At 66.5% G+C, this 228,933-nt stretch carries 214 protein-coding genes, 2 tRNA genes and 2 pseudogenes (1 of these 218 only partly in view); 112 read left to right on the plus strand and 106 right to left on the minus strand.

Annotated features, from left to right (window positions below; translation table 11 throughout):
• Together MUN73_RS10005 and MUN73_RS10010 are read left to right on the plus strand one after the other, a co-directional pair.
• Nucleotides 1–918, plus strand: the 3' portion of a protein-coding gene (locus MUN73_RS10005; RefSeq protein ID WP_250140321.1) for an FAD-dependent oxidoreductase. 429 nt of this gene lie to the left of the window's left edge; the window shows 918 of its 1,347 coding nt (coding positions 430–1,347); the start codon falls outside the window, past its left edge; it ends in the stop codon at nt 916–918.
• Nucleotides 857–1,141: a hypothetical protein gene (locus MUN73_RS10010; protein WP_250140322.1), complete on the plus strand. Its 285-nt coding sequence runs from the start codon at nt 857–859 to the stop codon at nt 1,139–1,141. Before MUN73_RS10005 ends, MUN73_RS10010 begins: the two co-directional genes overlap by 62 nt.
• Before the next feature lie 14 nt (nt 1,142–1,155).
• Here the strand turns inward: MUN73_RS10010 and MUN73_RS10015 are convergent, their stop codons facing one another.
• Both MUN73_RS10015 and MUN73_RS10020 read right to left on the minus strand, forming a co-directional pair.
• Nucleotides 1,156–2,433, minus strand: a complete 1,278-nt coding sequence (locus MUN73_RS10015; RefSeq protein WP_250140323.1) for an MFS transporter — start codon at nt 2,431–2,433, stop codon at nt 1,156–1,158.
• A 225-nt stretch (nt 2,434–2,658) separates the two neighbouring features.
• Entirely contained in the window at nt 2,659–3,264 is a 606-nt protein-coding gene (locus MUN73_RS10020) for a DUF6149 family protein (protein ID WP_250140324.1), read from the minus strand.
• 266 nt (nt 3,265–3,530) lie between these two features.
• Between MUN73_RS10020 and MUN73_RS10025 the strand changes: the two genes are divergently transcribed.
• Together MUN73_RS10025 and MUN73_RS10030 are read left to right on the plus strand one after the other, a co-directional pair.
• Nucleotides 3,531–4,769: an NAD(P)/FAD-dependent oxidoreductase gene (locus MUN73_RS10025; protein ID WP_250140325.1), complete on the plus strand. Its 1,239-nt coding sequence runs from the start codon at nt 3,531–3,533 to the stop codon at nt 4,767–4,769.
• 302 nt (nt 4,770–5,071) lie between these two features.
• Nucleotides 5,072–7,486 (plus strand): methyl-accepting chemotaxis protein, encoded by a 2,415-nt coding sequence (locus MUN73_RS10030; RefSeq protein WP_250140326.1) that lies wholly within the window; start codon nt 5,072–5,074, stop codon nt 7,484–7,486.
• A 226-nt stretch (nt 7,487–7,712) separates the two neighbouring features.
• Here the strand turns inward: MUN73_RS10030 and MUN73_RS10035 are convergent, their stop codons facing one another.
• Nucleotides 7,713–9,596 (minus strand): multicopper oxidase family protein, encoded by a 1,884-nt coding sequence (locus tag MUN73_RS10035; protein ID WP_250140327.1) that lies wholly within the window; start codon nt 9,594–9,596, stop codon nt 7,713–7,715.
• A 366-nt stretch (nt 9,597–9,962) separates the two neighbouring features.
• Here MUN73_RS10035 and MUN73_RS10040 point away from each other — a divergent pair, with 366 nt between their 5' ends.
• The 8 genes from MUN73_RS10040 to fmdA (MUN73_RS10075) all read left to right on the plus strand — a co-directional run bounded on the left by MUN73_RS10040 (nt 9,963) and on the right by fmdA (MUN73_RS10075) (nt 21,231).
• Nucleotides 9,963–10,190 (plus strand): hypothetical protein, encoded by a 228-nt coding sequence (locus tag MUN73_RS10040; RefSeq protein WP_250140328.1) that lies wholly within the window; start codon nt 9,963–9,965, stop codon nt 10,188–10,190.
• 70 nt (nt 10,191–10,260) lie between these two features.
• A complete protein-coding gene (locus tag MUN73_RS10045) occupies nt 10,261–10,671 on the plus strand; it encodes a DUF7124 domain-containing protein (protein WP_250140329.1) in 411 nt (136 codons plus the stop codon).
• Between the two features lie 91 nt (nt 10,672–10,762).
• Entirely contained in the window at nt 10,763–11,296 is a 534-nt protein-coding gene (locus tag MUN73_RS10050; protein ID WP_250140330.1) for a DUF5815 family protein, read from the plus strand.
• Between the two features lie 494 nt (nt 11,297–11,790).
• On the plus strand, nt 11,791–15,072 hold the full coding sequence (gene carB, locus MUN73_RS10055; RefSeq protein ID WP_250140331.1) for a carbamoyl-phosphate synthase large subunit: 3,282 nt from the start codon (nt 11,791–11,793) through the stop codon (nt 15,070–15,072).
• A gap of 217 nt (nt 15,073–15,289) precedes the next feature.
• Complete coding sequence (folP, locus tag MUN73_RS10060) at nt 15,290–17,785, plus strand: dihydropteroate synthase (protein WP_250140332.1); 2,496 nt, start codon at nt 15,290–15,292, stop codon at nt 17,783–17,785.
• A 66-nt stretch (nt 17,786–17,851) separates the two neighbouring features.
• Nucleotides 17,852–18,622 carry an MSCRAMM family adhesin SdrC gene (locus MUN73_RS10065; protein WP_250140333.1) on the plus strand — a complete coding sequence of 257 codons (771 nt, stop codon included), beginning with the start codon at nt 17,852–17,854 and terminating at the stop codon, nt 18,620–18,622.
• A gap of 245 nt (nt 18,623–18,867) precedes the next feature.
• Nucleotides 18,868–19,701 carry a creatininase family protein gene (locus tag MUN73_RS10070; RefSeq protein WP_250140334.1) on the plus strand — a complete coding sequence of 278 codons (834 nt, stop codon included), beginning with the start codon at nt 18,868–18,870 and terminating at the stop codon, nt 19,699–19,701.
• Nucleotides 19,702–19,959: 258 nt separating this feature from the next.
• Complete coding sequence (fmdA, locus tag MUN73_RS10075; RefSeq protein WP_250140335.1) at nt 19,960–21,231, plus strand: formamidase; 1,272 nt, start codon at nt 19,960–19,962, stop codon at nt 21,229–21,231.
• Nucleotides 21,232–21,262: 31 nt separating this feature from the next.
• Here fmdA (MUN73_RS10075) and MUN73_RS10080 read toward each other — a convergent pair whose 3' ends face one another.
• A complete protein-coding gene (locus MUN73_RS10080; protein ID WP_250140336.1) occupies nt 21,263–21,598 on the minus strand; it encodes a hypothetical protein in 336 nt (111 codons plus the stop codon).
• A gap of 208 nt (nt 21,599–21,806) precedes the next feature.
• Between MUN73_RS10080 and thsA the strand changes: the two genes are divergently transcribed.
• Entirely contained in the window at nt 21,807–23,510 is a 1,704-nt protein-coding gene (thsA, locus tag MUN73_RS10085) for a thermosome subunit alpha (RefSeq protein ID WP_250140337.1), read from the plus strand.
• A gap of 70 nt (nt 23,511–23,580) precedes the next feature.
• Here thsA and fmdA (MUN73_RS10090) read toward each other — a convergent pair whose 3' ends face one another.
• Nucleotides 23,581–24,843 carry a formamidase gene (gene fmdA, locus MUN73_RS10090; RefSeq protein ID WP_250140338.1) on the minus strand — a complete coding sequence of 421 codons (1,263 nt, stop codon included), beginning with the start codon at nt 24,841–24,843 and terminating at the stop codon, nt 23,581–23,583.
• A 201-nt stretch (nt 24,844–25,044) separates the two neighbouring features.
• Between fmdA (MUN73_RS10090) and MUN73_RS10095 the strand changes: the two genes are divergently transcribed.
• Entirely contained in the window at nt 25,045–25,683 is a 639-nt protein-coding gene (locus tag MUN73_RS10095; protein ID WP_250140339.1) for a hypothetical protein, read from the plus strand.
• Between the two features lie 141 nt (nt 25,684–25,824).
• On the opposite strand, the gene MUN73_RS10100 is transcribed toward MUN73_RS10095, so the two are convergent.
• Nucleotides 25,825–26,094 (minus strand): sortase family protein, encoded by a 270-nt coding sequence (locus MUN73_RS10100; protein ID WP_250140340.1) that lies wholly within the window; start codon nt 26,092–26,094, stop codon nt 25,825–25,827.
• A 262-nt stretch (nt 26,095–26,356) separates the two neighbouring features.
• On the opposite strand from MUN73_RS10100, the gene MUN73_RS10105 reads away from it, so the two are divergent.
• Nucleotides 26,357–26,899, plus strand: coding sequence for an AmiS/UreI family transporter (locus tag MUN73_RS10105; protein WP_250140341.1), 543 nt, complete (start codon nt 26,357–26,359; stop codon nt 26,897–26,899).
• Between the two features lie 36 nt (nt 26,900–26,935).
• On the opposite strand, the gene crcB is transcribed toward MUN73_RS10105, so the two are convergent.
• From crcB to MUN73_RS10120, 3 genes are all read right to left on the minus strand, one after another.
• A complete protein-coding gene (gene crcB, locus MUN73_RS10110; RefSeq protein WP_250140342.1) occupies nt 26,936–27,283 on the minus strand; it encodes a fluoride efflux transporter CrcB in 348 nt (115 codons plus the stop codon).
• On the minus strand, nt 27,276–27,665 hold the full coding sequence (locus tag MUN73_RS10115) for a fluoride efflux transporter FluC (RefSeq protein WP_250140343.1): 390 nt from the start codon (nt 27,663–27,665) through the stop codon (nt 27,276–27,278). Before MUN73_RS10115 ends, crcB begins: the two co-directional genes overlap by 8 nt.
• A 242-nt stretch (nt 27,666–27,907) precedes the next feature.
• Entirely contained in the window at nt 27,908–28,486 is a 579-nt protein-coding gene (locus MUN73_RS10120; RefSeq protein WP_250140344.1) for a carboxymuconolactone decarboxylase family protein, read from the minus strand.
• 294 nt (nt 28,487–28,780) lie between these two features.
• Between MUN73_RS10120 and MUN73_RS10125 the strand changes: the two genes are divergently transcribed.
• The 4 genes from MUN73_RS10125 (at nt 28,781) to trpB (ending at nt 32,908) form a co-directional block, all read left to right on the plus strand.
• Nucleotides 28,781–30,466 carry an NADH-quinone oxidoreductase subunit D gene (locus MUN73_RS10125; RefSeq protein WP_250140345.1) on the plus strand — a complete coding sequence of 562 codons (1,686 nt, stop codon included), beginning with the start codon at nt 28,781–28,783 and terminating at the stop codon, nt 30,464–30,466.
• Between the two features lie 104 nt (nt 30,467–30,570).
• Complete coding sequence (locus tag MUN73_RS10130; RefSeq protein WP_250140346.1) at nt 30,571–30,711, plus strand: hypothetical protein; 141 nt, start codon at nt 30,571–30,573, stop codon at nt 30,709–30,711.
• A 4-nt stretch (nt 30,712–30,715) separates the two neighbouring features.
• Nucleotides 30,716–31,699, plus strand: coding sequence for a YeiH family protein (locus MUN73_RS10135; protein WP_250140347.1), 984 nt, complete (start codon nt 30,716–30,718; stop codon nt 31,697–31,699).
• Nucleotides 31,700–31,756: 57 nt separating this feature from the next.
• On the plus strand, nt 31,757–32,908 hold the full coding sequence (trpB, locus tag MUN73_RS10140) for a tryptophan synthase subunit beta (RefSeq protein WP_250140348.1): 1,152 nt from the start codon (nt 31,757–31,759) through the stop codon (nt 32,906–32,908).
• Here trpB and MUN73_RS10145 read toward each other — a convergent pair.
• Nucleotides 32,905–33,315 (minus strand): HIT family protein, encoded by a 411-nt coding sequence (locus MUN73_RS10145; protein WP_250140349.1) that lies wholly within the window; start codon nt 33,313–33,315, stop codon nt 32,905–32,907. The genes trpB and MUN73_RS10145 overlap by 4 nt on opposite strands.
• Nucleotides 33,316–33,477: 162 nt before the next feature.
• Between MUN73_RS10145 and fabG the strand changes: the two genes are divergently transcribed.
• Nucleotides 33,478–34,251 carry a 3-oxoacyl-ACP reductase FabG gene (fabG, locus tag MUN73_RS10150; RefSeq protein WP_250140350.1) on the plus strand — a complete coding sequence of 258 codons (774 nt, stop codon included), beginning with the start codon at nt 33,478–33,480 and terminating at the stop codon, nt 34,249–34,251.
• A 57-nt stretch (nt 34,252–34,308) separates the two neighbouring features.
• On the opposite strand, the gene MUN73_RS10155 is transcribed toward fabG, so the two are convergent.
• Complete coding sequence (locus tag MUN73_RS10155; RefSeq protein WP_250140351.1) at nt 34,309–35,370, minus strand: glycosyltransferase family 4 protein; 1,062 nt, start codon at nt 35,368–35,370, stop codon at nt 34,309–34,311.
• Between the two features lie 163 nt (nt 35,371–35,533).
• Nucleotides 35,534–36,091 carry a hypothetical protein gene (locus tag MUN73_RS10160; RefSeq protein ID WP_250140352.1) on the minus strand — a complete coding sequence of 186 codons (558 nt, stop codon included), beginning with the start codon at nt 36,089–36,091 and terminating at the stop codon, nt 35,534–35,536.
• Nucleotides 36,092–36,384: 293 nt separating this feature from the next.
• Between MUN73_RS10160 and MUN73_RS10165 the strand changes: the two genes are divergently transcribed.
• The 3 genes from MUN73_RS10165 (at nt 36,385) to MUN73_RS10175 (ending at nt 40,078) form a co-directional block, all read left to right on the plus strand.
• Nucleotides 36,385–38,217: a S9 family peptidase gene (locus MUN73_RS10165; RefSeq protein WP_250140353.1), complete on the plus strand. Its 1,833-nt coding sequence runs from the start codon at nt 36,385–36,387 to the stop codon at nt 38,215–38,217.
• 83 nt (nt 38,218–38,300) lie between these two features.
• Nucleotides 38,301–39,245, plus strand: a complete 945-nt coding sequence (locus MUN73_RS10170; protein ID WP_250140354.1) for an ABC transporter ATP-binding protein — start codon at nt 38,301–38,303, stop codon at nt 39,243–39,245.
• On the plus strand, nt 39,242–40,078 hold the full coding sequence (locus tag MUN73_RS10175) for an ABC transporter permease subunit (RefSeq protein ID WP_250140355.1): 837 nt from the start codon (nt 39,242–39,244) through the stop codon (nt 40,076–40,078). Before MUN73_RS10170 ends, MUN73_RS10175 begins: the two co-directional genes overlap by 4 nt.
• Before the next feature lie 51 nt (nt 40,079–40,129).
• Here the strand turns inward: MUN73_RS10175 and MUN73_RS10180 are convergent, their stop codons facing one another.
• Nucleotides 40,130–41,191 (minus strand): NAD(P)-dependent glycerol-1-phosphate dehydrogenase, encoded by a 1,062-nt coding sequence (locus MUN73_RS10180; RefSeq protein ID WP_250140356.1) that lies wholly within the window; start codon nt 41,189–41,191, stop codon nt 40,130–40,132.
• A 140-nt stretch (nt 41,192–41,331) separates the two neighbouring features.
• Between MUN73_RS10180 and MUN73_RS10185 the strand changes: the two genes are divergently transcribed.
• Nucleotides 41,332–42,426 (plus strand): M48 family metalloprotease, encoded by a 1,095-nt coding sequence (locus MUN73_RS10185; protein ID WP_250140357.1) that lies wholly within the window; start codon nt 41,332–41,334, stop codon nt 42,424–42,426.
• On the opposite strand, the gene MUN73_RS10190 is transcribed toward MUN73_RS10185, so the two are convergent.
• Nucleotides 42,412–43,401 (minus strand): NAD-dependent epimerase/dehydratase family protein, encoded by a 990-nt coding sequence (locus tag MUN73_RS10190; protein WP_250140358.1) that lies wholly within the window; start codon nt 43,399–43,401, stop codon nt 42,412–42,414. The genes MUN73_RS10185 and MUN73_RS10190 overlap by 15 nt on opposite strands.
• A gap of 135 nt (nt 43,402–43,536) precedes the next feature.
• Between MUN73_RS10190 and MUN73_RS10195 the strand changes: the two genes are divergently transcribed.
• Nucleotides 43,537–44,544, plus strand: coding sequence for an RAD55 family ATPase (locus tag MUN73_RS10195; protein WP_250140359.1), 1,008 nt, complete (start codon nt 43,537–43,539; stop codon nt 44,542–44,544).
• 74 nt (nt 44,545–44,618) lie between these two features.
• Here MUN73_RS10195 and MUN73_RS10200 read toward each other — a convergent pair whose 3' ends face one another.
• Nucleotides 44,619–46,004 (minus strand): hypothetical protein, encoded by a 1,386-nt coding sequence (locus tag MUN73_RS10200; protein WP_250140360.1) that lies wholly within the window; start codon nt 46,002–46,004, stop codon nt 44,619–44,621.
• Here MUN73_RS10200 and MUN73_RS10205 point away from each other — a divergent pair.
• The 6 genes from MUN73_RS10205 (at nt 45,981) to MUN73_RS10230 (ending at nt 51,093) form a co-directional block, all read left to right on the plus strand.
• Nucleotides 45,981–46,574, plus strand: coding sequence for a hypothetical protein (locus MUN73_RS10205; RefSeq protein ID WP_250140361.1), 594 nt, complete (start codon nt 45,981–45,983; stop codon nt 46,572–46,574). The two genes, MUN73_RS10200 and MUN73_RS10205, sit on opposite strands and share 24 nt — an antisense overlap.
• A 79-nt stretch (nt 46,575–46,653) precedes the next feature.
• Nucleotides 46,654–47,067 (plus strand): GIY-YIG nuclease family protein, encoded by a 414-nt coding sequence (locus MUN73_RS10210; protein WP_250140362.1) that lies wholly within the window; start codon nt 46,654–46,656, stop codon nt 47,065–47,067.
• 76 nt (nt 47,068–47,143) lie between these two features.
• Entirely contained in the window at nt 47,144–47,758 is a 615-nt protein-coding gene (locus tag MUN73_RS10215) for a peroxidase-related enzyme (protein WP_250140363.1), read from the plus strand.
• A 527-nt stretch (nt 47,759–48,285) separates the two neighbouring features.
• Nucleotides 48,286–49,320: a metal ABC transporter substrate-binding protein gene (locus MUN73_RS10220; RefSeq protein WP_250140364.1), complete on the plus strand. Its 1,035-nt coding sequence runs from the start codon at nt 48,286–48,288 to the stop codon at nt 49,318–49,320.
• Nucleotides 49,321–49,327: 7 nt separating this feature from the next.
• The gene (locus MUN73_RS10225) at nt 49,328–50,110 is read left to right on the plus strand and encodes a metal ABC transporter ATP-binding protein (RefSeq protein ID WP_250140365.1); all 783 of its coding nucleotides are present in this window, start codon (nt 49,328–49,330) and stop codon (nt 50,108–50,110) included.
• Nucleotides 50,107–51,093 (plus strand): metal ABC transporter permease, encoded by a 987-nt coding sequence (locus MUN73_RS10230; protein ID WP_250140366.1) that lies wholly within the window; start codon nt 50,107–50,109, stop codon nt 51,091–51,093. The genes MUN73_RS10225 and MUN73_RS10230 overlap by 4 nt, the downstream gene beginning before the upstream one ends.
• A 317-nt stretch (nt 51,094–51,410) precedes the next feature.
• Here the strand turns inward: MUN73_RS10230 and gltB are convergent, their stop codons facing one another.
• From gltB to MUN73_RS10255, 5 genes are all read right to left on the minus strand, one after another.
• Nucleotides 51,411–55,955 carry a glutamate synthase large subunit gene (gene gltB / locus MUN73_RS10235; protein WP_250140367.1) on the minus strand — a complete coding sequence of 1,515 codons (4,545 nt, stop codon included), beginning with the start codon at nt 55,953–55,955 and terminating at the stop codon, nt 51,411–51,413.
• Between the two features lie 372 nt (nt 55,956–56,327).
• Nucleotides 56,328–56,795 (minus strand): FxLYD domain-containing protein, encoded by a 468-nt coding sequence (locus tag MUN73_RS10240; protein ID WP_250140368.1) that lies wholly within the window; start codon nt 56,793–56,795, stop codon nt 56,328–56,330.
• A gap of 254 nt (nt 56,796–57,049) precedes the next feature.
• Nucleotides 57,050–58,534, minus strand: a complete 1,485-nt coding sequence (gene proS / locus MUN73_RS10245; RefSeq protein ID WP_250140369.1) for a proline--tRNA ligase — start codon at nt 58,532–58,534, stop codon at nt 57,050–57,052.
• Between the two features lie 215 nt (nt 58,535–58,749).
• A complete protein-coding gene (locus tag MUN73_RS10250; protein ID WP_250140370.1) occupies nt 58,750–59,631 on the minus strand; it encodes a hypothetical protein in 882 nt (293 codons plus the stop codon).
• 384 nt (nt 59,632–60,015) lie between these two features.
• Nucleotides 60,016–60,900: a hypothetical protein gene (locus MUN73_RS10255; protein ID WP_250140371.1), complete on the minus strand. Its 885-nt coding sequence runs from the start codon at nt 60,898–60,900 to the stop codon at nt 60,016–60,018.
• Between the two features lie 603 nt (nt 60,901–61,503).
• Here MUN73_RS10255 and MUN73_RS10260 point away from each other — a divergent pair.
• A complete protein-coding gene (locus MUN73_RS10260; RefSeq protein ID WP_250140372.1) occupies nt 61,504–62,475 on the plus strand; it encodes a quinone oxidoreductase family protein in 972 nt (323 codons plus the stop codon).
• Nucleotides 62,476–62,556: 81 nt separating this feature from the next.
• On the opposite strand, the gene MUN73_RS10265 is transcribed toward MUN73_RS10260, so the two are convergent.
• From MUN73_RS10265 to MUN73_RS10275, 3 genes are all read right to left on the minus strand, one after another.
• Nucleotides 62,557–63,249 (minus strand): bactofilin family protein, encoded by a 693-nt coding sequence (locus MUN73_RS10265; RefSeq protein WP_250140373.1) that lies wholly within the window; start codon nt 63,247–63,249, stop codon nt 62,557–62,559.
• 101 nt (nt 63,250–63,350) lie between these two features.
• Nucleotides 63,351–63,878, minus strand: coding sequence for an 8-oxo-dGTP diphosphatase (locus tag MUN73_RS10270; RefSeq protein WP_250140374.1), 528 nt, complete (start codon nt 63,876–63,878; stop codon nt 63,351–63,353).
• Nucleotides 63,879–63,947: 69 nt separating this feature from the next.
• Nucleotides 63,948–64,451 (minus strand): hypothetical protein, encoded by a 504-nt coding sequence (locus tag MUN73_RS10275; RefSeq protein ID WP_250140375.1) that lies wholly within the window; start codon nt 64,449–64,451, stop codon nt 63,948–63,950.
• Between the two features lie 210 nt (nt 64,452–64,661).
• Here MUN73_RS10275 and MUN73_RS10280 point away from each other — a divergent pair, with 210 nt between their 5' ends.
• Nucleotides 64,662–65,072 carry a CBS domain-containing protein gene (locus MUN73_RS10280; protein ID WP_250140376.1) on the plus strand — a complete coding sequence of 137 codons (411 nt, stop codon included), beginning with the start codon at nt 64,662–64,664 and terminating at the stop codon, nt 65,070–65,072.
• 157 nt (nt 65,073–65,229) lie between these two features.
• Here MUN73_RS10280 and MUN73_RS10285 read toward each other — a convergent pair whose 3' ends face one another.
• Entirely contained in the window at nt 65,230–65,571 is a 342-nt protein-coding gene (locus MUN73_RS10285) for a hypothetical protein (RefSeq protein WP_250140377.1), read from the minus strand.
• 172 nt (nt 65,572–65,743) lie between these two features.
• Between MUN73_RS10285 and MUN73_RS10290 the strand changes: the two genes are divergently transcribed.
• Nucleotides 65,744–67,126, plus strand: coding sequence for a S8 family peptidase (locus MUN73_RS10290; RefSeq protein WP_250140378.1), 1,383 nt, complete (start codon nt 65,744–65,746; stop codon nt 67,124–67,126).
• A gap of 486 nt (nt 67,127–67,612) precedes the next feature.
• Here the strand turns inward: MUN73_RS10290 and MUN73_RS10295 are convergent.
• From MUN73_RS10295 to MUN73_RS10335, 9 genes are all read right to left on the minus strand, one after another.
• Nucleotides 67,613–67,684: transfer RNA gene (locus tag MUN73_RS10295), tRNA-Ala, on the minus strand.
• A 77-nt stretch (nt 67,685–67,761) separates the two neighbouring features.
• Nucleotides 67,762–68,448, minus strand: a complete 687-nt coding sequence (locus MUN73_RS10300) for a rhomboid family intramembrane serine protease (RefSeq protein WP_250140379.1) — start codon at nt 68,446–68,448, stop codon at nt 67,762–67,764.
• A 236-nt stretch (nt 68,449–68,684) separates the two neighbouring features.
• Nucleotides 68,685–68,993, minus strand: a complete 309-nt coding sequence (rpsJ, locus tag MUN73_RS10305; RefSeq protein WP_004215311.1) for a 30S ribosomal protein S10 — start codon at nt 68,991–68,993, stop codon at nt 68,685–68,687.
• On the minus strand, nt 68,994–70,256 hold the full coding sequence (gene tuf, locus MUN73_RS10310) for a translation elongation factor EF-1 subunit alpha (protein ID WP_250140380.1): 1,263 nt from the start codon (nt 70,254–70,256) through the stop codon (nt 68,994–68,996).
• Between the two features lie 481 nt (nt 70,257–70,737).
• A complete protein-coding gene (locus tag MUN73_RS10315; RefSeq protein WP_250140381.1) occupies nt 70,738–71,685 on the minus strand; it encodes a homoserine dehydrogenase in 948 nt (315 codons plus the stop codon).
• A complete protein-coding gene (locus tag MUN73_RS10320) occupies nt 71,685–72,254 on the minus strand; it encodes an amino acid-binding protein (RefSeq protein ID WP_250140382.1) in 570 nt (189 codons plus the stop codon). The genes MUN73_RS10315 and MUN73_RS10320 overlap by 1 nt, the downstream gene beginning before the upstream one ends.
• Nucleotides 72,255–72,430: 176 nt before the next feature.
• Nucleotides 72,431–72,796: a NifU family protein gene (locus MUN73_RS10325; RefSeq protein ID WP_250140383.1), complete on the minus strand. Its 366-nt coding sequence runs from the start codon at nt 72,794–72,796 to the stop codon at nt 72,431–72,433.
• Nucleotides 72,797–72,896: 100 nt separating this feature from the next.
• Nucleotides 72,897–74,291, minus strand: coding sequence for an LVIVD repeat-containing protein (locus tag MUN73_RS10330; RefSeq protein ID WP_250140384.1), 1,395 nt, complete (start codon nt 74,289–74,291; stop codon nt 72,897–72,899).
• A 136-nt stretch (nt 74,292–74,427) separates the two neighbouring features.
• The gene (locus MUN73_RS10335; protein ID WP_250140385.1) at nt 74,428–75,405 is read right to left on the minus strand and encodes an ROK family protein; all 978 of its coding nucleotides are present in this window, start codon (nt 75,403–75,405) and stop codon (nt 74,428–74,430) included.
• A gap of 144 nt (nt 75,406–75,549) precedes the next feature.
• Between MUN73_RS10335 and MUN73_RS10340 the strand changes: the two genes are divergently transcribed.
• A complete protein-coding gene (locus MUN73_RS10340; protein ID WP_250140386.1) occupies nt 75,550–75,975 on the plus strand; it encodes a hypothetical protein in 426 nt (141 codons plus the stop codon).
• A 94-nt stretch (nt 75,976–76,069) separates the two neighbouring features.
• On the opposite strand, the gene MUN73_RS10345 is transcribed toward MUN73_RS10340, so the two are convergent.
• Together MUN73_RS10345 and MUN73_RS10350 are read right to left on the minus strand one after the other, a co-directional pair.
• A complete protein-coding gene (locus MUN73_RS10345) occupies nt 76,070–76,534 on the minus strand; it encodes a universal stress protein (protein WP_250140387.1) in 465 nt (154 codons plus the stop codon).
• Nucleotides 76,535–76,630: 96 nt separating this feature from the next.
• Nucleotides 76,631–77,086, minus strand: a complete 456-nt coding sequence (locus tag MUN73_RS10350; protein WP_250140388.1) for a universal stress protein — start codon at nt 77,084–77,086, stop codon at nt 76,631–76,633.
• Nucleotides 77,087–77,215: 129 nt separating this feature from the next.
• On the opposite strand from MUN73_RS10350, the gene MUN73_RS10355 reads away from it, so the two are divergent.
• Nucleotides 77,216–77,956 (plus strand): SDR family NAD(P)-dependent oxidoreductase, encoded by a 741-nt coding sequence (locus tag MUN73_RS10355; protein ID WP_250140389.1) that lies wholly within the window; start codon nt 77,216–77,218, stop codon nt 77,954–77,956.
• Nucleotides 77,957–78,197: 241 nt separating this feature from the next.
• Here MUN73_RS10355 and MUN73_RS10360 read toward each other — a convergent pair whose 3' ends face one another.
• On the minus strand, nt 78,198–79,436 hold the full coding sequence (locus MUN73_RS10360) for an FAD-dependent oxidoreductase (RefSeq protein ID WP_250140390.1): 1,239 nt from the start codon (nt 79,434–79,436) through the stop codon (nt 78,198–78,200).
• 154 nt (nt 79,437–79,590) lie between these two features.
• Here MUN73_RS10360 and MUN73_RS10365 point away from each other — a divergent pair, with 154 nt between their 5' ends.
• The 3 genes from MUN73_RS10365 (at nt 79,591) to MUN73_RS10375 (ending at nt 81,489) form a co-directional block, all read left to right on the plus strand.
• Nucleotides 79,591–80,388 carry a YqcI/YcgG family protein gene (locus MUN73_RS10365; protein WP_250140391.1) on the plus strand — a complete coding sequence of 266 codons (798 nt, stop codon included), beginning with the start codon at nt 79,591–79,593 and terminating at the stop codon, nt 80,386–80,388.
• Nucleotides 80,385–80,987 (plus strand): cysteine hydrolase family protein, encoded by a 603-nt coding sequence (locus MUN73_RS10370; RefSeq protein ID WP_250140392.1) that lies wholly within the window; start codon nt 80,385–80,387, stop codon nt 80,985–80,987. Before MUN73_RS10365 ends, MUN73_RS10370 begins: the two co-directional genes overlap by 4 nt.
• An 82-nt stretch (nt 80,988–81,069) precedes the next feature.
• On the plus strand, nt 81,070–81,489 hold the full coding sequence (locus tag MUN73_RS10375) for a hypothetical protein (protein WP_250140393.1): 420 nt from the start codon (nt 81,070–81,072) through the stop codon (nt 81,487–81,489).
• Nucleotides 81,490–81,546: 57 nt separating this feature from the next.
• Here the strand turns inward: MUN73_RS10375 and MUN73_RS10380 are convergent, their stop codons facing one another.
• The 4 genes from MUN73_RS10380 to MUN73_RS10395 all read right to left on the minus strand — a co-directional run bounded on the left by MUN73_RS10380 (nt 81,547) and on the right by MUN73_RS10395 (nt 84,112).
• Nucleotides 81,547–81,987: a universal stress protein gene (locus MUN73_RS10380; protein WP_250140394.1), complete on the minus strand. Its 441-nt coding sequence runs from the start codon at nt 81,985–81,987 to the stop codon at nt 81,547–81,549.
• Between the two features lie 99 nt (nt 81,988–82,086).
• Complete coding sequence (locus MUN73_RS10385) at nt 82,087–83,331, minus strand: digeranylgeranylglycerophospholipid reductase (RefSeq protein ID WP_250140395.1); 1,245 nt, start codon at nt 83,329–83,331, stop codon at nt 82,087–82,089.
• Between the two features lie 97 nt (nt 83,332–83,428).
• A complete protein-coding gene (locus MUN73_RS10390; protein WP_250140396.1) occupies nt 83,429–83,845 on the minus strand; it encodes a universal stress protein in 417 nt (138 codons plus the stop codon).
• A gap of 117 nt (nt 83,846–83,962) precedes the next feature.
• On the minus strand, nt 83,963–84,112 hold the full coding sequence (locus MUN73_RS10395; protein WP_250140397.1) for a DUF7557 family protein: 150 nt from the start codon (nt 84,110–84,112) through the stop codon (nt 83,963–83,965).
• Between the two features lie 139 nt (nt 84,113–84,251).
• Between MUN73_RS10395 and MUN73_RS10400 the strand changes: the two genes are divergently transcribed.
• The 3 genes from MUN73_RS10400 (at nt 84,252) to MUN73_RS10410 (ending at nt 86,651) form a co-directional block, all read left to right on the plus strand.
• Nucleotides 84,252–84,491: a hypothetical protein gene (locus MUN73_RS10400; RefSeq protein WP_250140398.1), complete on the plus strand. Its 240-nt coding sequence runs from the start codon at nt 84,252–84,254 to the stop codon at nt 84,489–84,491.
• 284 nt (nt 84,492–84,775) lie between these two features.
• Entirely contained in the window at nt 84,776–86,362 is a 1,587-nt protein-coding gene (locus tag MUN73_RS10405; RefSeq protein ID WP_250140399.1) for an acyl-CoA carboxylase subunit beta, read from the plus strand.
• A 97-nt stretch (nt 86,363–86,459) separates the two neighbouring features.
• The gene (locus MUN73_RS10410; protein WP_250140400.1) at nt 86,460–86,651 is read left to right on the plus strand and encodes a DUF8144 family membrane protein; all 192 of its coding nucleotides are present in this window, start codon (nt 86,460–86,462) and stop codon (nt 86,649–86,651) included.
• Nucleotides 86,652–86,794: 143 nt separating this feature from the next.
• Here MUN73_RS10410 and MUN73_RS10415 read toward each other — a convergent pair whose 3' ends face one another.
• From MUN73_RS10415 to MUN73_RS10425, 3 genes are read right to left on the minus strand one after another with little or no spacing between them, the layout of a single operon-like run.
• Nucleotides 86,795–87,577: an ABC transporter ATP-binding protein gene (locus MUN73_RS10415; protein WP_250140401.1), complete on the minus strand. Its 783-nt coding sequence runs from the start codon at nt 87,575–87,577 to the stop codon at nt 86,795–86,797.
• 3 nt (nt 87,578–87,580) lie between these two features.
• Nucleotides 87,581–88,645 carry an ABC transporter permease gene (locus MUN73_RS10420; RefSeq protein ID WP_250140402.1) on the minus strand — a complete coding sequence of 355 codons (1,065 nt, stop codon included), beginning with the start codon at nt 88,643–88,645 and terminating at the stop codon, nt 87,581–87,583.
• A gap of 4 nt (nt 88,646–88,649) precedes the next feature.
• Nucleotides 88,650–89,699, minus strand: coding sequence for a DUF1818 family protein (locus tag MUN73_RS10425; RefSeq protein WP_250140403.1), 1,050 nt, complete (start codon nt 89,697–89,699; stop codon nt 88,650–88,652).
• Between the two features lie 229 nt (nt 89,700–89,928).
• Here MUN73_RS10425 and MUN73_RS10430 point away from each other — a divergent pair, with 229 nt between their 5' ends.
• The gene (locus tag MUN73_RS10430; RefSeq protein WP_250140404.1) at nt 89,929–91,044 is read left to right on the plus strand and encodes an aminotransferase class V-fold PLP-dependent enzyme; all 1,116 of its coding nucleotides are present in this window, start codon (nt 89,929–89,931) and stop codon (nt 91,042–91,044) included.
• Between the two features lie 99 nt (nt 91,045–91,143).
• Nucleotides 91,144–91,977: a universal stress protein gene (locus tag MUN73_RS10435; RefSeq protein WP_250140405.1), complete on the plus strand. Its 834-nt coding sequence runs from the start codon at nt 91,144–91,146 to the stop codon at nt 91,975–91,977.
• Nucleotides 91,978–92,009: 32 nt separating this feature from the next.
• Here MUN73_RS10435 and MUN73_RS10440 read toward each other — a convergent pair whose 3' ends face one another.
• From MUN73_RS10440 to MUN73_RS10450, 3 genes are all read right to left on the minus strand, one after another.
• Nucleotides 92,010–94,463 (minus strand): hybrid sensor histidine kinase/response regulator, encoded by a 2,454-nt coding sequence (locus MUN73_RS10440; RefSeq protein WP_250140406.1) that lies wholly within the window; start codon nt 94,461–94,463, stop codon nt 92,010–92,012.
• 236 nt (nt 94,464–94,699) lie between these two features.
• On the minus strand, nt 94,700–94,864 hold the full coding sequence (locus MUN73_RS10445; RefSeq protein ID WP_250140407.1) for a hypothetical protein: 165 nt from the start codon (nt 94,862–94,864) through the stop codon (nt 94,700–94,702).
• Nucleotides 94,865–94,925: 61 nt separating this feature from the next.
• Nucleotides 94,926–95,429, minus strand: a complete 504-nt coding sequence (locus MUN73_RS10450) for a hypothetical protein (RefSeq protein ID WP_250140408.1) — start codon at nt 95,427–95,429, stop codon at nt 94,926–94,928.
• Between the two features lie 243 nt (nt 95,430–95,672).
• On the opposite strand from MUN73_RS10450, the gene uvrA reads away from it, so the two are divergent.
• Nucleotides 95,673–98,693, plus strand: coding sequence for an excinuclease ABC subunit UvrA (gene uvrA / locus MUN73_RS10455; protein WP_250140409.1), 3,021 nt, complete (start codon nt 95,673–95,675; stop codon nt 98,691–98,693).
• A gap of 217 nt (nt 98,694–98,910) precedes the next feature.
• Nucleotides 98,911–99,036: a hypothetical protein gene (locus tag MUN73_RS22585; RefSeq protein ID WP_265339168.1), complete on the plus strand. Its 126-nt coding sequence runs from the start codon at nt 98,911–98,913 to the stop codon at nt 99,034–99,036.
• A 300-nt stretch (nt 99,037–99,336) separates the two neighbouring features.
• Here MUN73_RS22585 and MUN73_RS10460 read toward each other — a convergent pair whose 3' ends face one another.
• The 5 genes from MUN73_RS10460 to MUN73_RS10480 form a co-directional block, all read right to left on the minus strand.
• A complete protein-coding gene (locus tag MUN73_RS10460; protein WP_250140410.1) occupies nt 99,337–100,050 on the minus strand; it encodes an ABC transporter ATP-binding protein in 714 nt (237 codons plus the stop codon).
• Nucleotides 100,047–100,823: an ABC transporter ATP-binding protein gene (locus MUN73_RS10465; RefSeq protein ID WP_382182391.1), complete on the minus strand. Its 777-nt coding sequence runs from the start codon at nt 100,821–100,823 to the stop codon at nt 100,047–100,049. Before MUN73_RS10465 ends, MUN73_RS10460 begins: the two co-directional genes overlap by 4 nt.
• 64 nt (nt 100,824–100,887) lie before the next feature.
• Nucleotides 100,888–102,069 carry a branched-chain amino acid ABC transporter permease gene (locus MUN73_RS10470; protein WP_250140412.1) on the minus strand — a complete coding sequence of 394 codons (1,182 nt, stop codon included), beginning with the start codon at nt 102,067–102,069 and terminating at the stop codon, nt 100,888–100,890.
• A 1-nt stretch (nt 102,070) separates the two neighbouring features.
• Entirely contained in the window at nt 102,071–102,997 is a 927-nt protein-coding gene (locus MUN73_RS10475) for a branched-chain amino acid ABC transporter permease (protein ID WP_250140413.1), read from the minus strand.
• A 13-nt stretch (nt 102,998–103,010) separates the two neighbouring features.
• The gene (locus MUN73_RS10480) at nt 103,011–104,255 is read right to left on the minus strand and encodes an ABC transporter substrate-binding protein (protein WP_250140414.1); all 1,245 of its coding nucleotides are present in this window, start codon (nt 104,253–104,255) and stop codon (nt 103,011–103,013) included.
• Between the two features lie 240 nt (nt 104,256–104,495).
• Between MUN73_RS10480 and MUN73_RS10485 the strand changes: the two genes are divergently transcribed.
• Nucleotides 104,496–105,329: a proline dehydrogenase family protein gene (locus MUN73_RS10485; protein WP_250140415.1), complete on the plus strand. Its 834-nt coding sequence runs from the start codon at nt 104,496–104,498 to the stop codon at nt 105,327–105,329.
• Between the two features lie 12 nt (nt 105,330–105,341).
• Here the strand turns inward: MUN73_RS10485 and MUN73_RS10490 are convergent, their stop codons facing one another.
• The gene (locus MUN73_RS10490; RefSeq protein ID WP_250140416.1) at nt 105,342–106,073 is read right to left on the minus strand and encodes a helix-turn-helix domain-containing protein; all 732 of its coding nucleotides are present in this window, start codon (nt 106,071–106,073) and stop codon (nt 105,342–105,344) included.
• Nucleotides 106,074–106,171: 98 nt separating this feature from the next.
• Here MUN73_RS10490 and MUN73_RS10495 point away from each other — a divergent pair, with 98 nt between their 5' ends.
• The gene (locus tag MUN73_RS10495) at nt 106,172–107,701 is read left to right on the plus strand and encodes an aldehyde dehydrogenase family protein (RefSeq protein WP_250140417.1); all 1,530 of its coding nucleotides are present in this window, start codon (nt 106,172–106,174) and stop codon (nt 107,699–107,701) included.
• Between the two features lie 188 nt (nt 107,702–107,889).
• Here MUN73_RS10495 and MUN73_RS10500 read toward each other — a convergent pair whose 3' ends face one another.
• The gene (locus tag MUN73_RS10500; RefSeq protein WP_250140418.1) at nt 107,890–109,359 is read right to left on the minus strand and encodes a sensor histidine kinase; all 1,470 of its coding nucleotides are present in this window, start codon (nt 109,357–109,359) and stop codon (nt 107,890–107,892) included.
• A 216-nt stretch (nt 109,360–109,575) separates the two neighbouring features.
• Here MUN73_RS10500 and MUN73_RS10505 point away from each other — a divergent pair, with 216 nt between their 5' ends.
• On the plus strand, nt 109,576–110,625 hold the full coding sequence (locus MUN73_RS10505; protein WP_250140419.1) for a WD40/YVTN/BNR-like repeat-containing protein: 1,050 nt from the start codon (nt 109,576–109,578) through the stop codon (nt 110,623–110,625).
• A gap of 1 nt (nt 110,626) precedes the next feature.
• On the opposite strand, the gene MUN73_RS10510 is transcribed toward MUN73_RS10505, so the two are convergent.
• From MUN73_RS10510 to MUN73_RS10520, 3 genes are all read right to left on the minus strand, one after another.
• Entirely contained in the window at nt 110,627–111,415 is a 789-nt protein-coding gene (locus MUN73_RS10510; protein ID WP_250140420.1) for a hypothetical protein, read from the minus strand.
• 1 nt (nt 111,416) lies between these two features.
• Nucleotides 111,417–112,667 carry an outer membrane protein assembly factor BamB family protein gene (locus MUN73_RS10515; RefSeq protein ID WP_250140421.1) on the minus strand — a complete coding sequence of 417 codons (1,251 nt, stop codon included), beginning with the start codon at nt 112,665–112,667 and terminating at the stop codon, nt 111,417–111,419.
• Between the two features lie 72 nt (nt 112,668–112,739).
• Nucleotides 112,740–112,988, minus strand: coding sequence for a hypothetical protein (locus MUN73_RS10520; RefSeq protein WP_250140422.1), 249 nt, complete (start codon nt 112,986–112,988; stop codon nt 112,740–112,742).
• Nucleotides 112,989–113,198: 210 nt separating this feature from the next.
• Between MUN73_RS10520 and MUN73_RS10525 the strand changes: the two genes are divergently transcribed.
• The 3 genes from MUN73_RS10525 to MUN73_RS10535 are packed head-to-tail and all read left to right on the plus strand — an operon-like array spanning nt 113,199 to nt 115,388.
• A complete protein-coding gene (locus tag MUN73_RS10525; protein WP_250140423.1) occupies nt 113,199–113,519 on the plus strand; it encodes a 30S ribosomal protein S24e in 321 nt (106 codons plus the stop codon).
• Nucleotides 113,520–113,654 carry a 30S ribosomal protein S27ae gene (locus MUN73_RS10530; protein ID WP_250140424.1) on the plus strand — a complete coding sequence of 45 codons (135 nt, stop codon included), beginning with the start codon at nt 113,520–113,522 and terminating at the stop codon, nt 113,652–113,654. It begins immediately after the preceding gene.
• 21 nt (nt 113,655–113,675) lie between these two features.
• Nucleotides 113,676–115,388, plus strand: coding sequence for a bifunctional N(6)-L-threonylcarbamoyladenine synthase/serine/threonine protein kinase (locus MUN73_RS10535; RefSeq protein WP_250140425.1), 1,713 nt, complete (start codon nt 113,676–113,678; stop codon nt 115,386–115,388).
• 66 nt (nt 115,389–115,454) lie between these two features.
• Here the strand turns inward: MUN73_RS10535 and MUN73_RS10540 are convergent, their stop codons facing one another.
• Both MUN73_RS10540 and MUN73_RS10545 read right to left on the minus strand, forming a co-directional pair.
• Nucleotides 115,455–116,480, minus strand: coding sequence for a DUF2332 domain-containing protein (locus MUN73_RS10540; protein WP_250140426.1), 1,026 nt, complete (start codon nt 116,478–116,480; stop codon nt 115,455–115,457).
• 325 nt (nt 116,481–116,805) lie between these two features.
• Complete coding sequence (locus MUN73_RS10545) at nt 116,806–116,982, minus strand: hypothetical protein (protein WP_250140427.1); 177 nt, start codon at nt 116,980–116,982, stop codon at nt 116,806–116,808.
• 151 nt (nt 116,983–117,133) lie between these two features.
• Between MUN73_RS10545 and pcp the strand changes: the two are divergent.
• A pseudogene (gene pcp, locus MUN73_RS10550) lies at nt 117,134–117,792 on the plus strand (pyroglutamyl-peptidase I).
• 79 nt (nt 117,793–117,871) lie between these two features.
• On the plus strand, nt 117,872–118,159 hold the full coding sequence (locus tag MUN73_RS10555) for a DUF5808 domain-containing protein (RefSeq protein WP_250140428.1): 288 nt from the start codon (nt 117,872–117,874) through the stop codon (nt 118,157–118,159).
• Nucleotides 118,160–118,313: 154 nt separating this feature from the next.
• On the opposite strand, the gene surE is transcribed toward MUN73_RS10555, so the two are convergent.
• From surE to MUN73_RS10570, 3 genes are all read right to left on the minus strand, one after another.
• On the minus strand, nt 118,314–119,147 hold the full coding sequence (surE, locus tag MUN73_RS10560) for a 5'/3'-nucleotidase SurE (protein WP_250140429.1): 834 nt from the start codon (nt 119,145–119,147) through the stop codon (nt 118,314–118,316).
• A gap of 73 nt (nt 119,148–119,220) precedes the next feature.
• Nucleotides 119,221–120,300: a Gfo/Idh/MocA family protein gene (locus MUN73_RS10565; protein ID WP_250140430.1), complete on the minus strand. Its 1,080-nt coding sequence runs from the start codon at nt 120,298–120,300 to the stop codon at nt 119,221–119,223.
• Between the two features lie 87 nt (nt 120,301–120,387).
• Nucleotides 120,388–122,049, minus strand: a complete 1,662-nt coding sequence (locus tag MUN73_RS10570) for an NADH-quinone oxidoreductase subunit D (protein ID WP_250140431.1) — start codon at nt 122,047–122,049, stop codon at nt 120,388–120,390.
• Between the two features lie 83 nt (nt 122,050–122,132).
• On the opposite strand from MUN73_RS10570, the gene MUN73_RS10575 reads away from it, so the two are divergent.
• Nucleotides 122,133–122,783, plus strand: a complete 651-nt coding sequence (locus MUN73_RS10575; protein WP_250140432.1) for a helix-turn-helix domain-containing protein — start codon at nt 122,133–122,135, stop codon at nt 122,781–122,783.
• Nucleotides 122,784–122,864: 81 nt separating this feature from the next.
• Here the strand turns inward: MUN73_RS10575 and MUN73_RS10580 are convergent, their stop codons facing one another.
• Complete coding sequence (locus MUN73_RS10580) at nt 122,865–123,122, minus strand: DUF7861 family protein (RefSeq protein WP_250140433.1); 258 nt, start codon at nt 123,120–123,122, stop codon at nt 122,865–122,867.
• Between the two features lie 112 nt (nt 123,123–123,234).
• Between MUN73_RS10580 and MUN73_RS10585 the strand changes: the two genes are divergently transcribed.
• From MUN73_RS10585 to arsM, 3 genes are all read left to right on the plus strand, one after another.
• Complete coding sequence (locus MUN73_RS10585; RefSeq protein WP_250140434.1) at nt 123,235–123,927, plus strand: non-canonical purine NTP pyrophosphatase; 693 nt, start codon at nt 123,235–123,237, stop codon at nt 123,925–123,927.
• A 180-nt stretch (nt 123,928–124,107) separates the two neighbouring features.
• Nucleotides 124,108–124,497, plus strand: a complete 390-nt coding sequence (locus MUN73_RS10590; protein WP_250140435.1) for an ArsR/SmtB family transcription factor — start codon at nt 124,108–124,110, stop codon at nt 124,495–124,497.
• 45 nt (nt 124,498–124,542) lie between these two features.
• Nucleotides 124,543–125,358 (plus strand): arsenite methyltransferase, encoded by an 816-nt coding sequence (gene arsM / locus MUN73_RS10595; protein WP_250140436.1) that lies wholly within the window; start codon nt 124,543–124,545, stop codon nt 125,356–125,358.
• A gap of 9 nt (nt 125,359–125,367) precedes the next feature.
• On the opposite strand, the gene MUN73_RS10600 is transcribed toward arsM, so the two are convergent.
• The 3 genes from MUN73_RS10600 to MUN73_RS10610 all read right to left on the minus strand — a co-directional run bounded on the left by MUN73_RS10600 (nt 125,368) and on the right by MUN73_RS10610 (nt 128,162).
• The gene (locus tag MUN73_RS10600; protein WP_250140437.1) at nt 125,368–125,841 is read right to left on the minus strand and encodes a DUF7384 family protein; all 474 of its coding nucleotides are present in this window, start codon (nt 125,839–125,841) and stop codon (nt 125,368–125,370) included.
• Nucleotides 125,842–126,008: 167 nt separating this feature from the next.
• The gene (locus tag MUN73_RS10605) at nt 126,009–127,106 is read right to left on the minus strand and encodes a putative sulfate/molybdate transporter (protein WP_250140438.1); all 1,098 of its coding nucleotides are present in this window, start codon (nt 127,104–127,106) and stop codon (nt 126,009–126,011) included.
• Between the two features lie 186 nt (nt 127,107–127,292).
• Complete coding sequence (locus MUN73_RS10610) at nt 127,293–128,162, minus strand: dihydrodipicolinate synthase family protein (RefSeq protein WP_250140439.1); 870 nt, start codon at nt 128,160–128,162, stop codon at nt 127,293–127,295.
• Between the two features lie 147 nt (nt 128,163–128,309).
• Between MUN73_RS10610 and MUN73_RS10615 the strand changes: the two genes are divergently transcribed.
• Together MUN73_RS10615 and MUN73_RS10620 are read left to right on the plus strand one after the other, a co-directional pair.
• The gene (locus MUN73_RS10615; RefSeq protein WP_250140440.1) at nt 128,310–128,822 is read left to right on the plus strand and encodes a GNAT family N-acetyltransferase; all 513 of its coding nucleotides are present in this window, start codon (nt 128,310–128,312) and stop codon (nt 128,820–128,822) included.
• A gap of 103 nt (nt 128,823–128,925) precedes the next feature.
• Nucleotides 128,926–129,960, plus strand: coding sequence for an AIR synthase family protein (locus tag MUN73_RS10620; protein WP_250140441.1), 1,035 nt, complete (start codon nt 128,926–128,928; stop codon nt 129,958–129,960).
• Between the two features lie 26 nt (nt 129,961–129,986).
• Here the strand turns inward: MUN73_RS10620 and MUN73_RS10625 are convergent, their stop codons facing one another.
• Complete coding sequence (locus MUN73_RS10625; protein ID WP_250140442.1) at nt 129,987–130,877, minus strand: MBL fold metallo-hydrolase; 891 nt, start codon at nt 130,875–130,877, stop codon at nt 129,987–129,989.
• A gap of 133 nt (nt 130,878–131,010) precedes the next feature.
• Between MUN73_RS10625 and thiD the strand changes: the two are divergent.
• The 6 genes and pseudogenes from thiD to MUN73_RS10655 all read left to right on the plus strand — a co-directional run.
• Nucleotides 131,011–131,802: pseudogene (gene thiD / locus MUN73_RS10630) on the plus strand (bifunctional hydroxymethylpyrimidine kinase/phosphomethylpyrimidine kinase); the annotation flags it as partial.
• A 17-nt stretch (nt 131,803–131,819) separates the two neighbouring features.
• Nucleotides 131,820–132,791 carry an LLM class flavin-dependent oxidoreductase gene (locus MUN73_RS10635; RefSeq protein WP_250140443.1) on the plus strand — a complete coding sequence of 324 codons (972 nt, stop codon included), beginning with the start codon at nt 131,820–131,822 and terminating at the stop codon, nt 132,789–132,791.
• 49 nt (nt 132,792–132,840) lie between these two features.
• Complete coding sequence (locus tag MUN73_RS10640; protein WP_250140444.1) at nt 132,841–133,170, plus strand: tRNA-binding protein; 330 nt, start codon at nt 132,841–132,843, stop codon at nt 133,168–133,170.
• A gap of 88 nt (nt 133,171–133,258) precedes the next feature.
• Nucleotides 133,259–134,419, plus strand: coding sequence for a LolA family protein (locus MUN73_RS10645; protein ID WP_250140445.1), 1,161 nt, complete (start codon nt 133,259–133,261; stop codon nt 134,417–134,419).
• 131 nt (nt 134,420–134,550) lie between these two features.
• A complete protein-coding gene (locus MUN73_RS10650) occupies nt 134,551–135,975 on the plus strand; it encodes an APC family permease (protein ID WP_250140446.1) in 1,425 nt (474 codons plus the stop codon).
• The gene (locus MUN73_RS10655; protein ID WP_250140447.1) at nt 135,972–136,730 is read left to right on the plus strand and encodes a universal stress protein; all 759 of its coding nucleotides are present in this window, start codon (nt 135,972–135,974) and stop codon (nt 136,728–136,730) included. The genes MUN73_RS10650 and MUN73_RS10655 overlap by 4 nt, the downstream gene beginning before the upstream one ends.
• 18 nt (nt 136,731–136,748) lie before the next feature.
• Here the strand turns inward: MUN73_RS10655 and MUN73_RS10660 are convergent, their stop codons facing one another.
• On the minus strand, nt 136,749–137,498 hold the full coding sequence (locus MUN73_RS10660) for a universal stress protein (RefSeq protein WP_250140448.1): 750 nt from the start codon (nt 137,496–137,498) through the stop codon (nt 136,749–136,751).
• A 163-nt stretch (nt 137,499–137,661) separates the two neighbouring features.
• Here MUN73_RS10660 and mutS point away from each other — a divergent pair, with 163 nt between their 5' ends.
• From mutS to mutL, 6 genes are all read left to right on the plus strand, one after another.
• On the plus strand, nt 137,662–140,436 hold the full coding sequence (gene mutS, locus MUN73_RS10665) for a DNA mismatch repair protein MutS (protein ID WP_250140449.1): 2,775 nt from the start codon (nt 137,662–137,664) through the stop codon (nt 140,434–140,436).
• A 127-nt stretch (nt 140,437–140,563) separates the two neighbouring features.
• A complete protein-coding gene (locus tag MUN73_RS10670; protein WP_250140450.1) occupies nt 140,564–142,516 on the plus strand; it encodes a PAS domain-containing protein in 1,953 nt (650 codons plus the stop codon).
• A gap of 116 nt (nt 142,517–142,632) precedes the next feature.
• The gene (locus tag MUN73_RS10675; RefSeq protein WP_250140451.1) at nt 142,633–143,298 is read left to right on the plus strand and encodes an SOUL family heme-binding protein; all 666 of its coding nucleotides are present in this window, start codon (nt 142,633–142,635) and stop codon (nt 143,296–143,298) included.
• Between the two features lie 147 nt (nt 143,299–143,445).
• Nucleotides 143,446–144,243, plus strand: coding sequence for an SDR family NAD(P)-dependent oxidoreductase (locus MUN73_RS10680; protein ID WP_250140452.1), 798 nt, complete (start codon nt 143,446–143,448; stop codon nt 144,241–144,243).
• A gap of 181 nt (nt 144,244–144,424) precedes the next feature.
• On the plus strand, nt 144,425–145,261 hold the full coding sequence (locus MUN73_RS10685) for a DUF6997 domain-containing protein (RefSeq protein WP_250140453.1): 837 nt from the start codon (nt 144,425–144,427) through the stop codon (nt 145,259–145,261).
• Between the two features lie 130 nt (nt 145,262–145,391).
• Nucleotides 145,392–147,641 carry a DNA mismatch repair endonuclease MutL gene (mutL, locus tag MUN73_RS10690; RefSeq protein WP_250140454.1) on the plus strand — a complete coding sequence of 750 codons (2,250 nt, stop codon included), beginning with the start codon at nt 145,392–145,394 and terminating at the stop codon, nt 147,639–147,641.
• A 57-nt stretch (nt 147,642–147,698) separates the two neighbouring features.
• On the opposite strand, the gene MUN73_RS10695 is transcribed toward mutL, so the two are convergent.
• Complete coding sequence (locus MUN73_RS10695) at nt 147,699–147,902, minus strand: hypothetical protein (RefSeq protein WP_250140455.1); 204 nt, start codon at nt 147,900–147,902, stop codon at nt 147,699–147,701.
• Nucleotides 147,903–148,052: 150 nt separating this feature from the next.
• Nucleotides 148,053–149,342 carry an MFS transporter gene (locus tag MUN73_RS10700; RefSeq protein ID WP_250140456.1) on the minus strand — a complete coding sequence of 430 codons (1,290 nt, stop codon included), beginning with the start codon at nt 149,340–149,342 and terminating at the stop codon, nt 148,053–148,055.
• Between the two features lie 154 nt (nt 149,343–149,496).
• Here MUN73_RS10700 and rtcA point away from each other — a divergent pair, with 154 nt between their 5' ends.
• From rtcA to MUN73_RS10735, 7 genes are all read left to right on the plus strand, one after another.
• Nucleotides 149,497–150,591 (plus strand): RNA 3'-terminal phosphate cyclase, encoded by a 1,095-nt coding sequence (gene rtcA, locus MUN73_RS10705; RefSeq protein ID WP_250140457.1) that lies wholly within the window; start codon nt 149,497–149,499, stop codon nt 150,589–150,591.
• Nucleotides 150,592–150,740: 149 nt separating this feature from the next.
• Nucleotides 150,741–151,694: a bifunctional 2-dehydro-3-deoxygluconokinase/2-dehydro-3-deoxygalactonokinase gene (gene kdgK1, locus MUN73_RS10710; RefSeq protein ID WP_250140458.1), complete on the plus strand. Its 954-nt coding sequence runs from the start codon at nt 150,741–150,743 to the stop codon at nt 151,692–151,694.
• Between the two features lie 270 nt (nt 151,695–151,964).
• Nucleotides 151,965–154,052: a carboxypeptidase regulatory-like domain-containing protein gene (locus MUN73_RS10715; RefSeq protein WP_250140459.1), complete on the plus strand. Its 2,088-nt coding sequence runs from the start codon at nt 151,965–151,967 to the stop codon at nt 154,050–154,052.
• A 165-nt stretch (nt 154,053–154,217) separates the two neighbouring features.
• The gene (locus MUN73_RS10720) at nt 154,218–155,468 is read left to right on the plus strand and encodes a PGF-CTERM sorting domain-containing protein (protein ID WP_250140460.1); all 1,251 of its coding nucleotides are present in this window, start codon (nt 154,218–154,220) and stop codon (nt 155,466–155,468) included.
• A gap of 222 nt (nt 155,469–155,690) precedes the next feature.
• A complete protein-coding gene (locus MUN73_RS10725) occupies nt 155,691–158,159 on the plus strand; it encodes a carboxypeptidase regulatory-like domain-containing protein (RefSeq protein ID WP_250140461.1) in 2,469 nt (822 codons plus the stop codon).
• Nucleotides 158,160–158,344: 185 nt separating this feature from the next.
• Nucleotides 158,345–159,523 carry a hypothetical protein gene (locus MUN73_RS10730; protein WP_250140462.1) on the plus strand — a complete coding sequence of 393 codons (1,179 nt, stop codon included), beginning with the start codon at nt 158,345–158,347 and terminating at the stop codon, nt 159,521–159,523.
• A gap of 494 nt (nt 159,524–160,017) precedes the next feature.
• On the plus strand, nt 160,018–160,557 hold the full coding sequence (locus MUN73_RS10735) for a GNAT family N-acetyltransferase (protein ID WP_250140463.1): 540 nt from the start codon (nt 160,018–160,020) through the stop codon (nt 160,555–160,557).
• Nucleotides 160,558–160,650: 93 nt separating this feature from the next.
• On the opposite strand, the gene MUN73_RS10740 is transcribed toward MUN73_RS10735, so the two are convergent.
• Together MUN73_RS10740 and MUN73_RS10745 are read right to left on the minus strand one after the other, a co-directional pair.
• Complete coding sequence (locus MUN73_RS10740; RefSeq protein WP_250140464.1) at nt 160,651–161,949, minus strand: RNB domain-containing ribonuclease; 1,299 nt, start codon at nt 161,947–161,949, stop codon at nt 160,651–160,653.
• 75 nt (nt 161,950–162,024) lie between these two features.
• Complete coding sequence (locus MUN73_RS10745) at nt 162,025–162,318, minus strand: DUF7562 family protein (RefSeq protein WP_250140465.1); 294 nt, start codon at nt 162,316–162,318, stop codon at nt 162,025–162,027.
• Between the two features lie 123 nt (nt 162,319–162,441).
• On the opposite strand from MUN73_RS10745, the gene MUN73_RS10750 reads away from it, so the two are divergent.
• From MUN73_RS10750 to MUN73_RS10760, 3 genes are all read left to right on the plus strand, one after another.
• Nucleotides 162,442–162,921 carry an RNA-binding protein gene (locus MUN73_RS10750; protein ID WP_250140466.1) on the plus strand — a complete coding sequence of 160 codons (480 nt, stop codon included), beginning with the start codon at nt 162,442–162,444 and terminating at the stop codon, nt 162,919–162,921.
• A 118-nt stretch (nt 162,922–163,039) separates the two neighbouring features.
• Entirely contained in the window at nt 163,040–163,732 is a 693-nt protein-coding gene (locus MUN73_RS10755; RefSeq protein ID WP_250140467.1) for a hypothetical protein, read from the plus strand.
• Nucleotides 163,733–163,762: 30 nt separating this feature from the next.
• On the plus strand, nt 163,763–164,527 hold the full coding sequence (locus MUN73_RS10760) for an inositol monophosphatase family protein (RefSeq protein WP_250140468.1): 765 nt from the start codon (nt 163,763–163,765) through the stop codon (nt 164,525–164,527).
• A gap of 44 nt (nt 164,528–164,571) precedes the next feature.
• Here the strand turns inward: MUN73_RS10760 and MUN73_RS10765 are convergent, their stop codons facing one another.
• The 3 genes from MUN73_RS10765 to MUN73_RS10775 form a co-directional block, all read right to left on the minus strand.
• The gene (locus tag MUN73_RS10765) at nt 164,572–165,375 is read right to left on the minus strand and encodes a hypothetical protein (protein ID WP_250140469.1); all 804 of its coding nucleotides are present in this window, start codon (nt 165,373–165,375) and stop codon (nt 164,572–164,574) included.
• 355 nt (nt 165,376–165,730) lie between these two features.
• Entirely contained in the window at nt 165,731–166,489 is a 759-nt protein-coding gene (locus tag MUN73_RS10770; protein WP_250140470.1) for a DUF1028 domain-containing protein, read from the minus strand.
• A 115-nt stretch (nt 166,490–166,604) separates the two neighbouring features.
• Nucleotides 166,605–168,401, minus strand: a complete 1,797-nt coding sequence (locus MUN73_RS10775; RefSeq protein ID WP_250140471.1) for a S8 family peptidase — start codon at nt 168,399–168,401, stop codon at nt 166,605–166,607.
• A 553-nt stretch (nt 168,402–168,954) separates the two neighbouring features.
• Between MUN73_RS10775 and MUN73_RS10780 the strand changes: the two genes are divergently transcribed.
• From MUN73_RS10780 to citZ, 3 genes are all read left to right on the plus strand, one after another.
• Nucleotides 168,955–169,317, plus strand: a complete 363-nt coding sequence (locus tag MUN73_RS10780; protein WP_250140472.1) for a cell division protein SepF — start codon at nt 168,955–168,957, stop codon at nt 169,315–169,317.
• Between the two features lie 154 nt (nt 169,318–169,471).
• Nucleotides 169,472–170,116: a helix-turn-helix domain-containing protein gene (locus MUN73_RS10785; RefSeq protein ID WP_250140473.1), complete on the plus strand. Its 645-nt coding sequence runs from the start codon at nt 169,472–169,474 to the stop codon at nt 170,114–170,116.
• A gap of 159 nt (nt 170,117–170,275) precedes the next feature.
• Nucleotides 170,276–171,424, plus strand: coding sequence for a citrate synthase (gene citZ, locus MUN73_RS10790; RefSeq protein ID WP_250140474.1), 1,149 nt, complete (start codon nt 170,276–170,278; stop codon nt 171,422–171,424).
• A gap of 135 nt (nt 171,425–171,559) precedes the next feature.
• Here citZ and MUN73_RS10795 read toward each other — a convergent pair whose 3' ends face one another.
• Nucleotides 171,560–171,958 carry a DUF8060 family membrane protein gene (locus MUN73_RS10795; RefSeq protein WP_250140475.1) on the minus strand — a complete coding sequence of 133 codons (399 nt, stop codon included), beginning with the start codon at nt 171,956–171,958 and terminating at the stop codon, nt 171,560–171,562.
• Nucleotides 171,951–173,018 (minus strand): DUF7490 domain-containing protein, encoded by a 1,068-nt coding sequence (locus MUN73_RS10800; protein ID WP_250140476.1) that lies wholly within the window; start codon nt 173,016–173,018, stop codon nt 171,951–171,953. The genes MUN73_RS10795 and MUN73_RS10800 overlap by 8 nt, the downstream gene beginning before the upstream one ends.
• Nucleotides 173,019–173,142: 124 nt before the next feature.
• Between MUN73_RS10800 and MUN73_RS10805 the strand changes: the two genes are divergently transcribed.
• From MUN73_RS10805 to MUN73_RS10830, 6 genes are all read left to right on the plus strand, one after another.
• Nucleotides 173,143–173,574, plus strand: a complete 432-nt coding sequence (locus MUN73_RS10805) for a gamma-glutamylcyclotransferase family protein (RefSeq protein WP_250140477.1) — start codon at nt 173,143–173,145, stop codon at nt 173,572–173,574.
• Between the two features lie 251 nt (nt 173,575–173,825).
• On the plus strand, nt 173,826–175,037 hold the full coding sequence (ilvA, locus tag MUN73_RS10810; RefSeq protein ID WP_250140478.1) for a threonine ammonia-lyase: 1,212 nt from the start codon (nt 173,826–173,828) through the stop codon (nt 175,035–175,037).
• A 54-nt stretch (nt 175,038–175,091) separates the two neighbouring features.
• Nucleotides 175,092–175,472, plus strand: coding sequence for a Rid family detoxifying hydrolase (locus tag MUN73_RS10815; protein WP_250140479.1), 381 nt, complete (start codon nt 175,092–175,094; stop codon nt 175,470–175,472).
• 6 nt (nt 175,473–175,478) lie between these two features.
• A complete protein-coding gene (locus MUN73_RS10820; protein WP_250140480.1) occupies nt 175,479–175,727 on the plus strand; it encodes a DUF7981 family protein in 249 nt (82 codons plus the stop codon).
• A gap of 47 nt (nt 175,728–175,774) precedes the next feature.
• Nucleotides 175,775–175,856, plus strand: a tRNA-Ser gene (locus tag MUN73_RS10825).
• A gap of 455 nt (nt 175,857–176,311) precedes the next feature.
• A complete protein-coding gene (locus MUN73_RS10830; RefSeq protein ID WP_250140481.1) occupies nt 176,312–177,010 on the plus strand; it encodes an SOS response-associated peptidase in 699 nt (232 codons plus the stop codon).
• Nucleotides 177,011–177,077: 67 nt separating this feature from the next.
• Here MUN73_RS10830 and MUN73_RS10835 read toward each other — a convergent pair whose 3' ends face one another.
• Complete coding sequence (locus tag MUN73_RS10835) at nt 177,078–178,703, minus strand: ABC transporter permease (RefSeq protein ID WP_250140482.1); 1,626 nt, start codon at nt 178,701–178,703, stop codon at nt 177,078–177,080.
• Nucleotides 178,704–178,871: 168 nt separating this feature from the next.
• Here MUN73_RS10835 and MUN73_RS10840 point away from each other — a divergent pair, with 168 nt between their 5' ends.
• From MUN73_RS10840 to MUN73_RS10850, 3 genes are all read left to right on the plus strand, one after another.
• A complete protein-coding gene (locus MUN73_RS10840; RefSeq protein WP_250140483.1) occupies nt 178,872–179,402 on the plus strand; it encodes a gluconate 2-dehydrogenase subunit 3 family protein in 531 nt (176 codons plus the stop codon).
• On the plus strand, nt 179,399–181,048 hold the full coding sequence (locus MUN73_RS10845; RefSeq protein ID WP_250140484.1) for a GMC family oxidoreductase: 1,650 nt from the start codon (nt 179,399–179,401) through the stop codon (nt 181,046–181,048). The genes MUN73_RS10840 and MUN73_RS10845 overlap by 4 nt, the downstream gene beginning before the upstream one ends.
• Nucleotides 181,049–181,233: 185 nt before the next feature.
• Complete coding sequence (locus tag MUN73_RS10850) at nt 181,234–181,881, plus strand: dolichyl-phosphate hexose transferase (RefSeq protein WP_250140823.1); 648 nt, start codon at nt 181,234–181,236, stop codon at nt 181,879–181,881.
• Nucleotides 181,882–181,885: 4 nt separating this feature from the next.
• Here MUN73_RS10850 and MUN73_RS10855 read toward each other — a convergent pair whose 3' ends face one another.
• From MUN73_RS10855 to MUN73_RS10875, 5 genes are all read right to left on the minus strand, one after another.
• A complete protein-coding gene (locus MUN73_RS10855; protein ID WP_250140485.1) occupies nt 181,886–182,929 on the minus strand; it encodes a pentapeptide repeat-containing protein in 1,044 nt (347 codons plus the stop codon).
• 105 nt (nt 182,930–183,034) lie between these two features.
• Entirely contained in the window at nt 183,035–185,314 is a 2,280-nt protein-coding gene (locus MUN73_RS10860; protein WP_382182389.1) for an ArnT family glycosyltransferase, read from the minus strand.
• A 50-nt stretch (nt 185,315–185,364) separates the two neighbouring features.
• Nucleotides 185,365–186,486 carry an extracellular solute-binding protein gene (locus MUN73_RS10865; RefSeq protein WP_250140486.1) on the minus strand — a complete coding sequence of 374 codons (1,122 nt, stop codon included), beginning with the start codon at nt 186,484–186,486 and terminating at the stop codon, nt 185,365–185,367.
• Between the two features lie 20 nt (nt 186,487–186,506).
• Nucleotides 186,507–187,679, minus strand: coding sequence for an alpha-1 4-glucan-protein synthase (locus MUN73_RS10870; protein WP_250140487.1), 1,173 nt, complete (start codon nt 187,677–187,679; stop codon nt 186,507–186,509).
• Between the two features lie 7 nt (nt 187,680–187,686).
• Nucleotides 187,687–188,922 (minus strand): lysylphosphatidylglycerol synthase transmembrane domain-containing protein, encoded by a 1,236-nt coding sequence (locus MUN73_RS10875; protein WP_250140488.1) that lies wholly within the window; start codon nt 188,920–188,922, stop codon nt 187,687–187,689.
• A gap of 446 nt (nt 188,923–189,368) precedes the next feature.
• Between MUN73_RS10875 and thsB the strand changes: the two genes are divergently transcribed.
• Entirely contained in the window at nt 189,369–191,021 is a 1,653-nt protein-coding gene (gene thsB / locus MUN73_RS10880; RefSeq protein WP_250140825.1) for a thermosome subunit beta, read from the plus strand.
• 172 nt (nt 191,022–191,193) lie between these two features.
• A complete protein-coding gene (locus MUN73_RS10885; protein ID WP_250140489.1) occupies nt 191,194–191,334 on the plus strand; it encodes a hypothetical protein in 141 nt (46 codons plus the stop codon).
• Between the two features lie 248 nt (nt 191,335–191,582).
• Here MUN73_RS10885 and lrp read toward each other — a convergent pair whose 3' ends face one another.
• Entirely contained in the window at nt 191,583–192,044 is a 462-nt protein-coding gene (gene lrp, locus MUN73_RS10890; RefSeq protein WP_250140490.1) for an HTH-type transcriptional regulator Lrp, read from the minus strand.
• A 126-nt stretch (nt 192,045–192,170) separates the two neighbouring features.
• On the opposite strand from lrp, the gene glnA reads away from it, so the two are divergent.
• Nucleotides 192,171–193,526, plus strand: a complete 1,356-nt coding sequence (gene glnA / locus MUN73_RS10895) for a type I glutamate--ammonia ligase (protein ID WP_250140491.1) — start codon at nt 192,171–192,173, stop codon at nt 193,524–193,526.
• A 164-nt stretch (nt 193,527–193,690) separates the two neighbouring features.
• On the opposite strand, the gene MUN73_RS10900 is transcribed toward glnA, so the two are convergent.
• The 3 genes from MUN73_RS10900 to MUN73_RS10910 form a co-directional block, all read right to left on the minus strand.
• Nucleotides 193,691–195,049 (minus strand): YihY/virulence factor BrkB family protein, encoded by a 1,359-nt coding sequence (locus MUN73_RS10900; RefSeq protein WP_250140492.1) that lies wholly within the window; start codon nt 195,047–195,049, stop codon nt 193,691–193,693.
• A gap of 179 nt (nt 195,050–195,228) precedes the next feature.
• Entirely contained in the window at nt 195,229–195,510 is a 282-nt protein-coding gene (locus MUN73_RS10905; RefSeq protein WP_250140493.1) for a YgaP family membrane protein, read from the minus strand.
• Nucleotides 195,511–195,797: 287 nt separating this feature from the next.
• Nucleotides 195,798–196,919, minus strand: coding sequence for a tRNA (guanine(26)-N(2))-dimethyltransferase (locus MUN73_RS10910; RefSeq protein WP_250140494.1), 1,122 nt, complete (start codon nt 196,917–196,919; stop codon nt 195,798–195,800).
• A gap of 118 nt (nt 196,920–197,037) precedes the next feature.
• On the opposite strand from MUN73_RS10910, the gene MUN73_RS10915 reads away from it, so the two are divergent.
• Nucleotides 197,038–197,394, plus strand: coding sequence for a hypothetical protein (locus MUN73_RS10915; RefSeq protein ID WP_250140495.1), 357 nt, complete (start codon nt 197,038–197,040; stop codon nt 197,392–197,394).
• Nucleotides 197,395–197,466: 72 nt separating this feature from the next.
• Here MUN73_RS10915 and MUN73_RS10920 read toward each other — a convergent pair whose 3' ends face one another.
• The 7 genes from MUN73_RS10920 to MUN73_RS10950 all read right to left on the minus strand — a co-directional run bounded on the left by MUN73_RS10920 (nt 197,467) and on the right by MUN73_RS10950 (nt 204,426).
• Nucleotides 197,467–198,666 carry a Cdc6/Cdc18 family protein gene (locus MUN73_RS10920; RefSeq protein ID WP_250140496.1) on the minus strand — a complete coding sequence of 400 codons (1,200 nt, stop codon included), beginning with the start codon at nt 198,664–198,666 and terminating at the stop codon, nt 197,467–197,469.
• 1,302 nt (nt 198,667–199,968) lie between these two features.
• Nucleotides 199,969–200,112, minus strand: a complete 144-nt coding sequence (locus MUN73_RS10925) for a hypothetical protein (protein ID WP_250140497.1) — start codon at nt 200,110–200,112, stop codon at nt 199,969–199,971.
• Between the two features lie 62 nt (nt 200,113–200,174).
• Nucleotides 200,175–200,837, minus strand: coding sequence for an imidazole glycerol phosphate synthase subunit HisH (gene hisH / locus MUN73_RS10930; RefSeq protein ID WP_250140498.1), 663 nt, complete (start codon nt 200,835–200,837; stop codon nt 200,175–200,177).
• A gap of 115 nt (nt 200,838–200,952) precedes the next feature.
• A complete protein-coding gene (locus tag MUN73_RS10935) occupies nt 200,953–201,717 on the minus strand; it encodes an ABC transporter ATP-binding protein (protein ID WP_250140499.1) in 765 nt (254 codons plus the stop codon).
• The gene (locus MUN73_RS10940) at nt 201,708–202,550 is read right to left on the minus strand and encodes an ABC transporter permease (protein WP_250140500.1); all 843 of its coding nucleotides are present in this window, start codon (nt 202,548–202,550) and stop codon (nt 201,708–201,710) included. Before MUN73_RS10940 ends, MUN73_RS10935 begins: the two co-directional genes overlap by 10 nt.
• Nucleotides 202,551–202,590: 40 nt before the next feature.
• Nucleotides 202,591–203,604, minus strand: coding sequence for an ABC transporter substrate-binding protein (locus MUN73_RS10945; RefSeq protein WP_250140501.1), 1,014 nt, complete (start codon nt 203,602–203,604; stop codon nt 202,591–202,593).
• 219 nt (nt 203,605–203,823) lie between these two features.
• A complete protein-coding gene (locus tag MUN73_RS10950) occupies nt 203,824–204,426 on the minus strand; it encodes a uracil-DNA glycosylase (RefSeq protein ID WP_250140502.1) in 603 nt (200 codons plus the stop codon).
• Between the two features lie 470 nt (nt 204,427–204,896).
• Between MUN73_RS10950 and MUN73_RS10955 the strand changes: the two genes are divergently transcribed.
• Both MUN73_RS10955 and MUN73_RS10960 read left to right on the plus strand, forming a co-directional pair.
• Nucleotides 204,897–205,556, plus strand: a complete 660-nt coding sequence (locus MUN73_RS10955) for a helix-turn-helix domain-containing protein (RefSeq protein ID WP_250140503.1) — start codon at nt 204,897–204,899, stop codon at nt 205,554–205,556.
• Nucleotides 205,557–205,727: 171 nt separating this feature from the next.
• A complete protein-coding gene (locus MUN73_RS10960) occupies nt 205,728–206,087 on the plus strand; it encodes a DUF7344 domain-containing protein (protein ID WP_250140504.1) in 360 nt (119 codons plus the stop codon).
• Between the two features lie 105 nt (nt 206,088–206,192).
• Here the strand turns inward: MUN73_RS10960 and MUN73_RS10965 are convergent, their stop codons facing one another.
• The 4 genes from MUN73_RS10965 to MUN73_RS10980 form a co-directional block, all read right to left on the minus strand.
• Nucleotides 206,193–206,399, minus strand: a complete 207-nt coding sequence (locus MUN73_RS10965; protein ID WP_250140505.1) for a hypothetical protein — start codon at nt 206,397–206,399, stop codon at nt 206,193–206,195.
• Between the two features lie 190 nt (nt 206,400–206,589).
• Nucleotides 206,590–206,832 (minus strand): amphi-Trp domain-containing protein, encoded by a 243-nt coding sequence (locus tag MUN73_RS10970; RefSeq protein ID WP_250140506.1) that lies wholly within the window; start codon nt 206,830–206,832, stop codon nt 206,590–206,592.
• Nucleotides 206,833–207,129: 297 nt separating this feature from the next.
• Complete coding sequence (locus tag MUN73_RS10975; RefSeq protein WP_250140507.1) at nt 207,130–207,705, minus strand: endonuclease dU; 576 nt, start codon at nt 207,703–207,705, stop codon at nt 207,130–207,132.
• Between the two features lie 6 nt (nt 207,706–207,711).
• A complete protein-coding gene (locus MUN73_RS10980; protein ID WP_250140508.1) occupies nt 207,712–207,885 on the minus strand; it encodes a DUF5786 family protein in 174 nt (57 codons plus the stop codon).
• Nucleotides 207,886–208,093: 208 nt separating this feature from the next.
• Between MUN73_RS10980 and MUN73_RS10985 the strand changes: the two genes are divergently transcribed.
• Nucleotides 208,094–208,705, plus strand: a complete 612-nt coding sequence (locus MUN73_RS10985) for an MBL fold metallo-hydrolase (protein WP_250140509.1) — start codon at nt 208,094–208,096, stop codon at nt 208,703–208,705.
• A 148-nt stretch (nt 208,706–208,853) separates the two neighbouring features.
• On the opposite strand, the gene MUN73_RS10990 is transcribed toward MUN73_RS10985, so the two are convergent.
• The 3 genes from MUN73_RS10990 to MUN73_RS11000 form a co-directional block, all read right to left on the minus strand.
• Complete coding sequence (locus MUN73_RS10990; RefSeq protein ID WP_250140510.1) at nt 208,854–209,003, minus strand: 50S ribosomal protein L40e; 150 nt, start codon at nt 209,001–209,003, stop codon at nt 208,854–208,856.
• Nucleotides 209,004–209,084: 81 nt separating this feature from the next.
• On the minus strand, nt 209,085–209,585 hold the full coding sequence (locus MUN73_RS10995) for a DUF367 family protein (RefSeq protein WP_250140511.1): 501 nt from the start codon (nt 209,583–209,585) through the stop codon (nt 209,085–209,087).
• A 196-nt stretch (nt 209,586–209,781) separates the two neighbouring features.
• Nucleotides 209,782–211,596 carry a Rieske (2Fe-2S) protein gene (locus MUN73_RS11000; protein WP_250140512.1) on the minus strand — a complete coding sequence of 605 codons (1,815 nt, stop codon included), beginning with the start codon at nt 211,594–211,596 and terminating at the stop codon, nt 209,782–209,784.
• Nucleotides 211,597–211,807: 211 nt separating this feature from the next.
• On the opposite strand from MUN73_RS11000, the gene MUN73_RS11005 reads away from it, so the two are divergent.
• Entirely contained in the window at nt 211,808–212,698 is an 891-nt protein-coding gene (locus tag MUN73_RS11005) for a redoxin domain-containing protein (RefSeq protein WP_250140513.1), read from the plus strand.
• Nucleotides 212,699–212,742: 44 nt separating this feature from the next.
• Nucleotides 212,743–213,096 (plus strand): nuclear transport factor 2 family protein, encoded by a 354-nt coding sequence (locus MUN73_RS11010; RefSeq protein ID WP_250140514.1) that lies wholly within the window; start codon nt 212,743–212,745, stop codon nt 213,094–213,096.
• 7 nt (nt 213,097–213,103) lie between these two features.
• Here MUN73_RS11010 and MUN73_RS11015 read toward each other — a convergent pair whose 3' ends face one another.
• The 3 genes from MUN73_RS11015 to MUN73_RS11025 form a co-directional block, all read right to left on the minus strand.
• On the minus strand, nt 213,104–214,243 hold the full coding sequence (locus MUN73_RS11015) for an AI-2E family transporter (protein ID WP_250140515.1): 1,140 nt from the start codon (nt 214,241–214,243) through the stop codon (nt 213,104–213,106).
• A 323-nt stretch (nt 214,244–214,566) separates the two neighbouring features.
• Nucleotides 214,567–214,740 (minus strand): hypothetical protein, encoded by a 174-nt coding sequence (locus MUN73_RS11020; protein ID WP_250140516.1) that lies wholly within the window; start codon nt 214,738–214,740, stop codon nt 214,567–214,569.
• A gap of 121 nt (nt 214,741–214,861) precedes the next feature.
• A complete protein-coding gene (locus tag MUN73_RS11025; RefSeq protein WP_250140517.1) occupies nt 214,862–216,004 on the minus strand; it encodes an MBL fold metallo-hydrolase in 1,143 nt (380 codons plus the stop codon).
• Between the two features lie 322 nt (nt 216,005–216,326).
• Between MUN73_RS11025 and MUN73_RS11030 the strand changes: the two genes are divergently transcribed.
• From MUN73_RS11030 to MUN73_RS11040, 3 genes are all read left to right on the plus strand, one after another.
• Entirely contained in the window at nt 216,327–217,619 is a 1,293-nt protein-coding gene (locus MUN73_RS11030) for an RNA-guided endonuclease InsQ/TnpB family protein (protein WP_250140518.1), read from the plus strand.
• A gap of 152 nt (nt 217,620–217,771) precedes the next feature.
• The gene (locus MUN73_RS11035; RefSeq protein ID WP_250140519.1) at nt 217,772–219,295 is read left to right on the plus strand and encodes a stage II sporulation protein M; all 1,524 of its coding nucleotides are present in this window, start codon (nt 217,772–217,774) and stop codon (nt 219,293–219,295) included.
• Between the two features lie 51 nt (nt 219,296–219,346).
• A complete protein-coding gene (locus tag MUN73_RS11040; protein ID WP_250140520.1) occupies nt 219,347–219,577 on the plus strand; it encodes a YgaP family membrane protein in 231 nt (76 codons plus the stop codon).
• Between the two features lie 15 nt (nt 219,578–219,592).
• Here the strand turns inward: MUN73_RS11040 and MUN73_RS11045 are convergent, their stop codons facing one another.
• Nucleotides 219,593–220,969 carry an MFS transporter gene (locus tag MUN73_RS11045; protein WP_250140521.1) on the minus strand — a complete coding sequence of 459 codons (1,377 nt, stop codon included), beginning with the start codon at nt 220,967–220,969 and terminating at the stop codon, nt 219,593–219,595.
• Nucleotides 220,970–221,098: 129 nt separating this feature from the next.
• On the opposite strand from MUN73_RS11045, the gene MUN73_RS11050 reads away from it, so the two are divergent.
• The 6 genes from MUN73_RS11050 (at nt 221,099) to argS (ending at nt 226,919) form a co-directional block, all read left to right on the plus strand.
• On the plus strand, nt 221,099–222,058 hold the full coding sequence (locus MUN73_RS11050; protein ID WP_250140522.1) for a succinylglutamate desuccinylase/aspartoacylase family protein: 960 nt from the start codon (nt 221,099–221,101) through the stop codon (nt 222,056–222,058).
• Between the two features lies 1 nt (nt 222,059).
• Nucleotides 222,060–223,211, plus strand: coding sequence for a pyridoxal-phosphate dependent enzyme (locus tag MUN73_RS11055; protein ID WP_250140523.1), 1,152 nt, complete (start codon nt 222,060–222,062; stop codon nt 223,209–223,211).
• 26 nt (nt 223,212–223,237) lie between these two features.
• Nucleotides 223,238–223,774 (plus strand): NUDIX domain-containing protein, encoded by a 537-nt coding sequence (locus MUN73_RS11060; protein WP_250140524.1) that lies wholly within the window; start codon nt 223,238–223,240, stop codon nt 223,772–223,774.
• A gap of 68 nt (nt 223,775–223,842) precedes the next feature.
• Nucleotides 223,843–224,517, plus strand: a complete 675-nt coding sequence (gene udk / locus MUN73_RS11065; protein ID WP_250140525.1) for a uridine kinase — start codon at nt 223,843–223,845, stop codon at nt 224,515–224,517.
• 201 nt (nt 224,518–224,718) lie between these two features.
• On the plus strand, nt 224,719–225,033 hold the full coding sequence (locus tag MUN73_RS11070; protein WP_250140526.1) for a YbjQ family protein: 315 nt from the start codon (nt 224,719–224,721) through the stop codon (nt 225,031–225,033).
• Nucleotides 225,034–225,122: 89 nt separating this feature from the next.
• Complete coding sequence (argS, locus tag MUN73_RS11075; RefSeq protein ID WP_250140527.1) at nt 225,123–226,919, plus strand: arginine--tRNA ligase; 1,797 nt, start codon at nt 225,123–225,125, stop codon at nt 226,917–226,919.
• Between the two features lie 150 nt (nt 226,920–227,069).
• On the opposite strand, the gene MUN73_RS11080 is transcribed toward argS, so the two are convergent.
• Entirely contained in the window at nt 227,070–227,636 is a 567-nt protein-coding gene (locus MUN73_RS11080) for a DUF8159 domain-containing protein (protein WP_250140528.1), read from the minus strand.
• Between the two features lie 335 nt (nt 227,637–227,971).
• Nucleotides 227,972–228,868, minus strand: coding sequence for a cell division ATPase MinD (minD, locus tag MUN73_RS11085; protein WP_250140529.1), 897 nt, complete (start codon nt 228,866–228,868; stop codon nt 227,972–227,974).
• Nucleotides 228,869–228,933 lie beyond the last annotated feature (65 nt).

A 228,933-nucleotide genomic window follows, 5' to 3' on the forward strand; every position in this document is an offset into this window, starting at 1 on the left:
GGCGTCCCGGCCCGGGAGTTTCTCCACACGCACGCGTCGAGTCGCGTCTACGATCGGTTCGTCGAACCCGTCCTCGCGGCGCGGTTCGGGTCCCACGCGCCCGACGTCAGCGCCGCGTGGGTTCTCGATCACCTCCGGGCCGACCGGGAGACGACCCGCTTCGGCCGGCCGATTCGTGGCTACCTCGCGGGCAGTGCCGCCCGACTCGTCGACGCGCTCGTCGAGACGATCGGTCCCGAGAGAATCCACACGAACGCACGCGTTACCGAGGTCGCCGTCGGTGACGCGGTCGAGTCGATCACCGTCGATCGGGCCGGCGAGTCGGGGACGGAGACGTGGGCCGTCGACGCGGTCGTGATCGCCACGGGGCCGGCCCCACTGGCTGAACTCACGGGACACGGCTGTTCGCTCCCGATGCAAACGCGGACCTGCGTCCGCGTCGCGACGACGACCGCGCTGACCGACCTGTACCGGGTGACGATGGACGCGGACGCGCCGTTCGACGAACTCGTCGCGCACACAGCGCTGGTCCCCGCCGACCGGTACGACGGCCACCACCAGTACTATCTCCTCGACGGCGGCACTGCGGCCGCCCGCGACCGGTCGACGGGAGCGATCGAGCGCCGGTGGATCGAGGCGCTGGCGGAGCGGTTCGCGGCGTTCGACCCGAACGACCTCCGGACGGTCGAGACGGCCCGGTTCCGCCAGCCGGTCTACGAGGCGAGCTATCGAACGTCGCTCGTCCCCATCGATCTCGCCGACGACGTGGCTGATGGCGTCTACTACGCCGGAATCGCGAGCGCGCCCCACTATCCGGAGCGACGGCTGGGCGGGGCGATCGACGCCGGAGTGGCGTGTGCCGATCGACTCGACGGGCGCGATCGCGATCGGCGAGCCAGACGGCAGATGCGTCTCTGACGGCGGAGTCACCCACCGCGAGAACGGCCGCTGGCAGGTACAGCGTCGGATATCCGTACTCGTCGTCCGTGAGGCGTTCACCGGCCGCAAACACGTCACCGGAGGTGCCGGCTTCGGCGTCGTCGGCGACGCCCTCCTCGTCCTCGTTCGTGGACCCCGGTTCGTCCGTCGCCGCCTCCGATTCGTCGGACGCGCCACTGGTTTCACTCGCGGATTCGGCTGAGCCACCCCTGCCGTTCAGTCGTCGACGTCGGGCCGTTTCTCCGGCGCGCGTCCGGTCACGAGATACCGATCGAGTCCGACGACCAACCCGAGCGAGAGGAGGCCGCCGGCGACCGCGAACCCGGCGATCAACAGGAAAAACGCCGACAGCGGGAAGCCGCCGAGGACGAAGCCGCCGATCGCGATGCTCGCCGAGCCGAGACCGAACTCGCCGAGATACGTGTAGCCGTAGGAGAGGCCGCGACTGTCCGGTGGCGTGTAGACCGCGACGGCGTTCTGGTAGAACGGCTGGATCGCGAAGAGGAAGAACCCGAAGACGCCACAGAGGACGACGATCGCCCCCAGTCCGAGTCCCGTAACCGGGACGAACGCGACGGCGAGGACCGCGAGAACGCCGAAGATCGCCGCCATTCCGCGGGCGGGTGCGACGCGGTTCGTCAACTTGCCGCCGGCGTACTGGCCGGCCATCCCGACGACCAGCAGGCCGACGTAAATGTAGTCGGCGGGTTCGATCCCCTCGAGACTCGCCGGCAGGTCGAGCGCGTCCATCGCCGGGAGGCCGTGGAGGATCTCGGGCAGATAGGTGAGCATCCCCCGGTAGTACAGCCCTTCGAAGGCGACGACGACGAAGACGATCGCGAAGGCGCTCGCGAACAGCGCGCGGGAGTCGCCGACCAGGTCGGACAGGGAGAGCGCCTCGTCGGGGCCGGCGTCGGCGTCGTCGTCGACCGCTGCGGCGGGATCGAACTCCGCGGTGAGTCCGTAGAGGACGGCGACGAGGCCGGGGAGCGCGAGCAGGGCGGCGACGAGTTGCCACTCGAGGACGATGAGCAGGGTCGCGGCGGCGAACGGGCCGAGCGCGATGCCGGCGTTGCCGGCGATGCCGTGCCAGGCGAAGACGGTCCCGCGGTCCTCGACGCCGGTGCTGATCAGCGCGAGGCCCGCCGGATGGTAGATGCTGGCGGCGATCCCCCACAGGAGGAGTCCGGCGGCGATCGCGTAGATCGACGTCCCGATCGAGAGCACCAGAAAGGCGAGGCTCATTCCGGCGAGACAGGCGAGGATGAGCCGTTTCGTCCCGAACCGATCGGCGAGGATGCCCCCGGGAAGCGCCCCGAGGCCGAACGGCGCGTAACCCAGCGCGACGACGAGGCCGAACAGCGCGACGCCGACGTCGAACTCGGCGAGCCAGACGACGAGGAAGATCGGAATCGACGTCTCGAACCAGTGAACCAGCGCGTGACCGGCCATCGTAAAGCCGGCGATCGATCGATCGTTCGGGTTCAGTGCCATGCTCGGTGGATGGTGAGACCGCGAGGGGCCGCATACTTAGCCCTCTCGAAACGACCGCGTTCCGGAGCGGGGTGACGCGTTCGCAGTGACGGTTCGAACCGATCGAGTGCTGGCGAGCGAATCGATCCGCAACCCGGAGCCGCGCGGACGGACTGCTGTGTGTCAGTTCCAGCGCAACCGCGACCCATCTGCGGTTGCACCGGGACGTCGGTACAGCAATCCGTATCAGTCGTCTTCGGTCGCGTCGTTGGGTTCACCGTCCACGCCGACGGCCCGCGTGACGTCGACGTCGTCGGGTTCCTCCTGCCCGCCGACGACGAGATCGCCGTCCGCGGTCTCGACGTAAACGTCGTCCGCGAACCCGCCCTCGGCGTACGGATGTTCGGGTTCCTCGAGTTTCTCCGGGGTCGAGGGGGCGTCGGGGAGTCCCTCCGGCGGCGCGAACTGGCCGAGCGGGTCGTCGATCGTGATCCCCCACGTCTCGAAGAAGTCCCGGTAGCGATCGTAGTGATCGTCGAGTTCGTCGGCGGGGAACTCCATCATCTCGGTCCAGCCGTGGTTGTAGAAGTCGAAGTTGGCCTGGACGTGGGTGATCTCCCGGGCCTCGGCTTCGGAGTAGCCGTCCTGGAGCGCCCGGAGGTAGGTGTCCATCGTCGCGTCGAAGAAGGCGTCGAGGCGATCGGTGCGCTCGTCGGCGTGATCGGGGTCGGCCTTCTTCGTGAACACCGACGTGTGAAGGCGGACCAGCCCCGACCTGGTGACCGATCGAACGCCCGGGATCTCGAGGGCCTTCCGCGAGGCGAAGTGACGCGCGTTCTGGCGAATCTTCATGGACGCGTCTAGGGAGTCGTCCCTCAAGAACGGTTCGGAGGGGGCGAACGACGCTGCATCCAGGCCGATCGGGGACTCACGGAGCCACGGGATCGATCGCGGCCGATCGAACGAGCGGTCGGAACACCCGTCATATATCGGGATCGAAGTTTCGATCGTGAGCGTGAATGCGCTCGCCGGCGGACGATCGTTGTCGCAGTTCAGGGAGACTGGCAAAATGAACGAGATAGCAACCCACTTTAACCCGCATTACGAACGGACACGGTATGACCCAGTACGTGATCATCGGTGACGGGATCTCGGGCAGTTCGGCCGCCGAGACCCTCCGGGAAGAAGACCCGGAGTCGTCGATTACCGTCATCACCGATGAGGGGGAAGCTCTGTACAACCGGATTCTCATCAAGGAGCACGCGAAAGGAAAGCTCCCGGAGGCCCCCATCTCGATCCACGACGAGGAGTGGTACGAGGAACGCGACATCGACCTCTCGCTCAACACCCACGTGACGAGCGTCGACACGGAGTCGAAGACCGTGCAGACGCACGAGGGTGCGGAGATCCCCTACGACAAACTGCTGATCGCGACCGGCGGGACGCCGACCCAGCTCCCGGTCGACAACAGCGACGCCGAGGGGATCCACCACTTCTGGACGTTCCAGGACGCGCGGAAGATCCGCGAGAGTGCCGAGGCGGCCGACGAGGCGGTCATCGTCGGCGCCGGCCTGCTCGGGATCGACTTCGCCGCCGTCTGTGGCTCCCAGGACGTCGAGGGCAAGTATCTCATGCGCGGCGATCGCTGGTGGCGGTACGCGCTCTCGGGAGAGGGCGCCGAGATCATGCACGAGGGCATGCGCGAGAAGGGCGTCGAACCCGTCTTCGACAGCGGCGTCGACCACTTCGAGACCGACGACGACGGCCACGTCACCGCCGCCGTCGACCCGAACGGCGATCGCTACGAGTGTGACTTCGCCGGCGTCGCGATCGGGCTGACGTTCAACACGGAGTACCTCCGCGGAGCCGGTATCGAACAGGACAACGGGATTCTCGTCGACGAGTACATGCAGACCAGCGTCGACGACGTCTACGCCGCCGGTGACATCACCCGCTTCTACGACGTCCTGCTCGGCGAACAGGCCCAGAACGGGTCGTGGGGCTCCGCGAAAGAACAGGGCCGGGTCGCCGCCGTCAACATGGCCGCGGACGACGAGGCCGAGGAGTTCGAGTGGGTTTCCTCGTACTCGATCACGCACTTCGACTTCCCGTTCCTCTCCTTTGGCCACCCGACGCTGGGCGACGAGTACGCCGAGCGCAAGTACAGCGACACCGAGTGGCGTCGCATCGCGTTCAAGGACGGCAAGGTCGTCGGTGGCGTTCTCATCGGCGACCTCGCTCCCCAGAGCAAACTCAAGCAACTGATGCGCGAACAGCGTGTCGTCGCCGACCAGAAGGAGGTCCTGCTCTCCGAAACCGTCGACCTGGACGAACTCGCCCCGCCTCAGGAACAGTAACGCTCGCCGCCCGTTCTCGACGAAACCGTTCGTCTCGGTTGCGAATTTCGGATCCGACGAGACGCTCGACACGACTAGGGATGACCTCAGCCCGCCGGACCCCGTTTTCGGAGCGCAAGTACGTATCAGCGGAGCGTTCACTCGTCGAACGTGGGGACGAACGGTACCTGAGAGCCGTCCGAAGTCGATTTACGGCGCCCTCAGAGTGTGCTCTATCGATCCCCGGAATTTCTACGAGAGTATCGTGACGCTTCACTGAAACACAATTCTCTTAATTGCTTACTGTATTGTTGGGTCTGGATATGGACGCGAGCATTTTAGAGTCTCCATCACGGGCGATCCGAAGTCGCTTCTCACGGAAGCTGGCTATACTGTTCCTGTTCGTGCTGGTGCTCATCGCGAGTATCGGGGGAGTCATCTACATCCAGACCGGAGCGGCGCTCCAGGAGAGCACCGAGGAGAACATGAAGCAGTCGACGACCCTGCAGGCCAACACTCTCGGAGAGTGGATCGATCAGACGCGAGATAAGACGAGATACCTCTCAGAATCCGGTCCTGTCGGCGGTGGCGACAATTCGGAAATCGAGACGTATCTCCGGGACGAACAGCAGGAATCGTCGGCCCCCGTCGCCGCGATTCACTACTACGATACGGCCGAAAGCGAGGTACTCGCCAGTACGAGCGACGAGGCCACCGGCGCCGAGTACCGGAACGCGGACGTCGAGTGGGCGGTCGACGGTCTCTCGTTCGAGAGCGAGCGAGACACGATCGTCACGCACCCCTACGAAGACCCGACGACGGAAACGCAGTCGATCGCGTTCGTCAGCCAGGTACCGGACGACCCCGATCGGGCGATCGTCCTGGTCGTCGACCTGGAATCCCAGACCCAGCAACTCGAACGGCCGTCCACGGCAGACGGATCGTTCACCCACATCGTCGATTCCCGGGGGACGGTCGTGATGAGCCATCACACCCACGACATCAATACCCAGAATATGGGTTCCGACGACGAATTCGGCGTGGACTCGATGGCCGTCGAGCGCGGACTCGAGGGGGAGACGGGCTACATGGAAATGGAGGTCGGCCACGGACACACGGGGGAGATGACGATGGGGTACGCATCGGTTCCCGGGATGGACTGGGTGATCATGACCCACGTCCCTGCCGAATCGTCATACGCCCTGCAGAACGAAATCGAACGGTCCGTGATCGCGCTGGTCGTCCTTTCGGTGCTCGGGCTCGGTGCTGTCGGCGTCGTCATCGGACGAAATACGACCCGGCCGCTCGAACGGCTGGCCGAACGGGCGTCGGAGCTCGAATCGGGGAACCTCGATGCGGAACTGGAGACGAACCGAACGGACGAAATCGGCCAACTGTACGACGCGTTCGACAGCATGCGAACCGCCCTTCGCGAACGCATTCAGGAGGCCGAAGATGCCCGCGCCCGGACCGATCGTCTCAACGACCATCTGGAGGAGAAAGCCGACGAGTACGCCGAGGTAATGCAAACCTGCGGGGACGGAGATCTCACGCAGCGAATGGCTCCCGAGAGCGAGAGCGAGGCGATGAGCGATATCGCGGCCGAATTCAATCAGATGATCTCCGAGATCGAAGGGACAGTCGATCGCGTCTCACGGTTCGCAAACGAGGTCGCCGCCTCGAGCGAGGAGGTCACCGCGAGCACGGAAGAAGTTCACTCGGCGAGCGAACAGGTGACGGAATCGATCCAGGAGATTTCCGACGGCGCGGAGCGGCAGAGCGAAAACCTCCAGACCGTCAACAGGGAGATGAACGATCTGTCGACGACGACCGAACAGATCGCCGCCTCGTCGAACAACTTGGCCGACCTCGCGGGGAAGACCGCGGAAACCGGCAGAGAGGGGCGGGAAGTCGCGAGCGAAGTCATCGAGGAGATGAACGAGGTCGAGGCCGACGCCGACCGAACGATCGACGCGATCGAATCGCTCGAGGAAGAGATCGCTCAGATCGACGAACTGGTCGAGTACATCACGAAAGTGACGAAACAGACGAACATGCTGGCCCTGAACGCGAACATCGAGGCTACGCGATCGGTCGAGTCGGGGGAGGGATTCTCGGCCGTCGCAGAGGAAGTCAAGGACCTCGCCGAGGATACGAAGGAGGCGACGAACGACATCGAAGCGCGAATCGAGGAACTCAAATCGGAGACCGACCGCACCGCCAGCGAAGTTCGACAGACGCGCGAACGAATCGCCCACCACAGACATGCCGTCGAGGATACTGTGGCGGTCCTCGAAGATATCGCGGCGTACGCGAACGAGACGAGCGACGGCGTGCAGGAAATCTCTGCGGCCACCCAACAGCAGGCGGCGTCGACCCAGGAAGTGGTCTCGATGGTCGACCAGGCGGCGACGATCGCCAGGGAAACCACCGACGAGGCCGAAACCGTCGCGGCCGCCGGCGAAGAACAGACCACCGCGCTCACCGAGGTGACTCGGTCTATCGATACCCTCTCCGAACAGGCGTCGGAGCTGTCCGCGAAACTCGACGAGTTCGAGACCGAAGCCGAGTTCGAGACCGAAGCCGAGCCCGAGACCGCGATCGGCGGCGACGAAGCGTCGGTCAGCGACGACGGTGACGACGTGTTTTCGTTCGTCGATCGGGTCGATTCGGCGAACGGGTCCGACGAACGTGACGCGTCGCCACCGGACGCGGAATCGAACGGCAGGGATCAGTAGCTCCGCGAAGCCGTTCTCGACTCCAGCACACCGCGACGGAACTGACCGACCGCCTCCACCGTAATCAGCCGGCATCGAGTTTCACTCTCGACTGCGGGCGATCGATGTCGGCGTTCGAGTCGATTGACTTCGACGCCGTCGTCGACGGCACTTCAGAAAAGGAAACCGAATTCGCACCGACAGCGACGTCGACCCGGTCAGCAGGGGGTGCCCGGAGTCACAGTCCTCATTCGTGGCCTCGGCCACGTCCGTGACCTCGACCCGGGTGATCGCCGCCGTTTCGGGACCGATCGTCGCCGGCAGTTCCGCTGACGACTTCGAAAGGACGCATCATGTCGTGCTCCTCGTGCTCGAGGACGTGACAGTGGAACGGGAACCGGCCGGTGTAGCCCTCGAACGTGACGGCGATCCTGACTGTCTCGTCCGAATTGACTTTGACGACGTCGATGCCCCCGCGCTCGTTCGGGTGCGGCGGTCGCGACCCCCCGTCGGTGTCGTGCCACTCGCGATCGATGACCTCGAACTCGACGAGGTGCAGGTGGATCGGGTGGGTGTGGTCGTCCTCGTTTTTGAGCTCCCAGATCTCGGTCGAGCCGAGCTGTGGCTTGATCTCCACGGGATCGCCCCAGCGATTGCCGTTGAGCGTGTGGAGCATGGGCTCGTCCATGTCCATCCCGCCGTCCATGTTCATGCCGCCCATGTCGCCGTCGTCCATGCCGGGCATCACCATCTCCATGGTGATCTCGCGAGTCTCCCGGGCCGTATCCGGATTCGGACCGGAACGGTTCGGGAGCGAGAGTTCGGTCGGGTCAGCGCTGGTGTCCGGTTCGCTCACCTCGTCGGCGACGCGGAACTGCATGATCTCGTGGATCATGGGGTGATCCGTGTCGCCGTGGTGACCGCCATCGTCGTGACCACCATCGTCGTGGCCGCCGTCGTCGTGATCCGTGGGACCCTCGTACGGGAACGCGGCGTCGTTGGTCACGGTGAACGTCTCGCCGGCGTACTCGGAGAAGTCGACGATGACTTCGGCGCGCTCGAACGGAGCGAGCACCAGCGACTCCATGTCGCCGTGGTGGCCGATCTCGACGATTTCCTCGAGGAAGCCGTGGCCAGCCGAGATCTGGTGGAGCGCCGGCACGTCTTCGTGGTGATCGTCTTCTTCGCCACCGTGGCCGTCGTGGCCGCCCTCGCTCAGCGAGAGGTCGTACGTCCGTGCGTTGGAGACGTTGACGATGTGGAAGCGATACGTGCGCGGTTTGACCGTCATGTACGGCCATGCGGCGCCGTTGACCGTCGCGACGTCCCCGGCGACGTTCGCCATGAACATGTCCGGGTAGAAGAGTTCGCCGTCCTCGGTGAACGATCGGTCCGCCAGCACGAGCGGGACGTCGTACTCGCCGTCCGGCAAGTTCAACTTCTCTTCCTGCTTGCTCTTGATCCGGTAGGGACCGACCAGCCCGGCGTAGTTGTTGAGCCGGGAGATACCACGGGCATGGTCGTGGTACATCGAGGTCAGCCTGTCCTGACGGTTCGGTAGTTCCTGGACTGGACCGGCGTATCGCGGCCCAGTGACTTCGTCGGGGGAACTCCACATTTCGGCCTGGCCGTCGTTCGCCGAGTCGACCTTGAGTCCGTGGAAGTGCGTAACTCTCCTGACCTCCGGCACGGAGCCGTCGTAGCCGACGTAGTTCTCCGACGTGGTTCCGTCGATCCGCTCGTCGACGTTGAACAGGTGTTCGCTGGGCAGCCCGCTGTTGTCGAACTCGATCGCGAGGCGCTGTCCCTTCCGTGCCGAAAGGATCGGTCCGGGGAACTGCCCGTCGTAGCCCCAGATCGTCGTGTCGGGAAGGTCCGGATGGAAGCTGTGGGTCGTTTCTTCGACCGGGATCTCGTGGTAGTCCGCGCCGCGTCGCTTTCCGTCGGCCGTTCGCTCCTCCGGAATCGAGAGTTCGTGTGCGTACTTCTCGAGTTCCGGCGAGGAGTGTTCCTCGTACGAGGGCCCCATATCGTCGTGACCCTCGTCCGCGGTTGCACTCGACGAGGCGACACCGGCGAGCCCGATCGCGGCACCGGCTCGCAGTAAGCGGCGTCTCGATACGTCGAACATCAGCGGCACCCTCCGCAGTCTTCCGTCCGTGTTAGCAACGCGTCTCTACCGTCGCCAGTTCCCGTCGGATGCCGTGGGGGTGACATGGCTGTAACGTTCAGTGTTAATTATAATTAAGGCTTGTGGGCGAAATTTTGACCGCTTATTCCGTATTATATCGCCGCCCCTCGTCCTAAGACGCCATTGTACGCATTTCAACTACGTTCGAGACTTATTACATATTGGATATCCAACGTGTGTCGTTCAGCGAGGCAAAGAGACACATCGATTGGAATCGACCAGTCGATCGGAACAGTCACCGGGTTTCGGCGGACCGTCGTGCGGCGGAACGCTTATGCCAAAGTGTGTTATTTGGTACCTATAGACATGGCCTCCAGTGAGCTCTCCGGACGCGGTCGGACGCTGCAACTCCGACCGGTAGCGACAGTCGACGCGAACGCGACCGTTCGACACGTGGATCAGTTCGACGAGGAAACGCTGTCCGCCCTCTGGAGCGCGATCGAGACCGATCGGTCGCTGCCCGCTGCCGGGACCGGTCTGGAGCCGGGCGACGTCGTCGTCTTTACCGACTACTACCGCGTCGATCGCGTCTAGCGGGCCCGGCGACCCGTTCGAGGTGGGCGGTATCGAAGCCGTTTTCCCGGGTGCCCGCCTTCGATGACGTATGAACGGCGACAGCGACATGACGCTGGCGTTCGAGCTCGAGGCGCTGAAAGAGCTCGCATCGCCGGAGACCGTCTTCGAAGACGCCAGAAGCTGGACCGAGTACATCGGCGTCGTCTCGGAGAAGCCGACCTACGTCGTCACGAACTTCACGCGCAAGAACCGCATCCGCCAGGACTTTTTCTCCGGCCCCCGCGGGAAACAGGAGAGTCTCGAGGGCGTCAAAGGACAGTTCGACACTGATCGACACGTCTTCGTCGGCGTGGACGAGGAGGACGAACGGCTAGCCGAGACGGTCGACTGGGAGTACCTCGCGATCGAGGACGCCGCCGAGGCGGCCGACTGGGTGCTGGCCGCGAACGTCGAGACCGAGGAGGCGGACACCGAACCGGTCCGGGACGACTGGCCCTGAGCGACGGCGCCGTCTTCTCGACTCGTCTAGCGGTCACGCCGCCATCGCCCGAGTCGTCGCCCTTATGGCCGCGCCGGCCGAACCGTGACCGATGGCAGAACCCCGCGTCCCGGGTCCCCGCGACGAGCATCTCGAACTTCCCTGTGGGGAGACCCTCGACCCGCACACGATCGACCTCGGTATGCGCGAGTACACCTGCGGCTGTGGCGACACCCACGCCGTCGTCACCGACGTCCATCCCCCCTCTCGCTTTTTCCCCGAGTCGCTCGTCGCCGTGCTCCGCGAGACCATCGACACCGACGACGAGTTCGACCAGTTCGGGACTCCGCACCTGATGGGCGTCGTCATGGAGGAGTTCCCCGAGAAGGTCGCCGTCCACGACGCCGCGGAGGACGGGGCCGTCGGCTACACGATGCTGTGGGTCACGGACTTCGACTCGCGACGGCTCCACGAGATCGTCGTCGAACTCGTCGTCGAACTCATGGAGCACGCGATCAGCCACGCCGAAGACGACGACGCCGTCACCGAGTTCGAGTCACAGATGCTCGAGTTCGACGTGAGCGAGTTCGTCGATCAGTACCGTCGCCAGCGCGAATTCGAGAGCGAACACGATCGGGCGCTCTAGAGCACGAGAGGGCCGCTCAGCCGGCGACTGGATCCCCATCGTCGGGAATCGTCACGTCGAACCGGACGCGCCCGCGTCGCTCTCGCCGACCTCAATCGACCAGCCGTGGGTCTCGACGACGTCAGAGACGATCGTTCTTGCCTCGTCACCGTTCCGCGAGGTCCTCGTGAATCGCCGTCCGGGGCCGGTCGGCGCAGAGGACGGATCGTGACGAAGACGTACGGCGAGCGCCAGCGCAAGCTATCTCGTCAGTTTCGAACGGAGACGGCGAACGACGCACCGCGTTTGGCCCGCTGTGATACGACAGCCGTGATCCCGGGCCAGGGTGTCCGATCGCGTCGACCGGCGTCGCCGGGGGCTGACGAGAACCCGGCGTGCTGGAACCGCCGGAGAGCACGTCACGACCCAGGTTCGAATTTCGAAATGGTGTTTCGAGATTCGTACTGTATCGTGGGGCTTATTACGATGTGCGAACTTCGGACTGACAGGAACCAATGAGTACGGACCACCAGCGCGGCGAGGACGCCGCCGAAGGGACGAACGGCGGGGACGGCGCAGGGGACGGACGCACGATCCTGCTGATCGGGAGTGGACCGATCCAGATCGGGCAGGCCGCGGAGTTCGACTACTCCGGCGCGCAGGCCTGTCGCGCGCTCCAGGAGGAGGGCGCTCGCGTCGTGCTCGTCAACTCGAACCCCGCGACGATCATGACCGACCCGGAGATGGCCGACCGGGTCTACATCGAACCGATCACCACGGAGGCGATCGCCGAGATCATCCGCAAGGAAGAACCCGACGGCGTTATCGCCGGCCTGGGCGGCCAGACCGGCCTGAACGTCACGGCCGAACTCGCCGAGGAGGGCGTTCTCGAGGAGCACGACGTCGAGATCATGGGGACGCCCCTCGATACGATCTACGCGACGGAGGACCGCGACCTCTTCCGCCAGCGGATGGAGAAGATCGGTCAGCCCGTGCCGCGATCGACCACCATCTCGCTCGACGAGGGCGAGGAAGTCTCGGAACTGACCGAGGACGACCTGAAAGACCGCGTCGAGGCCGCCGTCGAGGACGTGGGCGGGCTGCCGGTCATCGCCCGTACCACGTACACGCTCGGCGGGTCGGGGTCGGGCGTCGTCCACGAGATGGACGAACTCCTCCAGCGCGTCCGCAAGGGACTGCGCCTCTCCCGGAACAGCGAGGTCCTCATCACGGAATCGATCGCCGGGTGGGTCGAGTACGAGTACGAGGTCATGCGCGACGCCGACGACTCCTGTATCATTATCTGCAACATGGAGAACATCGACCCGATGGGCATCCACACCGGGGAGTCGACGGTCGTCACGCCCTCGCAGGTCGTCCCCGACGAGGGCCACCAGGAGATGCGCACCGCGGCGCTCGACGTCATCCGCGAACTCGGGATTCAGGGCGGCTGTAACATCCAGTTTGCCTGGCGCGACGACGGCACCCCCGGCGGCGAGTACCGCGTCGTCGAGGTCAACCCGCGCGTCTCCCGCTCCTCGGCGCTCGCCTCGAAGGCAACCGGCTACCCGATCGCCCGCGTCACCGCGAAGGTCGCGCTCGGCAAGCGCCTCCACGAGATCGAGAACGAAATCACGGGCGAGACCACGGCGGCGTTCGAGCCCGCGATCGACTACGTCGTGACGAAGGTGCCCCGGTGGCCCAAGGACAAGTTCGACGACGTCGACTTCGAACTGACCACGGCGATGAAGTCGACCGGCGAGGCGATGGCGATCGGCCGGACCTTCGAGGAGAGCCTGCTCAAGGCGCTTCGCTCCTCGGAGTACGACCCCGACGTCGACTGGGACGCGGTCAGCGACGCGGAACTCGAGTCCGAGCACCTCGCGACGCCGACGCCCGATCGCCCGTACGCGATGTTCGAGGCGTTCGAACGCGGCTACACCGTCGAGGAGGTCTGTGAACTGACGGACATCTACGAGTGGTACGTCGAGCGGTTCAAGCGGATCGCCGACGCCAGCGTCGCCGCCCAGGACGGCGACTTCACGGAGGCCGCGATCGCCGGCCACACGAACGCGACGATCGCCGCCACCGCCGGCGCGGACGTCGGCACCGTCGAGGAGTCGGTTCCCGGCCGCACGTACAAGCAGGTCGACACCTGCGCCGGCGAGTTCGAGGCACAGACCCCGTACTACTACTCCGCGCGCAAGAACGAGTTCGAGTCGGGGCCGCTGAAGGGCGACGCCGCGGCCGGCGAACTCGAGGTCGATCGGGACGTCGAGAGCGTGATCGTCGTCGGCGGCGGCCCGATCCGCATCGGCCAGGGCGTCGAGTTCGACTACTGTTCGGTCCACGCGGTCCAGGCCCTGCGCGAGCAGGGGATCGAGGCCCACGTCGTCAACAACAACCCCGAAACGGTCTCGACGGACTACGACACCTCCGACGGGCTGTTCTTCGAGCCCATCACCGCCGAGGAAGTGGCGGACGTCGCCGAGGCCACCGGCGCGGACGGCGTGATGGTCCAGTTCGGCGGCCAGACCTCCGTCAACATCGGCGAACCGCTAGAGGACGAACTCGAGCGCCGCGGACTCGACTGCGAGGTCATGGGCACCTCCGTCGAGGCGATGGACCTCGCCGAGGACCGCGATCGGTTCAACGCGCTCATGGACGAGCTAGGCATCGCCCAGCCCGAGGGTGGGACTGCCTTCTCCAAGGAGGAAGCCCTGGAACTCGCCCACGAGATCGGCTACCCCGTCCTCGTGCGCCCCTCCTACGTGCTCGGCGGCCGCGCGATGGACGTCGTCTACGACGACGCCGAACTCGAGACCTACATCGAGGAAGCGGTCCGCGTGAGCCCGGACAAGCCGATCCTCGTCGACGACTTCCTCGAGGACGCGGTCGAACTCGACGTCGACGCCGTGGCTGACGGCGAGGACGTCCTGATCGGCGGCATCATGGAACACGTCGAGAGCGCCGGCGTCCACTCCGGCGACTCGGCCTGCATGATCCCGCCGCGTTCGCTTGGCCGCGACGTCAACCGCCGCGTCCGCGAGGTGGCCGAGGAGATCGCCCGGGCGCTCGACACGGTCGGCCTGCTGAACGTCCAGTTGGCCGTGACTGGTATAGACGACCCGGACGAGGAACCCACCGTCTACGTTCTCGAGGCGAACCCGCGCTCCTCGCGCACCGTCCCGTTCATCTCGAAGGCTACGGGCGTCCCGATCGCCAAGATCGCCGCGAAGGTGATGGCGGGCGAGTCGCTTTCCGACCTCGGCGTCGAGGAGCAGGTTCCGACCCAGACCTCGATCAAGGAGGTCGTCCTCCCGTTCGATCGCCTCCCCGGCTCCGACCCGCGTCTCGGTCCCGAGATGAAGTCCACGGGCGAGGTCATGGGCACCGCCGATACGTTCGGCAAGGCCTACGACAAGGCACAGGACGCCGTCGGGAAGCCGATCCCGGAGGACGGAACGATCGTCGTCGACCTCTCGGCCGACGAGTTCCCCGACCCCGGCAGCGAGGCCGGCGAGGAACTCGTCTCCGGCTTCACCGAGTACTACGACCTCTGTGAAGCGGTCGACCTGATCCAGGCCGTCCGCGAGGGCGAGGTGGACCTGATCATTTCCCGAGACCGCGACCTGCTCGAGGTCGCCGTCGAGGAGGAAGTCACCTACTTCTCGACGGAGACGTCCGCGAAGGCGGCCCTCGAGGCCAGGGCGGCCAAGGACGAGCCGATCGACGTCCAGGCGATCACCGACCGTCCGCAGCGCCAGGAGTACTGGGGCCAGCCGAAAGACGACTGATCGTCGTCACGGCCCGACGGCATCGCGTTCGCGTCGCATACAACAGCGAATCGGCCATCTGCGGCGAGCCAGATGCCGCGACCGACGGGGGCGCGGACGGCGAACACGTCGGCGGATTCGATCGAACGATCGCGTCGGAAACCGACGTCGGTGGATCGATTTCGGGCGTCGAACCCGAGTCCGACACCCTAAAGCGGGCAGACTCTGTGGTTCGAGTATGGAGTACTACGAGGCGGCGGACTTTCTGTTCGGTCTGCGGCGCTTCCGTCCGAAGCCGGGGACGGAGTCGACCGCGCAGTTGCTCGCCCACCTCGATGACCCCCACGAGTCGATCGACTGCGTCCAGGTCGCCGGCTCGAACGGGAAAGGGAGCACGGCGCGGATGGTCGAGCGAACGCTGCGCGAGGCGGGACTCTCGGTCGGGCTCTACACGTCGCCACACCTCGAGGACCTGCGCGAACGGATCCGGGTCGACGGCCGCAAGATCCCCCGATCGGCCGTCTCCGAGTACGTCGCGGACGTCCGGGAGTACGTCACCGATCGCGGTGCCGACGGCGAATCGCCGACATTCTTCGAGACGATGACCGCGATGGCGCTGTGGCAGTTCGGCCAGCAGGACGTCGACGTCGCCGTCCTCGAGGTCGGCATCGGCGGGAAGTACGACGCGACCAGCGTCGTCGATCCGGTCGCCAGCGCGGTCACGAGCGTCACCCTGGAGCACACGGGGATCATCGGCGATACGGAGGAGGCAATCGCCCGCGACAAGGCCCACGTCGCCCCGGACGGCGCGCCGCTGGTGACGGGCGTGACGGGCGACCCGCTCGACGCGATCCGCGAGGTCGCCGGCGAGGTCGTCACGGTCGACACCGACTCGGCCGCAGACGTTCGCGTCGCCTACGGCGGACTGGCGAACCACACCGAGGCCGCCGTCTCGATCGACGCCGAGGGGTGGGACCTCGAGACCCGGATCCCGCTCCCGGGGAGCCACCAGGCCGAGAACGCCGGGATCGCCGCCGTCCTCGCCCGGCAGGTCGCCGACGTTACGAACGAGGACGTAGAACGGGGCCTACGAAGCGCCCACTGGCCGGGCCGGTTCGAGGTGATCGATACCGAGCCGCTGGTGATCCTCGACGGGGCTCACAACCCCGGGGCCTGCGAGCAACTGGCCGAGACGCTCGGGAGCTACGACTACGACGACCTCTCGATCGTCTTCGGCGCGATGCACGACAAGGACCACGGCGAGATGGCCGCCGCGTTGCCGACGCCCGATCGGGTCGTCACGACGGAACCCCCGCTCGATCGAGCCGAAGACCGGGACGTGCTCGCCGCGGTGTTCGAGCGGGCCGGCGTCGAGACCGTGGAGACGGAGCCGGCCGTCCAGGACGCCCTCGCCGCGGCGCTCGCGGAGAGCGACCCGGACGACTGCGTGCTGGTCTCCGGTTCGCTGTTCGCCGTCGCCGAGGCCAGGACGCGGTGGACTGGAACCGAGATCCCGAAGCGGATCCGGGACGTAGACGACGCGACGGACGCGCTCGAGGGAGCGAACGTCGACGCGGCCGGCGTCGCCCGGACCCGCGGGGAGGCCGTCCACCGCGTCGTCAAGACGAGTTTGCAGTCACGGCAGGCGAGGCGCCTCAAGGAGGACCTGCTGCGCCTCGGTGGCGAGTGTGCGATCGCCGGCCTGGATCGGGACGACGAACACGTCGACGCCGTCCTGATGGGCACGCTCGACCAGTTCGATCGGCTCACCGGATCGCTCGCGGACGAACCGCACGGACTCGCCGAGATCGGCCGCGAGTTGCGCGAGACGCTGGCACTCGACGCCGATGAGGCCGCCACGGAAACGGACGGCGATCGTCCCACCGGCGGGACCAGTGGGGACGACGCCGGGTCCCGATACCCGTGGCACGATCGGACGGCCGTGATGGGCATCCTGAACGTCACGCCGGACAGCTTCCACGACGGCGGGGAGTACGACGCGATCGAGGACGCGGTCGCCCGCGCCGAGACGATGGTCGACGCCGGCGCGACCGTGATCGACGTCGGCGGGGAGTCGACCCGCCCCGGCGCGGATCCCGTCCCGGTCGCCGACGAAATCGATCGGGTCGTCCCGGTGATCGAGCGGATTTCCGATCTCGACGCGACGATTTCGATCGACACGCGCAAGGCCGCCGTCGCCGGGGCGGCGCTCGAGGCCGGCGCGGACGTCGTCAACGACGTCTCGGGGCTCGAGGATCCCGAGATGCGGTTCGTCGTCGCCGACCACGACGCGGGGCTCGTGCTGATGCACAGCATCGACGCGCCGGTCGTTCCGGATCGCGACGTCGCCTACGACGACGTCGCCGAGGACGTGATCGACCAGCTTTCCGAACGGATCCTCCTCGCGGAGAAGGCGGGGATCGATCGCGAGGACATCGTCGTCGATCCCGGCATCGGCTTCGGCAAGTCGGCCCGCGAGAGCTTCGAACTGCTGGGCCGGATCGACGAGTTCGCGGCGCTCGGCTGTCCCGTCCTCGTCGGCCACTCCCACAAGTCGATGTTCGGGCACGTCGGTCGCGACGCCGGCGAGCGATCCGAGGCGACGGTCGCGGCGAGCGCGATCGCGGCCGATCGGGGTGCCGACGTGATCCGGGTCCACGACGTCCCGGAGAACGTCGCGGCGGTGCGAACGGCGCTCGCCGCCCGCGATCCGGAGCGGTTCGAGTGGACGTAGGTCCGCTGTCTTCTGCACCTGCCGGTCCAAGCTTCAACCGTCCGGGACGAGTACGGGTCCGTCACGATGACCGCAGATCACGACCGGCAGTCCGACGTCGGGATGGAACAACTCGCGGACCGCGAGGAACTGGACTCGCCGCTGAACTCGGCGATCGCCGCCGCCACCGGCGGGAGTCGAACCGAGGCGCTCGCGCTGGCCGGCGGGGGTCTGGTACTGCTCTCGGGGATCAGGTCGCTGGCACGCGGGCAGCGACGGGGACTCCTGAAGGGGGTCGTCGGTGCCGGATTGATCGGGATCGGCCTCCGGCAGCGCCGATCGGACGATCGATCGACGTTCGAGCCGAGTACCGACGAGATCGACGGCGGGACCGAGGGGAAGGAGATCTCGGATGCGGCCCACGCAGCCGCCGAGCGCCCCGACTCCGGGCGAGAGTCCCAGATCGACGCGAGCGGGGAGATAGACGACTCGGCGCAGCTCGGCGACGAGGGCGACACAGGCTCGAGAATCGAGTTCACGGACGACGGGGACGAATCGGAGTCGCACCCGAAACCCGGACTCGACGGGGACGACGAGGACCCCCGGCGCGACACCGACGACGACAGCGTGACGATCGACGTCTCCGACTCGGCCATGGCCGAGGAGATGTCCGAGGCGACGGGGCCGGATCCCGAACAGGCCCAGCCGACGCAGACGGACGCGATCGAACCCGAGGAGACACCCGAGGAAGACGCGTCCGAGATGAAAGTCGACCCCGACGACGGCGACGACGAATCCGGGACTTCCACCGGTGACGAGAACGGGGCGGACGGCGATACCGACGAAACGGAGAAGTAACACGCGACGACGAGCAGGACGCCGTTGCGGGCGCATCGAGTCAGGGTCCGACGACCGCTGTAAGTGGTTGACCCGGAGATCGGTTTGGTCAACCTGCGAGCGGCCGGACGCGTCCGCCGGAGCGAGACAGTGCCAGCGGAGCGGCCGTTCGAACGCGAGCGATCGCCACACGCCGTTCGTGGGAGTCGCTGTGCTGACCGCAGCTCCCTCCTAGATTTATATGGTGTATGGTGGCAGTCCACAATATGCCACGCTCGAACCGACTCGACGAAATGCGTCATCCAGAAGTCAAAGCGTATCTCGAGGATACGGAGGTACCAACGGCGTTGATTCCGGTCGGGACGACGGAACAGCACGGCGAACATCTCGCGATGGGGACCGACGCGTTCATCCCGACCGAAATCTGTGAGCGAATCGCCGAGGACGTCGACGCACTCGTCGGCCCACCGATATCGTACGGGGCGTCGGATATGCACGCCGGCTACGATGGCATCACCTATCTCACCTACCGGACGCTGGCGACGGTGGTGCGCGATATCGCCTATTCGCTCGCCGAAAGCGGGTTCACCGACATCGTCTTCGTTTCGGGTCACCTCACGAACGACTGGGCGGCGAAAGTCGGTGCCAACCAGGCGACCCACGACCTGCCCGAAGAGAACTACGTGTACGCGTTCCCCTACTGGGACGCGCTGAGCGCGGACGACATGGAGGACTACCTCTCCTTCGACGCCGGGTGGCACGCGAATATCGGCGAGACGGCCGCAGTGATGGCTATCGACGAGGACCTCGTCGACCTCGAGAGTACCTCCACCGACGACCCCGACCTGCCCGAGGACATCGAGAACCCTGCGGCGCTGCTGGATCACCTCCTCATCGGCAAAGGTGCGTACTACCGAGTCAGCGAAACCGGAACGTGGGGCGATCCGAGCGACGCGACTGCCGACCTCGGCGAGGAGTACTTCGAGACGATCACGCACGCCGTTGCGGAACTCATCAATACGTTCCAGGAGGTTCGAGACGACATCTACAAGCGAGAGCGCCCGGATCGTGTACAGGAGCAGTGGGATAGTAGCGACTGAAAGTCAATGCACACCTGATCGCAGGACGGCTGTGCGATCAGTGTGTAAATCGTTTCAGTTTCTACTATAGCCCGCTGGTGATCGCCTCGAACCAGGAACGTCGATAGCCCTCTCGAATCGTCCTATCAGCATCGGGACGTGTATTTGGTCCTGAACCGATCGTACTTTCCTTTTACGATAGCCCAGATATGTATATTGAAAAGCATTATTGCCGCATTCATGGCCGTATCGAATGGGCTTGCCGGCCCGGAGTAACGTATGCCCGAAGTACAATTCGAGGTGGACGTCGACGAGCCACCCGACGAACAGCCAGGGGACAACCCATTCAACCGCTGGCATCCGGAGATCGAGACCGTCATCACGGTCGAACCAGGCGAGACGGTTCGACTCGAGTGTCTCGACTGGACTGGGGGACAGATACAGGACAACGATAACGCGAACGAGGTCCGGGACGTGGACCTCAACCAGGTCCACTACCTGAGCGGCCCTGTGGAGGTACAGGGAGCCGAACCGGGAGACCTGTTGAAGACGACGCTTCTCGATATCGGACCGCTGAACGATCGATGGGAGTTCGGCTTCACCGGGATCTTTTCCCAGCAGAACGGCGGCGGATTCCTCACCGACCACTTCCCCGACGCTGCGAAGGCGATCTGGAATCTCGACGGAACCTACGTTTCCTCGAGACACATTCCGGACGTCTACTACGAGGGGATGATCCACCCCGGCTTGATCGGCACCGCTCCCTCCCACGAACTGCTCGAGGAATGGAACGAGCGCGAGCAGGAACTGATCGAGAAACACGCCGAGGATCCCGAATCGATCCAGAATCACCCGACCGGCGAGTCGGAACCGCCCGTCGCGTCGCCGCCGACCACCGACGGAGCCCTTCCCGGCGAGGCGACCGGCGACACCGCCGACAGCATCGCCGAAGAAGGGGCCAGAACGGTTCCCCCGCGGGAACACGGCGGCAACTGCGACATCAAGGACCTCTCGCTGGGTTCGACGATCTACTTCCCGGTCTTCGTCGACGGCGCGAAGTTCGGGATCGGTGACCTCCACGCCTCCCAGGGTGACGGGGAGATCACCTTCTGTGGCGCCATCGAGATGGCTGGCTACGTAGACGTGAAGTTCGAACTCGTCAAGGACGGGATGAACAAGTACGGCATCGACCACCCCATATTCGAACCGGGGCATCGCGGCCCGAACTTCACCGATTACGTCGTCTTCGAGGGCTACTCCGTCACGGAGGACGGCGAACAGCGGTATATGGATCCTCACGTCGCGTATCGGCGTGCCGCACTCGAAGCGATCGAGTATTTGACCAAGTTCGGCTACACGCGAGAGCAGGCGTACATGATCCTCGGAACCGTCCCGATCCAGGGCAGACAGAGCGGGATCGTCGACATCCCCAACGCCTGTTCGACGCTCGCCGTCCCGAAGGACGTCTTCGAGTTCGACGTCAGTCCAGACGCGCTCGACGAGCACGACGGCCGCAAACAGGTCCCGATCACCGACGATCCGCTGGGCTGAGCCGCTCGATCGGTAGGTATCGGCATCGCCCTCAGTTCGAGTCCCGCTCGGCGGGGTCGAGCAGGTCCTCGCCCTCGAGGGCCTCCCGAACGGGGGCGGTCAACGGAAGCAGTTGGTCCTCGTCGAGGGATTCGAGTTCCTGGCGCTCTCCCGTCGCCAGCGCGTGGTAGCGGCTCGCACCGAGAAGTGCGATCCGCATGACGTCGTTCGTCGTGAACACTCGCTCTCCGACGCTGTCGTTGAGTGCGTCCTGGATCGCTCGAAGCCGATCGCGGGTCTGGATCGACATCGTCAACGAGACCTGGAACTGGTGTGGTACGTCCTCGTGGAAGCGAGACGCCGCGGACGCGATGTCGTCGTCGTTCATAGACGTGTGCCACCAGAGAGACCCACGTAAGTGTTCGGGAGGTGCCACCGACGGAAACGGAACGGGCGTGCCTCCGCGGGTACGGGCCTGTCGGATATCGGAGTTCGGTCCGGGTGCCAATCGGGGTCCTGGGGGCGCTTCGGGAGTCGCGTCGACGGACCACAGTAGCTTTTTGGTCGCACCTGGTGAGAGACACAGTCGAACCGCCATGACAAACGGTGGCAACCATCGACAGGTGCTCTCGCGGGGAAACGGGATCCACACGCTCGGCGGGCGTGAGGCACAACTGGACAACGTCGCGGCTGCCCAGGCGCTTTCGGAGGCGATCAAGACGACGCTCGGTCCGAAGGGGCTGGACAAACTCCTCGTGAGTTCGGACGGGACGGTCGTCGTGACCAACGACGGGGCGAGCATCGTCGATCGAATGGAAATCGATCATCCCGCCGCGAAGTCGATCGTCGAAGTCGCGGCCCAACAGGATTCAGCGGTCGGTGACGGAACGACGTCGGCGATCGTTCTCGCGGGCGAACTGCTCGAGGAGGCCGAGGGACTTCTCGAGGACGGACTCCACGAGACGACCATTGCACGGGGCTATACCCTCGCTGCCGAACGCGCACAAGACACCCTGTCCGACCGAACGATACCGGTGGAATCCGACGATTACGCCACGCTTCGAGCCGTCGCCCAGACCGCGATCACGGGCAAGTGGGATCGAGCGGCGAGCGACTTCCTGGCGAAACAGACGGTCGACGCCGTCCGCACGATCGAACGGGACGGGACAGTCGATCTGAAACGGCTCACGCGCAAGGCGGTTCCGGGGAGTTCGTACTACGACTCGGAACTCGTCGACGGACTCGTCATCGACATGGAATCGTCGTCCACGACGCCGGTGTCGCCCGAACCCGGCCTCCCCCGCGTGTTCGATGGGGCCACCGTCGCGCTCGTCGACGACCAACTCACGATCGAAACGGCGACTGGACAGGGGACGGTTAGCCTCGAATCCCCGGCGGACCTGCAGGACCTCAGAGGGTACGAGCGAGCGGTCTACGAGCGGTACGTCGACCGGATCACCGACGCGGGTGCGGACGTGGTCTTCTGCCAGAAGGCGATCGACGACATGGTCCGGTACCTGCTCACGAAGCATGGCGTTCTTGCCGTCGAGCGGACTCGTCAGGACGAACTCGAAAAGCTCGGTCGTGCCACGGGAGCACGTCCAGTGGGGACGGTCGACGACCTGACGGCTGCTGATATCGGTCGGGCGCGACGAGTCGAGCGCCGCGGCGTCGGCCCGACCGACGTCGCGATCGTCGACGGCGGAACGGACGCCGATCAGGTGACGTTGCTTCTCCGGGGCGGGACACGACAGGTCGCCGACGAGACGAAACGGGTCGTCGACGGGTGCATTCACGTCCTGACACGGACGATCGAGGACGGTGCCGTCGTTCCCGGCGGCGGTGCGACGGAAATCTCCGTCGCGAGTGATCTCCGGGGGTACGCGACGACCGTCTCTGGACGGGAGCAACTCGCCGTCGAAGCGTTCGCCGACGCCATCGAAGCGATCCCCCGGATCCTCGCCGCTTCAGCGGGGTTGGATCCGATCGACGCCCTCGTCGAGTTGCGAGCCAGACACCACGACGGCGATCACACAGCGGGATTGCGTCTCGATGCGGAGTCGGGTCGTATCGGCGACGTAGTCGAAGGCGGGATCCTCGAGCCGCGTGCGGTCACCGAGCGGGCGATCGCCAGCGCGGCCGAAGCCGCGAACCTGCTCGTCCGCGTCGACGAAGTCGTCGCGGTGAGCCGCGACGCGGACGAGGACGCCCACGATCACGAGCACGATCACGGTCCGGACGGCGTCGTCGAGGGCAGCGGCGGCTACCCCTGGGCGATCGGCCACTCGATGGGGCACTGACCCGACGGACGCGGGTCCCGACCGGTTCGGATCGGCCCGAAAAAGACCGCGAACTGGGACCGATGCCGGATCAGGAGGGTTTGGCGACGTCGCCTTTCCCGCCGACGGACGCGTACTCGTCGGTGAGCGTATCCGGATCGATGTCGATGTCGAAGGCCTCGTTGGGAACCGACACCGTCACGCAGGTGTTCGGCAGGTCGACGATTCCCGCGATACGGCTCTCGACGGGGATCGTGCTGAGGAGGATGTACGCCTGCTCTTCGGTGTAGCCGAAGTTCGTCAGGTAGTCGATCGCATCCAGACAGGCCCGGCGCATTCCGACGTTCGCGTTCTTGTAGTGCTGGGTGCCGTCTTCGTCGACGGAGTAGCCCTCGAAGACGACGTAGTTCGAGAAGTCGGGATCCTGGTAGCCGGGTTTGAACATCGCGTAATCGGTTCCCAACTGTTCCATCCCGTTTTTGATGACGTCGACTTTCAAGTCGATCCAGCCGGCGATCTCGATGGCGCCACAGAAGGTGATCTCCCCGTCGCCCTGGGAGAAGTGCAGATCACCGGTGATGAAGTTCGCACCCTCGACGAACACGGGGAGATACACCCGGGAGCCGCGACCGAGGTTCTTGATGTCGCAGTTCCCGGCGTTCTCCCGGGGCGGGATCGTCCGGGCCGCTTCTTCGGCTGCCTCCTCGACGTCTTCCTCGTCCATGTCCCCGAGGAATACCTCGTTCGGTTCCGGTGGCAGAGCGAGCGGTGGGTCGTCCTCTCGCGTTTCGTGATTGACTGCGGTTTCGGCCTCAGCCCCCCGCTCGATGAGTGCCTTCTCGCGCTCGTTCCACTCCTCGAGCAGTTCGTGTGAGGGTGCAGTCCCGACGATGCCGGGGTGAGTACAACCCGGGAATCGCACGTCCTCGATATGACGCGAGTGAGTCATCACGCCGTCGGTCTCCCATATAGCCTTCCTGGCTTCCGGGAAGTGATCGGTGAGGAACCCGCCGCCGTTATCCAGTTCGAAGATGCCGGTGAACCCCCACTCGTTCTCCGGGAACGGGCCGAGATCCAGAATGTCGATTACGAGAACGTCACCGGGTTCGGCCCCCGCGACCTCGAAGGGGCCGCTCAAGTGGTGGTTGGGATCCAACCGCATGTCCCGGATGTCGTTCGCGCTGTCGTCGTTTTTCACCTGATTCCCCGTCCAGTCGAGGCATTCGATCCGAACTTTCTCACCGGGTTCGATCGTCGCCGCCGGTGGGACGTCCGGATGCCAGCGGTTCACTATCGGATCCGGTTGTTCCTCGATGGAGGCGTCCACGTCCACCTCGAATATCGTCTCTGGCATGATACACGTTAGCTTCCCACATATCGGCACATATAGCTATCTCACAGCACGGATTACACTAATAATTACGTAGACGGTCGGGAGAATGACAAGGGAAATTCGCGAGTCGGCAGTGGAATAGTTCGGAGCGGAACCGGACCCCTTACCGAGAGTCCCCGACAACGTTTTCTATTCGAGCGTTGCCGGTTGCGGTACCGATCGATGGCGACGCTCGGCACACTTCCGGCGATCGACGACTGTATCGAGGCGTATCTCACGGCCCATGCCGCGTTCGGTAGTGATCCGTTCTCGGCGGCCGACGTTGGCGACCACGTAGACGGCGACGAGCCGTCGGCGTCCGAGATCGAGTACCGACTCACCCTCCTCGTCGCGTACGGCCTCCTCGATCGCATCGACGACGATCGGTACCGGATTCGCTGTGCACCGGACGAGAGCATCGCGCAGTGGCGGGAGCGAAGCGCCGAGCGTGCCCAGACGTTGCATCGACTGGTCACGGAACCGGCAGCGGATGGTCGAACAGCGGCCGACGACGTGGACGTAGAACTGGTGACACGAGACGATGCACCTTTCGCCAGCGTCTTCGTCTTCGAACACGACGACGCCGAGTCCGTCGCGACGACGGCGGCGTCCGCGCTCGCTCGGGACGAGTCCGTCGCGGGGATCGTCCTGCGGGCGTCGGGGGCACGCGCCGATCATGCCCAGCAAATCGCGGATCAACTGTGTACGCCCGACATCGCCGACCGAACCCCACTCGAGCGGCCGTTCGAAAAGGGACTCTCCGACGTCGTCGGCGAGTCCAAAGACGACCTCGAGTTTCGATTGTTTCTGGAGATCCCCTGATCCTCCGGCCCGCGCCCGGCGCTCCCTCGAGGGGATGTCTGCCGCGACGATCGGTCGTTCGATCGGGACTTGCTGATCGAATCGTCGATTCTCGCGCGACGACGCCCGGCCAACGCAGGCCGCCCGCCGATTCGAGACGAGTCAGTCAGCGGATCGGTCGGAACCGATCCACCAGAGTTCCTCGTGGACGGCCCAGCCGCCGGTCTGAAGGTTCTGCGAGAGCGTGAGACGGTCGTCGTTCGGACCGACGACCGTAATCGAGTACCTGTCGGTTTCGACGACCTCGTATCGCGCGTCCCGATCGTTGAACGATATTTCGTCGCCTGGACTGAGAGAATCGATCCGATCGGTGATCGACTGTAGCGAGAGGCGTTCGCGATCCGTGGCGGGGTCAGTCTCGTCCTCGGACATCCGTAGTCGTCCGCACCACGTCTCGAAGCATAACCGTTATACCCGATGGTGGACCGGGACTCGGACGCCGGTGTCCGGTCCGTCGGATCGGCGACCGGAGTCCGGAGCGTGGTTGCGATCCGGGACGCGGGAAATCGTTCGTTTACGAGGCCGAGACTGTGTCCACTCGGAGATATTTCACGCGCGTATCGGCTAGAATTATTAATCCGTCTGCTGAAGCACCACTTGTGTGGTAATAACACGCAATACGGGGTGGACAGCAATGTCACTGTACATGATACTGGGTATGGGACTGATTTTCGTCGGTGCCGTACTGGTGGTGAACGGGATTTGGTTGCTCGGCAAAGGGGCCGACAGCGACGTCGCGATACTGAACTTTTTCGTCGGGATACTCACGTTCATCATCGCGATGTGGTGGGCATTCGGCGAGTTGTGGGCGTTCGGGGAGTACCAGTCCGGAGACGCGTTCGTCGCAGCCGGGACGCTGCTGTTTTCGTTCACGTACCTGTGGATCGGCGCGAACGCGATCCGGGGTATCGGTGACCAGCGATCGTTCGGCTGGTATTGCATACTCGTCACCGTCATCGCCGTTCCGACGGGATACCTGGTATTTACCGGGGGAGACGTCGGACTCGCCGGACTCTGGTGGATCTGGGCGGTCCTCTGGGCGACGTTCTGGGTGCTACTGGGGTTAGAACTCGACGAGTACACCGAACCGATCGCCTGGTTCACGACGGCCGTCGGTCTCGTCACGGGTGCGGCCGGCTACCTGATGGCGGCCGGCTTCTGGCCGTGGGCAGCCTGATGCGGTCCAGGTCGGATTTCGAGCGGCGGCGGTCGGTCAGGCGACCAGGACCCAGGCGATCCCGATCGCCGTGACCGAGACCAGGACGTTGCCGAGCGCGTAGATAGTGGCAGTCCGCACGTGCCCCTCCTCGACGAGTCGAACCGTGTCGACGGAGAACGTCGAAAACGTGGTGAACGCGCCGCAGGCTCCAACCCCGACGAACAACTGGATCGACTCGGCGACGTCCGCGAACAGCACGAGTCCCAGCAGGAAGCTTCCGAGGACGTTCACCAGGAACGTCGACAGCGGGAATCGCTCTCCCTCGACGAGAGTGGTCACTGTGTACCGACCCAGCGCACCGATCGCACCACCGAAGCCGACGAGAAGTACCGGGTCACTCACGAGATCCACCTCGGATTCGAAGCGCGACCCATCGACCGAGTACGACGCCCGCAAAGCCACACGAGTAACTGGCAGCGACGTTGATCAGGCCGACCAGCGGTTCGACAGTCACCGTCTGGTACGCGAACGTGCTGTAGGTCGTGTACGAGGAGAGAAAGCCCGTCGACACGAGCAGACGACTCCTGTCCGTGAGATAGTCGGTGTACATCGCCTCGTACACGACGAACCCGAGCACGAAACTCCCGGTCACGTTCGCGACGAACGTTCCGGACAAGCCCGGGGAGACGAGGCCGACCCCAAATCGGGCGTTCGCCCCCAGAAAGCCCCCGATTGCGACGAGGATCACTACCTGGATGCCGGCAAACCACTCGTAGTCGGTCATCCGTTGAGATGTCAGTATTCAGTGTGAAATGTCTGTTGAACAGGCGTTCGACCGCTGAAACGCTGAAAGCAGATCCATCGGGACGACAATCGCTCGCGACCACCGACGACGGGCGTCGTCCGGCCGTCGGTCAGCTGGATCGACACTCCAACGGGTACGGGGACGGGCCAGGCGACCGGTTCTCGACCCAGGCCCCTCGGGTACTCGATCGCGCCGTCGAGTTCGGAAGCGCCGACCCGTTGCTACGTCTCTCGCTCGAGCGGATACTCGAGTCCGGTCGGGTACGGACTCGTTTCGGTGGTATCTAGCCGCAACGCGATACAGAACCTGTCGAGTCCGACCTCGAGGCCGGCGAACAGCAGGAGTTCGACGATCGCCTCGTCGCTGTATTCCTCGCGCAGTTCGGCGACGAATTCGTCGGGCATCTCCTGTGGATTCCGAGACATGTAGTCCGCCACGCGAACGGCGAGTTCCTCGCGCCGCGTGAGTTCGCTCGTATCGATTTGATCGGCGAACACCGCGTCTTCTTTCGGTTCGATCGCGTCCTTCACGTCCCAGGTACGAACGGTGCCGCAGTATGCACAGCCGTGGACCGCAGCGACCCGCAGTCGCATCAACTCCAGCGTCTCGGCGTCGATCGAATCGCTCCGCGGAAAGAGGCGGAACGTTCTGACGAGCCGCTTCAACAGTCGCGGTCGATGTGCGACGGCACCGAAGTACGCGGAATCCTTGTACCAGCCTCGTTCGCTCTCTCGGAGGATCTCGTTGACCGTCTCGTCGTCCGCGTCACCGGGTTCGATCGGTTCGATTCGGGAAGACATATGTCATGCTATGGTACTCGCTCACATAAAGTCCGATCTCGACACATACGTGACGGGGGGACCAGCGACGTCGGGGCGGTCACTGCAGTATCGCGGGTCGAGTACGACCGGCGAACGAATCACGAGTTCCGCCGCAATTGCGAGTCGGTGCCTCGACGGTGTCCACGAGTGACTGCTCGAAACCGATCGAATCCCGTGACTGTCAGTCCGATCCCCCAAAACCCTCATTCCCGTGTCGAGTGTACGTGAGAGAAACACACGCTAGCGTCCGCAACGGCGTCCCTGGAGTCCCCCATGAGTGAACCAGAACAGCGCGAGCGCGAGCGCATCGACCCCGAGTACGACCACCTGCGAGACGAGCAGGTCGACGAGGCCGAACTCGAGGCGCTGCTCGACAAGTACGCGATCGGCCGGGACGACCACGAGAACGCGCCGGCGTTCGTGATCCGCCCGGACGACGTTCAGGCGGTCCTGGCGCTGTTGCGAGACAAGGCCGGATTCGATCACCTCTCGTGTCTCACCCCACAGGAGTACGAGGACCGCTACGAGTCGATCTATCACCTGACGAAGTACGACCAGCGGACCCACGAGGTGACGCTGATCGCGCAGGTGCCGAAAGACGATCCGGTCTGTCAGACCGCCGAAACCGTCTTCAGGACGGCCGACTGGCACGAGCGCGAGGCGTTCGACCTCGTCGGGATCGAGTACGAGGGCCATCCCGACCTCCGCCGGATTCTCCTGCCCGAATCGTGGCAGGGCCACCCGCTCGCGCTCGAGTACGACCAGGAGAAACCGCAGGTCGTCCGGTTCGGGGAGCACGCGAACCCGCTGGAACCGGACCGGAGGCTGTCCGAGTCGGACACGATGCTCCTCAACATCGGGCCACACCACCCCGCGACCCACGGGGTGCTCCACCTCAAGACGATCCTCGACGGCGAGACCGTCGCCGACGTCGATCCCGACGTGGGCTATCTCCACCGCTGTGAGGAGCAGATGTGCCAGAACGGCCAGTACCGCCACCAGATCATCCCCTACTCGAACCGGTGGGACTACACCGCGAACCTCCCCAACGAGTGGGCGGTCGCCCGCGCGATCGAGGACCTCGCGGACATCGAGGTGCCCGAGTACGCCCAGGTCCTGCGCACGATGGCGACCGAGTTCGGCCGGATGCTCGGGCACTTCCTCGCGCTCGGTACCTTCGCGCTCGACGTCTACGGCGACTTCACTGCCATCTTCCAGTACGCCTTCCGCGATCGGGAGGTCGTCCAGGACATCCTGGAGGACCTGACCGGCCAGCGGATGATGTTCTACTACTTCCGACTGGGTGGGGTCGCGTGGGACCTGCCCCGACCGCGCGACGAGTTCGTCGAGAAGTGCCGGGATTTCCTCGACGAACTACCCGCAAAAGTAGACGAGTACAACGCCTTGCTCACCGGGAACGAGATCTTCCAGATCCGGTGCGTCGACACCGGCATCTTAGAACCCGAGGTGGCCAAAGACTACGGCTGTACGGGTCCCGTCGCCCGCGGATCGGGAATCGACTACGACCTGCGCCGCGACGACCCCTACGGCTACTATCCAAACCTCGACTGGGACGTCGTCACCCTCGACGGCTGTGACAACTACTCGCGGGTGCTCGTCCGGATGCGGGAAGTCGAGGAGTCCGCGAAGATCATCGAGCAGTGTCTCGACCTGCTGGAGGACTGGCCCGAGGACGAGCGAACCGTCCAGAGCAACGTCCCCCGAACCCTGAAGCCGGACGCCGGTACCGAGACCTATCGCGCGGTCGAATCCGCGAAGGGTGAACTCGGGATCTACGTCCGATCGGACGGCTCGAACTCGCCCGCGCGGTTCAAGATCCGGAGCCCGTGTTTCCACAACCTCTCCGCCCTCCCCGAGATGGCCGAAGGGGAGTACGTCGCCGACCTGATCGCCTCGCTCGGCAGTCTCGACATCGTGCTCGGCAGCGTCGATCGATAACGTGACGGCGCGCCCCGTTTTTCGGTCGTCCTAACGGTAAATATGGCCGCCATCTGTGACGGAATCGCCAAGGATTAAGGTCGGCAGACCGGACCATCGATCAGATGTCGATCGAGCCGCTGGCCGAAGGCGCGGCCGCCGTCCGGTCCGCCTGGACGGCCCTCGAACGGGACTGGCGAAGCGTCGTCGTCGGCGCAGTGATCGTCGCGGTCGTCCAGGTGCTGAACCTCGGGATCCCGTGGTAAACGGATGAGTGCGCGCCGATTGCTTCCGGGACTGTTCGCCCTCTGTATCGGTGCGATCGCGGCCCGAGCGATCGCGCTGGCCGGCGGTCCCAATCACCTCCTCGTCGCGATCGCGCTGGGCTTCGTCCTCGAGAACGCCGTCGGCGTTCCGGAGCGACTCGAACCGGGGATCGAGACCCACAAGCTCTGGCTCGGGGCCGGGATCGTCCTGATGGGCGCGTCGCTGTCGCTCGGGACGGTGCTCGACGTCGGCGGACTCGTCCTCCTCGTCGTGATCGGCGTCGCCGGCGTCACGCTCGTCGTCGTCGAGACCCTCGCGCGAAACGTCTTCGGGGTCGCCGATCGGCTCGGGTCGCTGCTCGCGGCCGGGGCCAGCATCTGCGGCGTCTCGGCCGTCGTCGCGGTGGCCGGCTCGATCGACGCCCGGGAGGACCAGATCGCCTACGCGGCCGCGACCGTCCTGCTGTTCGACGCGGTGACGCTCGTCGTCTACCCGATCGTCGGCGACCTGCTCGACCTCTCCGGGATCGTCTTCGGGGTCTGGGCCGGCGTCAGCATGTTCTCGACGGGCCCGGTCGTCGCGGTCGGGGTCGCCCACTCCGAGGTCGCCGGCCAGTGGGCGACGATGACGAAACTCGCGCGAAACGCCCTGATCGGGGTCGTCGTGCTCGGCTACGCGAGCTACTACGCCCGATCCGGGACCGGCGATCGCCCCTCCCTCCGGACGCTCTGGAGCGAGTTCCCGAAGTTCGTGGTCGGCTTTCTCGCGCTCGCGGCCCTCGCGAGCGCTGGCGCGTTCTCGGCCGCCCAGCAGGCGTCGATCGAGAACGCCTACAACTGGCTGTTCCTGCTCGCGTTCGTCGGCCTCGGGACGGAGATCCGACTCGCCGAACTCCGCACCACCGGCACGACGCCCGTCGTCGTCGTCCTGGTCTCGTTGCTCGTCGTCAGCACGCTCTCGCTTGCGGTGCTGACGGTCCTGTTTTGAACCCCGATCGCAGTCCAGATGGGAGCACCTAATACCGTCGAGCAAGAGTCGGCGGGTATGTCCAACGGAGAGTTCGAGGGGTACGGCGGGAGACACGTTCCGGAACCGCTCGAGGAACCGCTCGAGCAACTCGCTGCCGCCTACGACGAGGTCGCGACGACCGACGCGTTCCAGTCCGACTTTCGCGACCTGCTCGAATCGTTCGCCGGTCGACCGACGCCGCTGTACCACGCGAGCAACCTGAGCGATCGGTACGGGGCCGACATCTACCTCAAGCGCGAGGACCTGCTCCACGGCGGCGCGCACAAGATCAACAACTGTCTCGGCCAGGCCCTCCTCGCCAAGCGGGCGGGACGCGATCGGCTGATCGCCGAGACGGGGGCCGGTCAGCACGGCGTCGCGACCGCGATGGTCGGCGCCCTGCTGGGCCTCGAGACGGAGATCTACATGGGCAAGAAGGACGTCGAGCGCCAGGAGATGAACGTCTTCCGAATGCGCCTGATGGGCGCCGAGGTCAACGAGGTCACCCGCGGGGACGAGGGGCTGGCCGACGCCGTCGACGCGGCGCTGGAGGACTTCGCCGAGAACGTCGACGACACCCACTACCTCGTCGGGAGCGTCGTCGGTCCCGACCCCTTCCCGCGCATGGTCCGGGACTTCCAGAGCGTCATCGGCGAGGAAGCCCGCGAGCAGTTCCGGGAGCGCACGGGTGGGCTCCCCGACGCGGCCGTCGCCTGCGTCGGCGGCGGGTCGAACGCGATCGGCCTCTTTCACGCCTTCCGGGACGACGACGTCGCGTTCTACGGCGCGGAGGGCGGCGGCGAGGGTGCGGAGTCGAGCAGGCACGCCGCCCCGCTCGCGAAGGGGTCCGACGACGTGCTCCACGGGATGAAGACGCGCGTGATCAACGAAGACGTCGACGTCCACTCCGTCTCGGCCGGCCTCGACTACCCCGGCGTCGGCCCCGAACACGCCATGTTCCGCGCCGTCGGCCGCTGCGAGTACACGGGCGTCACCGACGACGAGGCGCTGGCGGCGTTCCGTGAACTCAGCGAGACCGAGGGGATCATTCCCGCACTGGAATCGAGTCACGCGATCGCGCGGGCGATCGAACTCGCCGAGGCCGGCGAGCACGAGACGATCCTCGTGAACCTCTCCGGGCGCGGCGACAAGGACATGGAGACCGCGGCCGCGAAGTTCGATCTCTAAACCGCGTCCCGCAGTCGCGACGCGAGTCGATCGCCATCCGCGTCGTCGAGCCGATCCCTGACCAGGGAGATGGTGACGCCGTCGTCCACGAACCGGGGGACGAGGTGGACGTGGGCGTGCTCGACCGTTCCGACGATCGAGCCCGTGGTGTAGAACACGCTGATCCCGATCGGATCGAGCATGTCGTCGATCGCCGTCCAGAGCCGCCGGACGGTCCGGAAGACGGCCCCGACGGTCCGCTCGTCCATCTCGAACAGTTCCGACCCGTGTGTTTTCGGCACGACCAGCGTGTGGCCCGTCGTAACCGGTCGCTGGTCGAGAAACGCGAGCACGCGATCGTCGTCGAAAACACGCACGGCAGCGTCCTCCCCCGCGACGATCCGGCAGAAATCACAGTCGTCTTGCATGTTCGTCTCCCTGTTACGAGCCGATCGTAATAGCTGTCCCGCACGATCTAACCGGGCACCGATCACCGATTGCGAGCCGTCCGCACCCGAGCGCCCCGAAACCGCCGAGTGCCAGCGGGTGATACGATTAAGTCCCGACCGGTGGAGTCTCGACCCGGAACGATGACTGTCGAAGATCGAATCGCGATCGTCACTGGCGGCGCCAGCGGAATCGGGGCGGGAATCGCGGACGTGCTGTCGACGGCCGGCGCGACGGTCGTCCTGGCCGACGTCGACGAGGCAGAGGCCGAACGCGTCGCGGACGACCTGCCGGGCGAAGCGATAGGCGTCGAGGCCGACGTAACCGAACCCGCCGAGACGGCGGCGCTCGCGGAGACCGTCGTCGACGAGTACGGTCGGATCGACGTGCTCTGTGCCAACGCCGGGATCTTTCCGTCCGCCACCCTCGAGGAACTCTCGGTCGAGGACTGGGACCGGGTCTTCGACGTGAACGCGAAGGGTGTGTTCCTGTCCGTGCGCGCGTGTCTGCCGCACATGCGCGAGCAAGACTACGGTCGGATCGTGATCACGTCCTCCATCACCGGGCCGCTGGTCGGCTATCCCGGCTGGACCCACTACGCCGCGACCAAGGCCGGCGTCCTCGGGTTCATGCGAACCGCCGCACTCGAGGTCGCCGCCTCGGACATCACGATCAACGCCGTCCTCCCCGGGAACATCGCGACGGGCGGACTGGACGACCTCGGCGAGGAGTACCTCGAGAAGATGCGCAACTCGATCCCGAAGGGGAAACTCGGGACGCCCGAGGACGTCGGCCACGCGGTCGCGTACCTGGCGTCCGAGGACGCCAGCTACGTCACCGGCACCTCGATCGTCGTCGACGGCGGCCAGACCCTCCCGGAGTCACAGCTCGCGATCGAGGAGATCGAGGGCGCGTAGATCGGGCCACTGCCGGGTTCGCTCCCTGTCGGATCGCCACGGCGATCGCCGCCCCCGTCAAAAGACGCCCCGATCGTCCTGCAGCGCCCGATACCGCTCCAGGTACCGATCGGCGACGGCGTCGCCGTCGTACTCGGCGAACGTCTCGTCGACGTCGCGGTGTTCGAGCTCGCCCGCCGAAAGAATCGCGTCGGCGAGTTCGTCCTCGCTCGTGGTGCGAAAGCCGCGATCCCAGCCCTCGACGAGTTCGTGGGCGCTGGAGTCGGCGTGGTACTCGACGATCCCGACGCAACCGGCCGCCAGCGCCCACAACATCTCCGTCGGGAAGACGCAGTGTTCGGCCGTCTGCGCAAAGACGTGGGCCCCGCGGTAGGCCGCGATCCGCTCGTCGAGCGAGAGCGCGCCGGCGAACGTGATCCGATCGTCGATCCGGAGGTCGCTCGCGAGTCGTTCGTACCGCTCACGTTCCGGTCCGTCGCCGACGACGGTCGCCTCCCAGTCCCGGTCGCGAAGCTCCGCGAGCGCCAGCAGGAGGCTCTCGAGGTTGGCACCGTCGTCGAGTCGGCGGGCGTAGATCACGTCCACGCGCTCGTCCGGCTCGACCGCTCGAATGCGTTCCAGATCGATCGGGTTCGGGATCCGCTCGACGAGGTCGCCGTCGGCCCCGCGCTCCCGGACCCACGTTCCGACGAGTTCGGACGGAGTGACGATCCAGTCCGGGCGGCCGGCCGCCAGCCGCGTCGCTCGATCGTCCGCGACGCCGCCGTCGCCGTACCACTCGACGAGTAGCGGAACGCGGGCCATCGTCGCTCCCAGGCTGGCCGCGAGGACCTGTCCCGACGGCTGTGCGCTCGCGTGGACGACGTCCGGCCGCGCGGCCGCGAGGACGAACGGCAGCCGCAACAGGAACGAGGCCCTCGCCTCCGGCCCGACCGACACGCCGTGATAGGTGACGTCGTCGCGCTCGAGGCGACCCTGCTCGCCGTCCCAGAACTGGGTACAGAACACGTGCACGTCGTGGTCGTTCGCCGCGAGCAGGTCGACGATCGACTGGAACCGCTGGTTCGTCTCGGTATCGCGGTGGTGAACCGTCTCGTACGAGACGAACGCGATGCGCATATGCCGTCGGCACGTAGTGCGGGGATAAAAAGTCACTTCTTTCGTTCAGTTCGGCGATTTCCGATCGCGGGACGCGTCGGTTCCCCTGCGATATCGCGATCGAGAAGTGTGGAGAGCGGCCCGCACCCTCGAAACGGGCCCGTACCGCGTGTTCGCGATCGAGTCAGTTCTCTTCGAATCCGGTAACGAGATCCTCGAGGTACGACCCGATCCATTCGAGCACGCCATCGTCCTGGCCGTCGTCACCGGCTTCGTCGGCCGGATCGGGGTCGTCTTCGTCGGTCTCGGCCTCGTCAGCGGGGCGGTCGTCGGCGTCGTCCACGTCGGCCGACTCGGTGTCGTCCGACTCGCCGTCATCGCTGTCGTCCGTATCGCTATCGTCAACCGCATCACCGTCCTCCCCGTCGTCCTCGTCGGTATCGGCTTCATCGCCGTCGTCCGAGCCGTCCGCGTCAGTACCGTCGCTCGCCGGTCCGTCTCCCGACGGGCCCTCGGTCGAGGCGTTGTCGTCGCGTTGCGCGTCCTCCTGATCGGCCGCCGGTTCGGAGTCGATATCGGTCGGTCCTGGTCCCCCGTCGGTGGGGGAGGAATCGCCGGCCACGAACGCCGGTGCGACGACCGCGACGACCGCCGCGAACGCGGCGAGCACGATCAGCATCGTCAGGAGAACCGTGCGAAGCGAAACGTCGTCCGTGTCGTATTCGGTCCCACCGTCTGTCATCGATACCGTCTAGGCCGTCCGATCCGCTTTGTTACGCACGACGATCGGTACCGCGCCGATCGGCAGCGGGACGGGGGCGGCCACCGGCGGGTGCGTTCGAAAACCGATCGACTGCGCGGGGAACGGATACCCAACAGCCGCTGTACGAACGGGTTACGCGTTTTCACGGGCCCTGCCCGTCATCGAATTCGGATACTGGTCACGGTCGCGAGCGCGAGCCACACGTGACGATCGGAGTCGAGGGGACGGCCACAACACAAACCACTACAGGATCGGCTCCGTACGATCCCCCCATGCCGACCTACGACATCGAACGCTATCTCAACGTCCGGAGCGCGTACGGCGCGTCGTTCGGGCCCGACGGCGATCGGCTCTCGTTCCTGATGGACACGACGGGGACGCCGCAGGTCTGGACGCTCACCGGCCCCCGCGAGTGGCCCGAACAGCGCACCTTCTACGACGAGCGGGTGACCTTCGCCTCGTGGTCGCCCGAGCGCCCCGAACTGATCTTCGGGATGGACGAGGGCGGCAACGAACGCGCCCAGCTGTTCCGGCTCGACGCCGAGACGGGCGCGATCGAGAACCTGACCGCGATGCCCGACGCCAAACACCGCTGGGGCGGCTGGAGTCACGACGGCGATCGGTTCGCGTTCGCCTCGAACCGACGCGACGAGTCCGTCTTCGACGTCTACGTCCAGGGCCGGGACGAGACGGGCGACGAGGCGACCCTCGTCCACGAGGGCGACGGCTGGCTCTCGCTGGCGGGGTGGAGCCCGGACGACTCCCGATTGCTGGTCTCGCAGGCCTACTCCAACTTCGACCAGGACCTGTACGTGCTCGATCTCGAGACGGAGGAACTCGAGCACCTCACCCCCCACGAGGGCGACGTCCGCTACGGGAGCGCGAGCTGGGCTCCCGACGGCGAGGGGATCTACCTCGTCACCGACGAGGGCGATGCGGACACGCTCTACCTGGCCTACCTGGATCTGGAGACCGGCGATCTGGAGAGCATCGTGGAGGGCGAGGGATGGAACGTCGACGGCATCGCGCTGGACGACGAGACCGGCCGGTTCGTCTACTCGCGGAACGTCGAGGGCTACACCGACCTCACCGTCGGCGAGTTCGACGCCGACGATCCGACGGCGTTCGAGACCGTCTCCGAACCCGATCTGCCGGGCGGCGTCGCCGGCGGCGTGAGTTTCGGTCCCGACGCGGAACGGTTCGCGCTCTCGACCTCCGGTGACAGGGTCAACACGAACGTCTTCGTCGTGGAATTCGCGACCGGCGAGACGGAACGGTGGACGGACGCCCCGACCGCGGGCATTCCGCGGGAGACGTTCGACGACTCCGATCTCGTCCACGTCGAGAGTTTCGACCAGTTGGAGGTGCCCGGCTTCCTGACCCTGCCGAACGAGGCGGACGACACCGGGGCCAGCGACGGCGACGGCGTCCCGGTCATCGTCGACATCCACGGCGGCCCCGAGAGCCAGCGCCGGCCGTCGTTCTCGAGCGTCAAACAGTACTTCCTCGATCGGGGGTACGCCTACTTCGAGCCGAACGTGCGCGGCTCGGCGGGGTACGGCGCAGACTACGCGGCACTCGACGACGTCGAGAAGCGGATGGACTCGGTCGCCGACATCAGGGCCTGCGTCGAGTGGCTCCAGGACCACCCGGCCGTCGACCCCGATCGGATCGCCGCCAAGGGCGGCTCCTACGGCGGCTTCATGGTGCTGGCCGCGCTGACCGAGTACCCCGACCTCTGGGCGGCCGGGATCGACGTCGTCGGCATCGCCAACTTCGTCACGTTTCTCGAGAACACCGGCGACTGGCGCCGCGAGTTGCGAGAAGCGGAGTACGGGAGCCTCGCGGAGGACCGCGAGTTCCTCGAAGAGATCTCGCCGATCAACAACGTCGAGGAGATCGAGGCACCGCTGTTCGTCCTCCACGGCGAGAACGATCCCCGCGTCCCGGTCGGCGAGGCCGAACAGATCGTCGAGAAAGTCGCCGACCACGGCGTCCCGGTCCGGAAGCTGATCTTCGAGGACGAGGGCCACGGCTTCTCGAAGCTCGAGAACCGCATCGAGGCCTACTCGGCCATCGCGGAGTTCCTCGACGAACACGTCTAGCGACCCCGAAAAAGTCTCCGTGCGGATATTCACACTCGGAAACTGCTGAGAAAACTTACAAGTTACGGGGCGGGAGGGGGCGTATGGCTGCGATCGAAACGACCGGCCTGACGAAACGGTTCGGCGAGGACGTCCTTGCCGTCTCCGACCTCGACCTCACCGTCGAGGAGGGAGAGATATTCGGCTTCCTGGGCCCGAACGGGGCCGGAAAGTCGACGACGATCAACCTGCTCCTCGATTTCGTCCGGCCGACGTCGGGAACGGCGACGGTGCTCGGACACGACGCCCAGGAGGAGACCGAACGGATTCGCGAGCGGATCGGCGTCCTCCCCGAAGGTGCGACCGTCTACGACCGACTCTCCGCGCGGGAACACCTCGAGTGGGTCGTCGACACCAAGGGGGCCGACGACGACCCCGACGACCTGCTCGATCGCGTCGGCTTGCTCGAGGACGCCGATCGGACGGCCGGCGGCTACTCGAAGGGAATGCGCCAGCGAATGGGACTGGGGATGGCTCTCGTCGGCGACCCCGACCTGTTGATCCTGGACGAACCGTCGTCCGGACTGGACCCGACCGGGATCCAAGACATGCGCGAACTCCTCCGCGAGGAGGCCTCGAGCGGGACCACCGTGTTCTTCTCGAGTCACATCCTCTCCGAGGTCGAGGCGGTCTGTGACCGCGTCGGCATCATGAACGGGGGCGAACTCGTCGCGCTGGACTCGATCGAGAACCTCCGGGACGACGCCGCCGGCGCGGCCACGATCGACGTCGAACTCGCGTCGATGCCGACCGGCCTCGACGTCGCGTCGATCGAGGGGGTTCGGGAGGCGACCGTCGAAGACGGCGTCGTCTCCGCGGTCTGTGTCGACGCGAGCGTGAAGGTCGACGTGGTGCGCCACCTCGACGAACGCGCGACCGTCACCGACATCCTCTCGGCGGACACCTCCCTCGAGCACCTGTTCAACCAGTACACCGGCGAGTCGTCCGGGACCGGCGACGAACCCGCCGCACAGGAGGTGATCGCATGAGCGCCGTCTCGATCGCGAAGCGGGACTTCCTCGACGTGCGGCGTGCGAAACTCGTCTGGGCGCCCGCCGTGCTCTACGTCGTCTTCATGCTCCTGTTCTTCTGGGGCCAGAGCAACAGGGCCGAGCCGGACTTTTACATGGTGCTGTTCAACCTGGCCGGCCTCGGCGGCGCGCTCGTGATCCCGCTGGTCGCGCTGGTCGCGGCCTACCTCTCGATCGCGGGCGAACGCGAGTCGGGAAGCATCAAGTACCAGCTGAGCCTCCCCGTCTCCCGTACCGACGTGGTGCTTGGGAAACTGCTCGCTCGAGCAGGGGTCGTGAGCGTCGCACTCCTGCTCTCGTTCGGCGTCGGTATCGTCGCCGCCTGGCTCCTGGTCCCGGAGATGACGATCGAGTACGGCCACTACGCGGCCTTCGTCGGGCTGACGCTCCTGTACGCGCTGGCGTACGTCGCCGTCGCCGTCGGCATCTCGGCGGCGACCGCGAGCCGATCGCGGGCAATGGGCAGCGCCATCGGCTTCTTCTTCGTGTTCAATCTCGCCTGGAACTTCCTGCCGGTCGGCCCGACCGCCATGATCCGGTTCGTCTTCGATCGGTTCGGGATCGAGTACACCGACGACCTCCTGCAATTGATCTTCAGCCTCAGTCCGACCGGTGCCTACCTCAACGGGATGGAACTGGTCTTCCCGAACGACATCGGGCCGATCCAGGCGACTGCCAGTAGCGACCCGTTCTACCTCCAGGGCTGGTTCATGCTCGTCATCCTGGCGGGCTGGATCGTCCTGCCGCTCGCCCTCGGCCGCTGGCAGTTCGGGCGGGCGGATCTCGGGTAGCCCCGCCGCCGATCGCGGTCGTCTCCCGGCGCTCGCCTCCGACCTCCGTCTTCAGCCGATGACGCCCGTCTTCGTCGCGACTTCGCGTGCGGCCCGCTCGTTCATCCCGTCGCCGAGGATCGTGTACCGATCGCGGATCTCGTGGCAGGTCGTCAGCGCCTCGATCACCGTCTCGTCGTCGATCCCGAGTTCGGCGGCCGTCGTCGGCGCGTCGATACTCGAGAGGGCGTCCCGGATGTTCCGCCAGAAGCCGCGATCGCCGCCGTGCAGGTAGGCTGTCATGATCGAGCCGACGCCGACCTGGTGGCCGTGTAGCGCCGCTCCGGGGGCGAGCCGATCGAGCTGGTGAGAGAACAGGTGTTCGGCGCCGCTGGCCGGCCGCGAGGAGCCGGCGATGCTCATCGCGACGCCCGAGGAGACGAGCGCCTTGGTGACGATCCAGGACGACTCCTCGAGTCCGGGACGGACGAGGTCGGCGTTGTCCACGAGGATCTCTGCGGTCATCTCGGAGAGCGCCGCGGCGTACTCGGAGTATTCGACGTCCTTGAGCCGCTTTGCGAGCCGCCAGTCCATCACCGCGGTGTAGTTGGAGATGATGTCCGCACAGCCCGCGGTCGTCAGTTCCCACGGCGCTTCGGCCAGGATTTCGGTATCCGCGACGACCGCCAGCGGCGGTTCGGCGGCGACGCTGTGGCGCGTATCGCCGTCGGGGACCGAGCCGCGATTGCTGACGATCCCGTCGTGGCTGGCCGCCGTCGGAACGGAGAGAAAGCCCATCGAGAGGTGATCGCTCGCCATCTTCGCGATGTCGATCGCCTTCCCGCCGCCGATGCCGACGAGGTAGGCGGCGTCCTCGGCTTCGGCGGCCTCGATCACGCGCTCGACGGCGTCGAACGTCGCTTTCTCAATCGTCACGATCGCTGGCTCGATCCCGGCCGCCACGAAGTCGTCGGCGATCGGGTCGGCCGCGACCTCCCGGGGCGTCGGACTGGTCACGAACAGGGGCCGGCCCTGCAGGTGGAGGTCGTCGACGACGTCGACGGCGTCGTCGATGACGCCGTGGCCGACGACGACGTTTCGCGGCAGGCGAATCCACGTCGACTTCTCGAACATACGTCGTTCCACGCAGTGGAGCACATAAAACCGTTCTCGTCGATCCGAGCGTCCGAGATGGAGTCCGGGACCAGTTCGCGATCGACGTTCGGTACAGTGAAGGCGGGACGGTCGCTACTTTCGAGCAGGATTCGAACGATATGTTCGCTGTAGTCACGCGCTGGCTCGGACTGCTCGTCGTCGGCTACGCGGCGGGCCGACTGTACGGCGTCTACTCGGTTCGGCGCGACGACGGGAGCGACGACCGATCGTACGGGACGTACCGGCTCCTCGCCGTCGTCGGCATCACGACCCTGCTCGTCCTCGCGTTCTCCGGGCTGGTCGACGCGACCGAGACGGCGCTCGCGGCCGTCCACCCTGTACTGACCGGCGGCCTCGCCGAACCGCTCGCCTGGGTGCCGACTGCGGCCGGGACGATCGTCGCGGTTCTCGTCGCGTATCTCGGCGTCTTTCCGTACGCCCGAGCGCGGCGCGACGTCGATATCGGTGCCGCGACGGCGACCGCCCGTCTCGCCAGGTACCTCGCGGCGATCGCGATCTTCTGCCTGGCCGCCCTCGCGCCCGTCACCGCGCTCCTCGGCGCGTCGGAGCCGAGTCCGTGGCTGACTCCCGTCCTGTTCGCCGGCCTCGTCGTCGGCGTCTACGCCTGGACGCAGTACAGCGTGGTACTCTCGCAGGAGATTTCCGAACCGACCGGCGAACAGCGGCGGCGACTCGAGACCACGGCCGATCGGGCCGACCTGACGGCGACGATCGCCGGCGTGTTTCCGGGCGAAGAAACCGAAACGGCGCGACTCTACCTGCAGGGCCCGTTCTGGAATCGGCGGCTGTACGCCGCCGACTACGCGATCGACGCCCTCGACGACGACGAACTGACGGCGCTGTGTGCGCGGGCGGCCGCCGCCGACGACCGCCGACTCGTCGAGCGTCGATCGATCGTCGTGGCCGTCCTCCTCGGGCTGTTCCTGACCCTCGTCGTCTGGACGTCGGTGCTCGTCGCACTCGCCGGCCTCCTCGTGGCCTGGCCGCTTCTCTCCCGGCACCTCCAGCGGTGCGAGTTCGCCGCCGATCGCGAGGCGGCCCGTGCGGTCGGAGCCGACACCCTCGCGAGCGCGTACGAGACGACGACGGACCCGACCGACGGCCGCGGACGACTCCACGAACAGCTCGCGTCGACGCCGGCGACGGCGCGACGACTCGATCGACTCCGGAACTCCCGATCAGAACGTGTCTAGAATACCCAGCACGCGCTCCTCGGCCTCCCGATCGGGCCCGTGTTCGCGCCCGGTCCGATCGCTCTCGAGGTGGGCCGCGACCGATCGGGCCATGGCCTCCTCGAGCGGGGTCGATTCCCAGCCGAGGGCGGCGAGTTTCGCGGTCGAGAGGACGTGCGGGTACTCCCGGTAGAGGACGTAGTCGTCGACGGCGATGTCGCCGGCCGCGAGTTCGCGGGGGCCGGCGGTGACGACCTCGGCGTCGGTGTCTAACTGCGCCGCGATCAGGTCTACCATCTCCTCGAGCGTGACGAGGCGCCGATCGCCGACGTTGTACGCCTCGCCGGCCTCGCCGCGCTCGGCGACGAGTCGCATCGCGGACGCGACGTCCTCGACGTAGGCCCGGTGCCAGATATTCGTCCCGTCGCCGGGCACCACGATACGGTCGAACCGGTTCACGCGATCGATCCAGAAGTCCAGTCGCTCGGTGTAGTCGTGGGGGCCGTAGACGATGCAGGGGCGGACGGACATCGCGTTCACGCCGCGTTCCGCGGCGGCGAAGACGGCCCGATCGCCCTCGGCCTTGCGAGCGCCGTAGGTCTCGTTCGAGTCGTCGATCGCCTGCTCGGGCGTACACGGTTCGAGCGGCGTTTCGCCTTCGCGCTTGGGAATCTCCTCGCGGCCGTAGGCCGCCCCGCTCGAGATGTAGACGTAGGCCTCGCAGTCCGCGAAGATCCGGGTCGCCGCCTGCACGTCCTTCGGATAGTAGGCGACGCAGTCGAAGACGGCGTCCGGGTCGACGGTCTCGGCGGCGGCCTCGAGCGACGAGTCGTTCGTCCGATCGCCCTCGACGTGGCTGGCCCGATCGTCGTCGGCGAAGGGATCGTCGTGGTTGCCACGGTTGAAGATCGTCACGTCGTAGCCGTGTGCGAGCAGGTCGTCCACGAGGTGGCGGCCGATGAAGCGCGTGCCGCCGATGACGAGTGCGGTGTCCATGTCCGATCGTGGTCGCTGGTCGGGAAAACGATGGCGAAGCCGACTTCCGTTCCGGCCGGGGTCCGTTCGCCACGCCGAACAGTCAGGGCAGTCACGAAAGGGAACTATTTCGCCGACCGTCGTAGCACCGGCGTCATGAGCGAGCACCTGCGGACCGGGGGGACACCCCAGTATCCGCTCCAGTGCGATCACTGTCACTACCCGATCCCGGGCGAACCGAAAGAGCGCGGTGACGGCCACTACTGCTCCGGGAGCTGTCGCGAGGCCGCCGACGGCGAGTCGACCATGCCCGACCCCGACGCCTACAAACGCGTCGTGACCGGGATCGAACCGCTCGATTCGCTCGTACCGAACGGGATCCCGGCGGACTCGTTTCTCCTCCTCTCCGGTGACGAGGGCACCCGCCGGAGCGAACTCCTGACCGAACTCGTCTGGCGCGCGATCGAACGGGGCGAACCCGCGGTCCTCGTCTCCTTCGCCGATCCGCCGACGGCGACCCTCGAGCGGTTCTTCGGGAACGGCTGGAACGTCCTCCCCGCGCTCGAGACCGATCGGCTCCGGATCGTCGACTGCTTCACCCATCGGCTCTCGGACCGCGAGGCGTTCCTCGAGAGCCGCAACGAGTGGCAGACGTTCGTGGGCGAGGCCGCGGCGGACTCGATCGTCACCGTCGAGGAACCGGACGACGGGCCGGCGGTGGCCGACGCGTTGCACGAGGCGCTGGACGCACTCGAGATGACCGAAACGGGGCTGGTGACGATCGACTCGCTGGACGAACTCGGCCGATTGCTCCAGCGGGATCGGGTCCACGACTTCGTAACGGAGGTTCGCGGAACGATCTGTACGCCCCGGTACGTGCCGATCGTCGCGGGGGCGACGACCGCCGGAAGCGACAAGTATCCGGAGGATGAGTACGTCTTCGACGGGATCGTCGACCTGCGACTGACGGACCAGTTCACGCCCGAGACGCGACTCAAGCAACTCGGGGTGCGCAAACTGATCGGGACGCAGTTCCTGCCGCAGTGGATCACCTACGAGTACGAACCGGCCCGGGGCCTGTTCGCGTTCGGCTCCTCGACGGACGCGCGAGAGGTGTACGACTACGACTTCGGGAACGGACCTCGCGCCGTCGACCGCCGGTGAGACGGGGCCGCGAACCCGTCACACGGAGGCCCGATCGGCGGTCGAACGGCTGCAAGCGAACGCGCGCCGTGCTTTTATTCGCCTGATAGGCGAATCACCGCCTGCAAAACGAACGTAGCGACGGCCATCAGCGCGGCATCCGGGCGAGACGCCACTCTACACCAATCATGAACGACCGATACGACGACGACCGGCGACGGCGGGACCGACGAACCGACCGACAGCACGAGGGCGATCGGTATCGCGGCGACGATCGCGGCCGGAATCGAAGCGGGGACGATCGCGGCCGGAATCGAAGCGGGGACGATCGCGGCTGGCTCCACGGACTGTTCAGCCGCGGCGAGGGCGAGAAACGGGGACGCGGCGATCGGGGGGGACAGCACGAGACCGAAGACCGACGGCCGACGGACACGCCCTACGGCGAACCCGGCTGGGGCCAGAGCCCCCGGGCGCAGGGCGACCGCGACAGAGGTCAGCGGCGTCGCCAGGAAGGCCACCAGGGCCGCCAGGAGCGGGATACCGGCTGGCGACGGGAGGACCAGTCCGAGGGCCGCAGCCAGCGTGAAACGCCACGCGAGGGCGACCGCGGCCGCAGTCGACACGACCGTCAGGAGCAGTACGGAGCCCAGGAAAACGAGGGGTTCGAAACCGACGCGATCGAAGAAGGAACGCTCGAGTACGGCGGAGAGGCGCGCCGCGAACGGCACCAGCAGGGTTCGCACGAAATCGAAGGAGCCGGCGGGCAACAGTACGGTGCCGAGAGACGGGGCGAGTATCGCCGTGAAGAGTACGGCCGCGGGGGACAACGGCGCGGTCAGCCAGACCGCGGGGGACAACGGCGCGGTCAGCCAGACCGCGGGGGACAACGGCGCGGTCAGCAGGACCGCGGAGGACAACAGTACGAACAGCGCGGTCGCAGACCGGAACGGCACGAACAGTACGATCGTGGGCAGCGAAACCGGCAACGCGGCGGACAGCAACGGGCCCGCGACCAGCGGCGCCAGCGTGGCGAGCGCGGTCGACAGGGTCGACAGCGGATGGATCGCGGTGACCAGCGACGTGGTCGTGGGGACCGCCGCGATCGGAGCCAGCACGATCACGAAATGCACCAGCGCCAGGGGCGACAGGAACAGCAGCGAGGCCGCGATCGAGGCGGCGGTCGCGACCAGCGTCGAGGTGGCGGCCGTGATCGGCGGACAGAAGGTCGCGGCGGCGAGGAGCGAGCGAGCTTCCACACTGACGCGATCGGCGAATCGGACCTCCAGTACGGCGGGGAAGCACGCCGCGAAGGCCGCCAGCAGGGCCAGCGAAGGCCCGAACCTCAGGGAGAGCGTCGGCGCGATCAACGGAGCCCCGAGGGGAGCCAGCGCGGTCGACAGGGCCGCGGGGAGTACGGACGCGAGGAGCAACAGTACGGCCAGCAGGGTCGACAGCAGATGGGCCGCGGGGACCGCCAGCACCAGCGCTCACCACGGGGAGGTCAGCAGGACCAGCCAGCGGGCGGCCAGCACGGCGGACGGGACCACCACGGGGAGCGCGGCCAGCGTGATCGGCGCGATCGGGAACGGCAGGGTCCCGAGAAGCGCTGGCACGAGGAACGCGACACCCACCAGCACCGATCGGGCCAGCCCCAGGGCGGGCGACACCAGCGGAGCCAGGGCTTCCGCGGGCGACAAGAGCAGGGCCAGACTGGGCAGGGGAGTCGACACGAGTCCCGGCGAAGCGACCGCGGCCAGGACGAACCGCAGCGCGACGTCCGCAGTCAGGACGAGCTCCGTCGTGGAACCGGCGAGACGTCTCGGGACCCGCAACGAGCGACGGATCGGACCGGCGGCGGCCTCGAGTACGAACCCGACCGGCCGCGCGACGAATCCGGTAGCTGGACCGCGGAGCGATCAACCGACGATCGGGACCGGGATCAGCGACGAGAACGCGACTCACGGACGGACGAGGACGAGAGCAACCGGCGCCACGTCCACGAGCAGGATCCGACCGACGAGAGCCGACGCGATCGGGGCGAATCCGAGTGAGGAGCCACGCCGATCGATCCACACCCGAACGCGTCCCGAAATCGAGCCCGTTTTTGTCCGTCTCGTTCACACTCCCGGTATGGGCGGCACGTACGTGCTCGTGATCGACGTTCCGGAGCCGATCGAGATCGACGTCGGCGCGCTCGGTACCCACGAATTCGAGGCCGGCGCGTACGCCTACGTCGGTACCGCGTTCGGACCCGGCGGCTTCGCCCGCGTCGATCGGCATCGCGAACTCGCTCGCGGCGAGCGGGACGTCCGCCACTGGCACGTCGACTACCTGCTCGGCCACCCCGAGACGGGACTCGAGACCGCGATCACGTTCCCCGACGCCGATCGAGAATGCGAGCTAGCCGATCGGCTGCCGGGCGATCGGATCACGGGATTCGGGGCCTCGGACTGTGACTGTCCGGCCCATTTGCTGGCCGCGCCCGACGCCGAGGCAGTCCGCGAGGCGGCGACGGCCGACGGCGGTAGGCTCGCGGACGAATGACGCTGTCGACCGATACCTCGTGTGTTCGGGGAGATCGGCACCGCGAATTATGGCGATCGACTGTGAACCTGTAGCCATGGCCGACCCAGACCAGGACGCCGAGGCCGAACCGCAACCGGAACTCGACGACGACGCCATGCACCGGTTCCCAGTTCCCGACTTCGAGGACCTTCCCGACGATCTCCGGGAGCGGATCGTCGAGGAGACCGATCGGGCGGGATTCACGCCGAACGTGTTCTCGGCGATGGCGTACAGGCCGTCGCACTTCCGGGCGTTCTTCGACTACCACGACGCGCTCGTCGAGGACACCGCCCTGGAGCGCGAGGAGATCGAGATGATCGTCGTCGCGGTCTCCGGCGTCAACCACTGTTACTACTGCAACGTCGCCCACGGCGCGCTCGTCCGGATCTACGCGGACGACCCGCAACTCGCCGATCAACTCGTCGCGAACTACCGGACCGCGGATATCAACGACGCCCACCGGACGATGTTAGACGTGGCCGTGAAACTCACCGAGCGCCCGACGGAGATCGAGGAGAGCGATCTCGAGGCGCTCCGCGAGGCCGGGTTCAGCGAGGAAGCGCTCTGGGACGTCGCGTCCGTCGCGGCGTTCTACAACCTGAGCAACCGGCTGGCGATGTTCGCCGACATGCGCCCGAACGACGAGTTCCACACGCTCGGCAGGGAGTAACCGACTGCCACTGTCGGTTGGGACGAGTGCACGAACTCTCATCCGCTGGTACTGTTTCTCGAGAGAATAACTCGATGATTGAGGTTTTCTCATCGAGACAGTAATCCAACACAGACGACAGGGTTAGATAAGGCTAAATATTAAGTTAGTATAGAGAAAATACATGGATGAGGTGATCAGACAACGAAACCGAACCAACGACGTTGACGGGTACCGGGTCGGATCGTGCCAGGAAAGTCCCGGTAAACAGCGGAAGCCGGTCTGTGGTTACGGTTCTTCGCCGTGTTTGCGTGGTCAGTCACCGTAACTGTCAGCCGGCATTGAGCTCCTGTATCCGCGTATCTCTCCGCTGTTTTCGAACGGAAGCTATCTGGTTTTGCGTTGCGTTCAATACAGTCGTTGGATAGTGCCAAGAGGCAAAAGTTCGAACACGTTCCGTTGTCTCTACCGCCAAGCGCTGATTTAGATGCGACTAATCTATTAAGTAGATAGCAATAATTATATGTGTTGCCACATTAGTTCCCTCCATGACGAACGATCTCCCTTCCCGCGACGATCGCTGGTCGCGTCGACGCGTCGTATCGGCAGTTGGGGGTACCGCAGTTGCCGGACTGGCTGGCTGTATCGGGAGCGGCGACGAGGACGACAGTAACGACGGGCCCGTCGCCGTTGCATCCTTCTTTACGTTCTATGATTTTGCGAGGCAGATCGCTGCGAAGACGCCCGTTTCGGTCGAGAACCTCGTTCCGACGGGGATGCACGGCCACGGCTGGGAACCGGATCCATCGATCCAGCGAGATATCACCGACGCGGACGCGTTCCTCCACGTCGGCCCCGACTTCCAGCCGTGGGCCGATCGAGCGATCGACACCGTCGGAGCCGAGGCCCAGGAGACGCACCTGATCAACGTCCGCGAGGGAGTCGAACTGATCGACCTTGCCGACAGCCTCGACGACGACGAGGCGGTCGGGGACGCAAAGGACCCCCACTTCTGGCTCGATCCCGAGCTGGCGATGACGTCGGTCGACAACATCGCCGACGGACTGGCCGAAATCGCGCCGGATCACGAGGAGACGTTTACCGAACACGCCGCCGAAGTCAAGTCGGAGCTCGAGACACTCGACGAGGAGTGGCAGGCGCTCTTCGATGCGACCGAGCGTGACGTCCTCTTTTTGGCCGCACACAACGCGTTCGCGTACGTGGCCGAGCGCTACGACGTAACGATCGAACCGCTCGTCGTCAACCTCGCGGCCAACGACGACGTGCGCCCTACAGATATGCAACGCGCACAGGAGACGATCGCGGAAAACGACATCCAGCATATCGGTGCCGCTGTCTTCGAACCGATTCGACCTGCTCAACAGCTACTCGAGCAGACGGACGTCGAGGCGTACTATCCGGTGACGCCGTACGCCGGGACGGCCGAATCGTGGGCTGAGCGCGGTTGGGGCTACTTCGACATCGCACGCAACGTCAACATGCCGACGTTCCGTCTGCTCGCAGGCGCCGCCTCGCCTGACGAAGTAACCTTCGAGGACTACGGTCGGAACTTCGAGCCGTGAGACACTCATGACACAACCCCAATCCAACGTCCGTAGCGATCGTGCCGACCCCATCGTCGACGTCGAGGACGTCTCGTTCGGCTACACGGCGAGTCCGGTCGTCGAGGACATCTCGCTCACCGTCGAGCGCGGCGAGTACGTCGGGATGATCGGTCCCAACGGCTCCGGAAAGAGTACGTTGTTGCAACTGATACTCGGGCTGCACGAGCCCGACGAGGGCCAGGTCGAACTGCTCGGCCACCCCGCGCGTGCGTTCGCCGAGCGCGAGAAGGTCGGCTACGTCGCTCAGGACGTCACCGAGAACACCAAGCGAATGCCGATCACCGTCGCGGAAGTCGTCCTGATGGGCCGATTCCCCCACGTGGGCTTCGGCCGCGTCACCAGCGACGACCGCGATCGGGCTCGGCAGGCGCTTCGAACCGTCGGCATCGACCACCTCGCCGATCGGAAGATCACGCAGCTGTCCGGCGGCCAGCGCCAGCGCGCGTACATCGCCCGCGCACTCGCCGGCGAGGCCGAACTGCTCGTGCTCGACGAGCCGACGGTCGGCGTCGACGCGGAGTCCGTCGACGCCTTCTTCGACCTGCTCACGGACCTCAACGACGACGGGATGACTATCCTGCTGGTCGAACACGATATCGGGGCCGTCCTCGAGCACACCTCGCGCGTGATCTGTCTCAACCGCGAGGTGTACTTCGACGGCTCCCCCGCCGCGTTCGCCGACAGCGACGCGCTCGATCGCGCCTACGGGACGAACGTTCGACGTGATGACGGGGTGGTGGTATCGTGACTGGGTCAGCCGCCGTGGTTGCGATCACGAGCGTTCCCTACGACGCACTCGACTGGTTGATCCAGCGCTGGAGCGACGAACTCAGAGAGATCGGTGCGGAACTCGGCATCGAGATGCTCGAGTACACGTTCATGCACCACGCGTTTCTCGTCGGTGCACTCATCGCCGTCATGGCCCCGCTGATCGGGACCTTCCTGGTGCACCGACAGCTGGCACTCATCGGCGACGCCCTCGCTCACACCGCGTTCGCTGGCGTCGCGGTCGGCCTGTTCGTCAACGCGACGTTCGGGACCGGCATCTCGCCGTACGTCACGGCCGTCGTCGTGGCGATGATCGCCGCACTCGCGATCGAACTGATCTCGGAGGTCACGGACGCCTACAACGACGTCTCGATGGCGATCGTCCTCTCGACCGGGTTCGCACTCGGGGCCGTGCTGATCAGCCTCAACACCGGTGGCCTCGCGGTCGGGATCAACCAGTACCTGTTCGGCAACCTCGCGACGGTGTCCCGGGAGAACGCGATCATCCTGGTCGTCCTCTTCGTCGTCGTCTCGCTCGTCGTCACGCTGACGTACAAACAGCTCCTGTACGTGACCTTCGACGAGACCGCCGCCCGGGTCGCCGGACTCAACGTGCCCTGGTACAATCGACTCGTGGCGATGCTCACCGCGATGGTCGTCGTCGGGGCGATGCAGATCATGGGCGTCATCCTCGTCGCCGCGATGCTCGTCGTCCCGGTCGCCAGTGCCGCACAGTTCGCGCGCGGCTTCAGGGAGGCGCTGCTGGCGTCGGTCGTCCTGGCACAGCTTGCAGTCCTCGTCGGCATCACCCTCTCCTACCAGTACGAGACGACGGCCGGCGGGACGATCGTTCTCGTCGCCGTCGGAATCTACATCGGAACCATCCTGCTCGGGAAGGTACAGTCCCGCCGGGCCGACGTCGAGGAGACGCAGCCGATCCCGGACGAGCAGACGGCGGACTAATCGTCTGGCTTCGGAACGACGGAGCGGGCAGAGATCACACCGATCGGACTGCTCGGCGATCGCGATCGGCGACACCCGACGTGACCTACCGCCCGGGGACGCCGAGCGGTTTTTCGTCGAACGACTCGACGGGACCGGGTCCAGGTGAGACCTGCGCAGCCCCGAGAGCAATCGTCAGGCGGCACGCTCCCGCGTTCGATGGCTCGTAGAAACCGGCAGGAAACGGACGCCGGCTCGTACGGAGTACTGTCAGTCATGTCCGGCGCACCCGCGACCCGCCGTGCGGGTGCGTCGGTACACAGTGACAGCGAACCGTATCAGTCGTCGCTCGCGGCGAAACTCGCCGACTCGGCGACGGCGCCCGTTTCGGGCGAGCCGGGCAGTTCGTTGCGCACGTCGTCGCTCCCCTGTTCGGTGATCGCCTCGTGGTACGCGTCGGGCATGACCTTCACGAAGGCGTCGAGCGCACGCTCCCAGTTCTCGAGCAGGAGTTCGCCCCGATCGGAGCCGGTGTAGGCGACGTGGTTCTCGACGAGGCGACGCAACATCGCCTCGTCTTTCTCCTCGAGATCCTCGTGGAGCGAGACCATCCCGGTGTTGGCTTTCGCCTCGAACTTCCGGTCCGGATCGTAGACGTATGCGACGCCGCCGGACATCCCGGCCGCGAAGTTCGTACCCGTCTCGCCGAGCACGGCGACGACGCCGCCGGTCATGTACTCACAGCCGTGGTCGCCGACGCCCTCGACGACGGCCTTCGCGCCGGAGTTGCGGACGGCGAAGCGCTCGCCGGCCACGCCGTTGACGTACAGCTGTCCGTCGGTTGCGCCGTACAGCGCGACGTTGCCGATCGCGATGTTCTCCGTCGGATCGTAGGCGGCCGTCTGCGGCGTCCGGACCGTGATCTTGCCGCCCGAGAGCCCCTTGCCGACGTAGTCGTTGGCGCTGCCGTCGAGGTGGAGCGAGACGCCGCTGGCGAGGAACGCGCCGAAGCTCTGGCCGGCCGTCCCCTCGAAGTCGATCGAGATCGTGTCCTCGGGGAGACCGGGCTCGCCGTAACGGCTCGTGATGCGGTTCGAGAGCATCGCGCCGACGGTCCGATCGACGTTGGTGACCCCGGTCGCGATCGAGACCGGGTCTCCGTCCTCGATGGCGTCGGCCGCGGCCTCGATGAGGTCCCGATCGAGCTGGTCGTCGAGTTCGTGGTCCTGCTCGCGGATCTTGCGCCGGACGTCGCCGCCGGGGTCGGCCAGCACGTCCGAGAGGTCGACGTTGCGGGCTTTCGGGTGGTCGACGTCGTCGCGCTGGGCGAGGACGTCGACCCGTCCGATCATCTCGTCGACCGTGCGGAAGCCGAGGTCGGCCATGATCTCGCGCAGTTCCTGCGCGATGAAGGTCATGTAGTTGATGACGTGTTCGGGTTCGCCGGGGAACCGCTTGCGCAGGTCCTCGCGCTGGGTGGCGACGCCGACCGGGCAGGTGTTCTCGTGACACTGCCGGGCCATGACACAGCCGCTCGTGACGAGCGAGGCCGTCCCGAAGACGTACTCCTCGGCACCGAGCAGGGCGGCGACGGCGACGTCGCGCCCGGTCTTCATCCCGCCGTCGGCGGAGACGCGGATCCGATCTCGCAGGCCGGTCGCACAGAGCATCTGGTTCGCTTCGGCGAGGCCGAGTTCCCAGGGGAGCCCCGCGCTCTTGATCGAGGTGCGCGGCGACGCGCCCGTCCCGCCGGAGTGGCCCGAGATGTGGACCACGTCGGCGTTGGCCTTCGCGACGCCGGCCGCGATCGTGCCGATCCCCGCCTCGGAGACGAGTTTGACGTTGATGTCGGCCGCTTCGTTGGCGGCCTTCAGATCGAATATCAGCTGTTTCAGGTCCTCGATCGAATAGATGTCGTGCAGCGGCGGCGGGGAGATGAGACCCACGCCGGGCGTGGACTTGCGGACGTGCGCGATCATCTCGTTGACCTTCTCGCCGGGGAGGTGCCCGCCCTCGCCGGGTTTCGATCCCTGGGCCATCTTGATCTGGAGTTCGTCGGCCGAGGAGAGATAGGTGCTCGTGACGCCGAAGCGCCCCGACGCGACCTGCTTGACGTTGCACTCCTTTTCGGTGCCGAACCGTTCCGGCGGTTCGCCGCCCTCGCCCGAATTGCTCTTGCCGCCGATCCGGTTCATCGCGATCGAGTTGTTCTCGTGGGCCTCCGGCGAGAGGCTCCCGAGACTCATCGCCGCGGTCGAGAACCGCTGGACGATGTCTTCGATCGGTTCGACCTCCTCGATCGGGACCGGGTCCCGGTCGCTCTCGAACTCGAGCAGACCGCGCAGGGTCTGGAGGGTCTGTTGCTGTTCGTTGATCTGTTCGGCGAAGTCCCCGTACCGTTCGTAGTCGTTCGATCGCACGGCCTGCTGGAGCGCGCCGACCGTGTCGGGGTTCCACTGGTGGTGGATACCGGTCGATCGGTGTTCGAACTCGCCCGAGCGGGGGAGATCCGCGTCGTCACCGCCGAAGGCGGTCTCGTGGCGCTCGCGGACGTCCGCTTCGATCTCGGTGAGGCCGATCCCTTCGGTCCGGTTCTCGGTGCCGGCGAAGTAGTCCGCGACGAGGTCCGAATCGAGGCCGACGGCCTCGAAGATCTGGGCGCCCTGGTAGCTCTCGACCGTCGAGATGCCCATCTTGGCCATGATCTTCAGCAGACCGTCCTCGACCGCGCCGACGTAGGCGTCGATCGCGACCCCGGTATCGGCGCCGTCCTCGCCGGCCGTGATGTCCGCGATCGTCTGGTAGGCGAGGTACGGGTTGACTGCACCAGCACCGTAGCCGACGAGCGTCGCGAAGTGGTGGACCGTCCGCGGGTCGGCGGACTCGACGACGAGACCGACGTGGTTGCGCAGGCCGTTGCGGACGAGGTGGTGGTGGACGGCGCCCGTCGCGAGCAGGCTCGGGATCGCCGCGCGCTCGGCGTCGACGTTCCGGTCGGAGAGGACGAGCACGTCGTGACCGGCCTCGATCGCCTCGACGCTGTCCTCGCGAACGCGTTCGATGGTGTCACGGAGGTCGCTTCCGAGTTCCTCGCTCGCGGGCTCGTACGTGATGTCGACCGTCGCGGCGGTGATCCCGTTGGCCGAACAGTCCCGGATCGACGCGAGTTCGGCGTCGGTGAGGATCGGCGAGTCGAGTACCAGCTGGCGCGCGTGTCCGGGCGATTCGGAAAGCAGGTTGCGCTGGAAGCCCAGCCGGCTCTCCATCGAGGTGACCAGTTCCTCGCGGATGTAGTCCAGCGGCGGGTTGGTGACCTGCGCGAACAGCTGCTTGAAGTAGGAAAAGAGCGGGCGGTTGAACTCCGTGAGTACCGACAGCGGCGTGTCGTCGCCCATCGAGCCGACGGGGTCTTTCCCCTTCTGGGCCATCGGCGCGATCATGTTGTCGAGTTCGTCCCGCGTGTAGCCGAACGCGGCCTGGTAGTCGCGCAGGCCGTCGACCGCTTCCCGCGGGGTGTTGTCGGCCGTGGTTCGAATGTCGTCGAGATGGACCTGCTCCTGTTCGACCCACTCGCCGTACCGCTCGTCGGTGAGGTCGTCGAAGACCTCCTCGTCGGGGATGACCCGTCCCTCGTTCGGATCGGCGAGGAACAGTTGGCCGGGCTTGAGGCGGCCGCGCTCCTCGATTTCACTGGGGTCGGTGTCGAGCGCACCGGCCTCGCTGGCCATGACGAGTCGGTTGTCGGTCGTCACGTCGTACCGGCACGGCCGGAGGCCGTTGCGATCGAGCACCGCGCCGACGCGTTCGCCGTCGGTCGCAGCCACGAGCGCGGGGCCGTCCCACGGTTCGACGAGCGAGGCGTGGAAGTCGTACCAGTCCTTGCGGTCCTCGCCCATGGCGTCGTCGCCGCGCCAGGCCTCCGGGATGAGCATCCGCAGGGCGTGTGCGAGGTCCCGCCCGTCCTGCATGAGCAGTTCGAGCGCGTTGTCCACGCTCGCGGTGTCGGACTGGTCGGGGTCGTCGATGATCGGCTTGACGGCCTCGAGATCGGAGATCACGTCGCTCTCGATGTCCGTCTCGCGGGCACGCATCCAGTTGATGTTGCCCTGGATGGTGTTGAACTCGCCGTTGTGTACGATGTTCCGGTAGGGATGGGCGAGATGCCACGCGCCGAGCGTGTTCGTCGAGAACCGCTCGTGGACCATCGCGAACGTCGATTCGATGCGCTCGTCAGTCAGATCCGGATAGTAAGACGGGACCTGTGCTCCCTTGAGCAGGCCCTTGTAGACGATCGTCTTCGAGTCGAGCGAGCAGACGTAGAAGCGCTCGGCCCCGTCGACGTCACGGTCCTCGACGGCGTTTTCGAGCGCGCGGCGCGCGACGTAGAGCCGTCGATCGAAGTCCTCACCCGTGACGTCGTCCTCGGGCGTGACGAACACCTGCCAGACGTCGGGTTCGGAGTCGACGGCCGTCGCCCCGAGGTCCCCGTTGTCCGTCGGCACGTCGCGCCACTCGACGACGGAGAGATCGTACCGATCGAAGACGTCCTCGGCGATCGCGATCAGCTCGTCGCGAGCCGCCTCGTCCTGCGGGAAGAAGAGAGATCCGGCGGCGTACGGATCCGGGAGCGACGCGTCGAGGACGCTCTCGAAGAACGAATCCGGAAGCTGGAGCATGATACCGGCCCCGTCGCCGGTGTCTTTCTCCGCGCCCGTGGTCCCGCGGTGTTCGAGATTGACGAGTAGTTCGAGACCGTCGGCAACGACGTCGTGTCCCCCCTCACCGTCGAGGTCCATCACGACGCCGACCCCGCAGTTCGACCGCTCGTCCGCCGGGTCGGCGAGACCCTGCGAACGCTCGGTGGATGAGTGTGGCTGTGGCATACCCCTGACTGGCGCGACTGTACATAAGAGACTACCCCATAATGGCTAAGGGTATTATAATCACATATATATGGATATAAGGTGTAAAGGTTCCGCCGTCGATGCAACTGCCGAACGAGTCCGTCGACGGAGGTATCGCGTGAACGGGCCAGAAGTGTCAGAGGCATGTAGTGCTCACCCACCAGAGTGAACACCACACCCGTGGTTCGTTCTCCAGCGGCAAGCCCTATTTGGGTAAACGATTAGGTCCACTCGATTGACAAGACGTTCTCAGCCCTCGCATAACATCCCCACGCCGGTCTCTCGAGATCGGTACGGCCGGAATTCGAGGGGAGCGGCGTCGATCGGCGTTCGACTGCCCACGTCGCACCCCTAGACGGGGCTCTCGGAGACTTCGATTTCGTAGTCACCGACCTCCTCGGCGCGTGCACCGAGAAGCGGGACGTCGAACGTCCACTCCGCCCCGCTGTCGAGGCCGTCCGTGGTATCGATTCCCTCGTGTATCTGGCGATCGTCCGTATCGTAGAACCGGACCGTGACCTCGACGGACTCCAGTTCGGCACCCGTATCGTTGCGCACGCTCCCGTCGACGCCCGCCTGGAGTTCGTCCTCGTAGAACTCGTGGTCGAGGAGTTCCACCCCATCGGTCCCACTACTACTGTCGTCGCGATCACCATCTTCAGCGCCGGTGCCCTCGTTGCCACCCTTTTCAGGACTGTCATTCCCGTCAGCACCGCCGTCCACAGTCCCACTATTGCTCTCGCCACCGCTGGTACAGCCTGCGAGCGGGAGCGTCAGCCCCCCAGTCGCCAGCAACTGGATAAGATCTCTCCGTCGCATTCTAGTGCACTGGGTAGTCTCCCAATAGAAAAGTAAACAGTCGCTAACAGATCGGCACGGAGCGTCTGCGGATCGATTTTCGACGGTCCCGCGTCTGCTCTCAGGCCCGTCCACGGAGTGCGGTTACGCGTTTCGAAAATGGGGTCGGTCAAAAGCACTCTCTCAGTGAGGGAGTACTCCGTGCTCGAGAAACCGAAACGCGACGACGCGACGGACGGCCCTCTCACTTCTACGAGACGGCCACCGGACAGTCCCTAATACGACTTCGCGAAGTACGCGATCTCCTCGGCGTCGTCACCGCAGACGCCGCACGTCGCGTCGTCGTCGGGACGGACGGGTTCGCCCGCGCTCGCGCCGCCTTCCTCCGCCAGCGGCTGCATGACGATCTCGGCGGCGATCTTTTCCTTGATGGCTTCCTCGCAGGCCTGGTCGCCACACCACGGCGTCTTCACGTAGCCGCCGTGTTTGCCGATCGTCCCGAGGATCTCCTCGGGGCTGTGGGCTTCTCGGACGTTCTCCTCGAGGGTCTCTTCGGCCGTCTCGTAGAGTTTGTCGTAGATCGCGTCGAGGTTCTCCTCGACGGTCTCGACGAGCCCCTCGCGATCGGCGACGACGTTCTCGGTGTCCGGCCGGTGGACGAGCGTGACCTCCTCGTCGTCGACCTCGTTGGGGCCGATCTCGATTCGGAGGGGGACGCCGTTGAGTTCGTGCTCGTTGAACTTGAAGCCGGGATTGCGCTCGTCGCGATCGTCGAGTTCGACGCGCAGACCCGCGTCCTCGAGTTCCTCGGCGATCGTCTCCGAGTAGTCGAGCACCTTCTCCTTGGTGTCGGCCTGCCAGATGGGGACGATCGCGACCTGGGTAGGTGCGATGGTCGGTGGGAGGACGAGCCCCTGATCGTCCGAGTGGGTCATGATGAGCGCGCCGAGTGCGCGCCAGGAGAGCCCCCACGAGGTGGTGTAGGCGGTCTGTTCCTCTTCGTCCTCGTCGACGAAGGTGATGTCGAACGCGTCGGCGAAGCTCTGGCCGAGGTGATGGCTGGTTCCCCCCTGGACGGACTTGCCGTCGGGCATCAGCGCCTCGACCGTCGTGGTCGTGTCCGCGCCGGGGAACTTGTCGTGTTCTGGCTTCTTGCCGCGAAGAACCGGGATGGCAAGCACGTCCTCGTAGACGCGTTCGTACTGGCTCAGCCGCGTCCAGACCTCCTCCCAGGCCCCCGCGTCGGTCGCGTGGGCGGTGTGACCTTCTTGCCAGAGGAACTCCTTCGTCCGGAAGAACGGCTTGGTCTCGGTGGCCTCCCAGCGGACGACCGAACACCACTGGTTCAGCCGCAGCGGCAGGTCGCGGTGGCTCCGGACCCACTCGGCCATGAAGGGCGCGATGATCGACTCGCTGGTCGGGCGGACGGCGAGTCGCTCCTCGAGTTCGTCGTGGCCGCCCTGGGTGACCCAGGCTACCTCGGGGTCGAACCCTTCGACGATGTCCTTCTCGCGCTCGAGGTAGCTCTCCGGGATGAACATCGGGAAGTAGGTGTTCTGGACGCCGGTCTCCTTGAACCAGCCGTCCAGCGCGTCCTGGATCGACTCCCACAGCGCGTAGCCGCGGGGCTTCGTGACGATGAACCCGCCCATCGGCGCGTAGTCCGCCAGCCCTGCCTTCTGGACGACCTCGGCGTACCACTCGCCGGGTTTGTGCGATTTCGACTCGGTGATCCCGAGTTCCTGACTCTCGTCGCTCATACATCGACTCACTGCCACGGCGGGCTTAAACCATGCGAAGGATAGTCCCGGAAGTCGGATAACTGTGGCTTCGGTTTTCCTCTCCGATGAGACCGACCGGCGCCGACTGGCCTGGGATCCCTCGGTAGCGTCGACGAACAGTTTTTCCGCAGGCTATCTGAGACACCCCACTTTCGATCCAGCTTATCAGTCGTTCTCGGGTATCCGGGCCGCGCTCAAACGCATTCGTCGACCACTTTTGTACACGAAACCGGGACTGCGAGACCACACGATCCAGTAACGCAGAGTACACATCCCGCTACTGCTGGCGGGTTAACCGGTGCTGAACCACACGCAAGGAAACAGGCGGAACAGATCGTGATGCTCCCCATACACTTGAACGCCCAGGTATCACAGCTACTCGTCGTAACGACCTCGTCCGTCTCCATCGACGAGAGGTCCGTCACCTCCGAACTGGCACCCGCACTGATATTCGCGTTCGAACTGTTCGCTGGTGGCTCGACGAGGTACGCTCTGGGCTCCGCGTCTCGAGCGGTCGCGTTATGTTTCGAATGGATTTCAAATCCGTCGATGAGCGAGTTGTAGAACATGACGGCCTCGTCCGAATCGACGCCCGTTTTCTTCGTGAGGCGTCGTTGTTCCGCCGGCGTCGCCGCCCGCATGAAGACGACCCCTTCTCTGGCGTCGATCGTGAGTATCGCCTCCTCGGCTTGCGGAGGAAAACGGTATTTCTGCGGAAGCTGACTTCGAGACTTCCCTCGACTAGCCTGTTGATCGAACTCGAACAACGCGGTCGCACCACCGTTTCCGTCTTCCCCGTAGGTGAGGGTGCCAAGCTCCGTCTCGAGGTCGATTCCAGTGATGACCCAATCTCCGACGGTCACCTGCCGAGTAGATACGTCGATGATCTCTGGGTGGCCGAGCTCGGCGAGCATCGACTGGACGTACTCCGACTCGAGTGCCCGCTCTTTCGCTTCATCTGGTTCGACCACGCTGTCGGCCGTGGTAATCCCGGTTGACACAACCAGCCCACTTGCGGCCGTACCAGCGCTCTTCAAGACTTTTCTCCGATTGACCCCACTGTCATCAGCCGGCATAGAAAGTAATTACGCATCTAGATACTAAAGATTTACTAAATTATTTACTGAAACATATATAGGACAGGACCAGTAGTGAAAGTACTGCGATAGCTGCACTGAACAGCCATAACTGAGAATTTTCAGGCCCAGATGAACGCATGAAGGCGGGGAAGAGGGCCAATAGAGATCCGATGACCAGGATTATGAGTGCCGTACATAACCGAGTATTGTCTCCCATATTCATTCACACATCGTACTAGATAAAATAACTTTCCGTCAAATTCATCGTTATTCTACAGAAAGATCAACGTACTCGATATCGACCACGGCCGAAACCTGCCATCAGTTCCATCCGGGAGATCTCGTACTGAAAAGTCAGCGCGAACGATCTTCGGCCGTTCGTTATCCACAATTATCTATCAATTTCTTGCATGCATACGGAAGGGCGACGACACACGAAGTTCCGACACACGTCGCACATGCGAGGACTCCGCCGACGGTAGTTAGTGGAATTGAGGCACACGCCATAATGCAACTCCCACACCACGTTATCGATAATCCGCAGTTAGTCGCCCAGGTTGCACAACCACTTGCAGCGACGACCTCATCCGTCTCCATCGACGAGAGGTCCGTCACCTCCGAGCTGGCACCCGCACTGATATTCGCGTTCGAACTGTTCGCTGGTGGCTCGACGAGGTACGCTCTGGGTTCCTCGTCTCGAGCGGACGCGTTATTTTTCAAGTGGATTTCGAATCCATCGATGAGCGAGTTGTAGAACATGACGGCCTCGCCCGAGTCGACGCCCGTTTTCTTCGTGAGGCGTCGTTGTTCCGCCGGCGTTGCCGCCCGCATGAAGACGACCCCTTCTCTGGCGTCGATCGTGAGTATCGCCTCCTCGGCTTGCGGAGGAAAACGATATTTCCTCGGGAGTTGACTCCGGGACTTCCCTCGACTAGCCTGTTGATCGAACTCGAATAGTGCGGTTGTATTACCGCTCTCATCCTCACTATAGGAAAGAATACCGAGGTCCGTCTCGAGGTTGATTTTGGTTATTTCCAGACTTTCGATGGTCACCTTTTCTGCCGAGACACCTGCGATTTCTGGTTGATCGAGTTCGTCGAGCAGCGATTGAACGTACTCCGACTCGAGTGCTCGCTCTTTCGCTTCGTCCAGTTTGGCTGAACCAGTGGCTGTGGTGACCCTCGCCGAAGCGACGATGCTGCTTACAGCAATTCCAGCATTTTTCATCATATGCCTTCTATTGACAATGTTGTTATCACCACTCATGACATACATAACAATATCCGCATTATTTAAAACTTTATTGTTTTAGTAAGTTAAATATTCTCCATAACAGATATATGTTACAAATCCGAATCTCGATGAAACCACTGTCGGCCTATTTATCCACTTTCGCCTGCTCCTTCGAGGACGTCCTCGAAACGGACGAGATCGCCCTGATACAGGTCGGTACCGTGATTCGACACGGCAATCCTTCGGCTTACGTCGTACGACGAGTCGAGGTCTTCAGCACTGCGAGTAGGTGGGCACAGTTACGAACCGATGATTGTCTGTCGAGAACCGAACTGTCACGAACTGGCGCCTCGGACCGACTGGGTCGAAGGGTTCTGGAGGGGCACATCTACGGGATCTTCGTCAACGACCTCGGTACGTTCGAACAGGTAACTCGTCGCGGTCGAGGCGGTGATACCGGTGACGTCTCAGGGCACGCACACGATCGCGACCGTTCTGTTCGCTACCCCGACTACCGAAAGAGAAAGTCGAGTGATACCAGATTCGATCCTGACAGACACGAGAACTACTTACAACGATTAGACGGTTCCCGTCAGTTCTCAGCCCTTTATACAGCAGGCCTTCGAACGGAACCGTATGCGTGCAATCGAGGTAACCGAATACGGCGACAGCGACGCGCTCGAGATTATCGACGCTGACCTTCCCGAACCGGACGCGAGCGAGGTCCGGATCAACGTCGAAGCCGCGGGGATCAACTTCGCCGACATCATGCAGCGCCGGGGGCTCTACCCGGGCGGGCCGGACGCGCCCTACGTCCCCGGCATGGAAGCCGCCGGAACGATCGACGCGACTGGCGAGGGCGTCGGCTTAGACGAGGGCGATCGGGTCGTCGCGATGCTCAACGGCGGCGGCTACGCCGAGTACGTCACGGCTGACGCGCAGATGCTCTTTCCCATCCCGGAGGGGATGAGTTTCGAGGAGGCCGCGGGCTTTCCAGTCCAGTTCCTCACTGCTCACTCCTGTCTGTTCGAGTGGGGCGGACTCGAAGAAGACGAAACGGTTCTGATCCAGGCCGCCGCGGGCGGGGTCGGGACGGCCGCCGTCCAGTTAGCCTCGAACCACGGCGCGGAGGTCTTCGGGACCGCGAGCACGCAAGAGAAACTCGACCTCGCGGCCGATCTGGGCTGTGACCACCCGATCAACTACACCGAGACGGACTTTCGGGAGGTCGTCGACGAGGAAACCGACGGCGAGGGCGTCGATCTCGTCTTAGAGAGCGTCGGCGACGACGTCTTCGATCGCAGCCTCGACGCGATGGCCCACTTCGGGCGGATGGTCACCTTCGGGGTCGCGAGCGGTGTCCCCGCGAGCGCCGAGAACCAGCGGCTCCTCTTCGAGAACAAGACCGTCAAGGGGTTCCACCTCGGGCAGGCCGCCTATCACGATCCGGGCAAGATCATGAAAGCCGTTCCCGACCTCACGCAGGGACTCACGAGCGGGGACCTCGAGGTCGTCCTCGGCGAATCGTTCGCGCTCGCGGACGCCGCCGAGGCCCACCAGTACATCGAAGACCGCAAGAGCGCCGGGAAAGTCGTCCTGACGCCCTGAGACGGGACCGAGGCGATCGCAACCCGCGGATCGAGTCTCCGATCAGCCGCACGGTGACAACTGGTACTCGTCCCCACCGCCTCAATCCTCGTCGTCCTCATCCTCGTCCTCATCTTCATCCCCATCGTCCTCGTCCTCATCCTCGTCCTCGTCCTCATCCTCGTCCTCGTCCTCCTCATCCTCGTCCTCATCCTCGTCGTCCTCGTCCTCATCTTCATCCCCATCGCCCTCGTCCTCATCTCCATCTCCACCGCCCTCGTCCTCATCTCCATCTCCACCGCCCTCGTCGCCCTGGTCGTCGCGCTCTCCCTCCTCGTCTTCGTCGTCACTGTCCTCGTCACCAGCCTCGTTGTCGGTCTCGATCTCCCCGCTGACTTCGGCGTCGTCGCTGACCTCGATCGACTCGGCGATCACGTCACCCGCGACGGTCGCGCCCGGACGGATCGTCACTGCCGTGCCGGAGACGCTCCCGTCCACGGCGGCGTCCTCGCCGATCGTCACCGACACGCCGCTGACGTCGCCGCCGACCGCGACCCCGGGACGGACCTCGAGAGGACCGTCCGTCGTGACACTCTCGTCCGTATCCTCGTCGATCGTGACCGCAGTCCCCGAGTAGCCGGCGGCGGAGCGCTCCCCACCGACGTCCCTGATCTCGTTCTCGCAGTCGGCACACTTGTCGTCGCCACCGTCGCCGCCCAGACAGCCCGCGAGCGCGGTCGTCACCGCCCCAGCGACCGTCACGAGGACTGATCGGCGTCGAGACTGGTCGACCATGCGAACCCGGAGCTACCACGTCCCCGGTAAAGAGGGTTCTCGAACCTCTCACTGGCCGCGAACGTCGATTCAGGGCGGTGACAGATTCGCGTCGCGATCGACTACGATCGATCCTCGAACGAGACGTCTCGTTCCAGATCGTGATCGGCGAAATCGGCCTCGTCCAGCGGCTCACCGCCCTCGAACCGGAACTCGCCGGCGACGGTGTCGCCCTCGAGGACGGCCGGGAGCCAGAGCCGATCGTCCTCCCACATCCGATCGTAGGGCACCTCGTCGATCGGGACCCACTCCGGGCGGGCCTCGTCGGAGGGGGTCGGTTCGCCGTCGAACGATCGCGTCCGGTAGACGTGACAGAACGTGTGCCGGTCACCATCGAGCGTGAACGTAAGTTCGCCGGCCTTCTCGAGGTTCCGGACCGCGAGTCCGACTTCTTCGCGCGTCTCGCGGACGGCACACTCCCGGGGCGTCTCGCCGTTCTCGAGTTTGCCGCCGGGGCCGTTGTACCACCCCTCGCCGAGTCCGCGGCGCTTCTCGATCAGGAGCACCTCGTCGGTCCGCTCGCGATCGTCGCCCGTTCGCTCGTCGGGAGTCCACTCCCGGAGCGGAAAACACAGCGTCGCCTCGATCATACCGAGGTGTTCGTCCGATCGCGAATAAAGCCCACCATCGCGACCCGGTGCGATTCCGAAGGCCCTCGCTCACGACCCGGCGCGATCGGTCCCGACGATCGTCAGGTAGCCCACGTACAGCAGGGCCGCGACCACGAGCGCGGCGGCGAACACCGTGACGCCGACGTAGCCGGTGAGCGCGACGTCGGGCCGTTCCCAGAGATACGCCGCGCCCTCGACGGCGAAGACGAACAGGCCGCCGTAGACGACGGCGAGCGCGATCGCGCGGCCGAGCGCGATGGCGTCGAGGCGGCCCCGCTGGAGCAATTCGACGACGAACAGGAAGGCGACGACCAGCCCGTAGAACGGTTCGGGGATCGCCTGCCCGAGTTCTCGCGGTCCCTGGATCGCGACTACCCCGTAGTACGCCAGGGCGAGCAGGACGGCCCCGACGAGCGTCAGGGAGAGTCCGTAGCCGCTGGTGTCCGCGGGCGAGGGAACGGCATCCGGACCGGAGCTACCGGCGTCGGGTCCGCCGTCGAACGCCAGCGGAGACGGTCCCTCGCGATCGTCGACCGCGTCGTCGTCCGGCATACGTTGCGGTCGTGCCCCCTGGAGCTTTGTTAGGGGGTCCGTGAGCGAGGTCCCGGGTCGGCCCCGACAGGGACGAGACGACGAGCGAACGGCGGGGACGATCGCGGCCGCCGGAACGTCACGCCGGTTGGCGGTTGGCCCCCCGTCCGCGATCCCGACGAATCGAACCGGTTGGCCAACCCTTATACTGATCTAGGATCATGATCGTCTATGGACGACATTTTCGTCGCACGAGTGATGTCCACGTCACTCCACACCGTGACGCCGGACACGCTCGTCGAGGACGCGGGAGAGACCATGCTCGAGAACGAGATCGGGTCGGTCGTCGTGGTCGACGACGACAACCAGCTCGAGGGAATCCTGACGACGACCGACTTCGTCAACATCGTCGCCGAGAGCCACCCGAAAGCCGAGACGACGGTCTCGCGCTACATGACCACCGACGTCATTACGGCCTCGGCACAGGACAGTATCGTCGACGCGGCCGACGTCATGGTCGAGCACTCGTTCCACCACCTGCCGGTCGTCGACGAGGACGAGGGGGTCATCGGGATGATCACGACCTCGGACCTGGCAGCGTACCTCTCGCGAGTCTCCACCCCGTCGCCCGAGCGGGAGTAGTCGGACCGCTCCGGCACAGTCGCGGACCCAGGACGCGACCGCGACTACCAGGCACGAGGTCCGAGAGGTCACACCGGCCCCTGCGACGGCGCTCGGGGATCGATTCTCGACCGATCGTCGTCGCGAGTCCGACGCCGATTCGGTCGCCGCAGGCCGGTCAGCCGTCCTCCTCGGTCGGCTCGTCTTCGGTCATCCAGCGTGCCGTCTCGGCGAGGCGCTCGGACAACTGGCGCGCCTCCGCGGGGGTCAGCGTCGCGTCGGCGTGGCCCGTCCCGTGGTCGCCGGCCATCGCGTCGACGCTCAGGACCACCCGATCGTCCGCCGGTCGGATCGAGACGTCCGCCCGATCGGGGTAGTCCCGCGGCGGCCCGATCTCGAGGTCGGCCTCGCCGCGAGTGACGCCGATCTGGACCTCGTCGGGATGGACCAGGTCCAGCGTGTCCGTCGGCTCCTCCTTGATCGGGTCGGGTTCCTCGGCGCGGTTGGAATCCGCTGGCATACGCGGACGTTGGCGGGCCGGGGCCTTGGCTGTACTCCCCGACCAGCCGTCTGCCATCACCGACCCTGACCTGCGGTCGGTCAGACTCATAAACGCTAGTTACAGTCGCAGATACTGATAATCCAACGGAGGTATAACTTCGTTTTCGTCGCTATTCCGGGTGTGAGAGATAGTGGCAGTGACGCCCGGACCCGACGTCGGGACCGATCTCTCTTCACCCCTGATCATGAACCGACGAACCTTCATCACGGCGGGTAGCGCATCGCTCGGGGCACTCACTCTCGGATCGACGGCCGCGGTGGCCGACTCGACCGGCCGATTCGTCGTCGATCGCACGAGTCTCCGGACCGAATCGGACCTCGAGATCGTCCACGAACTGGAACCGGTAGATCTGCTGGTCGTCCGGGCGACGGCGGACCGACTCGATCGATCGGGAGCCGCGTACGCCCCCGACCGGCAACTGGCAGTCGACCGGTACCGGCCGACAGCCGTCGCCGGTCTGGAGTCGTCCGCACCGGCACGGGATCTGACCGACTTCCAGTGGGACAAACGCGACCAGGGGGTTCCCGAGGCCCACGAGATCACCAGGGGCGAGGGGACGCGCGTCGCGATCATCGACTCCGGGATCGCGGCGGATCACCCTGACCTGGACGGGCAGGTCGACCTCGATCTGTCCCGGAACTTCGCGCCGGACGAGTACGGCGTCGGCGAACCGTACGGCGGGACCCACGGGACCCACGTCGCGGGGATCGTCGCCGCGACCGACGACGGTAGCGGGGTCGTCGGCTCCGCTCCTGGTGCCGACCTCGTCGACCTGCGCGTCTTCGGGGCGGCGCTCGAGAGCCGCGATCGCGGGGATCTGCCGCCCGCGTACTGGCGGGAGACGTACATGGGCGACGTCATGGCGGCGATCGTCTACGCCGCCGAGATCGGCTGCGACGTCGCGAACCTCAGCCTCGGTTGGACCTGGGAGATGCGGATGGACGGCTGGGGGAAATTCTGGGGCACGGTCCACCAGCGCGTGGGTCGCTACGCCCGACGCCAGGGGATGGTCCACACCCACGCCTCGGGCAACTGGGGCGAGAGCCTCCAGTTCAACCGGGACGAGACCGACTCCTCGGAGACCGCCGGCGGACTCACCACCAGCGCCACGGGCCCCGTCGGGTTCGATCCGGAGACGGGAACGTACGACGAGCCACCCCATTCCCCCTCGACGTACACGACCCACGGCGTCGGCGCGATCGACCTCGCCGCTCCCGGCGGCAAGGGCGGCGAGTTCACGCACGATAACGTGCTGAACGCGATCGCGCTCCCGCAGTTCGACGACGACGGTACGTATCTCGGTGCCGACTACGGCCACGCCTGGTTCGCGGGCACCTCGATGGCCGCGCCGCAGGTCGCCGGGGCCGCTGCGTTGGTTGCGAGTGCGAACCCGCGGTACAACGCGAACCAGGTCGCGAACGCGTTGACGCGGACGGCGGAGATTCCGGAGGAGTACGATCGGAAGTACTACGGTCGCGGGTATCTGGATACGCTGGCCGCGGTTCGGGACTGACGTCTCGCGGGCGGCCCACGTCCGCTTTCGGAAGTTCGGTCGAATCGGTGATCCACGAGCATGACGCGTGCTAGCTGGGAACTGGAGTGGTTGTGGGACACCTCAGGGACCGAATAGGCGAAAATCGTGGCTGTTCGATCGCTAGCCCGACTCCATTTCGATCCCCTGGTGTTCGTCAACTACTACCGTGAGATTGAAGACCGACGTTGGAAAATCCAGAATCGGGCTGGAGAGAGACCACCACCAGTACCACCTACCACTCCAGCCTGACCTTCAGTTGTGCAGATACAGTGATGTTGGTTCTGCCTAACTGTTTATGGCCGAGGGCCATCGTGAACGGGACCGATCGCACCGGCGGTCTGTAGTAGCCACTGAAAGTCACTGCACACCTGATCGCAGGGCGGCTTTGCGATCAGTGTGTAAATCCTTTCAGCGGTTACGATACCATTCGCGCCGCTCGCGAATGTGCTCGCGGCGCAAGAATCATGGACTCGCCGGGATTTGAACCCGGGGCCTCTTCCTTGCGAAGGAAGCGATCTGCCACTGATCTACGAGCCCTCGCACGTTCCTAACCCCGGTTTCTATTTGTAGCTTGTGTTTCGGGGCCGGCGTGGGGAGCGGACACATCCCATCGCTCAGCCCCTGGCGCCACCGCGGCGCGGTTCGAGTACGCCGGCACGCCCCGCCACCAGCCCGAGCAAGAGGCCGGTAAAGTGCGCGACCAGCGCGATCCCTGGCCGGGCGGTCGCCAGCGTGACGATCGCCGCGAGCACGAGAAAGACCAGGAGGGTGGCCCAGCGCGGGACGTCGATCACCGACGCGAACGCGTCCGAGAGCCGGTTGCCGGTGAGCAGGTAGCCCAGCAGGGCAAAGACCGCGCCGCTGGCCCCGAGCACGCCGACCGTCGGCGTTCCCGGAACGATCGGCAGCGAGGCGAGCGCACCCGTGACGACGATCTGGGAGATCCCCGCCAGCGCACCCGTGACGAGGACGAACGTGTGGAATCGTACGCGGGTCGTCGCTCGCGCGACTGGCCAGCCGAAGAGCACGAGCGCCACGCTGTTCGAGACGAGGTGACCGAACGTCTTGTGGGCGTAGACGCTCGTGACGATCGTCCACGGGTCGTCGGCCAGTGGCGGCGCGAGGACGAACAGGCCGGCCATCGCCCCGGCGAACGCCGTGAGCGCCTGGACGGCGAAGACGATGACGAAGATCGCGAGCAGTTCGAGGATGGGACTCGAGTCGGACCCGGTGGACGGATCGGGTCCCTCGGGCCGCCCCGCGAGTTTCGGCCCCGACCGGGGGGGCGATCGGTCTGCCATAGCCGGCAGTGGGGCGGCGAGCCACAAAAGTCTGCGCGGCTTACGACGAGCAGCGGTCGGATACCGCGTCGATTGGAGCGATCTGGCGGGCCCACGAGCGAGGGCGTCGGCGCGATGCTGGGCGCTCGCGGTGGTGGTATCCGGTCGGCTCAGGCAGTCACGATATCGGCGACCGCACAGCTACGGCTCGGACCCAAAGAAAGCGAAAACTCGCTCGTCGGTTCCGATCGCGATCGTCAGTCTTCGAGGACGATCTCGATCGAGACGTCGTTCGGCACCTGGATGCGCATGAGCTGACGGAGTGCGCGTTCGTCGGCGTCCAGATCGATGAGGCGCTTGTGGACGCGCATCTCCCAGTGCTCCCACGTGGCGGTGCCCTCGCCGTCAGGCGACTTCCGGGTCGGCACCTCGAGGGTCTTCGTCGGCAGCGGGATCGGACCGCTCAGGTTGACGCCGGTGTTGTTCGCAATCTCGCGGACGTCGTCGCAGATGTCGTCTAAGTCGTCTGGACTCGTGCCCGCGAGTCGAACGCGTGCCTGCTGCATTTATTTCTCGTCGACGCTCAGGACCTTGCCGGCCGCGATGGTCTGACCCATGTCGCGGATGGCGAAGCTCCCGAGTTCGGGAATTTCGCTGGACGGCTCGATGCTGAGGGGCTTCTGCGGTCGGATGGTGACCACAGCAGCGTCGCCCGACTGGATGAAGTCGGGGTTCTCCTCGGCGACCTCGCCGCTGGACGGGTCCATCTTCTTGTCGATGGACTCGATCGTACACGCGACCTGGGCCGTGTGGGCGTGGAAGACCGGGGTGTAGCCGGCCGTGATGACCGAGGGGTGCTGCATGACGACGACCTGGGCCTGGAACGTCTCGGCGACCTTCGGCGGGTCGTCGGCGGGGCCACAGACGTCACCGCGGCGGATGTCGTCCTTGCCGATGCCGCGGACGTTGAATCCGACGTTGTCACCGGGCTCGGCCTTGGGGACTTCCTCGTGGTGCATCTCGATCGTCTTCACTTCGCCGCCCACGTCGCTGGGCTGGAAGACGACGTCGTCGCCGGTGTTCATGACACCGGTCTCGATCCGTCCGACGGGGACGGTACCGATACCCGAGATCGTGTAGACGTCCTGGATCGGGAGTCGGAGCGGCGCGTCCGTCGGCGGCTCCGGCTCCGGCAGGTCGTTCAGGGCCTCGAGCAGGATTTCGCCGTCGTACCACGGCGTGTTGTCGGACTCCTCGGCGATGTTGTCGCCTTCGAACGCCGAAATCGGGATGAACGAGGCGTCGTCCGTGTTGAACTGGACCTGCTTGAGCAGCTGGGTGACCTCGTCGACGACCTCGTCGTAGGTCGACTCCTCGTAGTCGACGATGTCCATCTTGTTGATGCCGATGATGAGCTCGTCGATCCCGAGGGTACGGGCCAGGAAGACGTGCTCCTGTGTCTGGGGCGCGACGCCGTCGTCAGCGGCGACGACGAGGACGGCGTTGTCCGCCTGGGACGCGCCCGTGATCATGTTCTTGACGAAGTCGCGGTGACCAGGACAGTCGACGATGGTGAAGTCGTACTCGTCGGTCGAGAACTCCTGGTGGGCGATGTCGATGGTGACACCGCGTTCGCGCTCTTCGGCGAGGTTGTCCATGACGTAGGCGAACTCGAATCCGCCCTTGCCTTTCTCCTCGGCTTCCTCGCGGTGCTGTTCGATGACGTGCTCTGGTACGCTCCCCGTCTCGTAGAGGAGGCGTCCCACGAGCGTACTCTTCCCGTGGTCAACGTGGCCGATGATGGCCAGGTTCTGGTGTTGTTCGCTCATTGTTGTAGCTCACGCGCAGAGGCGCTTATATCGGTCTCTTTTGCTCGTTGCGGTTAAAACCATTTCGAAAGCGTATTCAGCCGAACCCGACGCCCTCTGGCGGTTTGTGTCACGTACACACGGTTTCGGCGACCGCGCTCCCGTCGATCGATCTCGATCGGGTCCGGCACGACGGGGCGCGACAGCCCCTGCCCTGATCCGGCCCCGCTCATCGGAACCAGCGGCATCATATAGTAGCCACTGAAACGATTTACACACTGATCGCAAAGCCGTCTTGCGATTAGATGTGCAGTGACTTTCAGTGGCTACTATAGAGCGGACGATCGGAGAACGGCATCGTGGGGACGAGCCGAAATCGTGGGGGAAGCGACGCCAGGATCGAGGATGTGAAACGAACCGGACGGGAGATCGTGGATGGGAAACGAAAACCACGGAAATCCGACGAGAAGTCACGTACCGGTGTACAGGTCCAGGAAGAGTGTTACCGCTCCGGGAGCCGACCGACGTCCGACAGGACGGCCGTGGCCGTCTCCGGGCCGCCCGCACCGCGGCCGCTGTTGTGGAGACTGCCGGCGTGTTTGGTCTCGATCTGGACGATGTTTCGCGTGCCCGTGACCGCGAGCGCGCCGTTCTCCGGAACGAGTCGCGGGCCGACGCGGACGCCGTCGCGGGTCGCCTCGCCGATCAGGCGGATGGTCCGGCCGTCCTCGGCCGCGAGGTCGAGGGCGCTACCGGGGACGTCCTGGATCCCCGTGACGTCGGCGTCGTCGAGCGCGAAGCCGCCGTCGGCCAGCACGTTCGCGAGGATGACGAACTTCAGCGCGGCGTCGGTGCCGTCGACGTCGAAGGTCGGGTCGGCCTCCGCGACGCCCAGATCCTGGGCCTCCGCGAGGACGTGTTCGTAGTCGAGTCCCTCGGCGGCCATCCGCGTGAGGATGAAGTTCGCCGTTCCGTTGAGCACGCCCCGGACCGCGGTCACGGCCTGTGGCGTCGAGTCCTCGATCGTCGACAGCACCGGAATGGCCCCGCCGACGGTCGCCTCGAACCGGATCGAGCCCGCGCTCTCGGCCTCGATCGCCCGCAGGTCCTCGTAGCGTTCGGCGACCGGGCCCTTGTTCGCCAGGACGACGTGTCGATCGGCTTCGAGTGCACGTTTCGCGTGCGTGAAGCCGGGCTCGGCGTCGCCCAGCGTCGTCGGGGTGGCTTCGACGAGCGCGTCGTAGTCGGTCTCGAAGACGGCCTCGGGGTCGCCCGTGCCGACGGCGTCGCCGCCGACTTTGCGTTCGAGGGCGCGTTCGACGTCGATCCCGTCGGGGTCGATCGCGGCGCCGGTCGAGTCGGCGATCGCGACGACCTCGTGGCCGTACTCGCCGGCGAGGTCGGCGACGGATCGCCCGACGTCTCCGGCACCGAGGATGGCGAGTCGCATCAGGCATCACCTCCGAGCAGCGGTTCGACGACGGTGAGGTCCTTCGCCGAACCGATCGCCCGGATCGACTCGAGCGCCTCGGTCGTCCGGCCGGAGTCGATCGCGAGTCGGATCCGGGCGCTGGCGACGCCCTCGGTCCCTTCCGGCGCGGTCAGCGAGAGGTCGAGGACGACGGCGCTGGCCTCGTCTTCGATTCGCGAGAGCGTCTCCGAGAGGTCGTTCGCGACGAGGTGACCGACGAGCACGACGCTGATCTCCTCGCCGTAGCGCTCGGCACCGGCCTGAATGACGTTGACGCCGGCGTCGCGAAGTCCCTCGACGATGTCGTCGAACCGATCGGGCGGACACTCCATGTCGACCTCGACGGGGATGTGCCCGCGAGGTGTGATGTTGCCGCGTTCGTGGTGGATACTCAGGAGGTTTCCGCCGTTGTCGGAGATCGGTTTGAGCGCGCGAAGCAACTCGCCGGGTTCGTCGACGAGTTCGAGTCGGACGGTGTAGGCGCGAACACCGCCGTCGGTCTCGGCGTCCCCGTCCGGTTCGTCCCCGGCGTCGGCGGCGTTATCCATCGCCGACACCTCCCGCCTGCGGGCGTCCACACGTCGTCATGGTATACGACTCCGTAATGGGCGCGTAAAAGGATATAGGACTTCCCAAAACTATCCGTCCCTGTCAACGAGCGGCATACGGGCTGCAGGGCCCCGATTCGATCGGAGCGGATCGACCGTGCGGACGCCGCCAGCAGTTAGAGGTGGTCCTTTCCCGGGTTCGAGGAGCCCCAGTCGCCGCGACCGCCCTCGGTCCGATCGATCCCCATGATGGACTCGGCCTGATCGGGGCCGCCCAGGCTCTCGCGGGCGTCGGGTACCCGGATGGTCACGTCGTCGATCTCCGGCCACTGGATGAGTTCGGCCTCGATGTTGCCCGTCGTGACGTCGCTGACCGAACAGCCCTTGCAGCCGCCGCCGAGTTCGACGACGACCTCGCCGGTCTCCGGATCGGCCTCGCGGACGGCGCTGGTCCCGCCGTGCATCTGGATGATCGGCATCTCGCGGGCGAGCCACTTCTCGACCCGCTCTTTGAGCGTCCCGTCGTCGTCGGAGTCAGTCATCAGCGGGACTAGGGACCCGACGCTAATAGGTCTGATCCATGGTAACAGACCATCAGGAACGATCACGAGGGATCGGGAGTGCGCGAGAGTAATCGATTCGTCATTCGCCGCCGTGACGGCGGCGGACCCACTCCAGTCCGGCCACCCCGCCGGCGAGACCCGCGAGACCGGCCACCCCCGCGAATCCGGGAATCGTATCGGACGCGTCGTCGTCCTCGCGTTCCTCCTCGCCGAACTCGATCGGGAACGTGTAGAGTGCGCCTTCGGTTCCCGCACCTGGAATCAACTGGGTGCTGCTCGCGACGAGCGTCTCCCCGGGAGCGGCGACGCGTGCCGTCCAGAAGCCCGCGGTCTCGCGGTCCTCCCACGAGACCACCTCGACGGGATCGGCCGGGTCGGAGACGTCGTGGATCTTCACACCGCCCTGGTACCACGACGAGTAGAGGTGACCATCGCGAAGTTCGAAGTTGTGCGACGTCGTCCACTCCCCGCCGCGGTACGTCGCGTCCTCCGTCTCCGGGGGGTCGATCGACGCGACGTGGGTCGGCGCTTCCGGATCGGACACATCGTAGAGGTCGATCCCGCCCGGCCCGCCCGCGTCGTTGTCGTCGGTGGCCCAGGCCTCCCGACCGACCGCCATGAGCGTACCCGAATCGTCGACCGCCGCGTAGTGGTCGTTGCCCGGCAGTTCCTGCTGGGCCTCCCGGCCGTCCTCGATCGCCCGTTGGTCCTCGAGTTCCGTGCGCCGGACGTGGGAGAGGTACTCGGGATCGGCCGGGTCGCTGACGTCTAAGAGGTAGGTGCCGGCGTTCCAGAACGGGAGGTAGGCGACGTCGTCGTGGACGTACGCGTCGTGGAGGTAGCGGGCGAGCCAGAAGACGTCGCCCCACTCCGGATCGTGGTCCAGCAGGGACCAGTCGCCGATCGCCTCGATGGCGTCCCCGCTCACGTCGTAGACGTCGAGGCGGTTGCCGTCCGGCGTCTCGTCGTCTTCACCGGGTCCGTTGGCGACGACGTAGAGGACGTCGCCGTCGAGATAGCAGTTGTGGATGTGATAGCCCGTCTCGTACTCGGCGACGCGAACGGGATCGGCGGGATCGCCGACGTCGTACACGAGAACGCCGTTGAAGATCTCGCTGTCGCCCTTCTGGTTTGCCGGACCGGGAACGACCAGCCGATCGCCGTCGACCGCGACGTCGAGAATCTCCGTCAGTCGGCCGCCGTCGACCTCGATCCGGCGTTCCTCCGCGAGGACCGTCGGGTCGGCGGGATCGCTCACGTCCACGGTCACGAACCCGTTCGTGGCCGCGAGATACGCGACGTCGCCGTCGTCGCCGACGACCGTTTCGGCCGCGCCCTCGACGGACACGCGGCCGCGGGGTTCGAACGCGTCGTCCTGGGAGACTGCGGCAGTCGACGGGACGGCAGCCGTCTGCAGACCCGACAGCGACGTCCCGACGATCGCGCCGGACCGGAGGAGGGCTCGTCGATGCACAAATACACGACACATGCGCTATCGTAATAAACGTTGCAATGTGCCCGCAGGGAAGAGGCCACAGCGAGGGGACCGTATCACCGCCCGGACCGTGCGATCGCACGGCCAGTACCACTGGTGGTGCGTCGACGCCGACTCAGTCGTCGAGTCGACCTCGATCGCCCGTCCCCTCCGTCAGGGCGCTCGCGAGCGCACCCTCGAGGACGACGTCGTCGCCGTGGTCGGTGACGGTGATCTCGGGGACGTTGGACATCACCATCTCCGAGACCCGTTCGCGGATCGGATCGACGACCAGTTCCTCGTTGTTGAGCGCGACCGCGCCGCCGAAGGAGACGACGAGCGGCGCGAACGCGTGGACGACGTTCGCGACGCCGATCGCGTTCCAGTGGGCGAGTTGCTCGATCGTGTAGTCGGCCAGTTCGTCCTCGCCCGCGAACTCGAAGACGTCCTTCGCGGTGAAGTCCGGTCCCTCGAGCGGCAGGTCGGTCGAGATGGTCGGGTCGTCCTCGGCGAGCAGTCGCGCGTAGTCGGGGATCGCGTTGCCAGAGCAGTAGGCTTCCCAGTGGCCGTCGTGGCCGCAGCCGCAGGTGAGGCGGCCGCGGGGATCGACGACGCAGTGGCCGACCTCGCCGGCGTTGCCGTCCCAGCCGCTCACGATGTTGCCGTCACAGCAGACGCCGGCCCCGATCCCCGAGGAGATCGTGACGTAGACCATGTCGTCGGGGTTGCGCGCGGAGTGGAACCGTTCGCCGATGACGCCGGCCGTGGTGTCGTTGTGGAGGTGGACGTCGTCGCTGTCGATCAACTGTTCGATCGGGCCGGTCAGGGGGATGCGATCGATCGAGTCCGGCAGGTTGGCGGGATCGATCACCGCGCCCTCCGCGAGGTCGAACGGGCCGATCGAGCCGATACCCGTGGCCGCGATCGACTCGGGTGCGATACCGGCGTCCCCGCACGCCTCGCGAAGCGTCCGGAGGACGCCCTCCGTCACGTCGATGCCGGTGGGACCGCGCGGCGTCGCCCGACGACTCACACCGATCGGCGTCCCGTCGGCCTCGGCGACGAGCGCCCGCACGTTCGTCGCGCCGAGGTCGACGCCCGCATAGTAGACCATGCTATCAGAGAGACGGCCGTCGCCGTACTTAACTAAACAGATCCTGACTCGCCGGCGAGTACACTGTCGATCGTCGGTCGTGACGCGATGGGAATCGTGGGGACGTGCGACAGTCGTATGCCACTGTATGACATAGTTCGACGTATGGCCATCGACAATTCATCCACGGAGTCCGAGGCCGAACCGGGCCCGGCGATCGCCGAAACGGAACTGGAGGCGCTTCACGAGGTCGAACTGGCCCTCGAGTGGGTCCAGCGCGCCCAGGGCAGTCTCATCGAGTTCCACCACGCGACGGGTCACGGGATGGACCACCTCGCCGAGGCGGAGGATCTGCTCAGGGAAAGCGACCACGACGAACTCGCCGACGCGATCCGGACCGACCTCCTCCCCCACGGCGTCGTCGACGAGGATCGGTGGTCCTACGACGTCCTCGAGAACTTCCAGGAGACCCTGCTGGCCGAAACGACAAGGCTCGAGCGCCGCGTCCGCCGCGACCTCGCCGACGGCGAACGCCACCTCCGCGAACGACGGCAAGAACGCGACTGGAAAGAGCGGGCCGGTCGGGGGTGATCGATCGCACAGCCGTCGCCCGATCGATTGGAAACTACCGGACAGCGACTCCCGTATCGGGGCACGATGAGAACGGTCTGGGCGTGTCCGCGGACTACTCCATGACGTCCAGGTCCCGGAAGTACGTCACCGGGCAGGGTGCCTGCAGGATGATCTCCTGGGATACCGAGCCGAGTACCGCCTTCTCCGCCGGCGATCGGCGACGGCCGCCGACGACCATCCGATCGGCGTCGACGTCGATCGCCATATCGACGACCGCCGAGCTAATCTCACCGAGTGCGCCGCGAACCTCGGTCTCGACGCCCGCCTCCGCGAACCGTTCCTCGAGGTCGCCGACCGGCGGCCGGCGGGCGGCGACCGCGTCGGGGTCGACGTTCTCGACGCGGTCCTCGAAGCCGAGATCCTCCCGGAACTCCTCGTACTCGTCTTCCGTGAAGGCGTGCCCGATCACGACGGACGCACCGAGCGGTTCCGCGACCTCGAGAACGGTTTCCGCGAGTTCCTCGGCGCGAACGGTATCCATGGGCCCGACTGCGAGCAGAACAGTGTCGATCGCCATGACCCTACGTTGGCGTTGCCACCCGCTTAAGTATTCCCGTCCTTGCAGTATTACGGCCGTTTTCAGTGCTAGCGGGGGGTCGATCCGGCCGGCGGGCTACTCGCCACTCCGGACGAACGTCACCGGACACGGGGCCGACAGCAGGACCTCCTGGGCCGTCGATCCGAAGACGGCTTTTCCGGTCGGCGAGCGGCGACGGCCGCCGACCACGACGCGATCGGCGTCGACGTCGGTCGCGAGGTCGACGATCGTCGGGCCGTGCTCGCCGACGGCACCGCGAACGTCGTAGTCGACGTCGTGTTCGTCTAGAAGCGACTGCAGATCACGGATCGTCGAGTGTCGCATCGCGACCTCGTCGGGATCGATCTCGTCGTGGTCGGCATCGAACTCGAGTCGCGTCACGACCTCGTCGTACTCGCTGCTCGTGAAGACGTGGGCGAGCGCGACGGTCGCGTCGGCCGGTTTCGCGACCTCGACGACGGCCTCGGCCAGTTCGTCGATCCGATCGGCGTCGCCCGGTCCCACGGCGAGCAGGACAGTTTCCAGCGTCATACCCCGACAATGATGCGCGACCCACTTAAGTTCCGGACTTTTGAAATCAAAACGGTGGGACAGTGGACGGATACTCGAATCCGGGACGATTTCCGAGTGATTTTTCCATACAGTCACCGACGACGGCGTATGGACGGACCCGACCTCGAGGGGCGGACGGTACTCGTCACGGGCAGTGCGAAAGGCGTCGGACGCGAACTCCTGCTGTCGACGGCCGACTGCGGCGCGCGAACGGCCGTCCACTACCACACGAGCGCCGACGCCGCTCGCGACGTGGCCGAGCAGGCACGCGAACGAGGCGCGGACGAGGCGATAACGGTCCAGGGTGACGTCACCGATCCCGAGAGCGTCGACGGCCTCTTCGCGGCCGTCGAGTCCGAACTCGGGCCCGTCGACGTCCTCGTGAACAACGTCGGCGACTTCGCGCCCGCCCACTGGGCGGACCTCGAGTACGAGACCTGGACCCGGGTGCTCGAGACGAACCTCGACGGGACCTACCTCTGTTCGAAGCGGGCGCTCCCCGCCATGCGCGAGGCCGGCTACGGCCGGATCGTGAACGTCGGCTACGCCTCCAGCGAGAAGGGGCTGGTCGACCCGACGAACTTCCCGTACTTCGTGGCGAAAGCGGGCGTCCTGATGTTCACCCGGATGCTCGCGGCCGACACCCAGGACGACGGGATCACCGTCAACGCCATCTCGCCGTACGTCGTCGAGAACTCCGACGAGTTCCCCGAGGACCTCCCGCGCGATCGGCCCGCCTCCTTCGCGGACCTGGTCCAGCCGCTGTACTTCTTCCTCGATCCGGACAGCGACTACATCAGCGGGGAGAACGTCGAGGTGGACGGCGGCTGGTTGCCCGAAGACGTGTAGCGGAGCAGTGCAATCGAACCGCGGCGCATCGCGCCGCGGGACGTTTTTGGTCCAGATTTTTGCAAGGAGCGGGTCTCGAGCGATCCGCGGCGCACCGCGCCGCAGGAGTGCGAACGGCGGAGGCCGTGAGCGAAGCGAGAGACCCCGACGCAGTAAAAAGGTGGGTGCAGAACGTCGAGGTGGACGGCGGCTGGTTGCCCGAGGACGTATAGCGGGGCAGTGCAATCGAACCGCGGGCGGCTTACGGCTCGTCCCGATCGCCACCGGTTCTCACGTCGGCGTCCGACGGCCCGCCCGCGTCGAAGGCCGCGACGAACGCGTCGAGACGCGCCGGATCGTCCGCCCCCGGAAGGCGGCGATCGGCCGTGATACAGGGGTCGTCGACGCCGAGTCGGTCCGCGACCAGATCGGCCGTCGCCTCGGCCATCGCCCGATACGTCGTGAGTTTCCCGCCGACGATCGAGGCGAGGTTCGCGACCCCGTCGATCTCGTGATCGAGCAGAAAGAAGCCGCGGGAGATGCCTCGGCCGCCGCGGGCCGCCTCGTCGGGCGCGTAGAGCGGGCGGACGCCCCACCACGTTCGGATCGGCTCGGCCTCGGCGACGGGCGGGAGCATCCGCGCGCACTCCTCGCGCACCCGATCGAGTTCCCAGTCGGCGCTGCCGGGGTCGTCCGGATCGTCGACGTCGACGCTCGTCGTTCCGAGAACGACCTCGTCCGCGTGGGGGACGACGATGTCGCCGTCGCCGGGATCGCGACCCCGGTTGAGCACCGGGTCGAGGTCGGCGTAGTCGACGGCGATCATCACGCCCCGGTTGGGGTGCATCTCGACGTCGACGTCGGCCATCGCGGCGATTCGATCCGCCCACGCGCCGGCGGCGTTGACGACGAATTTCGCCTCGATCGCGCCGTCGACCTGGCCGCCGACGCGAACGCCGGTGATACGATCGCCCGCGACGCGCATCCCCTCGACGGGCGTGTGCGTGAGGATCCGCGCACCGTGGTCGCGAGCGTCCTCGGCGTTCGCGGCGACGAGCCGCGAGGGGTAGACCACGGCGTCGGGGACCGCCATCGCCCGGCGCACGTCGGGGGCGAGATCGGGCACCCGATCGCGGGCCTCCGCGGCGGTCAGGAGCGTCGCCGGGATGCCGATGTCGACGCAGGCGTCGTGTTTGGCCCGCAGGTAGTCGGGGTCGTCGTCCTCGAGTTCGACGAACAGGCCACCCGTGTCGCGCACGCACGCGCCGGCGATCGACCCCAGGATCCGTCGTTCCCGGATGCACTCCTCGGCACCGGCGCGATCGGCCGGCGCGTACCGCGCGCCGCTGTGGAGCAGGCCGTGCGAGCGACTCGACGTGCCGCCCGCGAGGCCACCGCGATCGACGAGGACCACGTCGACGCCGCGCAGCGCGAGGTCGCGTGCGATCCCGGTGCCCGTGGCCCCGCCGCCGACGACGAGGACGTCCGTTCGGAGCGTCATAGCCGGGCTAGGGAGGCGAGCGGGAAACGTCTGGTCCCGACGGCAACGCGAACGGCTGGTGGTTCGATCGTCGAACGCGAAACGGTTCCAGAAGGCGAGTAGCGACGGTCCAGAACCGAAAACGTCCTTGGTGGCGAGTCCTAACCCCCACTCGATGAACGAGCCGGGAATCCAGTCGCTGATGGACCAGGAGACCCTCGATCGGCGGGTTCGATCGGGCGAGACGCCGGAGTGGGTCGCCGCCCACTGGGAGTCGTTCCGTGACGGACTGCTCGGCGAGCGAAACGACACCCCGTTCCCGTGTTTCTTCGGCGTCGAGTCCGTCCAGAACGGGGACCCGCTCTACACCGCGGTCCCGTCGATGTCGGACGCCGACGCGCTGTTGACCCTTCGCGATCGGATCCTCGAGTACCTCGAGGTGTACGAGGACCATTCCGAGCGCGCGTCGCTGGTCACCTTCTTCAGGCCGCCCGAAGAGCCCCTCTCGGAGCGGGAGTACCACGACGCGCTGTGGCACGTCCTCCAGACCCTGCACCTCCACGACCCCGAGCCCTGGCCCGAGGACATCCCGACCGATCCCGACGACCCCTACTGGGAGTTCTGTCTCGACGGCGAACCGATGTTCCCGACCTGTCGCGCACCGTTCTACGAGGAGCGAAAGAGCCGCTACTGCCCGATCGGCCTCGAGATCACGTTCCAGCCCCGCGAACTCTTCGAGCGCATGGACGTGACGGCCGACACCGAGGCGGGCCAGCGGGCCCGGGAGGTCATCCAGGACCGCCTCGAGGGGTACGACGGCGTCTGTCCCCACGCCGATCTCGGCGACTGGGGCGTCGAAGGCGATCGCGAGTGGCCCCAGTACATGCTCTCGGAGGACGACTCGCAGGCCCCCGCGGAGTGTCCGATCACGGTCACGCGAGACCACCCGAAACCGGCGGCACGGCTGCCATGACGGGCGACAACGACGACCACTCGTCGGCGCGATCGAGGGACGGCGCGCCGGGGGTGCCGGACGACGCCGTCCTCGTCCTGATCGACTTCCAGCAGGGGTTCGACGCCGACGCGTGGGGCACCCGGAACAACCCCGACGCCGAGGACCGCGCCGCGGCGCTTCTGGCCCGGTGGCGGGAGACCGATCGGCCCGTCGTCCACGTCCGCCACGCCTCGACCGAACCGGGCTCGCCGCTGCGGCCCGATCGGCCGGGATACGCCTTCAAACCCGAGACCGAGCCGCTCGCGGACGAACCGACGTTCGAGAAGTCGGTCAACGGGGCGTTCGTCGACACCGATCTGGAGTCGTGGCTCCGCGACCGCGGCTCCGAGACGCTCGTCGTCGCGGGCCTGACGACGGACCACTGCGTGTCGACGACGACCCGGATGGCCGAGAATCGCGGCTTCGACGTCTCCCTCGTCGCCGACGCGACGGCGACCTTCGATCGGACGTTCGACGGCGAGGCGTTCGACGCGGAGACGGTCCACCGGACCGCCCTCGCCCACCTCGACGGCGAGTTCGCGACGGTGGTGCGGACGGCCGATCTCCTCGAGACGTGAGCGAAGCCGGAAGCCGTCGGAACGATCGACGCCGGGAACCGTTCCAGCAGGTTAACGGTCGTCGCGTCCGTCACGATCGACAATGGCGTCCGACCGACACTCGCTGGCCCTCGTCGTCCTCCTCGGCAGTGCGGCGCTCGTTACGCTGGTCGTTCACCTCTCGATCCTGCCGCGGTACTATCCCGACGACCCGTTCACGACCGGGCTGGTCCTGCTGGCCGGCTGGACGACGTTCGCGCTCGTGTTCTACGCGGCCGGACGACTGCGGGCCGGTCCCGCGACGATGCCGAGCATGCGGATCGGCGACGTCGGTCTCGCGCTCTTTTTGCTCTCCGTGTTGTTCGCACTCGCGCTTGACTCGTTCGGGTTCACGCCGGAACTGATCGGTGCGGCGTACGTCCTCCCGGGGATCGGGGCGTACGCCGGCCTCGCGTTGCTCGGCTGGGCGATCGGACAGCGAACCGCGGCGATAAACCGGATCGCCGCCGACGCGGGCGACTGACCGGTGCCCCGTCGATCGATAGGCGGCCCGATCGCCGCTCTCGATCGATCGCGGCCTTCAGGACGATTCCTCGCTGGCGGTCGTGACGAACACCGGAACGTCGCCGAACCGGACGACGTGGTCCGTCACGCTCCCGACCGCCATCCGGTGGACGCCGCCGCGGCCGCGAGAGCCCATCACGACGAGATCGGCGTCGATCTCCCGGGCGTAGTCGAGTATCTCGGACTCCGGCGGCCCCTCGCGGACCGCTCCGGTCACGTCGAGATCGGCCGGTGCGCGATCGAGCGTATCGTCGACCGTCTCCTGGGCCTGCTGGCGGATCGCCTCCTCGGCACTCGTCGCGTCGCCCGGCAGACGAAGCCCGCCGAGCGGACCGACGTCGGCGACGCAGAGCACGTGTACCGCCGCGTCGTGGACGCCAGCGAGTTCGAAGCCGTCCGCGACGGCGGCCGCGGCGTGGACGCTCCCGTCGGTCGGAACGAGGATCGTATCGAACATTGCCGGCAGTTCGATCGCCAGCACCGAAAACGCTACTGCCCGCCGGGACGGCTCGATCGTGAATCGCGCTCCGTCAGTCCGCCGACCGCGACGGCGTCCTCACAGCAGGTCGCCGAACGTGAGTTCCTGTTTCGCGAACCGGGCGAGCAACGGAAGATCGTCGACGTGGAGGAGTTTCGCGATCGCGGCGGGGTTGCCCTTGTTCGCCCTGGCCAGGGTGTCGTCGTCGAGTCGGTTCAGGTCGGCCATCAGGCGATCGTAGCGCTCGTCGGGCGCGAGATAGAGGAGTTTCGTCATCAGCAGGCGGGCCCGCACGTTCGGCGCGACGTCCCGGTGCCAGAGCGTCTCGTAGACCTCGAGGTTCTCGGCCGTCGGTTCGACGTTGCCGTGTTTGAGACAGCTATCTGCCGTCGCGGCCGCCATCCGACCGGATTTCATGCACTTGTGAATCCCCTCGCCCCAGAGCGGATCGACCGTCGGGACGGTGTCGCCGATCGCCATGAATCGATCGGTGTAGAGTTGGCCGGGCATCTGGATGTGCGCGGAGCCGCGGTGCATCTTTCCCTCGAGACGCGTGGCGTCCTGGAGTCGCGGGTCGGTGTCGACCCAGTGGTCCAGGTAGTCGTCGATGCTGTAGCTCTCCCGGCCGTACTGGTGGTACTGTTCGTTGCGGATGTAACAGAGGCCGACCTTGGCCGTGTCCTCGCCGGTGTGGAAGATCCACGAGTAGCCGCCGGGCGCGAGTTCGTGGTCCAGTCGGAGCATCATCGCGTCGTGGAGGTCCGCGAAGCCGGGCCGATCGACGTCGATCCCCTCGAACTCGTACTCGATGCCGATCGCGTGGTTCTCGTGCTCGAGGTCGACGACGTCGAGTTTCTTCGCGAGCGGCGCGGCCGGCCCCGTCGCGTCGACGACGATCTCGCCGTAGACCTCCTGGTCGCCGTTGTAGGTGACGCCGACGATCTCGCCGTTCTCCATGATCGGGGCGGTCACTCGCGCGTCGAAGCGGTACTCGGCCCCGTCCTCGCGGCCGTCGGCGACGAGGTAGCGCTTGAAATCCGCGAACTCGAGGACGGCACCGGGCTGTTCACGGACGAAGTGGTCGGTCGGCGACTCGAGGACGACCGAATCGGTGTACTGCATCACCACGTCGTCGGGAATCCCGAACGCGGCCATCATCGACGGGAACGTCCCCGCAGTCGACTTGTTGCTCTGGCGCGGGAACTCGTCCTCCGACTCGGTCTCCAGGACGACGACGTCGTACCCGCGTGCCGCGAGGTCCCGGGCGCACTGGGCTCCGGCGGGACCCGCACCGGCGATGACCACATCGTAGCGGTTGTTCATAGGAACGGGACTGTCTCGGTCCTTAATTAGTTTATTCAGTCGCGATCGCGTACCATCTTGCTGATATGTATTTTTTCGTATCAGTTCCGACGTGTCGTCAGCGAGCGATCGTCACGGGAACGGGTGCCCGGCGGACGATTTGCTCGGCGACGCTTCCCAGGAGGATCCGGGAGACGCCCGTGCGTCCGTGACTGCCGACGACGATCCGATCGACCCCGTGCTCGCCCGCGTAGTCGACGATGGCGTCCGCGGGTCGACCGTGGATGACGGCCGTGTCGATCGCGCAGTCGTCGTCCGCCGCGCGATCGCGGGCCGCCTCGAACAGCGCCGCAGCGTCGTCCTCCCGCTGTTCGATCATCCCCTCGACCCCGACGTGGGCAAACTCGCCGTACCCGCTCTCGGCGAGATCGATGACGTGGAGTACCGTGATATTGTCGTCGGCGTGTTCCGCGCACGCGAACTCGAGTGCCGCCCACCCCGGCTCCGAGTCGTCGAGCGCGACCAGCAGGTGCATAACCGATTCTACGGGGGGACGATACTCGAGTGTACCGCCCGATCGTCGTTGCCCGGCGTCACGAACTGCGCGGCCGGGACCGAGACGGAGAGGAGTGATCCGGGACCGTCCCGGCCGTCACTCGGAGTAGCCCTCCTGGAGGAACGCCCCTTCCGTCTCGTAGATCGACACCAGTTCATCGATGAACTCCTCGTACGATTCGTCCTCCTCGATGTGGCTGTCGATCCGCTCCTTGAGGTCGTCGCTGATTTCGATCGTGTGGGTCATGGTGGATCTGTAGCTGTCGGCCGCCGTCGACAGTACTGTCGCCGTCCCAGGTCAAATACCCCCGGGCCGCGTGTGCAGACCCCCGAGCAAGCACGGGAAAGCCTCCCAGTTACCCCCACGGTCGTCGTACCGGGACTACATGGCAGCCACACTCACCGACGACGTGGTCGGGAAGACGGTCGTCGACGCAGAGGGCAAAGAACTCGGCATCGTCGCGAGCGTCGATCGGAACCGGGCCGCGGTCGATCCGAACCCCAGCGTCGCGGAGCACCTGCTCGCGAAACTCGGCGTGGAAGGCGAGGACGAGGAGGACTACATCGTGACGGAAGACATGCTCGACGCGGTGGGTGAGGAGGTCGTTTTGCGCGGCAACATCTGACGGCCGCCGGAACCGGACGTGGCGATCGATCCCGAACGACGAGTCGTCGATTCGGGAACACACGTCATCGACTACGACAGCAAAATGGGCCGGACACCGCCGTCTGAACTTGCCACTGTTTACTAGAACCGTACTCGACCTTCCAGCGTTCAGCCGGGCCGTGGCTTTATTACCATTGTTTTGCTATACCGTGGCATGAACCAGTGGTCGCGAACGCACGGAGGAACGGCGAACACGGCGGACGATACCGGGACGCCGATCGGTCACGAGGCGGGTGAGCGGCGATGACCGATCGACACGACGCGTCCGTCGAGGACCTGATCGATCGCGTCGAGCGCGAGAAGCGCGCGGTCGACGACGAGGGCCGCGAGGCCGCCGTCGCCGCCCAGCACGAGCGCGGGAAACTCACGGCCCGCGAGCGGATCGACTACCTCTGTGACTCCTTCGACGAGATCGGCAAACTCGCTGCGCCGGCACCGACGACGCCGGAGACGGCCGACTGGGAGCGCAAGGACGCCCCGGCAGACGGCATCGTCACCGGGATCGGCGAGATCGACGGTCGGCCGGCGGCGGTCGCGGCGACCGACTTTACCGTCAAGGGTGGCTCGATCGGCCACACCGGCGGGACCAAGCTCAAGCGCGTGATGGAACTCGCCCTCGAACAGGGGTATCCCGTCGTCCTGCTCCACGACGGCGGCGGCCACCGGATCCAGGAGGGGTTAGACGCCCGGCCGTTCGCACAGGGCGACGCCGGCCTGACGACGCTCCAGACGAAGCTCTCGGGCTGGGTCCCGACCGTATCGGCGATGATGGGGCCGGGCTTCGCCGCCGCGACGAACTGGGCCGCGATGTCGGACTTCGTGGTGATGGTCGAGGGGACGAGTATGATGGGCGTCGCCGGCCCCTCGCTCGTCGAGGCCGCGCTGGGAACCGACCTCAGCAAGCAAGAACTCGGCGGCGCGCGGTTCCAGACCGCCGAGACGGGGATGGCCTCGCTCGCCGTCGACGACGACGAGACCTGTCTCGACGCGATCCGGACCTACCTCTCGTACCTGCCGCGGAACGCACGGGCCGATCCCCCGATCGACGACGCTCCGAGGCCGCCCACCGACGACGCCAGCGAGCGACTCGTCGACGTGATGCCCGCCGACCCGAAGAAGGGGTACGACGTCGACGCGATCGTCGAGGGGATCGTCGATCGAGAGTCGTTCTTCGAACTCAAACCACGGTTCGCGCAGAACGTCGTCACCGGTTTCGCGCGCCTCGACGGCCGATCGATCGGCGTGATCGCGAACAATCCCCGGATCAAGGCGGGAACGATCGACGCCGGCGCGTCGGACAAGGCCTCCCACTTCGTCAGCATCTGTGACGCCTTCGGCCTCCCGATCGTCCTGTTGACCGACGTGCCGGGAGTCATGCCGGGGCCGGACTCCGAGCGCGAGGGGATCGCCCGCCATTCCGCGAAACTCCCGTTCGAACTCAACCGCGCGACGGTACCGACGCTGAACGTCGTCCTCCGACGGGGGTACGGCTACGGCTACGTCGCGATGGGCGGCGGCCGATCGACCGACAACGAACTCACCGTCGTCTGGCCGACGGCCGAGATCGCCGCCATGGGGATCGAGGGAGCCGTCGACATCGCCTACCGCAAGGTCTACGAGGCGGCCGACGATCCCGAGGCGAAACGCCAGGAACTCATCGACGAGTTCGTCGATCGGACCGGCCCCGTCCGCGCCGTCGAAGAGATCGGTATCGACGCCGTGATCGACCCCCGGGACACCCGCGATCGGCTCCTGGGCGCGCTCGATCGGGACGGGCCCGACCGCGAGGAAACGTGGCCGCCGAAAAAGCACCCGATCAACCCGATGTAGTCGCTCCGTCGAAACGCTATTCGCCCGAGGATCGGGGAGAAATGAGCAGCGGAACGCGTGTCGAAATGATTTTCTCCGTTTCTGTAGTATACATCCCATGTCGAACACGACGATCGTCGACTTCATCGAGGAGTGGCAGACTGGCTTCTTTCTCATGCTCGGCAGTCTCATCGCGGGCAGTATCGGAGGGGTCCTGTTTGGGCAGGTTGGGCTGAACACGATCGGTGGGTTCGTCGTGGGGGTTCTGCTCACGTTCCTCGGCGCTTCGTACGTCCTCTATGGCCGTTGAGAGGGTCGAATCCGAGTGATCGATCCCTCCTCGAGCGTCAGCGCGCCGCTCGTGACTGGGATCAACCGAATCGGACACCGGGACGATCGCCCACTGCGTCGACGCGGTAGAGGGAGCGTCGCCCGGGTCCCGCCGCGCCGCCGTCACTCGAGTGCGTCTCGATACTGTCCCACAACGTCGTCCGCGGGCGGGCCGTCCGCCCTGATCTCTCCGTCGACGATGATCGTGACCCGGTCGAACAGGTCGGCGAAGGCGGCGACGTTGTGCGTCGAGACGACGACCGTCCGATCGCCCGCCCGGTAGGATTCCAGGAACGATCGGATGCGCCGCCGGGAGTAGTCGTCGACGTCGGCGAGCGGTTCGTCGAGGAGGAGGTACTGCGGCCGCTTGACCAGCGCGAGGCCCAGATCGAGCTTCTTGCGGAAGCCGCCCGACAGTTCGTCCGCCCGGCGGTGTTCGGCGGGGCCGAGCCGGAGTTCCTCGACGAGCGTGTCGAGCCACGATTCCGGCGGCGGATCGTCGACGAACCCGCGAAAGACCGCAAGGTTCTCCCAGACGGTCAGATCGGGGTAGTATCGCGGCTCCTGGAAGCTGTAGCCGACCCGCGCGGTCTCGGCGTCGACCCGGCCGCTCGTCGGGCGTGCGAGCCCCGCCAGCAGGGCGAAGAGGGTCGTCTTTCCGGAGCCGTTCGGCCCGATCAGGCCGTGGAACCGCCCCGGTTCGAACGCGATCGAGACGTCGTCGAGGGCGGTGGTCGGACCGTACCGTTTCGTGACGCCCGACAGGGACAGCGTCGGGGTGGCCGTTCCGACGGCTTCGCTGGCCCTCCCGTCGGAATCGTCGGCCGCAGCGGTGTCGTCGGCGTCGGCACTCGGTTCGCCCGCCTCGATGTCGGTCTCGTCGGTGGTGGAATCGGTCCTCGTCACGCGTCATCGCCTCCGCCGGTAGACGACCAGGCTCAGTTTCAGGACGACGATCGCGGCGACGAGCGTCGCCGCGAGCCACAGCAGGTAGTCCGCGTACAGCGCCGCCGGCGCGTCCCGGAGCATCGTGCTCCGGGTCGCGATCGCCGAGTAGTGGGTCGGCAACGCCCGCGAGATCGATCGCTGAGTCGTCGAGAAGAAGCCGACCGGGTAAACGAGACTCGAGAGCGCGACGACGCCCAGCGCGAGCCCCAGGTTGGCGAACAGCGCGGTCTTCGCGAGCCCGGAGACGAACAGGACGGCCAGCCCGATCGCCGCGAGATAGCCGAACGTCACCCCCAGGACGGCGAGCGTCGACGGCGACAGCGCCGCCACGTCGTAGCCGAGCCACGCCGTCACGGCGGCGACGACTCCGGCCGGCACCGCGAGCACCGCCCCGTAGAAGAGCAGTTTACTCGCGACGACGGCGTCGAGGCTGGACTCGGTCTGGAGCCGATCGAGCACCAGCCGTTCCGAGCGCACCTGGTAGGGCAGGTAGACGAGCGCGTAGAGGACGACGAACGCGAACAGCCCGGTCGGAACGAGGAACTCGGAGAGGGTTCGCGGCTCGTCGACCTGCTCGTGAGCGACGCTGACGGTCGCCGGGAAGGTGCGATCGAGTTCGGACTCGGCGACGCCGACGGTCTCGTCGATCGGTTCCTGGAACGGAACGAACGCGTGATCCGAGACGACGGTCACCGTCGCGTTCGCGTCTTCGTCCATGAGCGTCCCCGGCACGCGGATCACGAGGTAGATTTGCTCGCGCTGCAGTGCCCTGATCGCCTCGTCGTTCGTCTCGTACTCCTCGGCCGTCGCGAACGACGCGAGTCCGGCACGAACGATCGCGACGTCGTTCTCGCTCGCGTCGTCCTCGGCGACGATCCCGACCGGGACGTCCTGCGGAATCGTCTGTTCGAAGACGACGGTCCCGCCGGCGAGCGCGCCGGGAAGCAACACGAGCAGGACGATCACGAGCCCGAGGTTGCGACGGGCGGCGATCGTCTCCTTTCGAAGCAGGGCGACCAGGTCCACGCAGTCACACCTCGTCGAGCAGGCGCAGGATCGCGTCGACGTCGCCCTCGTAGGAGAGCCACACCGACGTCCCCTCGTGCGTGACCTCGACCGCCTCGAGTTCGTCCGTGATCTCCTCGCCGGCGATCAGTTCCTGGGCGACCGAGTTCTCCATCAGGTACCCCAGTAGCCCCCGGACGACGTCCCGGAGTTCCGCGGCAGTCGCCTCGTCCGCGACGTGCATGCCCGCGTCGACGGCGACGCCGTCGTCGGTCGCGTCGTACGTCCGGGTGGTCGCCTCGACCTCGTCGAAGACCTCGAAATCGAGTCCCGGGGCGAACTCCTCGAACTGTTCGGGAACGATCGATCCGGACTGGTCGCTCGCGACGGTCACGTGCGCGTCGTCGGCGTCGTCGTAGGCGTCACGAACCGGACCCGAGACCGCGTCGGCGTCGCCGTATCGGACGTCCAGCGACGCCCGCACGGCCGCCTCGTCGCCGACCACGTAGCGGCCGTCGCCGTGGACGCCGACGAACGTCGCCTCGCCGGCGGGTTCGTCGTCGGCCCCGCCATCGAGTTCGGCGGCCGGTTCGTACAGGACCGGTTCGTCGTGGACGGTGCGCCGATCGTACTCGACGCCCGTCGTCCCCTCGATAGCCGCGACGAGTTCGTCCGCGGTCCAGTCGCCGTCGACGACGTAGCCGACCCCCGCTTCGTCCTCGGGGGCCACGTCGAACACGAGCAGTTCGTCCGCGGCCAGCGGGTCGAGTCCGGTCCGGTTCTCGAACGCCAGCACGCCGGTCCCCGTGCCGGTCCGATCGCCCTCGACCGCGGCGAGGTCGGCGAGCAGCCGGTCACCGCCGTCGTCGGCGAGCGCCGCGGCGTCGACGTGAACGAGCGTGCCCGCGTTCGCGGGGGCCTGTGCCACGGGATCACCGTCGACGTCGTCGCCGGATTCCTCGTCGGTGACGAGACCGGCACAGCCGGCCGTGACGACCAGCAACGCGACGCAGGTGACGAGCAGGAGGTGGCGGGGTCGTCGATCGCGACCGATCGACGAGACACGGTCAAACATGTTGAATTTCTCTCAGTCCGAACCGGTTAATGGTTCGGGTAGGTGCGCCACGGCGCACGAGTCCCGATCGGCGGCCAGCCACCGGCCACAGCGGTCGCGAAAAGACCGGCCCGGTCTCGACGGCCTGTCGCCCCAGCCCAGTCGATCCAGTCTCGACACCCGCCAGTCACGTCCCGGCGATCTGGAACGATCGCCAGACCGATATCGGGGCGGCCCAAAGGGGCGAATTATGGATCCGACGGAACTTCGCGAGACGATTCCCGCGCTCGACGACGGCACCTACTGCAACTGGGGTGCCGGCGGACCGAGCCCGCGCCGCGTCGTCGAGGCGGCGGAAGCGGCGCTCGAGCACCACGAGTACGACTCGCCGATGGAGACGGGGATGTATCCCGCAGCGTTCGACGCCTACGACGACGCCCGGGCCGCCGTCGCGGGCTTGCTCGGTGCCGCCCCGGACGAAATCGCGCTGACCGAGAGCACGACCGACGGCATCAACCGCGTCGCCGGGGCCATCGACTGGGACGAGGACGACGTCGTCGTCCGGACGGACCTCGAACACCCCGCCGGCGTCCTGCCGTGGCGACGCCTCGAACGCGAACACGGCGTCGAGGTGCGTGTGCTCGAGACCGATCGCGGAACCGTCGCTATCGACGACGTGATCGACGCAGTCGCCGACGCGACGCTGTTCTGCGTGAGTTCACTGACCTGGACCCACGGCACCCGCCTGCCGATCGCGGAGATCGTCGATATCGCGCACGACGCCGGCGCGATGGTGCTGGTCGACGCCGTGCAGGGGCCCGGCCAGGTCCCCGTCGACGTCGGCGAGTGGGGCGCGGACTTCGTCGCCGCGTCGGGCCACAAGTGGCTGCTCGCGCCCTTCGGCTCCGGCTTCCTCTACGTCGACGAAGACGTCGCGGACGGTCTCGTGCCCGCCGCGATCGGCTACCGGAGCGTCGACGACCCGAACGCGGCCGACTACCGATACCTTCCCGGTGGACGACGATTCGAGGTGGGAACGGCGACGCCCGCCGCTCACGCGGGGCTGGCGGAAGCGATCGCCATCCAGGAGGAGATCGGCATCGAGACCATCACGGACCGGATCGACGCGCTCACCGACCGCCTCGCGGACGGACTCCCAGAGGACCGGTTACTGAGCCCGCGATCGCCCGAGAGCGGCCTCGTGACGGTCGCCGTCGACGACCCCGAGGCCACCGTCGATCGGCTCGCCGAGGAGGGCATCGTCGTCCGATCGTTGCCCGATCCGGCGGCCGTTCGCGTCTCACTCCACGCGGTCAACACGGCGGCGGACGTCGACGCGGTGCTCGAGGCGTTGCGAGCACCCTGAACGCGCGCTCGACCTCGGTCGATCGGGTCCGCGAGCGAATCCTCCCACCGATCGGGAACTGTCGCATACCTGTAAGTCGATGTGCGACGAACGGAACGTATGTTCGACCGAATTCTCGTTCCGACCGACGGGAGCGGCCCGGCAAACGCCGCGCTCGAATACGCCGGCGAGATCGCGGCCGCGGAGGACGTGACCGTCCACGTGTTACACGTGATCGATCCCGACGCCGATCCGGCGGACGTGGAAACACCGCTCGAGAGCAGTCGCAAGTGGGCTGGTGACGCCGGAGCCCCCGTCATCGACGAGATTCACACCGGCGAGCCGCGGGACGCGATCCTCGAGTACGCCGCGACCCGCGACGTCGACGCGATCGTCATGGGAACGCGGGGACGGAGCGGGGTCGGCCGCCTCCTGCTGGGAAGCGTGACGGAAGGGGTCGTCCGCGACGCCGAGGTCCCGGTCCTCGTCGTCCGGGGTGCCGCCGAGGTCGAGCGGCAGTATCCGTTCGAGACGATCGTGGTCCCGATCGACGGCAGCGATCACGCCGACGCCGCCATCGAGCGGGCGCTTTCGATCGCTCGCCACCACGACGCGACCGTCCACCTCCTCTCGGTCGTCGACGTGACTCCGGCCGGGATCGACGAGCGGACCGATCTCAGGCTCGATCGGCTCGAGAACGCCGCCGAGCGGATCATCGACGACGGCGTCGCGACGGCCGAGTCGGCGGGCATCGATCCGGAGACCGCGATCCGGTACGGATCGACGGACCGAACGATCCGGAACTACGTGACCGAGCAGGACGCGACCCTGCTCGTGATGGGGACGCACGGCCGCAGCGGGATCGATCGGCTCCTCATCGGAAGCGTCACCGAACGGGTCCTGCGGACGGCGACGGTGCCGGTACTGACGGTCCGGGCAGCGGACGAGGACTAGGGCTCGATCGCCTCCGGGCGCGAGCGGCCGACTCAGTCGACGAACCCGGAGCGGACGTCGAACCGGGCACCGCCGGCCGCGCTCTCGGTGACCTCGATCGACCAGCCGTGGGAGTCGACGATCGTCGTCACGATCGAGAGGCCGAGCCCCGTCCCGTCGTCGGCGGTCGTGTATCCGGTCTCGAGGACCGCGTCCCGTTCCGATTCGGGGATTCCACGGCCGTCGTCGGCCACGTAGAACCCGTCCTCGGCGCAGCCGACGGTGATGGTGAGGTCCGAATCGCCGTCGGAACTCGCGCCCGGCTCCCTCGAGTCGAGACCGGCCGTCCGGGCGCGATCGTCGCCGGTGTCGACAGTCCCCGTGGGCTGGTCGCTCGCCGCGGACCGGGCGAAATCCCCCGTGGGAACGCCGTGGTCGACGGCGTCGTCGGCCACAGGCCGACTGCTCGCCGAACCGTGTTCGACGGCGTCCTGCCGAGGATGGGAGGCAGGGCTCGTGGAGCCATGCTCCACGGCGTTCCGAAACAGGTTCTCGAACAGCTGCTGGAGCCGTCCCGGATCGGCCAGCACCCGGACCTGCGGGTCGCAGTCGAGTTCGAACGACGCGGTCGGTGCGTCGACGTGGTCCCAGGCCCGCGTGACGACCTGCGCGATCGGGATCGGTTCGCGATCGTCGATCTCCTTGCCCTCGCGAGCGAGCGACAGCAGGTCGTCGATGATCGCCACCATCCGCCCGTGAGCCTCCTGGACCCGCTCGAACGCCGCCGGATCGTCGAGGTCGCGCGCTCGCTCGAGTTCGCCCATCGCGACGGTCAGTGGGTTCCGCAGGTCGTGGCTGACGACGCTCGCGAACTTCTCGAACCGGTCTTTCTGGCGCTCGAGTTCCCGCTCGCGACCGAGCCGATCGAGCGTCGCTTCCAGGCTCGACGCGACGACGCGTGCGAGCGTGACGTCGCTCTCGTCGAACGCGTCCGTCGATCGGGAGCCGACGACCAGGACGCCGTGATCGCCGAGTGGCAGGACGATCTCGCTCCGGATCGGCGACTCGGGAGCGGACACGGTCTCCGCCGCGCGGACGTCGTCGTGGATCACCTCGCGGCCGGTCTCGAAGACCTGCCGGGCGATCCCGTCGCCCCCGCCGAACCGTGGGTGAGCGTCGAGCGCCGCATCAGCGCGCTCCGAGACTGCAGCCGGCTCGAGTTCGTCGGCCGTCTCGTCGTACAGGAACACCCCGTTGAGTTCGAGGTCCAGCAGCTCCGACAGCTGGTGACTCGTCCTGATCGCGACCGCCTCGCGGGTGTCCGCCTCGAGCCACTCACAGACCGCATCGTGGAGGCGACGAAGCTGCCGTTCGCGGCGTTTCTGTGCCGAGATGTCCGCGTTGACGGCGACGAAGTTCTCGATCTCGCCGTCCGCGTTGGTGATCGGCGCGATCGTCTGGTTGACGACGTACGTCTCGCCGTCCTTGCGACGGTTGACGAGCTGGTTCTCCCAGACGTCGCCGCCGAGGATCGTCTCCCACAGCTCCCGGTAGAACGCCCGATCGTGGACGCCGGACTTGAGCATTCGGGGCGTGTTGCCGATCGCGTCCGCGGAACTGTAGCCGGTGACGCGTTCGAACGCCGGGTTGACGTACTGGATCGTCCCGTCGGGATCCGTGATGTAGATCGAGTGGCCCGCCCGCTCGATCGCCTGTCGAAAGCTCCGCAGGCGCTGTTTGCGACGCTTGCGTTCGGAGACGTCCCTGAAGAGCGCGACGACGAGCGGCCGCCCGTCCCGGTCGACGCGTTCGAAGGTGGCTTCCGCCCAGAACTCGTCTCCGCCGGCCGTTTCACACCGCCACTCGACCTGCTGGGTGCCCGACTCGAGCGTCCGCTGGACGACGTCGGTGATCGCCTCCCTCCGGCCGGGGCCGTCCGTCCGGAACCGCTCGATCGAGCAGGCGCAGGCGGCGTCGTGTCGACACCCGGCCAGTTCACACAGCCGCTCGTTGACGTCGACGACCGTGCCGTCAGCCGGATCGTAGACGACCGCGGCGTCGCCGATCGCGTCGAGGATCGCACAGCACCCGGGATCGCGCCGTGAGCCAGACGCTGCAGAAGGTGTCTCGGTCTGCTCGCGAGTCGACGCCGCCCGCTCGATCCGATCGACGAGCACGTCGTACCCGTCCGCTCGACGCACGTAGTCCGTCGCACCCGCACCAAGAACGTCGCTCGCGAGCGCTTCCGATCCGTCCCGTGGAAAGACGAGGACGGGAACCGAGGGATCGCCCTCGCGGAGTCGATCGAGGACGGCGACCGCGTCCAGTCCGTCGGACTCGTGATCGAGGACCACGCAGTCCGGCGAGTCAACCTCGACTCGCTCGAGGACCTCGTCGGGATCCGCGGTCGCCGTCACCGTCCCGGCGGGAAACCGCCGGGAAACGGCGTCGACGGTTTCGCGCCGGGCGACCGGATCGGCCACGAGACAGCACACGCGCGCCGTCATCGATCGACGTGCCGACTGACGCGATCGAATCCCTGACGGTCCGATCGCATCGCCGCTCGTCGATCGTCGACGGCACGATTCCCCGACACCCGCCATCCCTCCTCGTCAGTCGGCATCGTCTCTAGACTAGCGAGGTCACCAGATCGGCATAACGTTTCTTGCCGTTCTGACCTCGTCCCCGCGGGCGGATCCGCCGTCCATCGGATCGGGGGAGAAGCACGACCGATCGGAGAGCGTCACGACGGATGCTGGTGTCGCAACTTCTCGGCAGTCTTCCCGGGGACCGGCGTACCACAGTCCTTGCACTTCCAGGTCGGGTAGACGCCGGTCTCCTCTTTCCGGATGTCCTGGCGGAACTGGAGGGTTGCACCACAGGTGCACCTGTGGGTCGTCAGCGACATACGGGCTAGCTCTCGGCCCAGAAAAATAAGCGGTCCCCCGCGCTGTCGGGGGCTCCGATCGTCACTCCGGATCCGACGACTCCGCCTCGATCGCGGCTTCACACAGTGTCTGGCGCTCGTCGAAGTAGGCCGGCGCGTCGTGGTCCGCCTCGAACTCGACGACGCGGGTCAACGCCTCCTGGCCGTCCTCGACGTCGTCCTGGAGCCGTTCGGCGAGATCGGTGTAGCCGGCGGCGAGGTCCTGGAACGCCTGCATCCGGGCCTGTTTGGCGTCGACGAGCGTCTGCTTCTCCGAGAGGTCGCGCTCCAGTTCCTCGATCGATTCGAGGTCGACGTCCCGCTCGTTCGGCCGGGTCGCCGTCGACGGGCCCTGAGTGCCGCCGACGTCGACGCCCCCGCCCTCGAGGCGCGATCGGATCTCGGCCATCTCCGCGTCGATCTCGTCGAGCAACTCCCTGGCCTCGTCGCCCATCCGTTCGACGTGGCCCGAGAGGAGCCCGGCCTGCGTCCGGCAGTACTCGACGAACTCCGCGACGGTCAGCGAGGTCCCCCGATCGGTGGTCATACCGGTGGATAGGGGCCGGAACCCGAAGTCAGTTGGGACCGGCCGCGAGCAACGACGATCTGACGGGGTGCGGACGTCGATCGACGACGGTTCCGATCGATCGTCGGCGCCGTCGAGGAATGTGGTAGCATACGGCACGGTATCGGCCTTTCAGACCCGTTAAGTCCTTCCGGCCACTGAATCAGCTACGATGGATCGAGCACCGAATCGACCGCCGGAACATGCCAGTTCTGTAACCATATTATGAGCAAGGAGTTCATCGAGGTACGCGGGGCAGAAGAGCACAACCTCAAGGACCTCGACGTCTCGATCCCCCGAGAGGAGTTTACCGTCGTCACCGGCCTCTCGGGATCGGGGAAGTCATCGCTCGCCTTCGAGACCGTCTACGCCGAGGGCCAGCGCCGGTACATCGAGAGCCTCTCCGCCTACGCCCGGAACTTCCTCGGCCAGATGGACAAGCCGCAGGTCGAGACCGTCGAGGGACTCTCGCCCGCGATCTCGATCGACCAGAAGAACGCGGCGAACAACCCGCGATCGACCGTCGGGACGGTGACGGAACTCCACGACTATCTCCGTCTTCTCTACGCCCGCGTCGGCACCCCGCACTGTCCCGAGTGTGGTCGCGAGGTCGGCGAGCAGTCGGCACAGAACATGGTCGAGCGCATCCTCGAACTTCCCGAGGGAACGAAGGCCAAACTCGCCGCACCGGTCGTCCGCGACCAGAAGGGCGCCTTCGAGGACCTGTTCGAGGAACTCGTCTCCGAGGGGTACGCCCGCGTCGAGATCGACGGCGAGGAACACGACCTCACGATCGACGACCCCGACCTGGACGAGAACTTCGATCACACGATCGACGTCGTCGTCGATCGCGTGAAGGTCTCGGCAGCGGACCGACCGCGGATCATCGACAGCGTCGAGACGGCGCTCGACGAGGCCGAGGGCGTTCTGAAAGTCATCCTCCCGGATCCGCCCGAGGAGGCCGCCGAGGACCTCGGCGAGGAAGCCCGCCGGACGGGCGCGCTCGGCGACGAGACCGACGCGGACGATCGGTTCGTCGTCGAGTTCTCGAAGGACCTCGCCTGTACCCACTGCGGGATCGACGTCCCGGAGATCGAGACTCGATCGTTCTCGTTCAACTCCCCCCACGGCGCCTGTCCGGAGTGTGAGGGGCTGGGCGAGACCAAGGAGGTCGACGAGGACCTCGTCGTCCAGGACGAGTCGAAACCGCTCAAGCACGTCTTCGAGCCCTGGAGCTACAACCGATCGTACTACCAGACCCGGCTGGACGCCGTCGCGGAACACTTCGACGTCTCGCTGTCGACGCCGTTCGAGGAGGTAGACGACGAGATCCAGCAAGCGTTTCTCTATGGCACCAGCGAGCAGGTGCTGTTCAAGCGGCACACGAAGAACGGGACCCGCCGAAAGCGCAAGCGCTTCGAGGGCGTCATCCCGAACCTCGATCGGCGATACATCGAGACCGACTCGGACTCGACCCGGGAACACATCGAGGACTACATGTCCGTGACGGAGTGTCCGGCCTGTGACGGCACCCGTCTCAAGCCCGCCTCCCGCGCGGTGCTGGTCGATGGCACCTCCATCACGGAGATCAACGCGATGAGCATCGGCGACGCCCTGGCGCACTTCGAGTCGATGGAGGCCGACCTCACCGAGCGCGAGAAGGTGATCGCCGAGGAGATCTTAAAAGAGATCCGCGCCCGTCTCGGATTCATGTGCGAGGTGGGACTGGAGTACCTCACCCTCGATCGCGAAGCGTCGACCCTCTCCGGCGGCGAAAGCCAGCGCATCCGCCTCGCCACCCAGATCGGCTCCGGCCTCGTCGGCGTGCTCTACGTCCTCGACGAGCCCTCGATCGGGCTCCACCAGCGGGACAACGATCGGCTGCTCGATACCCTGGAAGAGCTTCGAGACCTCGGGAACACCCTGCTCGTCGTCGAACACGACGAGGAGACGATGCGCCGGGCGGACAACGTCATCGACATGGGACCCGGCCCCGGCAAGCGCGGCGGCGAAGTGGTCGTCAACGGCCCCGTCGACGAACTCAAGGCGTCCGAGGAGTCGATCACCGGCGACTACCTCTCCGGTCGCCGGCAGATCCCCGTCCCCGACGAGCGCCGCGACCCCGACGGCGGTCCCGCGAGCGAAGCGAGTGGGACTACGTCGGACGAGGACAGCGAGTCCGACGGCACGCTGACGATTATCGGGGCCCGGCAGCACAACCTGAAGGACCTCGACGTGGACATCCCCCTCGGTTGCTTTACGGCGATCACGGGCGTCTCGGGGTCCGGCAAGTCGACGCTCATGCACGAGGTGCTGTACAAGGGCCTCGCCCGCCGGATGAACGACAACACCTCCGTGATCCCCGGCGATCACGACGGCCTCGAGGGACTGGAGGAAATCGAGACCGTCCGGCTGATCGACCAGTCGCCGATCGGCCGCACGCCCCGCTCCAATCCGGCCACCTACACCAACGTCTTCGACTACATCCGGGAACTGTTCGCCCAGACGAAACTCGCCAAACAGCGCGGCTACGAGAAGGGCCGGTTCTCGTTCAACGTCACGGGCGGCCGCTGCGAGGAGTGTGGCGGCCAGGGCACGGTGAAGATCGAGATGAACTTCCTCTCGGACGTGTACGTCCCCTGCGAGGAGTGTGACGGTGCGCGATACAACGACGCCACGCTCGACGTCACCTACAAGGGGAAGACGATCGCAGACGTGCTCGACATGAGCGTCGAGGAGGCCTACGGGTTCTTCGAGTCCTCGAGCCAGATTCGTCGCCGGCTCAAACTACTGAAAGACGTCGGCCTCGATTACATGCGCCTCGGCCAGCCCTCGACGACGCTCTCGGGCGGCGAGGCCCAGCGGATCAAACTCGCCGAGGAACTCGGGAAGAAAGACTCCGGCGAGACGCTGTACCTGCTCGACGAGCCGACGACCGGGCTCCACAGCGAGGACGAGCGCAAGCTGATCGACGTCCTCCACCGGCTCACGGACAACGGCAACACCGTCGCCGTCATCGAACACGAACTCGATCTCGTGAAGAACGCCGACCACGTCATCGACCTCGGTCCCGAGGGCGGCGAGAACGGCGGCGAGATCGTCGCCACCGGCACGCCGGAGGAGGTCGCGCGCCTCGACGATTCCCACACCGGCCGCTACCTCCGTGACCTGCTCCCCAAGGTCGATCTCGAGGGGCCACGCGGCGAGCGCGTCGAACCCGTGACGGCCCCGATGGACGACGACTGATACGGATTGCTGTAACTATGTACCGCCGATCGTCGACCCCGTTCTGGTGATCGGCGGTAGTTGACTACAGCAGTCCGTATGAGCCCTTCCGTCTCCACCTCAGTTGTCGGCGTGACCGATCATCTCCCGGACCGTCCATGGTGGGAACCGTGCTTATTCCCGTCGGACGACTGCCATCCAGTAGCGCCGCCCGGATCGAACCGGGGTGGCCAACCCAATGACCGATCGAAACGCATCACTCGACGCGACCGGCTGTCTGAAGTGTGGAACGACCATGACCGCCTCCGGCGACCGCCTCACCTGTCCCGCCTGTGGCTGGGGTGAGTGTGCGGGGGCCGACTGAGACGATCTGCTGTCCCGAGGTACCGGCACAATCGCAGGGCGGTTCGCGGTCGTGTCGGAACTGACGGACGGCGGTCCGGGTGACTCGCGATCGGACCAATCGTGACGTCCCATAGCATCCTCGGCGATTTCGTCGAGGTTCGTTTTCGCAGTTCGAGTCGCGACTGTGAGAGCGCTCCTCCCCAGTGCAATTCGTTCGAAAACAGTCGATCAGACACGTCCACGAAACAGCCGATCGAGACCGCTGACCACCCGAACGACCGGAGCCGCTGGCCGCGGAATAGGACCTCCGTGACCGCCGTCAGCCGCCGAGGTACAGCTTCGACACTTCCTCGTTGTCCAGCAGAGCGTCGGCCTCGTCCTCGAATCGGACCGTCCCCTGATCGAGGACGTAACCCCGATCGGAGATGCCCAGTCCCTTCTTGGCGTTCTGTTCGACCATCAGGATCGCCGTGTCCATCGCGTTGACCTCCTGTACGTCCGCGAAGACGTCGTCGGCGGTGTTCGGCGCGAGGCCGGCGGAGGGTTCGTCGATCAGGAGCACGTCGGGTTCCATGACGAGTGCGCGGGCGAGTGCGAGCACCTGCCGCTGGCCGCCCGACAGGTTCCGCGCTTTCGCCGATCGCTTCTCGTCGAGCAACGGGAATCGATCGTACAGCGTCTCGAGGACCGGGTCGAGGTCGTCGTCGCGGGCGACGCCGCCCATGCGAAGGTTCTCCTCGATCGTGAGCGAGCCGAAGACGTTCTCCGTCTGGGGGACGAAGCCGATCCCCTCGCGGACGATGTCCTCGGGGGCCAGTCCGCCGATCTCCCGATCGTGATAGCGCACGCTCCCGGTCCACGGCGACAGCATGCCGAAGGCCGTCTTGAGGACGGTCGACTTGCCGGCGCCGTTCGGCCCGATCAGGCAGACGATTTCGCCCGCGTCGAGGTGGAGCGTACAGTCGTCTAACACCTGCACCTCGCCGTAGCCGCTGTCGACGGCGTCGAGTGCGAGGACGTGGTCGGCGCTCATACGCCACCACCTCCGAGATAGGCGTCGATAACCTGGTCGTCGGACTGGATCGCGTCCGGCGGCCCCTCGGTGAGGACGCTGCCCCGATCGAGGACGACGACGGGATCGGCGAGACTCATGACGAACTCCATGTCGTGTTCGATGAGCAGGAAGGTCGTCCCCTGCTCGTTGAGCCGTCGGATCTGTTCGGCGAGTTTGTTCCTGAGCGTCGGGTTGACGCCCGCGACGGGTTCGTCGAGCAGAAGAACCTCCGGTTCGGCGAGCATCGCACGGGCCAACTCGACCAGTTTCATCTGGCCGCCGGAGATGTCCGTCGCGGGCTGGGTCGCGAGGTGATCGATCTCGAACTCCTCCAGAATCCGTTCGACGTCCGCGAGGTGCTGCCGCTCGTGCTCACCGACGGTTCCGGGGTCGGTGAACAGTTTGATGAACGACTCGCCGGGCTGGTTCCGCGGACCGACGAGCATCGCCTCGCGGACGGTCATCCCCTCGAGTTTGCGGGGCGTCTGAAACGTCCGAATGAGCCCGTGTTCGGCGACCTCGTAGGGCTCTTTTCCGGTGACGTCCGTTCCATTGACTGTGACAGTTCCGCCGTCCGGCTCGTAGAAGCCGGACACGAGGTTGAACAGCGTCGACTTGCCGGCACCGTTGGGGCCGATGAGCCCGGTGATCGTCCCGCGTTCGACCTCGAACGTCGCGTGATCGGTCGCGACGAGCGCGCCGAAGGACTTCTGGAGGTCCTCGACCCGGAGCACGACGTCGTCTTTCGACATGTCGGCGTTCGTCTGAACCACACTCGCGTCCGCGTCGTCGGTCGATTGCGTCTCTTCGAGCAGATCAGTCATCGGAACCACCTCCCTTCGCCTCGCGGACGCCTCGATCGGGTCGGGACGGTGCGGCGTCGTCGACCGCACTCGGCCAGATCAGTTCCCGCTGTGGCGGCAGGATTCCCTGCGGCCGGAACCGCATGACCAGAATGATCAAGAGTCCGATCGCGAGCAGCCTGATCGGGGCCCCCTCGATCGGAAGCCACGAGACGTCGTTGAGGGCCCGGGATCCCTCCCGGATGGCGACGACGACGAAGCCGCCGAGCAGGGCCCCGCGGTTCGAACCGCTCCCGCCGAGGATCACCGCGACCCAGACGTAGAACGTCGTGATCGGGTCGAGTCGCCCGGGGTCGACGAAGAGGTTCAAGTGGGCGTAGAAGACGCCCGCGAGCGCCATGATGAGGCTGCCGAGGACGAACGCCTGCATCTTGTAGGAGTAGGTGTTCTTCCCCAGCGCCTTCGCGAGGTCCTCGTCCGATCGGATCGTCCGGAGGAGTCGGCCCCACGGCGATCGCTGGGCCCGTCGGAGCACGGCGAACGAGCCGCCGAGGAACACGAGCAACAACGCGACGTTGAGCGACTGTTGCCAGAACGAGTAGCCGAGGACGATCGGCGACCCGGGGACGAGTTCGATCTCGAGCCCCGGCATCACGTCGGGGAAGGTTCCGAGCACCGGCCACGACGCGAAGAACGTCGGGATGCCGCGGATTCCGGCGCTCCCGTTGGTCCACTGGCTTTCGTGTCTGACGATCAGCCGGACGACTTCCGCCAGTCCGAGCGTCGCGATCGCGAGGTAGTCCGTCCGCAATCGGAGCGTCGGGATCCCGATGGCCACCGCGACGACGGCCGCGAGGACGAGCGCGACGACCACGCCGAAGACGGGGTCGTAGCCGCCGGCGATCGGCGAGTTGCTCCCGGTCATCAGGGCCGCGCCGTAGGCACCGAGCCCGAAGAAGGCGGCGACGCTGAAGTTGATGAGGCCGGTAAAGCCCCACTGGGAGTTCAGCCCGAACGAGAGGAGCGCGTACATCCCCGCCAGACCGAACAGGAAGAGGAAGTACGACGGGCTGAGGATCCCGGTGAGCAAGAGGAGAACGAGTCCGAGCACGATCAGTCCGATCGCGGCCGTGACCCACTGCTCCGTGGCCGTCAGGTCGTCCCAGTAGCCGCGGGGGTCGGTGAGCGCGCCCACGCTAGACCCCCTCCCCGCCGATAGCCTGGCCGGCGATCCCGGTCGGCCGGACGAGCAACACGGCGACCATGATGAGGAACGCGACCGCGTTCGCGTACTTGATCCCGATGGGGATGCCGACGTCGGTCAGTAGCGGCATCATCTCGACGACCATACCGATGACGAACCCGCCGAGCATCGCGCCGTAGACGGAGCCGATCCCGCCGAGAATCACCGCGGCGAAGATGACCAGCAGGACGCTGAACCCCATCCGAGGCTCGAGGACGTTGAACAGGCCGAGAAAGGCGCCGCCGGCACCGGCCAGTCCCGCGCCGATGATCCACGACCAGCGTTTGACGCGACCGGTCCGGATGCCGCTGGCCCGCGCGAGGTCCGGGTTGTCGGCCATCGCGCGCATCTTCCGTCCGAGATCCGTGTGTTGCAACAGGGTGTGGAGGCCGGCCACGAGGACGGCCGCCGAGACGACGATCGCGACGTCGTGCTGGGTCATCCGAATCCCGTACGGTAACAGCGCCTCGATCGGCTGGACGAACCCGACGTCGTACCGGATCGAGTCCGCGCCGAACCCGAGCTGGATCAGCGCACGGTAGACGAACGCGACCCCGATCGACGTGATCAGCAGGCCGATCGAGCCGATGTCGAGCGGTTCGTAGACGAGCTTTTCGGTGACGATCGCGACGGCCGCCGCGACCGCGAGTCCGATCAGCAACGCGAGGAAGAAGCCGATCGGCAGTCCGAGGACGCTGAACCCGACGCTCCCGACGACGCCGAACGCGACGAGGGTCGCGTACGCGCCGACGGTCATCGTATCGCCGTGGGCGAAGTTCGCGAAGCCGGCGATGCTGTAGATCAGCGAGAGGCCGATGCTCCCGAGAACGATGATACTGCTGTATACCAGTCCGTTGGCAGCGTATTCGATAAGGGACATTGTGGGAGACCGGTTACGATTCCCGGAACTCGATCGATTCGTAGTCGTGGTCCTGGACCTCCATCACGACGAGGCTGCCTCGCGGGTCCCCGTTCTCGTCGAAGTCGATCGGGCCGCTGACGCCCTGGTAATCGATGTCCGACGCGGAGCCACCGTCGTCGAGAATCGCGTGACCGTCCTCGTAGGAGAACACTTCTTCGCCGTCGGGCCGGGTGACGTCGCGGACGACCTCCCCGAGTGCCTCGCCGGTAAACTCGTCGGCCGCCTGGATAGAGAGGGCGGCGGTAATCACGCAGTCGTAGGCGAACGCGGACCAGGCCGTCGGTGCCTCGTCGTATTCCTCCTCGAAGGCAGTCGCGAACTCCTGGTAGTTGTCCTGATCCTGGGGAGCCGCCGGTTCGACGAGTTTCATCCCGTCCATGCTGCCCTCGGGCGTGTTCTCGATCACGGTGTCCCCCCGGTTGGAGTCGGCCCCGTACAGCTGGGCCTCGTACCCGTTCTCGTACATGTTCGTGACCATCGTCGCGAACTCCTGCTGGTAAGTGATACAGAGCCACGCCTCCGCACCGGAGCTGTCCATCTCCGAGACCAGGCTGGTGTAGGACGCGCCCTCGCCGTCGTGAGAGCTTTCGTAGACGACGTCGCCGTCGTAGGCCTCTTCGAAGGCCTCGTACAGGCTCTCACCGAACTCGTCGTTGATGTAGGTCACGGCGACCTCGTCGTACCCGTCCTCGCTGATGATGTCCGCCAGCGCGACCGACTGCGTCCGTCCGCTCGGGGACATCCGGAGGAGCCCCGGCTGGTCGGTCAGGCCGAGTCCGGTCGAGTTCTGGCTCAACTGGACGACGTCCGTTCCCTGGATGACGCTCTCGTAGATGGACATCGACACCCCCGAGCCGACCGCCCCGATGAGGAACGGGACGTTGTTCTGGTTGACGAGTTTCTGTGCCGCGGAGACGCCCGGTTGGGCCTCGCTCTCGGAGTCCTCGACGGTAATGTCGAGATCCTGTCCCTTCACGCCGACGTCGTTGACGTGCTCGAGCGCGAGGTCGACGGCACGCTGGTTCCGTTCACCGAAGTCCGCCAGAGAACCGGTCAGCGAGTCGACCATCCCGATCGTGTAGGTGTCCGAGTCCTCGTTTCCGTCCCCCTCTTCGTCCGTCGTCCCGACGCAGCCGGCCAGTGCCGCCACCCCCAGGGCACTGCCGTACGTCAGGACGTCTCTCCGATTCTGTAGTGATGTGCCATCGTCCGACATAGCTACGCTCTGGGTTGTGAGTACCCCTCATTAATAGCACTCCCGACCATGGTCGACGGGCCCATTCGACGCCGTGACACCGCTCGGTGACCGATCGCCGTCGACGAGCGATCCGGCCTCAGGAAGGACGCTCTCGTGATTCTTCGCGGACGAACGAGTGCGGCGGGCACGCTCCCCCGGTCCGATCGGGCGTCTATGGTCGGGTGGCCGTTTACTCCCTCTCAGTTCGATCGTCCGACAATGCTTCTCCCAGTTGCGAACAATTTCGTCGCCGCCGAAGCGCAGTCGGGGGCGCTGGCACACGTCGACGATCTCAACGAGGACGGTATCGCGGGCATCCTGAACCTGCTCGGCGAGCACTACGACGATCCGGCGGAAGCGGCCGCTGACGCCGACGCCTACGTCGAACTCGTCGAGGCGATCGATCGCGCCGGACTCGATTGTTGCGTCTCGGTGAAACCGTCGCAGATCGGCCTCGATATCGGGGACGACGTCTTCCGGACCAACCTCGAACGGATCGTCGACGCGGGCGTAGAGCACGACGTCTTCGTCTGGATCGACATGGAAGATTACACGACGACCGACGTCACGCTCGATGCGTTCGAACACCACGCACGGGAAACCGACGGGAACGTCGGCGTCTGTATCCAGGCGAACCTGAAGCGGACCCGCGACGACGTCGAGCGACTGGCCGACGTCCCCGGCAAGGTACGGTTCGTCAAGGGCGCGTACGACGAACCGGCCGACGTCTCCTACAAGAAGAAAGCGCAGGTGAACGAGGCGTATCGCGACCTGCTCGCGTTCGCCTTCGAGACGTTCGACGACGGGGTCGCGGTCGGCAGTCACGACCCGGACGTGATCGAGTACGTCGAAGGCCTCGCCGCGGAACACGACACGTCCTTCGAGTTCCAGATGCTCATGGGCGTCCGCGAGGACGCCCAGCACGACCTCGCGGCGGAGTACGACGTCTACCAGTACGTTCCCTACGGGGACAAGTGGCTGTCGTACTTCTATCGGCGCGTCCGCGAACGCAAGGAGAACGCGCTGTTCGCCCTTCGAGCGATCGTCAGCTGATCGGACGACCGATCACTCGATCGGGTCGTCAGGATCGAGGAGTTTCGATTCGGCCTTCCGCAGGTGATCGAGCAAGGTCGTCTTCGAGATGTCGAGTTCTGCGGCGAGTTCGCGAGTCGAGACGCCGCGAGGCCACTGGTAGTAGCCCCGATCGCGCGCGAGTTCGAACACGTCTCGCTGTGTACTGGTGAGCGCGTCCATCCGGCGTTTGCGTTCGGAGTCCCCCGACAGCCTGCTCGTGATGGTCTCGACCGAGACCTCAGCGCCGCCGTCCTCGCAGACGCCGTCGATCGCGCTCTCGATCTCGTCGCGATCGCCGGCGAAACAGACCTCCCAGTACTCCTGTCCCTCCTCGATTCGAACGGGCGCGCTGTGGACGAACCCGTGCTCGAGGAGCGTCGGACAGATCATGTCCTGGGGATCGTACTCGAGGAAGAACTCGGTGACGACGTTCCCCGGAAGCGAGGACGATTGTCGCCGTCCGAACCGTTCCTGGAGTTCGAGCACCTCGCCCGCCAGCGGCGACTCGCGAATCTCGTCGAGCAAGGCCTCGACCTCGGCGGTCGTATCTCCGAACGCGGTGAACAGGCCGTTGACCGGCTGTTCCTCCGCCGTCGGCGCGTTGTAAATCGCGTGTGCGAGAATTCCGCCGCCGACGCGGTCGGTCGATTCGATCGCCCAGCAGTTCGGGTGCCACAGCTCGAGTGTCAGCCGCGTTCCCTGAAGTGGTCGGCTCACGTTCACTGTCAGTCAGTGACGAACCAAGAAGGTCTCGTTTCACGAATCACCACCCTCCCATGGGCGGGTCGCGTTATTCTACCCCGTCGATCGAACCGCCGTCCATGAGTCAGCAACAGCAGGTGTACGGACACCACATCGGCGGCGAGTGGGTCGAGGGCGACGGAACCGAGACGTTCGCGAGCGAGAACCCGGCGACGGGGGAGGAACTCGCGCGGTTCCAGCAGGGCACCGAATCGGACGTCGACGCCGCGCTCGCGGCCGCGGAAGACGCCTTCGAGGAGTGGCGCGAACTCTCCTACATCGATCGGGCGGAGTACCTCTGGGACATCTACCACGAACTGCGCGAACGCACCGAGGAACTCGCCGAAATCGTCACGAAGGAGTGTGGCAAGGAGATCAGCGAAGGCCGCGCGGACGTCATCGAGGCCTACCACATGGTCGAGTGGGCGGCAGGCAACGCCCGCCACCCTCACGGCGACGTGGTCCCCAGCGAGATCGGGAGCAAAGACGCCTACATGCGCCGGAAACCGCGCGGCGTCATCGGCTGTATCACGCCGTGGAACTTCCCGGTCGCGATCCCGTTCTGGCACATGGCGATCGCGCTGGTCGAGGGGAACACGGTCGTCTGGAAACCCGCCGAGCAGACCCCGTGGTGCGGCCAGATCATCGCCGAGATGTTCGAGGACGCCGGCATCCCGGACGGCGTGTTCAACATGGTCCAGGGCTTCGGCGACGCCGGCGCGGCCATCACCGACGACGAGCGGGTCGACACGGTCCTCTTTACCGGCTCGGCCGAAGTTGGCCACGAGATCGCGAGCAAGGTCGGCGGCGAACCCGGCAAACTCGCGGCCTGCGAGATGGGCGGCAAGAACGGCATCGTCATCACCGAAGAGGCGGACCTCGACATCGCGGTTCACTCCGCAGTGATGTCGAGCTTCAAGACGACCGGCCAGCGCTGCGTCTCCTCCGAACGGCTGATCGTTCACGAAGACGTCTACGACGAGTTCAAAGAACGATACGTCGACGTCGCCGAGAAGGTCGCCGTCGGCAATCCCCTCCAGGAGGACACGTTCATGGGGCCCGCGATCGAGGCCGACCACGTCGAGAAGATCCATCGCCACAACCAGTTGGCACGGGACGAGGGTGCCGAGGTGCTCGTCGATCGAGCGGAACTCGACGACGCGGAGATCCCTGACGGCCACAGCGAGGGCCACTGGGTCGGCCCGTTCGTCTACGAAATCGACTACGACACGGACCTGCGCTGTCTCAAAGAGGAGTGTTTCGGCCCGCACGTCGCCCTCCTGAAGTACTCGGGTGACATCGAGGACGCCGTCGAGATCCACAACGACACGCCGTACGGACTGGCGGGTGCGATCATCTCGGAGGACTACCGCCAGATCAACTACTTCCGCGACCACGCCGACCTCGGCCTGGCGTACGCGAACCTGCCCTGCATCGGCGCGGAGGTCCAGCTCCCGTTCGGCGGGGTCAAGAAATCGGGCAACGGCTACCCGAGCGCGCGTGAAGCGATCGAGGCCGTCACCGAGCGGACCGCCTGGACGATGAACAACTCGAAGGAGATCGAGATGGCACAGGGCCTCTCGGCCGACATCACGACCTCGGACGACTGATCGGTCGATCCGATCACCACTTCTCACGACACGCCGACGGCACACCGAGTGGTCGCCACTGTACCCGCACAGTACACTGACCGACGGACTGCCCCTCGACAGTACGCCGATCGCGCCGATCCGAGACACGGTACCCGACCACCCGATCGATCGCGAGGTCAGGTCGGCGGACGCCGGTACTCGTGCAGTCAGCGCGGTGTCGGCGTGGGGGGCCGTTCCGACGCGGCGCTTCGCTCGTGCGGGAACGAGAGCGTCACGATCGTCCCGCCGTCGGGACGATCGGCGAACCGGAGGTCGCCGCCGGCGGTCTGGACGATCCAGTTGACGAGCCAGAGGCCGAGTCCCGACCCGTGATCGAGCGGCGTCTCCCGGCCCTCGAGGACCGCCCGACGCTCCGTCTCCGGAATGCCGTCGCCGTCGTCCGCGACGGTGAACTCGAGCCGGGATTCCGTCTCGTAGGCGACCGTGCGGACGCCGAGTTCGATCGTCGGGGTCCCGTCCCCGGTGCCGCCGGTATCGTGGTGTTCGGCCGCGTTGTCGACGAGTTCGTTCAGGGCATCGACGACGCTGCCGTCGACCGTCGGCGCGGTCGCGCCGGCGGTCTCGATCCGGGACACGATCCGCGCGGACGGGTAGGCTGCCGTCGCCCGATCGGCGGCCGACCGGACGGCCTGGGAGGCGTCGATCACGTCCGCCTGACCGCGGCGCTCGAGCGTCCGCTCGACGTCCCGGGCCTTGTCGGCGGTGGCAAGCAGGTCGTCGATCTCCCGAAGGATGGGGTCGACGTGGTGTTCGCGGAGGCGGTCGTCCCGATCGCCGATGAGGTTGGCGTGGCCCTGGATCACGGTGAACGCGTTCCGGAGGTTGTGCCTGAGGACGCGGTTCAGGACCTGGATCCGCTGTTCGCGATCGCGTTGCTCGCTGACGTCGCGGGCGACGACCACGTAGCCGTCCGCGAGCGAACTCGCCGTCACGTCGAGCGGGAACGTCGTCCCGTCGGTCCGTTTCCCGGTCAGCGTCCCGCGCCAGTAGTGGCGATCGGCGAGCGCGGGGACGACCTCCTGCTCGATGCACCGCCTGGCGGCGCTGGTGTACGTGTCGCCCCACTCGCGGCCCTCGAGTTCGGCCCCGTCTCGCACGCCGTAGAGGGTGGCGTAGGCGTCGTTGACGTAGCTGTACCGATCGTCGCTGACGATCGCGATGCCGTCCATCGACGCGTCGACGGCGCGGGAGAGCCGCTCGTTTTTACGGTGGTGGTGTGACAGTTCGACGTAGACGTGACCGAGCACGCCGCCGAAGCCGGCACCGACGCTCACCGCGCTCAGTGCCGGCTGTGCGATATCGCTGTAGACGCCGGTCCGGAGCCAGAGCAAGTAGATGCTCCACGCGCTGAGTACGGTGGCGGCCACGCTGCAGCCGATCGAACACGCGGTGACGATCGTCGACCGATCGTCGGTTCGCTCGTCACGCACCACTACGCCGTACCAGAGTAGCACCGTCCCGACGAGAATCGGCAGCGACAGTTCCAGCAGGAGCGTCGAAAGCGGACCCCCGAAGAACGCGACGTAGATCCCCGAGAGGGCGTACAGTCCGACGCCGACGATCGCTACCGAGTACTCGTGGATCCGTTCGAGCGCGTGGCGAGCGACGGCGATCATCGGAGAACCAGTGTGGAGTTTCGACACGAATATGATAAATTAATTGGCAGGGTTTTTGACACGGTGACGGAGATGCCGCGGGCCGTTTCCGGGTCGATACTATCGGACCCGACTGACGTGGCCCGACCGGGCGACAGCCAACTCGATCGGCGAGGTACCGACCAACCCCGATCGACCGGGACAACGTTTCTCACTGCCGGCCTCGTAGCGCTAGCTATGATGATCGGCTACGTCGCGATGCGGGATCGACTCCTGGTCTGCGAGGGGGACGGGACCGACGAGTGGGAGACGGAGACCGCGCTCCAGGGCCACGATCTGGAGTGTGTCGCGGCCGCCTCGGAGCGCCCGGACCGGGTCTTCGTGGGGACGTTCGGGAACGGACTTCGCCGGAGCACCGACGGCGGGGACTCGTTCGATCGAGTCGACGCCGGGTTCGTCGGGAGGGAATCCGCGCCCGAGGGAGACGACGCGAGCGAGGACGTCGCCGTGATGTCGCTGGCGATCAGCCCCCACGACCCCGACGTCGTCTACGCGGGCACCGAACCGAGTCGGATCTACCGATCGACCGACGGCGGGGACTCCTGGACACACCTCGGCGGCCTGACCGACCTGCCGTCCGCCTCAGAGTGGTACTTCCCGCCCCGGCCCCACACCCACCACGTCCGCTGGCTCGAGGTGGACCCGTTCGACCCCGATCGGCTCTGGCTCGGCATCGAGGCCGGTGCGTTCGTCTACAGCACCGACGGCGGCGAGACGTGGACCGAGCGGCCCCCTGGCTCGCGCCGGGACAACCACAGTCTCGCCGCCCGCCCCGATCGGGAGGGGCGCGTCTACGCCGCCGCGGGCGACGGCTACGCCGAGAGCGACGACGGCGGCGAACGCTGGCACCAGCCGCAGGCGGGACTGGACCACCGCTACTGCTGGAGCGTCGTTCCCGATCCCGCCGACCCCGATCGAGTCCTGGTCTCGAGTGCGGCCGGCGCGCGGACGGCCCACACGCCCGATCGGGCCGACTCGCACGTCTACCGCCGCCACGGGGCCGACGCCGACTGGGAGCGCCTCGACGGCCGCGGACTGCCGACCGGCGAGGGGGTCGTCCGGGCCGTCTTCGAGACGACCGACGAGAACGGAGACGTCTACGGGGTGACCAACCGCGGGCTGTTCGTGACCCGGGACTTCGGCGACCGGTGGGACCGCGTCCCGATCGACTGGGCCGACGACCTCGAGACGCTGACGCCGCGCGGACTGGCGATGCTCCCGGTGTGAGTCACGCCGAGGCGTCCTGCCGATCGAGGACCGCGACGATCGCGACGGCGTGAACGGGAGCCACGAACAGGCTGCTCAGCACGGTCCCGAACGGGAGGGAAGCGAGGAGCCACGCCGAGAGGCCGAGCAGGAGAACCAGTCCGAGGATCGACCAGCCTCGTCCCGCGACCCGGCGACGACTCCGAGCGAGGACGTGCCGCGGCGATCGGCCCGCGACGAGCAGGCCGGGAAGGGGGAACAGCTGGACGATCACGACCAGGTAGAGCGCCAGCGGCACGAGTCCGAACAGCCCCATCGCCTGAAGCGCGTCGATCGACCCGAGCAGGCGGTGGCCGAGATCCATCGCGACGACGAAGGCGAACAGCGACGTGACGGCGCGGCGGTCGGGCTCACGGCCCATCGCACGGGCCATCGTGAGCGCCCCGGCGACGCTGATCGCGACCAGCGAGAGGATCTGGAGTCCGACGCTCCAGACCAGAAACGGGAATTCGAGCGCCACGAGCGACTCGTAAGGGAGCGTCGTCTGCGCAATCCCCGTCGGGTAGCCGACGAACTCGACGGTGATGTCGAGGCCGTTCGACCCGAACCCCGCTTCTCGCTCTACCGCCGGGATCGGGTCGCGTCGGCGGAGCCAGTCGATCGCCGCGAGCAGGAGGCCGACGACGGCGAACGGGACGAACAGGACGGGATCCCGCCGGAGCTGGTCGATCGTCGCCGAGAACGAACTCGACGGCGTTCGGGTTGCGCGGCCGCCACGACCGGCGTTTCGATCGTCGTACTCGCCACCCATGCTACCCGGCCTCCTCGAGCGCGACGATACCGTCGGTCACGGCGACGTACAGGGTTCCGTCGCCGACGATCGGCTGCGAGAACCCGATGGTGTCCGTCTCGTAGGTCCACCGCCGATCGCCCGTCACGGCGTCGATCGCGACCAGTTCGTTCAGCCAGTGGTAGCCGAGGTAGAGGACGCCGTCGGCGACGACCGGTTCGACCTGCCTGGCGTAATCGATCGACCAGACTTCCTCGCCCGTCTCGAGATCGATCGCGTGGAGCGACCCATCGCCGTCGGTGACGAATACGACGCCGTTCGCGACGGCGGCGCTCCCCTCGGTCGCGTTCCCGCCGTGGTCGTACTCCCACAGGACGTCCCCGGAGTCCGGATCGAGAAACGACACCGCCGTTCTACTGGGAACGACGAGTCCCTCACCCGTCGCGGTCAGGGCGAGAAGCTGGCGAGTGATCTCGCCGTCACTCCGGTCGAGTGTCACGCTCCAGCGGCGCTCGCCCGTTTCGGCGTCGAAGGCAGCGACGTCGCCGGCGCTGCTCGAGACGTAGACGGTCCCGTCGCGAACCGCCGGCCGGTGTGAGCCGATCGATCGCGGGTCGCCGATCGTTCGTTCCCAGCGGCGGCGGCCGCTGTTCGCGTCGAGGGCGACGACGCGATCGGTGTCGGGGACGATGGCGTAGACTGACCCGTCGGCGGCAACCGGCGACTCGCCGGGGGACGCTCTCGTCGAATACGCGGATTCCCGTCCGGGGCCGTGCCATCGTTCGCTCCCGAACGCGAACCCCCCGAATTCGTACCCGCCGCCGGCATTCAGTCCATAGACGCCCTCGGAACCGGTGACGGCCAGCGTCTCGGTCCGATAGGCGCTCGCGTCGGCCCGGGCCAGCGACGACAGGTACGACCCAGTTCGAGAGAAGCGAACCTCTCCCGTCTCCCGATCGAGTGCGACGAGTCCCTGTCGATCGACCGTGAAGAGTGCGTCCCGTACGAGAATCGGGGCAGTCACCCCGTACGTCGACTCGTCCAACCGTTGCTCCCACACGATGCTGGCGTCGTCTTTCGGCCCCGACGCGTCGGGGTTGTGTCCGGTTCCGGCGGGGTCGTACCGGGCCATCGGCCAGTCGAACGCGGTCGACCGGTCCGCGGAGACGGTGGCCGGGAGCGGGACCCGGCGCGAGTCGCTGACGGCCGAACTCCCGAGAAGGCCTGCGAGGGCGAGGCCACTGCCCGCGAGTACTCGTCGTCTGGAGGGCATCGGTCGCCATATCGGCCGATCGTCACGTAAGTTTTGTCATCTATCCGACCGAAAGAACAGGACGAGGAGTCGTTACCGCTCCGAGTCGCGGCCGAGCCCCGGGATGAGACCGCCGCGCCGATCGGGGACGTGGACCGTGTGGTCGTCCTCGTCGACGAGCGTCGCGGTGAACGCCAGGCCGACGACGCTCGCGAGGATGAGCAGCCCACCGACGGCCACGAGCGAACCGACGCCCTGCAGGAAGAACCCGAGGACGAGTACCAGCGAGCCGACGACCTGGACGCCGAGCAGGCCGCCGAAGACGATCGTTTCTGTGTCCATGCTAGCACGGACGATCCGGACGGACGTAAAGGAATCACGCCGTGTGCCTGTATATCCGTCCGGTTGACCGGTTTCGGTTGCGTCCGGCGGTGAGAGCCGGCTCGATCGGGAATCAGGAGGGGACACTGGTCGGCCGAAGCGGTGACGGCCCCCCGGCTTCGAAATCCTTTTAGGCGCTACACGGGGATAGTAGGGTAACTGAGTGATATCATGGACGTCGACATCATCTCCGAGGAGGAGAACCCCATGTTGCATCGAACGGACGTGACTTTCGAACTGTCACACGAGGACGCGACGCCCGAACGCCTGCAGGTCCGGGACAGCCTCGCCGCGAAACTGAACAAGGACGCCGACGAGGTCGTCATCCGCAAACTCGACACCAAGTTCGGGATGCGCAAGACGGTCGGCCAGGCGAAGGTCTACGACACGGCCGACTACGCCCGCGAGGTCGAGCAGGACCACATGCTCGAGCGCAACAAGATCGGGGTCGAAGAGGAAACCGAGGCGGACGCCGAAGCGGAGGAAGCATAGATGGCGCGCTACGAACTCTACGACGAGGACGGCAGTACGGACCGCGAGCAGTGCCCCCGCTGTGGCGACGCGTTCCTCGCCGACCACGGCGATCGGACCCACTGCGGCAAGTGCGGCTACACCGAGTGGGAATAACGCCGTAGAGCCCACCGAGTCGTGAGCACTGGTATTCGAGTACTCGGGATCGAGGGTACCGCCTGGGCGGCCAGCGCGGCCGTCTACGATTCCGGGACTGACGAGGTATTCATCGAGAGCGACGCCTACCAGCCCGAGAGCGGCGGCATTCACCCGCGCGAGGCCGCCGAACACATGCACGACGCGATCCCGCGCGTCGTCGAGACGGCGCTGGATCACGCTCGCGAGACGGGCGATCGGCCCGAGGCCGAGTCCCCGATCGACGTCGTCGCCTTCTCCCGCGGTCCCGGACTCGGCCCCTGTCTGCGCGTGGTCGGGACGGCCGCCCGATCGCTGAGCCAGACGCTCGAGGTACCGCTGGTCGGGGTGAACCACATGGTCGCCCACCTCGAGATCGGCCGCCACACGTCCGGCTTCGACTCGCCGGTCTGTCTGAACGCGAGCGGCGCGAACGCGCACCTGCTGGCCTACCGCAACGGCCGCTATCGGGTCCTCGGGGAGACGATGGACACCGGCGTCGGCAACGCGATCGACAAGTTCACCCGCCACGTCGGCTGGTCACACCCCGGCGGGCCGAAGGTCGAGGAAGCGGCGAAAGAGGGCGAGTACGTCGACCTTCCGTACGTCGTCAAGGGGATGGACTTCTCCTTCTCGGGGATCATGAGCGCCGCCAAGCAAGCCTACGACGACGGGGTTCCGGTCGAGGACGTCTGTTACTCGCTCCAGGAGACGGTTTTCGGAATGCTCACCGAGGTCTCTGAACGGGCGCTCTCGCTGACCGGCAGCGACGAACTCGTCCTCGGCGGGGGCGTCGGGCAGAACGCCCGCCTGCGCGAGATGCTCCGGGAGATGTGCACGCAACGCGGAGCCGAGTTCCACGCGCCCGAGCCGCGATTCCTGCGGGACAACGCGGGAATGATCGCCGTCCTGGGCGCGAAGATGTACGACGCGGGCGACACCCTCGCGATCGAGGACTCGTGCGTCGATCCGGACTTCCGGCCCGACCAGGTCCCGGTCACGTGGCGAGCGAGGTCCGAACGAAGCGAGGGCCTCGGATACGCGAGCGGTGACGCCAGGAACCGCGAGCAGACCGACGAACCGGAACTCGCCCCCGGTCGCGGCGACGGCCCCCTGCAGGGCGCCGAAGCGATCGTCGACCTCGATCCCGAGGCCGGCCGGGTGACGAAACACCGCGAGGCCAAGACCTACCGTCACCCCGCTCTCGACGATCGACTCCGTCGGGAACGAACCCGCATCGAGGCCCGCCTCACGAGTCAGGCCCGCAGGGAGGGCGTGCCGACGCCGGTGCTCTCGGACGTCGACCCCCACGAGTCGCGACTGGAACTCGAGTACGTCGGCGATCGGGACCTCCGGGCGATCGTCCGGGGTGCGGACACGGCTGCCGCGGCCGATCGAGTCCGTGACGTCGGCCGGCACCTCGCGCTGTTGCACCGGGCCGGGTTCGTCCACGGCGATCCGACGACGCGGAACGTCAGAGTCAATTCGGACCGTACCTACCTCATCGACTTCGGCCTCGGCTACCACACCGATCACGTCGAGGACTACGCGATGGATCTCCACGTCTTCGACCAGAGCCTCGTCGGCACTGCGGCCGATCCCGGCCCCCTTCGGGAGGCCGTCCGCGAGGGGTATCGCGAGGCCGGGCAGGAGCGGGTTCTCGATCGGCTCCGGGAGATCGAAGGACGCGGGCGGTACGTCGAGGGCGATTCGTAGCTCCGTCGCCGGACGGCCGGACGATCGCGGGAATCGCGATCCCGTTCGAGGGATTCATTCGACGGTTCAATCGGCGTGCCATCGAATCCAGTTTCCGTACGATTCGAACCGTGCGAGCCGCGATTCCGTCGCGTCCCCGTCGACGAACGTCACCAGCCTGTACGTCGGTTTCCCGAGTTCTTCGTCGGGATCGATAGCGAGCCACCGAACGGGCTGTTCAGTGCTGTACTCGGCGAGGAGCGATCGAAGGTGCGCGATCGTCTCGGCCTCGAGTTGGTAGAGAACGTGCGTGCTGAACACGACGAGCGCGGGGTCGGCCGGCGCTTCCGAGAGCTGCTTCGGCAGTTCCTCGAGGACGTCCCCCTCGACGAGCGCTGGTGGATTCTCACGTGCCACCTCGATCGCGGCGGCGAGCCGATCGCGGCGGCGACGGCGGCCGGGAGGAATCAACGCGCGAAGCCACCGAACGTCGTCCTCGTCCGTCACGTCGAGGGGGTTCAGATCGATACCGCGCCGACGAGCGACCGGGGGGAACGTCCGGGAGAGCGGCGGCCGGCGCTCTCCGCGCACTTCGGTCGCGATCGTGACCGGTGAATCGGGGTCGCCGAACGTCCTGACGCCGGAAACATCGTACCGGTACCGATCCCAGTTGAGGTTGAGGCCAGCACTCGACCCGATCTCGATCTGGGCCAGGGAGTCGGTCGCTGCGGTTCGGGCGACGTGTTCGAACGCCGGACAGAGGACGGCCGAACGGCCGACGTCGTTCGTCTGGCAACGACGCGTCGCGATGACGGACCGCAACCGTTGCTCGTTCACCAGGCAAAAGTCGCGGAAGTGAGGGACCGGATCGTCGTCGGGTTCGTCTCCGCCGCACGAGGGGTAAAACCGGGCGAGCGGGTGCTCCCGGCCCTCCAGCAAGAGCGCCTGTACCGCCGCGAGCAGGAGCTGTGGTTCGGGCTGTCCCGCACTGGCTTCCGACGAGACGTCGAGGAGGTCGGGATCGTCGGCCACGGCCCTGGTGAGGACCGCGTACAGCGGCGACGTCTCCTCGACCCACTCTGCGTACCGTCTGAACGTTTCGGCGCGGTCCATGCACCCACATATCAGACACGCTTCATGAAAGTTTGCCCGCAACTCCGTTGGGCCAGCTCGCGACGCGACTCGACGGCACCGAGACCGGGTCAGCGACGATCGACGATAGCGCGGGACCGAAGGTCCCGCGGACCATGCGAACGGCGCTTCGCGCCGTGAGCGGACGTCGCCCGCGAACTGGACTGCGGGACCGCGACAGCCGCGGAACGCCTCCAGAAGGAGGAGTCGAAACTGATCGGAGCGCTGTTCGAGCGGTGACGGTCGATCGTGAACCGCGCTCTGGAAGATCGAGGCCGGTTCCCGCGGTGAGAGTGGATGGCCGGAGTTATTTCGGGACGCCCAGCGGTCGTTTACAGTTCTTGCAGAGGAACAGATTTCGATTCCCGTAGAGGCTGATGTCGTTCCCGTCGAACTCGACTTCGGTCACCTCGTGTCCCTCGACGAGTTGCGCTTTCGATTCGATCGTCGTTTCGCAGTCCGGACACGTAAGCTCGGAACCCATTGGGATACGTACGAAATCCGCGCGTAAATAGGTATCTCGGAACCGCTCGGCGGGGGAACGACCGTTTCGCCCGGTAGGTCGACGGTTGGAGATCGGAGGCTGTCGATCGGAAATCGGGGGGCTCTTGTCCGGACTGGTCCAGATCCGATCGATGAGCGACGTCCTGCTTACGGGGTACGGACCGTTCGGCGAGTTCGAGCGGAATCCCGCACTCCGGCTCGCGATGCGACTCGACGGCACCGAGGTCGGCGCCGGCTCGATCGTCGGCCGGGAACTCCCCGTCGCGTTCGATCGGGCGGCACCGCAACTCGAGGCCGCCGTGGAGGAACACGATCCCGCGATCGTCTGTGCCCTCGGGCTGGCCGGCGGCCGCAACGCGCTGACGGTCGAACGGGTCGGGATCAACCTCCGGGATACGGACGGCGTCCCGGACAACGCCGATCGAGAAGTGATCGACGAGTCGATCGCTCCCGACGGTCCGGACGCGTACTTCGCGACGCTCCCGGTGCGGGAGATGAAAGACGCGATGCGAGACGCGGGCGTCCCGACGCGGCTCTCGACCGACGCGGGGACCCACCTCGTAACAACCTGCTGTACGCGACACGGCACCTCGCCGAGACGACGGCCCGCGACTTCCGGGCGGGGTTCGTCCACGTCCCGTTCTCGCACGGGCAAGCAGCCGCACGGGACGAGGGCGAGCCGAGTATGGCGATCGAGACGATGGAAACCGGGATCGTCACAGGCCTCGAGACGGCACTCCGTACCGTGGACGATCCGGACACCGGTACCGACGCGGACCCCGGGAAGTGATCAGGTACCGCGACTGAACAATTTCCGGTATCGAGTCGGGCACACAATACTCTTATCGGGGGAGGCCGTACGTTCGCCCATGGCAGACAAATCCACCTCCGGTGAGGTTCTCGGGGTACCGTACAACTTCGAACGACCGAGCATCGGGCGGATGCTCTCGTCGTACTGGCGGCCCGGCGAGGGAATGCTCGTCGAGAAACCCTTCGGCGTCGGCTACACGCTGAACCTCGCCAACTGGCGATCGTGGGTCGTCGTCCTCGTCGCCGGCGCGCTCCTCTGGCAACAGGAACAGGGTGCAAGCGAGAGCACCGACGACACCGACGACGAACCGGTCGAAGTCATCGTCGACGACGAGAGCGGCGACTGATACGGACTGCTGTAGTCAATTACCGCCGACCACCAGAACGTGGTCGGTGATCGGCGGTAAATAGTTACAGCAATCCGTATGAGTCTCGGCGATCGCGTTTTCTGACAGCAGTGGCCCCGAGAGACGCCCAGCGGCGGGTCGATCGGTGCCCTAATCAGACGCTGTAGTCCGCCACGAATCGCTCGAGCGCCTCGTGATCGACCGATCGGTACGGCACGGACAGCGGCGAGATGCTGGTCCGATCGGCGAGGATCGCCCGGCGATCGGTGCCGGGGTCGTCGGGGATCGATCCGTCTGCCATCTGCTCCCAGAGCCGGTTGTGGAGCCGGAACTGGCCGTTCTCGACGCTTCCGTCCATCTCGTAGACCGTGGACGGGCGGGTGAGTTCGACGGCCCTCGTCTCCCGGTGGGGCCCCGGCGTGTTGACGTTGAGATAGTCGATTCGCTCGAAGACGTCGTTCGCGAGGGCGTACTCGACGAGGTCGGCCGTCAGCGTCGCCGGTTCCGCGAACGAGTCGGGCGTGAGGTCACCGTCGTGGTCGAGCGTGTTCATCGAGACGGCGATCGAGGGGGTGTCGAGAAAGGCGGCCTCCATCGCGGCGCTGACCGTGCCCGATCGCGAGAGGACGTACGCCCCGAGGTTCGCGCCGGGGTTACAGCCGGCGACCACCACGTCGGGTTCGGGGTCGAGCGCACCGAGTCCCACGACGACGCAGTCGCAGGGCGTCCCGTCGATCGCGTAGCCGAGGTCGTGATCGGCGTGGGGGACCGGACTCGAGAACTGCGCGTCCGCGAACCCGATCGTGGGTTCGTCGTCCTCGCCCGCCGTTCGACCGTACGTGAGCGAGCGGCCGACCGCGCTCCGGTTGTCCGCGGGTGCGAGCACCCGGACCGAGCCGATCGACGAGAGTTCGTCGGCCAGCGCGCGGAGGCCGGGCGCGTCGATGCCGTCGTCGTTGGTCAGCAGGATGTGAGGACCGTCGCTCATCTATCCGATGCTGGACCGGCGGTGAGTAAAAGCTAGCCGGTTGGGGACACGCGCTCTGCCCGACGGACGCCGGTCAGTCGATCGAGACCGACGTTCCTCGCTCGGCCGAGCGGTAGATGGCGTCCATCACGCGCTGGACGGTCAGCGCCTGATCGACGGTGCCGAGTCCGTGGGGAGACCCTGCGGCGACGGCCTCGAGGAACCGCCTGTCGCTGCCCTCCCAGCCGGTGTGGTCGATCGATCCCTCGGTCAGCGTCGCGTCGAGGTTGTGGTCCGTCCCCTGCGTGCCGCTTCGATACAGGGTGAGGGCCTCGCCGCCGAGTTCCAGTTCGGCGCCGGCCTCGGTGCCGCGGACGACGAAGTCGTTCGTCTCGGCCTGGTTTGCGGCCCAGGTGACCTCGAGCGAGACGGTCCGATCGTCCGCACAGCGGATCATCGCCGTCGCCGAGTCCTCGACGTCGAACACCGCGTCCTCGGTCTCGTCGTACCAGTCGCCGGGATCGACGTAGTCCTCGCGCCGGCCGAACTCGGTCCGGGTGACGGCGAAGACCTCCTCGACGTCGGGATAGCCCATGAGATAGAGCGCGAAGTCGATCGCGTGGACCCCGATGTCGACGACGGCACCGCCACCGGCCAGGTCCTCGCTGGTGAACCACGACCCGACGCCGGGGATGCCCCGCCGTCGGACGTAGTTCGCGTCGACGTGGGTGACCTCGCCGAAGTAGCCGTCGTCCCGGTAGTCGGTGAACACCGCCGGGGCCGTCGCGACGCGGTTGTGGAAGTTCACCGCGCAGAAGCCCTCGGCCTCCGCTGCCGCGTCGGCGATCCGTTCGGCGCTCGCGAGGTCGTCCGCGAGGGGTTTCTCGCAGAAGACGTCGTAACCGCGATCGAGCGCCGCGACGACCGCCCCCTCGTGGTACGTGTTCGGGGTCGAGACCGCGACGGCGTCCAGATTTTCGCCGTCGTACATCTCCGCGAACTCCTCGTAGGTCCGCGCGTCGTACGTCTCCGCGAACTCCGTGCGCGTCTCGGCGACGAGGTCGGCACCGGCGACGACGTCGTGGCCGAACGCCTCGGCGTTGGCGGCGTGTGTCTGTCCCATGAACCCGAGTCCGACGACGCCCAGACGGACGCGATCGTCTGCATTACTCATATGTCGAGTAAATGTCTCTCGTCGGTGAAAGAAGTATGCGTGGCGGCGACTCCTCGGCACCGACGACGATCGTGGCCCCGCCGATCGCTACCGATCGACTTCGCCCATGATGCAGTCCAGGCTCCCGATCGCCGCGATCAGGTCGGCGACGTACTCCCCGCGGACGATCTCGGGGAGGACCGAGAGGTTCGAGAAACAGGGACTGCGGATCTTGAACCGGGCGGGCGTGTCGGTCCCGTCCGATCGGATGTAGATCCCGAGTTCGCCCTTGGCACCCTCGACTGCACGATAGATCTCGGCGTCTGGGTCGGGTTTGAGCGTTCTGGGGACGTTGGCCTGGATCTCCCGCTCGTCCTCGGGCCAGTCCGCAAGCAGGTCGAGACACTGCCGGACGATCTTGGCGGACTCCTCGACCTCCCCCATTCGGACGAGTACCCGCGAGTAGTTGTCGCCGTCCGGTTCGGTGACGACGTCCCAGTCGAGGTTCGGGTAGTAGCCGTAGGGGTCATCGCGCCGGAGGTCGTAGTCGATCCCGGAGCCGCGAGCGACCGGCCCGGTACAGCCGTACTGTCTGGCCGTCTCCGGATCGAGGACGCCGGTGTCGACGCACCGGTGCTGGAACACCTCGTTTGTGACGAGCAGATCGTGGTACTCGTCGATCTTCGCGGGGAGGCCGTCGAGGACGTCCCTGACCCCGGCGAGGAACTCCTCGCGGGGTTTAGGCAGGTCCCACGCGACCCCACCCAGCCGGAAGTAGTTGAACATCATCCGCTGGCCGGTCAGATCCTCCAGAATATCGAGCACGAGTTCCCGATCGCGCATGGCGTACTGGAAGGTCGCGGTGAACTCCCCGACGACGTCGAGCGCGTAGGTGCCGAGCGCGATGAAGTGGGCGGCCATCCGGGAGAGTTCCGCGCCCATCGTCCGGACGATCTGTGCGTACTCGGGGACCTCGATGTCGGCCAGGTCTTCGGCGGCGCGGGCGTAGGCCCACTCGTTCAGCAGGCCCGACGACACCCAGTCCCAGCGATCGGGGTAGGGCATGATCTGGTGACGGTACGTTCCCTGCTGGCACAGTTGCTCCTCACAGCGGTGGATGTAGCCGATGTCCGGGTCGACGTCGACGACGGTCTCCCCGTCGAGGACGGTCTCGACGTGGAGGACGCCGTGGGTCGAGGGGTGGTGCGGGCCGATGTTGAGAAACATCGTGTCCGACTCGGGGTCGCGCTCGTCGCCGGCGATCGGGTTCGCGTGCTCGGACAGCGTGACGACCTGTGGCTGATCTTGATCGTAGTCGAGCGAGAGGGGGTGGCCCTGCCACGTCTCGGGCAACAGGATTCGCCGCAGGTCGGGGTGGTCCTCGTACTCGATGCCGACGAGGTCGTAGGCCTCCCGCTCGTGCCAGTTGGCCGTCGGATACACCGACGCGGCCGACTCGCCCACCGGGTCGTCAATCGGCGTCGGGACGACGACGCTCGCCTCGCGGGTCGGGTCGGCGTAGGATCGCAGGTGGTAGATCGTCTCGAACCGATCGGGGTACTGCTGGGCCGTGACGCAGGCGCAGTGGTCGAACCCGGCCTCGTCCCGGAGCGCGGTCAGCGCCGACTGTACGTCGTCCGGTCGGACGACGACCCCGGGCGCGTTCAGGTGGTCGTCGCGATCGATCGCGTACTCGGAGACCACGTCCGGGAGGAGACGATCGGTTCCCGATCCCTCGGGCGACTCCTCGAGTGACGAGTGTGCGGCCATACCCCCTGTTTGGGACAGGACGGGCGAGTCGCTACTGCGCCACGGGCTAGGCTATTTATATTAGCCTCCTGAACCGTACGGCCATGAAGACCGTCCGGCTCACCCTCCAGCATGACGCCGAGACGGTCCATCCGATGCACCGGTTCGTCGCGGATCACGACGCCTTCGAGGACTATCGGATGGTCCACGGGAACTTCTCGGGTGCCGACGAACACGCGTTCATCTTCCACGTCGTAGGCGATCCCGATGTCTACGAGACGGCGCTCTCGGAGTTCGGCGGCGTCGAATCGTACGATCTCACCCGGACGGGCGACCGCTCGTTCTCGGTCTACGTCCGCGACGTCCCCGACGACGTCGGCAACCAGTTGATCGAGACGTTCTCCGGAGGGAGTCTCGTTCCGCTCCCGCCGCTCGAGTACCGATCGGACTGGTCGGTCCGCTTTTCGGTCGTCGGCGAACCCGAGGACCTCAAACGGGCGCTGGCGCAGATCCCCGACGGGATCGAACCGACCGTCGACGGGGTCGGCGAGTACGACGGTAGCGACGCCGTCACCGGGGCGCTGACCGCCCGACAGCGCGAGGCCCTCCGCGTCGGTCGCGACCTCGGCTACTTCGACGTGCCGCGATCGGCGAGCGTCGAGGACGTGGCAGCGGAACTGGACTGCGCACCGGGGACGGCCGCCGAACACCTCCGGAAGGCGGCGGCGACGGTGATGGACGAACTCGAGTTGTAAACGCGAGCCAGAATCGATCCGACAGCAGTCGTCCGATCGTCATCTCCGTTCGACCGCTGTCCGTGCGTCCGATCGCCGGCCCTACGCCCGGCCGCCGTGTTTGCGGTACCAGACCTGCTCGCCGATCGGGGACTCGTCCGGGTCGATGTCCAGTCTGCGCAGGACCAGGTCCCGGACCGCGACCGTGACGACGAGGTCGATCGTCTCTCCGGCCTCGGTCCGGACGGCGACCACGCAGTGGCCGTCCCGCTCGTCGATGCGTTCGATCGTGCCGATCGACCACCGCTCGATGTCGTGGGTGGGTCGTCTCGCGTGGATCCGATCGTGACTCGCGGGCATCCTGACTCACGGTTGGCGGGGCACGAACTTGCGCTCGTCGCCCGACGATCGGTGCCGGGAGCGCCGGGAGCCAACCGACGGGATTTTGCCACCGCCGGCCGCCCACTCGTACATGACCATCCGATTCGTCACGGGGAACGAGGGCAAGGTCGAGGAAGCGCGCGAGTATCTCGACGGGATCGACGACGTCGAACAGGTCGCGTTCGACTACACCGAGATCCAGAGCGACTCGCTCGCGGACATCGCGGCCCACGGCGCACGCGAGGCGTTCGAGGCGCTCGGCGGCGAGGACCCGGTCCTCGTCGACGACGCGGGCCTGTTCGTCGACGCGCTCGGGGGCTTTCCGGGGCCGTACTCGGCGTACGTCGAAGACACGGTCGGGGTCGATCGGCTCTGGCGACTGGCGGAAGGGGAGGAGAACCGCCGCGCGCGATTCCGGACGGTGCTGGCGTACGCCGGGAGCGAGGTGCCACGGACCTCGAAAAGCGAGGTGCCACGGACCTCGAAAAGCGAGGTGCCACGGACCTCGAAAAGCGAGGTGCCACGGAACTCGAAAAGCGAGGTGCCACGGAACTCGAGCGAGATGGAAGACGACCCGCAGGCAGTCGGCGTCGAGACGTTCGCAGGAACGGTCGCCGGCACGCTCGTTCCGCCACGCGGCGAGGGCGGGTTCGGCTACGATCCGATCTTCGAGTACAACGGCCAGACGATGGCCGAGATGAGCACCGCGGAGAAGAACGCGATCTCACACCGCGGCCGGGCGCTGGCCGAGTTCGTGGAGTGGTACGCCGATCGCCACGAGTGATATCGAACTTTTCCGATCCCCCGTTCCGGTAACCCCGCCAATTCTGTCCAGCGAATAGATCAGCACGAGGAGGCTTCCTGCAACCCTAGGCTTATATCGAGGTAGCCCGATATGGAGTGTGGAGACACAAGATGACGAATAGCTGTACGACGTCGAAAACACAGATCGGGAAAACACGATATGGCGTCGGACGGTGACCACCTCGCGGACGCCTGTTGCACGGTCGAGCAACTGCGCGACGACGTCGAGGATCCCGTCGCAGACCTCGAAGGGTTGCGATCGGACGCGGAGCGAGTCGAGACGCAGACCAGCGTCTACGGCGCGCTGGCGAACGAACACCGGGTTCGGATCCTCGAGGCCCTCCGCGACGGCGAGCGCTGCGTCTGCGAGTTGCAGGTCGTCCTCGACGCGCCGCAGTCGACGGTGGCGACGCACCTCCGGACGCTTCGCGACGCCGGCCTGGTCAAGAGCCGAAAGAAGGGGCGCTGGACGTACTACCGGATCGCCGACACCGCGGTCTTCGAGTTGCTCGACGTCGCTGCAGCCGTCGACGTCCCGAGCGACGACTGACGGCGACCCTGTACCGACGAGGAACGACACACGGACACTCCCACGATGACAGACGACACACTGACAGACCACGAACCGACCGAGACCGATCCGACGACCCGCCGATCGACCGTCCGCGAGGAGTACGGGTCGATCGCGAACACCGGCGGCGACTGCTGCGGCACGGGTGACGACTGCTGTGGCACGGACGAAATCGGCACCGAGGCCGACGGGACGGCCGCCGACCGGGCCCGCTCGATCGGCTACGACGCGGCCGACCTCGCGGACGCACCCGACGACGCGAACCTCGGACTGGGCTGTGGAAACCCCGTCGCGATCTCGAACCTCGAGGCCGGCGAGTCGGTACTCGATCTCGGCTCCGGCGGCGGGTTCGACTGCTTCCTCGCGGCCCGGGAGGTCGGTCCCGAGGGACGCGCGATCGGCGTCGACATGACGCCTGAGATGATCGAGACAGCGCGGACGAACGCCCGCGAGAGCGACCTCGAGAACGTCGAGTTCCGACTCGGCGAGATCGAGCACCTCCCGGTCGCGGACGAGAGAGTCGACACGATCATCTCGAACTGCGTCGTCAATCTCTCGCCCGAGAAGCCGCGGGTACTCGCGGAGGCGTTCCGGGTGCTTCGACCCGGCGGCCGGCTCGCGATTTCGGATCTCGTCGCGACGGAACCGCTTCCCGACAAAGTTCGGGAGGATCCCGAGGCCGTCGCCGCCTGCGTGGGCGGCGCGGCGACCGTCGACGAGATGGAACGCTGGCTCGACGACGCGGGCTTCGTCGACGTCTCGCTCACGATCGAGGGCGAGTGGACCGACGACCTGCCGATCGTCTCCGCGCGGATCGAAGCGCGAAAACCCGACGAGTGAGGGTGCCGATCAGGCCCGCGGGTCCCGATCGGGGCCCGGATACGCGCCCTCCTCGACGGCCTCGTAGAGACTCTCGGGATCGAATAGCTGGGCGAACGCGTCCGGCGGCCGGACGCTGACGGAGACGCGGGGCTGGAGGGTCAGGCCGGCCTTCGCCGACCGGAGGCGTTCGTCGTAGGAGAGCAGGTGTGCGGCCTGACTCTGGTAGGCCGACGCCAGCGCGGGGTGGTCCTCCGGTGGATGCTCGACCGCGGTTCGATCGGCCGCGAGCCGGTCCCGGTGGTCGGCCGCGAGGTCGGGATCGGCCAGCGACGCCACGAGGCGTTCGGTTCGATCGAGGAGCGCGTCGCTCGCGACGAGGTCGATCCAGGAGTGACGGCGAACGTGATCGAGCGCCTCGCGGGCCGCGCCCCCGACGAGCAGGTCGGCCGCGAGCACGTCCGCACCGGCCACGACGCGGGCGGGGTTCGGCCCCTCACTCATCGCTCTCAGCCTCCTGGTCGGCGTACGTCTCGCGGACGGCATCGAGGTCGACGTCGTACTCGCGGCTCCGATCGAACAGGTCGCTCCAGCGCGCGGTCATCGGTGTCGGTTGAACGTGCAGGGTGAAAAGAACGCACGTCTCGCCCCGCACACACCGATTGAGCCGTTTATCGATCGAGCAGCCGGAACACCGCCGCGCCGAGAACGAACGCGACGCCGACGTTGACGGCGACGCCGAGGAAGCCGACGCCGGTCACGATCGCCAGCGATCGCACGCCGCTGACGGGATCGAGGGCCGCGCGGCCGAGTTCGAGCGCGACGACGACGAGCAGGACCCCGAGCAGTGCGAGGGGGAACGCCGCGAGGAGCGCTCCGCCCGCGATCAGCGCGAGCGCGAGGTAGCCCGCCCCGAGGATGACGTTCGCGCCGCCGGTTCGCGCGCCGAAGGCGTACTTGCCCGCGAGGCCGCCGCTCCCGTGGCACATCGGGACGCCACCGATCGGGATCGCGGCGAGGCAGGTGACGCCCATGCTCGTCGAGAGATCGTCGCTCGAGACGTCCCGGCCGTAGAGGTCGCCACAGAGCAGCGCCGTCGCGATCGCGGCGTTGCCGATCGTCATCCCGAGCTGGGCGACGGTGCCCTCGATGGCGGCCCCGCTGAACGTCGGCGTCCCCGCGGGGAAGAGCGTCGCCTGCGGGAGCGTCGGCGTCGGAACGCCGGCCGTCGCGACCGCGGCGACGCCCCCGAATCCGAGGACGACCAGCACGCTCGACTGGCGGTAGCCCGCGACTGCGAGCATCGCGACGATCGCCAGTCCCGCCGCCGCGACCGGCACGTTCCCCACCGAGAGGCCGATCGCCGCCTCGAGCAACAGCAGGGCGACGGCGAACTGGACGCCGCGGACCACGGGTTCGCCGACGATCCGCTGGAGCCGATCGACGAGGCCGAGGCGGCCGCTCGCGAGCAGGACGCCGCCCGCCAGCAGGCCCGCGGCGGCCAGTTCGGGGTACGAGAGCGAGCCGACGATCGCCAGCCCGACCAGCGCCTTCATGGGCTCGACCGAGAGCGGCAGTCCGTAGTAGAGCCCCCAGACGATCTGGAAGACGCCGAAGCCGACGAGGACGTGCGGGAGCGAGACGGACGTCGTCGCGGCGAGCGCCACCAGCAGCGGAAGGACCGTAACCGAATCACCTAGCGCACCCGTCAGTTCCGACGTCGAGAGTTCGAACTCGGTATCGGACGGCAGACGGGACGAGTAGGCCATCTATCCTCCGCTATGGGCGGGGCGCCCTTCACCGTTTTCAGAAACTGGTATCGATTTCGTTTTGTAGAGGAACAACTGAAATCGGTTACGGGGGCGATCGAGAGCGAATCGAGCGATCGGTTCGGGACCGGCGACCGGCCACCCCCCGATCGCCTCTGCGAGAAGGATTCAGGGGCCCGCAACCGGCTACCCGTCGATCGTCTCCTCGAGGATCGATTCGAGGTCGGCGACGGCGTCGTCCTCGAGCGGGCGAAGCGGCCGCCGCGGGGTGCCGACGGGCCGATCGCGGAGCGCGAGCACTGCCTTCACGCCGGGCACGCCGTAGCGGGACGTGACGGCCCGGTTGAGTTCGACCAGGTCGGCATTGTGCGATCGTGCCGCCGCGGGCCGATCGTCGCGGTCGGCGCGGTAGATCGCACTCGCGACTTCGGGTGCGACGTTCGCCACGGCGAGCACGCCGCCGTCGGCACCGGCCGCGAGGCCGGCCGCGTAGACGCTACCGCTCCCGACCAGGACCGAGAACTCCTCGCCCCGGGTCAGGCGGACGAGTCGCTGGAGCGATTCGAGGCTCCCGCTGGAGTCTTTGATGCCAGCGACGTTGTCGTGGGACGCGAGCGCCGCCGCTGCGTCCGGCGAGAGGGCGTGATCGGTGAACTTGGGGACGCTGTAGAGGTAGATCGGGATCGGCGAGGCGTCGGCCAGGTCGCGGTAGTAGGCGGCCAGTTCCTCGTCGTCCGAGCCGTAGTACGACGGCGTGACGACGAGCGCCGCGTCGGCCCCCGCACCCGCGGCGCGCTCGGTCGTCTCGAGCGTCGGTTCGAACCCCTCGTGACCCGTCCCCGCGACCACCGGGAGTTCGGTCGCCGCGGCGACGGTCTCGACGACCCGCACGCGCTCGTCGGGCGTCAGTAGCGGCGCTTCGCCCGTCGAGCCACAGGGGACGAGGAAGTCGATCCCGGCGTCCTCGAGCCAGCCGACCAGATCGGTCAGCGCGTCGTCATCGATCGATCCGTCGTCGTCGAACGGTGTGGCGATCGGCACTCCAGTTCCGTGCATGGCCGACGCTACGGCGGTCGACGGTAAAGGGCCGTCCGATTCGAAGCCGACACGAACGATCTGGTCCGCGTCGTCCGCAATCCGCCCCCGTTCGAACGCGTGTCACACCACCGGAAAGCTATTGGCCGATTGCCATGACGTGCGGGTATGGAACTCCGCCCCTTCGACGGGGAACAGGACGCGCGCGCGATCTGCCGAGTCAACGTGCTGGCGTGGCAAGAGGCCTACGAGGAATTGCTCCCCGACGAGGTGCTCGTGGGCCGGGATCCCGACCCGCCGGACGAACAGGTTCGGGAACTGGCCGCGGCGTTACGCACCGATCGGGACGGCATCTTCGTAGCAGAAGCCGACGGAGACGTCCGCGGATACAGCTATTTCCGATGGACGGAGACCAAACCGTTCGTCGGCGAGAACGAGGCCGGACTCAAGGAGATCTACGTCGAACCCGCCTACTGGGGCGAGGGACTCGGGACGGCACTCCTCGAGCGCGGCCTCGATCGGCTTCCCGAAACCATCGAACGCGTGAAACTCGAGATGCTGGACGGGAACGACGTCGGCCACCGGTTCTACCGCGCTCGCGGGTTCGAACGGACTGGATCGGCCGACTTCGAAATCGCGGGTGAAGCGTACCCGACCGTGATCTACACGCTCGAGTTGTGATCGAGGCGCTCGCCGGGGCGACGGGGTTCCAAGGCCGCTCGGCGACCCATCGCCGTCGGTGAACATCAGCACGGCTAAGCCCGTCCGGTCGGAACCGTCGTCCGTGAGCGACCTCGGCAAGATCGATCGGGCCTTCTTCGATCGCCACGTCGCGCCGAACCTCGGCGCGGATCGCAACGACGTCGCCCTCGGTCCCAGCCACGGCGTCGACTTCGGCGTCCTCGATATCGGCGGGCGGGCGCTGGTGACCGCGACCGATCCGGTGTCGATCCTGCCCCCGCTCGGGTTCGAGCGGGCGGCCCGGTTCGCGCTGGACCTGATCCTCGCCGACGTGGCCGTCAGCGGCGTGGCCCCCTCGCATCTCTCGATCTGTTTTACCCTCCCCGAGACGATGACCGACGCGGAGTTCGCGACGATCTGGGAGACGATCGACGCCGAGTGTACCGACCTCGGCGTGTCGATCGTCACGGGACACACCGCCCGGTACTCGGACCCGTCGTACCCGTGGGTCGGCGCGGCGACCGCGATGGGCGTCGGCGACCACGACGCGATCGTCCGCCCCGACGGGGCCCGCGACGGCGATCGACTCGTGCTGACGACCGGCGCGGCCGTCGAGGCCGTGGGCCTCCTGAGCACGCTCTTTCCCGACCAGATCGACCTTCCCGCGGACGACCTCGCGGCCGCCCAGGACCGGCTCGACGAGGTCTACGCCGTCCGCGACGCCCTTACGGCGGCGGCCGGTCCCGTGACGGCCATGCACGACGTCACCGAGGGCGGCCTCGCCGGCGCACTCAACGAGATGGCCGACGGTGCCAGGGCCCGGTTCGCGATCGATCGCGAGGCGGTACCGATGCGCCCCGGCGTCCGCGAGGTGTGCGACCACCTCGAGATGGACCCCTGGGCGGCCACGAGTTGCGGATCGCTCCTGATCGCGGTCGATCCCGGCGGCGTGGACGACGTGCTCGCCGCGCTCGAGGAACGAGGGACGGTCGCCGCCGAGATCGGACGGGTCGAGTCGATCGGGGCCGCCGATCGAGACGCGGACGCCGACGGCAAGGTGCTCGTCGACGGCGACCCGCTCGAACACCCGAGCGTCGACCCGTCGTGGGCGGCTTACGCCGAACTCGCGCGCGAGTAACAGTCTCCGCTCCGGGTACGCCGACGTTACGACTCTTCCAGGTACTGCAACACGCCCGCCACGTCGCCCTCGAGCCCCACACTGCCCCACTCCGATCGGAGTTCGTTGGCAATCGCGATCGGGTCGTCCGGATCGTCGACGGCGTCGGCGGCCCCCTCGACTGCCGCGACCCACTCCGGGAGCATACGCTCGTAGGTCTCGAGGCGAGCCATCGCGGCGGTGGCGACCCCGAAATGCGGGTAGCAGTTGACCGCGGGGTCGAGGCCCTGCAGTCGCTCGACGGTCGCGACGGCGTCCTCGAGGTCGAAACTGGGCGGTTGCGTCGTCGGGTAGACCGCCCCGTCGAACAGCATACCCGCCGCATCGGCGGTGAACAGCACCCCCGTCGTCCCGTCGAAGAACGCGGCCTGGTGCGGCGCATGCCCTGGTGCGTCGTGGACCGAGAGCGATCGATCGCCGAGGTCGATCGCGTCGCCGTCGCCGAGCGGCCGGGCCCGATCGGCGGGGACGAGGTCCGGGTCGCCGTAGGGTTCGGGCATGCCGATAGCCTTCTCGACGCCGCGTTTCAGCGTCTCGAGCAGGTCCGGGTCGGTGAGGAAGTCGATCCCTCGCTCGTGGCAGTGGACCGTCGCGTTCGGACACGCGGCCGCCAGTTCGCCCGTTCCGCCCGCGTGATCGAGGTGGACGTGCGTCGGGACGAGGTGCGCGACGTCCTCACTATCGATGCCGAGGTCGTCCAGCGCGGCGAGCACTTCGGCCGGCGTAGTGTCTGCCGTCCCGGTGTCGATCACCGCCGGCTCCGGCGTGTCGAGTACGTAGACGGCGAGCTGACCGGCCTGGTGGAACATGCGGCCGTCCACCTGGTAGACGTCGTCGGTCCCGGGGACGCGTTCGATGACGGGGTCACGATCGGTCACGGCGGGACGATCGCACTACGGCGACTTGAACCTACTGCGGCGATCGACGCGGTCGGGGGTTCCGGTCCGAGCGACGGCGGCGGTCCGCGATCGGACCATCACCGCTTTGTATAACGGAGGAATACATCCACTCATGAAGACGCCAGTACCCGAATCGCGTCCTGTGGCGCTGACGATCGCCGGCAGCGACTCCGGCGGCGGGGCCGGGATCCAGGCCGACCTCGCGACGATGGCGATCCACGGGGTCTTCGGTACGTCGGCGATCACCGCCGTCACGGCCCAGCACACGCGCGGTGTCGAGTCCTCGTTCGTCCTGCCGGTCGAGGAGGTCGCGGCGCAGATCGATGCGGTCACGGACGACTTCGCCGTCGGCGCGGCCAAGACCGGCATGCTCGCGACGACCGAAATCGTCGAGACGGTGGCCGACTACGCGGCCGAGTTCGACTTCCCGCTGGTAGTCGACCCCGTGATGGTCGCGACGTCGGGCGATCGACTCCTCGAACCGGACGCCGAACGGGCCTACGAGGACCTGTTCGCCGAGGCGGCGATCGTCACCCCAAACGCCGACGAGGCCGCGGTCCTGACCGACGTCGCGGTCGAGGACCGATCGAGCGCGCGCGAGGCGGGCGAGGCGCTCCGCGAAATGGGTGCCGACGCCGCGCTCGTCAAGGGCGGGCACGTCCCCGGCGACACCGTCCGAGACGTGCTCGTGACGGCCGAGGGCGCGACGACGTTCGAACACGAGCGCGTCGACACCGACGCGACCCACGGCTCCGGGTGTACGCTCGCGGCCGCGATCGCGTCTCGTCTGGCCCGCGGAGAGGACCTCGAACCCGCTGTCGAAGGCGCGACAGACTTCCTCGCGCGGGCGATCGAGCACCACTACGACGTCGGCCGGGGCCCCGGCACGGTCAACCACTCCGTGACGGAGGCAGCGGACGAATGAGCGGAATCGACGCCGACGTCGGCGTTATTCTCCCCCAGTACGGCACCGATATCGGAACGGTCCGCGACGTCGCGATCGAGGCGGAGTCGCTCGGCTACGACGCGGTGTGGCTCGAGGACCACTTCCAGTCGTGGATCGGCGACCCCCGTCGCGGCGCACACGAGTGCTGGACGACCCTCGCCGCGATCGCCGAGGCGACCGATCGGGTCCGCGTCGGCACGCTGGTCACCAGCCAGTCGTACCGACAGCCCGCGCTGCTGGCCAAGATGGCGACGACGGTCGATCGCGTCAGCGACGGGCGACTCGACCTCGGTCTCGGCGCGGGGTGGTACGCCGACGAGTACGAGCGCTTCGGGTACGAGTTCCGGGACCCCCCGGCGAAGCGCATCCGGCGCCTCGCCGAGACGATCGAGATCCTGCGGGGACTGTGGACGAACGAGACGTACAGCCACGAGGGCGAGTACCTCGACGTCGACCTCGTGGACGCGTTCTGCGAGCCCCGACCGGTGCAGGACCCGCACCCGCCGATCTGGGTGGGCGGCGGCGGGGAGGAGTTCACCCTCCGGTACACCGCCGAACTGGCCGACGGCTGGAACTACGGCACCCTCGACCCCGAGGGATTCGCGGAGAAACTCGACGTACTGGGCGGCTACTGCGACGCGAAGCGGTTCGAAGAAATCGACAAGTCCGCCGAACTGTTCGTCTTCGTCGGCGAGACGACCGACGCGGCCGCGGAGAAACGGGAGCGGTTCAGGGCCGAGTACCTGCCCGGCGAACCGACCGAACCCCGCGAATTCTTCCTCTCGGGCTACGTCGAATCGGCGCCGACGGGGACGCCGGCGGAAGTGCGCGATCGGCTCGGCGAGTACGTCGATGTCGGGATCGAGACGTTCATGCTCGCGATCCCCGGTGCGACGGCCGAGGGCGACGAGAGCCTGTCGCTGCTGGCCGACGAACTGCTCGAGTAACTCGCCGCCACCCGAACGATCTTTCCCGTCGTACTCGATACCGAGGAACATGGTCGAGAATCCGTTCGACGTCGAGATCCGCGTGGGCGAAGTGCTCGAGGCCGAGTCGTTCCCGGAGGCGAACAAGCCGAAGATGACGAAGCTCTGGATCGACCTGGGCGACGAACACGGCGAGATCCAGTCCGCCGCCCAGCTGGATCACCACTACGACCCCGCGGACCTCGAGGGTCGACAGGTGCTGTGCGCGACGTCCCTCGGCTCGGTCCGGATCGCCGGCTTCAAATCCGAGGCGCTGACCGTCGGCGTCCCCGACGAAGACGAGTATCCGGTCCTCGTCGAACCCGAGGCGGACGTGCCGCTCGGCGGCCTCCTGTTCTGAACCGCGCAATCGCTGCGGTACGGACAACCTGTAGACGGGTCGGCCCTAAAAACAACTAACTTATGAGTGATCGTGAATATCACCCGCCATGAACCGCCGACGGCTGCTCGCGGTCGGTGCGATAGTATCGCTCGCCGGCTGTTCGACCACGGTCGAGCGGAGCGTCGACTCAAATCCGGACCCCGAAGACGTGATTCGCGACGCGATCGAGACGCGCAAGGGCGTCGACTCGATCGCCGGCCGCCGGACCGTCACCGCCGAGTCCGCCGAGACCGACGGCGGCGAGATGAAGCGGACCGAACGCATCTACGAGCGACCGCCGGCGAACCAGCGCCTCGAAGTGCTGGACGCGACGAACGCCGTAGTCTCGCCGGGAACGGTCACGGTGACGACCCGACCGATCACGTGGGAGTACGACCCGACCGAGAACGAAGCCATCAAACGCCACCATCCACACCGGGTGTTCGCCGATCGGGTGCGACTCGTCCTCGAGGACGTCCTCGAGGAGTGCTGTCTCACGTACGAGGGAACCGACACCGTCGCCGGACGAGAGACCCACGTGATCGAGGTCGCGCCGCCCGCGGACGCCGACGTCGAGCGATCGATCGACATCCTCGTCGGGGATACGAGATACGTCATCCCGCTGGAGGAGGTACCACAGGAGGAACTCGACGACGCCGAGGTGATCCGGACGATCTACATCACCGAGGAGGAGCGGTACCCGATCAAGGAACGGAACGTGGTTACGACCGGGGAGACCGAACTCCACAGCCTGACCGCCGCCTTCGAGGAGGTAACGATCGACGGGGACCTCGACGACGAGGTGTTCACGTACGATCCGCCGGCCGACGCCGACGTCTCGGTGACCGGACTCGAGCCGGAAGGAATCTACGACTCGCCAGCGACCGCCGAGACCGTCGCCCCGTACGACCTCCCCGACCCCGACCTCCCCGAGCCGTACGAACTCGATCGGGTCACGGTGGTCGAGACGGACGCGCGCACGACGACGACGCTGTGGTATCTCGACCCGGAGTGGCCCGAACGGGAGATCTACGTGAGCGTCCGGGACGAGCCACGGTTCAACGAGGACGTCCTCGAACGCGTCGAGGTCAACGATCACGAGGGGTTCTATCGCGACGGCCGTGTCGAGAGCGTCTTCTGGAACTGCGGCGGCCTGAGTTACGAGGTCTCGAGCCCGGACGTCGCCGAACCGGTCGTCGAAATCGCGGAAACGATCGACTGCGACTGACCGCGACCGGCCGGCCGCGCGGTGGCGATCGGGATCCGGGGAGCGATCGACTGGTGTCCGGGGACCGACGGTCGATCGACCCCCGTGGAAAGACGCGGTAGACCTAACTGGCGGTGCGAGAGAGTCAACGTATGAGCGGCGAGTCGGCAGTGCGGGACGAGGGGACGAACATCGACGGCGATACGCCCCTCGTCGAATCGACCGTCGAGACGGACGAGGCGACGATCACTGACGAGTCGGAACTGGAACGGACGCTCGGCCTCTCGGGCGGACTCGCGATCGGAATCGGGACGATGATCGGGGCGGGGATCTTCGTCTTCCCCGGGCTGGCGGCGGGCAACGCGGGTCCGGCCGCGGCCGGTTCGTTCGCGATCGGCGCGGTCGTCGCCCTGCTGGTCGCGTTGCCGACCTCCGAACTCGCGACGGCGATGCCGAGAAGCGGGGGCGGCTACTACTACATCTCCCGGGGCCTGGGGACGCTCGCCGGGACCGTCGTCGGCCTCTCGCTGTGGTTCGGACTGGTGTTCGCGACGGCCTTCTACCTCGTCGGCTTCGGCTACTACGCCGTCGACACGCTCGCCGAACTCGGGATCGCGGTCGGCGATCGACTGGTCATCCCGATCGCGGTCCTGTTCGGTGCGGGCTTTACCGTCCTGAACGTCACGGGGACGGAGAACGCGGCGAAACTCCAGAACGGGATCGTCGCGCTGTTGCTGTCGATCCTGATCGCGTTCCTCGGGTACGGCGGGCTCGACGCGATCGGGCTGATCGGCGAGTCGGCAGCGCCGGAGCAGTTCGCGCCCCTCGGTGCGCTGCCCGTGGTCACGACGGCCGCGCTCGTGTTCACCTCGTACCTCGGCTTCGCGCAGGTGGCGACCGTCGCGGGGGAGATGAAAGAGCCCGGCCGGAACCTGCCGCTGGCGATGGTCGGCTCCGTGCTCGTCGTCGGCGTCCTCTACGTGGTCACGATCTTCGTCGCGACGAGCGCGTTCGGGAGCGAGACGCTCGCCGGGTTCGGCGAGACGGCGATGGTCGAGGTCGGACGCCACTACCTCGGTTCGATCGGGGCGTTCGCGATCGTCTTCGGCGGGTTGCTCGCGACGATGTCCAGCGCCAACGCGTCGGTCCTCAGCACGTCGCGCGCCATCTACGCCGTCTCGCGGGACGCCCTGTTGCCGCGGGGCGCGAGCCGGATCAACCTCCGCTATGGCACCCCGCACGTCGCGCTGGGGATGGCCGGGGGCCCGATCCTCGTGCTGACTGCGACCGGGCGCGTCGAGTTGCTCGCGGAGGTCGCCTCGTTCCTGCACCTGCTCATGTACGGGCTGATCTGCGTCGCGTTGATCGCGCTGCGCCGGGACGAGCCGGAGTGGTACGATCCCGACTTTCGGGTGCCCGGCTACCCCGTCGTGCCGGCCCTCGGCGCGATCGCCAGCTTCGCGCTGATCGCGTTCATGCAACCCGCGTCGCGGTACGTCGGGATCGGAATCGTGATCGCGACCGCCGGGTGGTACGCCTACTACGCCCGGGACGTCGACCTGAAGGGGGCACTATGACACGGATACTCGTTCCACTGGCGATACTGGAGGGTGAATCGATCTCGGCCGGGCTAGCGTCGCTGCTCGAGCCGATGAACGTGACCGTGCTGGGCTACCACGTCCTGCCCGAGCAGACGCCGCCGGACCAGGCCCGAGTACAGTACGAGGAGCGCGCCATCGACGCCCTCGAGGACCTCGCGACGGAAGTCGGGGCGGACGACGGGACCGCCGACTATCGCCTCGTGTTCACCCACGATCGGGAACAGACGATCGATCGGGTCGCCGCGGAGACGGGAGCGGACGTCTACGCGATTACGGGCGCGACCGGTCCCGTAGACCGACTCCTCGTGGCGCTGACGGGGGACGTCGCCGTCGAGCGGATCGTCTCGTTCGTCGCGGACCTGGTCGGCGACCGAGAGATCGGTGCGACGCTCTTCCTCGCGACCGACGACGAGGAGGGCGGTCGGGAACTCCTCGAGATGGCCGCGACGCCGCTTGCCGATCGCGGGATCGACGTCCGGACCGACCTCGCGATCGACGAACCACCGTTCGAGGCGCTCATCGACGCCGCGGCCGACCACGACGCCGTCGTGATGGGCGAACGGGCCCCGTCACTCCGATCGCTCGTCTTCGGCGAGGAAGCCGACCGCGTCGCCGCCGGCTCCGTCGGCCCGGTGCTCGTCGTTCGACGGCAGGAAGAGGGCGCCGAGGAGACCGCCGATCGGCCGTCCGAGGCCGCGCCCGATCGGCCGGCACGCGACGGCGAATCGTGACCGACCTCGCGGCTCCGATCACCCGTCCGCTCCGTCGTCCTGCTCGAGGTACTCTCCGCGGATCACGAGCACTGGATCGACCGTGTCCCTGGCCAGCGTCTCCGCCCGATCGCGGAAGATGAACCGACGGATAGAGGGACGGCTCTCGCCGACGACGAGCAGGTCGTGGTCGGCCGCGGCGTCGAGGATCTCCCCGGTCGGCGAGCCGTCGACGACGAGCGAGGTGTCGATCCGGCCGCGGTCGACGCCGGTATCGGCGAGCGCGTCGACCGCATCGTCGAGGAGATCGGTGCCACGGTCCCGATCGGCTTCGTCGGAGACGACGTGAAAGTACGTCACCGTGAGGTCGGTGCCGTCCACCAGTGCCCCGAGGAATCGGGCGATGTACTCCAGGTTGACGTCGCCGCGGACGGCGACGAGCACCGATTCGAGCACTGGTGCGGGATTGAGAAGCAAGACCGCGTCGCACTCGGCCTCGACGGCGACGCGTTCGAACGTCTTGAGGCGATCGTGGGTGAAGACGAGTCGGGACGTGACGTCGAGACAGCCGGCGTCTTCGAAGACGGTCACGAGTTCGTCGAGTTCGGCGCGGGCACGGTCCTCGTACTGCTCGCGTGCCTGGTCCGTCCCGGTCTGGTCCGGAATCTCCCGGTAGCCGAGCAGGACGACCGGAACCGACGCGAACGCGTCGACGACCGTCTGGGGTACGCTTTCGCCGCCCAGGACGTCGATCGGGACGAGCACACGGTGGTCACGGGGGCGAGCCATTGTAGGCGGGTCGAAGGACGTACGACGGCGAGGGTAATAGATCCCCGTACGACCGCGTCGAAGAGTGTCACAGCCGCTGTCACGTAAACGAAGACCGTCCCGGGCCGATCACTTTCACCGCGGATCCCGCAGGGTTTTTGTCGTGGCCCGCCAGTCACCGACCATGACCGAGGCGACGGGAATCGTCGGCGAGTTTCTCTCCCTCAAAGAGGGGACCGACGCCGACGTGCTGGCGATGCAGTGTGGCGACTTCTACGAGTTCTTCGCGGAGGACGCCGAGATCGTCGCCGACGAACTGGACCTGAAAGTCTCGCAGAAGTCCTCGCACGGATCCTCGTACCCGATGGCGGGCGTGCCGATCGACGACCTCACGCCGTACCTCAAGGCGCTCGTCGAACGCGGCTACCGGGTGGCCGTCGCCGACCAGTACGAGACCGAGAGCGGCCACGCACGCGAGATCGTCCGCGTCGTCACGCCCGGCACGCTGCTGGAGACGACCGACACCGACGCCCAGTACCTCGCGGCCGTCGTCGACGCCGAGCGCCTGTCGTCGAACGGCCGCGGCCGTGGTCGATCGGACGAGGCTGGCTACGGCCTCGCGTTCGCGGACGTGACGACCGGGCGCTTCCTCGTCGCCGAGGCCGACGACGCCGACGCGGCGCTGACGGAACTGTACCGGTTCGATCCCGTCGAAGTGCTACCGGGTCCCGCGGTCCGATCGGCCGACGACCTCCTCACCGAGATCCGCGAACGGGTCGACGCGACGCTGACGCTCCACGAGACGGAGGCCTTCGCACCCAAGCGGGCCGCCCACGCGACCCGCGAGCAGTTCGGCCGCGAGACCGTCGATCGGCTGTCCGTCGGCGAGGCGACGATCGCGGCCGCCGGCGCGATCCTTTCCTACGTCGAGGAGACCGGCGCGGGGGTGCTGGCCTCGATGACGCGCATCCAGGGCCACCACGGCGACGATCACGTGACGCTGGACGCGACGACACAGCGCAACCTCGAACTGACCGAGACCATGCAGGGTGACAGCGACGGCTCGCTGTTCGCGACGATCGACCACACCGAGACCAGCGCGGGGCGGCGGCTCCTGAAGGAGTGGCTCTGTCGGCCCCGCCGCTCGCTCGAGACCCTCGAACGGCGCCAGGCGTCGGTGGCGGCACTCTCGTCGGCGGCACTGGCCCGCGACGAACTGCAGGAGACCCTCGGCGCGGCCGCCGACCTCGAACGGCTGGCCTCGAAGGCCACCCACGGGAGCGCCGACGCGCGGGACCTGCAGTCGGTCGGCGAGACGCTGGCCGTACTCCCCGCGATCGCCGAGATCATCGCGTCGACGCCGGGGCTGGCCGACTCGCCGCTCTCGGAAATCGTCGATCAGCCCGACCGGGAGGTCGCCGACGAGTTGCGGGCGACGATCGAGGAGGCGATCGTCGACGATCCGCCGTCGACGGTGACCCAGGGCGAACTCTTCCAGCGGGGGTACGACGACGATCTCGACGCGGTGATCGAGCGCCACGAGGACGTCCGGGAGTGGCTCGACGGCCTCGCCGAACGCGAGAAGCGCCAGCACGGCCTCTCGCACGTGACCGTCGATCGGAACAAGACCGACGGTTACTACATCCAGGTGGGCAAGTCCGCCGCGGACGGCGTCCCGGACCACTACGAGGAGATCAAGACGCTGAAGAACTCGAAGCGGTTCACGACCGACGAACTCGAGGACAAAGAGCGGGAGATCCTCCGCCTGGAGGAGCGCCGCGGCGACCTCGAGTACGACCTCTTCGAGGAGCTCCGCGAGACGGTCGCCGATCGCGCCGAACTCCTGCAGGACGTCGGACGGACGCTCGCGACGATCGACGTGCTCGCGAGCCTCGCGACCCACGCGGCCGAGAACCACTGGGTCGAACCCGACCTGCACCGGGGCGATCGGCTCGAAATCGAACAGGGGCGCCACCCGGTCGTCGAGCAGACGACGGAGTTCGTCCCGAACGACGTGCGCCTGGGGCCGGCGGCTACGGCCGCCAGCCGAGAACGTGCCAGCGGGCGCACAGACCAGGACCGCGGCTTCCTGGTCGTAACGGGGCCCAACATGTCCGGGAAGTCGACTTACATGCGCCAGGTCGCTGCGATCGTTCTGCTGGCCCAGATCGGCAGTTTCGTCCCCGCGAAAGACGCCGAGATCGGGCTGGTCGACGGCATCTTCACCCGCGTCGGCGCGCTGGACGAACTCGCGCAGGGCCGATCGACGTTCATGGTCGAGATGAGCGAACTCTCGAACATCCTCCACGCCGCGACCGAAGACTCGCTCGTGATTCTCGACGAAGTCGGCCGCGGGACCGCGACCTACGACGGCATCTCGATCGCCTGGGCCGCGACGGAGTACCTGCACAACGAAGTGCAGGCGAAGACGCTCTTTGCCACGCACTACCACGAGTTGACCGGACTGGCGGAGAAACTCCCCCGCGTCGCGAACGTCCACGTCGCGGCGGACGAACGCGACGGCGACGTCACCTTCCTGCGAACCGTCCGGGACGGCCCGACCGATCGCTCCTACGGGATCCACGTCGCCGATCTCGCGGGCGTCCCCGACCCCGTCGTCGACCGCGCCCGGGACGTGCTCGATCGACTGCGCGAGGAGAAGGCGATCGAGGCCAAGGGCGGCGGTTCGAACGAACCCGTCCAGACGGTGTTCGACGTCTCGAGCGGCCAGTTCCGCGGGCCGGCCAACGCCGACGGCGGTGAGCCGAGTGAAACGAGGCGATCGGCGGAAGACCGTCGGTCTTCCGGAAGCGAGCGACCCGCCGACGAACCCGGTGACGCGATCGACCCCGAAACTGCGGCCGTGCTCGAGGACATCGAGTCGATCGACGTCAACACGACGCCGCCGGTCGAGCTGATCGCGAAAGTCCAGGAGTGGCAAGAGCACCTGGAGGACTGACGGGGACTCCCGATCGCCGTCTCGAAGACGCGCGTTGTCCCGCACCGGTCGACACGACAGTCGGCTTTCCCGTCGTTCCGGCGGCCCAAAGGTTCATTCGAGCCGATACGCAACAGGCAGTATCGCGATGGCAGGCGACGACGAGCGCGGCGACCGTCGACGGCGCCACCAGGAGGTGATTCTCGACCTGACGACCGACGCGGATGTCGTCGGCGGGAACTTCGAGGCCGCCGCCCGGACGATCACGGAAACCGCGACCGAGATCGTGTCCTCGACCCGCGTCAGCATCTGGCTCTTCGACGACGACGGCGATCGGCTCCGCTGTGTCGATCGGTACGACCGGCGAACGGGCGAGCACGACGCTGACGGGGAGATCGTCGCAGCCGACCACCCCGCCTACTTCGAGGCGCTCCACACCCACCGGTCGATCGACGTCACCGACGTCCGATCGGACCCGCGAACGCGGGGCCTGATCGCGGACTACCTCGAGCCCCGGAACATCGTGTCCCTGCTGGACGCGACGCTTCGCGTCGAGGGAGACGTCATCGGCGTCGTCTGTCACGAACACGTGGGGACGACCCGGGAGTGGACCGACGACGACGTGCAGTTCGCAAGCGACGTCGCGGACGTCGTCCATCGGGCTCTGCGGAACCACCGGAGCGTCCGCCAGCGCCAGGAACTGGAGTTTCGCTGGTCGCTACTCAAGGCCCAGCAGGAGGCGATTCCCGACGGCGTCCTCGTCGTCGACGGCGACGGCGAGATCCTCTCGTACAACGCCCGGTTCGAGGCGCTGTGGGACCTCCCGGAGGCGGTACTCGAGACGGGGACCGGCGACGACGTCTTCGAACACGTTCGCCAGCAGGTGGCCGCCCCCGGGGCGTTCGCCGAGCAGGTCGAACACCTCGTCGAGACGCCGACCGCGACGTCCCACGCGGAGGTCGCGCTCGCGGACGGCCGAACGTTCGAACTGTACTCGACGCCGGTCCGCGGTGACTCCCGTCAGTACGGCCGCCTCTGGATGAGCCGCGAGATAACCGACCGCAAAGCGCGGGAAACCGAACTCGAACTGAAAAACCGGGCAATGGACGAGGCCCCGATCGGAATCACGCTCAGCGACCCCGATCGGTCGGACAACCCGCTCGTCTACGCGAACGACCAGTTCGAGCGGCTGACCGGCTACGCGCGATCGGCGGTGCTCGGACGGAACTGCCGGTTCCTCCAGGGCGAGGGGACGGCGGCCGAACCAGTCGCGGCGATGCGTGCGGCAGTCGAGACCGAGGAGCCGACCACGGTCGAACTCCGGAACTACCGAAACGACGGCAGCGAGTTCTGGAACCGGGTCACGATCGCCCCGGTGAGCGACGACCAGGGGACGGTGACCCACTACGTCGGGTTCCAGCAGGACGTCACCGACCGGAAGGAAGCGACCCGGCAATTACGGGTGTTACACCGGGTGTTACGTCACAACCTCTCGAACCAGCTGGGTGTGGTCCGCGGGACCGCCGAACAGCTCGCCACCGAGACGAGCGGCGAGGTCGCGACCGCGGCCACCACGATCGTCGACGAGATAGACTCCCTGCTGGCGGTGACCGACAAACACCGTGAGATCGTGCGGCTCCTGAGCGAGCGGCCGGCACCCGACCCGGTCGACGTCGACGACGTCCTCCGTCCCGCACTCGAACGCGTCCGCACGGACCACCCCCGTGCGGCGCTCGCCGTCGAGCACTCGATCGGCGACACCGTCCTGGCGATTCCAGCCATCGAAACGGCGTTCGGGGAACTCCTCGAGAACGCGGTCGTCTACAGCGAGGCGAACGAGCCGACCGTCGAGGTCGGCGTCGATCGAGGACCCGAGACCGTGCGGGTTCGAATCGCCGATTCCGGTCCCGGTCTCCCCGAGGCCGAAGCGGAGATCCTCGCCGGCGACCAGACGGTCGAGCCGCTGTATCACGGCCTCGGGATGGGCCTCTGGCTGGTGTACTGGATCGTCACCCTCTCGCGGGGCTCGATCACCGTCGTCGAGACGGGGTCGGCGGGCACCACGATCGTCGTCGAGTTGCCACGCGTCGACGCCGACTGAGACCCGGCAGCGACGGGCGGTCGGTCGCTCTCGAAACGACCGCCCGTCCGATCGTCGATCGCGTCCGGAGCGCGGGCGACTGGCGTGCTTTTGCCGATCGGGACCGTAGACGACGTATGCGAACACGAGTTACTGCGCTCGCCTCGGTCGTCACCGGGCTCCTCGCGGCCTGGATCGGCTGGGGGCTGTACGTGATCACGACGACCGAACGCGTCCCGTCCGAGACGCTCGATCGCGACGGGGCGTTCGAACGCCGACGGTATCCGGCGACGGTCCTGGTCGAGACGACGGCACCGGACGAGCGGACGGCGTTTCGACGCCTCTTCCGGTACATCGGCGGCGACAACGGTGCGAACGACGAGATCTCCATGACGGCACCCGTAACCACGAGCGGCCGCGCCCGCTCGCCGCCCGCACCGGGTCAGTCGAGCCGTCGCGACGGCGAGTCGGTCGCGATGACCGCACCCGTCCGGACCGAGCGGGCGGACGAGGCGGTGACGATGGGGTTCTTCCTCCCGCCGGAGTACACGCTCGAATCCGCTCCCGCGCCGATCGATCCCGACGTGCACCTCGTCCTCGAGCCCCCTCGAACGGTCGCCGCCTACCGGTTCTCCTGGTACGCGACGGCCGGTCGGGTCGAGCGAGCGCGCGACGCGCTCCTCGCGAAACTCGACGATCGAGGGCTCGAACCCCGGGACGATCCCGTCCTGCTCCAGTACAACGATCCGTGGACGCCGCCGTTCATGCGCCGGAACGAAGTGGCCGTAACGCTCGAGAACTGAGCGCGGCGGGCGTGCGATCGGTGCGACCCCCCGCGGACGAGTGTAAATCGTTCACTCGAGTTGCTTTGTTCTCGAACGGCGTACGACGTACGACAGTTTTTGGCTTCCACCGGAAATTCTATGGCGTCAGGGGACGCCAGTCCCACCATGCACGAACCGGACTTCGGCGTCGCGGGACAGACCGCGATCGTCACGGGTGCGAGCCAGGGTATCGGACGCGCGATCGCCGAGACGCTCGCGGCGAGCGGCGCGAACGTCGCGATCTGTTCGCGATCGATCGATCGGGTCGGCCCGGTCGCCGAGGAGATCAACGCCGCCGAGGACGCGGGCGAGGCGCTCGCCGTCGAGTGCAACGTCCGCGAGCGCGAGCAGGTCCAGGACCTCGTCGATCGCACCGTCGAGGTGTTCGGCGACATCGACGCGCTCGTGAACAACGCCGGCGGGGAGTTCGTCGCGCCGTTCGAGGACATCTCGGAGAACGGCTGGAACTCGATCGTCGACCTCAACCTGAACAGCACGGTCCACTGCACGCAACTCGCGGGCGAGGTGATGCGCGAGGGTGACGGCGGCGTCATCGTCAACCTCTCGAGCGTCAACGGCCAGCATCCGGCCCCGAACGAGAGCCACTACGGCGCGTCCAAGGCGGCGATCATCCGCCTGACCGAGACGCTGGCCGTCGAGTGGGCCGACGACGGCATCCGCGTCAACTGCGTCGCGCCCGGCCTGATCCAGACCCCCGGCGTCGCGGAGACGCTGGGCATCCGGAGCGAGCAGATGCCCGATCGCGAGGAGACCGATCGGCGGATCGGCCACAGCGAAGAGATCGCCGACATCGTCCAGTTCCTCCTCAGCCCCGCCGCATCGTTCATGAACGGCGAGACGGTGACCGCGAAGGGCGTCCCGCGGCCGGACAACTCCTTCGACGTCGATCTCGGCCTCGAATAGGACTACAGTAATTCTCCGTGTCCCCGGGAAGGCGTAGGAGACAATTCCAGGCCGTCGCGAAGACCGCGAAAGACCTAATCAGCCGCTTTGGCTATGGAGTAACGAACTCCGGCGCGCGATCTGCGGGCAACGAACGGGGCCGGAGACACCAAGTGTCGGTCCGAGAAACTGAACAGGAGTGATGGTGTTCGAACCCGCGCTGGCGGAGCTGTCGGCGTCGAACCGGTCGGTGTACGGTCCGACATCCTTTCGCGATTACGTCACACGGCACGCGATCGAGGCGAGCCCCCGGACGCCACGGTACATTTCGGTCGATTCGCTCGCGGACCTCGCACCCGAATTGCGCGAGGCGGGCGTTACGGTGCTGCGGGCCGGGTCAGCCCCCGACGGGACGGGAACGGGGTTCGTCCTCGTCGACGGTCCGAACGGCGTCGGGGACTTTTTCCTCCGCGACGAGGCGTGCTTCGCCGGTCGATCGATCGATCAGTTTTCGAGCCCGATCGACGACGAGCGGCTGGTGAGCTTTCGGTTGCTCCCGAATCTCTCGGAAACGTCGCTCGTCAATCTGGCGCTGGCCTCCGGGGTACTCTCCGAGGCGCTCGCGCTCGATACGTCGGGTTCGTTGACCCCGCCGGCGACGGGACGCTCGACGTTCACGTTCGAGTTTCGCCCGCACCGTGAGCATCCGGCGCTGCTCGAGCACCGAAACGGACAGGTCGAGATCGATACGCTGTTCGCCGAGCGGCGAAACGGCGAGCGAACGCTGTTCGTCGTCGAGGCCAAGACCGGCCCTCGAGCGTCTCTCGCGAAGCACAAACTCGTCTATCCGGCGCTGGCGCTCGCTGAAAGCGTCCCGCCGGAGATTCCGATCGTGCCAGTCTACCTGCGGTGTCGGCGGACGGACGGAGCGATCGCGTTCGAAGTCGCCGAGTGTACGCTTCCCGATCCCCGCGAGTCGATTCCGGGCGTCGACGAACTCGCTGTCGAGCGGACGCGAGTGCTCGAACTCGAACGGTGAGTGTCGGGCCGAATCGGGAGACACGCAAGTACTTTTCCGATCCGACTCTCTACAGAGACCAGTGAACGCGACTCGAGTGCCGTTGGCGCGAGGGGTCAGCAATCGAGTTCGACGAGAGTAAGACACCACAATGACCGACAAAACGACCATCCACGAGCTAGACGAGGACACCGTCGCCCGGATCGCCGCCGGCGAGGTCGTCGAGCGACCAGCCAGCGCGGTGAAGGAACTCGTCGAGAACAGCCTCGACGCGGGTGCCGAAAGCGTCGACGTCACCGTCGAGGAGGGCGGCACGGAACTGATCCGGGTCGCGGACGACGGCCGCGGGATGACCGAGGCGGACGTCCGCGCGGCCGTCCGCCAGCACACGACCAGCAAGATCGAGGGCCTCGAAGACCTCGAATCCGGCGTCGGGACGCTGGGCTTTCGCGGCGAGGCCCTGCACACGATCGGGTCGGTCTCCCGCCTGACGATCCGATCGCGGCCGCGCGACGGGGACGACGCGGGGACGGAACTCGTCTTCGAGGGCGGCGACGTCGTCTCGGTCGAACCGACCGGCTGTCCCGAAGGAACGATCGTCGAAGTCGCGGATCTCTTCTACAACACCCCCGCACGCCGGAAATTCCTCAAGACGACGGCGACGGAGTTCGCCCACGTCAACCGGGTCGTCACGCGCTACGCGCTGGCCAACCCCGACGTCGCGGTCTCGCTGACCCACGACGGCCGCGAGGTGTTCGCCACGACCGGCCAGGGCGACCTGCAGGCCGCGCTCCTGTCCGTCTACGGCCGCGAGGTCGCGTCGTCGATGATCCCGGTCGAGGCCGACGGCGACGACCTTCCGCCCGGGCCGCTCGAGTCGGCCTCCGGACTCGTCTCGCATCCCGAGACGAACCGATCGAGTCGGGAGTACGTCGCGACCTACGTCAACGGCCGCGCCGTGACGTCGGACGCGATCCGCGAGGGGATCATGGGCGCGTACGGCACGCAACTGGGGAGCGATCGCTACCCGTTCGTCGTCTGCTTCCTCGACGTCCCCGGCGACGCCGTCGACGTGAACGTCCACCCGCGCAAGCGCGAGGTCCGGTTCGACGACGACGACGCCGTCCGCCGGCAGGTCGACGCCGCGGTCGAACGCGCACTGCTGGACCACGGCCTCCTGCGATCGGGAGCCCCGCGCGGCCGATCGGCCCCCGGCGAGGCCCGCCTCGAACCCGGGACGCTGGAGGACACGGCGAGTCGATCGACCGACCCCGATTCGACCGATCGAGCGGGCGGGGCGGCCGAGACGCCGGCCGATCGCGACGCCGCCGATCCGGCGACCGATCGCGGACCGACGCGATCGTCCGCGAGCGAGCCGGGGTCGTCCCCGCCGGCGGACACGGCCGAGAGTCCGGCAGAGAATGGGTCGGGCACGACGGACCGGCCGGACGTGATGGACGAGACGGACGCGACGGCCGGGACGGACCCGGAGACGACGGGCGAGGGACGGTCTCGATCGACGCGAGAGCCGAGTTCCACCGCCGGCCCGAACGAAACAGCGTCCGCGGACCCGGTGGAATCGGCCGATTCGGCCCCTGGCGCCGATTCCCCGACGGGAGTCGACGACGAATCCGACCCCGGATCGGAGCCGTCGCACGCACCGGAACCGGACCGCACGCACGCCGCCGATCGCGCACACGGGACCGATCGAGCGTCGGGCCGGAAGTTCGACGGGCCGACCGAACAGCGAACGCTCGCGGGCGAGACGGCGACGGGCGCGGAACCGGCGTTCGATACCTTGCCGCCGCTCCGGGTGCTCGGCCAGGTCCACGACACCTACCTCGTCTGCGAACTGCCCGACGGAATCGCGCTGATCGATCAGCACGCCGCCGACGAGCGGGTCAACTACGAACGGCTCCGGGACGCCTTCGCGGACGATCCCGCCGCGCAAGCGCTCGCCTCCCCCGTCGAACTCGAACTGACCGCCATCGAGGCGGAGGCGTTCGAGAGCTACACCGAAGCGCTCGAACGACTCGGCTTCTACGCCGATCGGGTCGACGATCGGACGGTCGCGGTGACGACGGTCCCCGCGGTGTTCGCCGAGACGCTCGATCCGGACGGCCTCCGGGACGTCCTCGCGTCGTTCGTTCAGGGCGATCGCGAGTCGGGCGCCGAGACGGTCGACGCGCTGGCCGACGAGTTCCTCGGCGACCTCGCGTGTTACCCGTCGGTGACGGGGAACACGTCGCTGACGGAGGGATCGGTGGTCGACCTGCTCGAGGCGCTCGACGACTGCGAGAACCCCTACGCCTGTCCGCACGGCCGGCCGGTGATCGTCGAGATCGACGAGACCGAGATCGAGGAGCGCTTCGAGCGGGACTACCCCGGCCACGGCGGCTGACCCGCGGCTCCCCCCGTCACGGAAGCCGCTCCGATACCGCGACCCGCCGGTATTCCGCTACTCCGTTTCGGTGTGGTTGAACTCCCACCAGATTCCGCCGAGAACGAGCGCGAGGATCGCGAAGAGCACCGCGAGAGCGAGGCGCGCCGACAGACCGGCCAGTTCCGCCTCGACGAGGCCGCCGGCCCAGCCGACGATCAGCACGAGCAACCCGGTGGCTGCGATGGCGAGAATCGCCAGCCGATCGGTCAGTTCACTCATGGGCGTTCCTCAGTCGACGAGCCGAATAACGACGAAGCCTGCGATCGAAGCCCGGCGGCCGCGTCGACGGATCCGACGGGGTATAGTAGCAACTGAAAGTCAATGCAGACCTGATCGCAGGACGGCTGTGCGATCAGTGTGTAAATCGTTTCAGTTGCTACTATTGCTCGCCCGTTCGTGGCGATAGAGCCAGATCGCACAGGCGAGCGCGATCGCGCCGGCGACGGTCGCGATCCCGAACGCGACCCGGTAGCCCGTCTCGGTGTAGACGCGGACGCCGCCGACGAGGTCGCCCGTCCAGTAGGCGTCGAGCGCCCACCCCATCACGGTGGGGAGCATCGCGGCGCCGAAGAAGCCCGCACCGTTGATCGTCCCGGTCGAGACGCCGCTGGCGCTGCTCGGGTGGCGCTCCTTGACGATCGTGTAGGTGAGGACGAAGGTGCCGAGCAACACCCCCGCGAGGAAGAACGACGAGCCGACGACCCACAGCGGCGGATCGCCGGTCGCGGCGATCACGCCCAGCGCGCAGACGAACGCGACGGCCCCCGCGAGGACGAGTTCGACGCGCCGCCCGAGCCGATCGGAGAGCCAGCCGATCGTCGGCGGGCCGACGGTGGTCCCGATCCCGCCGAGCAGAGTGAACACCGAGGCGTATGCGACCGAGACGTCGTAGGTCTGGACGACGTACGGGACCCCCCAGAGGCCGAACAGAGTGAGGTTCACGCCGGTCGAACAGAACAGCAGGACGCTGACGACCCAGATGTAGGGATCGCGGAGGACGGCCGACAGGTTCCGCCGGAGTTCGGCGTTGGTCAGCGAGGGCTGTCCGGGAACGCCCTCGATCGGGTCGAACCCCGCGTTCGTCGGGGTGTCGCGCACGAACAGGTAGACGACGATCGAGAAGAGCAGGCCGAAGACGCCGAGACCGCCGATCGCGGCTCGCCAGCCGACGGCGTCGACGGCGAGCGCCAGCGGGGTCGTCGCGAGCATCCCCCCGAACCCGGAGGCGGCAAAGCCCAGGCCGCTCATCGTCGCGAACTCGTCGGCCCGGTACCAGCTCGCGCTGAATCGGAGGAGACAGACGAAGATCACGCTCCCGCCCAGCCCGACGAGGCCCCGGGCCGCCATCGCCGCGAGGTAGCTGTCCGCGAGCGCGAACCAGATCGCCCCGAGATTCATCACGATTCCGCCCGCCGTCGCCGTCCGCCGCGGGCCGACGCGATCGGCCAGGACGCCGGTCGGAATCTGCATGACGGCGTACACCCAGAAGAACATCGCGTGGAGCGTGCCCAGTTGTGCACCGGTGGTCCCGAACGCGACCATGAGATCCTCGGCGAGCACCGCGGAGGAGAGCCTGTTGACGTTGACGATCAGAAAGACGACGGCCAGAATCGCCCACAGGAGCCACCGTCGTCGGAGCGGATCGCGCCAGAGTCGCATTCGTGCCGGATCGATCCCGGAGGATTGAAAACATTGCACAAGCGGAAAGCCGAGCCGGGTTCCACTGTGCTGTCGCCGCGTCGGCATCAGCCCGTCACGTCGGTCCGCGACGGCCACCGACAACGGGAGGGCGATCGAACCCGTACCGGCCCGCATGCGCGAACTCGACGGCTCGATCGCCGGCGGCCAGTTCGTCCGCTCGGCGCTCGCACTGTCGGTCCTCCGGAACGAACCGATCCGAATCGAGAACGTCCGCGGCGATCGATCGACCCCCGGCCTCCGCCACCAGCACCTCGCGGTCCTCGAGACGATGGTCGCGATCTGCGACGCCGAGGTCGCGGGCGCGGAACTCGGTTCGGAGACCGTCGAGTTCGATCCTGCGCTGGAGGGATCCGCGAGCGACGATCCCGATCGCGGGCGGCTCCCCGGCGGAACCTACGCCACGGACATCGGGACCGCAGGAAGCGTGACGCTGCTGTTCGAGGCCCTCCTGCCGCTGGCGACGATCCTCGACGCGCCGCTGTCGATCACCGCCACCGGCGGAACGGACGTGAAGTGGTCGCCGCCGATCGACTACGTCCGGCACGTCAAACTCCCGCTGGCGGGGCGGTACGGGCTCGTCGCCACCTGCGAGGCCGATCGCCGCGGGTTCTACCCCGAAGGCGGCGGCCGCGCGACCCTCCGGCTCGCCCCCTCGACGCTCGACCCGATCGACCTCACCGAGCGGGGGCCGATCGAGGACGTGCGACTCTACTCGACCGAGGCCGCGTCGCTCGCGGACCGGGACGTGGCCCATCGGCAGGCGGAGGGCGCGCTCGAACGGCTGGACCGCGACGGGGAGACCGATCGATCGGAATCGGACGGCGCACCCGACGCGATCGGCGAGCGGTGCGAGACGACGGCGGAGAGTCGGTGTCCGGGGTCGGCGATCGTGATCCGGGTCGATCACGGGACCGGAGTGGCCGGGTTCTCCGCGCTCGGCGAACGAGGGAAACCGGCCGAACGAGTCGGTGAGGACGCCGCCGACGCGGCGAACCGGTGGCTCGACGGGACCGCACCGGTCGATCGGCACGTGGCCGACCAGCTGCTGGTGTTGCTCGCCGTCGCCGGCGGCCGCGTGCGCGTGCCGGCAGTGACCGACCACGTCGACGCGAGTTGTGACCTCCTCCGATCGTTCGGGATCGAGCCCAGTCTCGAGGACGACGGGGAGACGACGATCGTCTCGATCGAATCGCCGATAGACGGATAGCAGGGCCCGAACCGTCAGCGAGCGTTGTTCCCGGCGGCGATCGAGTCGTGCCAACGAGTCGACAACGCAACAACTTATACCACACCCGTTCGTGTATCCGATATGACCGAGTTACGGACCACCGATCGACCGGTGTGGGGGGCCGAGCCGTGAGCGAGCTCGTCACCTTCGGCGAGACGATGCTCCGGCTCTCGCCGCCGGATCACGAACGACTCGAGGCCGCCGACGAGTTCGAGGTTCGCGCAGCGGGGGCGGAGAGCAACGTCGCGATCGCCGCCGAGCGACTGGGGACGCCGTCGACCTGGCTCTCGAAGGTCCCGGAGACGCCGCTCGGACGCCGGGTCGTGAGCGAACTCCGCGGGTACGGCATCGAGACGGACGTCGTCTGGAGTCACCGGGGTCGACAGGGAACCTACTACCTCGAGCACGCCGGCAAACCGCGGGGAACGAACGTCGTCTACGATCGGGAGAACGCCGCCGTCACGACCGCCGAGGCCCGCGAGTTCGACATCGACGTGGTCCAGGACGCGAAAGTATTCTTCACGAGCGGGATCACGCCGGCGCTCTCGTCGACGCTGCGGGAGACGACGGCGAACATGCTCAAGGCGGCCAGACAGGGCGGGACGACGACCGCATTCGACTTCAACTACCGGCGAAAGCTCTGGACGCCCGACGAGGCGCGGGAGACGCTGACCCGGCTCTTCCCGGGCATCGACGTGCTCGTGATCGCCGCCCGCGACGCCCGAACAGTGCTCGGATTCGAGGGCGATCCGCGCCAGCTCGCACACAAACTCGGCTCGCAGTACGACTTCACGACCGTCGTCGTGACCCGCGGGTCGGAGGGCGCGGTGGGCTGGCACGACAGCGTCGTCCACGACCAGCCGGCCTACGAGACCGACACCGTCGACGCGATCGGCACCGGCGACGCCTTCACGGGAGCGTTCATCGCCCGCCGACTCGACGGCGACGACGTCCCGACCGCCCTCGAGTACGCCGCCGCCGCGGCCGCGCTCAAGCGGACCATCCCCGGCGACGTCGCCCTCGTCACGGAGGAGGAGGTCGAGGCCGTCGTCGAGGAGAACGGAACGGACATCTCCCGGTAGACGCGGGTCGATCGGCCACCGACTGCCCAGCGGGACACCCGCCGATCGAATCGGAACCCGCGACACCGCTCCCGGTCGGGGCCCGCGACACCGCTCCCGGTCGGGGCCCGCGACACCGCTCTCGGGGACTGTTTTGCACTCGACAACGGTGGCGAGCGACCGTTTCGCACGGGCAACTCGGCTACGGTCACGGTAGCGGTCGTTGCACGATCGCAATTGCCCGGGATCGTGGGAAGCGGCTTTAGGCACCGTCTGGAAGCCGAGGCCGACATGCACTCGAACACTGGTGCCGTCTTCGTCGCGGTACTGCTGATAACGGCGACGGCGGGCCCCGGGATCGTCGCCGGGGCGGCCGGGAGCTCGTCGGAGGAGGGATCGGTCGAACGGACGGTCGAGGAGATCAACGCCGAGACGATCGCCACGATAAACGAGGAGATCGCGGGCTACGAGGAGCACTTCACGTACACCGAGCCGATCCAGCCGATCGACGAGGTCGACGCGGAGACGCCCGAGGAGGCCGAAGCGGAGGCGGCCTGGCTGCGGGACGAGGCGAATCGACTGCAGGACGAGTCGTTCACCAAGGTCGTCGCGGAGATCAACGAGCAGGCGCGCGAAGAGCACGGCTACGACGGCGACTTCGTGGATCCCTCGACCTCCACGCCCGCAGAGGCGAGAGCGGAGGCCGATCGGATCGAAGAGGAGTACGGCGGAGTCTCCGACGCCGCACGGGAAGCCGCGGAGATGCTCCGGAACACCGCCGACTTCGTCGAGAACTTCCAGGCGTGGATGAACGCCGACGCGGACGCGCTCCTGGAGGCCGCCGACGCGGAGCCCCAGACGGGGACCGTCGAGGGAACCGTGGTCGACGAGGACGGTGACCCGATCGGGAGCGCGACGGTGACCGTCGACGACGAACGGGTCGCGACCGACGCCGACGGCTCGTTCGAGCTGACGATTCGCGAGGGCGAACACGACCTGACGATCGATGCCGCCGGCTACGAGGGGACGAGCACGACCGTCGAGGTCGTGGCCGGCGAGACGGTGAGCGACGAGGCGACCCTCCAGACCGAGGGCGGCGTCGACTACCGGGTCGCGGCGATGCCCCTCGAGGGCGACGCCGGCGACACGGACGAGTCGGCCGTCGTGATCGAACCGCTGAGCGAGGACGCCGGAGAGGTCGACGAGTTCGAACTGGTACTCGAGTTCGATCCCGACGCGGTCGCCCTCGAGGGCGTCTCCGAGGCCGACTGGGAGGGCATCGAGGTCGACGACGGCGAGGCGGACAGCGGCACCGTGACCGTGTCGGGCGACACCGGAACCCTCTCGATCGGCGGTCAGGAGACGCCGTTCACGGCGTTCGTCGCCGAGTTCGAACTCGCGGCCGACCCCGGCGCGCAGACGACGATCGCGTTCGACGAGGAGGCGTCGACGGTCGACGGCGACGGCGGCGACTGGTTCGGCCTGGCCGGCGGGCCCGAAATCGTCTACGACGACGCGCTGGCGACGATCGAGGCGGACGAGGAGACGGACCCGGACGACGGAGGCGACGAGTCGCCGGACGACGAGAAACCGGACGAGGGCGAAGAGAACGAATCCACGGGTGGCGACGGCGGCTCGGACGACGGTGACGGAAACGACACCGGGTCGGGGCCGAACGAAGACGACGGCGACGAACGGGACGCCGAGAACGGCAGCGAGGAGTTCGATTCGGGCGAGGAGTTCGATCAGGAGGCGGCGGCCGAGTGGCTCCGCACGGAGGCCGATCGGCTCCAGGCCGCCTACCTCGACGCGGTCGTCAGGGAAATCAACGCGCAGGCGCAGGAACGGGCCGGCATGGAGATCGCCGAACCCGTCGACACGCCCGCGGAGGCTCGCGAGGAGGCCCAGCACATCGAGGAGACCTACGTGCCGGTCAACGAGGACGCCCAGGAGGCCGCCGACTCCCTCCGGAACGCCGCCGACTTCGTCGAGCGGTTCCAGGCGGACCTGAACGGCGCCGCCGACAGGCTCGAGGCCGCCGACGAGGACGAACTCGAGGACGTGATCGCCGAGATCAACGCGGGCGCGATCGCGGACACGAACGAGCGCCTCGCCGAGGGCAACGATCGCATGGAGAACGTCGAAGACGTCGAGGGTATCGACGAACTGAGCATGGAGGAGACGCCAACCAGCGAGGAGTCGGAAGAAGCGGTTTCCGACGACGGCGACGACGGCGACGGCGGCGACGACGAGTCGGGCGGGACGCTCGCGTCGAGTCTCGCCGGTGTCGGTGCGATCGTCGCCGTGCTCTCGACCGTTGCCGGCGTCGTGATCAGTTTCTGGTCCGCGTTCGGACCGGGGCTGCTGGCCCGGCCCTGATCGCGGCCGACCGCAGGGAGCTCGGGGTCTCGGCGATCGAACGCACGCGATCTCGCCGATCGACCGGGTACGCGGCCTCGGCGATCGAATCGAGATGCGCGCGCCGGACGTTTTGACGGATTTGCCACAACCCACTTTTCGACACCGGAGACAGTCATCGATGGCATGAAACGAGCGCTAGCGATCGGTCTGGCGGTCCTGCTGACCACGAGCGTGGTCGGGATGGCCGCTGGGGCCGGTGCGACGACGTCGACGACCGACGCCGAATCGAGTTCGACGGACGCGACCGCCGAGGCGTACGCGGGGGCCCACGTCGCCTTCGACGTGGACGGGGACGCTGTCACCGGGTACGAAGTGGGCGGCGACGAGGCGTTCTCCTCGGTCGCCGTCCAGTCACAGAGCGAGGCCGCCGCCGACGCCGATCTCGGTGCCGACGTCACGCTCAAGACGTTGACCGACCTCGCGGGCGCGAGTCTCACGCTCGAGACGCAGACCTCGGCCAGCGCCGAGGTCGAGTCCGAGAGCGGGGCGACGATGTCGGCACACGACAACGAACGCGGGACGCTCGTCGTCGAGAGCGGCGGCGAGAGCCAGTACGTGCAGGCGGAACTCGGCGCGAACGCCGAGGCGAGCGAGGAGGGCGATCGCGTCCGCGTCGAAACCGAGGACCGCGAGGGCGTCTTCCTCGTCGTCGGGGACGGCGAGGTGACCGTCAACGAGGAGGGCGACGTTTCGGCGGCCCTCGAGGAGAACGCGACCCTCGCGTACCGCTCCTACCAGGACGGCGACCGCGACGAGGACGCGAAATACGAGGAGTCGCTGATCGCCGACGGATCGGCCGCCGCCGAGGTGTACGTCGAGGAACGCGACGGTGAGACGGCCGAGAGCGCCGTCACCTACGGCGAGGAGACCAGCGCCGAGGTCTCGAGCGAGGCCCGGAACGAGGTCGCGGTGACCGTCGATCGGACCGTCCACGACGGAACCGTCCTGCTGACCACCGTCTCCGAGGAAGCAGTCGGGAGCCTCGAGAACCTCTCGGTGACCGTCGACGGCGAGGCGGCCGTCGAAGCCGAATCCGAGAGCGAACTCGAGAGCGCGATCGAGGGCGGCGACACGGCCCGCTACGTGGTCGCCCAGGACGCGGCGGCCGAGGGCGAGGCGACCGTCTACGTTGCGATCACCCACTTCTCGGAGCGAACGGCGACGATCAGCGGTGACGATGGCGGCGGGGATGACGACGGTTCCGACGACGCCGAGAGCGACGGCGGCGACGACGGCGAGACAGCGTCCGACGCAGAGGCCGACGATAGCGACGCGAGCGACGGCGGTGCCAGCGACGGACTGCCCGGCTTCGGCGCCGGCGTCGCCGTCATCGCCCTGTCGATCGCCGGCCTGCTCGCACGAATCGATCGGTAAACGTCCGCGTCGAACGCGATTGCGACTGTTTTCGCGTTTCGGACCGATCGCCTGCCTGTAAAGCGGCACGGCGACTGCTCGGCCCTACAAACCGCTTACAAATTCAATATAGTTCATATTTCACGTCGTTCTCAGTAGTTGATGTTACGGAACGGGCGGCGGGATTATTGGACGGTTTTGTTAGAACGTATATGATGAGCTGTCGGGGTAGCACCACGTAGCATGCGAGAAATTCTCACCCTCGTGTTCGCGGTCGCGCTGATCGCGTCGACCGCGTCGATGGGGGTCGCGGGGGCGACCGGTACGGGTGCAACGGCAGGCGACGAACGGGACGATGAGGTCGTCCGGGTCGTCGCGGGGATCAACGAGGGATCGATCGCGGAGACGAACGACCGCGTCGCGGGGATCAACGATCGGCTGGAGAACGTCGAGCCAGTTATGAAGATCGACCCGCTCGAGGCCGAGACCCGCGAGGAGGGGAAGGCGGAAGCGAAGCGACTGAGCGACGACGCCGATCGGCTCCAGGACGACACCCTGACGCAGGTGCCAAAGGAGATCAACGAGCAGGCGGGGTTCGAGATGACGGACCCCGACGCGATCCGGACGCCACAGGACGCGCGCGACGAGGCCGATCGGATCGAGTCGAACTATCCCGGCGAGGACGCCGAGCGAGCGGCGCAGGCGCTCCGGGACGCCGCAGATTTCGTCGAGGAGTTCCAGCGGGACCTCTCGCGGGCGTCGACCGACCTGCTCGAGGTCGCGGCCGAACCGCCGACGGGGACCGTCGAGGGGACCGCGACCGACGAGAGCGGCGAACCGATCGCGGGCGTCACGGTCTCGATCGGCGGCGAGGAGGTGACGACCGATCGGAGCGGGAGCTACGAGTTCGAACTGATCGAAGACGAGTACACGCTGCGCGGGTCGACCGCCGGCTACGTCGACGGCAAAGAGACCGTCGAGGTGGTCGGCGATCGGGAGACGACGGTCGATCTCACACTCGAGGCCGACGAGCGCTACGACTACCGGACCGTCGCGCTCCCCGCGGCGGCCGACGCGGGTGAGACGGTCGTCTCCGAGGTCGACGTCGAGCCGATCGCGGCCACCGAGAACGTCAGCGACTACGAGGTCGCCGTCGAGTACGACCCGGCCGTCGTCGAACTGGAGGACGTCACCGACGGCGAGTGGGTCGACCCCGAAATCGCGTCCGAGGACCCCGAGGCGGGGACCGTGACCGTCGTGCCGAACGAGGACGCGGCGACGTTCGACGACACCGCGGCCCCGTTTCACGCGTTCGGGCTGGAGTTCACGCTCGTCGGCGACCCCGGCGACGAGTCGGCCCTGGCGTTCGACGGGGAGGCCTCCGCGATCGAGCCGGAACTCAACCTCGGGATGCTCGATCCCACGGAGGACGTGACAGTTGCCTGGGCCGACGGCGGGGTGAGCGCAACGCCACTGGGGACGATCGAGGGAACCGTGACCGACGGGGACGGCGAGCCGGTCGAGGGCGCGACGGTTGACGCCGGTGAGGCGACGGCGACGACCGACGCCGGCGGTGCGTACGAACTCGAACTCCGGGCCGGCGACTACACGCTGTCGGTGAACGCCCCGAACCACCGGGGATCGACCGCGAGCGTGTCGGTCACGGCAGGCGCCACCGAGACGATCGACGTGGGCCTCGACCCCGAACCCGGCACCGTCACCGGGACGGTCACCGACGTTGACGGTGCGCCGATCGCGGACGCGACGGTCACCGTCGACGGCACCGGGACGACGACCGACGACGCGGGCGCGTACGAACTCACGGCGTCGCCGGGCGATCGCTCTCTCACGGTCGACGCGCCCGACTACGAGTCCGCGACGCGAGCCGTCTCGATCGATCCGGCCGGCACGACGACGGCCGACGTCGAACTCGAGCCCGTGGCCGGTGCCGGCGAACGGGCCCCGGACGAGTACGACGGGGATCCGGACCTCGCACCCGGCGACGACGGGAGCGAGAGGGACGACGCCGACGAGAGGAGCGGCGCTGACGAGGCGGGCGGCGACGGCGGATTCGACGCGGCGAACGCGGCCGACTACCTCCGCGACGAGGCCGATCGGCTCCGGGCCGACGTCTTCGCCCAGGTCGTCGCGGAGATCAACGCCCAGTCCCGGGAGCGGGTCGGCATGGAGATCGCGAACCCGGTGGGCACGCCCGCGGAGGCCCGCGAGGAGGCGGAGTACATCGAGGAGACCTACGTGCCGGTCAACGAGGACGCCCAGGAGGCCGCCGACTCGCTCTACAGCGCCGCGGACTGGGTCGAGGAACACCACGAGAACCTGTACGCCGCGGCGGACGACATGGAAACGGCCGACGATCCGGCCGCGAAAATCGAGGAGACCAACGCGGTCGTCGCGGCGGCGAACGATCGACTCGGCCGGACCAACGCGGAACTCGAGACCGTCGAGGACGTCGACGAGATCGAACCGCTGAGCGCCGACGCCGACCTGGAAAGCGAGGGGGAGGAGGGCTCGGACGCCGATACCGACGAAGGGAGCCGGACGGACGACGCCGACGCCGAGGACGCCGGCGGCATCGGCTCTGCGACGACGAGTTTCGGCGCGATCGTCTCCGTTCTCGCGCTCCTCTCCGGGTCGGTGGTCAGCGCCGGGACGCTCCTGGGATCGCAGGTTCCGTTGGCGGGATTCGAGTGAGACGATCTTCGCACCGGTGAGGCGCTTTGTGCCTTCGAGGAACGCGGTTCTGGTTGTCGTCCGCACGGGAACGCATTCGGTCGATGAATCGCGTTCGGCCGGGTACTACTGCTAGCGAACCGCTACCACAATTGGACGGTCCTGTCAGAACTGACTTTACACCCCCGGGGAAATCCGCGGGTGCAATGAACCGCATCACGTCCGTTGTACTCGCAGCCGCAGTCACGCTTGCGACCCTGTCGGTCGCCGTCGTGGGCGCGGGCGCGAGCGCAACGCAGTCCTCCAGCGCATCGACAGCCCCGGCCATCGAGAGCCAGTCCGGCGCCTACGCCGGGACGCACGTCGCGTTCGAGACGTCGAGCAACGCCGTGCTCGACTATCGAGTCGACGGCGAGCAGGTGTTCGAGAACGTATCGGTCCGGTCCCAGTCGGATCACCACAGCGACACCGGCATCGGTACCGACGTCGGCCTCGACGCCGTCGTGAACCTCTCGGGTATCGGTCTCGACCTCGAGGTCCAGAGCGAAACTCGGGCCGAGATCGGCACCGACGGGTCCGCGTCGCTGGCCGCTCACGACAGCGATCGGGGCATCCTGACCGTCGACGCCGGCGAGGAAGCCCAGTACGTCGCGGTGGACCTCTCCGAGGAGAGCAACGCCGAGGCGACTCAGGAGAGCGACGACCGCGTCGTCGTCGAGACCGACGAGCGAACCGGCGCGTTCGTCGTGGTCGGCGACGGCGAGGTGACGGTCACCGACGAGAACGACGTCGTCGCCGACCTCGAGAGCGAGTCGACGCTCGTCTTCCGATCGTACGCCGACGGCGAGCGCGACGACGCCGCCGAGCAACAGGAGCGCATGATCGCCGAGGGAACGGCGACCGCCGAGGTGTACGCCGACGAGGCCGACGGCGAGCGCGTCGTCGACGTCGCGACCTACGGCCAGGACCTCACCGTCGACACCGCGAGCGAGAGCGAGGAGCGCCTCGAGATGACCGTCGAACGCGCTCACGGGGAGGGAACCGTCGTCATCGCGAGCGTCTCCGAGGCCGCGCTCGCGGGTGCCAGCAACGCCGAAGACTTCGCGGTGACGATCGACGGCGAGGCGGCCGCCGAGGTCACCTCGTACAGCGAACTCGAGGGCGGCATCGGCGAGGAACCCCGGTACATGGTGACCCAGTCGAGCGACGCGTCGGCCGCCGCCGACGTCCTGATCGCCGTCGACCACTTCTCGGAGCGAGAGGTGGTCGTCCAGCACAGCGACGCCGACGGCGAGGACGGCGACAGCGACGGACTGCCCGGTTTCGGTGCGATCGTCGCGATCGCCGCCCTGCCACTCGCCGTGGCCGGTCGCGTTCACGCGTAAGGCCGCTCGATTTCCGCCGCCCGCGTTCCGTCGCGCTCTTTTCCGATCGATCGGACCCGATCGACAGGCGGTCGTCCGATCGGACCCGATCGACTGGTGCCGTCCGAACACCCGATCGACTGACGATCGCATCGGTTGCCGCAGAAGTAGGGGAACGTATGGGTGGCGGACGGAACTGTGGTGGAGCCACCCTCACGTACGAGGTGCCGTCCGCATCCGATCGGTACGGCGACGAACGGATTAACCGTAGTGACAAATCGATCAAAACGAGGGGGCGTCCTCGATCGGACGCGTCGGGGTCACCACGAGACACCCACCGAACGACGATCCGGTCGGACGTCGAGACTCTCGGTTCAGGCGAGAATCCGCGGTTCGTGGCGGAGTATAGATATGTTGGGTGTTATTGAAATCATCGTCGCTAATCGGCTCGCACGGCCGCAACCCGGCGAAATCAGCCATGGTCATTTTTGTCGGCTCGCATGATAGGACCGGACGTGACGCGAGACATCCGGGAGGCGACGGCCGACGACGTCTGGGCCGTCCACGAGACGGCCCGCGAGAGCTGGCACGCCGCCTACGACGATCTGCTCGGCCCCGATCGAGTCGACGAGATCGTCGACGAGTGGTATGCGATCGGCGAGATCGAATCGTCGATCGCCGACACGACCGGGCGCGACGACGCGACGTTTCTCGTCGTCGATTCGGGCGCGAAGACTGACGCCGGGGCGATCGAGGCCGACGAGCGGTGTCACGGCTTCGCGCACGTGGTTCCGTGGCCGGAGGACGCCCGGGTCGCCTACCTCGTCCGGATCTACGTTCGGCCCGACCGGTGGGGCGAGGGGATCGGGACGGCGCTCCTCGAGCATCTCGAAGCCGAGTTCGAGGGAGGCTTCGATCGACTCCGGTTAGCCGTCCTCGCGGACAACGAGGTGGGCGTCTCGTTCTACGAATCCAGGGGGTTCGACCGCGTCGGCACCTACGACAGCGACCTCGGTGCGGACCTCGAGGAGTACATCTACGAGAAGGCGCTCTGAGGTCGTGCGTGGCGAGAGACGGCCTACAGCGTCATTTCGGCTTCCGCTTCTCACGATACGCTTCGCTCACCGGTCGCATCATCGAGGCTTCCCTCACAGCGTTCGGTCAGCCTCGCTCTCCTCGACGACTTCGATCCCGCGGTTGTTGACCGCCATCGGGTCGAGGCCGACCTCCTGGAGGAAGTTCTTGTACTCGCGTTCACACTGCTCGGCGGCTTTCCCCTTGTCGCTGGCTCGATCACACAGTTCCACGAGGTTCTCGGGGACGTCGTTCTTGTAGACGATCCAGTGGTTGATCAGGTCCGAGAGGCGGCGGATGGGGCTCGTGAAGTGGCCGTAGATCTCGAAGTTCAGTGCGTGGTGGCCGCCGAAGGGGTCGTTCATGTAGCGCGCCCGGGGCATCACCTTCATCACGGCCCACTGGATCTTGTCCAGTTGGCGGGCCGGGGCGTCCTCGAGCGTCGCGTTGACGGCTTTTCGCGGGTCATCCCACGTGTCGCCGGGGATCGAGACGCCATCCAAGTCCTGGATCTCCCGGAGGGCTTCGGACCACTCGTCGGGGCTGGGCTGGGGGTGGACCCGGTACATCGCCTCGACGCCCCGGTCCCACATCAGCGTGTGCGTGACGGCCTTGTTGGCTTTCAGCATGCACTCCTCGATGATCGTGTGCGCCCGATCGCGACTCGGGTTGAGCACGAGCGAACCGTCCTCCTTGCGCTGTTCGTGCATCCGATCGGCGAGTTCGTGGACCAGCACGTTCTCCTCGTGGAGCGGCGCATCGGGGTCCTCGAGGCGGTTCTCGGCCTGCGAGTAGGTGAGCCGTTCGTCGGACTCGATGACCGACTTGTAGATGTCGATCGTCTCGTAGGAGAGGGTCTCCTTGTCGAGGTGCATCTCGACGGTGTGGGCCAGGCGATCCTCGTTGGGCACGAGCGAGCAGACCGTCTCGGCCAGCACCGGCGGGAGCATGTGGATCGTATACCCCGGCAGGTAGACCGTGTTCCCGCGTTCGACCGCCTCGTCCCACATCGCCGTGTCGGGGTTGACGTAGTGGGTCACGTCGGCGATGTGGACCCAGAGGACGTACTCGTCCTCGCGTTCCTCGATCGAGAGCGCGTCGTCGAAGTCCTGGGCGTCGATCGGGTCGGTAGTCCAGGTCGTCAGGTCCCGGAGGTCCTCCCGCTGGTCGATCTCGTCGGCGATCTCGGACTGAACGTCCTCCGTCCGTTCCTCGGCTTCCTCGATGACCTCGGCGGGGAACCCGTCGCGGATCTCGAACTTCTCGAACAGGTCCTCGCGCTTGTTCTCGAGGTGGCGCGCGAGGTCCTCGGAGATTTCGACAGGGCCCTGGCCTTCGGCCGTCCCGGCTTCGGCCTGTGCGTCGTCGCTCATACAGAGGGGTATGGCCGTGAGGGTGAAAGTCGTGTCGGGATCGGGATGCAACGACACGTCCGATCGAGACCGTCCTCAGGACTCCTCCTCGAGCGTGCCGTAGCGCTCCTCGACGGTCGCCAGGTAGCCCGCGAGAAACGCCGTCTGGGACTCCTCGCCCGCGTCGAGTTCGACCAGTAGTTCCTCGAGTTCGTCGCGCGGATGGTGGCAGAGGTCGCCGTGACAGGACTTGCAGAGGTGTTCGAACTCCTTGTTCTCCCGGTCCCAGCGATCGCCGTACTTGTCGTACTCGCGGGCTTTCGAACGGGTGACCTCGCTGCCGCAGGCGAGACACGTGACCGTCTCAGTCCGGTTCCGGGAGGGCCACATGGATCGACCGACACCACGCTATTACTTAGCAATTACCACACGTTTCGGCCGCGATGAGTCTCGTCGTTCGCGATCGGTTTCGGAAACGGGCGTTTTATACCGAGAACGGCCGTGGTCCCGGGTATGCAGGTCAAATCGCGACACCACCTCCGCAGCGACGCCGTCTCCGATCTCGAGGAGACCCTGGACGAACAACTCGGCGTCGCGCCCGAGGGTGACGCCTACGAGCGCGTCGAGTTCGAAGAGACCGACTGGGAGGTGATCCTCATCGACGGCGACCCGCAGGTCGCGTACTTCGACGAGGAACCGTTCCTGACGGTCCGCGGGGCGAACGCCTACGATCCCGATCGGCGTCTCGTGACCGTCGACGCCGGTGCGATCTCCTTCGTCAGCGACGGGGCCGACGTGATGCGACCCGGCATCGTCGAGGCGAGCGACGACATCTCGCCGGACGATCTGGTCGTGATCGCCGAGGAATCCCACGGGAAGGTGCTGGCCGTCGGCCGCGCCCGCGTCGAGGGGTCGGACATGGTCGGCGACGAGGGGAAGGTCGTCGACTCGCTGCATCACGTCGGCGACGAACTGTACGAATTCGCGGGCTGAGGTGGTGCGCCGCTGGCCACACTCCACCTCGCCTCGCGATTACTCTGTCCCCCTACCACTGAGTCCAAGATTCCCCGGCGCAAACGTTCATGAGTTCTGAATCGTCACTAGGTATTTGATGAGAGACAGACTTAGTGACGAGCGATACCAGGTACTCGTCAGTCTCGTCGTCTTCGCTCTGCCTGGAATCGTTTCCGCCGGAACGGGTATCAGCCACGTTCCGACAGCCATCACCCGATCGTTACCGCTGTTCGTCGTCCTTGGCCCGGTGCTCTACTGGGGTCTCACCACACAGGCGGGGACGGCAGCCAGAACAGGACTGCGAACCGACGAACGCGAACCGGCTGCCGAAACGGACACAGAGGAGGACGATCCGACCGATCGTGCCCGTGCCGACCTGATCGCCGTGAATTACGAACAACTGAGCGAACAGGCGAAGTATCGAGATAAACTGCTTATCAATGCGAATTACTTTTCGCTGGCGATCATCGCGGTCCTCGTAAACGTGTTTCTCCGTGCCGACGTCGAGTTGCGGCCGTTGATCGCGGTGGTCGGAGCCGTAACCGCGTACGCGTTCTGGCTCGCGGCGGAATCGTACAAGGGGTCGAGAGACGAGTTGAACGGCGAACTACGAGAGATAGAGGCCGGCGAGTACGAGGAGTTATCGGTCGTTCAGACGTACGATCTCCGCGACCGCTCTCCGATCGAGAAACGAAGTCTCTCATCGTACCTGATCGGACTGCAGGCGACCGCCGTCTTCCTGTGGTGGGGTGCGTATCTCTTTGCGATTGTCTATATTGGGTACTACTAAAGCATCGCTCCACCAATCACGAGACGGTTGATGGAGACATCGAATCGATATCTCGATATCGCGATCGAGGCAGCGCGACAAGCTGGGCGATACCAGCGTGAGCAGTTCGGTATCACTCTCGAGTACGACTACAAATCGTCGGGCGATCCGATATCGCGGATCGATCACGAATCGGAGCGGCTGATACTCGATCGACTCACGGCGGCGTTTCCCGATCACGCGATCCTATCGGAGGAGCGAGGGACCATCGGCTCCGGTGAGAATCGTTGGATCGTCGATCCGCTGGACGGAACGTCGAATTACGTCCGTGGCATTCCGGATTTCGCGGTATCAATCGCCCTCGAAGTCGACGACCGTCTCCACACAGGCGTCATCTACCGACCGATGAGCGACGATCTGTACGCGGCCACACTCGAATCGGACGGCGTCGTCTCCGAGGAGAGTACCGCTATTGGGGTGTCCGAGACGAACGCGCTTGAGAACGCTCTCGTGTCTGTTCCGTACTCCTCGGCGTGTACCGATCGAGCAGCCGTCTGGGAGACACATCGCGCCCTCGGTTCCAACGTCGAGGGTTTGCGGTCGAGTGGCTCGGGAGCGCTCGATCTCGCGTATCTGGCCGCAGGCAGAACTGACGCCGCGTGCGGATTCGAGCAAAGCGAGTGGGATCGGGCGGCGGGCCTCCTTCTCGTCGAAGCTGCGGGCGGCGAGATAGCGAGAGTCGACGGCGACTTCGTCGCCTCGAACCGACGGCTGCACGGTGACGTTCTCGATCGTACGTACGGGATCTCACCGTAGAAGACGGGCTCGGAACGTTCCTGTGAACGGTACCGAGCCGGGAGTCACGGGGCCGTGATTTCGATCGGGACGGTCCGGGAGACGCGATCGAACCATTGCCTGTCGAAGCGATGTCCACTTGCGAGGTGCAACATCAGACACGCCTTCGGCGAGAGAGTACACGGTCGATCGGTTCCAAGCAGGTGCGCGGGGACGTTCGGGAGTTCCGAAAGGAGTCGCTCGAGGAACTCGGCGTCGAGCGGAACGGACAGGAATCGATCGAATTCCCAGGCATCGGCTGCGGTCTCGCTGATCGTGTCGAGTTCCGTCCGAGAGCGTCCGACCTCGACGACCGAGAACAGCGCCGGATTGAGGTGATAGCCGTCGACGATATCCTCGAAGATTCCCAGACATCGAATCGCGTCGATTCCGTCGCTGAAACCGAGTTCCTCTTCGATCTCCCGTAAGACGAGTTCCCGTGTGGGAACAATCGTCCCGTCTGACGTGGTGTCTTTGGACGGATCGAGGTATCCGCTTCCTGGAAACGAGAGGGTACCGGGGCCGGAAACCGATGCACTCCGAACGCCCATGAGCAGTTCTTCACCGGCGATGACGGCCGTAACCGACGAGAGGACTCGAAGTCGGTTCAATAGGAGGGCTCGCTGCTCGTCGGACAATCCGTATTCCGCGGCCGTGAAATCCCCCGCGAGCAGGGCGCGTTTCGCGAGAAAGTACCTGAACGACGTTCGTTCCGTACGGATCCGGTTTCGGTCCGGAACCGCGTCGGTCACGGATAGCATCGGCCCGTCGAACAGTCGATCGTTTCGTTCGCGCTGGTCCGTCCAGATTGCGTCTACTGCCTCCGTCACAGAATCCGGAAAGTCAGGACGAGAATCACGATAGTCGATATCGATTGCGTTGGGTCCGAGACCAACCAGAGAGCACGTCGATAGGCGGCTGAATCGCAACGGTCGATCACGCATACGCAGGCTATCGATACCGGTCCGGAAATAGCTACGTGGACGGCTACGCTCGTAACCACGGCTGGAGATGGATGTCGAGATCGGTCTTACCCCCGTAAACGGATGACCTTTCGCTTCAATACCCACTGTCATCCGTGAATCACTCTCTCGATCGCAAGATACCACGGACGGACGAAGCCGTTCTACACGGCGGCGACCGGTTCGACGAGCATCGATTCGACTGATGAGTATTCCGGGTAACTCACTCGTCCGTTTCGTCCAGCGAATCCGCCTCGTACGCCTCCTCGTACCGATCGAGGGTATCCTCGTAGCCGATTACTGCGAGGTCGTACGTCTCCCGCAGGTCGGCGATCGGCGTCTCCGTCGCGTCCACCCGGAGGTCGTTGTACGGTGGGGTCACGTCGTACTCCTCGGTGGTCTCGACGGCGATCGCAGCGCTCTGGACGGACAGGCCCTCGCGTTTGTCCCCGCCCTCCAGGTCGCCGGCCGCGAGCGCGTCGATCAGTCGCTTCGCGAGCGGGTCGGGGCCCTCGCCGTCTCGCGGACTGCCGCTCGTGTCGTCGACCGCCTCGTGGACCGCGGACGCCTCGTAGGCCGCCGCGGTCGCGTCGAGGACGGACTCGCCGGTCAGGAGGTTCCCGGCGATCGTGAAGTGGTCGCCCTCGTGGTGGCCGAACCAGTCGCCACACTCCGCGCCGGAGAACGCGAACGTTCCGTCGGCGTCGACGCCGTGGAGCTGTCGCTGAGGTGCGCCCTCGTCCGCGTTGAGGAGGGCCTCCAGCGCGTCTTCGACCGCGAGTCCATCGTCGACGTAGGCGATCCCCCGTCGGCCGAGGTCGACGTTGACCAGGCTCTGGGTCGCGACGGCGCAGTTCTCGCTGACGAACGGACAGAGGGTCCCGACGCCCGGCAGACGGGTCGTGACGGCGACGCCGAACCGCCGGTGTGACTCGCCGTCCGGCGTCTCGTACGATTCGTGGACGCAGATGCTGAATGTCATGCACGACTACAGGCAACGAACCGGCAAAAAAGTCAGTATCGCGGCCAGCCGTGACCCGGCCGATCGGGGCCGTGGGACACACGTTTCCGGATATCGATGCGATCGCGACCGACGCTCACGACGAGTCCAGCAGCTCTCGCGTGCGGATTCCGGCGTGGCCACCGGCACCTATCAGGATGCCGACGACGTACAGCATCGTGAGTACGACGCCGAGGAACGCGCTTTCGGCGGGCGAGTCGGTCTCGTCCTGTCGGTCCGACAGCGAGGCACACCGGTCCACGATCGATCGGGTGGTCCGGGCCGTCAGACTCTCGGGGTTCCGTTCCAGCGTCTCGGCGATCGGGGGGCTGATCCGGTAGTAGAGTCCGACCAGACCGCGACCCACCGGCGTCGCCGACATGGACTCGTCGCGGAACCGTCGCAGCGAGTTCAGCGTGTGTCCTTCACCCGCAGTTGCCGTGGTGATGAAACAGCCACCGTCCCCGCTGTCGGTCGTGAACGACTGCGTGGCTCCGGTGTCGGAACTGCCGTCGCTCCCGCTGGCGACCGCGCGGAACTCGTACTCCGTCCCGGAGGACAGTCCGGAAATGTCGTCGCTGAACGAACCCGTCGACGTGAGTGTCTGGGTGCTCGTCGTGTTCGGAAGGCCGCTTCCGGCCTCGCCCCACTCGAAGTAGACGTCCGCGCTGCTGGCACCGCCGAGATCGTTCAGCGTCCCGTTCAGCGTCGCGGCCGTCTCGCCGACCCCGGTCGCCGAATCGGTGTAGACGGTGAGGACTGGGTCGCTGCCGCCGCCGGTCACCGCCGCCTCGGCGTCGAGCAGGCCAGCGCCCTGTTCGTTGCTCGCGAGGCCGAGGTCCTCGGCCGTGTCTTTCATCGTCTGGCGCGCTTCCGAGTTGGTGTAGCCGTTGGCCATCAACTGGCCCGCGGCGCCGGAGACGTGCGGACACGCCATCGACGTTCCCGAGAGGGTGTTGTAGCCGCCGTCGTTGTACGTCGAGTAGATGTCGCTGCCCGGGGCGGCGATCTCGATCTCCGGCCCCGTCGAGGAGAAACTCGACAGGCCGTCGCTGCTGTTGGTCGAGGAGACGGCCATGACCTCCGAGTACGCGGCGGGATAGCCGACACAGTCGGAACACGGACCGCTGTTGCCGGCCGCGGCCACGAGCAACACGCCGTTGCTCTGTGCGTACTGGACGGCGTCCCGAAGGGCGGAACTGCCGGAACTGCCGCCGAGCGACAGCGACGCGACGTCGTAGCCCTGGTCGGCGACCCACTCGATGCCGGCCGCGATGTCCGAGTAGGTCCCGCTTCCCTGACTGTCGAGTACCTTCACCGCGTGTAGCGTCGCCTCCGTCGAAACGCCGACGACGCCCTCGCTGTTGTCGACGGCGTCGGCGATGCCCGCACAGTGGGTACCGTGACCGTTGTCGTCGTCCCACGACCCCGTCCCGGTGAAGTCCTCGCCGGTCCCCAGGTTCGCCTGCAGGTCGGGATGGTCGGCGTCGATCCCGGTGTCGATGATGGCGATATCGGCGCCGTTGCCGGTCTCGCCGTTCGCGTGGAGAACGTCCGCGTCGACGCGATCGATGCCCCACGGAAGCGTCTGTGCCAGCGCCTGCATCGTGCCCTCGTCCTCGACGTAGCGGACGTTCGGGTTCTTCTCCAGCCCCTCGATCGCCTCCGCCGGGAACCTGCCGGATACGACCTTCCCGACCCGATCGAAGTCCAGTTCGTGCGTGACTTCGCTCGCCGCCTTTCGCGCGAGTCCGAAGGGTGCGTCGGCGGTGAGTCCGACGATCTTTCGCCCGGGTGACTCCTGTGCGACTGCTGTACCTGCCATTCCCGTTGCCGTCACGCCTGCAGCGGTGTTTCGGAGCAGACGGCGGCGAGTGACGTGTTTGTCTGTCATAGATTGTGGGGGTGCACAGCATCCGTGACGCGTCCCGATCCCGGCACACCGGCCACCATCGGCCGGTAGATGCCCTCCTCGACGACGGACCGCGGCAACCTTCCCCCGCCATCGAGTCGACACGCCGGTCAGTCCCACGCCGGAACACGGCTATCGGCGAACCGTGTTCACAGATGACGTGCCATGACTGGACGTGCCATGCACCTGTTTTCGATACATATACTACAATATATTAAAGTTACTTCAGTTATTGAACATTATCTACTCCGACACACATATATTAAATACATATAAGGTGGTATCGGAAAACTCGTCGGTGAGTTTCGAATGCTGAGGCCAAAAATGGACGGCGCGCGTCGGTACAGTGCCTTGCATTTCGGCGGTGATGGTATCTGCCTCGGCAGCGACGGACCCTGCCGCGTCGGTGAGGGTCAGGGTACCCGGGTGGGCCTCGGGGGACCGCCTCGAACGGTCACTGCACGACGTCGTTTCGATTCCCGTGACACTCCGTCTGACGTAAGAACTATACTCGCGGCCCCGGTGGATATCGGCAATGGGACTCATGAGCAAAATTCTCGGCGGCAACCAGTCGCGGACCGCCGAGGACTACGTCGAACTGGACCTCGACGACGTACCCGCGGAGTCGGCGGAGGCGACGATGCAGGTCCACATCGCCGAGGTAGACAACCAGGCCGACGCCATCGACATCAAAGACGCCGTCTACGACGGCGACCTGGTCGTCGCGGACATTACGCGCCTCCGCACCGAGGACAAAACCGTCGAACACATCGTCGACGAACTCCGGCAGGTCGCCCAGGAGGTCGACGGCGACATCGTCCGGAAAGGTGACGACCAGATCATTATCACGCCGACCGGCGTCCGGATCAGTCGCGAGAAACTGGGCCAGAACTTCTGAGAGCCGTTCCGCTCTCCGATCGAATCACGGCACTCGACGCCGTCACCCGTTCCACCCCGTAACCGGTCGGCCGTCACGACGGTCCGTGAGAGGTGTTTTCACCGTGCGGGAATTACGGCACCGGGTTATGAGAGTGGGACGCCAAACGACGGGTATGTCCGGGTTTCGAGCGACAGTCGTCATCGACGATCCCGCAGGGTGTCCGGTCGCCAGCGCGTCGGAGTGTGCGGACGAACCGATCGACTCGGTGACGCGGTCACGGACGGCCTCCGACGGAACGGTCGTCGAGGAGTTCAGCGTGACCGCCGGGACGTCGGTCGCGACCGAGAGCGACACGGAACTGACGCCCGTCCAGTCGAACGACCGGGAAGAAGTCTACCGCTTCGAACGGGAGAGTGCGGCCGACTGTGCGTGTGAACGTGTCGAGCGTTCGGGAACGCCGATCTCGTCGGTCCGGGCCCAGGACGGGGCGTTGCTGCTCACCTTCCGGACGCTCGAACTCGAGACGATCGCGACGATCGTCGACGACCTCCGGGAGTACTTCGACGGCGTCGTCGTCGAGGAACTCAGCCAGGACCACGAGGGGTCGACGGCCGACCCGGTCGTCGTCGATCGGGATCGGCTCACGGAGCGCCAGCGCGAGATCGTCGAGACGGCCCACGAGATGGGCTATTTCGCGTATCCGAAAGGAGCGAACGCGACCGACGTCGCCGAGGAACTCGGCGTCGCGAGGTCGACGTTCACCGAGCACCTGGCCGCCGCCCAGACGAAGCTACTGGACGCAATCCTGGAAAAATAATCATCCAGAACGGGATCCGGTTGACGCGCGTTCACCTTCGCACCGAGACCCACCCATCAGTCAGCCGTGTGACCGGACGTAAACGAAGACATCGTACGCATTCGGCCGTGACAGCGGACAAACGACAATACTTTTCCATCGGGATGCGAAACTCCCACTATGGCTGACGACCTCAAGAAAGGGCTGGAGGGTGTTCTGGTCGCAGAGTCGGAACTCAGCTCGATCGACGGCGACGAAGGTCGGCTGATCTACCGCGGATACACGATCGAGGAGCTCGCTCGCGGGGCGAGCTACGAGGAAGTCGTGTACCTGCTCTGGCACGGACACCTCCCGGACGAGGCGGAGCTCGCGGAGTTCACCGAGGCGATCAACGAAGAGCGCGAGGTCCACGAGGACGTCCTCGCGACGATGGAGCGTCTCGCCGAGGCCGACGAGCGGCCGATGGCCGCCCTCCGGACTGCGGTCTCGATGTTCTCGGCGTACGAACCCGAGGACGACGTCGAACCCGACGACCTGGAGGCGACGCTGCGGAAGGGGCGACGCATCACCGCCAAGATCCCGACCGCGCTCGCGGCCTTCGAGCGGTATCGTCTGGGCGAGGACCCGATCGACCCGCACCCGGACCTCGGACTCGCGGCGAACTTCCTCTACATGCTGACCGGCGAGGAACCGAGCGACGTCCACGCCGAGACCTTCGACCAGGCGCTCATCCTGCACGCCGATCACGGGCTCAACGCCTCGACGTTCACGTCGATGGTCATCGGCTCGACGATGGCCGACATCTACAGCGCCGTCACCGGCGGCGTCGCCGCGCTCTCCGGGCCGCTCCACGGCGGCGCGAACCAGGACGTCATGGAGGTCCTCTTCGAGATCGACGAGAGCGAACTCGACCACCGCGAGTGGGTCGAGCAGGCCAACGAAGAGGGGCGGCGGATCCCCGGCTTCGGCCACCGCGTCTACAACGTCAAGGACCCCCGTGCGAAGATCCTCCAGGAGCGAAGCGAGGAACTCGCCGAAAACGGCGAGGACAAGTGGTACGACTACACCACGACCATCGAACAGTTCCTCACCGAAGAGCAGGGCCTCGTCGAGAAGGGGATCGCCCCGAACGTCGACTTCTACTCCGGGTCGGTCTACTACCAGCTCGGCATCCCGATCGACATGTACACGCCCATCTTCGCGATGAGCCGCGTCGGCGGCTGGGTCGGCCACGTCCTCGAGTACCAGGAGGAGAACCGCCTGATCCGCCCGCGTGCGCGCTACACGGGCCCCACGGACCAGGAGTTCGTCCCGCTCGAAGAGCGATAGGTCGCGACTGACGCGGCCTCAGATTCGTTTTTGCGCGTCTCACGGCGGCAAGAAGTGACCACGCCATCGATCGGCGATCGAACGCCACGTGACACCGCGCCGGCCGTCACCGCACCGTTCGGGTCGTGTGCGCCGTCAGCTGAGTTCCCGGACGACAAGCGAGACGCCGGTCAGCGAGGCGAGCAGGACGACGAGGTTGAACGCGGCGCGCATCAGCGGCTGGTGTCTGGGCTCGATCCAGAGGTCGATCGCGTTGGCCACGCTGCCGTAGAACTGGACGAGCGCGAACAGCGCGACCACCGAACAGACCCCGAGTGCGCCCCACGCGAGGTAGCGCCGAACCGCGGCCGACTGGAGATCGACGCCGGCGTCGGCTTCGGTCGCGCCGTCGTCGGATTCGATCGGCGCTTGATCGGCGGAGGAGTCGTCTTCGGTACCGGATTGTGCGCGATCGGCACCGGGGTCGGGGTGTGCGTGTTCGGCGGGCGATTCGTCGTCGGATTCGATCGTCGAGTCGGGTGTCGGGTTACTCATTCGAGGACCTCCGTGCGAACGCGATAGTTGCAAGCAGTGCCACTGCGGCGACGGCGACCCCGAAACCGGGGGTATTGTCGGCGCTCGCGTCGTCCTCCTTGTCGTACTCGTCGTCCGCGCCGTTGGCCGCCTCGTCGTGCGACTCGGCGTCCGCCTCGCTGGCCTCGAAGCCGTTCTCGTCCGCGTCGTCGTCGAACTCGCCCGTATCGAGGGCGTCACCGTCCGTCGCGTTGGGACGGAGGTCGGCCCCGGCCCGATCGGTCGCGACGATGGTGCCGTCGAGCCGGAGGATGCCGTCGAGGTGGTAGGCGTACTCGTCGGGGACCTCGAGTTCGGCCGTCGGGTTGATCGTCTCGCCGGGTTCGACGCCCGAGAGGTCGACGGTAGCCGAGTCGGCGACGATGTTCGAGTCGGCCTGACGCGCCTTCAGTTCGAGTTCGAGGTCGTCCGCCGTCTCGTCGCCCGCGTTCGTGAGGTAACTCTTGACCTCGAGTGTGGCCCGGCCGTCGGTCGTCGACTCGACCTCGTACTCGATCGCGGGGACGTCGACGAGCGCACCGGTGTAACTGTGGAACTCGAGGCCGGTGTCGGCGTAGGCAGGCGTCAGCGAATCGAGGCCGGAGACGCGGTGGGTCACCGTTTCGGTTCGCGTCCCGTCGGTGTAGACGATCGTCTCGATCCGGTGGGCCCCCTCGCGAGGGACGTCGACGGTCCCCGGAACGACTTCCTCGGATTCGCTCTCGAGCGTCCCGACCTCGCGTTCGGTGACGTCGACCACGAGGCTGTCGTCGGCGTCCATCGTCCGGTGGACTACCGTGACGTTCTCGACGGGTCGACCCTCGTGTTGGAGGTAGGTATCGACCGCCAGTGTGACCGTCTCGCCGGACACCTCGTCGGCGGCGATCGTCACTTCGAGCAACGATGCGGTTCCGGCGCGATCGATCGCAGCCTCCGTGTCGGGGGCGCTGGGATCGGTGACTGCACCGGAGAGGGCGAGACTCGTCAGGGCCGCGACGGCGACCACGAGCGCGGCGACGAGCAGGGCGGACTCCCGTTTCATGTCAGCTTCACTGAGGTAGTTGTATAAGTGTTTTGTGTGGTCGGGACGAAAACACGTTCGGGCCACGGGCGCGGGCGACGATCGCGCGATCGCGTGTGGCGATCTGCGGGTACGGGTATCCACCATGTACGTCTTCGTGTACGGAACGCTGACGAACCCGATACAGGTCGAGGACGTTCTCGGTCCCGGTGACGGTATCGAGGACGAACCGACGTGGGAGTTCACGGGATCGGCGACCCTCGACGGCCTCCACCGGGTCGATGGGCGGTACCCCACGCTGGTCCCCGGCGGGACCGTCAAGGGACGACTGCTCGCCGTCGACGCGGCCGGACTCGATCGTCTTGATCGTTACGAGGGCGTCGATCGAGGGCTGTACGTCCGCGTCGCCGTCCCGCGGAGCGACCCGGACGCCGGGGAACCGGATGCAGTCTGGACGTACGTCGGCGATCCGGACCGACTGGCTGTCGACTGCGAGTGGACCGGCGGTGGGGCGTTCGCGCGCCGGGTCGAACAGTATCTCTCGTCGACAGGAGTCATGATAGAAAGTAACGAATGACGATCGTCTGTCCAGCGTCTGACGCCGCGATTTGCCCGCCGCTGTCGTGCGATTTTACTTTCGGCCCGCCTCCATGACCTTTATGTAGTCCCGGCCCCCGTCTACACTCGCACGTCACACGCCGTGCATTCCCTGTATTCCCTGTCGTGCTGCCACCGGCAGCACGTCCCTGTCGGGGCGACGGCCCACCGCCGATCGATCCGCCGCTCCCTGACAGTAACTCTTACAACACGCGCCGAGTAGACGGGCGTATGCTCGAACTCTCGAATATTCTCGAGGCACGCGATCGCGTCCGCGAAACCTCGCGGCATACCCCGCTCGAGTACTCCCACACCTACTCCGCGATGACCGGTGCCGACGTTCACCTGAAACTGGAGAACTTCCAGCGGACCGGCGCGTTCAAGATCCGCGGCGCGACGAACCGGATCGCGACCCTCTCCGAGGCGGAGAAGGCGGCCGGCGTCGTCACCGCCAGCGCGGGCAACCACGCCCAGGGGGTCGCGCTCGCGGCGTCCCGCGCGGGCGTCGACTCGAAGATCGTCATGCCCGAACACGCGCCGATCTCGAAGGTCAAAGCGACGCGCAACTACGGCGCCGAGGTCGTCCTCGACGGCACGGACTACAACGAGGCCGCCCGGCGGGCCCACGAGATCGAACGCGAGGAAGACCGGACCTACGTCCACGCGTTCGACGACGAGTACGTCATGGCCGGCCAGGGCACGATCGGCCTCGAAATCGTCGAGGACTGCCCCGAGGTCGATACCGTCGTCGTGCCGATCGGCGGCGGCGGACTCATCAGCGGGATCGCGACCGCGGTGAAGGCGAAGAACCCCGACGCCCGCGTGATCGGCGTTCAGGCCGAGGGCGCCTCGAGCGTCGCCACGTCGCTCGAGAAGGGCGAACGCGTCTCGCTCGACGGCGTCGACACGATCGCCGACGGGATCGCGACCCGGAGCGTCGGCGAACGAACCTTCCCGATCATCCAGGAGCGTGTCGACGAGGTCGTCACCGTCTCCGACCCGGAGATCGCGGTCGCGACGGTCTACCTGCTCGAGCGATCGAAGACCCTCGTCGAGGGCGCGGGCGCAGTTCCGCTGGCCGCGCTCCTCTTCGAGAAATTCGACTACGAAGCGGACGAGACGATCGTCCCCGCCCTCTGTGGCGGCAACATCGACCTCAACACGCTCACGAACGTCATCGTCCGCGGGCTCGTCGAGACCGGCCGCTACCTCAAGATCCGCACCGTGCTGAAAGACCAGCCGGGCGCGCTCGAGGACCTGCTCGAGATCTTCACCGCCCACCGCGCGAACATCTACGCCATCCACCACGATCGAACCTCCCGGGACGTCGAGATGAGCGACACCGAAGTCGAGATCGAACTCGAGATGCGCGGCCCCGACCACGTCGATCGGTTCCTCGATGACATGCGCGAATCGGGCTACGAGGTCGACGTCCTCGTCTGATCGTCCGCGATCGCTTCGCCTGCTTTTAAGCCACGCCGGGCCGAGAACTCGGACGTGAAACGAATCATCGACACCGACGACGCACCCGCCGCAGTCGGCGCGTACAGTCAGGCGACGACCGACGACTCGCTGCTGTTCACCGCCGGCCAGATCCCCATGACCGCCGACGGCGAACTGCTCGACGACGAACCGATCGCGGCCCAGACCGAACAGGCCCTCTACAACCTCGACGCGATCCTCGACGAGGCCGGCGCGACGTCGGCGGACATCCTCAAGGTGACCGTCTTCCTCGACGACATCGACGACTTCGACGCGATGAACGAGGCCTACGCCGCCTACTTCGACGACGAACCGCCGGCCCGGAGCGCCGTCGAAGTCGCCGCCCTCCCGAAAGGCGTCGGCGTCGAAATCGAGGCCGTCGCGTCGCTCGAGTGAGCGCGCGTGAGTGCCGATCGCTCTCCACTCGAACCGACGGCCGCGGCCCGGCAGAAATCCGCCCTCCTGTGGGGTGCCGTCGGCGCGCTGACCTTCCTCGTACTCCTCCAGGGGTACGCGCTGGTCGTCACACCGCTCGTGACGATCGTCCAGGGTGTCGCGATCGCCGCGCTGGTCGGATTCGGGGCCGCGATCGGGGCGTACCTGCTCGAGGACTCGATCGCGAGGCGGGCCGCCGATCGGGCCGAGGAGTGAGGTCGTCTCGTAACAGTTAAACGACGGACGTGGTTAGGATGAGGTGAGCCAGGATGGCCGAACGGTAAGGCGCACGCCTGGAAAGCGTGTTCCCTTTCGGGATTCTGGGTTCAAATCCCAGTCCTGGCGTTTTTCGACCTTTCACACCGACAAGAGCGGTGTTTTTAGAATTCGAAACGGCAGTGGAGGACACTGCGAACTGCGCTAGCGCCGGCGGTCACGTGCGGAACGGAGGACGTCCTGATACCAGTCGAACCAGCGATCGATCGAAATCGGCTGCCGACGATCGAGTACCTACTGCTCGATCTCGGCGGGAGTATCGGTCTTGAGCCACCGATCGGGATCGTCCGGGTCCCGGATCTCGAGCAACCCGTCCTGACACACCACGAGTTCGTAGCGATCGGTCATGCTGGATCGTGACCCCGACGGGAACTGCGCCTCGATCGGGTATCGTAACGGGGGCCGTACCGGTCGCAGAACGAGTGGTAGACACCTCATACCGGGTTCGGAGGGGAGTGGTTCGAGGGGGCGACTGAGATGGTTGGACGAACAGTGATTAGTATCGACGGCGCGTCTGGACGGCTATGTGCGGCCGGTATACGCTGGTCATCGAGCGGGACGAACTCGAAGAGCGGTTCGACGCCGCGGTTAGGGGGTCGTTTCGACCGCGGTACAACGTGGCGCCCGGGCAGGAGTTGCCGGTAATCACGGGCGACGAACCCGACGTCTGCCGGCGCATGGAGTGGGGACTCGTCCCGTCGTGGGCCGACGACGATCGCGACGGCCTGATCAACGCGCGGGCGGAGACGATCGACGAGAAGCCGAGTTTTCGGGACGCCTACGAGCGACGCAGGTGTCTGGTCCCGGCGGACGGCTTCTACGAGTGGGTCGAGACGGAATCGGGGACCCAGCCCTACCGGGTCGCCTTCGAGGACGATCGGCCGTTCGCGATGGCGGGGCTGTGGGAGCGCTGGGAGCCCGAAACGACCCAGGCCGGACTCGACGCGTTCGGCGGTGGGGTCGACGACGCGAGCGACGACGGGCCGCTGGAGACGTTCACGATCGTCACCACCGAGCCGAACGACCTGGTCGCGGACCTGCACCACCGGATGGCGGCGGTCCTCCCGCCCGATCGCGAGCGGGAGTGGCTGACGGCGAGCGATCCGCGGGACCTCCTCGAACCGTTTCCGGCCGACGAGATGCGGGCGTATCCGGTGTCGACGGCGGTCAACGATCCGTCGGTGGACGAGCCGTCGCTGGTCGAACCGATTGAGATCGACTGATCGTGCGGCCGGCATCGATCGAGATCGAGTGAGTGGACTCTGAACTGGCGGTCCCGATCGCCGGGAGCTACAGCCCTTCGCGGCCGCCCTGCGAGAGGAGGACGACCATCGAGAGCCCGGAGACGACGAGCAGGAGGAACGCCGGGATCGCGGTGTACTGGAAGTAGGCGGCCTCCTGGGCGCGCCAGATGATCGTCACGAGTGTGTCGAACCCGCTCGGGCGGAGGATCAGGGTCACCGGGAGTTCCTTCATCGTCGTCAGGAACACGAGCGCGGCGCCGGCGGTCACGCCGGGGGTGACGAGCGGGAGCGTGATCTTCCGGAAGGTCCGAAGCGGCGTCTCGCCGAGGGTGCGCGCGGCTTCGACCAGCTGCGGATCGACCTGGAGCGTGGTGGTCCGGATCGAGCCGACGGCCTGGGGCATGAAACGGACGACGTAGGCGAAGACGAGAAGCGGGAGCGTCTGGTAGAGCGTGGGGGCGACGGCGAGATCGAGCGAGTCGTAGGCCGTCGCGAAGTAGACGAGCGCGAGTCCCAGGACGATCCCCGGCACGGCGAAACCGACGTACGTCGCTCGCTCGAAGAGCGTCGCCACCGGCGACTCGTATCTCGCCGCGAAGTACGCGACCGGCAACGCCGCGAGGACGGCGACGATCGCGGCCGCCGTGGCGACCAGCACCGAGTTCAGCGCGTAGCTGAATTCGAACGCCAGCGTCTGTCGCGCGTACGGATCGCCGGTGACCATCCAGAGCCCGAGGATCCAGATCGGGACGGCGAGCGCCAGGGTCGTGATCGCCGCGGGGAACGTCGCCGCCGGCCAGCGCCAGACGCCCAGCGAGACGACGGGATCGTGTGAGCCCTCCGAGCCGTCGCCCCGGATCGTCCGATCGGGCCGGACCCACCACTCGAGAGCCAGCACGACGAGGACGATCGCGAGCAGTTGCAGGGAGAGCAACGACGCGTAGTCCAGGCCGCCGTTGTTGTACTCGACGAAGATCTGGCGCGTGAACACCGGGAACTGCATGATCGCCGGGGTCCCGAAGTCCGAGACGCCGTACAGCGCCGCCAGCAGGGCACCCGCGACGATCGCCGGGCGGATCTGCGGGAGCGTCACCCGGCGGAACGCGTCCCACTCGCCGTGATTGAGCGTTCGAGCGGCGTCGAGTAGCGTCGTGTCGAACGACAGCAGGGCCGCGCGGGTCGTCAGGTAGACGTACGGATAGGTGTAGAGCGTGATCACCAGCGTCGTACCGGAGAGCCCGTAGATCTCCGGCAACCGTTCGATCCCGAGCGGCTGGAGGATCGACTGGAACTCGCCCCGCGGGCCGAACGCGGAGACGAACGCGAACGCCCCGATGTAGCTCGGCACTACGAGCGGCAACGCGACGACGATTGACCAGAAGCGTCGGAACGGGAGGTCCGTCTGGACGGTCAGCCACGCCAGGGGGACGCCGATCAGTACCGACAGGAGGGTCACCGACGTCATCAGCAGGAGGCTGTTGGTGACGATGTCCACCGTCTCCGGACGGACGAGCATCTCCCGGGCCCGGGCGGGATCGACGTTGCGCGCCTCGAACACCAGCCACGTCAGGGGAACGATCATGCTCGCGGCGATCGCGCCGGACAGCAGCGCCAACCCGAGCGGCACCTCGTCGGCCGTGTCGAATCGCCGGAGCGAAGGGAGCGATTTCATAGGTCTCGAGTTATCGACTCTCGGTCCGTGACCGGGAAGTGTCGATCGGTTCGTCCCCGACACTGGGACCGCGATCGACGCCGCAACCGTCGCGTCCCCGTCCCCGGTCGCTACGTCGACGGTCTCGTTCCAACGGGTATAAGGTTTAGGTTTACCTAATCCTCGCGCATGGAGTTGACCAGGCGAGACGCGGTCGCCGCGCTGGCCGCGATCGGCGCCGGCGGTGCGGCGACGGTCGGCATCCGGCGGTACCGCGAGTCGTCGGCCGAGCCTCCGGTCGACGATTCGCAGGTTCGCGAGACGCTGGTCGCCGTCGCCGACGTCGTCTACCCCGACGCGGTAACCGGGACGGCGACGTTCGTGGAGACGTTCCTGAACGGGCGACTGGACGATCCCGACCACGGCGCGGGATTGCGCGAGGCGGTCGCTGACCTCGAACGCCTCTCGGCGGAGTGGTACGACGACGCCGTCGCCGACCTCTCCGCGGCCGATCGCGACTCGCTGTTGCGCGAGGTCGGGTCGAACACGGCCGCGGAAGATCCCGACGGCACGACCGCCGAGCGGGTCCGCTACTACGTCGTCAACGAACTCCTGCTGGCGCTGTACGCCTCGCCGACGGGCGGCGAACTGGTCGGCATCGAGAACCCGCAGGGCCACGCCGGCGGGATCGACACCTACCAGCGGGGGCCGGAGCCGTGAGCGCCGATCGGCCACCCGCCGAGAGCGTGGGCCCGGCGGAGGCGGAGAGCGACGCCGACGACGTCGATCGGACGCCGGTCGAGGGTGCCGACGTCTGCGTCGTCGGCGCCGGGCCGGCCGGCGGACTGGTCGCCGATCGACTGGCCGCGGCCGGGCGCGAGGTGGTGATCCTGGAGGCCGGCCCCCGGTTCGACCCCGCCGATCGCCTCGCGCGTCAGGAGCGGGCGATCCGCCCCGCCTACGATCGGCCCGACGTCTGGGACGGGGACCCCGAGCGCGACGCCCACTCGGCCAGCGGCGAGTGGTTCTACCCGCTGAACCACGCCCGCGTCAAGGGCGTCGGCGGGTCGACGCTCCACTGGCAGGGAATGGTACTGCGCCTCCACGAGGACGACTTCGACTCGCGGAGCGTTCGCGGCGTCGGGGCGGACTGGCCGATCGACTACGAGGAGCTCCGGCCGTACTACGCCGCGGCGGAACGGGAACTGGGCGTCGCCGGGGCCGACGACAACCCCTTCGCACCGCCCCGCGAGGACCCGCATCCGATGCCCGCCTTTCCGCCCTCCTACAGCGACTCGCTGTTCGCCGAGGCCTGCGAGGAACTGGAGATCGCGATGCACTCAGTCCCGAACGCGCGCAACTCGGAGGCCTACGACGGCCGGAGCGCCTGCGTCGGCTACGGCACCTGCCAGCCGGTCTGTCCCTCCGGCGCGAAGTACGACGCGACCGTCCACGTCGAGCGTGCGGAGGAGCGCGGGGTGACGGTGATCGATCGCGCGCCCGTCCAGCGTCTCGAGCACGGCCCCGACGCGATCGAGGCGGCCGTCTACGCCACCCCCGACGACGAGGAGCACCGACAGGAGGCCGACGCCTTCGTGATCGCCTGCGGAGGCGTCGAAACCCCGCGGCTCCTGTTGCTGTCGGACTCGACTCACTACCCGGGCGGACTGGCCAACTCCAGCGGCCTCGTCGGCCAGTTCTTCATGGACCACCTGTTCGCGGGGATGGGCGGCACGCTCGACGAACCCACCCGGCAAAACCACGTCGGCTTCCTCACCAGCGAATCCCACCAGTTCTACGACGACGCCGACGCGGAGTACGCGCCGTTCAAACTCGAGTTCTTCAACTACGACGGCCCCTCGCCCGTGGAGCTGGCCCTCTCGGGCGACGACTGGGGCGACGCCCTGCTCGAACGCCTCCGATCGGAGTACGGCACGCACATCGGAATGGGCGCGCTCGTCGAGCAACTCCCCCGCGAGGACAGTTACGTCGCGCTGGATCCCGACCGGACGGACGACCGGGGCAACCCCGTCCCCGACGTCCACTGGACCGTCGGCGATCGGGCCCTGCGGACGATCGAGCGCGCGAACGAGATTCAAGAGCGGATCCTCGAGGAACTCGGCGCGGAGATCACCTGGCAGGTCGGTCCCGAGAACACCGGGCCGGCCTACCACCACATGGGGACGACCCGGATGGGGACGGATCCCGCAGAAAGCGTCGTCGGCCCCGACCTGCGGACCCACGACCTCGAGAACTGCTGGATCGCCTCCAGCAGCGTCTTCCCGACCGGCGGCGCGATGAACCCGACGCTGACGATCGCCGCGCTCGCGCTGAAGGCGGCGGATCACGTTCTCGACGCGCTCTGAGACCCGTTCCCCACCGTTTTAGGTGAACCTAAAGCTATAAGTGTAGCGGGGAGAGAGTACCGCCAATGAGCCACACCGAGCGCGTCGAGGACGACGCGGACGAGAGCGAAGCGACGGAGAGCCACGCGACGGACGGCGATCGGGACGCCGACGACGCCTACACCTTCGAGGACGTCAGCGTCGTGATGGGCACGTACAACGAGGAGGCGGCGATCGGGAAAGTCCTCTCGGACATCGAGGACGTCACCGACGGGAAGGCGGAGGTCGTCTGCGTCGACGGCTCCTCGGACCGCACGCCGGAGATCGCTCGCGAGCACGGCGCGACGGTCGTCACCCAGCGCCCGCAGGGGTACGGCGTCGCCGTCCGCGCGGCGATCCTCGAACCCGATCGGCCGATCGTCGTGACGACCGACTGCGACGACACCTATCCGATGGAACAACTGCCCGAGTTCCTCGAGTTGATCAACGACGGCTACGACGTCGTCAGCGGCGACCGACTCTACCACGGGGCCGACGCGATGCCGGCGTTCAACCGTTTCGGCAACCACGCCTTCGCCGCGATCGCGAGCGTCCTCATGGGGACCCGCGTCCACGACACGACGACGGGGATGCGCGCGTACCGTCGGGACGTCGTCGAGTCGATCGAGTGGACCGAGAACACCGGCCTCTCCGCGGAACTCCTCGTTCGGCCGCTGATGCGCGGCTACGACGTTCGCGAACACCCGATCGAGTACCGCGAGCGCGCCGGGGAGACGAAACTCGATCCGATCCAGGGCGGGGCCGCCATCGCGAAGTCGATCGTCAAAGTCTGTCTCGAAGAGCGGTTCCGGTGAGCCCCTAAAAGCGGACGCTCCGAGTGAGGACGAACACCAGCAGCGCCATCAGCAAGGAGCCGAGCATCGTCTCGATTCCGGCGATCGCCCGTGCCCAACTGCCGACCGGCTGGATGTCGCCGTACCCGAGCGTGGCGAAGGTAATGACGCTGAAGTAGAGGCTCTTGAAGAACGCCCGGAGGAGGACGCCGCCGGGCGTTTCAGTCGGATCCTCGACCCGGTAGGTCACGGCGGTGTCGGCCCCCACCTCCTGGATGCCGCCCGTGAGCGGGTAGAGGATCGCACAGAAGAGGATCAGGACGAGCGACGCCGTCACGACCCGCCAGGGGCTCGTCCCGTAGCGCATGATCCAGCGGGAGCCGGCAAGTTTGAGCGCGACCAGATAGTTCCTGACGCGCCACGCCTGTCGCCGCCGCAGGTCCATCTCCCGAACGTAGTAGTCGATAGCGCGCTCGGAAAACGCGTTTTCCTCGTAGAGGCGCTGAAGTTCCCGGTAGACCCACCGTGCGGATTCGGCCCGTTCGGTGACCTCGTCCGCGGACGGGTCCCCGGAGAGTTCGTCCTCGTAGACCGGCCGCTCGTCGAACGCGGTGTCGAGGTTGAGCCGAACGTCGGTCAACCCTGCACGGTAGAGCCGCGAACCCCGAAAGTCCGCGCTCCGGAGGTCGGCGAAGACGAACACCGCGTCGTGGAGGTTCGCGTCCCGAAAGGAGGTCCCGTGGGCGTCGACGTCCCGAAACGTCGCCCGACGGAGGTCGGTCCGCGAGAGGTCCGCGCTGTCGAGCGTCGCGTCTGTGAAGTCGGCATCGACGAGCGAACACCCGGCTAGCAGGTCGCTCCCGCTTAGCGGTGCCTGGCGAAAGTCCGCGCCGTCGAGGCGTTCGCCGTCTTCGGGGCGATTCCGCTCGTAGGTGGGTGCCGGCACCGTACTGTCGGTGTGCCAGATGCAGCGATCGGTCTCCTGCCAGGTGGGTCGCCAGCAACAGACCGATCCCTTGTCGCCGATGCCGCTGATATTCGCGACGTAGCCGCAGCGATCCTCGGACATAGGATCCGTACCGGGAGCCGATTCCTAACGGTAGTGCCTGAACTGTGCCCGACGGACCGGGAAGTCGGGCTCCGACTCCGTTACCCCGTCGCGACCGGTACTCCATTACCGTTCCGTGAGTCGCGTCTCGAAGGACTCCCACTCGCGGTGGGTATCCGATCGATCGGGTAGATAGGCCCCTTCGGTGCCACAATCCGTGACGAGCAGACAGCCCCGTCGTTCGGACGGCCAGACGACCTCGATCCCGTCGCCGGTCGTCCGGACGGTCACTTCCTGCCGGTACGTGAACGTCCCGCCGTCGAACTGGACCAGCGTGATTTCGAGGACGACCTCGTCGGTCGCATCGAGCGGGACCGTCGCGTTCCCGGCGGCCGCCAGCCGCGCTCTGGCGCCGCTTTCGTTACCGGCGCCGTCACCGACGCTCCCGGATTCGAGAGCCCACTCGACCGCGATCGAGTCCCCCGGATCGGCGATCCGAAGGGTGGCCATCGCGCCGCTCTCGTTTTCGAGACGGACCACCGCCCGATCGACCCCCTGGGGGACGCCGACGACGGTCTCGCCGGCGAACGACTCGCCGTCACGGATCGACAGCGGTTCGAGCGCCGCCTCGATCGGAGCGTCGGGAGCCGGCGACCACTCGCCCCGGTAGGTGTACCGGTAGTAGTCGCGATCGGGGTAGGCGTCGAGCACCGCGAAGTCCCGCTCTGGCGGCCCGTCGAGCGCGTAGACGAGCTCGCCGTCGAAGCCGGGATCGTTTCGGAGCGACTGGAACGGGTGGTTCTGCCACTGACCGTACGGCGTCGGCTGGAAGACGACCGCGTTCTCGAGGTCGCGCTCTTCGAACGGCTCGTAGGCCGACTCGAACCGATCGGTGTGGGCCGCGTTGCGCTCGATCGGCGCCGAGAGGAGGGCGGCGTTGGCGACGCTCACGACGAGGACGCTCGTCACCAGGGCCGCGAGGAGGACGCTCCGGACTGCGCGAGGCGAGCGCGACGCAGCGAGTCGATCGCGAATCGCCCCGTTACGGAGCCGCCGCCAGCCGACCACGAGGCCGAACGCGGCGAAGATCGACAGGGGAACGAGCAGATCGAAGTGATAGAAGGGGCCGAACTGGGAGACCAGTCCGGTCGTCGGGTCGGCCATCCCCGCGAGCACGTTGAAATTCCCCCAGAACGCGAGGTTGCCGAGCGGCACGGTCACCAGCAGGCCGGCGAGGAGGAGCCCCGCGGTTCGGCCGACGGCCGCCGCTTCGCCGTCCGTCGATCGGTCGTCCGTCCGCCCGCCGCCCGCCGATCCCTCGTTCGGCGATCGATCGGTAGAGTCTCCCCTCGAGAGCCGATCGAGCGGCGGTGGACGCCACCGCCGGAGCGCGAGACCGAGTCCCGCGAGCGCGGCGAGCGTGCCGATCGGCCCCGCGGTGAACCAGCGGGTCGCGAGGTACCAGAGAACGTAGCCGTTGACCTCGAGCGCCAGCGCCGGGGTGTACGCGATCGAGTGGTCGAGGATCCGCCGGGTCCCGAAGCCTGGGCCGTCACGCGGTGCGAACGCCTCGTAGGGGAACGTCAGGGCCGATCCGGTGAGCCGGGCGTTGTACGCGAGCGTGACGCCGACGAACGCCAGTCCGATCGCCGCCGTCAGCGCGTTCCGTCGGACCGGGTTCGGGAGCGATCGATCCTCGCCGTCGCGCACCGATCGCAGGATCGACCAGCAGGCGTGACAGATGAACGGCGCGGCGAAGAGGACGGCCGTGTACGGACGGGCGAAAAAGGCGAGCCCGATCGCCACCCCAGCCAGCCCGGCGTCACGGAGACGGCCGTCGCGGACGCCACGGAGGTACGCGACGGCGAAGACCAGGTTCAGGAGCGTCGTCGGCGCGTAGGGCAGGAACACGGACGACGAGAGCAGGGTCATCGGCGAGGCGGCGAAGAGGGCCGCGGCGCCGACGCCGACTCGTCGATCGAAGACCATCGAAGCGAGGACGTAGGTCAGCGCGGCGTTGCCGGCCGCGACGAGCGCCAGCGTCACCCGCGGCTCGTCGAAGAGAGCCATCGAGACGGCGTACATCGCGGCCGGAACGGGCGAGTACTTCGGGTAGAGTCGACCCCCATCCTGGACGAAGAACCACGGTCGGAACGCGCCGGCGAGGTCGCCTGCGTGGAGTTCCAGTTGCCCCTCGAGGAGCATGGCCGCCTGCAGGAGGTAGACGGCCTCGTCGTCGTTACTGGAGTGGTACGGGAACAGCTGCGTCGCGATCGTGAACACGGTGACGCCGCCGAGAACGGCGATACAGAGGGCAACGAGCGCCTCGCGGTCGGCGACGTCGCGAATTCCGGCGAGACGGTGACGGACGGACGACGAGGAGAGCCGACGTCGGGGGTCTGGAATCACGGGGTGACGAGCGTGGAAATGGGACAGACGGTGTGACTCGCCGGAACTCAGGTGTTGATCCCGACCTCGCGCATGAGGTCGATCGCCGGCTGGCGGTCCGACAGCTGGGCCAGATCGAGGTCCGGGACGTCCAGTTCGTCGATCGTCGGCAGGTCGCCGACCGGCTCGACGCCGGAGATCAGCGGGTACTCGAACGTCGATGTAGCGAAGTACTCCTGGGCCTGCGAGGAGAGCAGGTGGCGGACGAAGTTCTCCGCGAGGTCCGGGTCGTCCGCCGCGTCGGTGACGGCGGCACCGGCGACGTCGAAGACCGATCCCGCGTCGCCCTCGGTGAAGGCGGCGGCGATCGACGCGTCGTCCGACCCGTCGCGGACCCGCTGGATGTAGTAGTGGTTCGTGAGGCCGGCGTCGATCTCGCCGTTGTTGACCGCGTCACAGACCTCGTACTCGCCGCCGTACTCGGTGATTCCCGCGTCGACGACGCCCTGGAGCCACTCGCGGGTCGCGTCTTCGCCCTCCAGGAGGCGCATCGCAGTGACGAACGACTGGCAGGAGCCGTAGGAGGGCGCCCAGCCGAGGTCGCCGTCGAAGTCCGTCGCGTAGGCGTCGATGCTGTCGAGCATGTCGCTCTCCGAGAGCGCATCCGTGTTGTACGGGATCGTCCGCGCGCGGCCCGAGGTTCCGATCCACTGGTCGGTCCGGAACTCAGAGCGGACCATCTCGAGGAGGTCGTCCGAGAGCGATCGCGCCTGTCCGTTGTCGGCGAGTTGACCGAGCGCGGCCGCATCGACCGTGTAGAAGACGTCCGCGGGCGTCCCCGACCCCTCCTGGCTGATCTGGTTGACGAGGTCCGCCGAGTCGCCGTAGCGGGGATCGATCGAGAAGTCGTCGTAGTACTCCTCCAGGTCGTTGACGAGCGAACCGACGAGGAACTCGCTGCGGCCGGAGTAGACGGTGAGTTCGCCCTCCAGATCCGGGAGCTCTTCGACCGGCGTGCCGCCGGGTTCCGGCCGCCCCTCGCGACCGGAGCCGATCTGTCCGAAGACGTTCTCGCCGTCGTCGTCCTCGCTACCGATCAGGCCGAGACAGCCGGCCAGTCCTGCCGTGCCGAGTGCGGCCGAGCCGACGAGGAACGCCCGGCGGCCCGCCGAACCGTCGTGTCGAGTCATATCTTTTAGGCTCGCCTAAATCAACTTATAACCGTCGATTCTGCCGTGCGGGAGGACGATCGATCGAGCGCGTGGAGGCAGTCGAGCCAGTCGAGCATGTACTCGCCGACGTGGGTGAAGAACGCGCCGTTGGTGTAGTCGGACCAGTCGCCGTGTGCGAGTTCGGCCCCCATCGCCTCGAAGACCGCGGCGTAGGAGTCGGCGTCCGCTCCGACGTCGTCGACTACTCGCCAGAGGTGTTCGTTGAGTTCGAGCCCCGGCACCTCGTTGTTGAGGTCGTCGAACGTGCTTCGCGGGGCCTTGTTGTGCTCGCACAGCGGCGCGCCGTTGTAGATTCGCTTGCCGAGCACGTCGCAGGCCCGCTTGAGGAAGACGCCCGACCAGATGTCGTCGAACCGACCGACGTCCCACTCGTTGTCGTCCATCGGCAACTGGTAGAACGCGGGGATCACCTCGCGGCGGAAGGCGAGGTTCATCGAGCAGACGGTGAGGTAGTTCCCGCGAGCGGCGACGAAGTCGTCGCCGAAGTCCTCGACCGTCGTGCGGGTCTGGGCCTGTCCCTGGAGGTCGCCGTCCATGAGGATGCGAACGGCGTCGAGGTCCGGGACGTTGGTCCAGAGTCCCTGCGAGGCGACGATCTCGCCGGACTCGATCGCGGTCGTGCCGGTCTCGATCGTCTCGCCCATCGCCGAGTAGGGGTAGCCCCGCGGATAGAGGCCGTGAACGTCCGCGTTCTGGTAGAGGACGTTGACCCAGTTTTCGTCGGAGGAGACCGCCTCGATCTCGCCCTCGAAGGCGAGGTTGTCCATGTGAGTCCCGAAGAAGTCCACGTCCTCGTGGGGCAGGGTGTCGTCGTCGATGAAGAAGCCGTACTCGAACCCGTCGTGGGCCCACATGTAGAGCAGCCCGAAACTCGTTTCGGCGTGGCTCGCCGCCGGGACGACGTGACCGTACTCCCCGATGCCGTGGTCGGCGTACCACTCCTCGCGGCGCGTCCCGTCGAAGACCTCGCCGGAGACGTCCTCTTCCTCGAGCATCGTCTCCATCTCCTCGGTCTCGCAGAAGTCCTCCGTGACGAGGACGACGTGAAGTCGCGAGAGGTCGAACCCGTGCTCGCGGGCGTTCTCGAAGTACGAGCGCATGCACTCGTACTCCCGTATCGTCGGGACGACAACGCAGATATCCTGACTCATTGCCCGACTATTTTTTAGGTGAGCCTAAAAAGTTGCCGGTCTCCGACGATCGGTCCGGACGGGACTTCTCGGCGGCGCTCGACAGGGAGACGCCGAGCGACGCGACCGCGCCCGCCCCGCCGACCAGCGTCACGACGTTCTTCAGCGCGTGGTCGACGAGCGCGGCCGCCAGCGCCGTGCTCGCGCCGACGGGCGTGAGACCGACGACGATCGCCGTGAACGCCGCCTCGTAGAGTCCGACCCCGCCCTGGGAGAGCGGCAGGACCTTCGCGAGGTTTCCGACGCTGACCGCGAGGGTCCCGACCGCGAGCAGGGTTCCCGTCGGCAGGCCGCTATCGAGCGCCGCGAGGACGAGCACCGCGGTGAGCACGTCCAGCGACCACACGACCAGGCTCGCCCCACCGACCGCGGCGATCGCCCGCGGCTCGCGGGCGACCGTCTGCACGTCCGCCGCGAACCGGAGGGCGGCCTCGAGCACCCCCTGGAGTCGCGGCGAGTCGTCGATCCGCGATCGGAGCCACCCGCCGAACCCGCGGGTCGATCGGGCCGACGTCACGACGACGGCCCCGACGCCGAGGGTCGCGGCGGTCACGATCCCCGCGGCGACGAACGCGGTCCGCGCGCCGCCGGTCGCTGCGACGATTTCGAGTGGGCCGGTCCCGTCGCCGATCGCCAGCCAGGCCATCGCGACGCCAGCCAGGATGGCGATCGTCGCCAGATCGAAGACGCGCTCGACGGTCAGCGAGGCGAATCCCGACGCGTAGGGGACGTCCCGGTAGGTGTTGACGACGGACGCGCGAACCGCGTCGCCGGCCCGCGCCGGGATCGCGAGGTTGGCCGTCTGGCTGACGAAGACGGCGAGCGTGAGAAACGTCGTCCCGGCCGGGTGACCGATCGACCGGAGGATCGACCCGTAGCGGCGGCCCCGGATCGGCCACGAGACGACGTAGACGGCGACCGCTGCGGCCAGCACGAGCGGGTCGGCCGTCGCGACCTCCGCGGCGATCGTGCCGACGTCGATTTCTCGGGCCGCGACCGCCAGCCCGAGGAGGACGAGGACGGTGCCCGCGATGGTCACCCGGCGTCGCGTCAGCGCCGCGGCGACGCCGCCGATCGCCGGCCCGTCGCCGGGCCCGTTCGACCGTGCTCCGGAGTCGTCACCGCTGGTCGACGCCACCCCAGTCTCGCGACTCCGCGGGGACGATCGCTGGCCGTCGATCGGGGACCGCCGCTCGCCGCACATGCTCGAACGCTACGATCCCAGATATTTAAGCCCACCTAAAACACGCCGGAAACGGGTCGTCGGTCACTCATGAAGAGGTTTTTCGCCTGGAAGCACGTGACGCTATCGCACTATCGGCGATCGTCGGGGCGACGACGAGTTCGCTCACGACCGCGGTGGCACGGGCACCGCTCACGACCACGGTGGCACATAGTCACGTCGCGCGTGAGGCACGACCGGGTCTCGCCGATCCGTGAGCCAGCCCACAGACATATAAAAGCACCGTGTGGACGATCGACACGATACGATCGACGAGCGTCGCGTCCCGGATCGGTTACCGTCGATCGTCCCGCACTGGGGCGGTTTTCGACGATCGAATTCGGACCCGCGATCGGCCGGTCCGAGCGGTGTAACGAAACACTTATTTGGAACCACAAACAATCACTCGCTCGACTATGAGCCAGCGAATGCAGCAGGGACAGCCGATGATCGTAATGAGCGAGGACTCCCAGCGCGTCAAGGACAAGGACGCGCAGGACTACAACATCAGCGCCGCGCGTGCGGTCGCTGAAGCCGTTCGCTCCACCCTCGGCCCGAAAGGGATGGACAAGATGCTCGTCGACTCGATGGGCTCCGTCACCATCACGAACGACGGCGTCACCATCCTCCAGGAGATGGACATCGACAACCCGACGGCCGAGATGATCATCGAGGTCGCCGAGACCCAGGAGGACGAGGCCGGTGACGGCACCACGACGGCCGTCGCGATCGCCGGCGAACTGCTCAAGAACGCCGAGGACCTCCTCGAGCAGGACATCCACCCGACGGCGATCATCAAGGGCTTCCACCTCGCGAGCGAGCAAGCCCGCGAGGAGATCGACGACATCGCCGAGAACGTCGACACCGAGGACGAGGACCTCCTGCGCTCGGTCGCCGAAACGTCGATGACCGGCAAGGGCACCGAGGTCAACAAGGAGTACCTCGCGGAACTCATCGTCGAGGCCATCCGCCAGGTCACCGTCGAGAACGACGAGGGCGAGAACGTCGTCGACCTCGAGTACCTCAACATCGAGACCCAGACCGGCCGTAGCGCCGGCGAGTCCGACCTCCTCGAGGGCGGCATCGTGGACAAGGACCCCGTCCACGACAACATGCCCCGCTCGGCGGAAGACGCCGACATCCTCCTGCTGAACTCCGCGATCGAGGTCGAAGAGACCGACGTCGACACCGAGGTCTCCGTCACCGATCCGGACCAGCTCCAGAAGTTCCTCGATCGCGAGGAACAGCAGCTCCGCGAGAAGGTCGACGCGATCGCCGACCTCGGCGCGGACGTCGTCCTCTGCCAGAAGGGCATCGACGACCTCGCCCAGCACTACCTCGCCAAGGAGGGCATCCTCGCCGTCCGCCGCGCCAAGAAGTCCGACCTCGAGTTCCTCAAGGAGGTCGTCGGCGCGAACATCGTCTCCGACCTGGAGAGCGCGACCGAGGACGACCTCGGCTACGGTGACATCACGCGCGACGACGAGGACGAACTGTTCTACGTCGAGGGCGAGGACGCCCACGGCGTCACCCTCCTGCTTCGGGGCTCGACCGACCACGTCGTCGACGAACTCGAGCGCGGCGTCAACGACGCCCTCGACGTCGTCGCCCAGACCGTCTCCGACGGTCGCGTGCTGGCCGGCGGCGGTGCGATCGAGGTCGAACTCGCCTCGCGCCTGCGCGACTACGCCGACTCCGTCTCCGGTCGCGAGCAGCTGGCCGTCGAGGCATTCGCCGACTCGCTCGAACTCGTCCCGCGCGTCCTCGCCGGGAACGCCGGCCTCGACTCGATCGACACGCTGGTCGACCTCCGCGCGGCCCACGACGACGGCGACGTCACGGCCGGTCTGAACGTCTTCTCGGGCGATGTCGAGGACACCTTCGAGGCTGGCGTCGTCGAACCGGCCCACGCCAAGGAACAGGCGGTCACCTCCGCCGCCGAGGCCGCGAACCTCGTCCTCAAGATCGACGACATCATCTCCGCCGGCGACCTGTCGACGGACAAGGGCGACGACGAAGAGGGCGGCGCACCCGGCGGCATGGGCGGCGGTATGGGCGGCGGCATGGGCGGCATGATGTGAAATCGGCCCCCTGACCACCACCCACTGCCGACCCGACGCTCCGCTCGAACCGGCCGTCGATCGATCCCGATTCTCGATTTTTCGCGAACCAGCAGCGACTGCTCGGAGCGGAAGGACCCGCCCCGCGACTGGCAGGCCGGCGAATTATTGCCCTCGCTCCGGTACGATCGGTATGACCTACCAGACGACGATCGGCTGGTCGCTGTTTTCTTCCGGCGTAGTCACGCTCGTCCTGAAAGTACTCCCCGGCGATTCGCTCTGGTGGGGGCTCTTGCTCCTCGCGCTCGGGACGGTGTTCCTGTACGTTCGCTGAAGGACCGACGACGGTCCTGACCGCCGATGGCGCGACGCACGGCTGTGGCAGGTACGGGAACGCGTTCGGGTACACGCCGCACGAACGCTGGCAGATCGGGTACACGCCGCACGAACGCTAGCAGGTCGGGTTCGCACACCGTGGCGAACACTGGCAGGCGATCGGGTGGCGACGGGCGAGACGCTCGTCGACGAGCGACTGGCAGAAGAATCGAAGGCTGGCGACTGGTTCGCCGGTGGCACCGCCGGTTACGTGTCCTTGACGTCGAGTTCGAACTGCTCGTTTTCGCTGACCGCGTTGAGGACGACGCTGGTGTTCGAGGCCTTGATGTCGGGATCCGTGAGGAGTTGTTTGATCTGGTCGTTCATCCCGTCGGTGTCTTTGAACTTGCCGATGGCGATCACGTCGTAGTCGCCGGTGACCTCGTAGACGCTGGTCATCTGGCGGTGTTCGCGGAGCGTATCCGTGATGTCCGGCAGGGCGTTCCCTTCGACCTGAAGCTGGATGACAGCAGTCACGTCGTAGCCGACCGCGTCGTAGTCCACGCGCGGCGTGTACCCTTCGATCACGCCCTGTTCCTCGAGATCCGAGAGGTGATTCGAGACCGTCGTCACGGACACGTCGAGCTCCTCCGCGAGGCTGCGGAGGCTCGCCCGGCCGTCGCCAAGGAGGGCATTCACTAGCTTTGCGTCGAGATTTTCGTACGTCATCACGTTTACCCTCTCACTCGAGCCTTTAGAAGTTTACGAATATCCAATTCCATCCGGGAGACCGAAGAATTGCTTGGAGCAGTAGGGTTTTAGTAGCAGAGATACTTGGATACGCCGACGAGAAAGATGACAAGCGGAAACATCACGGAGGCCGAGCAGGCCGTATTGGACGAAATCGAGGACAACGATATCAGTTTCCTCCGACTGCAGTTTACCGACATTCTGGGCACGGTGAAGAACGTCTCGGTTCCGGCACGCCAGGCCGAGAAGGCTTTCTCCGAGGGTATCTACTTCGACGGTTCTTCGATCGAGGGTTTCGTCCGCATTCAGGAATCGGACATGCGTCTCGTCCCCGATCCGGACACCTTCGCGATTCTCCCGTGGCGGCGGAAAGAGGACGGGGCCTCGGCCCGGATGATCTGTGACGTCTACAACACCTCGACGGGCGAACCGTTCGAGGGCGACCCCCGCTACGTGCTCAAGCAGGCGCTCGATCGCGCCCACGAGATGGGGTACACGGTCAACGCCGCGCCCGAACCGGAGTTCTTCCTGTTCGAGGAGGACGAGGAGGGGCGCGCGACGACCGAAACAAACGACGCCGGCGGTTACTTCGACCTCGCGCCGAAAGACCTCGCCTCGGACGTCCGCCGCGACATCATCTACGGCCTCGAGGACATGGGCTTCGAAGTCGAGGCCAGCCACCACGAGGTCGCCCAGGGCCAACACGAGATCAACTTCACCTACGACGACGCGCTGACGACCGCCGACAACGTCGGTACCTTCCGCACGGTCGTCCGCGCGATCGCCGCCCAGCACGACTATCACGCGACGTTCATGCCCAAGCCGATCCCGAAGATCAACGGCTCGGGGATGCACACCCACATCTCGCTGTTCACCGAGGACGGAGAGAACGCGTTCCACGACGAGAGCGACGAGTTCAACCTGAGCGAGACCGCCCACTCGTTCCTCGCTGGCGTGCTCGAACACGCGCCCGCGATCACGGCCGTCGCGAACCCGACAGTCAACAGCTACAAGCGCCTCGTTCCGGGCTACGAAGCGCCAGTCTACGTCGCCTGGTCCGATCGCAACCGCTCGGCGCTGATCCGCAAGCCGGCCGCCCGCGTCCCGGCCGCCTCGCGGATCGAACTCCGATCGCCCGACCCGTCCTGTAACCCCTACCTCGCCATCGCCGTCATGATCCACGCCGGCCTCGACGGCATCGAGCAGGGGCTCGAGGCCCCCGATCCGGTTCGCGAAAACATCTACGAGTTCGACGAGCAGAAGCGCGAGGAGTACGGCATCGAGACGCTGCCGTCGAACCTCGGCGCGGCCGTCGACGCGCTCGAGGAAGACGAAGCCATCTACGAGGCGCTCGGCGACCACGTCGCGCCCAAGTTCGTCGAGGCCAAGCGACAGGAGTTCGAGGAGTACCTCGTCGACGTCTCCGAGTGGGAACTCGATCGGTACCTCGAGACGTTCTAACCGGCGCCTCGCCGAACTCGAGTTCGTTTGTGGTTCGCGTTTTTGCGGTGCTCGTGGCTCGCGTTTTCGCGGTACGTTCTCGTCACCAGGAGCGACGTCTCACGGAAGTCATCGACGTCGATCGCGAGAAGAGTCGATCGCCAGCCAGGACCGTCGATCGCCGATCAGGACCGCCAGTCGCCGATCCGATCGCGCAGTCGCCCGGGTGCCCCGAGCATGGAGAGGCCGAAGCCGAACAGCACCATCAGCACGTAGACACCGAGGGTGGACGTCCAGACGACGAACATCGCGAGGATCGCCCAACCGCCCGAGAGGAAATAAAACGCGGCGATGGCCATCGCGGTCCCGTACAACAGCACGATGTATGGCCCCCAGCCGTGGGCGTGTCCGCGACGAACCCGGCGGCGGACGTAGCGTTTGAGTTCGCTCTCGAGGGACTCCTTCCTGACGGTCCGGTCCTCGACGTCCGTCTCGAACTCGTCGACTCGATCGCGAAGCCGTTCGATCTCCTCCCGGAGCGCTTCGGGGTCAGCCGACCGGTCGCGCGTCCGTGCGGTCGTCCGCGATCGCCGGCCCGCGTGCTCGTCGCCGGGGTCGCGGTCTACGCGTTCGCCGTGGTCGGGTTCGCCGTCCGCCCCGGCGCTCTCGTCGTCGCCGCCCTCGCCCTCGTCGGCACCCGTGGCGTCGTCGGTCATCGCTTCTGTAGAAAACTGTCGAGCGCGGGGACTTTGTAGCTGCCGATCCACTTCACCGGTGGCGAGGGCTGCGTTGAGGACGGCCCCGAACACGAGGATGATCGCCCCGGCGTACAGCCAGATGAGGACGAGAAAGACCGCCCCGAGTGCGCCGTAGACGGCGTACTCGCCGGCAAAACGCGCGTACAGCGAGAACGTCCGGCTCAGGGCGTACCAGCCGATCGCGGCGACGGCGGTCCCGGGAAGGGCCTCGCGAAGCCCGATATCGACGCCCGGAAACACCACGTACAGCGGCAGGAACGTCGCGAACAGTCCCAGCAGAACGAACAGTTGCCCGAGGACGGAGATCCCCCCGATCGGAAGCACGCGAATTCCGATCTCGAACGCGCCGACGAGCGCGAGGCCGACCGTGATCACGCCGAAGACGATCGTCGCGTCCCAGATCGTGTCCAGCAACGATTTCTTGCCTGCGGTACCGTACACGAGCGAGAAGGCTCGGTCGAGTCCCCGCATGACGCGACTCGAACCCCAGAGCAGGCCGAGGATCCCCACGACGGTCGCCCCCGTGCGGCCGGTTTCGTCGACGATCGTCTCCGCGAGCAGTTCCTGGGCCGACGGCGTGAGCACGTCGCTGGCGGCGGCCGTGAGTCGGGCCGCGAGCGCCTCGCCCCCGATCGAGGCCGCGAGCGCGACCGTCAGGAGCGCGAGCGGGACGAGCGAGATGAATCCGTAGAAGGCGACCCCGGCCGCGAGCAGCGTCAGTTGTTCGCGTCTCGCGAGATCAAAGAGGCGTCGCGTGAACGCGAGTCCCTGTCTGTAGTCGATCACACGTCTCTCTATGCGGGATGGAGGGAAATATGCGGTCGTGTAACACAGGCCTGCAGTGGAGTAGATCCCAGCACGGGGGCGGGCCGGATCGCCGACTCGGGAGTACGCGGCCGGTAGCGGATTTAGTGACGCCACACGGCTCGATCGAGGAGCATAACGCCGTCGCGAAAAATCGGGGTTCAGCTGGGGCGGCCGGCCTGCAGGTCTTCGGTCTCCGACTCGGAGCGGTCCGCCCCCTCGTAGGTGTCGACGCCGAGCAGCGAGTTCATGAGACACGTCTGTGTGATCGCGGTGATCGTCAGTACCGCACCGATGACGAGCGCGAGCACGGCGAGGGCCGTGCCGACGGTCCCAGCAGCGATCGAGAACAGCCCAGCAACTGCGGCGATACCGACGATCAGCAGTACCGGCCCGACGATGAACCGAATTCCACGGTCGTATCCGCCGACGTTCTTTTCCATGGCGTATTTCACCGTCCACTCGTGCGCTACGCAACAGCATAACGTATGCATATCGTTCCCAAATAATCGACCATTTCCGGCGATCGTGCTGCCCGCGTCCCGGCGGTTTCGATCTATCAGGTGTTTCTCTCCCCATCTATCGGGCGTTCCGCTCCCCCGTACCAACATTACTCGGAGGCAACCGGTACTTACGGCCGCGGGTCACGGATCCGATCGCGAGTCACGGCTTCTCGGACGGCCGATGGACACGGCGTCGACGCCCGTGCTGACACAGCGGCGTCGCCCGATCAGTCAAGGTTGTCCTCGGTCGCCGCACGGATCTCGTCGACGCTCGCGTTCGTCTTGAACGTCGTCCCGCCGTAGTGGGCCCGCGAGGCCGCGTGGCCCGCCTCGCGTAGATCGGCGAGGAACTCGTCCATCGCGTTGGCGGGGAGCCCCCAGTTCCGGCAGAGTTTGTGCTGGTCGTAGTGGGTCGGCGTGTCGAGTTCGGTTTCGAGGGTCTCGCAAAGCTCCCGGGCCTTCTCTGCGGTGCCGAACGCGTCCGGGAGTTCCCCGCGAACGCGCTCGACGAACGCCGGATCGTGAACCGGACCGAGCCAGATCGGCCCCGCAGCGAGCACGCGGTCGCCCCCGCAGTGGGGACAGGTTTCGATCGGATCGGCGATTAGCCCGGGGTCGTGCTCGCGGTAGAGGCAGTCCTCGCAGTGGTACAGGTGACCCAGTTCGTCGATCGCGGCGTCGGCCGACGTCGCCCGGTGATCGAGTTCGAGGTAGGTCCGGACGTAGTGGCTGGTCGCGTGGGTCAGGATCGGCTCGACGCCGACGTCGAACCGGGCGGCGCTCCGGGCGAGCGCGGAGAGGAGGATCCGGACGCCCATCTCGGGATGGTAGTCCGTGTTCCGCGGCACGGCGGAGTACGAGCGGACCCCGCTGTTGAAGTGGGCCCCACACAGCGGCGCGGTGTCGGTCGCGGTGACACAGACGAGGTCGCGACAGTTCGCGAACGCCGCGTCGGCAAAGGGCATCGGCGTCCCGTAGGGGTCGAGGTCGATCACGTCGAACACCTCGTCGTGCATGAGGCCGTTGACGTTCCGGTGCTCGACGGACGCCGTCTCCCGGAGGCCGTTGCGCGCTACGTTCTCGCTTGCCAGTTCGACGGCCTCCTCGTCGACGTCACAGCAGGTGACGTCCCAGCCGTCGGCCGCGGCACGGACGCCCCGGATACCGCTGGCGGTCATCGCGTCAAGGTAGGACTCGGCCCGGAGCTCCCGATCGCGAAAGGCTCGAAGCGTTGCGATCGTCAGATCGCGATTAAGTTCCTGTCGGGGGTTGTAGAAGACCGACTCCTCGACTCCCTCCGTCTGCTCGCCGGGGACCTCGAGTTCGACCCCACCCTCGGTGACGCGCATACCCCCTCTCGTCGGCGGAGATCGAAAAACGGCGTGGTCTTCGATCGAGACGGACCGAATCGCGCCGCACGATCGCCACAACCAAACCGATTTTACAGTTGGGTGCACAGTTCCGATCGTGTCGGAGGCCACACCCGTCGATCGCTGGCAGGCCGCCCTCGAGGAGGCGGGCGAGTTGACGCCCGAGATCGTCGAGCAGATCACGCATCTGCACGGCGATCGGGGAGCCCGTGCCATCGAGGCCGTGAGCGAAAACCGGGTGAAGGCCTACCGCGATTTCACGATCGTCGTCGGCTACGAAGACGAGTACATCGTCGAGGACGGGGGCTGTACCTGCAAGGACAGCGAGTACAACCTCGATTCGGAGGACCCGACCGACCTCTGCTGGCACGCGATCGCCGTCGCGATCGCCCGCCGGGTCGGCTACGTCGACTACCACGACATGTGGTACTCGGACGTGCGCGAACTCCTTTGAGGGGCGGGACAATCACGGTTGCGGAGAGGGGCAACCACGGTCGAGGAAGGGTGCGATCACGGTCCCTCGCCGCTAGTCGGACTCGTTACAGGCGGCGATGATGACCTCCGGGTCGTCGATCAGCCGGTTTTCCATGTAGTTGCCCTTTCCCCGGCCGGCCCACTTACGTTCCTGGTCGATAATCGAGAGGAACTCGAGTTCCGAGAGGATGTCCCGCACCCGGCGAAGTTTCAGATGCTCCGAACCGTCGCGATCGCAGAGCCGCATGTAGAGATCGTAGGCCTCGTTGGTCGTCACCGGCGCGTTGTCGCCCGCTTTTTGCTGTGTGAGAAGCGCCATCGCCTCGAGGACGAGTTTCGCGTGACTGGGGCTCTTCGAGATCAGTTCGGCCAGCCGGCTGGTCTCCTCGCGTTCGTGGGCCCGATCGACGCAGTCCTCCGTGACCGTCTCGAGGGCGTTCTCCTCGGCGATTTCGCCCGCAAAGCGGAGGATGTCGATCGCCTTCCGCGCGTCGCCGTGTTCCCGGGCGGCCAGCGCGGCCACGCGCGGAACGACACCGTCCTCGAGGACGCCCTCGTGGAACGCGTCCGATCGCGAGCGGAGGATCTCTCGGATCTGTGTGGCGTCGTAGGGCGAGAAGACGTACTCACGCTCACAGAGACTGGACTTGATCCGCTCGTCCAGCGAGTCCTTGTACCGGACCTTGTTCGAGATGCCGATGACGCCGACGGTGCTCGAGGTGAGTTTGCCGGACTCGACGGCCCTCGAGAGTTGCATCAGGATGTCGTCGTCCTCGATCTTGTCGACCTCGTCGAGGATGATGAGGGCGACGTCATAGCGGGTGTCGATGATCCGCCACAGCCGCCGGTAGTACTCGGACGTGCTCAACCCCGAGTGGGGGATCGAGATGTCGGTCTCGGGCTGGTCGTTGAGCTGGTGGCCGGCCGATTGCACGGCCTGCGTTTCGGTCGACTCCTGCAGGCAGTCGACGTAGGCGACGCCGATCGAGACGTCGTTGCCCTCGGCGCGTTCGATCGCCTGGTTCGTGATGAACTTCGAGCACAGCGACTTGCCGGTGCCCGTCTTTCCGTAGACGAGGACGTTGTTCGGGGTGTTGCCCCGAGTGGCGGGTTTGATCGCGTTCGCGAGATTCGTCAGTTCGTCCTCCCGACCGATGATCCGGTCACCGTCCGGGAGGTGCGAGACCTGCAACAGCTCCTTGTTTCGGAAGATTTCGTTCTCACTTCCGAAATAGTCCGTCGAATCCGACATTCAGGTATCGACGACAACTCGCGACGGCTACTTAATCGTTCCGGGCCGGAGTGCCGCTGTATAATCGGGAAATTCTCGTTTTAGGTCCGTTACTTCCAGAAATACACCCCTCGGTTCCGCTGTATTGTCTCGATCGCACCCCTCGGTTCCGCTGTAATGCCGCACCGAGTCGAGCGGCACTCGCTGGGGACCCCGCAGTGCCGCTGTATGGCTGGTGATCCCACACGACGGCCGGAACGCAGTCGAACGAGTGCACAGTCGAACGGGGAGACGATCCACCGAGGGAGTCCTCCGAATCGAACGACCGTCGATAGCACGTGCATTTCGGGCCCGGACACCGGAAGAACGGCCACAGTTCGATTCACGGAACGGGTACCGTAGTTCCGCTGTATCAGGTCAAAAGTGTTACTATAGAATATGAAGCGGTTGGTTTCCACCCCGGAGTGCCGCTGTATTAGGGGTCACACACCCCGTGGTGCCGCTGTAAGGGGGTGGTGGTGTGTGTCGACTCGAAACGGTGGTCGATCGGGGTGCAGCCGGGTCCGTCGCATCGGCACAGAGATCAGGATCGGCGATGCAGTCGGTGCCGAAAGCAGCGGCCACAACCGCTACACCACAGCTACAGCTACGACCGCTACACCACAGCTACAGCTACGACCGCTACACCACAGCTACAGCTACGACCGCTACACCACAGCTACAGCTACGACCGCTACACCACAGCTACAGCTACGACCGCTACACCACAGCTACAGCTACGACCGCTACGCCACAGCCACAGCTACGACCGCTACGCCACAGCCACAGCTACGACCGCTACGCCACAGCCACAGCTACGACCGCTACCCAACACCACCGCACCCAATGGCTACAGCCACCACCTGAAAACGGAAGCCTTCCGCCCAGGACCCGAAAATAGAGGCCTTCAACTCAGGAACAGATGGTGAGGTTCTCCTCGAGCGGCGAAGTCGAGTCCGATCGCGATCGGCCGTTTCTTCGTCCAATCGACTCAATGGAATTTAACACGCCACTAGTATTTAGTATTGGTCATTTCGTGTTCAGTATTGGCTATTTCTGGTGAGTGTCTCCGAGTTGCCAGCGCTTCAGCGATCGGTCTCCGCCCAGGAGTCGGCATCTGACCGGACACTCTGTCTGGCCCCAGCAGTCGGCTTCCGGTCGTTCCCCGGATTAGCGGGATACGGTCCCCGGATTAGCGGGATACGGTCCCCGAATTAGCGGGATAGAAGAACTCTCCCGAACCCATACAGCGGCAACGAGGGGTGTGTCCCCACCCGACCACCTTCAGACGGTCGTCGTCAGATCGGTCGCGTCGATCGCGCCCCGACGCCGTTCAGGGTCCGCGACGGCGTCGTCCGACAGCACCGAGACGTCGTCCGACAGCACCGGGATGACGTCATCGGAGAACAGACCGGACCCTCGAGACACTGGTGCCCACGAAACGCGATCGACGATCGAGTGCCGAAAGACGAACGGTCGCACCGCGGCAACTACTCGCCGGCGCAAATTTCGACGAAGTTCCGCAGAATCTGCAGTCCCGTCTCGCCGCTCTTCTCGGGGTGGAACTGGGTCCCGAAGACGGTACCGTCCTCGCTGGCGACGATCGAGGGGAACTCGATCTCGTAATCGGTGGTCGCGACGGCCGCGGGTTCGTCGTTCGGCACCGCGTAGTAGGAGTGGACGAAGTAGGCGTACTTCCCATCCACGCCCTCGACCAGCGGGTGATCGCGCTCGACGGAGAGTTCGTTCCAGCCCATGTGCGGAACCTTCTGGCCCTCCGCGAAGCGGACGTTGGTGCCGGGGATCAGGTCGAGACCCTGGACTGCGGACTCGCCGTCGGTCTCGCCTTCCTCGCTGGTGGTGAGGAGCATCTGCATCCCGAGACAGATGCCGAAAAGCGGCGTGCCAGCCTCGGCGACCTCGAGGAGGTCCTCGCGGAGCGGGTCGGCGTTCTCGACGCCCTCGCGGAACGCGCCGACGCCGGGGAGGACGACGCCGTCGGCCGCGTGGAAGGCCTCGGGATCGTCGGTGATCTCGACGTCGGCCCCCGCACGCTCCAGTCCGCGGGTGACGCTGCGCAGGTTGCCCAGGCCGTAGTCGACGACGACTACGGAGGCGAGCGACTGTTCCTGTGCGGACGAGACGGTGCTCATACCCGTACTCGGCGTGGCGCGTTGAAGTGTATTGCCTTTCGAGCAATCGGCTGCGGGCGGAGCGATGAACGGAACGAGCGCGATCGGGCGCGAGAGCGCTACGGTGCGAGAGTGTTCAGGCGCGAATGAGATCGAGTACGCGCTCGTAGTGCTCGCCGAACGCCTCGTCGGCGCGCGATCGAGGCCGGGGCAGATCGACCTCGACGATTTCGCGGACGCGACCCGGATCGTCCGCCATCACGACGATTCGGTCCGCGAGTTTCACGGCTTCTTCGACGTCGTGGGTGACGAACAGGACCGTTTTGCCCGTCTGTCCCCAGATATCGAGGAGTTCGGTCTGGAGCATCGCCTTCGTCTGCGCGTCGACGGCACCGAACGGTTCGTCCATCAGGAGGAGCGCGGGATCGACGGCCAGCGCCCGCGCGAGTGCGACGCGTTGTTTCATCCCACCGGAGAGTGCCTTCGGGTAACTGTCCTCGAACCCGCCCAGGCCGACGAGATCGACGAGATGCTGGACGCGCCGATCCCGTTCGTCCGACGAGACGTCCGTCTGCTCGAGTCCGAAGGCGACGTTTCCCCGAACCGTCCGCCACGGGAACAGGTGGTACTCCTGGAACACGATTCCCATGTCGGGGTTCGGATCCCTGACCGGCGTCCCGTCGAGGAAGACGGTCCCCGACGTCGGCGACTCGAGGCCGGCGACGACGCGAAACAGCGTCGTCTTGCCGGAACCGGAGGGACCGACGAGACAGACGAACTCGCCGGGTTCGACCTCGAACGAGACGTCCGCCAGGGCCTGGACCGGTCCCTGTTCGCTCTCGTACCGCTTCCCGACATCGTCGATCCGGACGCGGGACGCCTCGGTGTCGTCTACCGCCACGCCAGAACCCTCCGTTGGGCCGCGCGGAACGCGGTGTCGACGACGAGGAAGACGAGACTCAACACGAGGATGTACGTGATCACCACGTCGACCTGCAGGTTGTTCGACGCACGCAGGATTTCCCGGCCGATCCCGGGAACGCCGAAGATTTCGGCGGCGACGACGAGCATCCACGATCGGCCGATTCCCGTCCGGACGCCGGTCAGGATCTCCGGCGACGCGGCCGGCACGACCACCGATCGGACGAGCGCGAGGTCGCCCTGGACGCCGAGGCTACGCGCGACGTCGAGCAGGTCGTCCGACACCCCCTCGACGGCGCCGTAGGCGGCGTAGAAGTTGATCCAGAACGCGCCGACAGCGATGATGAACGCCGCCCCGGCGTGGTTGATGCCGAACCACGCGATCGCGAAGCCGACCAGCCCGAGCGGCGGCACCGGCCGGAGCACGCGAACGACCGGCGACGAGACGTCGTCGAGGATCGAACTCCACGCCAGTGCGATGCCGACGCCGATCCCGAGGCCCGTCCCGACGACGGCACCCGGGAACCAGTGGCGGACGCTCTGTCCCAGCGCGGCGGTCAGGTCGCCGCTCGCGGCCTCCGCAGCGAACGTCTCGGCGACGGCGATCGGCGACGGCAGGACGTACGACGGCTGGACGAGCGAACCGAGCCACCAGAGCGCGACGAACGCGGCGACACCCCCCGCACCGAACAGGAGGCGCCGGCGGTCGATCGTCACGAACGGTAGCCCGCGCTCCGCGTTCGACCGATCGACGTCCTGCGAAACGTCGGTCTCGTTCGAAACGTCAGTTCCCTGTGTTACGTCAGTTGCCATTGAACGTCACCCTCCGCTGTTGTTGGTCCCCGTATCATGGCTAGCGATCGTCGTAGGGGTCGTAGTCGAAGATACTCTCGATCGACAGTTCCTCGTCGATCTGGCCGTTCTCGTGTGCGAACGACGCGAAGATCTCCGTCCCGTTCTCGATCTCCCGGGGATCGGTGACGAAGTTCGCGAGCGGGCCGTCGAGCGCCTGCTGGGCCTGTTCGGCGGGCATTCCGATCCCCTCCTCGACGATGTCGGCCGTCTCGGCCGGGTTCTCGTGGATGAACTCCGTCGCACGGACGTGTTGATCGAGAAACTGCGAGGCGACCTCGGAGTCGCGCACCTCGTCGGTCATCAGCGTGACGGCGGCGGGCTGTCCGGGCATGATCTCGGCGGACGTCCGGAACGTCTGGATCGGAAGCCCCTCCGTCTCGGCGCGAGTGGGTACCGGTTCCATGATCGAGGTGCCGTCGATTTCGCCGTTCGCGATCGCCTGGAACACCGCGTTCGCGCCACCGATCTCGGTAATCTCGACGGCCTCGTCGGGGTCGACACCGACTTCCTCGCGGAGCCAGTAGCGAAGCAGAACGTCGGGGACCGATCCCTGTGGAAAGGTTCCGAACCGGAACTTCTCCCCGCGCTCGTCTTCCCAGACCTCGAAGGCGTCGGCCCCGTGGTCGTCCCACAGCGTCCGGAACTCCTCGTGGGCCATGATCGCCATCGGCTCCTTGATGTTCGTCGCGGTCACCTGCGCTGGAATCCCGCGATCGATGACGATCATCGCCGGCACGATGCCGAACATCGCGACGTCGATCTCGCCGCCGCCGAACGCCTGGACGATCGCCGGGCCGTCGGTGAACTCCTTGCTGTCGATCTCGGCGTCGAGTTCCGAGAGGTAGCCCTCGGACTCCATCACGAAGTATTGCAGATCGGGAAAGATCGGCATGTGCGCGACCGTGAGTTCGTTCGATCGGCTGGCGAAGCAGCCGGCGACGGCCGCCGTTCCGACAGCGCTCGTTCCCGCGAGATACCCCCGTCGTGAGAGAGAAATCGAGTCGTCAGTCACTACCCTCACTCGGGCCGACGGCTACTTTCCGGGTTTGGTCACGGTAAGTACGACCAGCAGTCACGACGCCGTCGAGACGGTCTCGCTCCCGAAAACGCGGTACCGTCCCGTCCTGCTGGCTCGACGGACGTTCCAGTCGCGTCATACATATCGGCAATAGTTTCCGGGTCGAACCGGGGAACCGGGCCGAGATCCGGGCCGCTCGCGTCCCCGTCGCGCTCAAAACCCGTCGAGTCGGGTCTGTCCGCCCCCGTTGTCGCTGCCGTCGACGCCAGCGAGGTCCGCCGCCCGCTGGAGGGTCGTCGCGAAGGTCTCCTCCTGGCTCCGATCGTACAGCGTCGCCGCCGGGTGGACGCAGATCAACACGCGCCGCGGCGTCCCCTCGATCCGGACGTCGACGACGTCGCCGGCCTCCTTGGTCACCGCGACCGATCGATCGAGCAGGTGTTCGCTGGGTACCTTCCCCAGCGTGACGATCACGTCCGGGTCGAGCAGGTCGATCTCCCGCTCCAGGTACTCCCGGCAGTTCTCGAGTTCCTCGGTCGTCGGGTCGCGGTTCTCGGGCGGCCGACACCGAACGCAGTTCGTGATCCGAACGGTCTCCCGATCGAGGCCGACGGCCCGCAACTGGTCGTCCAGAACGGTGCCGCTCCGGCCGACGAACGGTTCGCCCTGCTCGTCCTCGTTCGCGCCCGGCCCTTCGCCGACGAACAGGACGTCGGCGTCGTCGGGACCGGTGCCGTTGACGATCCGACTCCGGCAGTCGACGAGGTCCGGACACCGGGTGCAGGCGGTAACCCGGAGATCTTCCATCTCTCCCATGGCCGGCAGGACACGCGGCCGCCTCCTACCTCTTTCGAGTCGTAGCAGTCGCGATGCGAGCCACTTCTGACGCGATCGCTGGAGAGTCTGGCAGGTCCGGATGACGTCGATCGAGTTGTACCGAATACAGAGCACAGGCCGTGTTTAGACCCGAAAATTCGAGGGTAACAGGATTCACAGACCGAGAGCACCCGTATCGGTGTTGGATCTGAAATCGCCATCGAGGCACTGGTTTCTACAACTTCGGTTCTACGACCGCTTTATGGATCAATTTCGGTTCTACAACCGCTTTATCGAGGTTGGAGCGACACCATCGCCTCGATCGAGGGTCAAAACTCACGACGAGGTATCGTCTAAAGGATCAGCATCGAGCCACAGCACCCCTCTCACTAGCGTCCAAACGAGATCCAATCGACATATTCGGCAATCGAAGAGCCAACTCTTACTCCCGACTACCCTGTAATAGGTGGATGAGCGTTATCCTCGAATACACAATTGAGAACGAAGAGTTCACGCTCGGGGAAGTACTGTCTGGGCCGCCTCACATGCGAATCGAACTCGAACGGATCGTGCCCACAGGAACCTCCGTCGTGCCCTTCTTGTGGGTAACGGGAGACGATTTCGAGACCTTCGAACAAAAAGTAACTGCGCACGAGTTCGTTGATGATATTCTCGCGCTCGACAAAGTAGAGGATAGCACGCTCTATCGAGTGAGATGGCGCGGGCGACACAACGACCTCATCCAGGGGATCACGGAGGCTGATGGGACGATTTTAGAGGGGTATGCCGATGACAAGTGGTATTTCCGACTCCGATTTCCCGACCACGATGCGCTCTCACGGTTCCACAACTTCTGTACCGACCTCGGAATATCGATTCACATTGTACGAACGTATACGGAAACCGACCGAACTGAGAGCGTCAAGCAGTTCGACCTCTCTCAGGAACAGCGTGAGGCACTCATCGTGGGGCTTCGGATGGGGTACTTCGATACGCCGAGTGAAGCAAACTTGGACGAGCTCGCCGACGAACTGGAGATTTCGCAACAGGCCACCTCTGATCGGATTCGGCGGGGAACGAAACAAGTCCTCACCGAGGCGTTGCTGGCGAGCGCGACAGACTTCGAGTGAGCCTCCGAAACGACTTAAAAGAGCTGATGGGTCTACGATCACCCTTTCTTGAAACGGGGCAGTACATCTTCTAGTGCCAGAATCCCGCTCCAGTTACCCCCTCGAGGCCGAGTCCAGTCGGGAGAGCGTTCCCAATACGAACAGCAACCGGTTTTCGTTATGAACAGCATCATGAGCGAACGCACCATCAATTTCGACGCGGTTCTCGACCTGTGTCGAAATCGACAACGTCGCATCGTCCTTGCGGTCCTCACAGACCAGCAACGGCCGTTAACGCTGAGGGACCTCGTGGAGGTGGTTATCAAACACAATCATCACCTCTCGGCTACAGCGGTTTCTGGAGACGAGTTATCGCAGGTTCGGCTCTCGCTGCATCACGAACATATTCCGACACTGGAAGCGGCGTCGGTTATCGACTACGATCGAGACCGGGGACTGGTGGAACCGACGGAGCGGTTTGACGAATTGCAACCCTCTCTGTCGGCCGTCATCGAAGCCGATCCCAAACTCGAACTACCGGTCGAATTGTGATCTAGATCGTCCTCCTGTGGAACGAGGGCGTTTCTCAGTACGCAACCACAGGTCGCAGGAGTTACTGTGAGCAGGGAGTGCTGTCCGGCCGATCAGGGAGCGGGTCTAGTCACCAAACTGCTCGTCAACGACCTCTGCGATAGCGTCTATGTCCAGTTCGTGGATGGCGATATCCTCCCCGACAGTGTACTCGGATATTTGGCCACACTCGTAGCATTCGAGCACGATATCGGTCTTGTGCGCCATCATCGAGATATCCTCCACTTCATCGCATGACGGACACCGCAACCACTCACTGAACCGGTAGTCCATACACGCAGATACTGACGACCTGTTATGAACATATGGGTAACAGCTATCCACAAACTCGTCGAGATCGAAAACGCCTATCTTGTAAATGAAATCCGCCGTCCGCAACATCGAACGCGCCATCGAGGACTCACACCTGTGAAATCACGCGTTCAAACAAGGCCCAGGGGGTGTATGCAACACGCCAACGGCGCTATTTCGTCCACCTAATCTCGTATTCGAGTTCGTACCGTTGTTCGCCGGTTTCTGAATCCGTGAGTCGTTCGAGTTCGACTTCGAATCGAGGACGTTCCGGCACAGTCACGGTCTGCTCTTCTGCGTCGTTAACTAGCGTGACATCTCCAGATTCGATCTGATCTGCAGTATCGCGTAACGCTTCAGCAATCTCGGTTCTCGGAACCGCTTCCTCGGTTTTGAATAGCTCTTCTTCGGGCATCAGTTCTCACCACACTCTCGACGGCAATATAGCCACATGCGAACCCCAGAACAGAAGAACACGTTTCGATGCTGCATTCGCGCCTTGTATCTCGCAGAGATGCAACGAACGACCGAGCTACTGTCAGAAATGCTCCGTTGAATCCAGAGCACGAATGTAGCACGCGCTGAAAGGCAATCTGTAGAGAACGATGATCGGTCAGCACAGGACAAACGCAGAATTTTTACTGGGAATGTGATAGGTGATCGTCTCCAGTGATACCGGTAGCCGTCCGTTCGTCGGAACGGATCGGCGATCTCACTCCCGATCGGCGGCGTACTCGTCACCGGCCCGTGCCGCCAGCCGAGCGACGCGGAGCGGTTCCGGCCTGCCACCCTCGGGCGTGAACGCCCGCACGATCGCGGCCGCTTCCGCGGCGTCGCAACCGACGTGCCTGACGTAGACGGTCTCGTCGTCGACCGACACCGCGCGGCGATCGGGCAACGATCGGTACAGGTCCAGCCGCTCCCGGAGTTCGGGTCCGGAAAACGCGTCCCTGAGACCAGCCTCGAGGCCGTCGCTCGCCTCGAAGGTCACGGCGAGGACCGGTCGCTGGGCGGCCTCGTGGATCCGCGAAAGATCGAATACGTTGTACCACGCCGGGGCGACGGCGCCGAGCAGGACGTACCGGACGTCCGGTCGACCGAGGTCGTCGACCAACGACTCGACTGCCGTCGTCGCGTCCGTGCCGCCGACGGTACACGCCGCGTACCCCAGCCCATCGACGACGCGATCGCGACGGACGACGGCACCCGCGAACGTGCTTCGATCGGCACTCGCGTCGTCACCGCGAAACGATTCGGCGACGCCCAGCGCCCGTACCCCGGGCTTCATCCGGTCTCAACCGTCGTCTTTGATCTCCTTGAGCCGATCGAGGAGTTCGTCGCTCGAGGCACCGTTCTCGAACTCGATCGAGCCGTCGTGACTGTTCTCCGAGGATTGTACCGCGTCGTCGTCGTCAAAATCAGCGTCGACCTCCTGTTGCTCGGATTCGTCGTAGCTCCCGAATCCCATACGGGTGGTACTTGGGGCTTGCGATAGAAAAATCTCGTGGTTGCGCGTTGCCGACAGTTTTCGCTTTCACTGATACGTCTACGACAGAACCTTACGACTTCGAGACCGTATAATACCATCAGAATTCCCATATACCGACTCGATCCCGGTCGACCGCCCCTGTCGATCGGACGGTACCGTTTTGCCGACGGCTCACGACGGAGCGCGTATGGAGGTCCATCACGTCACCGAGGACGCGGAGACGTTCACCTGTAACGCCTTCCTGGTCGTGGGCGATCGAACGACGCTCGTAGACGCCGGCGCGTGGGACGGAGTCGTCGACGAGATTCACAGCCACACCGACGACGTGGACGACGTGGTGATGACCCACCAGCACGGCGACCACGTCGCACAGCTCGAGGCCGTGGCCGAGACGTTCGACCCGGACGTCTACGCCTACGCTGACCACCCGACGCGAACCCAGGCGATCGACGACGGGGACACTGTCCCGATCGGCGACGAGGAGTTCGACGTGGTGTACACGCCGGGTCACGCGGACGATCACGTCTCCTTCGTCTCCGAGACGACGCTGTTCTCCGGCGACGTGGTCGTCCACGACGACGGCGCCTTCGACTACGGCAGCTTCGGCCGGACGGACATGGCCGGCCAGTCCCGCGAGCGACTCATCGAGAGCGTCGAGGACCTGCTCGATCGCCTGCCTGACGGGGTCGAACACATGTACGCCGGCCACGGCGGCGTCTTCCACGGCGACGTTCGCGACGTGGTCGAGACGGCGCTGGAGCGAGCGGAGAAGCGCGAACCGAAGTATCCGGACGAGTAGCTGAGGGAGGCTGAAGACGAGCGTGCGCGGAACGGTTCGGACGACATCACCGAACCGGACGTTCGTCGCGAAACGTCACGAGACGGCCGTTCGTCGGCAAACCATCGAGAGAAGAAACGGCAGGCGGTTCGAATCGGGGCGGTCCCGATTATGCGGCGCGGGGTTCCTTCGCCTTGGGGCGGAGGTTCCCGTAGCCGCACTTCCGGCAGTTGTCGGCTCGCTTTGGGTTGCGAGCGTTACAGCGCATGCAGATCATCTTCTCGAGGGAGCGCTTTTCGGCAGCGTCGAACTTGGGCATACCCCTCGGTTGGCCCGTGGCACATATAACCGCTGTGGTCCGCCGTCGCCCGCGAGTCGCGTCCACCGTCGCGCCCGCGAGTCACTCGTCCGCGAGATAGTCCTCCTGGACGGCGACGACCTCGCTCGAGTCCGCACACTCACTGTAGCGACGGAGCGGTTCCTCGTTGAGCGTCAGAAAGGTCTCGCCCCAGCGGAACGGTTCGAGCAGTTCTTCGGCCCGATCGCGCTCGCCGAAGATACAGCACGCGGCGGCGAGCGCTTCGACCGTCGTCAGCCGGAACGGGCGGCCGTAGTTGACGGGGTTCGCGGCGACGAGGAAGGGGAGCGCCCGGTGGATGCCGTTCATCCGGAAGGCGGCTTCGCCCGCGGACTCCCACGAACAGTCCAGCGCGACCAGCGTGCCGAGCCCCTCCTCGGCGTCGGCCGGCGAGAGCGCCTGTTCGGCGTGGGGGTTGAGGACGACGCCGTAGGGAACCTGGCCCATAGACCGGTGGAGGATCGCCTCGTCGAACCGCTCGAGGCGGCGGGCGGTGCACTTGTCGGGATCGTCGTCGCCCTCGTAGTAGACGTGACACTCCACACCGGGACTACGATCGGGGACGGAAAAAGACAGTCGATCCAATCACCCCTCGGAATCGAACCGGTCACTCCACGCAGTCGATCCAATCACCCCTCGGAATCGAACCGGTCACTCCACGCAGTCGATCCAATCACCCCTCGGAATCGAACCGGTCACTCCACGCAGTCGATCCAATCACCCCTCGGAATCGAACCGGTCACCCTTCGTGGATCGTCTCCCCGCGGTTGAGCCGCTGGGCGATCGTGAACGTCTGGTCCGCCTCGCGACGCGTCGGGAAGTGGGCGGCCATGTAGCGGGCGGTCGCGATCAGCGGCACGCGGCGGCGACGCTCGTGTTCGATCTGCGTGTCCTCGCCGGTGGATACCGACGATTCAGCCAGCTCGAACTGCCGGAACGCCGCCTCGACGTTCTGGAGCGTGTGGAAGCCGGCGTCCTCGCGCAGGAGACCGCGACCGAGCGTGCGCTTCAGGGCCGCGGGATCGCCGCCACAGTCGAGGAACTCGGCCACGAGTCGGCCCGCTTCGTTCACCGCGCCCTCCCTGTCGAACGTCTCGAGGAGGGTCTCGAGCACCGCGTCGGGATCGCGATCGCTCTCGTGCTCGCCGGGGTCGGGGATCGGCGCTGGCGGCGTGTTGAGGAACCGATCGAGGTAGACGTTGAGGGCCGCGTCGAAGACGCCACGGTAGCACTCGATCGCGTCGGTTCGGCGGGCGAAGCCGTGAACCGCGTTCGCGTAGGTGAACGTGTGATGGACGGTGTCCCAGTCGGAGAACTCGTTCGCCGTCCCGAACTGGGCGACGCGGGTCGCGGCGGCATGGGCCACCTCGCCGGCGAGGGCCTCGGTCGTCGCCCCCGATCGGATCGCGCCCGCGAGCGCGTCGACGATCGCCTCGGGGTCGTCGCCGAGCAAGGTTGCCTGGAAATCTTCCGGCGGCGTCCACGCCGTCTCGTCCCTCGGCTCCGCTCCCTCCGCCACGAGGTCCGCGAGGCCGCTCGTCTCGGTGACGTCGCCGCCGTAGACGTCCTCGAGCAGGGCGACGAGATCGATCGGCTGTCGCCACGCGGACTGCTCGTCGCTCCGGGTCGCCGTGACCAGGGGTTCGACCAGTGCCGCCAGGGTGTCGTCGGCGGTTGCCCAGCCCACGTGGTCGAGGCTCTCGAGGGCCGTGTTCGCGAAGTCGAGCACGTGCCCGGTCGAGAGATACGGGTGGTCGGTCGCCGCGGCGACGAGCAGGTCCGCAATCTCGGCCTCCGAGTAGCCCGACGCGACGGCGGTGCGAAGACAGCGTTCGGCACCGTCGGCGTCGCGAACCTCGACGCAGTCGCGGAACCACGACTTCAGCCGATCGAAGTCGACCTCGCTCGTCGAGAACGACGGCTGGTCGAAGTGCGGCGGTTCACTGGCGCAGTCGTCGGCGACGTGGCGAACGCCGGTGTACAGCGCCCGCTTTCGATCCTCGGGATCGAGATCCGCCATCACGTTCGCCAGGCAGCCGAGGATTGTCAGCCCGCGGCCCCAGCCCGAATCGCGATACCGGGTGCCGAATTCGAGCGTCACCGCCATCGGCTCCCGGTAGTCGACGCCGGCGTCGAGCAGGCCGATCGACGACTTCGCGGCGACGAGGCGGAGGTTCTCCTCGAGACCGGTCTCGAGGCGATCGGTCCAGTGCTCGGCTGGCGGCCGGTCGCGCGCCGGGTTCGGGTTCACGTAAACGACGCCGTCGCGGATCTCGGTCGGGTACGTCCGGACGTCGTCGGCCCAGGGGTCGAACGTATCGCCACAGGAGAGTTCGAATCGCGCGTGGTGCCAGTGACAGGTGAGGATTCCCTCGTCGACGGTCCCCTCCGAGAGGGGAAACCCCATGTGCGGGCACCGGTTGTCGACGACCCGGACCTCACCCTCGTGGTAGAAGGCGGCCAGCGGCGTCCCGTCGATCGAAACCTGCGTGCGGCCAGCCGCCTCGAGATCCGAAAGCGGTGCGAGTTCGTGGAAATCGTCCGTCGTCGCCATGTGCCAGTTGTCGGCACAGACCGGTGTAAACGTTCGCTGAACCAGGATTATGTAACGTATCGTATGATTCCGGCCGATCGAGTGACGGCGACGCTCCGTACCGCGCTCGCGATCACGCGCCGTCCCACGGTCCGAAGACGTCACAGCCGCGGCCGGTGGAGGACACAACCGCGGCCGGTGGAGATACGTAGTCGGCATTCGAAGCACGCGTATGCTCGAACCGGGAGAGAGTGCGCCGACGTTCGAACGGCCCGCGGCCGTCGACGGCGAAGTTCGGCGCGCGACGTTCGACGAACTGGTCGGGGATACGGCCGTCGTGGTCGTCGTGTTTTACCCGGCCGATTTCAGCCCCGTCTGTACCGACGAACTCTGTTCGCTTCGCGACTTCGATCTGTTCGGCCTGCAGCCGGACGTGTCGATCGTCGGGGTTTCGACCGACTCGGCCTACAGTCACCGCGCCTTCGCCGAGCGAAACGATCTCGACTTCCCGCTCGTCTCCGACGGCGACGGGTCGATCGCCGACGCCTACGGCGTCCTCGAGGACGAAGCCCTGGACGGCCATCGAACCGTCGCCAGCCGATCGGTGTTCGTCCTCGACGCCGATCGAACCGTGCGATACGCGTGGGCGGCCGACGAGCGGGGCGAACTGCCCGATCTCGAGGCGGTTCGATCGGCGATCGAGTCGGCCTCCGACGACGAGACCGCGGTCGAGCGCTACCGGGTCGCCCACCGCTGGTACCACGAGGGCCTGGAGGCGTACACCCAGGGCCACACCGCGTTCGTCGAGGCGGACTGGCTGTCCGCCGCCGCGTCCTTCGAGCAGGCGGTCGACCCGCTCACGGAGGCGATCGAGGCGTTCGACGCGGCCCGGCGATACGCCACGGACGAGCGCGTCCGCGAGGCGGCGACGACGGCCAACGAACAGGCGACCGATCGGCGCAACGCCGCGAAGTGGTACGCGGAGGCGGCCAGACGGTACGGGAAAGGCGACGTCGAGACGGGCGACGACTACCGCGCCGACGCCGATCGGCCCCACGCCGCCGTCGACCGCCGGGACGAACCGGCCCATCCGGACGCCCTGGTCGATCTCCTCGCGGAGTGACGTCGGCGTCACACACTTTTCCCGCCGGCGACGAATCGTCCGGTATGGCCACCGACGCAGCGCGGCTCGTCCGACGCTACTACGACGCACTCGACGATCACGACTACGAGACGCTCGCGGACGTGCTCGCGCCCGATTTCGCCCAGCGCCGGCCCGATCGGACCTTCGAGAGCCGTGCGGCGTTCGTCCGGTTCATGCGCGACGAGCGGCCGAACCCGGAGACCCGTCACGAACTGGACGCGATCGTCGCGGACGACGGGCGAGCGGCGGTCCGCGGCCGCGTGATCGAGGAGAGCGCGACGGACGGCGACGGCGAGCGCCGCGCCCTGTTCGAGTTCGCCGACTTCTTCGAACTCGAGGGCGATCGGATCGGCAGGCTCGAGACGTACTCCCGGTGACGCTCGGTCACTCGTCGCGTCCGCCCTCGTCGGCTCCATCGGACCCCGTCTCCCCTTCGGTGGCCGTCTCCGCGGACGCCGAATCACCACCGGAACTCCCGGGTGAGGCCCCGGGAGCCGGTTCCCCGGTGTGGCCGCGAGCGAAGGAATCGATGGTGAGTTTCGCGCCACCGAGGACGACGGGGCCGATGAACAGGCCGACGGCCCCGAAGGCGACGAGACCACCGAAGATGCCGACGACGACGATCGCGGAGTTGAACGCGCTGGTCTGGCCGATCAGCGCCGGCCGAAGGTACGAATCGGAGAAGGTGACGAGCAGGCCGTAGACGACCATCGCCGCGCCGGCGGTCGGCCGCCCGACGGCGAGGAGATAGCCCGCGGCCGGAATCCAGACCCCGAACGCGCCGACGAGCGGGAGCAACGTCAGGACGAACGTGGCGACGGTGAGAAAGACGACGGCGGGGAGGCCGGCGATCGCCAGTCCGACGCCGAGCATCACCGCCTGGATGGCCGCGACCGCGACGTTCCCGACGACCGAGGCCCACATGAGCTGATCCAGTCCCTCGCGGAGATCGGCCAGGATCCGGTCCTCGACCGGCAACACCCAGTGGAACCAGTCGACGAGGCGCTCCCCGTCGCGCAACAGGGCGAAGAGGACGAACAGCGTGATGGTCAGCCCGATGAACAGACTCGGCAAACTCCCGGCGAAATCGATTGCCCCCGTCGCAATCTGCTGGAGCGCCGTCGCGATCCGGCCCTGGTTCGCTTCGTACACGGCGACGACGTCGACGGTGTACCCGTTGGTCTCGAGGATCGCCTCGACCGTCTCGACGTCGAGCTGTCCTTGCCTGATCGCGGGGACGATACCGAGAGCCTGCCGGACGGCGATCGTGACGACGTAGATGAGCGGGAGCAGGACGACGAGCAACGTCGCCACGACCAGGGCGATCGCCGCGACCGCCGGCCTGACGTACTGCTCGAGGCGTCGCTGGACGGGAAACAGGATGTACGCGAGAACGACGCCGAACAGGACGTACTGGAGGTACGGCAGGAGAACGACCAGTCCGAGGAGCGCGCTCAGCAGTGCGATCGCGGTCAATCCGGATTGCTCGAGAATCCAGTCGGGCGGCGTGGGCCGATCGGGCATGGACGGGGATTCGTTAGTCAGAGATATTAGTCCACTGATATAATGGGTCGGCCCCGTCACTGGGGACGGACGGAAACTGAACGGAGCGACGGTACCGACGGCTCGGTGCCGAGTAAAAAACGAGTCATACGGTTTACTGTAAGTCATTTCCGGCGCAACCGCCGCCCTAGCTGATGGAAGGGAGGGTGTTAGGTTCGCACGTGTAGTGACCGAACTGCCCTGATTCAGTTTCAGGTCCGATTCTGAATAAAGAAACCGCGCTACTATCTACTGTTACGACAATCAGTATCAGGGTGGCCTCTCGAATGGAACCCGCTACCTGCTTAACAGACGACCACCCAGTAGCGGTGACCGTTCGAGCAGGAGACGGCCGTCTGCTCACCGTACGCCGCGACCGAGTGGCTGACCTTCAGGTCGGCGTCCTCGTCGGGGATCGATACGCGCGTCCGCTCCGCACACTGTGGACACTCGACGGCCCGTGTCGCTGTCGTTTGCATCTACTATCACCGTGTTACCGTACTGCACAGAGAAGCATAACCCCGTTCTCAAGCAAACCGAACCGGTTCCCGGATCTGACCGCCGTTTTCGCGTCGCGACAACGCGTGTAGCCGATCGATCTCAGGCCGAACAGTTGTTCGGCCCGAGTTCGAGTTCGGTCCGCTCCTCGGGCGGTTCCGCCGTGGCACCGCGGTTCAGGTCGATGATCTCCTCGAAGTTCGCCGGCTTCTCGCCCGCGTCGGCCAGCCGATCGACGAACGCCTCCTCGTCCAGCGCGAGGACGTCGATCCCGGTCCGGGCCTCGCCGATCGTGGTAGTGATCGGCTCCCCCGGCTGGCCGTGTCCGAACCGGCCGTCGCTCGTGACCGTGACGTGGCCCGGCAGGACGGCGACGGAGTCGGGTTCGGCGAGGATCGTCCGGTGGAGCGTCTCGTAGAGCATTCGCGCCCCTTGCTCTCCCTCGTCCTCGCTGAACTCGAGTTCCGTCCGTCCCGTCGAATCGACGTGCAGCGTGTCGGCGGTCAACAGCGCCGCGTCGTCGACGAGCAGGGTGATCATCTCGGTCGTGTGGCCCGGGGCCGCGATCGCCTTGACCTCACGGTTCCCGACCGCGATGACCTCGTTCCGCTCGAGCGGCCGGTACTCGAATTCGACCCCGCGCTCCTCGGCCCGATCGCCCAGGTAGTAGGGAACGGCGAGTTCGGCGGCCAGTTCGCGACCGCCGGAGACGTGATCGGCGTGGACGTGCGTGTCGACGACGCCGACGATCGTGAGCCCCTGCTCCGCGGCCGCCGCCGTGAACTCGTCGGTGTCGGCCGTCGGGTCGACGACGATCGCGTCACCGGTTTCGGCACAGCCGACGAGGTAGCTCAGACAGCCCTTCGCGCGACGCTGGAGTTGAACTACCGTCAGGTCGTCCGCGACGTCGAGGGCGACCCGATCGTAGACGCCGCTCCAGCCTTTCATCCCGCCGTCGACGGCATTAACCTCGAACTCGTCGGTCGCCGAGTCGAGCTGGGTCGCGAGGTTCCCCGACGAGAGCCCCTTCGCACAGATGGTGATCACCCGATCGGTGTCACCGACCAGATCCTCCAGGTCCTCGAGGCGACCGTCGACATCCTCCTCGGGACCGAACGGGAAGTGAACCGCGTCGGTGACGTGCCAGGACTCGTAGCTGTCCTCGGGCCGCGTGTCGACGAGGACGAAGTCGGCGTCCTCGTCCTGCAGTTCCACCAGCCGATCGGGCGAGAGCGTGGTGACCATGCCGATCGGTACGACGCCTTGTTACGTAATACCACAGCTGGGTACGGACCGGTTGGAGGACCACGATCCCGTCCGCTGTTGGAGGACCGCAATCCCGTCGCGCCGCCGTCACGGATCAGTCGGCCCCCACTCAGCGGACGGTCTCGAAGCCGGGACGGTCACTCCGAGATGACAATCACAGCAGTAGCAGCGCGGAAGCCCACGGCTTTCGCCGTGGGAGGAAGCGCGTACGCTCCGTGCAACAAACTACCGACGATGGCACGGCTGACTCCCGAACATAGTCAAAATTATTAATAAAGTAAAGCACGTTAATGTGACGTGTATGGCGTGGGAGGTCATACGCACCGTCCGAGTTCGACTCGACGTACCTGACGACCGCAAGAGTGACCTCCACGCTACCAACACCCTCTTCCAATATTGCGCGAACCGCGCTAGTGAATGGGCGTGGCGCTACCCCGACGAGGACTGCGTGACCAGCAAAAGCGCCGCTGAAGAAGCGTTGTACGACGACCTCCGCAAGGAAACTGACGGACTCCACGCGAATCTCGTCCAGAAAGCCATCAAACGCGCTATCAAGGACATCGACAACTGTGTCGATGACCTTGCCAACAGCGAGAATACGAGTCGTCCTGAGTACAACACGTTCAGCATCGTCTACGACAAGCGGGCCGCCACGTACCACCGCGACAAAGTGAGTCTCGCCACCGTGAACGGTCGCGTCGAGTGCGAGTACGACCTGCCTGACGACCCTGAAGGAACGCCACACGGCGAGTACCTACTGAACGACGACTACGAGTTTTCGACCAGCACTGTCCACTACGACAGCGAAGCAGATGAATTCTACCTGCACGCGGTGATGGAGCGGGAACTCGACGTTGCTAGTCCTGAGAAAGCCGAGAATTCGAACGTCCTTGGCGTGGACTGCAACGTCAACGACCACATCGCCGTCACCAGCACGGGCAAGTTCATCGGCAACGCCGACTATCTTAACCACCAGCGCCACGAATTCGAGAAACGCCGCGCCAGCCTCCAACAAACAGGCACACGGCGTGCCCACTTGACCTACCAACGCATCGGAGACAGGTTCGGTCGCTGGAGTGAAGACTACCTTCACCAGTGTTCCAAGGCCATCGTCGAGGAGGCTCGCCGCCACGAGTGTACGCACATTGCGTTCGAAAACTTGGAACGGATTCGAGCGCGTATCAGCGACGGGAAGAAGTTCCAACAGTGGGCATTCAACGCCCTCCAAACGATGGTCGAGTATAAGGCGGAAGAGTACGGCATCGTCGTGGACACTGTGAACCCGCAGTACACGAGCCAGCAATGCTCGAAGTGCGGGTGTACGTTGGAGGAGAACCGCGACGACCAGCACTTCGGGTGCCTCGACTGTTCCTACACGGCGAACGCGGATTACAACGCCGCGAAGAATATTGCTCGGAAACTCGCGCTCAAACTCCAGCAGGGGCAGAAGTCTCCCGCTGGAGGGGCGTTCTGTCAGTACGCCCTGAAGTCAGGGATGATGACCGTGAACGACAGTAGTGTGTCGTCCGACACCTATGTGTCGGCAGACCGGGAGTCCACTGACAAGCCCACCGCTGAAGCGGTGGGTAGCTGACGCCGCGACTCTCCGATCGGGAGGCCGAGGACGACCCGGCGGACGAGTTCGACGATCGGACGTTCAACTGACGACGGGCGGTGCCGAGTCGCGGCCGGAAATTTGGGTCGATCGAGAGGATGTTTTAACTGCCGACCGTTCGACGAACAGGTATGGACCTCTCCGATTCCGTCGGCGCCGCCGTCGCGGTCTTGCGACGTCGGCCTGCCGACCTGCTCCCGTTCTACCTGCTCGGGGCCGCGATCCCCGCGATCGTCCGGGTCGTTCCCTTCGCCGCGCTGGTCGTCGGCTACCTCTACCTCGACGCGACGGGTCGACTCGCGACCATCCGGGGCGAACTGGCGAGCCAGGACCTCGAACCGCCGGATCCGGAGGCCGAGCCCGAGGCGTTCGAGGCGTGGGCGTCCGGCCTCGAACCGATCGTCGAACAGCTGTTCACGCCGGCGATCGGCGCCCTCGTCGCGGTGACGCTCCTCGTGAGCCTGCTCGTGCTCCTCGTGCTGTACGCGATCGTCGGTGCCGCCCAGATGACGGCCTGTTACGGCCGGCTCCGCAACGAACGCGGCCTGATCGCCGGCCTCGCCGGGGGTCGCCGGTACTGGCTCCGGTTCCTCGGGCTCTACCTGCTCGAGGTCGTCCTCTGGCTCGTCGTCGCCGGTGCCGTCGTCGGTGCGACGGTCCTGCTGGGCGGCGTCGCCGGCGCTGCGATCGGGCCGGCCGCCGTCCTCGTCGTGCTCCCCGCCCTGCTGGTCGGGTTCCTGGCGATCGCCGCCGTCCGGGCCGTCTTCGCGTTCGCCCCGGTCGCCGTCGTCGTCGACGACGTCGGGATCGGCGGCTCGCTCTCCCGGACCCTCGGCTTCGTCCGCCACCACCCGATCGCCGCCGGCTTCTACTACGTCGTTTCCGTCGGCTCGCTGATCGCGTTCTCGACCGTGACCGGGGTGCTCGCGCTCGTCGACGTCGTCAGCGTCGGCGGACTCGTCACCGCGGTGCTGGTGTTTCCCGCCCTGGATCTGCTGAAAACCGGGCTGTACACCGACGGACGGGGACGACTCGATCCACCCGTCGCTCCCGATCGATCGCTCCGGAACCAGGTCGTCGATGGCGTCCGGACCGGCTGGGCCGAACTGGTCTCGTTCGTCCGGTCGACGCCGCTGACGCACGCGTTCGTGGTCGTCCTCGCCGTCGCCTCGTTCTGGGTCGGCTGGGAAGGCGCGGCGCCGTTCGCCGACGCGTTCGAGACGTCGATCGGCGCCCGACTCGAGGGACACGTTCCCCCGGCAGCGGCCCTGGAGTTCTTCGCCAACAACTGGCTGGTCGCGATTACGACGGCCTACGCCGGCTTCGCCCTCGCGGTCCCGGCGCTCGTCTCGCTCGTGTTCAACGGGCTCGTGATGGGCGTCTACGCCCGGACCGAGGTCGCCCCGACCGAACTGGCGGCGTTCGTCGCCCCGCACGGGATCCTCGAGATTCCCGCCATCTTCATCGCCACCGCGCTCGGGCTCTCGCTCGGCGCCGTCGCCGCTCGCGTCCCGCTCGGGCAGGTCACCCGATCGGAACTCGCCGACGCCCTCGAACGGGCGTTCTGGGTGCTCGTCGGTATCGGTCTCCTGCTCGCAATCGCGGGATTCGTCGAGGGGTTCGTCAGCCCGTACTACTACCACCTCTTCCGCTAGCCGACGCTGAGAGGGAGTGTGCTTTTTACCGATCCGATCGACGACTCGCCCATGGCACTCCAGAAGAACGTCGGCGGTCTCGATCGACTCGCCCGCGGCGTGCTCGGCGTCGTCCTGCTCGGCGTGGCCGCCGGGGCCGCGATCGGCGGTCGGCGGACGGTCGGCGTCGTGGCAGGGGTCGTCTCGATCGGGCTGCTGGTGAACGCCGCGACGCAGTTCTGCGGGCTGAACGCCGTGCTCGGGGTCGATACCTGTTCGCGGGACGCGGATACTGACCCCTGACCGCTCGCGGACCGCTCACTGGTAGGCCTCGAACTCCTTCCCGAACAGGAGGAAGTACGCGGTGCCGACGAGCCCGATCCCGGTCGCGATCGTGAACGCGAGCGTCGGCGACCCGGCGAACACCGGGTCGCCCGTCAGCGGGTTCGCGAACCCGCCCCATATCAGTCCGCCGAGCGCGGCGCTCGGGATGACGATCAGGTTCCGCAGGAGGTAGTAGGCCCCGGTGACGCGGCCGCCCGCCCCCGCCTCGGCCGGGCCGACGATCAGCGCCTTGTGCGCGGGGAGACCGGCGAAGCGCAGGCCGGAGAAGGCAAACAGGGCGGCGAGGACGGCGGCGCTCTCCGGCGCGGTGATGAGCATGACCGGGAACACCGCGTAGACGACGAAGCCGAGCGCGACGACCGGTTTGAGACCGACCCGTTCGGCCGCCAGCGCCGCTGGGAACATCACGAGCAGTGCGACGAGCATCTCGAGGCCGAGCAGGAGACCGAAGTACGACTGTGGCGAGAGCGCGATCGTGCCGACGGCGGGCAGTGAGAGGGTGAGCCCGACCCCGAGAAACCGCGTGACGACGATGACGAAGAAGACGTAGACCATCCCGTTGGCGAAGCGCACGAGCGTGTCGCCGACGAGCAACGGCCGGAGCTCGTCGGGCATCGCTCGCAGATCGACGAGCAACTGCGAGACTCCCTCGAACTCCTTTCCGATGCTGTCTTCGGCGCCCTCGTAGAGGACGTGCTGGACGACGGTTCCGAGGACGCCGAAGACGAGCGCGACGACGAGGATCAGCTGGAACGCGAGCACGACGTCGCTGTCCGTCGAGCCGAACGGGAAGAACAGCGCGGCGGCGATCAGCGGCCCGACGAGAAAGGCAGTCCGCCGGAACGTCTCCGTCGACGCGAAGCCAGCCGCGAGTCGCGACGGCGGGACCGCCTGCTTGACGATCGCGTACGTCGCGCCGAGCCCGAACGACTTCCAGGCCTGGGCGAGGATCAGACCGAGAAAGATCGCGACGATCGCGAGGGAGGTCGGACCGATCGTCACGTCCGCGAGAAGCGGCGCAGCGAGCCAGACGCCGAAGCCGAGCGTCGAGCACAGCCCGAACGCCGTGAGCGCGTACCGCGAGCCGATCCGATCGGAGATCGCACCGCCGGGATACGGGTAGAGCGCACTGATGACGTTCCCGAACGTGCCGAAGAGTCCGACGACGAACGCCGTCGCCCCGAGCGCGGACATGTACTCGGCCATGTATCGGCTGGTCATCTGGAAGCCCAGGCTGAACGCGAACATCGCGAGGGAGAGCACCAGGACGTCCCGCTCGAGCGCGAAGAACTGGCGGAACGCGTCGAGCGGATCGATCTCCTCCTCGCGGGCCTCCTGCTCGAGACTCATACGGACAGATGACTGCTGGAGGGGCTTTGGTTTTGTTCTCGTCCGCTCCGTGCGTCGAGCGACCCGCTCCCGTCAGCGGCCGGCAGAAATATCGAACCAATAAAGACCGGCGGGTCCATCGTGGTGGACATGACGACGACGCTCGGAACGGCGAGCGCGGGGCCCGGCGAGATCGATACGGGCCGGCTCGAGGTCGGCGAGACGCGGGACGGCAGCCCGATCGGTCTCCCCGTCGCCGTGATCAACGGTGCGAAATCGGGCAAGACGCTCTACATGCAGGCCGCAAGCGACGGCGACGAACTCAACGGAGTCGGCGTTATCCAGCGCGTCGTGCCGCGACTCGATCCCGCCGAACTCTCGGGGACGATCCTGATCGTTGGCATCGTCAACTACCACGCGTTCCAGGTCGCCGAACACCGGAACCCGATCGACGACACGAAGATGAATCGGGCCTACCCGGGCAACGAGTCGGGAACCTCGAGCGAGCGGATCGCGGCGGCGACGTTCGACGTCGCGACGGGGGCCGACCTCGTGCTCGACCTCCACCAGGGATCGACGAGCCGGATGATCGACGAGGTCCGGGTTCGCTGTGGCGGTCGCCACCGGCTCCACGGCGAGTGCCTCGAACTGGCGAAGGCCTTCGGCTGTGGCTACGTTCTCGACCAGAAGGGGCCGGACGGGCAACTCGCCAGGGCCGGCCCCGACGAGGGCGTCCCCACGGTCGATCCCGAACTGGGCGGCAGCGTCGGCTGGGACGAGGAGAGCATTCGGAAGGGCGTCGACGGCGTCTTCAACGTGCTCAGGTACTACGACTTCCTCGACGGAGAGACCGCCGTCACGACCCAGACCCGCGCCAGGGGGTTCGAGCAGTACGGAGCCCCCGCCGGCGGCCTCACGACGCTCGAGTCGGACCTCGGCTCCCGGGTCAGCGCCGGCGACGTGCTGTTCGAGGTGACGACGCCGTTCGGCGAACCGAAAGCGGAAGTGACGGCCGACAGCAGCGGCATCCTCTGGCGAACGCGGCGGCTCCCGCAGGTCGCGACCGGGGAGTACGTCTGCTCCGTCGCCACCGACATCGACGAGTACTAACATGGCATCCGATCTCACCTGTCCCGACTGCGGTACGGTCTACGAGGCCGGCCCGGACGAACCGTGGCGCTGTGGCTGTGGCCACGCCCTCGAGTTCACCGAGCATCCGCTCCCGGAAGGCGAACCGCTCCCGCTCTCGCGACTCGACACCACCGACGGCCTGTGGACGTTCTTCGAGTTCCTCCCGATCGAGCAACACGTCACCTTCTTCGAGGGCTTTACCCCGATGGTCGACGCCCCCGAGTGGAACGCCGACTTCAAACTCGAGTACGTCTTCCCGACGGGCTCGTTCAAGGACCGGGGCGCGACGACGACGCTCTCGCGGGCCGTCGAACTCGGCGTCGAGAAGGTCATCGAGGACTCCTCGGGCAACGCCGGAGCCGCGATCGCGACCTACGCGGCCCGCGCGGGCATCGACGCGGACATCTACGTGCCGGCGGACGTCAAGCAGTCGAAGCTGATGATGATCCAGCGGGCCGACGCCCGTCCCGTCCGGATCGAGGGGAGTCGGCAGGACGTCACGGACGCCTGTATCGACGCCGTGGAGGGGGACGGCGAGGACGGGGACGGCGACACCGACGACGTCCCCTGGCAGACCGGCGAGGGCTGGTACGCCAGCCACGCCTGGAATCCCGCCTTCTACGCCGGGACGATGACCTTCGCGTTCGAGGTCGCCGCCCAGCGCGGCTGGACCGTCCCCGACGCGCTCGTCCTCCCGATCGGCCACGGCACCCTCTTCCTCGGCGCGTACAGGGGCTTCTCCCTGCTGAACGAGGCCGGGATCGTCGACGGCATGCCCCGACTGCTCGGCGCGCAGGCCACCGGCTACGCGCCCATCGTCGACGCGCTCGGCGGCGACACCACCGACGCCGAGGGCAACGGGACCACGATCGCCGACGGGATCAAGATCGCCGCGCCCGCCCGCGAGGACGAGATTCTCGACGCGATCGCCGCGACGAACGGCGACGCCATCGCGGTCGGCCCGGACCCGATGGAGACCGCGCTCGATCGGCTCCACCGCGGCGGGTTCTACGTCGAACCGACCTGTGCGGCCGCGCCGGCCGCGTTGCGCCAGTACCGCGAGCGGGGAACGATCGGCGAGGACGAGGACGTCGTGGTTCCCCTGACCGGGACCGGACTGAAAACCCTTTGATGGCTGGAGCCCCGATCCCTCGATAGATGGTCAGCCGACCGCCAGCGTTCTGTCCCGACTGTGGCGACTCCCTCGAGACGATTTCGTTCGACGGTCGCGAGCGCGAACGGTGTCCCGACTGCGAGCGGATCGTCTGGCACAACCCGGTTCCGTGCGCCGTGGTCGCCGTCGTCGATCGGACGGCCCCCGACCCCGCGGTGCTCTGCGTCGAACGCGGGGTGCCACCGGGGGTGGGAGAGTGGACGCTCCCCGGCGGCCACATGGAAGTCGGCGAGGAACCCGAGACGGCCGCGGCCCGCGAACTGGCGGAGGAGACCGGCGTCACGGTCGATCCCGACGCGCTCGACATCCTCGACGCGACGACGGTGGCCCCGCGGGACGGCAAACACGTCGTCACGATCCACTACGTCGTCGATCGCGCGGCGACCGACGGCGAGGTGATCGCGGGGAGCGACGCGAGCGCGGCGCGGTTCTGGTCGCCCGCGGACTTCGAGGCCGCGAACGGGACGTTCCGACCGGTCCACGAGGAGCGGTTCCGGGACGCCGCGGCGTGGTTCGAGTAGGCGGCGGCCACTCGGCGGAGCGACGCGAGATCACGGGATTCATTACTGGCCCGGGCCAGGTGCGGACGATGAAAATACCGTCGTTCGCCATCGGGATCGCCGGTGGCACGGGAGCCGGGAAGACGACGGTCTCACGCACGGTCGCCGAGACCGTCGGCGAGGCCGTCACGCGGATCCCCCTCGACAACTACTACGAGGACCTCTCCCATCTCACGTTCGAGGAACGGGAGGCGGTCAACTACGATCACCCGTCCGCGTTCGAGTGGGAACTGCTGCGGGACCAACTCAACGCCCTGCTGACGGGCCAGCCGATCGAGATGCCACAGTACGATTTCGAGGTACACAACCGCGCGGACGAGCGCGTTACTGTCGAACCCTCGGACGTGATCGTCCTCGAGGGGATTCTCGCCCTGCACGACGAGGCGATCCGCGACATGCTCGATCTGCGGGTGTACGTGATGACCGACGCGGACGTCCGCATCCTGCGCCGGATCGAGCGCGACGTCATCGAGCGCGACCGCGACCTCGAGGGCGTCATGGACCAGTACCTCGAGACGGTCAAGCCGATGCACGAGAAGTTCGTCGCGCCGACGAAGAAACACGCGGACGTGATCATCCCCGAAGGAGCCAACCGGATGGCGATCGACCTCCTGACCGAGAAAGTGGAGGCCGAACTCTCCGACGGGCCGACGCGGGACGATCCCGATCGGGAACTGACGTTCGACGGCCCGACGACGGACTGATACGGATTGCTGTACCGATGTACCGGCGCAACCGCCGCCCGGATCGCGGTTGCGCCGGAACTGACGTACAGTAAACCGTATGAAATGGGGGTCGGCCGATCGGAACCCCCGTCAGGAGTTTCACGACCGGAACCGCTCGTGGCAGTTTCTCGATCGGAACACCCTCGCTGGAGTTATGTCGCTACTCGATACATTCGGTGTATGGACATCGTCACGACCGAGACGATCCCCAACCGCGAGATCGTTGAGACGCTCGGTATCGCCCGCGGAAACACCGTCGAAGCGCGGAACGTCGGGCGGGACATCACCCAGAGCATCCGGAATCTCGCGGGCGGCGAACTGAAGGCCTACTCCGAACTGCTCACGAAAGCCCGCAACGAGGCGATCTCGCGGATGAAAGCCGATGCCGAGGAACTGGGCGCGGACGCCGTCGTCAACGTCCGCCTTGAGACCTCCGCGGTCACCGACGGCGGGTCCGAAGTGATCGCGTACGGGACCGCCGTCAGACTCGAGTGACGCGCCGCCACGACGGCTGTCCAGAACGCCACGACCGATCGGCGACGAAACCCGACATTCCTTTACTTGCCCCCTGAATACGGGCGGGTATGTTTCGTGCCCTACGCGCCGAGGTCGAGGCTGCCCTCGAAACGGCGCTCGCCGATCGCGACTTCCCGACGGACGATCTCGGGATCGAAGAACCGCCGGACGACGTCGAGAGCGTGCTCGCCTCGAGCGTGGCCTTCCGACTGGCGGGCGAGGCCGGTGCCCCGCCGCCACAGGTCGCCGAAGAGATCGCCGACGCGATCGACGTCGACGACCTGACCTACGTCTCCGAGGTGGGGACCCAGGGGCCGTACCTCAACTTCCTCCCGAGCGACGCCTACCTCGCGGAGACCCTCGAGACCGCCACGGGAGACGAGTACGGCGCCCTCGAGGACCGCGAGGAGTCGGTCGTCGTCGAACACACCAGCGCCAACCCGACGGGGCCGGTCCACGTCGGGCGCGCACGGAACCCGATCATCGGCGACGCGGTCGGCAACCTGCTCGACTACGCCGGCTACGACGTCGATCGGCACTACTACGTCAACGACGCCGGCCGCCAGGTCGCGACGTTCACCTGGGCCTACGAGACCTTCGACGAGGACGATCTGGAAGAAGACCCGGAACGCGATCGGATCGAGTACGACCTCGTGCGCTACTACCGGAAGGGCAACGCGTTCCTCGAGAACGCCGACGACGACGCGGTCGCCGAGGCCGAGGCCGAAATCGAGGCGATCATGCAGGGCCTGGAGGACGGCGACGAGGAGACCTACGAGCGGATCAGCGAGGTCGTCGACCAGGTCCTCTCCGGGATGAAGGCGTGTCTCGGACGCCTCCCCGCCGAGTTCGACGAGTTCGTCAAAGAGACCCGGTTCATGTTCGACGGCTCGACGGACGATCTCGTCGATCGACTCCAGGAGCTAGACGAGGCCGTCTACGAGGAGGACGCCTGGCAACTCGACCTCGAGGAGCACGGCATCGACAAGAAGATGGTGTTCCTGCGCGCGGACGGCACCACCCTCTACACGACCCGCGACCTCGCCCACCACGAGTGGAAGTTCGAGAACTACGACCGCGCCGTGACCGTCCTCGGCGAAGACCACAAGCTGCAGGCCGACCAGCTCCGGCAGACACTCGACCTGCTCGGCAACGACGTTGACCAGCTGGAGAACGTCATCTTCTCGTGGGTCAACCTCCCCGGCGGACTCGGGATGTCCACTCGCGAGGGCACCGGCGTCGACCTCGACGACCTGCTCGACGAGGCGATCGATCGCGCCCGCCAGGAGGTCGAAGACCGACTGGACGATCGCATCCGCGACGACGAACTCGACGAGGACGACATCGAGCGGATCGCCCACCAGGTCGGGATCGGCGCCGTCCGCTACGACATCGTCTCGAAGCAGCCGACGAAAGCGATCACCTTCGAGTGGGACCAGGCGCTCGACTTCGAGGCCCAGTCCGCACCGTACGTCCAGTACGTCCACGCCCGCTGTTGCGGGATCCTCGAAGAAGCCGGACTCGACCCCGCCTCGGATCTCGCGACACAGGCGGGGATCGACCTCGAGGCAGCGGCCGACGCGAACCTGCTCGACGCGCCCGAAGAGCGGGACCTGCTCGAGACGATCGCCCGATTCCCCGCCGCCGTTGAGGAGGCCGCAGACGACCTCGAACCCCACCAGATCGCGACCTACACCCGCGAGTTCGCGGACCGCTTCAACGCCTTCTACCGCGAGTGTCCGGTGCTCGCCGACGACGTCGACCCCGACGTCCGGGACGCGCGACTCGCGCTGGTGGCCGCCTCGAAACACACCGTCGCGAACGCGCTGTCGATCCTCGGCGTGGAAGCGCCGCGATCGATGTAGGCCGACGTCGTAGCACCGCGACCGAGGTGACGATTCCGCTGACTGTCCTTCCGGCCAACCGTATCCGCGTGAAAACAGAGGCCGCTATCGGGGACCACCGTCCGACGAACCCACGTGGGAGTCGGGCCGCTGGCGAGACGCAGCGCCGGGCTACTCGACCGTCTCGCGGACCAGATCGAGGAACTCCTCGTCGGTCAACTCGTCGTTCATGTACTTGTAGATCCACACGGGGCGGACGGAGAACGACAGCACGCGGCCGTTCTCCTCGTCGTTGATCGTGTACTCGATGGTGTCGATCTCCTGTTTGAGTTCGGCGATGTCGTACGTCGGCCGCTCGAGGTCGCGGGCGAGGGACTCGAATTCCGCGTACAGCACGTCCTGGTCGGTCGTCGTCGTCGTGGCCTTGACCCGAACCGTCGCGCCGTCGCGTTCGACCCGATCGATGCTCACCACGTCGCTGTCGACGGAGAGGTCCGGGGCGTCGAACCCGGGGACGTCGTCGTACTTCTCGTCGTCACCGTCGCCGTCGTTTCCGTCACCAGTGTCGTTGTCGTCACCGTCACTGTTGTCGTCGCCGGACCCGTCGTCCGTGCCGTCGCTGTCCTCGAGCCCGTCCTCGGGATCCGTGGAATCGTCGTCGGTCTCGGACCCGAAACAGCCGGCCAGCGCGGTTGTGAGGGCGGCACCACTGCCGATGAGGAGTCTTCGTCGCTCCATGCGCGAGGCATTGGTCGACTCCGTGATTAGTAATCAGTTCGTACCCGTTCTCGCACGGGACGCTCCAGATCGAGTGACTCTTTCGATTCGTGAAATCGGCCACATAGCCCGTCTCTGTCCGGAAAACCCCCATTTCGAGGACGAGGGCGCATTCCGGGGAGTCAGGCGATCGTGAGTGTCCGGTCCGGGTGGTAGTCACCGCGTTCGACCCGCGGGCCCGTCGCCCGGCGTCACGCGGTGGTTCCAGACGTGACCTACCGTCGGGGTAGGGAACGACGAACCCGTCGACCGCCGGTGCGGGAGCCGTCGCACGCGAATCGAACGACGGTACGTGGTCAGGGGTCCGTCTCGGCTTCCGTGATCGCGCTCGAGACGTCGTCCTGTGCGGCCTCGCGGCCCTCCGATCCCTCGTCGGGCGTACGGTCGATCACGGACGCGTCCGCCCCCCCGCTCGAGCCGTCGGCGGCCCGACTGCCGCCGTCGCCAGTCGTGTCGCGACCGCTCGGCGGTCGATCGGGGACGTCGATACCCGAGAGATCGGCCGCGAGCCGGCGGTAGGCTACGGCGGCAGGGCCGTCGGGTTCGTAGACGACCAGGGGCGTCCCGGCGTAGACGCTCTCGCGGGCCGACGGATCGTCCGGGATCGTCCCCAGCAGGGGAACGTCGAGACGGGCGGCGATCTCCTCGTAGGAGACGTCGCTGTCCGGCCGGGTCCGCGTGATGACGAGGCCGGCGATCTCGCCACCGGACCGATCGGTCAACTCGAGGGTCTTCTTCGAGTCGTGGACGGCCGCGGGTTCGGGCGTCGAGACGAGCAGGACGGCATCGGCCAGCCCGAGCGGGAGGACGGTCTCGTGGCTGACGCCGGCACCGACGTCGAGAAAGACGTAGTCGAACGACGATCGAAGCTCCGAGACGACGTCGCGAAGACCTTCGGGGGAGGTTTCGGCGTAGTCGTCGAGATCCGTACCGCTGGGAACGGCGACGATATTCTCAGCCAACCGATAGGTCGCGTCGTCGATCGATGCGTCGCCAGCCAGCACGTCGTGTAGCGTCGTCGCGCCGGGAGAGAGGCTGACGAATCCGGCGAGGTTCGCCATCCCCAGGTCGGCGTCGACGATCGCGACGCGCTTGCCCGCCTGTGCGAGCGCCGTCCCGAGGTTAACCGTGGTCGTCGTCTTGCCGACGCCGCCTTTCCCGCTCGCGATAGCATATACCGTCTCCTGAGACATACTCGAGTACTGTCCGGACAGTTGCACGGCAGCACCTTAAATCGTGACCACACTCCGGCCGGGCG

It is taken from the genome of Halosolutus amylolyticus (genome assembly GCF_023566055.1).
Lineage (GTDB): Archaea > Halobacteriota > Halobacteria > Halobacteriales > Natrialbaceae > Halosolutus > Halosolutus amylolyticus.

Bases quoted from the DNA above. Each gene is read 5' to 3' on its own strand.
- MUN73_RS10565 (WP_250140430.1), bottom strand. From the start codon at position 120,300: ATGAGTAATGCAGACGATCGCGTCCGTCTGGGCGTCGTCGGACTCGGG.
- MUN73_RS10675 (WP_250140451.1), top strand. From the start codon at position 142,633: ATGCGAACACGAGTTACTGCGCTCGCCTCGGTCGTCACCGGGCTCCTC.
- udk (WP_250140525.1), top strand. From the start codon at position 223,843: ATGAAAATACCGTCGTTCGCCATCGGGATCGCCGGTGGCACGGGAGCC.
- MUN73_RS10835 (WP_250140482.1), bottom strand. From the start codon at position 178,703: ATGAAATCGCTCCCTTCGCTCCGGCGATTCGACACGGCCGACGAGGTG.
- hisH (WP_250140498.1), bottom strand. From the start codon at position 200,837: ATGAGCACCGTCTCGTCCGCACAGGAACAGTCGCTCGCCTCCGTAGTC.
- gltB (WP_250140367.1), bottom strand. From the start codon at position 55,955: ATGCCACAGCCACACTCATCCACCGAGCGTTCGCAGGGTCTCGCCGAC.
- MUN73_RS10685 (WP_250140453.1), top strand. From the start codon at position 144,425: ATGGTGTTCGAACCCGCGCTGGCGGAGCTGTCGGCGTCGAACCGGTCG.
- MUN73_RS10635 (WP_250140443.1), top strand. From the start codon at position 131,820: ATGAGCGGAATCGACGCCGACGTCGGCGTTATTCTCCCCCAGTACGGC.
- MUN73_RS10320 (WP_250140382.1), bottom strand. From the start codon at position 72,254: ATGGATAACGCCGCCGACGCCGGGGACGAACCGGACGGGGACGCCGAG.
- MUN73_RS10285 (WP_250140377.1), bottom strand. From the start codon at position 65,571: ATGCCAGCGGATTCCAACCGCGCCGAGGAACCCGACCCGATCAAGGAG.
- MUN73_RS10755 (WP_250140467.1), top strand. From the start codon at position 163,040: ATGAGAGACAGACTTAGTGACGAGCGATACCAGGTACTCGTCAGTCTC.
- MUN73_RS10975 (WP_250140507.1), bottom strand. From the start codon at position 207,705: ATGAAGCCCGGGGTACGGGCGCTGGGCGTCGCCGAATCGTTTCGCGGT.
- MUN73_RS11015 (WP_250140515.1), bottom strand. From the start codon at position 214,243: ATGCCCGATCGGCCCACGCCGCCCGACTGGATTCTCGAGCAATCCGGA.
- MUN73_RS10270 (WP_250140374.1), bottom strand. From the start codon at position 63,878: ATGATCGAGGCGACGCTGTGTTTTCCGCTCCGGGAGTGGACTCCCGAC.
- MUN73_RS10275 (WP_250140375.1), bottom strand. From the start codon at position 64,451: ATGCCGGACGACGACGCGGTCGACGATCGCGAGGGACCGTCTCCGCTG.
- MUN73_RS10545 (WP_250140427.1), bottom strand. From the start codon at position 116,982: ATGGGTTCCGAGCTTACGTGTCCGGACTGCGAAACGACGATCGAATCG.
- MUN73_RS10580 (WP_250140433.1), bottom strand. From the start codon at position 123,122: ATGCCCGCGAGTCACGATCGGATCCACGCGAGACGACCCACCCACGAC.
- MUN73_RS10025 (WP_250140325.1), top strand. From the start codon at position 3,531: ATGACCCAGTACGTGATCATCGGTGACGGGATCTCGGGCAGTTCGGCC.
- MUN73_RS10360 (WP_250140390.1), bottom strand. From the start codon at position 79,436: ATGACGCTCCGAACGGACGTCCTCGTCGTCGGCGGCGGGGCCACGGGC.
- MUN73_RS10600 (WP_250140437.1), bottom strand. From the start codon at position 125,841: ATGAGTGAGGGGCCGAACCCCGCCCGCGTCGTGGCCGGTGCGGACGTG.
- MUN73_RS10745 (WP_250140465.1), bottom strand. From the start codon at position 162,318: ATGTGGCCCTCCCGGAACCGGACTGAGACGGTCACGTGTCTCGCCTGC.
- MUN73_RS10440 (WP_250140406.1), bottom strand. From the start codon at position 94,463: ATGACGGCGCGCGTGTGCTGTCTCGTGGCCGATCCGGTCGCCCGGCGC.
- MUN73_RS10350 (WP_250140388.1), bottom strand. From the start codon at position 77,086: ATGACGCTGGAAACTGTCCTGCTCGCCGTGGGACCGGGCGACGCCGAT.
- MUN73_RS10340 (WP_250140386.1), top strand. From the start codon at position 75,550: ATGGCCATCGACAATTCATCCACGGAGTCCGAGGCCGAACCGGGCCCG.
- MUN73_RS10955 (WP_250140503.1), top strand. From the start codon at position 204,897: ATGAGCGTTATCCTCGAATACACAATTGAGAACGAAGAGTTCACGCTC.
- MUN73_RS10520 (WP_250140422.1), bottom strand. From the start codon at position 112,988: ATGGACACAGAAACGATCGTCTTCGGCGGCCTGCTCGGCGTCCAGGTC.
- tuf (WP_250140380.1), bottom strand. From the start codon at position 70,256: ATGAGCGAACAACACCAGAACCTGGCCATCATCGGCCACGTTGACCAC.
- MUN73_RS10590 (WP_250140435.1), top strand. From the start codon at position 124,108: ATGGCGTCGGACGGTGACCACCTCGCGGACGCCTGTTGCACGGTCGAG.
- MUN73_RS10405 (WP_250140399.1), top strand. From the start codon at position 84,776: ATGACCGATCGACACGACGCGTCCGTCGAGGACCTGATCGATCGCGTC.
- uvrA (WP_250140409.1), top strand. From the start codon at position 95,673: ATGAGCAAGGAGTTCATCGAGGTACGCGGGGCAGAAGAGCACAACCTC.
- MUN73_RS10670 (WP_250140450.1), top strand. From the start codon at position 140,564: ATGGCAGGCGACGACGAGCGCGGCGACCGTCGACGGCGCCACCAGGAG.
- MUN73_RS10605 (WP_250140438.1), bottom strand. From the start codon at position 127,106: ATGGCCTACTCGTCCCGTCTGCCGTCCGATACCGAGTTCGAACTCTCG.
- MUN73_RS10980 (WP_250140508.1), bottom strand. From the start codon at position 207,885: ATGGGATTCGGGAGCTACGACGAATCCGAGCAACAGGAGGTCGACGCT.
- MUN73_RS10780 (WP_250140472.1), top strand. From the start codon at position 168,955: ATGGGACTCATGAGCAAAATTCTCGGCGGCAACCAGTCGCGGACCGCC.
- MUN73_RS10650 (WP_250140446.1), top strand. From the start codon at position 134,551: ATGAGCGGCGAGTCGGCAGTGCGGGACGAGGGGACGAACATCGACGGC.
- fmdA (WP_250140335.1), top strand. From the start codon at position 19,960: ATGCCCGAAGTACAATTCGAGGTGGACGTCGACGAGCCACCCGACGAA.
- MUN73_RS10485 (WP_250140415.1), top strand. From the start codon at position 104,496: ATGCTTCTCCCAGTTGCGAACAATTTCGTCGCCGCCGAAGCGCAGTCG.
- MUN73_RS10015 (WP_250140323.1), bottom strand. From the start codon at position 2,433: ATGGCACTGAACCCGAACGATCGATCGATCGCCGGCTTTACGATGGCC.
- MUN73_RS10660 (WP_250140448.1), bottom strand. From the start codon at position 137,498: ATGGCTCGCCCCCGTGACCACCGTGTGCTCGTCCCGATCGACGTCCTG.
- MUN73_RS10940 (WP_250140500.1), bottom strand. From the start codon at position 202,550: ATGGCAACTGACGTAACACAGGGAACTGACGTTTCGAACGAGACCGAC.
- MUN73_RS11020 (WP_250140516.1), bottom strand. From the start codon at position 214,740: ATGCAAACGACAGCGACACGGGCCGTCGAGTGTCCACAGTGTGCGGAG.
- MUN73_RS10645 (WP_250140445.1), top strand. From the start codon at position 133,259: ATGAACCGCCGACGGCTGCTCGCGGTCGGTGCGATAGTATCGCTCGCC.
- MUN73_RS10805 (WP_250140477.1), top strand. From the start codon at position 173,143: ATGTACGTCTTCGTGTACGGAACGCTGACGAACCCGATACAGGTCGAG.
- folP (WP_250140332.1), top strand. From the start codon at position 15,290: ATGGAGTACTACGAGGCGGCGGACTTTCTGTTCGGTCTGCGGCGCTTC.
- MUN73_RS10695 (WP_250140455.1), bottom strand. From the start codon at position 147,902: ATGAGTGAACTGACCGATCGGCTGGCGATTCTCGCCATCGCAGCCACC.
- MUN73_RS11030 (WP_250140518.1), top strand. From the start codon at position 216,327: ATGGCGTGGGAGGTCATACGCACCGTCCGAGTTCGACTCGACGTACCT.
- MUN73_RS10390 (WP_250140396.1), bottom strand. From the start codon at position 83,845: ATGCACCTGCTGGTCGCGCTCGACGACTCGGAGCCGGGGTGGGCGGCA.
- fabG (WP_250140350.1), top strand. From the start codon at position 33,478: ATGACTGTCGAAGATCGAATCGCGATCGTCACTGGCGGCGCCAGCGGA.
- MUN73_RS10985 (WP_250140509.1), top strand. From the start codon at position 208,094: ATGGAGGTCCATCACGTCACCGAGGACGCGGAGACGTTCACCTGTAAC.
- MUN73_RS10530 (WP_250140424.1), top strand. From the start codon at position 113,520: ATGGCGCGCTACGAACTCTACGACGAGGACGGCAGTACGGACCGCGAG.
- MUN73_RS10480 (WP_250140414.1), bottom strand. From the start codon at position 104,255: ATGTCGGACGATGGCACATCACTACAGAATCGGAGAGACGTCCTGACG.
- MUN73_RS10750 (WP_250140466.1), top strand. From the start codon at position 162,442: ATGCAGGTCAAATCGCGACACCACCTCCGCAGCGACGCCGTCTCCGAT.
- MUN73_RS22585 (WP_265339168.1), top strand. From the start codon at position 98,911: ATGACCGATCGAAACGCATCACTCGACGCGACCGGCTGTCTGAAGTGT.
- mutS (WP_250140449.1), top strand. From the start codon at position 137,662: ATGACCGAGGCGACGGGAATCGTCGGCGAGTTTCTCTCCCTCAAAGAG.
- proS (WP_250140369.1), bottom strand. From the start codon at position 58,534: ATGAGCGACGAGAGTCAGGAACTCGGGATCACCGAGTCGAAATCGCAC.
- MUN73_RS10145 (WP_250140349.1), bottom strand. From the start codon at position 33,315: ATGCAAGACGACTGTGATTTCTGCCGGATCGTCGCGGGGGAGGACGCT.
- MUN73_RS10430 (WP_250140404.1), top strand. From the start codon at position 89,929: ATGGATCCGACGGAACTTCGCGAGACGATTCCCGCGCTCGACGACGGC.
- MUN73_RS10165 (WP_250140353.1), top strand. From the start codon at position 36,385: ATGCCGACCTACGACATCGAACGCTATCTCAACGTCCGGAGCGCGTAC.
- MUN73_RS10515 (WP_250140421.1), bottom strand. From the start codon at position 112,667: ATGCCCTCCAGACGACGAGTACTCGCGGGCAGTGGCCTCGCCCTCGCA.
- MUN73_RS10905 (WP_250140493.1), bottom strand. From the start codon at position 195,510: ATGGAAAAGAACGTCGGCGGATACGACCGTGGAATTCGGTTCATCGTC.
- MUN73_RS10875 (WP_250140488.1), bottom strand. From the start codon at position 188,922: ATGTGCGGCGAGCGGCGGTCCCCGATCGACGGCCAGCGATCGTCCCCG.
- MUN73_RS11045 (WP_250140521.1), bottom strand. From the start codon at position 220,969: ATGAGTCTCGAGCAGGAGGCCCGCGAGGAGGAGATCGATCCGCTCGAC.
- MUN73_RS10960 (WP_250140504.1), top strand. From the start codon at position 205,728: ATGAGCGAACGCACCATCAATTTCGACGCGGTTCTCGACCTGTGTCGA.
- MUN73_RS10050 (WP_250140330.1), top strand. From the start codon at position 10,763: ATGGCAGAACCCCGCGTCCCGGGTCCCCGCGACGAGCATCTCGAACTT.
- MUN73_RS10190 (WP_250140358.1), bottom strand. From the start codon at position 43,401: ATGGACACCGCACTCGTCATCGGCGGCACGCGCTTCATCGGCCGCCAC.
- MUN73_RS10775 (WP_250140471.1), bottom strand. From the start codon at position 168,401: ATGACAGACAAACACGTCACTCGCCGCCGTCTGCTCCGAAACACCGCT.
- MUN73_RS10160 (WP_250140352.1), bottom strand. From the start codon at position 36,091: ATGACAGACGGTGGGACCGAATACGACACGGACGACGTTTCGCTTCGC.
- MUN73_RS10465 (WP_382182391.1), bottom strand. From the start codon at position 100,823: ATGTCGAAAGACGACGTCGTGCTCCGGGTCGAGGACCTCCAGAAGTCC.
- MUN73_RS10370 (WP_250140392.1), top strand. From the start codon at position 80,385: ATGACGGGCGACAACGACGACCACTCGTCGGCGCGATCGAGGGACGGC.
- rtcA (WP_250140457.1), top strand. From the start codon at position 149,497: ATGCGCGAACTCGACGGCTCGATCGCCGGCGGCCAGTTCGTCCGCTCG.
- surE (WP_250140429.1), bottom strand. From the start codon at position 119,147: ATGAGCGACGGTCCTCACATCCTGCTGACCAACGACGACGGCATCGAC.
- MUN73_RS10115 (WP_250140343.1), bottom strand. From the start codon at position 27,665: ATGACCGACTACGAGTGGTTTGCCGGCATCCAGGTAGTGATCCTCGTC.
- MUN73_RS10205 (WP_250140361.1), top strand. From the start codon at position 45,981: ATGGGCCGCGGGGACCGCCAGCACCAGCGCTCACCACGGGGAGGTCAG.
- MUN73_RS10575 (WP_250140432.1), top strand. From the start codon at position 122,133: ATGAAGACCGTCCGGCTCACCCTCCAGCATGACGCCGAGACGGTCCAT.
- MUN73_RS10395 (WP_250140397.1), bottom strand. From the start codon at position 84,112: ATGACCCACACGATCGAAATCAGCGACGACCTCAAGGAGCGGATCGAC.
- MUN73_RS10385 (WP_250140395.1), bottom strand. From the start codon at position 83,331: ATGAACAACCGCTACGATGTGGTCATCGCCGGTGCGGGTCCCGCCGGA.
- MUN73_RS11025 (WP_250140517.1), bottom strand. From the start codon at position 216,004: ATGGTCACCACGCTCTCGCCCGATCGGCTGGTGGAACTGCAGGACGAG.
- MUN73_RS10040 (WP_250140328.1), top strand. From the start codon at position 9,963: ATGGCCTCCAGTGAGCTCTCCGGACGCGGTCGGACGCTGCAACTCCGA.
- MUN73_RS10300 (WP_250140379.1), bottom strand. From the start codon at position 68,448: ATGGCAGACCGATCGCCCCCCCGGTCGGGGCCGAAACTCGCGGGGCGG.
- MUN73_RS10540 (WP_250140426.1), bottom strand. From the start codon at position 116,480: ATGGACCGCGCCGAAACGTTCAGACGGTACGCAGAGTGGGTCGAGGAG.
- MUN73_RS10170 (WP_250140354.1), top strand. From the start codon at position 38,301: ATGGCTGCGATCGAAACGACCGGCCTGACGAAACGGTTCGGCGAGGAC.
- MUN73_RS10120 (WP_250140344.1), bottom strand. From the start codon at position 28,486: ATGTCTTCCCGAATCGAACCGATCGAACCCGGTGACGCGGACGACGAG.
- thsA (WP_250140337.1), top strand. From the start codon at position 21,807: ATGACAAACGGTGGCAACCATCGACAGGTGCTCTCGCGGGGAAACGGG.
- MUN73_RS10800 (WP_250140476.1), bottom strand. From the start codon at position 173,018: ATGAAACGGGAGTCCGCCCTGCTCGTCGCCGCGCTCGTGGTCGCCGTC.
- MUN73_RS10225 (WP_250140365.1), top strand. From the start codon at position 49,328: ATGACACAACCCCAATCCAACGTCCGTAGCGATCGTGCCGACCCCATC.
- MUN73_RS10770 (WP_250140470.1), bottom strand. From the start codon at position 166,489: ATGACATTCAGCATCTGCGTCCACGAATCGTACGAGACGCCGGACGGC.
- trpB (WP_250140348.1), top strand. From the start codon at position 31,757: ATGTCCAACGGAGAGTTCGAGGGGTACGGCGGGAGACACGTTCCGGAA.
- MUN73_RS10865 (WP_250140486.1), bottom strand. From the start codon at position 186,486: ATGACTCGACACGACGGTTCGGCGGGCCGCCGGGCGTTCCTCGTCGGC.
- MUN73_RS10850 (WP_250140823.1), top strand. From the start codon at position 181,234: ATGGGCACGTACAACGAGGAGGCGGCGATCGGGAAAGTCCTCTCGGAC.
- MUN73_RS10265 (WP_250140373.1), bottom strand. From the start codon at position 63,249: ATGGTCGACCAGTCTCGACGCCGATCAGTCCTCGTGACGGTCGCTGGG.
- MUN73_RS10095 (WP_250140339.1), top strand. From the start codon at position 25,045: ATGGCGACGCTCGGCACACTTCCGGCGATCGACGACTGTATCGAGGCG.
- MUN73_RS11000 (WP_250140512.1), bottom strand. From the start codon at position 211,596: ATGGCGACGACGGACGATTTCCACGAACTCGCACCGCTTTCGGATCTC.
- MUN73_RS10030 (WP_250140326.1), top strand. From the start codon at position 5,072: ATGGACGCGAGCATTTTAGAGTCTCCATCACGGGCGATCCGAAGTCGC.
- MUN73_RS10720 (WP_250140460.1), top strand. From the start codon at position 154,218: ATGAAACGAGCGCTAGCGATCGGTCTGGCGGTCCTGCTGACCACGAGC.
- citZ (WP_250140474.1), top strand. From the start codon at position 170,276: ATGGCTGACGACCTCAAGAAAGGGCTGGAGGGTGTTCTGGTCGCAGAG.
- MUN73_RS10220 (WP_250140364.1), top strand. From the start codon at position 48,286: ATGACGAACGATCTCCCTTCCCGCGACGATCGCTGGTCGCGTCGACGC.
- MUN73_RS10740 (WP_250140464.1), bottom strand. From the start codon at position 161,949: ATGAGCGACGACGCACAGGCCGAAGCCGGGACGGCCGAAGGCCAGGGC.
- MUN73_RS10570 (WP_250140431.1), bottom strand. From the start codon at position 122,049: ATGGCCGCACACTCGTCACTCGAGGAGTCGCCCGAGGGATCGGGAACC.
- MUN73_RS10615 (WP_250140440.1), top strand. From the start codon at position 128,310: ATGGAACTCCGCCCCTTCGACGGGGAACAGGACGCGCGCGCGATCTGC.
- MUN73_RS10240 (WP_250140368.1), bottom strand. From the start codon at position 56,795: ATGCGACGGAGAGATCTTATCCAGTTGCTGGCGACTGGGGGGCTGACG.
- MUN73_RS10410 (WP_250140400.1), top strand. From the start codon at position 86,460: ATGTCGAACACGACGATCGTCGACTTCATCGAGGAGTGGCAGACTGGC.
- MUN73_RS10830 (WP_250140481.1), top strand. From the start codon at position 176,312: ATGTGCGGCCGGTATACGCTGGTCATCGAGCGGGACGAACTCGAAGAG.
- MUN73_RS10760 (WP_250140468.1), top strand. From the start codon at position 163,763: ATGGAGACATCGAATCGATATCTCGATATCGCGATCGAGGCAGCGCGA.
- MUN73_RS10950 (WP_250140502.1), bottom strand. From the start codon at position 204,426: ATGGGAGAGATGGAAGATCTCCGGGTTACCGCCTGCACCCGGTGTCCG.
- MUN73_RS10610 (WP_250140439.1), bottom strand. From the start codon at position 128,162: ATGCACGGAACTGGAGTGCCGATCGCCACACCGTTCGACGACGACGGA.
- MUN73_RS10130 (WP_250140346.1), top strand. From the start codon at position 30,571: ATGTCGATCGAGCCGCTGGCCGAAGGCGCGGCCGCCGTCCGGTCCGCC.
- MUN73_RS10135 (WP_250140347.1), top strand. From the start codon at position 30,716: ATGAGTGCGCGCCGATTGCTTCCGGGACTGTTCGCCCTCTGTATCGGT.
- MUN73_RS10325 (WP_250140383.1), bottom strand. From the start codon at position 72,796: ATGACTGACTCCGACGACGACGGGACGCTCAAAGAGCGGGTCGAGAAG.
- fmdA (WP_250140338.1), bottom strand. From the start codon at position 24,843: ATGCCAGAGACGATATTCGAGGTGGACGTGGACGCCTCCATCGAGGAA.
- rpsJ (WP_004215311.1), bottom strand. From the start codon at position 68,993: ATGCAGCAGGCACGCGTTCGACTCGCGGGCACGAGTCCAGACGACTTA.
- MUN73_RS11010 (WP_250140514.1), top strand. From the start codon at position 212,743: ATGGCCACCGACGCAGCGCGGCTCGTCCGACGCTACTACGACGCACTC.
- MUN73_RS11040 (WP_250140520.1), top strand. From the start codon at position 219,347: ATGGCACTCCAGAAGAACGTCGGCGGTCTCGATCGACTCGCCCGCGGC.
- glnA (WP_250140491.1), top strand. From the start codon at position 192,171: ATGACAAGCGGAAACATCACGGAGGCCGAGCAGGCCGTATTGGACGAA.
- MUN73_RS10585 (WP_250140434.1), top strand. From the start codon at position 123,235: ATGACCATCCGATTCGTCACGGGGAACGAGGGCAAGGTCGAGGAAGCG.
- MUN73_RS10175 (WP_250140355.1), top strand. From the start codon at position 39,242: ATGAGCGCCGTCTCGATCGCGAAGCGGGACTTCCTCGACGTGCGGCGT.
- MUN73_RS10445 (WP_250140407.1), bottom strand. From the start codon at position 94,864: ATGTCGCTGACGACCCACAGGTGCACCTGTGGTGCAACCCTCCAGTTC.
- lrp (WP_250140490.1), bottom strand. From the start codon at position 192,044: ATGACGTACGAAAATCTCGACGCAAAGCTAGTGAATGCCCTCCTTGGC.
- MUN73_RS10080 (WP_250140336.1), bottom strand. From the start codon at position 21,598: ATGAACGACGACGACATCGCGTCCGCGGCGTCTCGCTTCCACGAGGAC.
- MUN73_RS10525 (WP_250140423.1), top strand. From the start codon at position 113,199: ATGGACGTCGACATCATCTCCGAGGAGGAGAACCCCATGTTGCATCGA.
- MUN73_RS11005 (WP_250140513.1), top strand. From the start codon at position 211,808: ATGCTCGAACCGGGAGAGAGTGCGCCGACGTTCGAACGGCCCGCGGCC.
- MUN73_RS10435 (WP_250140405.1), top strand. From the start codon at position 91,144: ATGTTCGACCGAATTCTCGTTCCGACCGACGGGAGCGGCCCGGCAAAC.
- argS (WP_250140527.1), top strand. From the start codon at position 225,123: ATGTTTCGTGCCCTACGCGCCGAGGTCGAGGCTGCCCTCGAAACGGCG.
- MUN73_RS10970 (WP_250140506.1), bottom strand. From the start codon at position 206,832: ATGCCCGAAGAAGAGCTATTCAAAACCGAGGAAGCGGTTCCGAGAACC.
- MUN73_RS10035 (WP_250140327.1), bottom strand. From the start codon at position 9,596: ATGTTCGACGTATCGAGACGCCGCTTACTGCGAGCCGGTGCCGCGATC.
- MUN73_RS10795 (WP_250140475.1), bottom strand. From the start codon at position 171,958: ATGAGTAACCCGACACCCGACTCGACGATCGAATCCGACGACGAATCG.
- MUN73_RS10315 (WP_250140381.1), bottom strand. From the start codon at position 71,685: ATGCGACTCGCCATCCTCGGTGCCGGAGACGTCGGGCGATCCGTCGCC.
- MUN73_RS10070 (WP_250140334.1), top strand. From the start codon at position 18,868: ATGCCACGCTCGAACCGACTCGACGAAATGCGTCATCCAGAAGTCAAA.
- MUN73_RS11070 (WP_250140526.1), top strand. From the start codon at position 224,719: ATGGACATCGTCACGACCGAGACGATCCCCAACCGCGAGATCGTTGAG.
- MUN73_RS10100 (WP_250140340.1), bottom strand. From the start codon at position 26,094: ATGTCCGAGGACGAGACTGACCCCGCCACGGATCGCGAACGCCTCTCG.
- MUN73_RS11055 (WP_250140523.1), top strand. From the start codon at position 222,060: ATGGCATCCGATCTCACCTGTCCCGACTGCGGTACGGTCTACGAGGCC.
- MUN73_RS10180 (WP_250140356.1), bottom strand. From the start codon at position 41,191: ATGTTCGAGAAGTCGACGTGGATTCGCCTGCCGCGAAACGTCGTCGTC.
- MUN73_RS10680 (WP_250140452.1), top strand. From the start codon at position 143,446: ATGCACGAACCGGACTTCGGCGTCGCGGGACAGACCGCGATCGTCACG.
- MUN73_RS10920 (WP_250140496.1), bottom strand. From the start codon at position 198,666: ATGTCGGATTCGACGGACTATTTCGGAAGTGAGAACGAAATCTTCCGA.
- MUN73_RS10460 (WP_250140410.1), bottom strand. From the start codon at position 100,050: ATGAGCGCCGACCACGTCCTCGCACTCGACGCCGTCGACAGCGGCTAC.
- MUN73_RS10855 (WP_250140485.1), bottom strand. From the start codon at position 182,929: ATGTCCGAGGATCGCTGCGGCTACGTCGCGAATATCAGCGGCATCGGC.
- MUN73_RS10375 (WP_250140393.1), top strand. From the start codon at position 81,070: ATGGCGTCCGACCGACACTCGCTGGCCCTCGTCGTCCTCCTCGGCAGT.
- MUN73_RS10715 (WP_250140459.1), top strand. From the start codon at position 151,965: ATGCACTCGAACACTGGTGCCGTCTTCGTCGCGGTACTGCTGATAACG.
- MUN73_RS10475 (WP_250140413.1), bottom strand. From the start codon at position 102,997: ATGTCCCTTATCGAATACGCTGCCAACGGACTGGTATACAGCAGTATC.
- MUN73_RS10965 (WP_250140505.1), bottom strand. From the start codon at position 206,399: ATGGACTACCGGTTCAGTGAGTGGTTGCGGTGTCCGTCATGCGATGAA.
- MUN73_RS10045 (WP_250140329.1), top strand. From the start codon at position 10,261: ATGAACGGCGACAGCGACATGACGCTGGCGTTCGAGCTCGAGGCGCTG.
- MUN73_RS10700 (WP_250140456.1), bottom strand. From the start codon at position 149,342: ATGCGACTCTGGCGCGATCCGCTCCGACGACGGTGGCTCCTGTGGGCG.
- MUN73_RS10155 (WP_250140351.1), bottom strand. From the start codon at position 35,370: ATGCGCATCGCGTTCGTCTCGTACGAGACGGTTCACCACCGCGATACC.
- MUN73_RS10500 (WP_250140418.1), bottom strand. From the start codon at position 109,359: ATGATCGCCGTCGCTCGCCACGCGCTCGAACGGATCCACGAGTACTCG.
- MUN73_RS10885 (WP_250140489.1), top strand. From the start codon at position 191,194: ATGACCTACCAGACGACGATCGGCTGGTCGCTGTTTTCTTCCGGCGTA.
- MUN73_RS10495 (WP_250140417.1), top strand. From the start codon at position 106,172: ATGAGTCAGCAACAGCAGGTGTACGGACACCACATCGGCGGCGAGTGG.
- MUN73_RS10725 (WP_250140461.1), top strand. From the start codon at position 155,691: ATGCGAGAAATTCTCACCCTCGTGTTCGCGGTCGCGCTGATCGCGTCG.
- MUN73_RS11080 (WP_250140528.1), bottom strand. From the start codon at position 227,636: ATGGAGCGACGAAGACTCCTCATCGGCAGTGGTGCCGCCCTCACAACC.
- MUN73_RS10505 (WP_250140419.1), top strand. From the start codon at position 109,576: ATGATGATCGGCTACGTCGCGATGCGGGATCGACTCCTGGTCTGCGAG.
- MUN73_RS11035 (WP_250140519.1), top strand. From the start codon at position 217,772: ATGGACCTCTCCGATTCCGTCGGCGCCGCCGTCGCGGTCTTGCGACGT.
- MUN73_RS10185 (WP_250140357.1), top strand. From the start codon at position 41,332: ATGTTCGCTGTAGTCACGCGCTGGCTCGGACTGCTCGTCGTCGGCTAC.
- MUN73_RS10450 (WP_250140408.1), bottom strand. From the start codon at position 95,429: ATGACCACCGATCGGGGGACCTCGCTGACCGTCGCGGAGTTCGTCGAG.
- arsM (WP_250140436.1), top strand. From the start codon at position 124,543: ATGACAGACGACACACTGACAGACCACGAACCGACCGAGACCGATCCG.
- MUN73_RS10380 (WP_250140394.1), bottom strand. From the start codon at position 81,987: ATGTTCGATACGATCCTCGTTCCGACCGACGGGAGCGTCCACGCCGCG.
- MUN73_RS10785 (WP_250140473.1), top strand. From the start codon at position 169,472: ATGTCCGGGTTTCGAGCGACAGTCGTCATCGACGATCCCGCAGGGTGT.
- MUN73_RS10510 (WP_250140420.1), bottom strand. From the start codon at position 111,415: ATGGGTGGCGAGTACGACGATCGAAACGCCGGTCGTGGCGGCCGCGCA.
- MUN73_RS10730 (WP_250140462.1), top strand. From the start codon at position 158,345: ATGAACCGCATCACGTCCGTTGTACTCGCAGCCGCAGTCACGCTTGCG.
- MUN73_RS10195 (WP_250140359.1), top strand. From the start codon at position 43,537: ATGAGCGAGCACCTGCGGACCGGGGGGACACCCCAGTATCCGCTCCAG.
- MUN73_RS10280 (WP_250140376.1), top strand. From the start codon at position 64,662: ATGGACGACATTTTCGTCGCACGAGTGATGTCCACGTCACTCCACACC.
- MUN73_RS10640 (WP_250140444.1), top strand. From the start codon at position 132,841: ATGGTCGAGAATCCGTTCGACGTCGAGATCCGCGTGGGCGAAGTGCTC.
- MUN73_RS10365 (WP_250140391.1), top strand. From the start codon at position 79,591: ATGAACGAGCCGGGAATCCAGTCGCTGATGGACCAGGAGACCCTCGAT.
- mutL (WP_250140454.1), top strand. From the start codon at position 145,392: ATGACCGACAAAACGACCATCCACGAGCTAGACGAGGACACCGTCGCC.
- MUN73_RS11050 (WP_250140522.1), top strand. From the start codon at position 221,099: ATGACGACGACGCTCGGAACGGCGAGCGCGGGGCCCGGCGAGATCGAT.
- ilvA (WP_250140478.1), top strand. From the start codon at position 173,826: ATGCTCGAACTCTCGAATATTCTCGAGGCACGCGATCGCGTCCGCGAA.
- MUN73_RS10335 (WP_250140385.1), bottom strand. From the start codon at position 75,405: ATGGTCTACTATGCGGGCGTCGACCTCGGCGCGACGAACGTGCGGGCG.
- MUN73_RS10990 (WP_250140510.1), bottom strand. From the start codon at position 209,003: ATGCCCAAGTTCGACGCTGCCGAAAAGCGCTCCCTCGAGAAGATGATC.
- MUN73_RS10020 (WP_250140324.1), bottom strand. From the start codon at position 3,264: ATGAAGATTCGCCAGAACGCGCGTCACTTCGCCTCGCGGAAGGCCCTC.
- thsB (WP_250140825.1), top strand. From the start codon at position 189,369: ATGCAGCAGGGACAGCCGATGATCGTAATGAGCGAGGACTCCCAGCGC.
- minD (WP_250140529.1), bottom strand. From the start codon at position 228,868: ATGTCTCAGGAGACGGTATATGCTATCGCGAGCGGGAAAGGCGGCGTC.
- MUN73_RS10065 (WP_250140333.1), top strand. From the start codon at position 17,852: ATGACCGCAGATCACGACCGGCAGTCCGACGTCGGGATGGAACAACTC.
- MUN73_RS10210 (WP_250140362.1), top strand. From the start codon at position 46,654: ATGGGCGGCACGTACGTGCTCGTGATCGACGTTCCGGAGCCGATCGAG.
- MUN73_RS10355 (WP_250140389.1), top strand. From the start codon at position 77,216: ATGGACGGACCCGACCTCGAGGGGCGGACGGTACTCGTCACGGGCAGT.
- MUN73_RS10125 (WP_250140345.1), top strand. From the start codon at position 28,781: ATGAGTGAACCAGAACAGCGCGAGCGCGAGCGCATCGACCCCGAGTAC.
- MUN73_RS11060 (WP_250140524.1), top strand. From the start codon at position 223,238: ATGGTCAGCCGACCGCCAGCGTTCTGTCCCGACTGTGGCGACTCCCTC.
- MUN73_RS10870 (WP_250140487.1), bottom strand. From the start codon at position 187,679: ATGAGTCAGGATATCTGCGTTGTCGTCCCGACGATACGGGAGTACGAG.
- MUN73_RS10105 (WP_250140341.1), top strand. From the start codon at position 26,357: ATGTCACTGTACATGATACTGGGTATGGGACTGATTTTCGTCGGTGCC.
- MUN73_RS10840 (WP_250140483.1), top strand. From the start codon at position 178,872: ATGGAGTTGACCAGGCGAGACGCGGTCGCCGCGCTGGCCGCGATCGGC.
- MUN73_RS10250 (WP_250140370.1), bottom strand. From the start codon at position 59,631: ATGCCGGCTGATGACAGTGGGGTCAATCGGAGAAAAGTCTTGAAGAGC.
- MUN73_RS10260 (WP_250140372.1), top strand. From the start codon at position 61,504: ATGCGTGCAATCGAGGTAACCGAATACGGCGACAGCGACGCGCTCGAG.
- MUN73_RS10425 (WP_250140403.1), bottom strand. From the start codon at position 89,699: ATGTTTGACCGTGTCTCGTCGATCGGTCGCGATCGACGACCCCGCCAC.
- MUN73_RS10345 (WP_250140387.1), bottom strand. From the start codon at position 76,534: ATGGCGATCGACACTGTTCTGCTCGCAGTCGGGCCCATGGATACCGTT.
- MUN73_RS10910 (WP_250140494.1), bottom strand. From the start codon at position 196,919: ATGCGCGTCACCGAGGGTGGGGTCGAACTCGAGGTCCCCGGCGAGCAG.
- MUN73_RS10655 (WP_250140447.1), top strand. From the start codon at position 135,972: ATGACACGGATACTCGTTCCACTGGCGATACTGGAGGGTGAATCGATC.
- MUN73_RS10555 (WP_250140428.1), top strand. From the start codon at position 117,872: ATGGCAGACAAATCCACCTCCGGTGAGGTTCTCGGGGTACCGTACAAC.
- MUN73_RS10400 (WP_250140398.1), top strand. From the start codon at position 84,252: ATGGCAGCCACACTCACCGACGACGTGGTCGGGAAGACGGTCGTCGAC.
- carB (WP_250140331.1), top strand. From the start codon at position 11,791: ATGAGTACGGACCACCAGCGCGGCGAGGACGCCGCCGAAGGGACGAAC.
- MUN73_RS10215 (WP_250140363.1), top strand. From the start codon at position 47,144: ATGGCCGACCCAGACCAGGACGCCGAGGCCGAACCGCAACCGGAACTC.
- MUN73_RS10255 (WP_250140371.1), bottom strand. From the start codon at position 60,900: ATGAGTGGTGATAACAACATTGTCAATAGAAGGCATATGATGAAAAAT.